204 protein-coding genes, 3 pseudogenes and 1 riboswitch (1 of these 208 cut by a window edge) are annotated in these 229064 nt (G+C 71.2%); of the genes and pseudogenes, 114 read left to right on the forward strand and 93 right to left on the reverse strand.

Features of this window, described 5'->3' with window-relative positions; translation table 11 throughout:
* Positions 1 to 717: 717 nt before the first annotated feature.
* Positions 718 to 2700, forward strand: coding sequence for a hypothetical protein (locus EG812_RS03220; protein ID WP_126710695.1), 1983 nt, complete (start codon positions 718 to 720; stop codon positions 2698 to 2700).
* A gap of 363 nt (positions 2701 to 3063) precedes the next feature.
* Here EG812_RS03220 and EG812_RS03225 read toward each other — a convergent pair whose 3' ends face one another.
* The 3 genes from EG812_RS03225 to EG812_RS03235 form a co-directional block, all read right to left on the reverse strand.
* Positions 3064 to 4425, reverse strand: a complete 1362-nt coding sequence (locus EG812_RS03225; RefSeq protein WP_126710696.1) for a carbohydrate-binding protein — start codon at positions 4423 to 4425, stop codon at positions 3064 to 3066.
* Positions 4426 to 4865: 440 nt separating this feature from the next.
* Positions 4866 to 5603, reverse strand: coding sequence for a hypothetical protein (locus EG812_RS03230; RefSeq protein ID WP_126710697.1), 738 nt, complete (start codon positions 5601 to 5603; stop codon positions 4866 to 4868).
* Positions 5596 to 6183, reverse strand: a complete 588-nt coding sequence (locus EG812_RS03235) for an RNA polymerase sigma factor (RefSeq protein WP_126710698.1) — start codon at positions 6181 to 6183, stop codon at positions 5596 to 5598. The genes EG812_RS03230 and EG812_RS03235 overlap by 8 nt, the downstream gene beginning before the upstream one ends.
* A gap of 68 nt (positions 6184 to 6251) precedes the next feature.
* On the opposite strand from EG812_RS03235, the gene EG812_RS03240 reads away from it, so the two are divergent.
* The gene (locus EG812_RS03240) at positions 6252 to 7511 is read left to right on the forward strand and encodes a YncE family protein (protein ID WP_233579360.1); all 1260 of its coding nucleotides are present in this window, start codon (positions 6252 to 6254) and stop codon (positions 7509 to 7511) included.
* Positions 7512 to 7666: 155 nt separating this feature from the next.
* Positions 7667 to 8077 (forward strand): roadblock/LC7 domain-containing protein, encoded by a 411-nt coding sequence (locus EG812_RS03245; protein ID WP_126710699.1) that lies wholly within the window; start codon positions 7667 to 7669, stop codon positions 8075 to 8077.
* An 11-nt stretch (positions 8078 to 8088) separates the two neighbouring features.
* Here the strand turns inward: EG812_RS03245 and EG812_RS03250 are convergent, their stop codons facing one another.
* Positions 8089 to 8562 carry a DUF2267 domain-containing protein gene (locus EG812_RS03250; RefSeq protein ID WP_013734595.1) on the reverse strand — a complete coding sequence of 158 codons (474 nt, stop codon included), beginning with the start codon at positions 8560 to 8562 and terminating at the stop codon, positions 8089 to 8091.
* Between the two features lie 56 nt (positions 8563 to 8618).
* Between EG812_RS03250 and EG812_RS03255 the strand changes: the two genes are divergently transcribed.
* On the forward strand, positions 8619 to 10772 hold the full coding sequence (locus EG812_RS03255) for an alpha-glucuronidase (protein ID WP_126710700.1): 2154 nt from the start codon (positions 8619 to 8621) through the stop codon (positions 10770 to 10772).
* 102 nt (positions 10773 to 10874) lie between these two features.
* Positions 10875 to 11714: an SCO4651 family lipoprotein gene (locus EG812_RS03260; RefSeq protein WP_126710701.1), complete on the forward strand. Its 840-nt coding sequence runs from the start codon at positions 10875 to 10877 to the stop codon at positions 11712 to 11714.
* 40 nt (positions 11715 to 11754) lie between these two features.
* Here EG812_RS03260 and EG812_RS03265 read toward each other — a convergent pair whose 3' ends face one another.
* Positions 11755 to 12717, reverse strand: a complete 963-nt coding sequence (locus EG812_RS03265; RefSeq protein ID WP_126710702.1) for a DMT family transporter — start codon at positions 12715 to 12717, stop codon at positions 11755 to 11757.
* Between the two features lie 82 nt (positions 12718 to 12799).
* On the opposite strand from EG812_RS03265, the gene EG812_RS03270 reads away from it, so the two are divergent.
* Positions 12800 to 13696, forward strand: a complete 897-nt coding sequence (locus tag EG812_RS03270) for a LysR family transcriptional regulator (protein WP_013734591.1) — start codon at positions 12800 to 12802, stop codon at positions 13694 to 13696.
* On the opposite strand, the gene EG812_RS03275 is transcribed toward EG812_RS03270, so the two are convergent.
* From EG812_RS03275 to EG812_RS03290, 4 genes are all read right to left on the reverse strand, one after another.
* Positions 13697 to 14392 (reverse strand): YesL family protein, encoded by a 696-nt coding sequence (locus tag EG812_RS03275; protein ID WP_013734590.1) that lies wholly within the window; start codon positions 14390 to 14392, stop codon positions 13697 to 13699.
* A 124-nt stretch (positions 14393 to 14516) separates the two neighbouring features.
* A complete protein-coding gene (locus EG812_RS03280; protein ID WP_013734589.1) occupies positions 14517 to 16160 on the reverse strand; it encodes an ABC transporter substrate-binding protein in 1644 nt (547 codons plus the stop codon).
* Positions 16161 to 16209: 49 nt separating this feature from the next.
* A complete protein-coding gene (locus tag EG812_RS03285; protein ID WP_232510824.1) occupies positions 16210 to 17148 on the reverse strand; it encodes a carbohydrate ABC transporter permease in 939 nt (312 codons plus the stop codon).
* Positions 17145 to 18128 carry an ABC transporter permease gene (locus EG812_RS03290; RefSeq protein ID WP_043721313.1) on the reverse strand — a complete coding sequence of 328 codons (984 nt, stop codon included), beginning with the start codon at positions 18126 to 18128 and terminating at the stop codon, positions 17145 to 17147. Before EG812_RS03290 ends, EG812_RS03285 begins: the two co-directional genes overlap by 4 nt.
* A gap of 295 nt (positions 18129 to 18423) precedes the next feature.
* Between EG812_RS03290 and EG812_RS03295 the strand changes: the two genes are divergently transcribed.
* The 3 genes from EG812_RS03295 to EG812_RS03305 all read left to right on the forward strand — a co-directional run bounded on the left by EG812_RS03295 (position 18424) and on the right by EG812_RS03305 (position 22295).
* Positions 18424 to 19455, forward strand: coding sequence for a LacI family DNA-binding transcriptional regulator (locus tag EG812_RS03295; RefSeq protein ID WP_126710703.1), 1032 nt, complete (start codon positions 18424 to 18426; stop codon positions 19453 to 19455).
* Positions 19456 to 19473: 18 nt separating this feature from the next.
* A complete protein-coding gene (locus EG812_RS03300) occupies positions 19474 to 20523 on the forward strand; it encodes an acetylxylan esterase (protein ID WP_126710704.1) in 1050 nt (349 codons plus the stop codon).
* Positions 20524 to 20843: 320 nt separating this feature from the next.
* Positions 20844 to 22295, forward strand: a complete 1452-nt coding sequence (locus EG812_RS03305) for an endo-1,4-beta-xylanase (protein ID WP_013734584.1) — start codon at positions 20844 to 20846, stop codon at positions 22293 to 22295.
* A 72-nt stretch (positions 22296 to 22367) separates the two neighbouring features.
* Here the strand turns inward: EG812_RS03305 and EG812_RS03310 are convergent, their stop codons facing one another.
* From EG812_RS03310 to EG812_RS03320, 4 genes are all read right to left on the reverse strand, one after another.
* Entirely contained in the window at positions 22368 to 23981 is a 1614-nt protein-coding gene (locus tag EG812_RS03310; RefSeq protein ID WP_233579361.1) for an RICIN domain-containing protein, read from the reverse strand.
* Between the two features lie 186 nt (positions 23982 to 24167).
* The gene (locus tag EG812_RS03315; protein WP_126710705.1) at positions 24168 to 25514 is read right to left on the reverse strand and encodes an extracellular catalytic domain type 1 short-chain-length polyhydroxyalkanoate depolymerase; all 1347 of its coding nucleotides are present in this window, start codon (positions 25512 to 25514) and stop codon (positions 24168 to 24170) included.
* 137 nt (positions 25515 to 25651) lie between these two features.
* Positions 25652 to 25822: a hypothetical protein gene (locus EG812_RS29215; RefSeq protein ID WP_013734579.1), complete on the reverse strand. Its 171-nt coding sequence runs from the start codon at positions 25820 to 25822 to the stop codon at positions 25652 to 25654.
* A gap of 103 nt (positions 25823 to 25925) precedes the next feature.
* Positions 25926 to 27032 (reverse strand): L-dopachrome tautomerase-related protein, encoded by a 1107-nt coding sequence (locus EG812_RS03320; protein ID WP_013734578.1) that lies wholly within the window; start codon positions 27030 to 27032, stop codon positions 25926 to 25928.
* Between the two features lie 211 nt (positions 27033 to 27243).
* Between EG812_RS03320 and EG812_RS03325 the strand changes: the two genes are divergently transcribed.
* Positions 27244 to 27819: an STAS domain-containing protein gene (locus EG812_RS03325; protein WP_126710706.1), complete on the forward strand. Its 576-nt coding sequence runs from the start codon at positions 27244 to 27246 to the stop codon at positions 27817 to 27819.
* Positions 27820 to 28061: 242 nt separating this feature from the next.
* Here the strand turns inward: EG812_RS03325 and EG812_RS03330 are convergent, their stop codons facing one another.
* Positions 28062 to 28361 carry a BON domain-containing protein gene (locus tag EG812_RS03330; RefSeq protein WP_043724991.1) on the reverse strand — a complete coding sequence of 100 codons (300 nt, stop codon included), beginning with the start codon at positions 28359 to 28361 and terminating at the stop codon, positions 28062 to 28064.
* A 512-nt stretch (positions 28362 to 28873) separates the two neighbouring features.
* Complete coding sequence (gene pgi, locus EG812_RS03335; RefSeq protein ID WP_126710707.1) at positions 28874 to 30508, reverse strand: glucose-6-phosphate isomerase; 1635 nt, start codon at positions 30506 to 30508, stop codon at positions 28874 to 28876.
* Positions 30509 to 30713: 205 nt separating this feature from the next.
* Between pgi and EG812_RS03340 the strand changes: the two genes are divergently transcribed.
* The 7 genes from EG812_RS03340 to EG812_RS03370 all read left to right on the forward strand — a co-directional run bounded on the left by EG812_RS03340 (position 30714) and on the right by EG812_RS03370 (position 38846).
* Positions 30714 to 32186 carry a glucose-6-phosphate dehydrogenase gene (locus EG812_RS03340; RefSeq protein ID WP_013734574.1) on the forward strand — a complete coding sequence of 491 codons (1473 nt, stop codon included), beginning with the start codon at positions 30714 to 30716 and terminating at the stop codon, positions 32184 to 32186.
* Positions 32187 to 32347: 161 nt separating this feature from the next.
* The gene (locus EG812_RS03345) at positions 32348 to 33373 is read left to right on the forward strand and encodes a sporulation protein (RefSeq protein WP_199743799.1); all 1026 of its coding nucleotides are present in this window, start codon (positions 32348 to 32350) and stop codon (positions 33371 to 33373) included.
* Positions 33374 to 33699: 326 nt separating this feature from the next.
* Complete coding sequence (locus EG812_RS03350; protein WP_126710710.1) at positions 33700 to 35289, forward strand: ABC transporter substrate-binding protein; 1590 nt, start codon at positions 33700 to 33702, stop codon at positions 35287 to 35289.
* The gene (locus tag EG812_RS03355; RefSeq protein WP_233579362.1) at positions 35256 to 36290 is read left to right on the forward strand and encodes an ABC transporter permease; all 1035 of its coding nucleotides are present in this window, start codon (positions 35256 to 35258) and stop codon (positions 36288 to 36290) included. The genes EG812_RS03350 and EG812_RS03355 overlap by 34 nt, the downstream gene beginning before the upstream one ends.
* Positions 36287 to 37156, forward strand: coding sequence for an ABC transporter permease (locus tag EG812_RS03360; RefSeq protein ID WP_013734570.1), 870 nt, complete (start codon positions 36287 to 36289; stop codon positions 37154 to 37156). The genes EG812_RS03355 and EG812_RS03360 overlap by 4 nt, the downstream gene beginning before the upstream one ends.
* Positions 37153 to 38193, forward strand: coding sequence for an ABC transporter ATP-binding protein (locus tag EG812_RS03365; RefSeq protein ID WP_126710711.1), 1041 nt, complete (start codon positions 37153 to 37155; stop codon positions 38191 to 38193). The genes EG812_RS03360 and EG812_RS03365 overlap by 4 nt, the downstream gene beginning before the upstream one ends.
* On the forward strand, positions 38190 to 38846 hold the full coding sequence (locus tag EG812_RS03370; protein ID WP_126710712.1) for an ABC transporter ATP-binding protein: 657 nt from the start codon (positions 38190 to 38192) through the stop codon (positions 38844 to 38846). Before EG812_RS03365 ends, EG812_RS03370 begins: the two co-directional genes overlap by 4 nt.
* Positions 38847 to 38914: 68 nt before the next feature.
* Here the strand turns inward: EG812_RS03370 and EG812_RS03375 are convergent, their stop codons facing one another.
* Entirely contained in the window at positions 38915 to 40348 is a 1434-nt protein-coding gene (locus tag EG812_RS03375; RefSeq protein ID WP_013734567.1) for a cellulase family glycosylhydrolase, read from the reverse strand.
* Between EG812_RS03375 and EG812_RS29890 the strand changes: the two genes are divergently transcribed.
* Positions 40347 to 40469, forward strand: coding sequence for a hypothetical protein (locus tag EG812_RS29890; protein ID WP_286045600.1), 123 nt, complete (start codon positions 40347 to 40349; stop codon positions 40467 to 40469). The genes EG812_RS03375 and EG812_RS29890 overlap by 2 nt on opposite strands.
* Positions 40470 to 40610: 141 nt before the next feature.
* Here EG812_RS29890 and EG812_RS03380 read toward each other — a convergent pair whose 3' ends face one another.
* Positions 40611 to 40844: a hypothetical protein gene (locus EG812_RS03380; protein WP_102655892.1), complete on the reverse strand. Its 234-nt coding sequence runs from the start codon at positions 40842 to 40844 to the stop codon at positions 40611 to 40613.
* A gap of 324 nt (positions 40845 to 41168) precedes the next feature.
* Here EG812_RS03380 and EG812_RS03385 point away from each other — a divergent pair, with 324 nt between their 5' ends.
* Entirely contained in the window at positions 41169 to 42104 is a 936-nt protein-coding gene (locus EG812_RS03385) for a hypothetical protein (protein ID WP_013734564.1), read from the forward strand.
* 75 nt (positions 42105 to 42179) lie between these two features.
* Positions 42180 to 42719: a hypothetical protein gene (locus EG812_RS03390; protein WP_013734563.1), complete on the forward strand. Its 540-nt coding sequence runs from the start codon at positions 42180 to 42182 to the stop codon at positions 42717 to 42719.
* A gap of 28 nt (positions 42720 to 42747) precedes the next feature.
* Here the strand turns inward: EG812_RS03390 and EG812_RS03395 are convergent, their stop codons facing one another.
* Entirely contained in the window at positions 42748 to 43479 is a 732-nt protein-coding gene (locus EG812_RS03395) for an HD domain-containing protein (protein ID WP_126710713.1), read from the reverse strand.
* 260 nt (positions 43480 to 43739) lie between these two features.
* Between EG812_RS03395 and EG812_RS03400 the strand changes: the two genes are divergently transcribed.
* Positions 43740 to 44678: an HNH endonuclease gene (locus EG812_RS03400; protein ID WP_233579363.1), complete on the forward strand. Its 939-nt coding sequence runs from the start codon at positions 43740 to 43742 to the stop codon at positions 44676 to 44678.
* A 199-nt stretch (positions 44679 to 44877) separates the two neighbouring features.
* Here EG812_RS03400 and EG812_RS03405 read toward each other — a convergent pair whose 3' ends face one another.
* The 7 genes from EG812_RS03405 to EG812_RS03435 form a co-directional block, all read right to left on the reverse strand.
* Positions 44878 to 46449: a pectate lyase family protein gene (locus EG812_RS03405; RefSeq protein ID WP_126710714.1), complete on the reverse strand. Its 1572-nt coding sequence runs from the start codon at positions 46447 to 46449 to the stop codon at positions 44878 to 44880.
* Positions 46450 to 46551: 102 nt separating this feature from the next.
* Complete coding sequence (locus EG812_RS03410) at positions 46552 to 47934, reverse strand: pectate lyase family protein (RefSeq protein ID WP_126710715.1); 1383 nt, start codon at positions 47932 to 47934, stop codon at positions 46552 to 46554.
* Between the two features lie 212 nt (positions 47935 to 48146).
* The gene (locus EG812_RS03415) at positions 48147 to 49343 is read right to left on the reverse strand and encodes a Gfo/Idh/MocA family protein (RefSeq protein ID WP_233579364.1); all 1197 of its coding nucleotides are present in this window, start codon (positions 49341 to 49343) and stop codon (positions 48147 to 48149) included.
* 17 nt (positions 49344 to 49360) lie between these two features.
* The gene (locus EG812_RS03420; RefSeq protein WP_126710716.1) at positions 49361 to 50848 is read right to left on the reverse strand and encodes a mannitol dehydrogenase family protein; all 1488 of its coding nucleotides are present in this window, start codon (positions 50846 to 50848) and stop codon (positions 49361 to 49363) included.
* Positions 50839 to 52140, reverse strand: coding sequence for an enolase C-terminal domain-like protein (locus EG812_RS03425; RefSeq protein WP_126710717.1), 1302 nt, complete (start codon positions 52138 to 52140; stop codon positions 50839 to 50841). Before EG812_RS03425 ends, EG812_RS03420 begins: the two co-directional genes overlap by 10 nt.
* The gene (uxaC, locus tag EG812_RS03430) at positions 52137 to 53567 is read right to left on the reverse strand and encodes a glucuronate isomerase (RefSeq protein WP_013734555.1); all 1431 of its coding nucleotides are present in this window, start codon (positions 53565 to 53567) and stop codon (positions 52137 to 52139) included. Before uxaC ends, EG812_RS03425 begins: the two co-directional genes overlap by 4 nt.
* A gap of 24 nt (positions 53568 to 53591) precedes the next feature.
* Positions 53592 to 54920 (reverse strand): Gfo/Idh/MocA family protein, encoded by a 1329-nt coding sequence (locus tag EG812_RS03435; RefSeq protein ID WP_126710718.1) that lies wholly within the window; start codon positions 54918 to 54920, stop codon positions 53592 to 53594.
* 233 nt (positions 54921 to 55153) lie between these two features.
* Between EG812_RS03435 and EG812_RS03440 the strand changes: the two genes are divergently transcribed.
* Genes EG812_RS03440 through EG812_RS03465 form a run of 6 tightly spaced genes read left to right on the forward strand, consistent with a single transcriptional unit; the run spans position 55154 to position 61040 of the window.
* On the forward strand, positions 55154 to 56284 hold the full coding sequence (locus EG812_RS03440; RefSeq protein WP_126710719.1) for a LacI family DNA-binding transcriptional regulator: 1131 nt from the start codon (positions 55154 to 55156) through the stop codon (positions 56282 to 56284).
* A 19-nt stretch (positions 56285 to 56303) separates the two neighbouring features.
* A complete protein-coding gene (locus tag EG812_RS03445; protein ID WP_126710720.1) occupies positions 56304 to 57641 on the forward strand; it encodes an ABC transporter substrate-binding protein in 1338 nt (445 codons plus the stop codon).
* Positions 57642 to 57672: 31 nt separating this feature from the next.
* A complete protein-coding gene (locus EG812_RS03450) occupies positions 57673 to 58656 on the forward strand; it encodes a carbohydrate ABC transporter permease (protein WP_126710721.1) in 984 nt (327 codons plus the stop codon).
* Positions 58656 to 59540, forward strand: a complete 885-nt coding sequence (locus EG812_RS03455) for a carbohydrate ABC transporter permease (RefSeq protein ID WP_126710722.1) — start codon at positions 58656 to 58658, stop codon at positions 59538 to 59540. The genes EG812_RS03450 and EG812_RS03455 overlap by 1 nt, the downstream gene beginning before the upstream one ends.
* A complete protein-coding gene (locus EG812_RS03460; protein ID WP_126710723.1) occupies positions 59524 to 60141 on the forward strand; it encodes a hypothetical protein in 618 nt (205 codons plus the stop codon). Before EG812_RS03455 ends, EG812_RS03460 begins: the two co-directional genes overlap by 17 nt.
* Positions 60138 to 61040: a DUF6807 domain-containing protein gene (locus EG812_RS03465; RefSeq protein ID WP_126710724.1), complete on the forward strand. Its 903-nt coding sequence runs from the start codon at positions 60138 to 60140 to the stop codon at positions 61038 to 61040. The genes EG812_RS03460 and EG812_RS03465 overlap by 4 nt, the downstream gene beginning before the upstream one ends.
* 53 nt (positions 61041 to 61093) lie before the next feature.
* On the opposite strand, the gene EG812_RS03470 is transcribed toward EG812_RS03465, so the two are convergent.
* Positions 61094 to 63703 carry a CHAT domain-containing protein gene (locus EG812_RS03470; RefSeq protein WP_126710725.1) on the reverse strand — a complete coding sequence of 870 codons (2610 nt, stop codon included), beginning with the start codon at positions 63701 to 63703 and terminating at the stop codon, positions 61094 to 61096.
* A gap of 189 nt (positions 63704 to 63892) precedes the next feature.
* Here EG812_RS03470 and EG812_RS03475 point away from each other — a divergent pair, with 189 nt between their 5' ends.
* Genes EG812_RS03475 through EG812_RS03485 form a run of 3 tightly spaced genes read left to right on the forward strand, consistent with a single transcriptional unit; the run spans position 63893 to position 66259 of the window.
* On the forward strand, positions 63893 to 65206 hold the full coding sequence (locus tag EG812_RS03475) for a S8/S53 family peptidase (protein WP_126710726.1): 1314 nt from the start codon (positions 63893 to 63895) through the stop codon (positions 65204 to 65206).
* A complete protein-coding gene (locus EG812_RS03480) occupies positions 65203 to 65826 on the forward strand; it encodes an RNA polymerase sigma factor (RefSeq protein ID WP_013734545.1) in 624 nt (207 codons plus the stop codon). The genes EG812_RS03475 and EG812_RS03480 overlap by 4 nt, the downstream gene beginning before the upstream one ends.
* Positions 65801 to 66259: a hypothetical protein gene (locus tag EG812_RS03485; protein WP_013734544.1), complete on the forward strand. Its 459-nt coding sequence runs from the start codon at positions 65801 to 65803 to the stop codon at positions 66257 to 66259. Before EG812_RS03480 ends, EG812_RS03485 begins: the two co-directional genes overlap by 26 nt.
* A 38-nt stretch (positions 66260 to 66297) precedes the next feature.
* On the opposite strand, the gene EG812_RS03490 is transcribed toward EG812_RS03485, so the two are convergent.
* Both EG812_RS03490 and EG812_RS03495 read right to left on the reverse strand, forming a co-directional pair.
* Entirely contained in the window at positions 66298 to 67326 is a 1029-nt protein-coding gene (locus tag EG812_RS03490) for a hypothetical protein (protein WP_043721303.1), read from the reverse strand.
* A gap of 169 nt (positions 67327 to 67495) precedes the next feature.
* Positions 67496 to 68503, reverse strand: a complete 1008-nt coding sequence (locus tag EG812_RS03495) for a LacI family DNA-binding transcriptional regulator (RefSeq protein ID WP_043721301.1) — start codon at positions 68501 to 68503, stop codon at positions 67496 to 67498.
* Between the two features lie 139 nt (positions 68504 to 68642).
* On the opposite strand from EG812_RS03495, the gene EG812_RS03500 reads away from it, so the two are divergent.
* Genes EG812_RS03500 through EG812_RS03515 form a run of 4 tightly spaced genes read left to right on the forward strand, consistent with a single transcriptional unit; the run spans position 68643 to position 74179 of the window.
* Positions 68643 to 69950, forward strand: a complete 1308-nt coding sequence (locus EG812_RS03500) for an ABC transporter substrate-binding protein (RefSeq protein WP_013734541.1) — start codon at positions 68643 to 68645, stop codon at positions 69948 to 69950.
* Positions 69951 to 69955: 5 nt separating this feature from the next.
* Positions 69956 to 70945 carry a carbohydrate ABC transporter permease gene (locus EG812_RS03505; protein WP_232510823.1) on the forward strand — a complete coding sequence of 330 codons (990 nt, stop codon included), beginning with the start codon at positions 69956 to 69958 and terminating at the stop codon, positions 70943 to 70945.
* A gap of 1 nt (position 70946) precedes the next feature.
* Complete coding sequence (locus tag EG812_RS03510; RefSeq protein WP_013734539.1) at positions 70947 to 71807, forward strand: carbohydrate ABC transporter permease; 861 nt, start codon at positions 70947 to 70949, stop codon at positions 71805 to 71807.
* A gap of 38 nt (positions 71808 to 71845) precedes the next feature.
* The gene (locus EG812_RS03515) at positions 71846 to 74179 is read left to right on the forward strand and encodes a beta-xylosidase/alpha-l-arabinosidase (protein WP_126710727.1); all 2334 of its coding nucleotides are present in this window, start codon (positions 71846 to 71848) and stop codon (positions 74177 to 74179) included.
* 56 nt (positions 74180 to 74235) lie between these two features.
* Here EG812_RS03515 and yidC read toward each other — a convergent pair whose 3' ends face one another.
* The 19 genes from yidC to EG812_RS03610 all read right to left on the reverse strand — a co-directional run bounded on the left by yidC (position 74236) and on the right by EG812_RS03610 (position 91150).
* Positions 74236 to 75114: a membrane protein insertase YidC gene (gene yidC / locus EG812_RS03520; RefSeq protein ID WP_126711100.1), complete on the reverse strand. Its 879-nt coding sequence runs from the start codon at positions 75112 to 75114 to the stop codon at positions 74236 to 74238.
* Positions 75115 to 75268: 154 nt separating this feature from the next.
* A complete protein-coding gene (locus EG812_RS03525) occupies positions 75269 to 75550 on the reverse strand; it encodes a DUF6412 domain-containing protein (protein ID WP_126710728.1) in 282 nt (93 codons plus the stop codon).
* Positions 75551 to 75636: 86 nt separating this feature from the next.
* Positions 75637 to 76407 carry a hypothetical protein gene (locus EG812_RS03530; RefSeq protein ID WP_126710729.1) on the reverse strand — a complete coding sequence of 257 codons (771 nt, stop codon included), beginning with the start codon at positions 76405 to 76407 and terminating at the stop codon, positions 75637 to 75639.
* A 15-nt stretch (positions 76408 to 76422) separates the two neighbouring features.
* Entirely contained in the window at positions 76423 to 76878 is a 456-nt protein-coding gene (locus EG812_RS03535) for a hypothetical protein (protein WP_126710730.1), read from the reverse strand.
* A 60-nt stretch (positions 76879 to 76938) separates the two neighbouring features.
* Positions 76939 to 77862 carry a hypothetical protein gene (locus EG812_RS03540; RefSeq protein WP_126710731.1) on the reverse strand — a complete coding sequence of 308 codons (924 nt, stop codon included), beginning with the start codon at positions 77860 to 77862 and terminating at the stop codon, positions 76939 to 76941.
* Positions 77859 to 78503: a phage tail protein gene (locus EG812_RS03545; protein ID WP_126710732.1), complete on the reverse strand. Its 645-nt coding sequence runs from the start codon at positions 78501 to 78503 to the stop codon at positions 77859 to 77861. Before EG812_RS03545 ends, EG812_RS03540 begins: the two co-directional genes overlap by 4 nt.
* The gene (locus tag EG812_RS03550; RefSeq protein ID WP_126710733.1) at positions 78484 to 81081 is read right to left on the reverse strand and encodes a putative baseplate assembly protein; all 2598 of its coding nucleotides are present in this window, start codon (positions 81079 to 81081) and stop codon (positions 78484 to 78486) included. Before EG812_RS03550 ends, EG812_RS03545 begins: the two co-directional genes overlap by 20 nt.
* A complete protein-coding gene (locus tag EG812_RS03555; RefSeq protein ID WP_013734530.1) occupies positions 81078 to 81545 on the reverse strand; it encodes a GPW/gp25 family protein in 468 nt (155 codons plus the stop codon). Before EG812_RS03555 ends, EG812_RS03550 begins: the two co-directional genes overlap by 4 nt.
* Positions 81542 to 81880, reverse strand: a complete 339-nt coding sequence (locus tag EG812_RS03560) for a hypothetical protein (RefSeq protein ID WP_126710734.1) — start codon at positions 81878 to 81880, stop codon at positions 81542 to 81544. Before EG812_RS03560 ends, EG812_RS03555 begins: the two co-directional genes overlap by 4 nt.
* Positions 81880 to 83475 (reverse strand): phage baseplate assembly protein V, encoded by a 1596-nt coding sequence (locus tag EG812_RS03565; protein WP_126710735.1) that lies wholly within the window; start codon positions 83473 to 83475, stop codon positions 81880 to 81882. The genes EG812_RS03560 and EG812_RS03565 overlap by 1 nt, the downstream gene beginning before the upstream one ends.
* The gene (locus EG812_RS03570; RefSeq protein WP_013734527.1) at positions 83472 to 84212 is read right to left on the reverse strand and encodes a CIS tube protein; all 741 of its coding nucleotides are present in this window, start codon (positions 84210 to 84212) and stop codon (positions 83472 to 83474) included. The genes EG812_RS03565 and EG812_RS03570 overlap by 4 nt, the downstream gene beginning before the upstream one ends.
* The gene (locus EG812_RS03575) at positions 84212 to 84484 is read right to left on the reverse strand and encodes a hypothetical protein (RefSeq protein WP_043721280.1); all 273 of its coding nucleotides are present in this window, start codon (positions 84482 to 84484) and stop codon (positions 84212 to 84214) included. The genes EG812_RS03570 and EG812_RS03575 overlap by 1 nt, the downstream gene beginning before the upstream one ends.
* Positions 84485 to 85640: 1156 nt before the next feature.
* Positions 85641 to 86120 (reverse strand): phage tail protein, encoded by a 480-nt coding sequence (locus EG812_RS03580; protein ID WP_013734524.1) that lies wholly within the window; start codon positions 86118 to 86120, stop codon positions 85641 to 85643.
* A 1-nt stretch (position 86121) separates the two neighbouring features.
* Positions 86122 to 87372 (reverse strand): phage tail sheath subtilisin-like domain-containing protein, encoded by a 1251-nt coding sequence (locus EG812_RS03585; protein ID WP_013734523.1) that lies wholly within the window; start codon positions 87370 to 87372, stop codon positions 86122 to 86124.
* A 27-nt stretch (positions 87373 to 87399) separates the two neighbouring features.
* A complete protein-coding gene (locus tag EG812_RS03590) occupies positions 87400 to 88089 on the reverse strand; it encodes a carboxypeptidase-like regulatory domain-containing protein (RefSeq protein ID WP_013734522.1) in 690 nt (229 codons plus the stop codon).
* Complete coding sequence (locus EG812_RS03595; RefSeq protein ID WP_013734521.1) at positions 88086 to 88694, reverse strand: hypothetical protein; 609 nt, start codon at positions 88692 to 88694, stop codon at positions 88086 to 88088. Before EG812_RS03595 ends, EG812_RS03590 begins: the two co-directional genes overlap by 4 nt.
* Positions 88695 to 88707: 13 nt before the next feature.
* Entirely contained in the window at positions 88708 to 89043 is a 336-nt protein-coding gene (locus tag EG812_RS03600; RefSeq protein ID WP_126710736.1) for a hypothetical protein, read from the reverse strand.
* Positions 89044 to 89128: 85 nt separating this feature from the next.
* Positions 89129 to 90010 (reverse strand): LppM family (lipo)protein, encoded by an 882-nt coding sequence (locus EG812_RS03605; protein WP_233579365.1) that lies wholly within the window; start codon positions 90008 to 90010, stop codon positions 89129 to 89131.
* A gap of 159 nt (positions 90011 to 90169) precedes the next feature.
* Positions 90170 to 91150: a LacI family DNA-binding transcriptional regulator gene (locus EG812_RS03610; RefSeq protein ID WP_126710737.1), complete on the reverse strand. Its 981-nt coding sequence runs from the start codon at positions 91148 to 91150 to the stop codon at positions 90170 to 90172.
* Between the two features lie 162 nt (positions 91151 to 91312).
* On the opposite strand from EG812_RS03610, the gene EG812_RS03615 reads away from it, so the two are divergent.
* Positions 91313 to 92530, forward strand: coding sequence for an MFS transporter (locus EG812_RS03615; protein ID WP_013734517.1), 1218 nt, complete (start codon positions 91313 to 91315; stop codon positions 92528 to 92530).
* Here the strand turns inward: EG812_RS03615 and EG812_RS03620 are convergent.
* Positions 92499 to 93347, reverse strand: a complete 849-nt coding sequence (locus EG812_RS03620) for a class I SAM-dependent methyltransferase (RefSeq protein ID WP_233579366.1) — start codon at positions 93345 to 93347, stop codon at positions 92499 to 92501. The genes EG812_RS03615 and EG812_RS03620 overlap by 32 nt on opposite strands.
* Positions 93348 to 93561: 214 nt before the next feature.
* On the opposite strand from EG812_RS03620, the pseudogene paaI reads away from it, so the two are divergent.
* Positions 93562 to 93924: pseudogene (gene paaI / locus EG812_RS29480) on the forward strand (hydroxyphenylacetyl-CoA thioesterase PaaI); the annotation flags it as partial.
* A gap of 759 nt (positions 93925 to 94683) precedes the next feature.
* Here paaI and EG812_RS29485 read toward each other — a convergent pair.
* Positions 94684 to 95853 (reverse strand): annotated as a pseudogene (locus tag EG812_RS29485) (adenylate/guanylate cyclase domain-containing protein); the annotation flags it as partial.
* Between the two features lie 191 nt (positions 95854 to 96044).
* On the opposite strand from EG812_RS29485, the gene EG812_RS03630 reads away from it, so the two are divergent.
* From EG812_RS03630 to EG812_RS03650, 5 genes are all read left to right on the forward strand, one after another.
* Complete coding sequence (locus tag EG812_RS03630) at positions 96045 to 98915, forward strand: helix-turn-helix transcriptional regulator (protein WP_126710739.1); 2871 nt, start codon at positions 96045 to 96047, stop codon at positions 98913 to 98915.
* A gap of 105 nt (positions 98916 to 99020) precedes the next feature.
* Entirely contained in the window at positions 99021 to 99791 is a 771-nt protein-coding gene (locus EG812_RS03635; RefSeq protein ID WP_013734513.1) for a DUF5995 family protein, read from the forward strand.
* Positions 99792 to 100049: 258 nt separating this feature from the next.
* Complete coding sequence (locus EG812_RS03640) at positions 100050 to 100460, forward strand: hypothetical protein (RefSeq protein WP_013734512.1); 411 nt, start codon at positions 100050 to 100052, stop codon at positions 100458 to 100460.
* Between the two features lie 72 nt (positions 100461 to 100532).
* The gene (locus EG812_RS03645) at positions 100533 to 102626 is read left to right on the forward strand and encodes an APC family permease (protein WP_126711102.1); all 2094 of its coding nucleotides are present in this window, start codon (positions 100533 to 100535) and stop codon (positions 102624 to 102626) included.
* A 182-nt stretch (positions 102627 to 102808) separates the two neighbouring features.
* Positions 102809 to 104392 carry a hypothetical protein gene (locus EG812_RS03650; RefSeq protein ID WP_126710740.1) on the forward strand — a complete coding sequence of 528 codons (1584 nt, stop codon included), beginning with the start codon at positions 102809 to 102811 and terminating at the stop codon, positions 104390 to 104392.
* 97 nt (positions 104393 to 104489) lie between these two features.
* Here the strand turns inward: EG812_RS03650 and EG812_RS03655 are convergent, their stop codons facing one another.
* The 5 genes from EG812_RS03655 to EG812_RS03675 all read right to left on the reverse strand — a co-directional run bounded on the left by EG812_RS03655 (position 104490) and on the right by EG812_RS03675 (position 108687).
* Positions 104490 to 104696, reverse strand: a complete 207-nt coding sequence (locus tag EG812_RS03655; RefSeq protein WP_013734509.1) for a hypothetical protein — start codon at positions 104694 to 104696, stop codon at positions 104490 to 104492.
* A 209-nt stretch (positions 104697 to 104905) separates the two neighbouring features.
* Entirely contained in the window at positions 104906 to 105817 is a 912-nt protein-coding gene (locus EG812_RS03660; RefSeq protein ID WP_233579367.1) for a helix-hairpin-helix domain-containing protein, read from the reverse strand.
* 230 nt (positions 105818 to 106047) lie between these two features.
* Positions 106048 to 107397, reverse strand: a complete 1350-nt coding sequence (locus tag EG812_RS03665) for an FAD-dependent oxidoreductase (RefSeq protein ID WP_013734507.1) — start codon at positions 107395 to 107397, stop codon at positions 106048 to 106050.
* Positions 107398 to 107409: 12 nt separating this feature from the next.
* Positions 107410 to 107760: a TcmI family type II polyketide cyclase gene (locus tag EG812_RS03670; protein WP_043721276.1), complete on the reverse strand. Its 351-nt coding sequence runs from the start codon at positions 107758 to 107760 to the stop codon at positions 107410 to 107412.
* A 120-nt stretch (positions 107761 to 107880) separates the two neighbouring features.
* Complete coding sequence (locus tag EG812_RS03675; protein ID WP_013734505.1) at positions 107881 to 108687, reverse strand: AfsR/SARP family transcriptional regulator; 807 nt, start codon at positions 108685 to 108687, stop codon at positions 107881 to 107883.
* Positions 108688 to 109081: 394 nt separating this feature from the next.
* Here EG812_RS03675 and EG812_RS03680 point away from each other — a divergent pair, with 394 nt between their 5' ends.
* The 8 genes from EG812_RS03680 (at position 109082) to EG812_RS03715 (ending at position 116152) form a co-directional block, all read left to right on the forward strand.
* Positions 109082 to 109417 (forward strand): TcmI family type II polyketide cyclase, encoded by a 336-nt coding sequence (locus EG812_RS03680; RefSeq protein WP_013734504.1) that lies wholly within the window; start codon positions 109082 to 109084, stop codon positions 109415 to 109417.
* A complete protein-coding gene (locus tag EG812_RS03685) occupies positions 109414 to 110148 on the forward strand; it encodes an SRPBCC family protein (protein ID WP_126710741.1) in 735 nt (244 codons plus the stop codon). Before EG812_RS03680 ends, EG812_RS03685 begins: the two co-directional genes overlap by 4 nt.
* Positions 110141 to 110539 (forward strand): cupin domain-containing protein, encoded by a 399-nt coding sequence (locus EG812_RS03690; protein WP_013734502.1) that lies wholly within the window; start codon positions 110141 to 110143, stop codon positions 110537 to 110539. The genes EG812_RS03685 and EG812_RS03690 overlap by 8 nt, the downstream gene beginning before the upstream one ends.
* The gene (locus tag EG812_RS03695; protein ID WP_013734501.1) at positions 110536 to 111810 is read left to right on the forward strand and encodes a beta-ketoacyl-[acyl-carrier-protein] synthase family protein; all 1275 of its coding nucleotides are present in this window, start codon (positions 110536 to 110538) and stop codon (positions 111808 to 111810) included. The genes EG812_RS03690 and EG812_RS03695 overlap by 4 nt, the downstream gene beginning before the upstream one ends.
* Positions 111807 to 113060 (forward strand): beta-ketoacyl synthase N-terminal-like domain-containing protein, encoded by a 1254-nt coding sequence (locus EG812_RS03700; RefSeq protein WP_013734500.1) that lies wholly within the window; start codon positions 111807 to 111809, stop codon positions 113058 to 113060. The genes EG812_RS03695 and EG812_RS03700 overlap by 4 nt, the downstream gene beginning before the upstream one ends.
* Complete coding sequence (locus EG812_RS03705; RefSeq protein WP_013734499.1) at positions 113057 to 113368, forward strand: antibiotic biosynthesis monooxygenase family protein; 312 nt, start codon at positions 113057 to 113059, stop codon at positions 113366 to 113368. The genes EG812_RS03700 and EG812_RS03705 overlap by 4 nt, the downstream gene beginning before the upstream one ends.
* A 157-nt stretch (positions 113369 to 113525) precedes the next feature.
* Positions 113526 to 115829, forward strand: coding sequence for a HelD family protein (locus EG812_RS03710; protein WP_126710742.1), 2304 nt, complete (start codon positions 113526 to 113528; stop codon positions 115827 to 115829).
* Positions 115830 to 115891: 62 nt separating this feature from the next.
* Complete coding sequence (locus tag EG812_RS03715; protein ID WP_013734497.1) at positions 115892 to 116152, forward strand: hypothetical protein; 261 nt, start codon at positions 115892 to 115894, stop codon at positions 116150 to 116152.
* Positions 116153 to 116294: 142 nt separating this feature from the next.
* On the opposite strand, the gene EG812_RS03720 is transcribed toward EG812_RS03715, so the two are convergent.
* Both EG812_RS03720 and EG812_RS03725 read right to left on the reverse strand, forming a co-directional pair.
* Positions 116295 to 117731, reverse strand: a complete 1437-nt coding sequence (locus EG812_RS03720) for a glycine hydroxymethyltransferase (RefSeq protein ID WP_126710743.1) — start codon at positions 117729 to 117731, stop codon at positions 116295 to 116297.
* 18 nt (positions 117732 to 117749) lie between these two features.
* Positions 117750 to 117839, reverse strand: a riboswitch (ZMP/ZTP riboswitch).
* Between the two features lie 72 nt (positions 117840 to 117911).
* Positions 117912 to 119408 (reverse strand): S8 family peptidase, encoded by a 1497-nt coding sequence (locus EG812_RS03725; RefSeq protein WP_126710744.1) that lies wholly within the window; start codon positions 119406 to 119408, stop codon positions 117912 to 117914.
* Between the two features lie 231 nt (positions 119409 to 119639).
* Here EG812_RS03725 and EG812_RS03730 point away from each other — a divergent pair, with 231 nt between their 5' ends.
* Both EG812_RS03730 and EG812_RS03735 read left to right on the forward strand, forming a co-directional pair.
* On the forward strand, positions 119640 to 119879 hold the full coding sequence (locus EG812_RS03730; protein WP_013734494.1) for a hypothetical protein: 240 nt from the start codon (positions 119640 to 119642) through the stop codon (positions 119877 to 119879).
* A 66-nt stretch (positions 119880 to 119945) separates the two neighbouring features.
* Positions 119946 to 120917 carry a DNA polymerase domain-containing protein gene (locus EG812_RS03735; RefSeq protein ID WP_126710745.1) on the forward strand — a complete coding sequence of 324 codons (972 nt, stop codon included), beginning with the start codon at positions 119946 to 119948 and terminating at the stop codon, positions 120915 to 120917.
* 6 nt (positions 120918 to 120923) lie between these two features.
* Here EG812_RS03735 and EG812_RS03740 read toward each other — a convergent pair whose 3' ends face one another.
* Positions 120924 to 121427 carry an Lrp/AsnC family transcriptional regulator gene (locus EG812_RS03740; protein ID WP_013734492.1) on the reverse strand — a complete coding sequence of 168 codons (504 nt, stop codon included), beginning with the start codon at positions 121425 to 121427 and terminating at the stop codon, positions 120924 to 120926.
* 103 nt (positions 121428 to 121530) lie between these two features.
* Here EG812_RS03740 and pdhA point away from each other — a divergent pair, with 103 nt between their 5' ends.
* The 5 genes from pdhA to EG812_RS03765 all read left to right on the forward strand — a co-directional run bounded on the left by pdhA (position 121531) and on the right by EG812_RS03765 (position 127164).
* Positions 121531 to 122697, forward strand: a complete 1167-nt coding sequence (pdhA, locus tag EG812_RS03745; RefSeq protein ID WP_013734491.1) for a pyruvate dehydrogenase (acetyl-transferring) E1 component subunit alpha — start codon at positions 121531 to 121533, stop codon at positions 122695 to 122697.
* Entirely contained in the window at positions 122697 to 123713 is a 1017-nt protein-coding gene (locus EG812_RS03750) for an alpha-ketoacid dehydrogenase subunit beta (protein ID WP_013734490.1), read from the forward strand. Before pdhA ends, EG812_RS03750 begins: the two co-directional genes overlap by 1 nt.
* Entirely contained in the window at positions 123710 to 125080 is a 1371-nt protein-coding gene (locus EG812_RS03755) for a dihydrolipoamide acetyltransferase family protein (protein ID WP_126710746.1), read from the forward strand. Before EG812_RS03750 ends, EG812_RS03755 begins: the two co-directional genes overlap by 4 nt.
* Before the next feature lie 279 nt (positions 125081 to 125359).
* Positions 125360 to 126622: a L,D-transpeptidase gene (locus EG812_RS03760; protein WP_126710747.1), complete on the forward strand. Its 1263-nt coding sequence runs from the start codon at positions 125360 to 125362 to the stop codon at positions 126620 to 126622.
* A 188-nt stretch (positions 126623 to 126810) separates the two neighbouring features.
* The gene (locus EG812_RS03765) at positions 126811 to 127164 is read left to right on the forward strand and encodes an STAS domain-containing protein (protein WP_126710748.1); all 354 of its coding nucleotides are present in this window, start codon (positions 126811 to 126813) and stop codon (positions 127162 to 127164) included.
* 57 nt (positions 127165 to 127221) lie between these two features.
* Here the strand turns inward: EG812_RS03765 and EG812_RS03770 are convergent, their stop codons facing one another.
* Together EG812_RS03770 and EG812_RS03775 are read right to left on the reverse strand one after the other, a co-directional pair.
* Positions 127222 to 127602, reverse strand: a complete 381-nt coding sequence (locus EG812_RS03770) for an FKBP-type peptidyl-prolyl cis-trans isomerase (protein WP_013734486.1) — start codon at positions 127600 to 127602, stop codon at positions 127222 to 127224.
* Between the two features lie 112 nt (positions 127603 to 127714).
* Positions 127715 to 128266 (reverse strand): hypothetical protein, encoded by a 552-nt coding sequence (locus EG812_RS03775; RefSeq protein ID WP_081476289.1) that lies wholly within the window; start codon positions 128264 to 128266, stop codon positions 127715 to 127717.
* Between the two features lie 235 nt (positions 128267 to 128501).
* On the opposite strand from EG812_RS03775, the gene EG812_RS03780 reads away from it, so the two are divergent.
* Positions 128502 to 129362, forward strand: a complete 861-nt coding sequence (locus EG812_RS03780) for a hypothetical protein (RefSeq protein WP_126710749.1) — start codon at positions 128502 to 128504, stop codon at positions 129360 to 129362.
* Positions 129363 to 129637: 275 nt separating this feature from the next.
* Positions 129638 to 130921 (forward strand): hypothetical protein, encoded by a 1284-nt coding sequence (locus tag EG812_RS03785; RefSeq protein WP_126710750.1) that lies wholly within the window; start codon positions 129638 to 129640, stop codon positions 130919 to 130921.
* Positions 130922 to 131029: 108 nt separating this feature from the next.
* Here the strand turns inward: EG812_RS03785 and EG812_RS03790 are convergent, their stop codons facing one another.
* A complete protein-coding gene (locus tag EG812_RS03790; protein ID WP_043721267.1) occupies positions 131030 to 131374 on the reverse strand; it encodes a histone-like nucleoid-structuring protein Lsr2 in 345 nt (114 codons plus the stop codon).
* A 267-nt stretch (positions 131375 to 131641) separates the two neighbouring features.
* Between EG812_RS03790 and lon the strand changes: the two genes are divergently transcribed.
* Positions 131642 to 133972, forward strand: a complete 2331-nt coding sequence (lon, locus tag EG812_RS03795) for an endopeptidase La (RefSeq protein WP_126710751.1) — start codon at positions 131642 to 131644, stop codon at positions 133970 to 133972.
* Between the two features lie 198 nt (positions 133973 to 134170).
* On the opposite strand, the gene EG812_RS03800 is transcribed toward lon, so the two are convergent.
* Entirely contained in the window at positions 134171 to 135871 is a 1701-nt protein-coding gene (locus EG812_RS03800) for a DEAD/DEAH box helicase (protein ID WP_013734480.1), read from the reverse strand.
* A 185-nt stretch (positions 135872 to 136056) separates the two neighbouring features.
* Here EG812_RS03800 and EG812_RS03805 point away from each other — a divergent pair, with 185 nt between their 5' ends.
* Together EG812_RS03805 and EG812_RS03810 are read left to right on the forward strand one after the other, a co-directional pair.
* The gene (locus EG812_RS03805) at positions 136057 to 137013 is read left to right on the forward strand and encodes a DUF5715 family protein (protein ID WP_043721264.1); all 957 of its coding nucleotides are present in this window, start codon (positions 136057 to 136059) and stop codon (positions 137011 to 137013) included.
* A 4-nt stretch (positions 137014 to 137017) separates the two neighbouring features.
* On the forward strand, positions 137018 to 138628 hold the full coding sequence (locus EG812_RS03810) for an asparagine synthetase B family protein (protein WP_126710752.1): 1611 nt from the start codon (positions 137018 to 137020) through the stop codon (positions 138626 to 138628).
* A gap of 18 nt (positions 138629 to 138646) precedes the next feature.
* Here the strand turns inward: EG812_RS03810 and EG812_RS03815 are convergent, their stop codons facing one another.
* From EG812_RS03815 to EG812_RS03835, 5 genes are all read right to left on the reverse strand, one after another.
* Positions 138647 to 139012: a winged helix-turn-helix domain-containing protein gene (locus EG812_RS03815; protein WP_013734477.1), complete on the reverse strand. Its 366-nt coding sequence runs from the start codon at positions 139010 to 139012 to the stop codon at positions 138647 to 138649.
* A complete protein-coding gene (locus tag EG812_RS03820; protein WP_126710753.1) occupies positions 139009 to 139743 on the reverse strand; it encodes a hypothetical protein in 735 nt (244 codons plus the stop codon). The genes EG812_RS03815 and EG812_RS03820 overlap by 4 nt, the downstream gene beginning before the upstream one ends.
* 99 nt (positions 139744 to 139842) lie before the next feature.
* Complete coding sequence (locus tag EG812_RS03825; RefSeq protein WP_126710754.1) at positions 139843 to 141054, reverse strand: ArsB/NhaD family transporter; 1212 nt, start codon at positions 141052 to 141054, stop codon at positions 139843 to 139845.
* A gap of 140 nt (positions 141055 to 141194) precedes the next feature.
* Entirely contained in the window at positions 141195 to 141416 is a 222-nt protein-coding gene (locus EG812_RS03830; RefSeq protein ID WP_102656327.1) for a DUF2188 domain-containing protein, read from the reverse strand.
* A 118-nt stretch (positions 141417 to 141534) separates the two neighbouring features.
* The gene (locus EG812_RS03835) at positions 141535 to 142992 is read right to left on the reverse strand and encodes an LVIVD repeat-containing protein (RefSeq protein WP_013734473.1); all 1458 of its coding nucleotides are present in this window, start codon (positions 142990 to 142992) and stop codon (positions 141535 to 141537) included.
* A gap of 151 nt (positions 142993 to 143143) precedes the next feature.
* On the opposite strand from EG812_RS03835, the gene EG812_RS03840 reads away from it, so the two are divergent.
* The 4 genes from EG812_RS03840 (at position 143144) to EG812_RS03855 (ending at position 148458) form a co-directional block, all read left to right on the forward strand.
* Positions 143144 to 144349, forward strand: coding sequence for a sensor histidine kinase (locus tag EG812_RS03840; RefSeq protein ID WP_126710755.1), 1206 nt, complete (start codon positions 143144 to 143146; stop codon positions 144347 to 144349).
* Positions 144346 to 145029 carry a response regulator gene (locus tag EG812_RS03845; protein WP_013734471.1) on the forward strand — a complete coding sequence of 228 codons (684 nt, stop codon included), beginning with the start codon at positions 144346 to 144348 and terminating at the stop codon, positions 145027 to 145029. The genes EG812_RS03840 and EG812_RS03845 overlap by 4 nt, the downstream gene beginning before the upstream one ends.
* A gap of 131 nt (positions 145030 to 145160) precedes the next feature.
* Entirely contained in the window at positions 145161 to 145961 is an 801-nt protein-coding gene (locus tag EG812_RS03850; protein ID WP_126710756.1) for an ABC transporter ATP-binding protein, read from the forward strand.
* Between the two features lie 4 nt (positions 145962 to 145965).
* Positions 145966 to 148458 carry an ABC transporter permease gene (locus EG812_RS03855; RefSeq protein WP_126710757.1) on the forward strand — a complete coding sequence of 831 codons (2493 nt, stop codon included), beginning with the start codon at positions 145966 to 145968 and terminating at the stop codon, positions 148456 to 148458.
* 54 nt (positions 148459 to 148512) lie between these two features.
* Here EG812_RS03855 and EG812_RS03860 read toward each other — a convergent pair whose 3' ends face one another.
* Positions 148513 to 149775, reverse strand: coding sequence for a nucleotide sugar dehydrogenase (locus EG812_RS03860; protein WP_013734468.1), 1263 nt, complete (start codon positions 149773 to 149775; stop codon positions 148513 to 148515).
* A 137-nt stretch (positions 149776 to 149912) separates the two neighbouring features.
* Entirely contained in the window at positions 149913 to 151286 is a 1374-nt protein-coding gene (locus EG812_RS03865) for a serine/threonine-protein kinase (RefSeq protein WP_126710758.1), read from the reverse strand.
* Positions 151287 to 151654: 368 nt separating this feature from the next.
* Between EG812_RS03865 and EG812_RS03870 the strand changes: the two genes are divergently transcribed.
* The 8 genes from EG812_RS03870 to EG812_RS03905 all read left to right on the forward strand — a co-directional run bounded on the left by EG812_RS03870 (position 151655) and on the right by EG812_RS03905 (position 158917).
* On the forward strand, positions 151655 to 152284 hold the full coding sequence (locus tag EG812_RS03870) for an RNA polymerase sigma factor (protein WP_013734466.1): 630 nt from the start codon (positions 151655 to 151657) through the stop codon (positions 152282 to 152284).
* Position 152285: 1 nt separating this feature from the next.
* A complete protein-coding gene (locus EG812_RS03875; RefSeq protein ID WP_126710759.1) occupies positions 152286 to 153194 on the forward strand; it encodes a hypothetical protein in 909 nt (302 codons plus the stop codon).
* Positions 153195 to 153317: 123 nt separating this feature from the next.
* Positions 153318 to 154553 carry an ergothioneine biosynthesis glutamate--cysteine ligase EgtA gene (gene egtA / locus EG812_RS03880; RefSeq protein WP_126710760.1) on the forward strand — a complete coding sequence of 412 codons (1236 nt, stop codon included), beginning with the start codon at positions 153318 to 153320 and terminating at the stop codon, positions 154551 to 154553.
* On the forward strand, positions 154550 to 155887 hold the full coding sequence (egtB, locus tag EG812_RS03885; RefSeq protein WP_502697172.1) for an ergothioneine biosynthesis protein EgtB: 1338 nt from the start codon (positions 154550 to 154552) through the stop codon (positions 155885 to 155887). The genes egtA and egtB overlap by 4 nt, the downstream gene beginning before the upstream one ends.
* Positions 155888 to 155897: 10 nt before the next feature.
* Positions 155898 to 156665, forward strand: a complete 768-nt coding sequence (gene egtC / locus EG812_RS03890; RefSeq protein ID WP_126710761.1) for an ergothioneine biosynthesis protein EgtC — start codon at positions 155898 to 155900, stop codon at positions 156663 to 156665.
* Between the two features lie 20 nt (positions 156666 to 156685).
* Entirely contained in the window at positions 156686 to 157651 is a 966-nt protein-coding gene (gene egtD / locus EG812_RS03895; RefSeq protein WP_126710762.1) for an L-histidine N(alpha)-methyltransferase, read from the forward strand.
* Positions 157652 to 157912: 261 nt separating this feature from the next.
* Positions 157913 to 158500, forward strand: coding sequence for a TMEM165/GDT1 family protein (locus EG812_RS03900; RefSeq protein ID WP_013734460.1), 588 nt, complete (start codon positions 157913 to 157915; stop codon positions 158498 to 158500).
* 51 nt (positions 158501 to 158551) lie between these two features.
* Positions 158552 to 158917: a DUF1622 domain-containing protein gene (locus tag EG812_RS03905; protein ID WP_126710763.1), complete on the forward strand. Its 366-nt coding sequence runs from the start codon at positions 158552 to 158554 to the stop codon at positions 158915 to 158917.
* Between the two features lie 16 nt (positions 158918 to 158933).
* Here EG812_RS03905 and nhaA read toward each other — a convergent pair whose 3' ends face one another.
* Positions 158934 to 160262 carry a Na+/H+ antiporter NhaA gene (gene nhaA / locus EG812_RS03910; RefSeq protein ID WP_013734458.1) on the reverse strand — a complete coding sequence of 443 codons (1329 nt, stop codon included), beginning with the start codon at positions 160260 to 160262 and terminating at the stop codon, positions 158934 to 158936.
* 359 nt (positions 160263 to 160621) lie between these two features.
* Here nhaA and EG812_RS03915 point away from each other — a divergent pair, with 359 nt between their 5' ends.
* Positions 160622 to 162079, forward strand: a complete 1458-nt coding sequence (locus EG812_RS03915) for a tyrosine-protein kinase domain-containing protein (RefSeq protein WP_013734457.1) — start codon at positions 160622 to 160624, stop codon at positions 162077 to 162079.
* On the opposite strand, the gene EG812_RS03920 is transcribed toward EG812_RS03915, so the two are convergent.
* Complete coding sequence (locus EG812_RS03920; protein ID WP_013734456.1) at positions 162060 to 162614, reverse strand: arsenate reductase/protein-tyrosine-phosphatase family protein; 555 nt, start codon at positions 162612 to 162614, stop codon at positions 162060 to 162062. The two genes, EG812_RS03915 and EG812_RS03920, sit on opposite strands and share 20 nt — an antisense overlap.
* A 159-nt stretch (positions 162615 to 162773) precedes the next feature.
* On the opposite strand from EG812_RS03920, the gene EG812_RS03925 reads away from it, so the two are divergent.
* From EG812_RS03925 to EG812_RS03950, 6 genes and pseudogenes are all read left to right on the forward strand, one after another.
* Positions 162774 to 164033, forward strand: coding sequence for a glycosyltransferase family 4 protein (locus EG812_RS03925; protein WP_013734455.1), 1260 nt, complete (start codon positions 162774 to 162776; stop codon positions 164031 to 164033).
* Between the two features lie 168 nt (positions 164034 to 164201).
* Positions 164202 to 165896, forward strand: a complete 1695-nt coding sequence (locus tag EG812_RS03930; protein WP_233579368.1) for a DUF4012 domain-containing protein — start codon at positions 164202 to 164204, stop codon at positions 165894 to 165896.
* A gap of 13 nt (positions 165897 to 165909) precedes the next feature.
* A complete protein-coding gene (locus EG812_RS03935) occupies positions 165910 to 166545 on the forward strand; it encodes a hypothetical protein (protein ID WP_013734453.1) in 636 nt (211 codons plus the stop codon).
* Positions 166546 to 166709: 164 nt separating this feature from the next.
* Complete coding sequence (locus EG812_RS03940) at positions 166710 to 167627, forward strand: hypothetical protein (RefSeq protein WP_126710765.1); 918 nt, start codon at positions 166710 to 166712, stop codon at positions 167625 to 167627.
* A gap of 50 nt (positions 167628 to 167677) precedes the next feature.
* Complete coding sequence (locus tag EG812_RS03945) at positions 167678 to 168649, forward strand: pirin family protein (protein WP_013734451.1); 972 nt, start codon at positions 167678 to 167680, stop codon at positions 168647 to 168649.
* Between the two features lie 48 nt (positions 168650 to 168697).
* Positions 168698 to 169361, forward strand: a pseudogene (locus EG812_RS03950) (hypothetical protein).
* Between the two features lie 221 nt (positions 169362 to 169582).
* Here EG812_RS03950 and EG812_RS03955 read toward each other — a convergent pair.
* Positions 169583 to 169855: a DUF2795 domain-containing protein gene (locus EG812_RS03955; RefSeq protein WP_013734449.1), complete on the reverse strand. Its 273-nt coding sequence runs from the start codon at positions 169853 to 169855 to the stop codon at positions 169583 to 169585.
* 141 nt (positions 169856 to 169996) lie between these two features.
* Here EG812_RS03955 and EG812_RS03960 point away from each other — a divergent pair, with 141 nt between their 5' ends.
* Positions 169997 to 170407, forward strand: coding sequence for a DUF2267 domain-containing protein (locus tag EG812_RS03960; RefSeq protein WP_126710766.1), 411 nt, complete (start codon positions 169997 to 169999; stop codon positions 170405 to 170407).
* Positions 170408 to 170453: 46 nt separating this feature from the next.
* Here the strand turns inward: EG812_RS03960 and EG812_RS03965 are convergent, their stop codons facing one another.
* Positions 170454 to 171620, reverse strand: coding sequence for a CaiB/BaiF CoA transferase family protein (locus EG812_RS03965; RefSeq protein ID WP_126710767.1), 1167 nt, complete (start codon positions 171618 to 171620; stop codon positions 170454 to 170456).
* 223 nt (positions 171621 to 171843) lie between these two features.
* Here EG812_RS03965 and EG812_RS03970 point away from each other — a divergent pair, with 223 nt between their 5' ends.
* The 5 genes from EG812_RS03970 to EG812_RS03990 all read left to right on the forward strand — a co-directional run bounded on the left by EG812_RS03970 (position 171844) and on the right by EG812_RS03990 (position 175948).
* Positions 171844 to 172860 (forward strand): TerC/Alx family metal homeostasis membrane protein, encoded by a 1017-nt coding sequence (locus EG812_RS03970; RefSeq protein ID WP_013734446.1) that lies wholly within the window; start codon positions 171844 to 171846, stop codon positions 172858 to 172860.
* Positions 172861 to 172934: 74 nt separating this feature from the next.
* A complete protein-coding gene (locus EG812_RS03975; RefSeq protein WP_199743822.1) occupies positions 172935 to 173525 on the forward strand; it encodes a sulfite oxidase-like oxidoreductase in 591 nt (196 codons plus the stop codon).
* An 8-nt stretch (positions 173526 to 173533) separates the two neighbouring features.
* A complete protein-coding gene (locus EG812_RS03980; RefSeq protein WP_013734444.1) occupies positions 173534 to 174256 on the forward strand; it encodes a ferredoxin reductase in 723 nt (240 codons plus the stop codon).
* A 55-nt stretch (positions 174257 to 174311) separates the two neighbouring features.
* Positions 174312 to 174596 (forward strand): DUF6510 family protein, encoded by a 285-nt coding sequence (locus tag EG812_RS03985; protein WP_013734443.1) that lies wholly within the window; start codon positions 174312 to 174314, stop codon positions 174594 to 174596.
* A 50-nt stretch (positions 174597 to 174646) separates the two neighbouring features.
* Positions 174647 to 175948, forward strand: a complete 1302-nt coding sequence (locus tag EG812_RS03990; RefSeq protein WP_043721240.1) for an NAD(P)/FAD-dependent oxidoreductase — start codon at positions 174647 to 174649, stop codon at positions 175946 to 175948.
* A 121-nt stretch (positions 175949 to 176069) separates the two neighbouring features.
* Here the strand turns inward: EG812_RS03990 and EG812_RS03995 are convergent, their stop codons facing one another.
* Positions 176070 to 177050 (reverse strand): 4a-hydroxytetrahydrobiopterin dehydratase, encoded by a 981-nt coding sequence (locus EG812_RS03995; RefSeq protein ID WP_126710769.1) that lies wholly within the window; start codon positions 177048 to 177050, stop codon positions 176070 to 176072.
* 208 nt (positions 177051 to 177258) lie between these two features.
* On the opposite strand from EG812_RS03995, the gene EG812_RS04000 reads away from it, so the two are divergent.
* Positions 177259 to 177552, forward strand: coding sequence for a hypothetical protein (locus EG812_RS04000; protein WP_102656401.1), 294 nt, complete (start codon positions 177259 to 177261; stop codon positions 177550 to 177552).
* 58 nt (positions 177553 to 177610) lie between these two features.
* On the opposite strand, the gene EG812_RS04005 is transcribed toward EG812_RS04000, so the two are convergent.
* The gene (locus tag EG812_RS04005) at positions 177611 to 177955 is read right to left on the reverse strand and encodes an STAS domain-containing protein (RefSeq protein WP_126710770.1); all 345 of its coding nucleotides are present in this window, start codon (positions 177953 to 177955) and stop codon (positions 177611 to 177613) included.
* A gap of 99 nt (positions 177956 to 178054) precedes the next feature.
* Positions 178055 to 178411: an STAS domain-containing protein gene (locus EG812_RS04010; protein WP_199743800.1), complete on the reverse strand. Its 357-nt coding sequence runs from the start codon at positions 178409 to 178411 to the stop codon at positions 178055 to 178057.
* Between the two features lie 246 nt (positions 178412 to 178657).
* Between EG812_RS04010 and EG812_RS04015 the strand changes: the two genes are divergently transcribed.
* From EG812_RS04015 to EG812_RS04030, 4 genes are all read left to right on the forward strand, one after another.
* Positions 178658 to 180388, forward strand: coding sequence for a PP2C family protein-serine/threonine phosphatase (locus EG812_RS04015; protein ID WP_126710772.1), 1731 nt, complete (start codon positions 178658 to 178660; stop codon positions 180386 to 180388).
* A complete protein-coding gene (locus EG812_RS04020) occupies positions 180385 to 181443 on the forward strand; it encodes a cobalamin B12-binding domain-containing protein (RefSeq protein ID WP_013734436.1) in 1059 nt (352 codons plus the stop codon). Before EG812_RS04015 ends, EG812_RS04020 begins: the two co-directional genes overlap by 4 nt.
* A gap of 77 nt (positions 181444 to 181520) precedes the next feature.
* Entirely contained in the window at positions 181521 to 181874 is a 354-nt protein-coding gene (locus EG812_RS04025) for an STAS domain-containing protein (RefSeq protein WP_013734435.1), read from the forward strand.
* A gap of 54 nt (positions 181875 to 181928) precedes the next feature.
* Positions 181929 to 182381: a response regulator gene (locus EG812_RS04030; protein ID WP_013734434.1), complete on the forward strand. Its 453-nt coding sequence runs from the start codon at positions 181929 to 181931 to the stop codon at positions 182379 to 182381.
* Positions 182382 to 182387: 6 nt separating this feature from the next.
* Here the strand turns inward: EG812_RS04030 and EG812_RS04035 are convergent, their stop codons facing one another.
* The 3 genes from EG812_RS04035 to EG812_RS04045 all read right to left on the reverse strand — a co-directional run bounded on the left by EG812_RS04035 (position 182388) and on the right by EG812_RS04045 (position 184966).
* Positions 182388 to 183263: a hypothetical protein gene (locus EG812_RS04035; RefSeq protein ID WP_013734433.1), complete on the reverse strand. Its 876-nt coding sequence runs from the start codon at positions 183261 to 183263 to the stop codon at positions 182388 to 182390.
* A gap of 280 nt (positions 183264 to 183543) precedes the next feature.
* Positions 183544 to 183966, reverse strand: coding sequence for an OsmC family protein (locus tag EG812_RS04040; RefSeq protein ID WP_013734432.1), 423 nt, complete (start codon positions 183964 to 183966; stop codon positions 183544 to 183546).
* A gap of 58 nt (positions 183967 to 184024) precedes the next feature.
* Positions 184025 to 184966 carry a serine/threonine-protein kinase gene (locus EG812_RS04045; protein ID WP_013734431.1) on the reverse strand — a complete coding sequence of 314 codons (942 nt, stop codon included), beginning with the start codon at positions 184964 to 184966 and terminating at the stop codon, positions 184025 to 184027.
* Between the two features lie 155 nt (positions 184967 to 185121).
* Between EG812_RS04045 and EG812_RS04050 the strand changes: the two genes are divergently transcribed.
* The 4 genes from EG812_RS04050 (at position 185122) to EG812_RS04065 (ending at position 188447) form a co-directional block, all read left to right on the forward strand.
* Positions 185122 to 185343 carry a DUF8847 domain-containing protein gene (locus EG812_RS04050; protein ID WP_013734430.1) on the forward strand — a complete coding sequence of 74 codons (222 nt, stop codon included), beginning with the start codon at positions 185122 to 185124 and terminating at the stop codon, positions 185341 to 185343.
* Positions 185344 to 185418: 75 nt separating this feature from the next.
* Complete coding sequence (locus EG812_RS04055; RefSeq protein ID WP_013734429.1) at positions 185419 to 186162, forward strand: response regulator transcription factor; 744 nt, start codon at positions 185419 to 185421, stop codon at positions 186160 to 186162.
* Positions 186163 to 186179: 17 nt separating this feature from the next.
* On the forward strand, positions 186180 to 187619 hold the full coding sequence (locus EG812_RS04060; RefSeq protein ID WP_126711105.1) for a sensor histidine kinase: 1440 nt from the start codon (positions 186180 to 186182) through the stop codon (positions 187617 to 187619).
* An 18-nt stretch (positions 187620 to 187637) separates the two neighbouring features.
* Positions 187638 to 188447, forward strand: coding sequence for a helix-turn-helix domain-containing protein (locus EG812_RS04065; RefSeq protein WP_233579369.1), 810 nt, complete (start codon positions 187638 to 187640; stop codon positions 188445 to 188447).
* Between the two features lie 76 nt (positions 188448 to 188523).
* On the opposite strand, the gene EG812_RS04070 is transcribed toward EG812_RS04065, so the two are convergent.
* Entirely contained in the window at positions 188524 to 188928 is a 405-nt protein-coding gene (locus EG812_RS04070; protein WP_013734426.1) for a VOC family protein, read from the reverse strand.
* Positions 188929 to 189108: 180 nt separating this feature from the next.
* Between EG812_RS04070 and EG812_RS29220 the strand changes: the two genes are divergently transcribed.
* From EG812_RS29220 to EG812_RS04085, 4 genes are all read left to right on the forward strand, one after another.
* Positions 189109 to 189258 (forward strand): hypothetical protein, encoded by a 150-nt coding sequence (locus EG812_RS29220; RefSeq protein WP_013734425.1) that lies wholly within the window; start codon positions 189109 to 189111, stop codon positions 189256 to 189258.
* A gap of 6 nt (positions 189259 to 189264) precedes the next feature.
* Positions 189265 to 190761, forward strand: a complete 1497-nt coding sequence (locus tag EG812_RS04075) for a class I SAM-dependent methyltransferase (protein WP_233579370.1) — start codon at positions 189265 to 189267, stop codon at positions 190759 to 190761.
* Positions 190754 to 192787: a sulfatase-like hydrolase/transferase gene (locus tag EG812_RS04080; protein WP_126710773.1), complete on the forward strand. Its 2034-nt coding sequence runs from the start codon at positions 190754 to 190756 to the stop codon at positions 192785 to 192787. Before EG812_RS04075 ends, EG812_RS04080 begins: the two co-directional genes overlap by 8 nt.
* A 215-nt stretch (positions 192788 to 193002) precedes the next feature.
* A complete protein-coding gene (locus EG812_RS04085; RefSeq protein ID WP_126710774.1) occupies positions 193003 to 194286 on the forward strand; it encodes a citrate synthase in 1284 nt (427 codons plus the stop codon).
* 140 nt (positions 194287 to 194426) lie between these two features.
* Here the strand turns inward: EG812_RS04085 and EG812_RS04090 are convergent, their stop codons facing one another.
* The 4 genes from EG812_RS04090 to EG812_RS04105 all read right to left on the reverse strand — a co-directional run bounded on the left by EG812_RS04090 (position 194427) and on the right by EG812_RS04105 (position 200140).
* Positions 194427 to 195113, reverse strand: a complete 687-nt coding sequence (locus EG812_RS04090) for a fasciclin domain-containing protein (protein ID WP_126710775.1) — start codon at positions 195111 to 195113, stop codon at positions 194427 to 194429.
* A gap of 85 nt (positions 195114 to 195198) precedes the next feature.
* On the reverse strand, positions 195199 to 197328 hold the full coding sequence (locus EG812_RS04095) for a M14 family metallopeptidase (protein ID WP_233579371.1): 2130 nt from the start codon (positions 197326 to 197328) through the stop codon (positions 195199 to 195201).
* A gap of 130 nt (positions 197329 to 197458) precedes the next feature.
* Positions 197459 to 198115 carry a response regulator transcription factor gene (locus EG812_RS04100; protein WP_013734419.1) on the reverse strand — a complete coding sequence of 219 codons (657 nt, stop codon included), beginning with the start codon at positions 198113 to 198115 and terminating at the stop codon, positions 197459 to 197461.
* Between the two features lie 621 nt (positions 198116 to 198736).
* Entirely contained in the window at positions 198737 to 200140 is a 1404-nt protein-coding gene (locus EG812_RS04105) for a glycosyltransferase family 4 protein (RefSeq protein ID WP_013734418.1), read from the reverse strand.
* A gap of 394 nt (positions 200141 to 200534) precedes the next feature.
* Between EG812_RS04105 and glgX the strand changes: the two genes are divergently transcribed.
* The 4 genes from glgX to EG812_RS04125 all read left to right on the forward strand — a co-directional run bounded on the left by glgX (position 200535) and on the right by EG812_RS04125 (position 207447).
* Positions 200535 to 202652 carry a glycogen debranching protein GlgX gene (gene glgX, locus EG812_RS04110; protein ID WP_126710776.1) on the forward strand — a complete coding sequence of 706 codons (2118 nt, stop codon included), beginning with the start codon at positions 200535 to 200537 and terminating at the stop codon, positions 202650 to 202652.
* A 1-nt stretch (position 202653) separates the two neighbouring features.
* A complete protein-coding gene (gene treY, locus EG812_RS04115; protein WP_126710777.1) occupies positions 202654 to 204945 on the forward strand; it encodes a malto-oligosyltrehalose synthase in 2292 nt (763 codons plus the stop codon).
* A 16-nt stretch (positions 204946 to 204961) separates the two neighbouring features.
* Complete coding sequence (treZ, locus tag EG812_RS04120) at positions 204962 to 206683, forward strand: malto-oligosyltrehalose trehalohydrolase (protein ID WP_126710778.1); 1722 nt, start codon at positions 204962 to 204964, stop codon at positions 206681 to 206683.
* 176 nt (positions 206684 to 206859) lie between these two features.
* On the forward strand, positions 206860 to 207447 hold the full coding sequence (locus EG812_RS04125) for a hemerythrin domain-containing protein (RefSeq protein WP_126710779.1): 588 nt from the start codon (positions 206860 to 206862) through the stop codon (positions 207445 to 207447).
* Between the two features lie 117 nt (positions 207448 to 207564).
* Here EG812_RS04125 and EG812_RS04130 read toward each other — a convergent pair whose 3' ends face one another.
* Positions 207565 to 208563: a sulfite exporter TauE/SafE family protein gene (locus EG812_RS04130; protein ID WP_126710780.1), complete on the reverse strand. Its 999-nt coding sequence runs from the start codon at positions 208561 to 208563 to the stop codon at positions 207565 to 207567.
* A gap of 179 nt (positions 208564 to 208742) precedes the next feature.
* Here EG812_RS04130 and argG point away from each other — a divergent pair, with 179 nt between their 5' ends.
* Positions 208743 to 210194, forward strand: coding sequence for an argininosuccinate synthase (gene argG, locus EG812_RS04135; protein WP_013734404.1), 1452 nt, complete (start codon positions 208743 to 208745; stop codon positions 210192 to 210194).
* 77 nt (positions 210195 to 210271) lie between these two features.
* On the opposite strand, the gene EG812_RS04140 is transcribed toward argG, so the two are convergent.
* The 3 genes from EG812_RS04140 to EG812_RS04150 are packed head-to-tail and all read right to left on the reverse strand — an operon-like array spanning position 210272 to position 211901.
* Entirely contained in the window at positions 210272 to 211249 is a 978-nt protein-coding gene (locus EG812_RS04140; RefSeq protein ID WP_126710781.1) for an NAD(P)-dependent alcohol dehydrogenase, read from the reverse strand.
* Positions 211246 to 211479, reverse strand: a complete 234-nt coding sequence (locus EG812_RS04145; RefSeq protein WP_013734402.1) for a helix-turn-helix transcriptional regulator — start codon at positions 211477 to 211479, stop codon at positions 211246 to 211248. Before EG812_RS04145 ends, EG812_RS04140 begins: the two co-directional genes overlap by 4 nt.
* Complete coding sequence (locus EG812_RS04150; protein WP_102656381.1) at positions 211473 to 211901, reverse strand: hypothetical protein; 429 nt, start codon at positions 211899 to 211901, stop codon at positions 211473 to 211475. The genes EG812_RS04145 and EG812_RS04150 overlap by 7 nt, the downstream gene beginning before the upstream one ends.
* Before the next feature lie 227 nt (positions 211902 to 212128).
* Between EG812_RS04150 and EG812_RS04155 the strand changes: the two genes are divergently transcribed.
* Genes EG812_RS04155 through EG812_RS04165 form a run of 3 tightly spaced genes read left to right on the forward strand, consistent with a single transcriptional unit; the run spans position 212129 to position 215491 of the window.
* Positions 212129 to 213046, forward strand: a complete 918-nt coding sequence (locus EG812_RS04155) for a polyphosphate polymerase domain-containing protein (protein ID WP_126710782.1) — start codon at positions 212129 to 212131, stop codon at positions 213044 to 213046.
* A 4-nt stretch (positions 213047 to 213050) separates the two neighbouring features.
* Positions 213051 to 213725, forward strand: coding sequence for a DUF4956 domain-containing protein (locus tag EG812_RS04160; protein ID WP_102656383.1), 675 nt, complete (start codon positions 213051 to 213053; stop codon positions 213723 to 213725).
* Positions 213725 to 215491, forward strand: a complete 1767-nt coding sequence (locus tag EG812_RS04165; RefSeq protein WP_126710783.1) for a CotH kinase family protein — start codon at positions 213725 to 213727, stop codon at positions 215489 to 215491. Before EG812_RS04160 ends, EG812_RS04165 begins: the two co-directional genes overlap by 1 nt.
* A gap of 7 nt (positions 215492 to 215498) precedes the next feature.
* Here the strand turns inward: EG812_RS04165 and EG812_RS04170 are convergent, their stop codons facing one another.
* Positions 215499 to 216071 (reverse strand): TetR/AcrR family transcriptional regulator, encoded by a 573-nt coding sequence (locus EG812_RS04170; protein ID WP_126710784.1) that lies wholly within the window; start codon positions 216069 to 216071, stop codon positions 215499 to 215501.
* Positions 216072 to 216147: 76 nt separating this feature from the next.
* Here EG812_RS04170 and EG812_RS04175 point away from each other — a divergent pair, with 76 nt between their 5' ends.
* Together EG812_RS04175 and bla are read left to right on the forward strand one after the other, a co-directional pair.
* Complete coding sequence (locus EG812_RS04175; RefSeq protein ID WP_126710785.1) at positions 216148 to 216639, forward strand: FBP domain-containing protein; 492 nt, start codon at positions 216148 to 216150, stop codon at positions 216637 to 216639.
* 38 nt (positions 216640 to 216677) lie between these two features.
* On the forward strand, positions 216678 to 217607 hold the full coding sequence (bla, locus tag EG812_RS04180) for a class A beta-lactamase (protein ID WP_233579372.1): 930 nt from the start codon (positions 216678 to 216680) through the stop codon (positions 217605 to 217607).
* A gap of 8 nt (positions 217608 to 217615) precedes the next feature.
* Here the strand turns inward: bla and EG812_RS04185 are convergent, their stop codons facing one another.
* Positions 217616 to 218737 (reverse strand): carboxypeptidase-like regulatory domain-containing protein, encoded by a 1122-nt coding sequence (locus tag EG812_RS04185; protein ID WP_126710786.1) that lies wholly within the window; start codon positions 218735 to 218737, stop codon positions 217616 to 217618.
* Positions 218738 to 218822: 85 nt separating this feature from the next.
* A complete protein-coding gene (locus EG812_RS04190; RefSeq protein WP_126710787.1) occupies positions 218823 to 220301 on the reverse strand; it encodes a glutamate-cysteine ligase family protein in 1479 nt (492 codons plus the stop codon).
* 152 nt (positions 220302 to 220453) lie between these two features.
* Here EG812_RS04190 and EG812_RS04195 point away from each other — a divergent pair, with 152 nt between their 5' ends.
* Positions 220454 to 220798 (forward strand): DUF3817 domain-containing protein, encoded by a 345-nt coding sequence (locus tag EG812_RS04195; RefSeq protein ID WP_126710788.1) that lies wholly within the window; start codon positions 220454 to 220456, stop codon positions 220796 to 220798.
* A 28-nt stretch (positions 220799 to 220826) separates the two neighbouring features.
* Here EG812_RS04195 and EG812_RS04200 read toward each other — a convergent pair whose 3' ends face one another.
* Entirely contained in the window at positions 220827 to 221366 is a 540-nt protein-coding gene (locus tag EG812_RS04200) for a hypothetical protein (RefSeq protein WP_013734392.1), read from the reverse strand.
* A gap of 148 nt (positions 221367 to 221514) precedes the next feature.
* On the opposite strand from EG812_RS04200, the gene EG812_RS04205 reads away from it, so the two are divergent.
* From EG812_RS04205 to EG812_RS04220, 4 genes are all read left to right on the forward strand, one after another.
* Positions 221515 to 222633: a baeRF2 domain-containing protein gene (locus tag EG812_RS04205; RefSeq protein WP_126710789.1), complete on the forward strand. Its 1119-nt coding sequence runs from the start codon at positions 221515 to 221517 to the stop codon at positions 222631 to 222633.
* Entirely contained in the window at positions 222626 to 223906 is a 1281-nt protein-coding gene (locus EG812_RS04210; RefSeq protein WP_126710790.1) for a thiamine pyrophosphate-binding protein, read from the forward strand. Before EG812_RS04205 ends, EG812_RS04210 begins: the two co-directional genes overlap by 8 nt.
* A gap of 269 nt (positions 223907 to 224175) precedes the next feature.
* Positions 224176 to 225588 (forward strand): hypothetical protein, encoded by a 1413-nt coding sequence (locus EG812_RS04215; protein ID WP_013734389.1) that lies wholly within the window; start codon positions 224176 to 224178, stop codon positions 225586 to 225588.
* Positions 225589 to 225811: 223 nt separating this feature from the next.
* Complete coding sequence (locus EG812_RS04220; protein ID WP_126710791.1) at positions 225812 to 226690, forward strand: SigB/SigF/SigG family RNA polymerase sigma factor; 879 nt, start codon at positions 225812 to 225814, stop codon at positions 226688 to 226690.
* Positions 226691 to 226808: 118 nt separating this feature from the next.
* On the opposite strand, the gene ctaD is transcribed toward EG812_RS04220, so the two are convergent.
* Positions 226809 to 228815: an aa3-type cytochrome oxidase subunit I gene (ctaD, locus tag EG812_RS04225; protein WP_126710792.1), complete on the reverse strand. Its 2007-nt coding sequence runs from the start codon at positions 228813 to 228815 to the stop codon at positions 226809 to 226811.
* Positions 228816 to 228901: 86 nt separating this feature from the next.
* A protein-coding gene (locus EG812_RS04230; RefSeq protein WP_013734386.1) for an ATP-binding protein crosses the window boundary here: on the reverse strand, positions 228902 to 229064 show its final stretch. Its footprint extends 566 nt past the window's final position; 163 of the gene's 729 nt are visible here — the last part of the coding sequence; its start codon lies beyond the right edge, outside the window; its stop codon occupies positions 228902 to 228904.

Genomic DNA, 229064 nt, shown 5'->3' on the forward strand with positions numbered 1-229064 from the left:
TGCCCGCACTGGCGGCAGTCCCCGGCTTTACCCCGGCAATACCGGGACCTGCAAACCGCACTCCTACGCCAATGGTTTGCGGCTCCCGGCCTGCCGTCGCGCAAGTGAGCGAGGTCGACAACACCGGCCGTGACCGACGTGGACTTGGCGTGACACCCGCTCCGGCGGCTCGGCACCACTCAGCACGCGGCGCCGCGACTGCTCGGTACCGTCTCCGACAGAACTCGCCCGTCTGAGGAGTAGTGCCACCTAGCTGCCCCAAAGCGGACGTAAGATGTGTAAGGGTTGATTGAGGTCAGCTGTGCCTGCATGAGTGCGCGGCCCAGCCGAGCAGGGTTGTGCTCAGTGCGGTGCAGAGTGTCACGCAGCGTAGCGCTCATCATTCGTAGGTGCGTCGCTCCGCCGTCCGTCTGCCAGAGAAGTGCTCGGTTACCGACGTTGAACTCGCTCGTTTCGCATCAGGGTCTTCTGCCTGGCCTGACCGGATGACACTTAGGGGGTCGCATTATGGGGAGGAGGAGGCATAGCATCGTCCGCATGCCTGGCGATCGACTTGCGCTAGCCCTGGAGCGGCTCGGACCTGGCGATTGGCTGGTCTTCGAACGCTTCGCTGCCGAATTTCTGGCTGTCGAGTACCCGAGTCTCCGGACTACGGCAGCACCAGCTGGAGACCGTGGTCGGGATGGTCAACTGTACCGAGTCGGCGAAGATCCAGTCGTGGCGGTGCAGTACTCGGTGACCACCGATTGGAAGGGAAAAATCACGGCAACTGTAGACAGGCTCGGTGAAACGATCCCGTCTGTGCAGGAGCTAATCTACGCGACGAACCAGATTATCGGCCCGGCTGCTGATGATCTCGTCCGAACGATCCGAAGGTCGAAGCAGGTCTTTGTGGACATTCGGGATCGGTCGTGGTTCATCGAACGGGAGTTGACGGCGCCCCAGCGAGAAGCGGCGTCGCTTGAGCTGTCGCGAACAATGGTCGATCCATTGCTTGTGGAGCGGCGGATCCGAAACTACTCGCCTATCCTTAACGATGGCGAAGCTCGTATCGCTCTTCTGCATCTAGTCTTAGACGCTCATGATGAAGCATCGGACAAGGGGCTAACGAAGACCTGTTTCGAGTCTCTCGTTCTGTCAGCATTGTATGATACGACCTCCGAATCACGCCTTACGCGTGAGGCGATCATCGCCAGAGTCGCCCGCCTGCTTCCGGCGGGCTTTGAAACACAGATTGCTCAGCAGGTTCTGGGTGCGATTCAAAGACTCAGCGTGCGTAATGGGCAGGTTAAACAGGTCGGCAAGACTAACGAGTACTTTCTAACCGGGGAGCAGCGCGAGGCGGTCAAGCAGCGAGCCGCAGAGTACCTACTTCTGCAGAATGAGTTGGAAAGCCGGTTGGTTTCGGCTGTTAGAGCCTCGCTGCCGGGGCTGCATTTGAATGACGGGAAAGCGGATCAGGTAGGAACGGATCTGCGGGTTGCATTGGAGAGCGTCCTTCTTAGGAGGGGGGAAGCTTTCGCCAAAGCTGCGGTCCGCGAACTGAGTCGCTCCAGCGGAAGACTTCTCACCGACACCCAGGTGGCGGCAGCAACAATTGAAGTCTTGGAGCGGCCATCTCCTAGAATTCGCCTGTACCTGCACCGACTTGCAGACGCATATACGATGTTTGCATTCCTGCGTCAGGCGCCTGATGTGCAAAAGGTAGTCGTATCCATGTTCTCGGGCGGCGATCTTTGGCTAGACACCTCAGCGATCTTGCCTCTGTTTGCGGAGACGCTGTTAGATGACCCTGGCGAGCGCCACTACACCGCGTTAATTAGGGCTGCGAAAGACGCGGGATTGCGCCTCTTCGTCACCGACGGTGTAGTGGAAGAAGTGGAGCGGCACATCAATCGATGTGTGGCCTTTACCAGAACTGGAACCCGCGAGTGGCGGCGGAATGTTCCATTCCTTGCGACGGCCTACACTCTTTCGGGGCGTGCGCGAAGTGGGTTCACGAATTGGGCAGAGCGGTTCCGCGGTGCAGTGAGCCCGGAAGAAGATATTCGGCAGTACCTGTATGAGACGTATGGCGTGGAACGCCGCAACCTGCTCGCAGAGGCGGACACGGCGCCGACGGAACTTCGGGCAGCGGTTCAGGAGATATGGCACGAGGCTCACGAAAAGCGACGTGTATCTCCTGGTGCCGAAGAGTTGGACACGCCCACACGGATGAGGCTTGTGGCCCATGATGTTGAAAACTCCGTCGGTATAATCCAGTTACGCAAGAAGACTTCTATTAATCCCCTGGGCTATCGCTCCTGGTGGCTTACCCTGGACAGAATCGCGCTTGACTTGCATCAAAAGCTCGCTTCTCGCTTGGGTAGAGATGCTCCGGCCTCGCCCGCCATCTCACCCGACTTCATGTCGCAGTACCTTCGAATCGGCCCTTTGAGGACTGCGATAGAGCGCGAGCTTTGGACAAGCTTGCCAATTGTCACTGACATCTCCCGTTATGCCTTTTTTCCGAAAGATCTAATCACGCGCGCCGACGAGTTGCGTGAGGCGCATGAAGGTCTCGACGAGCACATCATCCGTAGGCGCGTCCGCGACGAACTGAATAAGGCCAAGCTGCAGCGCGGGCCTGCATCGCTGGGTGGAATACAGCGAATGATGGATTCGGTGGAGACTCAACTCCGAAAGCAGACTTCCAGTTAGCCTCGATGATTCACGCCTGATGTCCGCTCCTTCGGCCCGGCGCGCTTGATCGCTGTTGATCGATGCGGTTGCGGTTTCGGGCATGGTGGTGGGCCGTCTGTCGCGGCGGTGGGCGTGGTCTCCTGGGTTGCTCCGGTTGTTGGGGCAGCGGCTGTGCTGGTCAGCCAGGGGCGGGGATAGCCGCGATCCGGTTGAACGCGGTGGTGATCTGTTTGGCCCAGGGCCCCGGCGTCAGAGGGCGGTAGGGCTCTCCGGTCCAGTTGACCGTGGTGTGCGCTGAGTACCTCGGTGGACATGACTCAGAGGACGGATCGTCGGACGGCCGGTGGGACCAGTACCGCCGGCCGCCCGAGTATCGCCCGGTCAACGGCGCTGTAGCGCCTTGACGTTGTCGCCGAACGTCCAGCCCTTCGACCCGTCCCAGTTGATCGACCAGGTCATCAGGCCCTTGAGGCTGCCGTTGTAGGTGTTCCACGCCTGCGCCACGGCCGACGGTGCCATGTACCCGCCGCCCGCGCCGACCTGGGCCGGCAGGCCGGGGACCTGCTTGTCGTAGGGGACGCGGATGGTGGTGCCCTGGATGACCAGGCCGGTGTTGAGGCAGTTGGTCTGGGCGACGAAGCCCTGCACGGTGCCGGCCGCGTACGAGTTGCCGGAGCAGTCGTACATGCTGCCGTTGTAGTACTGCATGTTCAGCCACCAGAGCCGGCCGTTGTCGGCGTACTTCTTGATGATGGGCAGGTACGAGCCCCAGATCGAGCCGTACACGACGCTGCCGCCGGTCACGTACGCGGTTTCCGGGGCCATGGTGAGGCCGAAGCCGGCCGGCATCTGGGCCAGGACGCCGTCGATGATGCGGATCAGGTTGGCCTGCGAGGTGGAGAGCTGGTTGATGTTGCCGCTGCCGGTGAGCCCGGTCTCGATGTCGATGTCGATGCCGTCGAAGTTGTACCGCTTGAGGATCGGCACGATGGTGGCGACGAACCGGTCGGCGACCGCGGTGGAGCTGAGGTCGATGCCGGCGGTGGCGCCGCCGATCGACATCAGGATGGTCAGCCCGGATGCCTTGGCCCGGCACATCTCGGCGGGGGTGGGCACCTTGACGGTGGCGTCCATGCCGTCCTGCCAGAGTACGGTGCCGTCGGCGCGGATCACCGGGAACGCGGTGTTGATGACGTTGTAGCCGTGGGCGGGGATGCGCGAGTCGGTGATCGGGATCCAGCCCAGTGGCGGGTGTACGCCGTTGGCCGCGCCGTCCCAGTTCTCCCAGTAGCCCTGGAGCACCTTGCCGGTCGGCTTCGGTTTGAGCGGGCAGGTGTCCGAGCCCGGCGGGGGAGTCGTGGTGGGTGGCGGGGTGGGGGTGGGCGACGGGGTCGGCGTCCGGGTCGGGGTGGGGGACGGGGTCGGGGTGGGGGACGGGGCGCCGTCGCAGGGGCCGAGGTCGGTCCAGAGTGTCGGGGTGGCCGCCGGGTTCCAGCCGGCGCCGACGTGCGCGGTGTGGGTCACCAGGGCCTGGTAGGTGCGGCCGGCGTAGGTGACCCGGCTGCCGGCCTGGTAGGTGTTGCCCTCGGCCCAGGCGGGTGCCGTGCAGGCGGCGAGGGCGGCGAACTGGGCGGCGGCGGTGGTGGGGGTGGCGGCGAAGTTGCCGGCGGCAGGTAGCGCCGCGACGGCGGCGACCAGGGCGGCGGTGGCCAGCAGGGCGGATGACACGGGACGGCGTCGCATGGCATGCCTCCTCATCGATGGAATCGGAGGCTATCGTTAACTTTGTTAAAAGTAAATGCGTCGGATCCGCCGACACCTGCTCCAGGTCAGCCAGGGGCGAGCGAGGTTGACGAGGTCGTGGTGTCCGAGGTGGGCTTGTATCGTGACGTCCGCCCAGCCCCTCAGTTGCGGCACCCCGCGCTCCCTATCGGGACGACGCGGTGGATCTTGGACAGTTGTCGTTCTCTGAGAACGGTAACTGTCCAAGATCGGTCGTCGCGGGCGTTGGCGCTGGGGTAGGCGGCTGTACTGCGCCTCGGCCCGTACTCGAATCAGACGTCACGGCGCATTCCAAGGTCGGAGCGGTGATCCCTGCGGGCGGTCGAGTCAGGGCGACACCGATACCGGGGCCGATGGCAGCGAGGCCATGGTGTGGCACGGCTGCCCCCGGCTGCTCCTCACTACCGCAGCGAAGCCGCGATCTCGACCGCCTCGGCCATGGTCAGCCGGCCTTCGAGGCGGTAGGTCACCCCAGCTTCCTCCCAGATCAGGGTCGCGGCGGCGAGCCGGGCGCTCTCCTGCCGGACCGTGCCGGCCCGGTCCACGTACGACACCGGGTGCGGGCCGCCGACCCAGATTGCCTGCTGACCGCCGACCTGGGTCCACTCCGCCCCGACCGCACCGGCCTCCTTGAAGAAGACCGGATTGAGCCGGCCGTCGAACGCGTCGAGGCGTAGCTCGCCGTCCCGGTAGAGCAGGGTCGCCACCCGGTGGCCGCCGGTGCCGTCGGGATCGGCCACCAGCACCCGCTCGGGCGGGCCCAGTTTGGCCGGTACCCGGATCGGGAACCGCACCGCCCGCTGCGCCTCGTCCAGCTCGGCCGGACGCTGCGCGGGCAGCGGCGACGGGGTGCCGGTCGGCGGGACCGGCGCGGACGACGTGCTGATGGTGATCCCGGCGAAGCGCAGCAGCCCCGCCACCGCGTCGGCGAGTGCGGCCCGGCCCGGCGGAAGCACCGCGACCAGCAGGGCGGCCAGCGCCGCGGCGACCGCGTACCGCCACCGCCACCACCGAGGGCGTGCCGGAGCGCGCGGCGGCTCGGCGGCGAGGCGGGCGCGGACCCGGGCCGTCACGTCGGGCGGCTCGGGTGTCTCCAGCCACGTGGACAGCTCGCGCAGCTCCCGTTCCAGGTCATCCATGCCGGCTGGCCTTCTCGGTGGCGAGCAGCCCGCGCAGCTTCACCAGGGCCCGGGATGTCCGTGACTTCACCGTGCCCCGGGGCCAGCCCAGCATCGTGACGGTCTCCTCCTCGCTCAGGTCGAGGAAGTACCGGCAGACGATCACCTCGCGGTCCTTGGCCGGCAGCGACCGCAGTGCCCGTACCAGCGCGGCCCGGCGCTCCCCGGCGAGGACCCCGCCGACGGCGTCGTCCTCGGCGACCTCCGACGCCGAGGACACCCACCGCGCCGCCCGCAACACCAGGCCGTGGCGCCGGTCCCGCGACCGGTGCAGGTTGCGGGTCTCGTTGGCCACGATCGCCAGGAGCCACGAGCGGAAGGACGACTCCCCGCGATAGCGGGAGAGCTTCCGGTACGCCTTCACGAACGCCTCCTGGATGACGTCCTCCGCATCCGATCCCGCGCCGAGCAGCACCGCGGTCCGGTACGCGGACGCGGTGTGCCGGGCGACCAGGAACTCGTACGCCTCCCGGTCACCTGCCTGCGCGCGGGTGACGAACTCCTCGTCGTCCAGTGGTACCTCCGGTGGGATCACTGTCATGACACCACCGGTGCGGCCGGGGTTCCATCCCGGCGGAACCTGGTTCGGGTGAGCGGTGTCACCCGGGCATGACGACGAAGACGATGATCTCCCGGCGCACCCTGCTGACCGCGTTGGCCGGCGCGGGTGCCGTGACGCTGGCCGGCTGCGAAGGGGCACGCAGCCCGGCCGCGCCGGCCTCCGCACCCCGGCTGCCCGATGCTCTGATCGTCGAGGTCGACGGCGGGCTCGCCGTGCTGGGCGGCGGCAACCCGCAGACGATCCCGCACGCGGTGGCCACCGCCGACGGGAAGACCATCCATGCCACCGCCCCGGACGGCGCCGACACCGCCCTCTGGCGGATCGACGCCGCCACCGGCAACGCCTCGGACCGGGTCCGGCTGCCGGGTCGGTGGGTGCCGCAGACCGTCTCCACCGACGGTACGCGGGTGGCGCTGACCACCGAGGAGGTGAGCGTCACCAAGGAACGCCCCGCCGGGCGGGAGGTCACTCCCGTGCTGATCGCCGACGCCGACGCCGGTGGCGTCCGGCAGCGGCTGCGGCTGCCGGGCAACTTCGTCCCGGAGGCGTTCACCGGCGACCTCGCCGGCCTCTTCGTCCTCGAATGGTTGCCGCCGGACGCGCCGGACCGGTACCGGGTCCGCGTCGTCGACCTCACCACCGGCGAACCCGGCCCGCTGGTCACCCGCGACAAGGGGCTGATCCCGCCCGGCGCGGAGGAGGAGATGCGCGGCGACGGACGGCAGGCGGTGCTCGCCCCGAACCGTCAGGTGCTCTACACGCTCTACACCCACCAGCCCGACCATCAGCACACCCGGGACCGGATCAGCGGGCGACCGGGCAGCGACGTGCACGCCTTCGTGCACACCCTGCACCTGGAGCAGCGGTGGGCGTACTGCGTGGATCTGCCGCACCCGTTCGGGCACGGGCCGGCCGAGGGCCATGCCATGGCGATCACCCCGGACGGCACCCGACTGCTGGTGGTCGACGTCAACTCGGGAATCGTCGCGGACATCAGCACCGAGGAGTTGACCGTACGCCGCACGGTCGCGATCTCCAGCGGTGCCGGATCGGCGTACGCGGTGACCGACGGTGACCGGTTGTTCGTCGCCGCCGGAGCCTCCGTCGTCGTCTGCGCCCTCGCCGACCTCGGTGGCGGCGTCGAGTTGACGACGGGGGAGCGGATCACCGGGCTCCTGCTCAGCCGCGACGGCAGCCGGTTCTACGTGGCCGGGCCCACCGCGTTGAGCTGGCACGACTCGACCAGCGGCAGGGAACTGGGTCGGCTCGCGGTGCCCGGCCTGACCGGGGTACGCGGCCTGGCGTAGCGGAAGTGCCCTTCGAGCCGGTGGGCAGGGAAGACGGACCATCGGGACGAATCCGTCCGCCCCGGCTGATCCGCAGCGAGTCGGTCATCGTACGTTAGAAGAACCGAACGACGAGCGCACCGTCGGTAGTCGCTGCCGAAAGGAAGGACAGCCCTATGCCCTCTGCCCTGATCGCCGACAACCTGGGTCGTGCACTGGACGACCTGGTCGACCGGGTGCCGGGCGCCCAGTTCGCGGTGGTGCTCTCGCCGGACGGCATCATGCTGGGCACATCCCGGGGCATCGACGGTGAACTGGCCGAGCAGTTGTCCAGCATGGTCTGTGGGCTTCAGGCGTTGGGCACCGCCGCCGCCCGGGTGTGCGGCGAGGGCGAACTGCACCAGGTGGTCATCCACATGTCGCGAGCCTTCCTGTTCCACGCCACCACCGGCAACGGGGCCATCCTCACCGTCGGCATCGACGCCGAGGCCGAGGTCGGCGACATGGCGTACGAGGTCGCCATGTTCGTCGCCCAGGCCGGCGACCACCTGCCGGTCTACCTGGAGCCGGCCGTCGCCGACGCCTGACCCGCTACCGGTCACCCGTCGTACGGCGGGACCGGGTCGGCCACCTGCCACAGTTCGGCCGGCAGGTGCGCGATCACGTCGTCGTACTCGTCGGCGGTGGTGGCGGCGCGGATGGTGTCGAGAACCGCCCGGATGCCCGCCTCGGCCAGTTCCGGGTCGACGTCGGCCCGCCCGCCGACGCGCTGCACGAACACGTCCAGCCCGAACCGCTCGGCGTCCTCGTGCGGGGCGAACGTGTACGCCCGCAGCCCTTCGGGAAGCTGGTCGGCGAGGTCCCGGGCCTGCCCGCCGTCGATCCGCTCGGCCAGGGTGGTCAGCGTGGCCCGCGCGATGGCGGTCGCCTGCTCGGCCGACGCCCCGGTACGGCTCGCCACGGAATCGATGAACTCGTTGTCGTCCACCTGGCCGGCCCCCTTCTCGCTGCGGATGCGGCGTGTACCCGCACAGCGGCCCAGCAAACGGCGGCCGAGGGCGGTCACCGGCATGCCGGATCTTCCGGAAGGACCTTGACGCATTCAGGAATATCGTTACGATCTGCGCAATGCGACGGCACCGCGACCAGGTGCGGATGAGCACCCCCGATCCGACCGACGTCCATCCCGCGTGGCTGCCGGACGAGGCGTGGCGCGCCATCGGCGTCCGCCGCATCCTGGTCCGCGGGGAGGGGACCCTCGTCGACACCGTCCAGGCCGAGGTCGAGCGGGCCACCCACCGGTACGGCGGCGCGGTGTGGCGGAACCCCACCGATGCCGACCTGCCACCGGCGGACCTGGTGCTCGCACTGACCGGCGCACCGCCCCCCGACAGCCCACCCACCCCCGAGCCCGGCCCGCCGCAGACGTCCGGGACGCTCGCCACCACCGCTGTCGCCGCCGCGAAGGCGCAGCTCGACACCGCGACGGCGCAGGTCGGCGAATCGCTCGGTGCCGAGGGGTTCGTGGTGGCGCGGCACGCCGGGGTGACCGTGGTGCTGGCCGACGCGCCGGCCGGGCTGCTCTACGGGCTCTTCGAGCTGGTTCGGCTCGGAGCTGCCGGTTTCGGTCCGACACACCCCGTCCGGGTACATCGTCCGGCCATGGCCCGGCGGATGCTGGATCACTGGGACAACGTCGACGTGCATCCGGTAATGGGGCAGGTCGAGCGCGGCTACGCCGGCGGCTCGATCTTCTGGCGGGACGGTCGGCCCCGTGGGGACCGGGCCCGGGTCACCGCGTACGCCCGGCTGCTGGCCGCCTGCGGGATCAACGCCGTGTCGGTGAACAACGTCAACGTGCACGCCACCGAGGCACGGCTGCTGACCGAGCGCCTCGACGACGTCGCCGAGCTGGCCGACCTGCTGCGCCCGTACGCCATCCGGGTGCACCTGGCGGTGACCTTCGCCGCCCCGGTGGTGCTCGGCGGCCTGCCCACCGCCGATCCGCTCGACCCGGCGGTGCGTGACTGGTGGGCCGAGACCACCGCTCGGGTGTACGCCCGCATCCCCGACTTCGGCGGCTACCTGGTCAAGGCCGACTCGGAGGGCCAACCGGGCCCGTTCAGCTACGGCCGCGACCACGCCGACGGGGCGAACCTGCTGGCCGAGGCGCTGGCATCGTACGGCGGTGTGGTGCACTGGCGGGCCTTCGTCTACAACCACCGGCAGGACTGGCGGGACCGCTCGACCGACCGGGCCCGTGCCGCGTACGACCACTTCGCGCCGCTGGACGGCCGGTTCCGGGACAACGTCATCGTGCAGGTCAAGCACGGGCCGATGGACTTCCAGACCCGCGAACCGGTCTCCCCGGTGATCGCCGCGATGCCCGGCACCCGGCTGGCGGTGGAGTTCCAGGTCACCCAGGAGTACACCGGTCAGCAGCGTCACGTCTGCTACCTGGCGCCCTGGTGGAGCGAGATCCTGCGGTTCGCCCCCTGGGGCGACGACGGGCGTACCGTCGCCGACGTGGCGGCCGACGGCGGTGGCCTGGTCGCCGTCTCCAATGTGGGTGACGACCGGTTCTGGACCGGGCACCCGCTGGCCCAGGCCAACCTGTACGCCTTCGGCCGGCTCTGCTGGAACCCCCGGCTGGGCCCGCAGGCGGTGCTCGACGAGTGGATCGACCTGACCTTCGCCCCGGACACCCGCGTCGATCCGGACCTGCTGCGCCGCACCCTGCACGAGATCATGGACGACTCGTGGCGCACCTACGAGCGCTACACCGCGCCGCTCGGCGTCGGCTTCATGGTCCGACCCGGTCACCACTACGGCCCCGACGTCGACGGGTACGAGTACACCCCGTGGGGCACGTACCACTTCGCCGACCGGGACGGCGTCGGTGTGGACCGTACCCGCGCCACCGGCACCGGCTTCACCGGCCAGTACCCGCCACCCTTCGCCGAGCGGTACGAGTCGGTCGAGACCTGCCCCGACGAGCTGCTGCTCTTCTTCCACCACGTGCCCTACGGCCACCTGCTGCACAGCGGCAGCACCGTCATCCAGCACATCTACGACACCCACTTCGAGGGCGTACGCGAGGTCGAGGCGATGTGCCGGCGCTGGGAATGGCTCGCCCGGCTGGTCGACCCGGCGGTGCACGCCCGGGTCACCGAGCGGCTGGCCGAGCAGTTGCGCTGCGCGCGGGAGTGGCGTGACCAGGTCAACGCCTACTTCCACCGCAAATCCGGCATCCCCGACGCCCAGGGCCGGATGCTGCACTGAGCGCCCGCCCGGCCGGCGCAGCCGTTTCCTTGACCGCCTGGCATAGCGTGTTCCTTCGATCGCCCGTACAAAGCCAGACGAATCCGGGAAAGAGGCTGTTGCATGTCAGTGTGGAAGAGGCCCGCGGTGTTGGCGGTCTCCGTCGTCGCGGCCGCAGTGTTGACCGCTTGCGGCGACACGAAGTCCGACGCGGGCGCCGACGCGCCGGCCAGGTCCAGCGCGCTGGAACTGCTCGCCACCGATCTCAAGGGCTCGTTGCAGAAGACGGTCGAGGCCACCGAGAAGAGCGACTCGGTGACCCTGACCGTGCAGGGCAGTGTGGGCGGCGAGAAGATCTCGATGACGGGCGCGGTGGAGCTGCGCGACCCGATCAAGGCCGAGCTGACCACCACCGGTTCGGAGAACCAGACCGTCACGGTCCGGATCATCGACGGGGTGATCTTCGTCGAGGTCCCGGCGGACCAGCGGGACAGCATGGACGGCAAGAGCTGGATGAAGATGGACCCTGCCGCGGGCGGCGGGCAGCAGGGCCTGGAGTTCAGCAAGCAGTTGGACGACGTCGACCCGACCAAGCAGGTCAAGACGCTGCTCGCCAGTGAGGGCGTCACGGTCGTCGGCGAGGAGACGGTGGACGGCACCCGTACCGTCCACTACACCGTGACCACGCAGTTGGCGGACTACCTCGAACAGGTCGATGCCAAGCTGCGTTCGGCCGTCGAAGGGCAGTTGACCGAGCAGGGCGTCAAGGAGATCAAGATCGACCTCTGGGTCGACGAGCAGTACCGGCCGCGGCGGGTGAGCGTGGTGATGGGTGCGATGAGCGACCTGACGATCGACTACACCGACTACGGCAAGCCGGTGACCGTCGAGACGCCGCCGGACGCGGAGACCCTCGACCTGGCCAAGATGATCGCGGACATGCAGAACCCGAACAACAACTGACCTGCCGGGGCGGTGGGTCGTGCCCGCCGCCCCCGGCCCGTCAGCGGCGGGTGGCGAGGACCACGCCGGCCAGGCAGAGCACGCCGCCCAGCAGAGCGAGCAGTGCCGGCACCTCGCTCAGCAGCATCCAGGACAGTGCGACGGTCACCGGCGGCACCAGGTAGGTGGCCGCGGTGGTGCGCCCGGCAGTCCAGCGCGACAGCACGTAACCCCAGGTGAGGAAGCCGATCGCGGTCGGGAACACGCCCAGGTAGAGCATGCCCAGGGTGGCTGACGTCGGCGCGGCGGCGAGTTCGCCGAGCAGCGCGGGCGCGAACGGCAGCAGGGCGATCGTGCCGGCCAGCGCGCCGAGCCAGGTCATCGTCACCGCGTCCACCCGGGCCAGCAGGCGCTTCTGCAGGAGCACGCCGAAGGCGTACAGCACGGCGGCGAGCACCGCCAGCGCCACGCCGAGCTGATCGACGTGCCCGGTGAAGCCGGTGGCCGCGATCAGGGCCACGCCGACGAAGGCCACCGCCACCCCGACGCCGAGCCGACCGGTCAGCCGCTCACCCAGCACCAGGGTCGCGGCCACCGCGACCAGGATGGGGGCGACCGCCACCAGCAGCGCCGCGGTGCCGGCGTCGACCAGCCGCTCCGCGCCGTTGAGCGCCACGTTGTAACCGCCGAACCAGGCAACGCCCCAGACCGCGACGAGTCCCAGGGTCGCGCCCCGCGGCCGGCGGGTGCGGGCCGGTACGGTGGATCGCCGACGTCGGGCGGTCAGCGCCACGAACCCGCTCAGCGCGACGGACGCCGCCAGCATCCGGCCCAGTGCCATGGCGCCGGGGGAGTAGTCGTGCCCGGCGAATCTGATGCCGACGAAGGCCGACGCCCAGAGCAGCACCGTGGTCCCGGCGGCGGCGATGACCGGCCAGGAGCGACCTGCCCCGGCCGGCGGGGCGGGCGGCGTCGCGCGCTCGACGTGGGCCCCGGTGGGGGCGGTCATCTCCAGACTGGTCATAGGGCCGATTCTGGTCCCGTCGACAGTTCAGTACCAGCGACGATTTCTTCACGACGATTAAGTCCTGCTTTATAGTTGTCCGGTGCTCGACGTTCATCGCCTCCGGATCTTCCGCTCCGTCGTCGCCTCCGGGTCGGTGCAGGCCGCCGCCGCCAACCTGGGCTACACCCCCTCCGCCGTCAGCCAGCACCTCACCGCGCTGCAACGCGAGACCGGCCTCGCCCTGTTCGCCCGAGCCGGTCGCGGCATGCGACCGACCGCCGCCGGGCATGCCCTCGCCGCCGAGGCGGATCGGCTGCTCGCCCGCGTCGGCGAGGCCGAGTCACTGATCGCGGACCTGCGCGCCGGCCGCACCGGCGTGCTCACCATCGCCTACTTCGCCTCCGTCGGTGCCGCGTGGATGCCGTACGTGGTGCGCCGGATCGGCACCGAACTGCCCGGGGTACGGCTCAACCTGGAGTTGCGTGAGGAGATCCCCAGCACCCGGGAGGAACGCGCCGACCTCCAGGTGGTGGTCGCGCCCCGCGGCTTCGAGCCCGGCTCCGGCTTCACCGCCCACCACCTCGTCGACGACCCGTACGTGGCGGTGTTGCCGGCCGGTCACCGCTTCGCCGACCAGCAGGAGGTGGAGTTGGCCGCCCTCGCCGAGGAGCGCTGGGTGGACAACGACTTCGCCCGCGGCTGGTGCCGGGCCAACCTCATCGAGGCCTGCACCGCGGCCGGGTTCACCCCGACCTTCGGTGTGGAGGCGCACGACTACCCGACCGCACTGGCGTTCGTCGAGGCCGGCATCGGTCCCACGGTGCTTCCCGCGCTCGGCGCGGTGCGGCTGCCCGACGGCGTGACCCGGGTCGGGCTGCTCCGTCCGACCCCGGTCCGGTCGATCCACCTGGTGATCCACGACGCCGTCGAGCACACTCCGGCGGTGCGCATCGCGATCGCCGCGCTCCGGCAGGTCGCTGCCGGGCCCGTCCAGTGATCAGTCGCCGTCCGCCCGGGTGAACTCCTGGCGGATGACGCTGGTCATCGGCTCACCGCCGCGGACCAGGGCCAGGGCCAGCACCGAACCCAGCGCGGCGAGCGCGGCCTCCGAGGTGACCAGGGTCAACACCACCGCCGCGACCAGCAGCAACGCGGTGCCCACCGCCACCGCAGGGGTACGCAGCACGAAGTACCCGGCCAGCCGGAGCACGTCGCGCAGCCGGAAGGCGAACAGCGAGGTGATCACCAGCGCGTTGACCCCGACCACGGCCACCCCGGCGGCAACCAGCAGCAGCGGCACCACCCACCAGCGGGGCAGCCCGACCGCCGTCAGGTTGACCAGGTTGATCGCGAGCAGGGCCAGCCACATCAGCATCGGCACCCAGACCAGCAGCGATCCCACCAGGTTCACCCGGTAGCCGCGCCAGAACAGCCGGGCCGGGTGCAGCTCGGTCAGGTCGAGACGCTGATGGTGCAGGGCGTACAGGGCGGCGGACAGGGCCGGGCCGAGCGGCACCGCGCAGACGGCGACCAGCGGCAGGTTGCTCATGTGCCGTTCCAGGGCGAACAACGCGACGAGTCCGGGGGCGGCGCAGACCAGCAGCAACACCTCGACCACCAACAGCGTGTAGACCAGCGCGGCCACCCGCGACAGCGGTCCCGCACCGAACTCGCGTCGGGTCGCCGTACTCACGACGACCCCGCCGTGACGATCCGGCCGCGGGGGTGCGCGGCGAGGGTGATGCGCATCGGTGTCCTCATCGTCCGGTGATGCGGGGCCGGTCCGCTGCCCACCGGAACCGGACCGGCCCCCGACATCAGTTGTGCTCGTCGCGGTAGCGCTCGTACGCCTTGTTGACCGTGTCCAGGTAGGCGTCCATGTTCTTGCTCTTCAGCTCGGTGACGTAGGCGTCCCACTGGGCGAGGTCACGCTGGCCGAGGGCGAACTGCAACGTCGCCTGGTAGACGTGGTCCTTGAGCGGGGTCTCCCAGAGCGACACCTGCTCGCGCTCCTCGTCGGTCAGCGGGTACGGCGGCGGCGGCGACTTCGGCGTACGGGCGTTCATCACCTTCTGGAACTCCTGCTCCTCGGCGGAGAAGAACGCCTGCACCAGTTCCGGCTTGCCGCCGTAGGCGAACACCCCGTTGGCGAAGCCGAAGTCCTTCTGCAGGTGCTTGGGTGCGCCCGGGTTGAGGCCGATCATGTCGACGTCCTCGGCGAGGCCGGCCTTGCCGGCGGCGTCCTTGACGTAGGTGGTGCCCTCCACGCCCCAGCGGGCGAACATCTGCCCCTCGTCGGAGTACCAGAGCCAGTCGACGAACTGCATCATCGCCACGAAGTTCTTGCTGTCACGGGCCTTCGAGGAGATCATCATGCCGTTCTCCAGCCGGCTGGCCGGGTTGATCTCTCCGGCCGGACCGACCGGCAGCGGAATCTTGGTGATCTTCGCCTTCGGGTTGGTCGCCGCCAGGTCCGGCCGGTAGTCGTTCACCAGGGCCTGGGCGTTGCCGCTGATCACGAAGGACTTGCTGTTGGCCAGCTTCTGCCGGGCGAGGTCGTCGGTCTGGGTGAAGCTCTCCGGGTCGAGCAGCTTCTCGGCGACCAGCTTGTTCAGGTACTCCAGGATGTGCCGGTAGTGCTCGGTGGCGGCGGTGTACTCGAACTTCTGCGCGCCGGCGTTCCAGCTGACGTGCTGGAAGTTCCAGCCCGCGCCCTCCAGACCGTGCGACACGGCCAGCAGGTTGAGCAGGTTGCCGGCCGGGTTGGGCTGGCTGTACCGGTCGGAGAACGGGTAGACGTCCGGGTACTTCGCCTTCATCGCCTTGAGCACGGTGTACAGCTCGTCCCAGGTCTTCGGGATCTCCAGGCCCAGCTCGTCGAGGATGTCGGTACGGACCACCAGGGAGTATTCGTGCCACGGCTTCTCGTGCACGCCGGGCAACAGATAGAACTTGCCGTCGGCCTGGCGCAGCGTGTCCAGCTCAGGCTTCAGGTTCCACTTCTCGATCTTGTCCTTGAGGTTCGGCATCAGATCGAGATAGTCACTGACCGGCAGGATCGCCCCCGAGGAGACGTACGCGTGTACGTCCGGCGGGTACGTCTTCGGGATGAGCAGCGGCGCGTCACCGGCCCCGATGAGCAGACTGCGCTTCTGGTTGTAGTCGCTCAACGGCACGGCGACCGGGTCGAGCGTGACGTTTGTGCGCGCCGTCAGCTCCTTCCAGAACAGCCAGTCGTTCTTGAGCGGGTAGTTCGGGTGGTTGTTGTAGAGGACGGAGAAGGAGAGCGGCTCGGTGGCCTTGAACTGCGTACCGGCGGCGTAGTTCTCCATCGCGCCGGCCCGGTTCTCCGACAGGTCCTGCGCGTCGGACGAGTCGTCGCCACAGGCGGTGACGCTGGAAAGGGCGAGCAGCGCGACGGTGGCCACCGCCGCTGTGTGACGCCACGATCTGCGGAACATGGCGGGTCCTTTCGGATCTGGTGGTGGGAGGGTGGGTGGTGTTGCGTGCTCAGCCCTTCACCGCGCCGAGCATGATGCCGCGGACGAAGTACCGCTGGACGAAGGGATAGACCAGCAGGATGGGCAGGGTGGTGAGCACGATCGTCACGGCCTTGAGGGTCGCCTCGGCCTGCACCTCGTTGGCCTCGGAGATGGCGCCGATGTTCTCCGCGCCGGTGGCCCCCGCGATCAGGTTGCGCAGGTAGATGGTGACCGGCCACAGCTCCTGCCGGTCCAGGTAGAGGAAGGCGGCGAACCAGGAGTTCCAGAAGGCCACCGCGTAGAACAGCACCATCGTGGCGACGATGGCCTTCGACAACGGCAGCACGATCCGCCACAGGATGCCGTACGTGTTGAGCCCGTCGACCGCGGCGGCTTCCTCCAGGTCGTTCGGCAGGCTCTCGAAGAACGCCTTCATCACCAGCAGGTTGAACACGTTTATCGCGTTCGGCAGCGCGATGGCCCAGACGCTGTTCTTCAACCCGAGGCTGGTGACCAGCACGTAGTTGGGGATCAGCCCGCCGGTGAAGAACATCGTGAACACCGCGATGCCGACCAGCGCGCTGCGTCCCTTGAGGTCCTTCTTGGACAACACGTACGCGTAGCAGGTGGTCATCACGATCGAGATGAGCGTGGCGGTGACCGTGTAGAACACCGTGTTGCGGTAGTTGGTCCAGAACATCGAGTCGGAGAGCACCAACTGGTACGTGTCCAGGGTGAACCCGCGCGGCACCAGGTTCACCTGGCCGGCGATGATGTACGCCTCGTGGCTCATGGACCGGGCCACGATGTTGACGAACGGGTACAGCGTCACCACCACCACGGCGGTCAGGATGATCGCGTTGACCACCTGGAACGCCCGGTAACCGCGGGTCTGCCGGATGCCGCGCCGTCGTCGCCGAGGCGTGGGCGCGGGTGCGGTGGCCGGCTCGGCTGCCTCGGCGGTCACCACAGGCTCGTCCCCACCGTACGGCGGGCGATCAGGTTCGCCGACAGCACCAGGATCAGCCCGATCACCGCCTCGAACAGCCCGATCGCGGCCGCGTAGCTGAAGTTGCTGGACGTGAAGCCGACCCGGAATAGGTACGTGGATATGACGTCGGCGGTCGGATAGGTCAGCGGGTTGTACAGCAGCAGGATCTTCTCGAACCCGACCGCCATGAACGTGCCGATGTTGAGGATCAGCAGGGTGACCATGGTCGGCCGGATCCCCGGCAGCGTCACGTGCCAGGTCTGCCGCCAGCGGTTGGCCCCGTCGATGCGGGCCGCCTCGTACAGGTCGTCGTCGATGGTGGTGAGCGCGGCCAGGTAGAGGATGGTGCCCCAGCCGACGGTCTGCCAGACCTCGGAGGAGACGTAGATGGTGCGGAACCACTCGGGCCGTTGCAGGAACGGGATCGCCTCACCGCCGCCCGCGTGGACCAGCTGGTTGATCGTGCCGTCCATGGACAGCAGCTGCATGACCATGGCCGCCACGATCACGATGGACAGGAAGTGCGGCAGGTACGACACCGACTGCACGAACCGCTTGAGTCGGCCGGCGCGTACCTCGTTGAGCAGCAGCGCCAGCACGATCGGCAGCGGGAAGCAGAACAGCAACGTCAACGCGCCCAGCGCCAGCGTGTTGGTGAAGACGTTCCAGAACGTCGGATCGTTCAGGAACATCTTGAAGTACCGCAGGCCCACCCAGTACTCGCCGAAGATGTTGCCGCCGGGCTGGAACCGGCGGAAGGCGATGACGTTGCCGAGCATCGGCAGGTACCGGAAGATCAGGAAGAACAGCAGCGGCAGGATCGCCAGGGAGTACAGCTGCCAGTCCCGCCGCAGCGCCCGCCGCCAGGTCCGCCGCGCCGCACGGGGCACGCCCGGAGGCGGTGCGCCCGGAAGCGGTGGCGCTGGTGGATCGTCGACGGACAGCTGGCTTGTCATGCGCCCCTCCGGTCGCGTCCGGGAGGTCGTCCCGACGGCTCCACCTGTTGCTGCGGAGCAACAGCGATCATCGAAATTTTCGGAAATCAGCTCGAAGCTTGTGTCGGGAACCTAAGTGTGTCGATAAATCGATGTCAAGGCCTGGAAATCCGCCTACGCCACTGGCACTGTAGTGCGGGTAAGCGATTGCCTGCCCTCGGTGGCCATCGCCCGAGTCATCGACTGATGTCATCGGCGCTCGGTCCGGGCATGCTAAGTTCTCCGATATTTTCGGGGCCGGGTGGTAGAGGGGCCGATGACTGAGAACCGCTCGGTGGCCGCGCTCGGCACCACGACACTCGCGACCATCGCCCGGGAGGTCGGCGTCTCCTCGGCGACGGTGTCCAAGGTCCTCAACGGCCGCTCGGACGTGGCGGCCGCGACCAGAGCCCGCGTCGAGGCGAGCCTGGAACGGCACCGCTACCGACGCCGCGCTCGGCGTACGACCGGGGACGGCCAGATCGACCTGGTGTTCCACGAGTTCGGCTCGGACTGGGCGCTGGAGATCATTCGTGGGGTCGAGGCGGTCACCGCCCCCGAGGGGGTGAACGTGGTGCTCTCGCAGCTGGGCGGGGCCCATCGACCCCCACAGCCCTGGTTCGACGCGATGCTCGCCCGACGCCCGCTCGGTGTGCTGCTGGTCATGTGCAACCTCACCGATCAGCAGCGCAAACAGCTGCGGCGGCAGGCCATCCCGGTGGTGGTGGTCGACAGCGACAGCGCGAGCGTGGCCTCCGGGCCGACCGTCGGGTCCAACAACTGGAACGGCGGCCTGCTCGCCACCCGACACCTGCTGGACCTCGGCCACCGCCGGATCGCGGTCATCTCCGGCCCGCAGGACGTGCTCTGCGCCCGGGCCCGCACCGCGGGCTACCGCTGCGCGCACGAGGAACTCGGCGTACCTGTCGATCCCAGCCTGGTCCGCTCGGGCAACTTCCATCTCGACGCCGGCTACACCCACGGCATCGAGCTGCTGAGCCGTCCCGACCGGCCGACCGCGGTCTTCGCCGGCTCCGACCTGCAGGCGATGGGGGTGCTGCGGGCGGCCCGGCAACTCGGTCTGGACGTGCCCGGCGACGTGTCGGTGGTCGGCTACGACAACCTGCCGGTCTCCGCCTGGCTCGGCCCCGCGTTGACCACCGTGCACCAGCCGCTGCACGACATGGCCGGCACGGCGACCCAGATGCTGCTCGACCTCGCCCGCGGCGTCGCGCTGCCCACCAGCCGCATCGACCTGGTCGCCGAGTTGGTGGTGCGCGAGAGCACCGCACCGCCACCGCGATCCTGACGACAGCTGCGAGGACTCATGTCCCTGTTCGACCTGCCCCTGGACCAACTGCGGCAGTACGCGCCCACGGTGGCCGAGCCGGAGGGCTTCGACGACTACTGGCGCAGCACCCTGGGCGCGGCGGAGGCGGTGCCGGTGCTGCTCGACGTCCGTCCCGAACCGACCGATCTGCGGCTGCTCGACACCTGGGACGTGACCTTCGCCGGGTTCGCCGGCGACCCGGTCCGCGCCTGGTACACCCGGCCGGCCGGGGTGGACGAAGCGCTACCGGTGGTGATCGAGTACGTCGGCTACGGGCGCGGTCGGGGCACCCCGCACGAGCGGCTGACCTGGCCCGTCGCCGGGTACGCCCACCTGCTCATGGACGCCCGGGGGCAGTCCGGCCAGTACGGCGTCGGCGACACGGCCGACCCGCACGGCAGCGCGCCCGGTGGCCCGTCGCCGGTGACCCGGGGCATCCTGTCGCCGCAGGGCTACTACTACCGCCGGCTCATCACCGACGCGGTCCGGGCCGTGCAGGCGGCCCGGCTCCTGCCGGCGGTCGATCCGCAGCGGGTGGTCGTGACCGGCAACAGCCAGGGCGGTGGACTGGCGCTCGCGGTCGCCGGGTTGGCGCCGGGGATCGCCGCCGTGCTCGCCACCGCGCCGTTCCTCTGCCACCTGCAACGGGCCATCGAGATCACCGACGTCGGCCCGTACGGCGAGATCGCCGGCTACCTCGCCGTCCATCGCGAGGCCGAGGCGGCGGTACGCCACACGCTCTCCCACGTGGACGTGGCCTGCCTGGTGCGCCGGGCCACCGCCCCGCTGCACCTCGGGGTGGGGCTGCGCGACCGGGTGTGCCCGCCGAGCACGGTGTTCGCCGCCTACCACCAGTACGGTGCCGCCAACGGCGGGCCGGTGCCGGAACGCAGCCTGCACGTCTACCCGTTCAACGGGCACGAGCACGGCGAAGCGGTGCACGTACGCCGGCAACTGCGCTGGCTCGCCGACCTGCTGGCTGATCCGGCCGGCGCGCCGCCACCGGATGACGCGGCCCGGCCGGTGGAGACGGCGGTCGCCGGCTGATCGGCGGCCGGCTCACGCGGACCGAAACTTTCGGTCCGCGCGGTCGATGCCGGCCGGCTGCCAACTGTGGTCAACCGCCGTCGGAGTCGCGACGCGGTGGTCCGTGTAGTTGCCGAGAAGACCGTCAGGCACGTTGAGCTTACGGACGGGTTTCGATACTGTTTTCGATAGAACAGCTCCGATCTACTCACGATGGCCGGCTGAGTGCACCGGCCTGCGCGGCAAACCGGGCGACTGCGCAGGCGACGGAAAGGTCATCGTGTTGGGCGGTAGTCGGAGCCGGCTTTCCATCAGCACGGCTTCGTCGAAAGGCTCATGCCATGAACAACGCGTTCGCCCGCGCCAGCGGGCGTCCCGCGACCAGACTGCGATCGCGCTCTGCGCTGATCTCGGCCGTGGTCGGTCTCTCCCTCGCCGCCACCACCGTGGTGGTGACGGCCTCCAGTGCCAGCGCGGCGACCACCCTGGGCGCCGCCGCCGCGGAGAGCGGCCGGTACTTCGGGGCCGCCGTCGCGGCGCACAAGCTCAACGACAGCGTCTACACCGGAATCCTCAACCGCGAGTTCAACTCGATCACGGCTGAGAACGAGATGAAGATCAACGCCCTGGAGCCGCAGCAGGGTGTCTTCAGCTACGGCACCGCGGACCGGATCGTCAACCACGCCCTCTCCCGGGGCTGGAAGGTCCGGGGTCACACCCTGGCCTGGCACTCGCAGCAGCCCGCCTGGATGGAGCGGATGGAAGGCCAGGCGCTGCGCTCGGCCATGCTCAACCACGTCACCCAGGTCGCCACCTACTACCGCGGCAAGATCGACTCGTGGGACGTGGTGAACGAGGCGTTCGACGACGGCAACAACGGCGCCCGCCGTAACTCCAACCTCCAACGCACCGGCGGGGACTGGATCGAGGCCGCGTTCCGCGCCGCCCGCGCCGCCGACCCGGGCGCGAAGCTCTGCTACAACGACTACAACACCGACAACTGGACCTGGGCCAAGACCCAAGCCGTCTACAACATGGTGCGCGACTTCAAGCAGCGCGGCGTACCGATCGACTGCGTCGGCTTCCAGTCGCACTTCAACGCCCAGTCGGCGTACAACAGCAACTACCGCACCACGCTGTCCAGCTTCGCCGCCCTCGGGGTGGACGTGCAGATCACCGAGCTGGACATCGAGGGCTCCGGCAGCCAGCAGGCCGACACGTACCGCCGGGTGGTCCAGGACTGCCTCGCGGTGCCGCGCTGCAACGGCATCACGGTATGGGGCATCCGGGACAGCGATTCCTGGCGTTCCTACGGCACGCCGCTGCTGTTCGACAACAACGGCAACAAGAAGCAGGCGTACAACGCGACGCTGGAGGCGCTGAACGCCGGTGGCACCACCCCGCCGCCCACGACGCCTCCGCCGACCACCCCGCCGCCGACCACCCCTCCGCCGACCACCCCGCCGCCCACGACGCCCCCGCCGACCACCCCGCCGCCGTCCGGTGCCTGCACCGCGTCGTACACGCTGGACACCTGGAACGGTGGATTCGTCGCCCATGTGCGGGTGACCGCCGGCTCCAGCGGCCTCAACGGCTGGGCGGTTAACATGACGCTCCCGGGTGGCACCTCGGTGACCAACTCGTGGAACACCCAGGCGAGTGGCAACAGTGGTGCCGTGACCTTCCGCAACGTCGGCTACAACGCCAACGTGGCACCGGGCACCACCACCGAGTTCGGGTTCCAGGGCACGGGCTCCGCCCCCTCCGGCACCCCCACCTGCAACGCAGGCTGATCTGAAAGAAGGAGGGGCCCCTTCCTAACGCCTCGTGCATAGGAAGGGGCCCCTTTTAACGTGTCCGAACGCTCAGCAGCGGTTGATCGTCGCGTTGTTCAGCGCCACGTTGCTGATGGTCAGGTTGGCTGTGCAGGGGCTTTCCAGGATCCGGCTGTTGACAAGCGTGAAGTTGCGTAGGGTGATGTCCCGGTTGCCGGGGAACTCGCTGCGCGCGGCCAGCCGCACCTCACCGCCACCGCTGATGGTGCCGCCACCGGCGGCGATGTCCACCCCGTAGCAGTTCTCGATGAGGATGGCGTTGTTGCCGGTGTTGGCGACGTCGACCCGGTTGACCGCCAGGCCGCCGGACTCCGAGACGCAGAAGATGCCCCGGCCGCCGCCGCGCGCCCGTACGGTGCCCACCCGGATGTTGATCGGGTACCCGGAGTTGATCCGGCCGGCCCGGTTGGCGATCCGGAACGCCGCGTACCCGGTGCCGGTGCCGGCGTTCTCCGCGTCGACAGTGGTCACGGTGGCGTTGATGGTCTCGTTGAGCAGCAGCCCCGACTCGCCGACGTTGCGGGCGGTCACCGTGCCGATGGTCAACCCGTCGACACCGTACGTCTCCACGGCGTGCGCGCGGGCACCGGAGACGTACACGTTGTCGATGCGGATGTTGCGGCTCCACTGGCTGGTGTCGCCCCGGTTGTCGATGCGGATCCCGAGCCCGCTGGACAGCCGCATGTCGATCTGACCGAGGATCACGTTGCTGACGTTGCGCATGAAGATGCCGTACAGCGGGGCGCCTGTGACGTTGAGGTTCTGCACCTCGACCTGGGTGGTGCCGCGCGAGTAGATCGGGGCCTGGTCACCGCTGCCGGAGCCGGTCACGTTGATCGTGCCGCACACGTCGATCGTGGTGTAGCTGGGCAGCGAGATCCGGGAGCCCGCGCTGATCGAGCCGGAGCCGCGTACGACGACCCGCTGCTTGCTGGTCCGGCCCGCGCTGAGGCTGTTGATCGCGGCCTGTACGGCCTCCCGCATGTCGCCGCCGGTGTAGACGGTCGTGCCGCCGTTACGGGCGGTCCAGGTGCCACCGTTGAGCACTGCCTCGGCCTGGAACGTGCCACTGCCGCAGCCACTGCCGCTGCCACCGCCGACGGTGATCATCCGCCACTGCTGGTTGGCGCCGTTGACATCCTGGTACTGCGAGATCATCGCACCGTCGGCGGTGGACCAGCCCCACAAATCGAGAGCCTTGTTGGAGTGCCGGTTGACGAACCGGACATGACCGCCGTCGGAGTCGGCCAGCCGGAAATGCTGCCGGGTGTTGCCGCCGGCCGCCGTGTTCTGCACCAGTTGTACGCCGTCGTTGGCGTTGGGCAGCTCAAGGACCTTGCCGCTGTGCACCGACCGGATCTGGTAGTAGCCGCTGCCGACGTCGACGAAGCGCCACTGCTGCACGGCGGCGTCGTTGCGGGTGAACTGGTTGATCGGGGCCTGGTCGGCGGTGGACCAGTTCCACACGTCCATCGCCTTGCCGCTGTGCCGGTTGACGAAGACGTACGTGGCGTTCGGATCGACGGTGGCGGCCTGCGCGGGGCTCGGCGCGGCGATGGCCGTACCGGCGGCGGCCAGCACCAACGTGCTGGCCGCGACCAGCCATCGGGGCGTACGCCGGGGTGTTGTTGTCCTGGACGGCATGTGAGATTCCTTTCCGGACGGACGGGTGGTGGTGAGGGGTGCGACGCCCCTGCCAGGGTAAGCGCTTTCCTGGACGGCGCGAGTCGGGTCCCGACCCGCAACGTGTCGAGGTGGCGGCGCTCGCGAACAGCGGTCCCGTGCCGGCGCCCCACGTCGTGCCCCCGTGGGGTGCCGGCCCTACCGGGATCAGCCGGAGAAGTAGCAGGAACCGCCGTTGAGAGTGAAGACGCCAGGCTTGCCGGCGTCGCCGGTGTGGTTGGCCTGGAACCCGATCGTCGTCGAGGTCTTCGGCGCGATGGTGCCGTTGTAGGAGACGTTACGGGCGGTCACCGCCCCGGAGGTCGGCGCGTACGTGGCGTTCCAGCCGTTGGTGATGGTCTGCCCGGCGGGCAGGGTGAACGCCAGGCTCCAGCCGTTGATGGCCGTACTGCCGGTGTTGGTGATGGTCACCGAGGTGGTCAGCCCGGTGTTCCAGGCGTTGACCTCGTAGTGGACCTGGCAGCCCGGGCCCGGCGGCAGCGTCGGCGACGGCGGCGGGGTCGGGGTTGGGGTGGGCGTCGGAGTGGGGGTGGGCGTCGGGGTCGGCGTGGGCGTGGGCGTGGGCGTGCTGGACGGGTTGTTCAGGCCGAAGAAGCGGATCGCCTGCGCCGCGTCGACCGGCAGGTTGTGCGACACGCCCTGCATGCTGATCGCCTCGACCGGCGCGTGGTCGCCGGAGCCGCCGTAGCGGGTGCGGGTGTAGCCGGCCTGCGGGCTGTCGGTGTAGGTCGGGGTCTGGCTCAACCCGTGCACGTTGGTCCACTGCTTGACCTGCTCGCCGAAGTTCGGGTACCGCAGGATGTCGTCGTTGGTGCCGTGCCAGGTCTGCATCCGCGGGCGCGGGCCGTTGTAACCGGGGTACGCGTTGCGCACCAGGTCACCCCACTGCTGAGGGGTACGGCTGATCTGCCCGTTGGCGCACTCGCTGTTCCACTCCGAGCCGTTGGTGGTGGCGAAACAGGCGAACGGCACCCCCGCGAAGGCGGCACCGGCGGCGAAGACGTCGGGGTAGAGCCCGAGCATCACGTTTGTCATCATCGCCCCGGACGACACGCCGGTGGCGAAGATCCGGGCCGGGTCGACCGAGTAGCGCGACCGGACGTGGTCGACCATCGACATGATGCCCACCGGGTCGCTGCCGCCGCCGCGACGCAGCGCCTGTGGCGAGGAGACGTCGAAACACTGGCTGCTGCGGGTCACCGACGGGTAGATGACGATGTAGCCGTACTGGTCGGCCAGGGCGGCGAACCGGGTGCCCGAGTGCAGGGCCGGACCGGTGCCGGTGCAGTAGTGGATCGCGACCAGCAGGCCCGGTCGCGGTGCGACCCGATCCGGCACGTAGAGGTACATGCGCAGGTTGCTGGGGTTGGCGCCGAAGTTGGTCACCTCGGTCAGGGTGGCCGCCGAGGCCGGGCTGGGGATCGACAGCGCGGCAAGCGCCGTCAGGGCGACTGCGGTCAGCGCAGCCCAGCCTAGTTTGATCGCTTTCTTCATGGGCAGGATGTCCTCCGGACGGATGCGTGCAGGGGGATGCTCCGATCGAGGCTGCCCGGTGCCCGATCTCGTCCGGCTCATGAACATTGATGATTATCAGTCTTCGGGGTGTGCGGTGACAAGCCGCGCCGCACCGGTCACTGATCGTCGTCGACCACCTCGGTCTCGTCGTCGTGGGTGAACCGCACCGACAGGTGCTCGTCGGGCTGCGGCGCCTCCGCCAGGGTGTGGTGCGGATCGCCGTCGGGGGAGAAGAGCACCTGATCGGTCTTGCGGGTCTTCTCCTGGTCTTCCTCCGGCTCGGTCACCGGCCCACTCCTCACCTCGGGGTCACGTCCCACCGACGCTATGCGGGCGCCGGTGGGCGCTCCCCCCGGCCGCAGCAACCACCACCCGTTCGAGGGGGCCAGGTCAGGGTCGCAACAGGACCGGGCCGGCGTCGATGCGGGTCCGGAACAGGGCGTACGGCTTGCGCCGCAGGTCCCGGCCACGGTTGAAGGGGGGCTGCCGGTGCACCTGGTTGGCGATGACGTACAGGTGCCGGTCCTTGGCCACGCTCAACGTGTCGGGCCACAGCAGGCGCGGATCGTGGACGACCGTCTCGTACTCGCCGTCGGGGCGTCGCCGCAGAATCGCGTTGTGCTCGTAGTTGGTGAGGTAGAGCCGCCCTGCGTCGTCGGATTCAAGGCCGTCGGCGCCGCCACCCTTGTCGCCCTCGTCGCGTACGGTCGCGGCCACCTCGTCCTCGTCGGCGCTCCGGTCGACCAGTGCGTCGGTGGCCACGCTGAACCAGCGGCGCGAGGCGAGCGCGCAGTAGTAGAGCCGGGCACCGTCGGCGGAGATCGCTATGCCATCCGCGCCCACGCCCACCGGCTGCGGCGGACCCTCCGGCGGCCGGACCAGGAACGGCCGACCCTCCACCACCGGGCGGAAGTTCACAAGCGACTCCGCCTTGGTGGACGGGTGGTCGTTCAGCCGCCGCCACGAGGTCCCGCTGGCCAGGTCCACCACGATTATCGCGTTCGGTGCCCCGTCCGCCGAATCGGTGATGTACGCGATCCCCGCCGTGCCCCGCCGCAGGTCGAAGCGTACGTCGTTGAGGTACGACGTGGGCAGCGCCACGTCGGGCGGGAAGGTGATCACCTGGGCGACCGTGTTGGTGCCGAGGTCGATGCGTACCAGTTTCGGTCCGCCGGGAACGGTGGGCTGGAACATCGGGCTGCCGGTGTCGAGCACCCAGAGCCGGTCGACCGGGTCGACCACCACGCTCTGCACCGACACGAACGCCGACGCGTCGTCGTTGCCGGCGGGGGAGTTCCACCGCAGGTCGGGATAGGGCACCTCACGGTTGTGGCGCAGCTCCACCACGGTCGCCGGCACCTCGTCGCCCCAGCGGGGAAAATTGACGAAGATCCGCCCGCGGTGCGAGACGGTCACCCCGGTCGGCATCGGCCCCCGGAATCGGTGTACGACCTCCAGCGTGCCGACTGGTTCATCGGTGGGCAGTCCGGTCCGCATCCTTCGACCTCCTGTCGCACGCAGTGATATTTCCGTGCCTCACTGTCATAGTCGCAGATCAACGGTGCTGCGGCAGCCGGCGGTCAGCCATCCGACCCGACGCCCGCCGGAAGTGGATTCGTCACCCAACCGTCATGTGTCTGCGCGGTGCCCGCCACCTGGCCCGTGCAGGGTGGGTGGCCGATCATCACGACGTGGGAAGGAGCCCGGTATGGCTGTCGTCCTGGCTGCCCAACTGGCCACCCTGACCTGTGACAACTGCGGGGACAGCGTCACCGGTACGCGTCCGCTCGCCGACGGCGAGGTCGTCTGGACCCTGCTGTCCGAGCACGGCTGGGGCGGATCCCCGCTGGCCGACGGTCCCCACCGGTGCGCCCACTGCATCCGTTTCGGCCCGACGCCCGGCACCCCGCCCGGCGGCATCCTCGGCATCGAGCACCTCGGCGGCGTCACAGTGGTGACCACCGCCGGTGACGTGGACCTCGACACCGGTGACACCCTGCGGATGGCGCTACGACACGCGGCCGACATGGGCGGTCACGTGCTGGTCGACCTGGTACGCACCGACCTGATCGACTCCACCGCCCTCGGCCTGCTCGTCCGCGCCCACCACGACGCCGTCGAACGCGGCGCACGGCTCTGCGTCGCCGTGACGTCGCCGCTGATCCGCCAGGTCCTGCAGGTCACCGGCCTGCACGACGTACTCGCCGTGGCGGACACCCGCACCGCGGCCCTCGCGTACCTGGCCGCCGACCAGAGCACCGCCCCCACCAGCGCCGCCTCCTGACCCCCGGCGAGCCCTGCCCCCTGAGGCGCGTCCGCCCGTTCTGCCGCCCCACGCCTTGCCCCGCACGGCGAGCCCCCGCTGCGGCGATCTTGCACCTTCGGTCGCCTTTTTGCGGCCTACCGTCGGATTTGTCGCGACGAGAAGTGCAAGATCGCGTGGGTGCGTGGGTGCGTGGGTGCGTGGGTGGTGTTGTCCGACCCGCTCGCGCTCGCCGGTGCCGGGCGGCGCGAGCGGGTCGAAGTTCAGCGACGGCCGCGTCGATGCCCGGCGAGCCGGAGGGCGTTGCAGACATCCGCAACGCCCTCGACATCCCAGGCCAACTCGCCGGCGGCCCGCCGGGTCTCTGCGCCGGCGACCAGACCGGTGAGAATCACGACGCGGTTCTGCACCATCACCGTGATCTGCTGCCGACGGGTGCTCCAGTCGGCGCTGAGTCGCTGGGCGACCAGTGCGGCGAGGCGGACGTCCTCGTCATGGTCCTGCGGCGCGTCCCACAGTGCCCGGAACGAATGATCGTCGGGCATCGGCCAGGGCCACGGCATCACCACAGCGGTCTCCTTCGTCGTCGAGGTCGGCAACCCGACGCGCCGTCCCGATCGGTGACCACCTTGCGCAAGGACCTTGGAGTCGACCGCACGGTTGGATGACAGTTACGTGACAGATCCCGCCGCCAGTCGGTCCCGGTGCCCGCCTGTTCGGGCCCGTCCCAGGTCAGCGGCGACACGGTAAGAGGCCAAGTAGAACAACGAGGAGACCACGACTCGGCCTGGCCGCGGTCGCAAGTCCTCGAAACCGACCCGAGTGCGCACCCTTCCTCTGCAAGATCACGCTCGATCAGGGATCGAGTGGCATCCGAGCGACAAGGTAACCACTCGATCCTGGATCGAGCGTGACCTTCACAAGAGCACCGAAGCCGAGCGCCGGAGGTGCGGATCTGGAGGTACGCATTTGGTACGCACGCATGCCGCACTCAGCGTCTTGGTCGTGTGCGTCGGCGTGGCGTGACTGAAACCTCTTGATCAACCCCGCGATCCGGCGAAACACGGAGAAGTGGTTAGGGGCGGTGGCGTTGGGTGCGGTAGCGGTGGATGAGGCTGGCGGTGGAGGAGTCGAGGCCGTCCAGGTCGGGCTCTGCGCCGGTGAGCAGCGGGGCTAGCTGGTTGGCCATGACCTTGCCCAGTTCTACGCCCCACTGGTCGAAGGGGTTGATGTCCCAGATCGCGCCCTCGGTGAGGACGATGTGTTCGTAGAGGGCCACCAGTTGGCCGAGGGTGGCGGGGGTGAGGCGGGCGGCGACGATCGAGGTGGTGGGGTGGTTGCCGGGCATCACCCGGTGCGGCACCAACTCGGGCGGGGTGCCTTCGGCGGCGACCTGGTCGGCGGTACGGCCGAAGGCCAGCGCGGCGGTCTGGGCGAAGAAGTTCGACATGAACAGGTCGTGCATGTCGCCGATGTCGTGGTGGGGTTCGCTGAACGCGATGAAGTCCGCGGGAATCAGCCGGGTGCCCTGGTGGATGAGCTGGTAGAAGGCGTGTTGGCCGTTGGTGCCGGGCTCGCCCCAGAAGATCTCCCCGGTGTCGTACGACACCTGCTGGCCGTCGGTGCGTACGGACTTGCCGTTGCTCTCCATGGTCAACTGTTGCAGGTACGCGGGGAACCGGTGCAGGTACTGCGAGTAGGGCAGCACCGCGTGGGTCTGCGCGCCGAGGAAGTTGGTGTACCAGACGTTGAGCAGCCCGAGCAGCACCGGCGCGTTGCGGGCCAGCGGCATGGTGCGGAAGTGCTCGTCGACGGCGTGGTAGCCGGCGAGCATCTCGTCGAAGCGGGCCGGCCCGATGGAGAGCATCACCGACAGGCCGACCGCCGAGGGCAGCGAGTACCGGCCACCCACCCAGTCCCAGAAGCCGAACATGTTCGCCGGGTCGATGCCGAAGTCGGCTACCCGCTGAGCGTTGGTGCTGACCGCGACGAAGTGCTTGGCCACCGCCTGCTCGTCGCCGCCGAGCCCGGCCAGCAGCCAGCGCCGGGCCTGGTGGGCGTTGGCCAGGGTCTCCTGGGTGGAGAAGGTCTTCGACACCACCACGAACAGGGTGGTCGCCGGGTCCAGGTCGGCGGTGGCCTCGGCGATGTCGGTCGGGTCGATGTTCGACACGAAGCGGCAGGAGATGCCGGCGTCGCGGTACGCCTTCAGGGCCTCGTACGCCATCACCGGCCCCAGGTCGGAGCCGCCGATGCCGATGTTGACCACGGTGCGGATCCGCTCGCCGGTGTGCCCGCGCCACTGCCCGCCGCGTACCTGATCGGCGAACTGCGCCATCCGCTGCCGTACGGCGTGCACGTCGCCGACCACGTCCTGACCGTCGACGGTCAGCGCGGCGTCGGCGGGCAGTCGCAGCGCGGTGTGCAGCACCGCCCGGTCCTCGGTGCCGTTGATGTGCTCACCGGCGAACATCGCGGCGATCCGGTCGGCGAGCCCGACCCGCTCGGCCAGCGCGGTCAGCAGCCGAAGGGTCTCGTCGGTGACCAGGTTCTTGCTGTAGTCGACATAGAGGTCGGCCACCTCGACGGTCAACCGTTCGCCCCGCTCGGGGTCGGCGGCGAACAGGTCCCGCAGGTGCGTCGCGCGGATCTCGTCGGCGTGCTTGCGCAGGGCCTGCCACTCGTCGGTGGTGGTGACGTCCGCAGCCATCGGATCGATCGTCTCCTCGCTGTGTCGGCACACCGCCGGGGTCCGGCCGACGGCTGAGACCAGCCTGCCACACAAAGATCGCCGTGCCAGCCCGACGTCCGCGAGTGGTCACGATCCGCAGGTGAGCGGCGACCGGGCGGGTCCGCAGATGTCGAGGTCAGAGGCCGCGGTACGACCTGGGTCGGGGACAGGGCATCGTAAGGACATGACGACGTCGGCCCCGATCGCCTCCCCAGCCGCTCCCGCGATGCCCGCCACCACCCGCATACCGCAGACCCTGCTGGTGCTCGGCGCCAGCGGTGACCTGACCGGTCGGCTGCTCCTGCCCGGCCTGGGTCGGCTGGTGGCCAGCGGTGCGCTGCCCGGGCTCCGGCTGATCGGCAGCGGTATGGACGACTGGGACGACGAGCGGTGGCGTCGCCGGGTCACCGAGTCCTTCGCCACCGTCGGCGCGGACGGCCCCCGGGAGACCGAACTGATCCGCCAGAGCTGGTACGTGCCGGCCGACGTGACCCGCGAGGAGGATCTGCGGCGGTTGCTGGGCGACTGCAGTGGCCCGTTGGTGATCTTCTTCGCGTTGCCGCCGATGGTGGCCGCCCGCTCGGCCGCCGCACTGGCCCGCATCGGCGTACCGCCCGGCACCCGCCTGATGCTGGAGAAGCCGTTCGGTGTCGACCGGATCTCGGCCCGGTCGCTGAACAACCTGCTGGCCACCCTGGTGCCCGAGGAGCAGGTGCACCGCATCGACCACTTCCTCGGCAAATCGACGGTGCTGAACCTGCTCGGCCTGCGGTTCGCCAACCGGATCTTCGAGCCGGTGCTCAACTCCACGCACGTGGCCTGCGTGGACATCGTCTTCGACGAGACCCTCGGACTGGAGGGTCGGGCCGGCTACTACGACGGCGCGGGCGCGCTTGTGGACATGGTGCAGAGCCACCTGCTCCAGGTGCTCGCCCTGCTCACCATGGAACCGCCGCCCAGCCTGGAGGCCCGGGAGTTGCGGGGCCGCCTGGCCCAGGTGTTGCGGGCCACCCGGCTGTGGGGCGACGACCCGGTGGCGTCCAGCCGCCGAGGCCGGTACACCGCGGGCGAGATCGCCGGTCGCCGGCTGCCGAGCTACGTCGACGAGCCGGGCGTCGACCCGGCCCGGGGCACGGAGACGCTTGCCGAACTGGTGTTGACCGTGGACACCTGGCGCTGGGCAGGGGTGCCCTTCCGGTTGCGGTCGGGAAAGGCCATGGCCGGCGTACGCAAGGAAGCGGTCATCACCTTCAAGCAGCCGGACCGGGTGCCCGACGGGTTGACCGGGTACGAGCGTCCGGACCGGCTGCGGATCGGGTTCGGACCGGACCGGCTCGGCCTGGACCTCAACATCAACGGTCCGGGCAACCCGTTCGACCTGGACCAGGTGGACCTGATGGCGGAGTTCGGCCCCGGTGACCTGCCGGCGTACGGCGAGGTGCTGCGCGGCGCGTTCGACGGGGACCCGACCCTGTCGGTGCGCGGTGACGTGGCCGAGGAGTGCTGGCGCATCGTCGAGCCGGTGCTGGCCGCCTGGAAGGCGGGCGCGGTGCCGCTACGGGACTATCCGGCCGGCTCCACCGGACCCGCCGACTCGTTGCTGGGCCCGGCGACCGGCTGGCGTCCGCCGCGACCGGCGGCGCGAAACTCTCACTGATTGTGACAGCCTGACCCCTCTCAGCTATCTCTCAGTTGGCGATGTTAGCTTGCCGACCCGACGGGATCCATCGTGGATGGCGCTGATCCCGTTGCGGCACAACGGATCTGCGTAAGAGTCTCGCGTCCGCGCCGCGCCTGCCGCTGTCGAGGGAGATGCTCGTGGTGTTCAAGAAGATGCTGGGTGCCTTCGGGATCGGCGCACCCAGCGTCGACACGGTCCTGTCCAATCCGAGCACCCGCCCCGGGCTGATGCTCGGCGGGCAGGTGAACCTGACCGGTGGCAGCCACGACGTGGACATCGACCAGATCGTCCTGGGGCTGGTGACCCGGATCGAGATCGACGGCGAGGAGGGGGACCACGACGCCACCGTCGAGTTCCACCGGACGCCGGTCGCGGGTGGGCTGCGCCTGGCGCAGGGGCAGCAGTTGTCCCTGCCGTTCCAGGTCCAGATGCCGATCCAGACCCCGGTGACCGACGTGTACGGCCAGCGCCTGCCCGGCATGACCATGGGGCTGCGCACGGAGGTGGTCATCCGCGGCGCGGTCGACAAGGGCGACCTCGACCCGGTGCACGTGCACCCACTGCCCGTGCAGGAGCGCATCCTCGAGGCCTTCGGTCGGCTCGGCTTCCAGTTCAAGGGCGCCGACCTGGAGCGGGGCCAGATCGCCGGGGTGCACCAGACGCTGCCGTTCTACCAGGAGATCGAGTACTTCGCCGCACCGCAGTACGCCCACGGCGTCACCGAGGTCGAGGTGACCTTCCTGGCCGACGAGCAGGGCATGGACATCGTCCTGGAGTTCGACCGGCGAGGCAATCTCTTCACCGGCGGCCACGACTCCTACGGCCGTTACCGGGTAGCCCACGCCGACGCCGAGCGACTCGACTGGGCCGCGGTGGTGGACGGCTGGCTCCGCGAGGCCCTGGAGCAGTACCGCGCCACCCAGCCCGGCTACGGCACCCCCGGCTACGGCCAGCCGGGGTACGGATATCCGCCGCATCAGCCCGCCTACGGCCACGACCACGACCATCACGGGCGGAGTGGACCCGGAATGGGCGCGGTGGCCGCCGGTGTGGTCGGCGGTGCGGCGCTCGGCTTCGCCGGAGGCATGGTCGCCGAGGAGGTCTTCGACGCCTTCGGCGACGACGGTGGGGACGATGGCGGAGACGACGGCGACGACGAGTGATCGGGAGGCGTCACACCGACGCGTGAGCTGGGCCCCACGAGTGCGTGAGCTGGGCTTTCATCGGGTGGTGGGGTGCGGTTAACCCGGGCGTGAGCTGCGGTTTTCCGGGGCTTGGATGATGCGGAACGGCCGGGTCTGATCCTGATCGGCGCGGGTTGGAGCGAACGTGGCATTGGCCACAGCGCGGCTTCTTGCCATGAGTTTGCAACTACGCAAGTATGGCGCTGTGGCGATCCAAGATCGCACCCGTTGGACGGCTTTCCGGCCGGCCACCTCGGGTCGGACGCCGCACCCATCGTCGCCACCCGCGAGGAGCGGTAACAGTCATGCCCCGAACGACCGGTGTCCGGCTGGCCGCCAGCGCCGCACTGCTACTCGCCCTGGTCGCCTGCTCGTCACCGACCACCCCGTCGGGCACTGCGGCCGACGCCCCGCTGATCGTGGCGACCGCCGGAGAGCCGGACACCCTCAACCCCGTACTCAACTACGGGGTCGACGGCGCAGCGCTGATCTTCGACGGTCTGGTCGGCCGGGACGAGCGTAACCACCTCGTCCCGGCCCTGGCCCGGGAGCTGCCCACGGTCTCCGCGGACGGCAGGACCGTCACCGCCCGGCTCCGCGACGGGGTGCTCTTCCACGACGGCGCCCCGCTGACCGCGCGGGACGTCGTCTTCACCTACCAGGCGGTGCTCGACGAGAAGGTCGACTCGACGCTGCGCAGCGACCTGGACATGCTCGCCTCGGTCACCGCGCCGGACGACACCACAGTGGTCTTCACCCTCCGGTACGCCTACGCGCCGTTCCTGCAACGGCTGACCCTCGGCATCGTGCCGGCCGCCGCATTCGACGGGCAGGACGTCAACAAGGCCGCCTTCAACCGGCAACCGATCGGCACCGGGCCGTACCGGGTCACCTCGTGGACCCCGGGTGACCGGCTGGTGCTGGCCGCCAACGACCGCTACTGGGGTGGCCGACCCACCAACAGCGGCGTCGTGGTCGCCTTCGTACCCGACGACAACGTCCGCGCCCAGCGCACCCGCGCGGGCGAGTTCGACGCCGCCGAACTGCCACCCAAGCTGGCCAGCGGCTTCGACACTCAGCCCGGCTACCGGGTGCACAAGACGCCCACCGCCGACTACCGGGGCGTCATGCTGCCGATGGGCAACCCGGTCACCGGCGACGTGGCGGTGCGCCGCGCGCTAAACGTCGCCGTCGACCGCGCCGCGATGGTCAACGGCGTCCTCGGCGGGGCCGGCGAGCCGGCGTACGGTCCGGTGCCGCCGTCGTCGGAGTTCGCCGAGCCGTCCGTGGCCGGCGCACCGACCGCCGACCCGGCCGCCGCCACCGCGCTGCTGGACGCCGCCGGCTGGCGGCCCGGCCCGGACGGCATCCGGGTCAAGAACGGCACCCGGGCCGCCTTCAGCCTGATGTACCCGGCCGCCGACAGCCTGCGCAAGGAGCTCGCCCTGGCCGTCACCGCGGACGCGAAGAAGATCGGCATCGCGGTCACGCCCGAGGGCCTCACCTGGGACGCCATCACTCCCCGAATGGGCTCCGACGCCCTGATCATGGGTTACGGCACCCCGTACGACCCGGACTTCGTCTCCTACAAGCTGTTCCACTCCGACTTCGCCGGGCAGGGCTTCTTCAACCCCGGCTCGTACGCCTCGGAGGTGACCGACCGGGCGTTGCGCGACGGGCGGGCCGAGGCCGACCCCGCGCGACGCAAGGCCGCCTACGCCACCTTCCAGCGGCAGCTGGCCACCGACGTGCCGTGGGTGTTCCTCACCTACCTGGAGCACACCTACGTGATGCGGGACTCGGTGAACGGTGTGGTGCCCCGGGTCGAGCCGCACGAGCACGACGTCGCCAACAGCATCTGGTGGAACATCCACACCTGGACCCGGCGATCGTGACAGCACCGACCCGAGCCCGGCCTCGGCGGCGCACCGGCGCCGGCCGCATGATCCGCAACCGGCTGCTGGTGGCCGTACCGGTGCTCTTCGCCACCAGCGCGGGCATGTTCGCCCTCGGTGCGGCCTCACCGATCGACCCGGCCCAGCAGTACGCCGGTGCGGCGGCCTTCACCACGAGCGAGGAGAACCTCGCCCAGATCCGGGCCAACTGGGGCATCGACGACCCGCTGCCGGTGCAGTACCTGCGCTGGCTGGGCAACCTGCTCCAGGGTGACCTGGGCTGGTCGACCAGCCGACACGAGCCGGTGGTCGACGTGCTGGCCGCCCGCGCCGGCTGGACCCTGCTGCTTGTCGGTGCCGCCCTGGTCGTGGTGCTGGTGGCCAGCCTGCTGCTGGGCACCCTGGCCGCGTACCGCCGGGGTGGCTGGTTCGACCGGGCGCTGCGCACGACCGCGTACGCGATCCAGTCGGTGCCGTCGTTCTGGCTCGGCCTGGCCGCGATCGCACTGTTCGCGCTCAGCCTCGGCTGGCTGCCGGCCGGCGGCCTGACCGACATCACCGCCACCGGCACCGACGTGGCCGACGTCGCCCGGCACCTGATCCTGCCGGTCGGGGTGCTGGCAGTGTCCCAGTTGCCATGGTTCGTGCTGTTCATCCGTGACTCGGTCGCCGACAGCCTGCGCGACGACCACGTGCTTGCCGCCCGCGCCCGTGGCCTGCCGGGGCGTACCGTCCTGTTCGGTCACGCCCTGCGCACCGGACTGCTGCCCTTCCTCACCCTGATCGGCACCCACCTGCCCGAACTCGTCGGCGGAGCGGTGCTGGTGGAGACCGTGTTCTCGCTGCCCGGCCTGGGTGCGGTGACCGTGCAGGCCGCGCTGGGCAGCGACTTCCCGCTGCTGGCGGCGATCACCCTGGCGACCACGGTCGTGGTGCTGGCCGCGAACCTCGCCACCGACCTCGCGTACGCCGCCGCCGACCCACGGGTACGGCTCGAATGACCACCGCCGTCCTCACCCGGGTACGCCGACTGCCTCGACTTCGGCCGGGCCGTCTCGGCGCGACCGTCGCCGGCACGGTGCTCGCCGTCGCCGTGCTCGCCTGCCTGCTCGCCCCGGTGCTCTGGCCGCTGGACCAGAGCGCGATCGACCTGTCGCAGACCCGGCTGGCGCCGTCGCCGGCACACCCGGCCGGCACCGACGATCTCGGCCGCGACGTGCTGCTGCGCAGCATCTACGGGCTGCGCGTCTCGCTGCTGGTCGGCGTTTTCGCCGCCGTGGTCGCCGCCGTCATCGGCGGTGCCGTCGGTGCGCTCGCCGGCACCCTCGGCGGCTGGGTCGACCGGATCCTGATGCGGCTGGTGGACACCATCGCGGCGATGCCGCACCTGCTGCTGGGCATCTTCATCGTGGCGATGCTGCGACCCAGCCTGGGCGCGGTGGTGCTCTCCGTCGGGCTCACCCACTGGCTGTCCACCGCCCGGATCGTCCGGTCCGAGCTGCTGAGCCTGCGGCACCGGCCGTTCATCGACGCGGCCGTCTCCGGTGGGGCCGGACGGATGCGGGTGCTCACCCGGCACCTGCTGCCGCACGTGCTGCCCCGGCTCGCGCTGGCCACCACCCTGATGATCCCGCACGCGGTGTGGCACGAGACCGCCCTGTCCTTCCTCGGTCTCGGCCTGCCCCCGCACCTGGCCTCCCTCGGCAACATGATCAACGACGGTCGGGGTTCCCTGCTCGCCGGCGCCTGGTGGGCCAGTCTCACCCCGGGCCTGGTGCTGATCGTGGTCACGCTCGCGTTGGCCACCCTCACCGCCCACTGGCGGGACCACCTCGACCCCCGGGTACGCGCGGAGTTGCAACTGTGACCACCACCGACCCGCTGCTGGCCGTCGCCGGGCTCACGGTCCGCTTCCGGCTGCCGGACGCCGTCGTCCACGCCGTCACCGACCTGCACCTGGACATCCGACCCGGTGAACTGGTCGCCGTCGTCGGCGAGTCCGGCTGCGGCAAGTCGGTCCTCGCCCACGCCCTGCTCGGCCTGCTGCCCCGCAACGCCACGGTCACCGGCCGCGCCCTGCTGCGCACCGACAGCGCCGGATCGCGCACCGACAGCGCCCGGTTGCGCGGCGGCGACGGGGCAGCGCAGTCAGCGCCGGTCGACCTGCTCGCCTGCCCGCCACGGCAACTGGCCCGGCAGGTACGCGGACGGGTCGTCGGGCTGGTGCCGCAGAGCCCGGCGACCTCGCTGACGCCGGTGCGTACCGGTCGTCGGCTGCTGGAGGAGACGTTGCGGGCACACGGTCACACCCGCGCCGACGCCCCTGCCGCCGCCGACCGCCTCGCCGTCGACGTCGGCCTGGACCCGGCCGACCTCGACCGCTATCCGCACGAGTTGTCCGGCGGCATGGCCCAGCGACTGGCCACCGCCCTGGCGCTCGCGCCCGACCCGCCGCTGCTGCTGGCCGACGAGCCGACCACCGGCCTGGACCGCCCACTTGTCGACCACACACTGGACCTGCTGCGTCGACGCTGCGACGCCGGCGCCGCCGTACTGCTGATCACCCACGACCTGGCTGCGGCGCAGCGGGTGGCCGACACCGTGGCGGTCATGTACGCCAGCCGCATCGTCGAGCACGCCCCCACCGAGGCGCTGTTCGAGGCACCCGGGCACCCGTACAGCGCGGCGCTGCTCGACGCGCTGCCGCAGCGGGCGTTCCGGCCTGTGCCGGGGCACCCGCCGATGCTGACCGACCTGCCGGCCGGCTGCGCGTTCGCCGCCCGCTGCGACCGGGCCACCCCGACCTGCCGGGTGCAGCCCGCGTTCACCGGCACCCGCTCCGGTCAGGTCGCCTGCCACCACCCGCTGGAGCGCGCCGAACTCTGCGCCGAGGTGCCGGCGTGACCGGCCGCGCCCTGGCCGCCAGCCAGGTCAGCGCGAGCTACGGATCGCAGCGGGTGCTCGATCGCGTCGACCTGCACATCGCCGCCGGTGAGACGGTGGGGCTCAGCGGTCCCTCCGGCAGCGGCAAGTCCACCCTGGCCCGGCTGCTGGCGCTGCTGCACCGGCCGGACTCCGGTCACGTCAGCCTCGACGGCACCGCGGTGACCGGCACCCGGCATCAGGTGCCGGTCGCGATGCGTACCCGGGTGGCGATCCTGTTCCAGAGCCCGCGCGCCGCCACCGACCCTCGGCTCACGCTGGCGGACATCATCGCCGAGCCGTTGCGCGCCACCGGCACCCCGCCGGAGCAGGCCCGCGAGCGTACGGCCGAACTCGCCGACACCGTCGGGCTCACCACCGACCTGTTGACCCGCCGCCCGCACGCGGTAAGCGACGGCCAACTGCAACGGGCCTGCCTGGCCCGGTCGCTGGTGCACCGGCCCGCGTACCTGCTCTGCGACGAGGCGACCGCGATGCTGGATGCCTCCACCCAGGCCCACGTGGCGGTGGTGATCGGGGAGTACCAGCGCCGGCATTCCGCCGGCGTGCTGGTGATCAGCCACGATGCCGCGCTGCTGGCCCGGTGGGCCGACCGCGTCGTGGACCTGTCCTGACGAATCGGTGCTCGCGCACGTCGGCGGCCCCGGGGAAGATCCCCGGGGCCGCCGTGGCGGGACACTGATCAGCTGGTCGGGAAGTTGTCCGGGGTACGGATGCGCTCCCGCATGAAGACACCGGACGGCGTCAGCACCGAGGTGCCGGTGTAGTTGCTGCCGTTGCAGGTGCCGGGTCGCAGCGCGGCGCTGCCCTCGGCCTTGTCGGAGAAGGTCCAGTTGGCGTAACCGATCTTCAGCCGGTCCAGCAGGTCCAGCCACTGGGTGCTGCTGGCCAGGTCGACACCGCCGTCACCGGTGTAGTCCACGGTGCCGAACTCGGTGACGAACAGCGGCAGTCGGGCCGCCGCCCGCTCCACCTCGGCCCGGTAGTTGTCCCGGTGCGAGGCGGCGTAGAAGTGGAACGCGTACATGACGTTGCTGGCGTTGACCGGGTTGTTGACGATCTCGGTGTGGTTGGCGCCCTCGGAGACACCCAGCGAGGACCAGCCCCGGGTGCCCACGATGACCACCGCGTCCGGGTCGTTGGCCCGGATCACCGGGATGACCTGGTCGGCGTAGTTCTTGATGGTCGACCAACTCACCCCGTTGGGCTCGTTGGCGATTTCGTAGATCACGTTGTTCTTCGACGCGTGCCGGGCGGAGACCGCGGCGAAGAAGGTCTTGGCCCGCTCCAGGTTGAACATCGGGTCACCCGGAGTGAGCAGGTGGAAGTCGATCATCGCGTACATGCCGCGCCGGGTGGCCTCCTCGACCAGGTTGTTCACCCGGTTGGTGAACCCGGCGGGGTCGGTCTCGTAACCCTGCTCCTGCACGTACATAGCGATCCGGAACAGGTCGGCGCGCCAGTCGGTGGCCAGCGCGTCGAGCGAGGCGTTGTTGTAGCAGTTGCCGAACCACTGGATGCCGTGGGTGCTCATGCCGCGCAGCTGGATCGGCCGCCCGTACTGGTTGCACAGGTTGACCCCGCAGACCCGCAGCTGACCGTTGATCTGCACCGGGGTCTGCCCGGTCGGCGGGGGCGTGGTCGGCGGCGGGCTGGTCGGTGGCGGGGTGGTGGGCGGGGGAGTGGTGGTGGAACCGGTACAGGGCACCCCGTTGAGGGTGAACGAGGTCGGCGACGGGTTGTTGCCGGTGAAGCTGCCGTTGAACCCGATGCTGGTGCTGGCCCCGGTGGCCAGGTTGCCGTTCCAACTCTCGCTGCGCGCGGTGACGGCGTTGCCGCTCTGGCTCCAGATCGCCGACCAACCCTGGGTGACCCGCTGCCCGCTGTCCGGGAAGCTGAACCCCAGGGTCCAGTTCCCGATCGCGTCGCCCAGGTTGGTGACGGTGACGTTGGCGGTGAAGCCGTTGGACCAACTGTTCGTCGTGTAGGTCACGGAGCAGCCGGTCGCGGCCATCGCGTTGGCGGCGGGCAACGCCGCGAGCGCGCCGAGGGTCAGCGCGCCGACGGTGCCGGCCGCGACCAGGAGACGTCGTGGACGGGACGGGGGATGCTTCATGGGGGACCGTCGCAATCTGGTCGTGGTGGGTGCGACCCTGCTGGGGGTACGGCTCGGTGTGCGGGTGTGGCTCGGTGGGCGGGTACGGCTCGGTGGTGGTACGGCGGGTCCGGCCACATAGGACGGTGGCCGGGAGCGCTCCCACGAGAGCCTACGTCGGGTCGAAACAATGACGCAATATTTCGATGCATCGAAGTCCGAGCAACGGTCGACGCCCCGGGAAGTGCTCCCCGGGGCGTCGTGTCGGGCGCACCCGCTCAGCTCAGCTCTGCTCGGCCGCGCGTCGCCGATCGGCCTCGGCGTCGGCGGCACCCACCGGAGTCGGGTCGGTGTCGCGCCGCGCCTCGCTGAGGTCGATGTCCGCGCCCGCCCGGGCGGCATCGGCCGCCGCGTCGTCCGCGCCCACCACCTCGCCGCCGGCGGTGTCCCCGCCGTCGGCGACCAACTTGCCCGCCGCGGTGACCGCGATCGGGGTGTACCTGGGATCGGTGGTCATCTCGTCCTCCCTCGTGCAGGTGAGGGTCAGGTACCCGCTCGTGGCTGCGGCCACACGGGACGGCGCGCCGATCGGTGCGAATGCGCGGCTGGTTGCCCTATGGCAAATGCCACACCTCGTTCCGGCGGTCTGCCCCATTAGTCCGCACCGCCGGATCATGTCGTCGCAGCCTGCACGGGAGTCGACACCAACGGTGGTGAATATGGCCGCCGGCCTGCTCACGTTACGGAATCGGCGCAGCGTGACCGTGCGCGAGTTTGCGCCGGTAACTACCCTGACCCTGATCATGTGCCAGCGAACCTCTCGACTTGACAAGGGCCACACATGAGTGACAGTTACCCGCCGTACGGGGGGCAGCCGGATCCCAACGCCGGGGGCTGGGGCACCCCGCCCGGATCCCCGGTCGGACCGATGCCGCCCGGCTCCCCTGTCGGTCAGCCGATGCCGCACGGCTCCCCGGCCGGTCAGTCCGGCTACCCGTCGCCGTACGGCACGCCGGTCCCACCGCCCCCGCCGCCGTACGGCGCCCCACCGCCGCAGAAGTCGAAGAACGGTCTCTGGCTGGGGCTGGGCATCGGTGCCGCGGTGATGGCCGTGCTCGTCGCCTGCGGCGGAACCATCGGCTACTTCATGCTCTCCGCGGACGACGAGGACAACCCCACGCCGGTGGCCAGCGGCTCGAGCAGCCCGTCGGCCGCCGCTCCGCAGACCTCCGAATCCCCCTCGGCGGCACCGCCGCCCGTGGACGAGGAGCAGCCGGACAACAACAACGCGATCACCGCCCGCAGTTCCAGCGACCTGTCCGCGGTGTGTGACGGCAACCCCGTCCTCAACGCCGCGCCGTACACCAGCGCGAAGAGCGCCAAGGTCTACACCTTCGCCAACTCCCCGGACCGCCCGGAATCCTGGCTGAGCAAGTCGGTCGGCTACAACAAGCCGTACTACGCCAAGGTCGCCGACTGGTCCAAGGTCTCGGTCGTCGGCTGCCTCACCTTCGAAGAGGGTAGTGAGGGCGAGCCGCGCAAGTGTGACTACAAGGACAGCGACGACAAGAAGATCACTGTCGACTATGTCTCCGCGCGCTACACCCTGACCTTCCACAACGCCAAGACCGGCGAGAAGATCGGTGACGGCGGCCGGATCAACGCTCCGGCGATCCGCTGCCCGAGCTTCATCTCCTACAACAAGTCGACGATGAAGGCGTACGCCTCGCCGGACGACGGTGCCATCGAGCTGGCGCTGGACAAGTTCACCTCCTGACCGGTACGCGACCACGGCGGGGACCCGATCGGGTCCCCGCCGTGTCGTTTGCCGCCGGTTGGCAGGCTGTGCGCCATGGGGAACCTCGTCGCGCAGCTGCCCGCCCTGATCGGTGTGCTGGTCGGCACCATCGGCACGATCGTGGCCACGTCGCTCGCCGACCGCGCCCGCTGGCGTCGCCGCCAGGGCGTGCGATGGGACGAGCGGCGACTCGACGCGTACGCCGAATTCGCCCGCGCGCTCAAGGAGGTGCACACCATCGCCAGCCGGCTGATCGGCGGCTACCTCGACCGCGAGCAGGAACTCGCCCTGCTGACCGAGGCCAACTTCCGGCACACCATCGCCTGGGAGAACGTCCTGCTGCTCGGCGACGCCCCGACGGTGACCGCCGCCCGGGCGTGGCGCGACGCGGTCTGGGAGGTCGAACGCCTGGCCCGCGACGGCTCCGCCACCGACGGGCTGCCCGACCTGCTGCACCGTGCCAACGAGGCACGCGACCAGTTCTACGACGCGGCCCGCGGTGGCCTCGGCGTCAGCGGCGGCTCGGTGGCCCAGGCCGCGCTGCTGGTCGACCGGCTCTACCCACGCCACAGCCGCCCACCCGCGCAACGCTGACCCAGCCGGTGCCTCAGTGACGCAGTGTTCAGGCGTGCTGCGCGGGCTGGTCGAGGATGGCGCTGAACCGCTCCTCGGCCAGGTCGAGCTGGTCGAGGATGTGCCGGCGTACCGGCGCGGACAGGGGAGTGTCGGCGCGGGTGACCAGATCGCGGAAGACCGGCACGAGTGGGCGGTACTTGCGCGCCAACGCCTCCACCTTCGGCCCGACCGAGTGGATGACGCCGACACCGTTGTCGGTGAAGTCGGAGACCTTGATGACCCGGGCCCACGGCTCACCGTCGAGACTGTGCACGAGATGCTCGCGGTACTGCTCGTTGCGGTCCCGCTCCGGATCCCACGGCGGATTGGTGACCGCCGCGACCAGCCGCGCCACCCGCGCACCGAACCGGTCGGCGAGCACCGCCAACGCCGCACTGGTCGGATCACCCCCGGTGTACGGCTCACCGGCCAGTTCCGCCGGATGGTCCTCCACCGCGTCGTGCAGCAGACCGGCGACGATCACGTCCGGCTCGCGTACCTGGTAGTGGTGCATCAACCGGATCGCCACCCGCAGCAGATGGTTGACGTACGGCTCCCGGGACCGCCGGTCGTCGCGGTGCAGCCGGGCAGCCAGTTCCAACGCCTCACCGAACCGACGCCGGGCGTCGGCATCGAACGCCGCACACTCCAGCCGGAACCTCTCCCGCAGGCCCGGCTCGCCGTGCATCTCGGTGATGGCGTGCATCGGCATGGTGGCCAGATACGGCGGCAACTCCATCCGTCTCTTATATCGGATCTCCACCACCCGACCCGCGCTCGGCGCACGACCGATCTCATCGCTGCCGCGACATGGAGTGCCACCGGGCAGGGTGCGAAGGTTGCGCATGTGCGGCGGGGGTGGGCGGGGTCGCGCCGTGAACAGGGTTCTTCGTGAATTGGTGGCGCGGGGCGGTGGACTGGCCACCCCACCCGAAGTGCTGCGAGTCATTCGGTGGCAGCAGGGCAAGGGGGTAGCGGATAGATCATGTTCGGTGCAGGATGGCCGATGTGAAGACCTTTGTCGGCGTGACGGACGAGAAGTGGTACCGGTTCCTAGCGGCGCGTCCCGGCCTGACAGAGGTTAACTTCTGGCGGCCCTCTGGTGGCAACTTTCGTGCTCTCACGCCGGGTGAGCCCTTTTTCTTCAAGGCGCACTACCCGCTCAATCGGATAGTCGGAGGAGGGTTCTTCAGTGGTTTCACTCAACTGAGGATCTCGGAGGCGTGGGAGTTGTTCGGCGAGGCCAACGGCGTAGCGAGCTTGGACGAGATGCGCCGTAGTGTCGGGCGCTACCGCAAGCAGCCGATCGGGCTCGACGAGGATCCGGTCATCGGCTGCATCTTCGTCCGCGACAGCGTCTTCTTTCCTGATGAATCGACTGTTGGGCCACCTCCGGGTTTCGCATCCAATGTGGTACAGGGCAAGACGTACAATCTCGCCGATTCCTCCGTGGCCGGGTACTTCGATCTCCTGCTGCACCGGATACTGGGCGTGCCCGTCGAATTGGACCTCAGCGCGCCCTGGCATCGGCCCGGACCGGTGTACGGTGACCCCCGGCTCGCACCGCAACGCCTCGGCCAGCAGTCGTTCAAGGCTGTGGTGCTGGGTGCCTACGGTCGGCGTTGCGCCATTACTGGCAACAAGGTTCAGCCGGTGCTGCAGGCGGCCCATATAAGGCCGCTGCCGCGAGGCGGGGAACACCGGATCGACAACGGCTTGCTGCTCAAGTCGGACGTCCACATCCTCTTCGATCGGGGGTACCTGGGCGTGGATCCGAAGTACCGGTTGATGGTCAGTCCTCGGTTGCGCAGTGAATTCGGAAACGGCGACCAATTCTACGCAAAGGCCGGCACGGTCATCGCGCTTCCGCAGCGGCCGATCGATCGGCCCAACGCCGATTTCCTCGAGTGGCATCTGGACACCATCTTCAAGGCCTGACGCGGGACGCCTCGATCGTGATCTGTCTTGGGTAGGCGTAACTGGGCAGTTCCTGCCATCGGCTGGCCTGACTCGCCGCGGGTGTCCTCTCGCAGGAGAGCCTGGAGTCGGAGCGAGCCCGGCCGTCCGACGAGGTGATGGGGGCCCGGACGAAACCCGAACCCCCATCCGATCAGATCACCCGTGGCGGCTGATCAGGTCAACCGGCGTACGTCTCGAATTCGGCGATCCGGGGGGTGCCGGAGGAGCTGGTGATGTCGAAGGTGATCTTCCGCAGCGAGGTGGCCGGGAAGGTGATCACGCCGGCCGTGCTGCCGGTGGCCAGGACCGCGCCGGTGTCGTGGTTGAGCAGCCGCCACGACCGGACGTTGCCGACGGCGCCGGAGGCCTCGCGGATGTTGACCCGGGAGACCCGGGTGGCGGTGTCCCACTTGATGGAGATCTGGCCGGTCGAGCCGGACGGCGACCAGGCGGTGCTCATGTTGCCGTCGCGGACGTCGCCGTAGCTGGTGCCGCTGGCCTTGCTGGAGCCGTCGGAACCGGCCCCGATGCTCAGGTTGGTGCCGCTGGTGGGCTGGCTCGGCGTCGGGGTCGGGCTGGTCGGGCCCGGCGTCGGGGTGGTCGGGCCCGGGGTGGGCGTGGTCGGGTTGCTCGTCGGGTTCGTCGGCGTGCAGCTGCCGTTCGACGTACGGATGCCCTTGTTGGCGCCGGCCGTCTGGCGGACGATGTCCGGCACGCAGTTGGCCGGGTCGAGGCGGTACGAGTACGGGATGCTGACGCTGGTGTTGGAGGTCGGGTTGGGGCCGGCCGGGTTGGTGTCGCCGCTACGGCTGGACCAGGTCACGTTGTCGAAGATGTTGCCGCTGACCTGCCAGTAGCCGGCCTGGTCGGTGTAGAAGGTGCCCAGCACGTCCTTGGCGTTCTGGAAGTAGTTGTTCTCCACCTTGGCCTGGGCGCCGGCCCGGGAGTTGATGCCGGACTCGTTGATCCGGGAGAAGTGGCTGTTGAAGATGTGCGCGACACCGCCGCGCAGCAGGGGAGCGCGGGAGTCGATGTTCTCGTACAGGTTGTGGTGGAAGGTGACGAAACCGTTCGACAGGTCGCTCTCGCTGGAGCCGATCAGGCCACCGCGACCGGAGTTGCGCAGGATGCTGTAGGACAGCGTCACGTACTGCGTGTTGTTCTTCATGTCGAACAGCCCGTCGAAGCCCTGCGACTCGCCGCCCGAGGCCTCCAGGGTGACGTGGTCGACCCAGACGTTGCGGACGTTGGCCTCCATGCCGATGGCGTCGCCGCCGTTGGAGGTGGGGGAGCCCGACTTCTTGACGTTCCGGACGGTCACGTTCTGGATGATGATGTTGCTGGCCTCGCGGATGTGGATGCCGATCTGGTCGAAGGTGGCGCCGTTGCCCACACCGAGGATCGTGACGTTGCTGATCTGCTTGAGCTCGATCACGTCGGCGGCGGTGTTGCAGCTCGACCCCGACACCTTCGTGGTGTTGCCGTGGTTGATGGTCCCCTCGACCTGGATGGTGATCGGGGTGCTGCTGCTGGCCCGGTTGCACAGGGCCGCGTGGATCTGGGTGCCGGTGGTGGCGCGTACGGTCTGCCCGCCGGCACCGCCGGTGGTGCCGCCGTTGCGGGTCGCGAAGCCGGTGGCGCTGCCGACGGCCGCCGACGCCTGTGGCGTCATGACGGCCACGCAGACGGCGGCTCCGGTGGCCGTGGTGGCCAGCGCCGCCAGGACTCGTAGCGCGACTGTGCGTCTCATCCTTGCCTCACCTTCCTTGCTGTTGGTGGTGGTGGTGAAAGGAAGGGCCCCTTGTTAACGCCTCCGGTATAGGAGGGGCCCCCTTTTAACAGCGGTGTGCCGCTACAGCGGCAGGCGGTCGGCACCGGCGAGCGGACCGACGACCAGCGGCACCAGCGGTGCCGGCAGCACCGGCCCGGGCCGCAGCGTGGGCGTCCAGCCGGCGTCGGGGCTCAGATCGGGGTCGTGGACGGCGTTGTACGCGGCCACCAGGTCGACCGGACGCGGCAGCCCGCCTGCCGGCGTGACCCAGTTGCCCCGGGTGGTGATGGCGGTGCCGCCCCAGTCGTAGAGCAGGTCTGCGGCGGTGATGCCGGTGCCGAGGGTGAAGTGGTTGTTCTCCGCGTACACCGCGGACTGCACGCCCACGCCGATGGCGTACTCGAAGTCGTCGCCGGCGAGCCGGTAGGCGTTGTTGTAGAGGTCGACCTGCCCGAAGCGCACCCGGGGCAGCCGTTGCAGCGACCCGTCGAACAGGTTGTGGTGCAGGGTGACGTTGAGCCGGCCGACGTCCGGGCCGACGGTGTTGGACGAGCCGATCAGCATCAGCTTGTCCCGCCCGTCGAACCGGTTCCAGGCGGCGGTGACCAGGCTGGCGGTGTGCGTGATGTCCAGCGCGCCGTCGTGCACCTGGTACGGGCGACCGAAGTGGACCGGTTGGGCGCTGTCCGGGTTGTCGCCGTCGGTGAAGGTGTTGTGTTCGATCCAGACGTTTTCGCTGCGGCGCACCGAGATCTGGTCGTACTGGGAGTTCCAGTTGCCGGCCTCGCCGTCGGTGGGGGACCAGGCGGGGAAGCAGTCCCGGGCGTCGTCGAAGGTGATGTTGCGGACGATCACGTTCGAGACCCGGTCGATCATCAGGGTGAGGCCGGTCAGCCGCGCCCCCCGAAGCCCGATGACTGTGGTGTTCGCGCCGACGTTGATCTGCGTGTGCCGGGTCTGGTTGGTCACCGACCGCACCCGGGCTTCCTCGACCGGCCCGCTCGGCGCCACCCGACCCCAGACCGCCGGGTCGTACGCGGCCAGGTACGCCTGTAGCGAGTAACCGGGATCGGCCAGATCCGTGCAGTCCAGCAGCGTGCCGTCGGGGCCCTCGAACCCGTCGATGGTGCCCTTGACGTACACGATCTTTGGGGTGCTGTTTGTGGCGTTCGTGGCGTTGTCGCCACCGAGCGCGGCGACCAGCTCGGCCCGGGTGGTGACCACGTGCACCTGGTCGGCGGACGCGGTCGAGCCGCCGGTGGTGCCCGGCCCGGCGGACGCCCAGCCGTCACCGGCCGGCAGGGTCTGCCGACCGAGCTGGCGAGCCAGCGGAGACAGGGCCGAAGAGGACAGGGTCGACGAGGACACTGCGGCGACGCCGGCCGGTACGTGGGCGGCGGCGGGAGCGGGTGCGACGGTCAGGGTGAGTGTGATCAGTGCCGCGCCGGCGGCGATTCTGCGCATGGGGTGGGTCCGTTCCTTCGTTGTGTTTCTCGTATGTAACGAAGGCTACGGATGGAGTTTTATGGTGGTCAATATTATTGTTACGCAGTTTTGTTGCATTAAATGTGATCGGCCGGAATTGACCCGACCTGCCCTGGTCGGGAAGTGGCTGGTCAGCGCAGCGCGTCGATCCGTCTCGGATCGTCGATTTGCAGTCCGGTTGCCGTTACCTCCTATTCCGGTGTGGTGACCCGCCACGGTGCGACCGCCCACGCCACGCCCGATTCCGACGGCAGTTCGCCACGCTCGGCGGCGCGACGCAACACCGCGTTGACGCCGCGGATGCGCAGCACCCGCTGGGTGCCCTCGCCGACCGGGTCGACCAGGTCTCCGCCGAGCAGCGTCGGCTCGGGTGCCGCCTGCACCGCGGTCAACACCGCGGTGAAGGCGGCGGTCCGGGCCAGCGGCGCGATCAGCGGCACCCGGCGGTCGGCCCGATGCGCGAGCAGGTTCTCCAGCAGTCCCTGCCGGCCGGGCACCACCTGCGGACCCGCCTCGCCGGGCAACCACAGCCGGTCGGTCGGGTACTCCAGCACCGCCCGGCCACCGGTGCCGGTGACGATCACCTCGCCGGCGATGAAGTCCTCCCCGGCGAGGGTGACCGCGGCGACGATCGGCGGGCCGACCACCTGTCGCAGCCGCAGCACCGCCGTGTCGTCGACCTCGATCGGCCGTACCCGGTACCGCTCCACCTCGACGGTGGCCGGCTCCACCGGCTGCCCGGTGACCGCCTCGGCCACGGCCAGGCACTGCATGACCGCGTGCGCGAGCGGGTTGGCCAGCGCGCCGTCGAGCACCGGCCGGCCGTCGAGCACCCGCCGTCCGGCCCACGGGGCGCGGGCGTAGTACGCGTCCGGCCGTTGCCAGGCCGCGACCGTCGCGATGCCGGTGACCGTACCGAGCCGGCCGGTCGTCGCCGCGTCGGTCAGCGCGGTCAACGCCGCCGAGCCGAGCGCCTGGAACCCGACCTGCGCCACCCGACCGGTGGTCGCCAGGGCACCGGCCAACTCCTCGTGTTCCCCGCTGGTGAGCACCGGCGGCTTCTCCAGCAGCAGGTCGGCACCGGCGGTCACCGCGTCCCGGGCGATCGGCAGATGGGTGTGCGGCGGGGTGCAGATCACCACCACCTCCGGAGCCACCTCGGCCAGCATCGCCCGATGGTCGGTGAAGATCTGGGTACCCGCCGGCACCGGCGCGGCCGGTTCCTCCTCGATCGGCCTCGGGTCGACCAGGGCGACCAGCCGCAGCCGCCCCGCGTCGTGCAGCGGGCCGATCACCCGCCGGTGCCAGCGACCGTGCCCGTTCGCACCGATCAGCGCGACCCGTGGCGCGTTAACAGGGGGCCCTTCCTCTACACCAGGCGTTAACAAGGTGCCCTTCCTTTCCCTCATGCGGCGGTGAGGGTGGGGCGGACGCCGTGGCGGGTGAGGTCGGTGAGCCAGGCGGTCACGTCGGCGCGTACCTGCGCGTCGGCGGCCACCTCGGGCGGGACGACCTCGTCGAGGGCGAGCACCGCGTCGACCGCCCCGGCCGGGGTCTGCGGCGCGTCGGCCAGGGCGGCCCGGATGCGATCCGCGAGCGGGTCGTCCAGCGGCAGCGTACGACCGTCGTCGGCGGTGCCCTGGGCGAACCGGATCCAGGCGGCGAGCACCAGCGCCGCCCAGCGCGCCGACCGGCCCCCGGCGCGCAGGTCGGCGATGGTGTGCAGGATCCGCTGCGGCAGCTTCTGCGAGCCGTCCATCGCCACCTGAAGGGTGCGGTGCCGGATCGCCGGGTTACCGAACCGGGCCAGCACCTGCTCGCCGTAGTCGACCACGTCGACACCCTGCGGCGGAGTGAAGCTGGCGGCCACGTCCTCGGCGATCAGCCGGCGCAGCACCGTCGCCAGGTGCGGCAGCGCGAGCGCGTCGGCGATCGTCTCGCAGCCGGCCAACGCGCCGAGGTACGCGGCGGCCGAGTGCACCCCGTTGAGCGTACGCAGCTTCAACCGCTCCCACGGCCCGGCGTCGGCGCAGAGCACCGCGCCGGCCCGCTCCCACCCCGGCCGTCCGCCGGGGAAGTCGTCCTCGATGACCCACTGGGTGTACGGCTCGGCCGCCACCGCCGCCAGATCCTCCACCCCGAGCGCCCGCCGGGCCGCCGCGAGGGTCTCCGCCGTGCTGGCCGGCACGATCCGGTCCACCATCGTGCCCGGGAACCCGACCTGCGCGCCGACCCAGTCGACAGCCGGTTGCGGCGCCTGCGCGTACGCCAGGGCATGCTGGACCAGGCCGCGTAGCCGGCGGCCGTTGGCGGGCAGATTGTCGCAGCTGACCAGGGCGATCGGCCCGGCGTCGGCGGTGGCCCGGGCCAGCAGCCCGCGCACCAGCATTCCGGGCACGGTCACCGGCGGCCGGTCGCCGGTCAGGTCGGCCACCAGCGCCGGATCCGGGCGCAGCGTCCCACCGGCCGGATCGAGCTGGTACGCCTTCTCGGTCACCGTCAGCGTGACCACCCGGATCGCCGGGTCGGCCAGCAGCGCCACCACCGCCTGCGGGTCGGCGGCGGCCAGCCGCACCCCGGCCAGCGCCCCGATCACCCGGGTGTGCCGGTCGGCGGCGGACAGCGTGCTGACGCTGAACAGGTTGTCCTGCGCGGTCAGCACCCGCACCAGGTCGGCGTTGCGCGGCGCCACCCCGACGATGCCCCAGTCACCACCGGCCGACGCCACCGCCTGTTCGGTGTAGACCGCCTGATGGGCCCGGTGGAACGCGCCGAGCCCCAGGTGCAGTACCCCGGCCGGCACGGTGCCGGGTTGGACCAGCGGACGCGCGTCGGCCGGCAGCCGGCGCAGCGCCCCCAGGTCGAGTCGGGACGCGCCCACGGTCACCGCCACGTCGGGCCGTCCGGGAAGCGGAAGGTGGCGATCGAGGACGGGTGCATGGTGGCGCTGTAGCCGGGGGCGGTCGGCAGCAGGTACCGCCCGTCGCGGGTGCGTACCGGGTCGACGAAGTGTTCGTGCAGGTGGTCGACGTACTCGACCATCCGACCGTCCAGGCTGGTACCGACCCGCAGGTAGTCGAAGATCGCCAGGTGCTGGACGTACTCGCAGAGGCCGACGCCGCCCGCGTGCGGGCAGATCGGCACCCCGAACTTGGCGGCCAGCAGGATCTCGGCCAGCACCTCGTTGACCCCGGCGACCCGGCAGGCGTCGATCTGCATCACACCGATCGCCTCGGCCTGCAACAACTGCTTGAAGATCACCTTGTTGGCGGCCACCTCGCCGGTGGCCACCCGGCACCGCCCGCCGGTCAACTCGGTCATCGCCCGGGCGATGCGGGCGTGGCCGAGGATGTCGTCGGCGTGCGTCGGCTCCTCGATCCAGTACGGGTCGACCTCGGCCAGCGCGGTCATGTTGGTGATCGCCTCGTCGACGTCCCACACCTGGTTGGCGTCCATCATCAGCAGCGCGTCCGGGCCGATCTCCGACCGGATGATCCGGGCCCGCCGCAGGTCGTCGGCGGGCGGGCCACCCACCTTCATCTTCATCGCCCGCCACCCGGCCGCGTACGCCTCCCGGGTCAGGGCGCGCACCTTGTCGTCGGGGTAGCCCAGCCAGCCGACCGAGGTGGTGTACGACGGGAAACCGTCGCGCTCCAGCACGGCCAGCCGATCACCGAGCCCGTCACGGCCCTTGTCCAGGATGGCGGCGGCCTCGTCGGGAGTGAGCGCGTCGGTGATGTGGCTGAAGTCCACGTTGGCCACCAGTTCGTCGGTGGGCATCTCGGCCAGGTAGCGCCACATCGGCTTGCCGGCGAGCTTGGCGCGCAGGTCCCACACCGCGTTGACGAGCGCCCCGGTGGCCATGTGGATGACCCCCTTCTCCGGGCCCAGCCAGCGCAGCTGCACGTCGGCGACGAGGGAGCGCCAGAAGGCCACCGGCTCGGCGGTGATCTCCTGCACCGTCCGCCCCCGCACATGGTGGGCCAGGGCATCGACCGCCGCGCAGGTGATCTCGTTGCCACGACCGTTGGTGAAGGTGAACCCGGCGCCGGTCGGCCCGTCGTCGGTGCTCAGCTCGACATAGGTGGCCGAGTAGTCACCCCGGTTGATGGCATCCGAGCCGTCGCCGCTGGCGGCGGTGGGAAACCGCACATCATGCACGGTGACATCGGTGATTGTGGTCATTGTTGCCCCTCCCCGAATTTGTAGACCTGCTTCGGCAGCCGGTACGCCAGGTCGACGATGGTTTCGGCGGCCTCGTCCATGGGCAGCCGGTGCTCGGCGACCAGCCGGGCCAGGAAGCCCGCGTCGATGCGGCGGGCCACGTCGTGGCGTACCGGAATGGAGCAGAAGGCGCGGGTGTCGTCGACGAACCCGGCGGTGTTGTAGAAGCCGGCCGTCTCGGTGACGGTCTCCCGGAACCGGCGCAGCACCTCGGGGGAGTCCAGGAACCACCAGGGCGCGCCGAGCAGCAGAGCGGCGTACCCGCCGGCCAGCGGCGCGAGTTCCCGGGTGAAGGTGTCCTCGTCGAGGGTGTAGAGCACCACCCGCAGCCGGGGGTCGTTGCCGTAGGCGTCCAGCAGCGGGGCTAGCGCGTGCACGTACTCGGTGACCTGCGGGATGTCGCCGCCGACGTCGCGGCCGTGCCGGGCGTACAGCCAGCGGTTGTGGTTGCGGACCGCGCCCGGGTGCAACTGCATCACCAGGCCGTCGTCGAGCGACATCCGGGCGAACTCCAGCAGCATGTGCGCGGCGAACGCCTCGGCGTCGCCCGGCTCGGCCCGACCCCGGCGGGCCCGGTCGAACAGCGTCGCCGCGTCCGCGCCGAGGTCGAGGGTACGGGCGGTGCGGTGACCGTGGTCGGAGGAGGTGGCCCCGGCGTCGATGAACGCCGCCCGGCGGGCCCGCAGCGCGGCCAGATAACCGGCGTACGTGCCGGTGTCCTCGCCGGTGATCTCGCCGAGCCGGTCGACGTTGGCCGACCAGTCCTCGAACTCCAGGTCGACCACGTTGTCCGGCCGGAAGGTGGTGACCACCCGCCCGCCCGGACCGCCCCACCCGTCGGCGGCCAGCTTCGCGTGCCGACCCAGGTCGTCCAGGGGCGACTCGGTGGTGGCCAGCACCTCGATGTTGAACCGTTCGAACAGCGCCCGGGGGCGGAAGTCCGGCTCGGCGAGCTTGGCGGCGAGGGCGTCGTACACCTCGTCGGCGGTGGCCGGGGACAGTCGGGTGTCGACGCCGAAGACCTCGGTGAAGGTCTGTTCCAGCCACAGCCGTGACGGGGTGCCCCGGAACAGGTGCCAGTGTTCGGCGAAGCGACGCCAGATCCGTCGTCCGTCGGTCTCCACCGGGGTGCCGTCGCGGCTGGGCACACCCAGCTCGGACGGGGGTACGCCCTGGCTGAGCAGCATCCGGGTCAGGTAGTGGTCGGGCACGATGAGCAGCTGCGCCGGGTCACCGAACGGCTGGTCCTCGGCCAGCAGCGCCGGGTCGACGTGCCCGTGGGGGGAGATGATGGGCAACCTTGCCACCAGCGCGTACAGCTCCCGGGCCAGTGCGCGTTGGCCCGGGTCGGCGGGGAGGAGCAGGTCTGGTCGGGTCGAGGTGGGCACGGGGTGCGACTCCTGGGGTAGAGGTCAGTCGAGGGTGAGCAGGTCGGCGACGCGTACCGGGGCGCCGGTGTCGAAGGACCGGTTGGCGGCCAACCCGGTGAGCAGGGCCAGTGCGCCGTCGGAGGCGCTGGCCGCCCGGTGCAGCGGGTCGGCCGCGCCGCCGAAGAGGACCTGGGTCATCCGGGCGTCCGCGCCACCGTGCCCGTGGCGGGTGTACCCGTCGACCTCGATGCGTTGCGGTGGGGACCAGAAGGGACGCAGGGTCAGCGTGGCCGAGCCACCCTCGGCGGCGGCCTGGTCGCCGTGCAGCGCGGCACCCTTGAGCGCGCCGGCCGCGGCCGGGCTGACGTAGTCGCTCTCGGTGACCTCCAGTTCGAGGCGGCCCCGACTGCCGTTGACCATCACCCGGTAGCCCTCCCAGGGGGCGTACGCGGTGAGGTGGTAGGTCATTGTCGCGCCGGTGGAGTAGGTGGCCAGCACCGCCATGTCGTCCTCGATGCTCACCCCGGGGGCGAAGACGTTGCGGTCCCGGTGGTAGCCGTCGGATGCCTCGGCGTCGAGGTACAGCTCGCGGAGCCGGGGGTGCTCGGCCAGGCGCAGCGCGAACGGGTCGTCGTCGGCGGCGGGGCTGGCGTGTGCCCGGTCGTAGTCGCGGGCGTAGCCGTGCCGGCGGCCGTTCTCGCCGTAGAAGAACAGCCGTCCGGCCGCGTACACCTGCACGGGTGTGGCGTTCAGCCACCAGTTGACCAGGTCGAAGTGGTGGCTGGCCTTGTGCACCATCAGCCCGCCGGAGCTGGCCTTGTCGCGGTGCCAGCGGCGGAAGTAGTCGGCGCCGTGGCGTACGTCGAGCAGCCACTCGAAGTGCACCGAGCCGATCTCGCCGACCGCGCCCTCGGCGAGCAGCCGGCGCATCTGCTCGTGCAGCGGGTTGTAGCGGTAGTTGAAGGCGACGGTGACCCGCCGGCCGGTGCGGCGTACCGCGTCGAGGATGCGTTGGCAGCGCGGCACGTCGGTGGTCATCGGCTTCTCGGTGACCACGTCGCAACCGGCCTCGACGGCGGCGACCACGTACTCGTCGTGGGTGACGTCCACCGAGGTGACCAGGACGACCTCGACCCGCTCCTTGGCCAGCATCGCGGTGAAGTCCCCGGCGTGGTACGTGGGCACCCGCGGATGGCCGAGCTCGGTCAGCCAGCGGTTGTGGGCGTCCATCCGGGCCTGGTTGACGTCGGCGAAGGCGACCAGTTCGGCGGTGTCGGCGTGGTCGTGGACCAACGCGCGGACGAACATCTCGGCGCGGGCGCCGGTGCCGACCACGGCGTACCGGGCCCGTCTGCCGGATTGCGGAGACACGAACCGATCCTCCTCGATCTCTCTGCAAACCTTTGCAGCGAAGTAATCATGCTCGATCCCTCGGCGTCAACGGTGCGTCAGCAATCAGCGGCCTTTGTGGTAATTCATGAGTATTGGAAGGCATGGCGAGTGCGGCTGCGAAACCTAGCTGTAACCATCGACCGTTGACACTGGCGCAACCGTTTGCATTAATTGGCGGCACCCGTGACCGCCGACACACGAAGGGGGCCGCAGTGCCTGTCACGATCCGGGACGTCGCACGGGCCTCCGGGGTGCACATCTCCACCGTCTCCCGCACCTTCTCCGCACCCCACCTGGTCAACCCGGAGACCCGGGTACGCGTGCTCGCCTGCGCCGAGGACCTGGGCTACCGCCCCAACCGGGCCGCCCGCGCCCTCATCACCGGCCGTACGCACAACATCGGGCTGATCATCGCGGACATCGCGAACCCGTTCTTCCCGCCCCTGATCAAGGCGGCGGAGAGCCAGGCCCGGCACCGCGACTACCACGTCTTCGTGGCCGACACCAATGAGGACGCCGCCGCCGAGGAAGAACTGGTCCACGCCCTGGCGAAGCAGGTCGACGGGGTGCTGCTGTGCAGCCCACGGATGAGCAACAGCCTGATCGAGCAGCTCAGCCGGGAGGTCCCGCTGGTGGTGGTCAACCGCCAGCTGGCCGGTCTGCCGTGCGTGCTGATGGACGTCGGTCAGGGCGCCCGCTCGGCCATCGAACACCTGGCCGGCCTCGGCCACCGGCAGATCGCCCTGCTCGGAGGGCCGCGTGGTTCCTGGACCAGCCGGGAGATCCGCCGCGCGGCCGGTGCGGCGGCCCGGACGGCCGGCGCGGAGCTGACCGTGCTCGGCCCCAACCCACCCACCGAGCACGGTGGACTGGCCCAGGCGGAGCAGGTCCGCCGGGCCGGGGTCAGCGCCGTGCTCGCCTACAACGACCTGATGGCGATCGGCCTCCTGGAGGGGCTCGACGCACTCGGGGTCGCGGTGCCGCAGGAGGTGAGTGTCGTCGGGGTCGACGACATCTCACTGAGCCGCCTCACCCGCCCCAAACTGACGACGGTGGCCACCCCGACCGCGGCCGCCGGCCGGACGGCCGTCGACATGTTGCTGCAACACGACACCGACCTTCCGCGCACCGGGCGGGCCGGCGGTGCCGGGACCACAGTCGGCGTCCGTCGCACCACCGCACAGGTAATGCTCCAGACCGAGTTGGTCATCCGCGACTCCACCGGACCGGGCCCGTATGCCGGCCGGGAGCGTCCCGGTGCCGCTGCCGCAGGCCCGGGCCCGCATCGCCGTGCGGACCCGGGCGGCCCGAAAGTGGCCGCCGGTGACGTCGTCGCCTCCTAACGCCAAGGAGTGAGCGCACATGCACCCCGCAACGCACCCCACCAGCGCGCCCGACGGGCGCACTTACCGTACCCCCCTGCTGCGTCGCCGACTGCTGCGCGGCCTGCTCGCCGCGGTCGTGGCCCTGCCCCTGGTCGGGGCTGCCGCGGCCTGCGGCGGCGACGACGCGTCCGACGGCAAGACCAAGATCTCCATCTTCTGGTGGGGCGGTGACGCCCGCAACCAGCTGACCGCGCAGGCGCTGGAGCTCTACACCAAGAAGAACCCGGACGTCGTCTTCGAGACCACCTGGCAGGCAAACCAGGGCTACTTCGACAAGCTGGCCACCCTCACCGCCGGCGGCAACCCGCCGGACATCTTCCAGATCGACGACAACTACCTCACCGAGTACGCGGCGCGAAACGCCACCCTGGACCTGAAGAAGTACCAGGACTCCGGTGACCTGGACACCACCAAGTTCCCGCCCAGCCTGCTCCAGTACGGCGTGGTCGACGGCAAGCTCGCCGGCCTGGCCGCCGGGGAGAACACCCAGGGCCTGGTCTACAACAAGACCCTGCTGACCAAGAACGGGTTGCCCGAGCCGACCACCGGGATGAGCTGGGAGGAGCACATCGCCTGGGCCGAGCAGGTCAGCAAGAAGACCGGCGTGCCCGGCACCCAGGACCCGAGCGCCGACTACAAGGCGTTCTGGGTGTGGCTGCGCCAGCAGGGCAAGGACCTCTACTCCGGTAGTGACCTGGGCTTCACCGCCGAGGACGTGACCAAGTGGTTCGAGCTGTGGAAGGGGGCCCGGGACGCCGGCGCCACCCCGACCCCCGACGTCATCCACGAGGGCAACGCCACCGACATCACCAAGCAGCTCGTGGTCACCGGCAAGTCGGCCACCTCCTGGGTCTGGGTCAACCAGATGCCGGAGCTGAAGAAGAACACCGCCGACGAACTGGGCGTCATCGCGTACCCCGGTGACCCGAGCGCCCAGTGGGCCCGTGCCTCGATGTACTGGTCGGTCTTCCGGGGCAGCAAGAACGCCGACATCGCGGTCGACGTGATCAACTTCCTGGTCAACGACCAGGAGGCGGTCAAGCTGCTCGGCACCGACCGGGGTCTGCCGTCCAACCTGGACCTGCGCCGGGTGGTCAGCGACGACACCACCGACCCGGCGATGAAGCAGTCCATCGAGGTGGAGACCAAGCTGGCCGAGACCTTCGGCGAGGCGCCGCAGGTGCCGATCAAGGGCCACAGCAAGGTACGCGCCGAGCTGACCAAGGCCGCCGAGAACGCGCAGTACGGCCGGGCCACCCCCGCCGAGGCCGCCGCCCAGTTCATCGCGGCCTGCAAAGCGGCAATCGCCTCCTGACCGCACCGCGTCACCCGGAGAGGAGCAGTTCGTGGCCCTGACCACGGCGCCCGACCCGACCCGCCGCGGCACCGGATCCGTCCGACCCCCCGCCACCCGGCGCGGGACCGGACGGATCCGGCACGGGGAAGGTCTGGCCGGCTACGTCTTCCTGTCGCCCTGGCTCATCGGCCTGATGGGCATCACGGCGATACCCATGCTGTTGTCGCTGTACCTCAGCTTCACCAACTACGACATCCTCACCCCGTGGTCCGAGGTGGAATGGGTCGGGCTGGCCAACTACGAACGGATGTTCACCGCCGACCCGTCGTGGTGGCACTCGGTCCGGGTCACGCTGCGCTTCGCGCTGATCGCCGTACCGCTGAAGCTGGCTGCGGCGCTCGGGGTTGCCCTGCTGCTCAACCGCGCCTGGCGTGGGGTCGGGTTGTTCCGTGGTCTGTTCTACCTGCCGTCGCTGCTCGGCGGCAGCGTGGCGCTGGCCATCGTCTGGGTGAACATGTTCAACCGCGATGGCGCGTTCAACTCGTTCCTCGCCCTGTTCGGCATCGAGGGCAAGCCCTGGGTCAACGACCCCGACTGGGCTCTGGAGACCCTGATGGTGCTGGCCATCTGGCAGTTCGGCGCGCCGATGGTGATCTTCCTGGCCGGGCTCAAGCAGGTGCCGACCGAGCTGTACGAGGCCGCCGCGGTGGACGGGGCCGGCAAGTTCCGGCAGTTCGTCAGCGTCACCCTGCCGATGCTCTCCCCGGTGATCTTCTTCAATCTGGTGCTGGAGACCATCAACGGCTTCCAGGGCTTCACCGCCGCCTTCGTGCTCTCCAACGGCACCGGCGGGCCGATCGACTCGACCCTGATGTACACGCTGAACCTGTACATCGCCGGGTTCACCGATCTGGAGATGGGCTACGCCTCGGCGATGGCCTGGGTCTTCCTGATCGCCATCGCGCTCATCACGGCCGTCTTCTTCAGCACCGGCCGGTTCTGGGTGCACTACTCCGACGGGGAGGACCGCTGATGGTGGCGAACACCCTGGCCCCGCCCGTGGCGGCCCGCCCGGAGCGCTCGCGCAGCCGATCCTGGCTGCGGCTGATCATCCTGCTGGCCATCGTGGCGGTCGTGCTCTACCCGCTGATCTGGATGATCGGCACCTCGGTCAAGTCGCAGCAGGAGATCGTCAGCAACATCGGTCTGCTGCCCGAGCACTTCACCCCGGGCAACTACCCCGACGGGTGGAGCAACTTCGACGTCAGCTTCGGCCGGTTCTTCGGCAACAGCGCGATGGTCAGCCTGCTGACCGTCCTCGGCAACGCGGTGAGCTGCCTGCTGGCCGCGTACGCCTTCGCCCGGTTGAAGTTCCGGCTGCGCCGGCTGTGGTTCGCCATCATGATCGGCACCCTGCTGCTGCCGGCGCACGTGCTGATCGTGCCGCAGTACATCCTGTTCCGCACCCTGGGCCTGGTCGGCGGCGACTGGCCGTACCTGCCGCTGCTGATCCCGCAGTTCCTCGCCACCGAGGCGTTCTTCGTCTTCCTGATGGTGCAGTTCATGCGGGGCATCCCGCGCGAACTGGACGAGGCCGCCCGGATCGACGGCGCGGGCGCGTTCGGCATCTTCCGGCACGTCATCCTGCCGTTGAGCCGGCCCGCCCTGGTCACCACGGCGATCTTCTCGTTCATCTGGACCTGGAACGAGTTCTTCCGGCAACTGGTCTTCCTGTCCGAGTTGAGCGACTACACCGTGCCGGTGGCGTTGACCCTGTTCATCGACTCGACAAGCCAGAGCGCCATCGGCCCGATGTTCGCCATGGCGGTGCTCTCCCTGCTGCCGGTCTTCGTGTTCTTCGTCGCCTTCCAACGGATGCTCGTCGAGGGGATCAACACAAGTGGAATCAAGGGCTGAGCAGCCGCCGGGCCGCGACTGGCGGGACACCGTACGCGATGGGGCCGATCTGGCGCTGGTGGGCATCCTGACCGTGCTCGCCTCGGCGCCGGTGCTGACCGCCGGCGCGGCGATCGGCACCGCCAGCGCCGCCGTGCACGACTGGCTGGCCACCGGCAGTTGGCCCACCGCCCGGCAGATCATCTCCCGGTTCGGTCGGGGACTGCTGCCCGGCGTGCCGGCCACCCTGCTCGGGCTGGCCGCCGTCGGGCTGCTCGCCACCAACCTGACGGCCCTGGCCACCGGCCGGGTGCCGGGCGGCGGCGTGGGGTTGGCCGTCACCGTCGTGGTGGCGGCGGCCCTGCTCGGGTACGCCGCCGCGATCGTGGTCGAGGTCGGCCGCACTGGGGGCACCGGGTGGCCCGCGGCGGTCTCCCGGGCCGCCCGCGCCTGCCTCGACCACCCGGCGACCTGCGCCGCGCTGGCCGGCACCAGCCTCGTCGCCGTGCTGCTCGGGGTGCTGGTCACCCCGGTCGCGGTGCCGATCCTCGCCGGGTACGCGCTGGCCGCCGTGCACGCGGTCGCCCGCCGCCGCCCGCTCACCCGGGCGGAGCTGTCATGACCATCGACGATCAGGAATTGCTTGTCGACGGTACGCCGGTGGCCCGGTACGTGCTCGCCCCCGACCTGGACGCCACGCACGGCCCGCGGCCCTACCTGCATCCGGTGCGTACCCTGGCCGGCACCCGGGTCACCGACGCGCTCCCCGCCGACCACGTCTGGCATCTCGGAGCCTCGCTGGCGGTGCAGGACGTCAACGGCACCAACCTCTGGGGTGGGCGCACCTACGTCCGCGACCTCGGCTACACCTGGCGTGCCGACCACGGTCGGATCGTCCACGCCGGATGGAACCACCGCTCGACCGACCGGCTCGACCACCTGCTGCACTGGTGCGACCCGACCGGCGCGGTCCTGCTCACCGAGCGACGCACCCTGGCCGCGGCAGCGGTACCGGAGCAGGCCGACGCAGCGGGCCGGGATCGGGACGGCGCGCCGCGTCCGGCAGCCGCGCGAGGCGGGGCCTGGCGACTCGATGTGGACAGCGTGCTCACCGCTCCCGCCGACCGGGACGTCGTGCTGGGCAGCCCGGCCACCAACGGCCGGCCCGGTGGGGCCGGCTACGGCGGGTTCTTCTGGCGGGCGGTGGCCGGCGAGCCACCCGAGGTGTTCACCGCCACCCGTGCCGGCGAGGAGACGGTCAACGGTTGTGCCGATCCGTGGCTGGCGATGACCGGCCGGTCACCGGAGGGTGGCGCGTACACCCTGGTCTTCAGCGGTCTCGGTCCGGGTGACAGGTGGTTCGTCCGGACCACCATGTATCCCGGGGTGTGCGTCGCCTTCGCCTTCGCGCGGACCGCGACCATCCCGGCCGGCACCAGCCGCCGCAACCACTACCGGGTGATGGTAGCCGACGGCACCCTCACCCTCGACACCGCCGCCGCCCTCGCCCACACGCCCTGAGCGGTGGCAGTCGCGCTGGTCGAGCCGCCGCTGACCTCGACGGCGCGTCGCGGTCAGCCGGCGCCGAGGCAGACGAACGCGGCCGCGGTGGCCGAGGCGGTGTGATCGCCGGTGGCCACGAAGGCCCGCTGGGCGGCGGCGAGGGCCTGCGCCGGTTCGGCACCGGCGTGCATCCGCAGGTGCAGGTCCACCATGAGTTCGGTGGTGGGTTCCGCCGGCACCGGCAGCACGGTGGCGATCAGGCATCGGGTGCCCAGCGCCAGCAGGACCGCCGCGAAACCCATGATCTCGTCGCCGGGGCGTACCCCGGACAGGCCTGATTCGCAGGCGGAGAGCACCACGCAGCCGGGCGGTCGGGCGATGCGTTCCCACTCGTAGGCGAACAGCGGTCCGTCGGCCAACTCCAGGGTGGAGAACTGGGGGTTGTCGGCGCGGAACGTGCCGTGCGCGGCGATGTGCACCATCGGGGCGCCGTCCAGGGCGGCGGTCAGCGCCTCGGCGGTGGCGTTCGACCCGGTGAGCAGGCGGGCGGTGGGCAGCACCTCGGCGAGCCGCTTGACCTCCACCGCACCGGCGGGCAGTCGTGGGCCGCTGGCCAGTGTCGGCGTACCCGCCCAGGTCTGCTGCTGCGCGGCGGCGAGCCAGGCGGTCGCCGACGGTGCGACGGTCACCGCCCGGCCGGCGCAGGTGGGCAACCCCGCCCAGCCGACCGCGTGCAGGGCGCCGACCGGCACGATCACCAGCGGCCGATCGGCCAGCCGCCGCCGCAGCGGGTCGAACAGTTGCCGGTCCAACGCCGCCGCGGCGTGCGCCGCGCCGGTCCGGGCGGCCGTCGAGTCGCCGGTGACGATCAGCCGACGTAGCCCGAAGCGGTGCCAGCGGGCCAGCCGGGTCGCCTCGGCCGACGGACCGAGATCGTGCAGGCTGGCCCGTCCGTCGGCGACCACCACCGCCCCGAGCCGGTCGCCGTGCACGAACAGTTCGACGAGCACCCGGGGGCCGAGCCGGTCGGCCAGCTCACCCACCCGGGGCGGGGCCGGCGTGGTCGTCGCGCCGGTCACCAGCCGGGTCAGGTCGCGGATGCGATGCTCCAGCCGGGCCTGCCGGCCGCGCAGTACGCGTACCGGTCGGCCGGTCAGCACCGCGTCCTCCAGCAGGCCACTGACCAGCCTGAGTTCGGCAAGCGCCGTGACGAGTTCGGCGTCGTCGGGTGGCAACGCCGGCCGGTTCCGCAGCGCGGTCGCGCGCCACCGCTCCGCCCAGGCCAGCACCCGCGCCGGTGCGCCGGCCCGGACGGCGATGTCCAGTCCCTCGGCCGCCAACTCCTGCCCGTACGCCCCGCTGTTGGCCCGCAGTTCGGTGGCGCCGAGCGAGGTCCGGTGCCGGTCGAGGACGGCCAACCCGCGACGCAGGGCCCGTGCGGCGGCGGCTTCGTCGCCGCGCAGCCGATGCCACAGCGCCTGGGCGTACCAGCCCTGGGCGCGCCGGGGCGCCGTCCCCCGACCCCGCGTGCGGGCGACCGTGCCGAACAACTCCGCGGCGCGGTCGACGCGACCCAGCGCCGACGCCAGCAGACCGGCGTCGATCCGGGTGAGCTGCGCGGGATCCGGCCAGCCGGTCGCGTCGAGTTGATCGGCCGTCCGCACCATCGCGGCGAACAGGGCGGCGGTGCGGGTCCCGCGACGGAACTCGGCACGCAGCTCGACGTGTCGGGCGAAGGCGGCCCAGATGCGGCGACCCTGCCGGCGAAATCGGGTTCGTGCCGCGGCGGCGGCCTCGGTCGCGGTGTCCAGGTCACCGGCGAGCAGCGCGGCGCGTGCCTGGGCCAGCAGCGCCTCGGCGAGGTCGGAGGCCATGCCCCGCCGCCGCAGTTCGTCGACCGCTGCGGCGGCGACCTCGGTCGCCTCGTCGACCAGGGGCACCGACAGCAGCAACTCGAAGCGGTCCAGCAGCAGCGCCGGTCGCGGTACGGCGAGACGGTGGTACTCCTCGCCGACGGCGGCGAACCGGCGCAGGGCGCCCGCGATGTCACCGCGTCGGCCGGCCGCGATGCCGCCGTTCCAGCGGGCGTCGGCTGCGGCGAGGTCCAGCCCGAGTTCACCGAAGATGCTCGCCGCCCGGGTGAGGTCGTCGACGTCGCCGTTGCCGCCCCGGTGGGCGTTGAGCAGCCCCCGGTTGTTGCGGGCCCGCGCCTCCAGCAGCAGATCGCCAGCACGCTGGGCGATGTCGATGGCCAGCCCGTAGTCGCGGACCGCCTCGTCGTACCGGCCCCGGTAGTGCAGCACCACCCCGCGCTGCATGCGGGCCCGCCCGGCGTCGGCGCCGGTGAGCTCCGGCAGCGCGGCGGTCACCGCGCGCAGGGCCGCCGAGGTGCGGCCGGCGGTGGCCAGGACGTAACCGAGGCTCATCCGGGCCAACGCGCGGGTCCGGGCCGACTCGGCGGCGCGGACCGCCCGGCGCAGGTGGTGCAGCGCGCCGGTCAGGTCGTTGAGCTCCCGCAGCGCCAGGCCGATGGCCCGCTCCGCAGTGGAGCGTGCGTCGTCGTCGACGTGCCTGGTGGTGAGTACCCGCTGGGCGATCGTGATCGCCTCACGTGGGCGGCGCTGGACGGTGTCGAGCGCCAGCGCAGCGATGCCGGCACCGGCAGCGGTGCTGTCGGGCATGAGAGAAGGTTTCACCAGCTATCGCGTACTGTCAATGCCCGGGAATCGTCTCACGGGTGTGGCCGTATTGCGGTCACCCGGACAGGCCATTGACATATGCCGATTGCTTGGAAGAATTGGCGAGGCCTGCGGAATTCGACTTGCCCGCCACCAGTGACTTGCCGTTTCCTGGGCTATCTGGGAGGACTCTTGCTTCCTGACTATTCCCGAACGGGCAATTCCCATCGGCTGTCCCGACGGCGACTGCTGACCGCCTCCGCGCTGGCCGCGGCGGCCACCCCACTGGGCATCGGGTCGAGGGCGGCCGCATCGCGCGCCGACCAGGACCCCGACGACACCGCATACCAACTCGCCTTCGCCCGGGTGCTGGATGCGGACCGCAATGTGCGGCGACACATCGTCGCCGGACGCGAATTCCTTTACCGTCCTCGGCAACTGCTCGCCGCCGCCGCAGATGCCGGTCGGGTCGCCGCCTGGCTGAGAAGCCGCGGGCATTCGGTCACCATTGGCGATGGATTCGCCGGAGTCACCCTACTGCTGTTCGCCACGGAGACCGACATTCCGGCGATCGTGGGGATGCTGCGCGACCCCCGGCAGTGGTCCGGCCAACCGGTCCCGCGGGTCCAACCGCACCACGTGCTGCTCGGCCTGGGCAACATCATGGGCAACCCGTCCGGGCCGCCCCGGGCGGTCGCCGCGCTGCCGCCACCGGACCCGACCCGGCTCGCCGAGGGCGCGGGGGTGACGGTCGGGGTCTGCGACACCGGCATCTGGCGGTACGCCGGCCAGCAGCATCCGCACTGGCTCGACGGCGCCTACCTGCCCGAGCCCGACGACGAGGACCCGCTCTACACGTACGCCGACGTGCTCGCCCCGCAGGGCGGTCACGGCACCTTCGTCGCCGGGGTGGTGCGTCAGGCCGCGCCCGGTGTACGGGTCGATCCCGAAGCGGCCCTGGACCCGACCGGCATCGGCGACGAGTCGATGGTGGTGGCCGCCCTGAGCCGGCTGTCGCCCGAGGTCAGCGTGATCAACCTGTCCCTGGGCGGCTACACCCTCGACGACCAGCCCTCGCTGCCACTGGCCAACGCCCTGGCCGCGCTGCCGTCGACGACCGCGGTGGTGGCGGCGGCGGGCAACGCCGGCCTCCGCCGGCCACTGTGGCCGGCCGCGCTGGAGCGGGTGGTGGCGGTCGCGGCGCTCAGCCTGGGCCCGGCGGGACTGGTACCGGCCGACTACAGCGGGTACGGGCCGTGGGTCAACGCCTGCGCCCTCGGTCGGCACGACAGCACCTACGTCGCGGGCATCATGCCGTTGCCCGGACGACCGACCCGCGTGTTCCACCGCTACGCCAGCTGGGCCGGCACGTCGTTCGCCACCGCACACGTCAGCGGTCGCCTGGCCGCCCTGATGACCGCCGGCGGGCTGAGCGCCGACGCGGCCCGGCTGACGCTGCTCGCGCAACCCCGCTGGCACCCCGACTACGGAGTGCTGGTGCCGTGAGCACGAGGGAGCTGGTCGTCGCCGCCGCGGACGGGGACGAGTCGGCCTGGGTCGAGCTGGTACGCCGGTACACCCCGCTGGTGTATTCGGTGATCCGTTCGCACGACCTGACCGGTGCCGACGCGGCCGACGTCAACCAGACCGTCTGGCTGCGGCTGGTGGAGCAACTCGGCCGGCTGCGCGACCCGGAGGCGTTGGCCGCCTGGCTGGCCGTCACCACCCGGCGCGAGTGTTACCGGATGTCGCGGCTCGGTCGGCGTACCCGACCCGTGGACCCGTCCGACGATGCACTGGAGGCGCACCACGGGACCTGGGCGAACGTCGCGGCGCCGGACGAGGACCTGTTGCGCGCGGAGCGTCGGCAGGCGTTGCGGGAGAGCTTCGCCCAGCTTCCGCCGCGCTGTCAGGAACTGCTCGCGCTGCTGACGGCCGATCCGCCGCTGAGCTACCGGCAGATCGCCGACCGGCTGGGCGTACCGGTCGGCAGCATCGGGCCGACCCAGGCCCGTTGTCTGCGCAGGTTGCGCGACTGTCCGGCCCTCGCGCCGTACCTTGTTCCTGATCGGTCCGCATCGTCGAAGGCGGGTGAACGCGATGGAGCCGTGGCCGCCGGTCGATGACGACCGGTTGACTGTGGAGTTGGGCGCGGCGCTGTGGAACGCCGGGGGAGTGCCCGAGGAATATCTGACCGCGGCGCGGGCGGCATTCGCCTGGCGGACGGTGGACGCCGAGCTGACCCTCGCCGAGCTGACCTTCGACTCGGCGTACGAGCCGGTGGGGCAGACCCGGTCGGGTGCATCCGTACGGACCCTGTCCTTCCGGGGCGGCCCGATCGTGTTGGAGATCGAGGTCAGCGCCGCGGGAGTCGTCGGCCAACTCTGCCCGGCCGAGGGCGGCCGGGTCAGCGCCCGGACCGCCGACGGCACCTACGACGAGACCTCCGTCGACGCCGTGGGCCTGTTCTCCCTCGGCGTCCCGCCGCCCGGTCCGGTGCAGTTGCTCGCCGAGGCCGGCGGGTTCACTGTGGCCACCGACTGGGTCTGCCTGCGCTGACGGGGGTTGCGGCCCGGCCGGGCCGCAACCCCCTCGCACTACCGCTTGACAGCGCTGATCAGGTACTGCACGCCGCCGAGGTCGGTCCGCTTGGCCCCGGAGGCGTCCGGGCCGAACTGGGTCACGTTGAACGCGATCTCCCGATCCGACGCGGTCGTCGCGGTGAACAGCAGCGAGAACTCCACCCGCTCGCCGGGGTTGAGCCGCAGGTTGCCGAGACTGGCCCGGGTGGGCTCGACGATCTCCACCTGGGTGCGGCCCACGGCGCGTACGCCGGTGCCGACCGCGCCGCCGGCCCGCCAGCGCTCGAACAGGTCCGGACCGAGGTCGACGACGACCCGCCCGCCGATGCCCTGCAACGGTTGGGTCGCCTCGAAGACCAGGTCGTTGGCGGACGGCACCCGCAGCGAGTTGCCGATGGCGAAGGGTCGCACGGCCGGATTCGTCTCACCGGCGCTGAGTCGCACCGAGTCGACGTTGCGCCACGCGATATTGTTGTTGTTCCTGGTGTTGGTGCTGATGTCCGGGCCCTCGGCGACCATCGGGTCGGTGTCGGACACCCAGCGCGCGAGCAGGCAGAAGTGACCCGGCCCGGGCACTCCCGTCCACGGGATGGTGACCGTCGTGACGCCCGCGGGCGCGGCGACGGTGGCCGCGCCGATGTGCGTCCAGTGGGCCGGCCAGGTCGCGCCGCCACCGGGGGTCGTCCGGTAGACGTGCAGCGTTCCGACGCTGGTGCCCGCGCCGTACGGCCCGGGATTGCGCAGCTTGACGAAGATGTAGTTGGTGATTCCGACGATCGGGTTCTGGCTGGTGGCACACTCCACGGGGGTCGGGCAGACCTTGATGTCGGGGCTGGCCCACAGCGGGTTCAGCGGGTGCGGCTGGAGCCCGACATCGCCGTCGACATCCTTGATGTAGACGTCGGTGCGGGCGGTCGGTGCGGCCCGGTCGGCGGCCGCGAGGGGCGCGGCGACGGCTGCGGTGACCGACAGCAGCCCGGCCAGCGCGGCGCCCGCGACGACGCCCAGGACCACCCTGCGGACACGTCTTCCTACACTGCTCATGACAGCGTTTCTCCCATCGACGGGGACTGGCCGACCCGGCGTTTCCGTACCGTGTCGGCGCGGTTACGCCTTTCCGGAGCCGGTGGCGAGCCGGAAAATACCGTCGTGGTGTCGTCGTGCTGTCAGATGGCGCGAAGAGCGGCAAACTCCTTCTGCGGGTGACCGACGGTCAGTCCGGTACGGCGCGGCAGGAGGCGCGGACGACCAGCTCGGTGGGAAGCCGGATGTGGATGTCGCGTTCCACCCCCGCGATCAGATCGACGAGCAGGCGCAACGCCTCGGCGCCCATCCGTTGTATCGGTTGCATGATCGTGGTCAGCGGCGGGTTGACCAGCGCCGACTCCGGCACGTTGTCGAAGCCGATCACGGACAGGTCGTCGGGCACCGACAGGCCCATGTTCCGGGCGACGTCGATCGTGGAGATCGCGGACAGGTCGTTACCGGCGAAGACCGCGGTCGGCCGGTCGGGGAGCGCGAGCAGTTCCGCGGCCGTGCCGGCGGCGCTCTCGATGCGGAACCCGCCGACGCGCACCAGCCGCTCGTCCACGGTCACCCCCGCGTCGGCCATGGCCTGCCGGAAGCCCGCCTCACGCAGCCGCGACGACTCCAGGTCGGCGCGTCCACTGATGTGCCCGATCCGGCGGTGACCGAGCGAGAGCAGGTAGTTGGTCGCCAGCACGGCGCCGGCGAAGTTGTCGGAGTCGACGGTGGGCAGCCCCGAGGGGCCGGTGTGCGGGTCGACGGCGACGACGTGGAAGCCCTGTTTGGTCTCCACCACCGTCGGCGTGACGATGACGGCACCGTCGATGAGCGTTCCGGACAACCGGGCCAGCGAGCGCCGTTCCCAGCCGACGGCCGTACCGGCCACGTCGCCGCTGGAGTAGGCGAGCAACTGGTAGCCGGTGCCGGTGACCCCCGCCGAGGCGCCCTTGAGCAACTCGGTGGAGAAGGGCTCGAACTCGGCCACGAGGATGCCCAGGACGTTGGTGCGGTGACTGCGTAAGCTCTGCGCGCCCAGGCTGGCCTCGTAGCCGAGCTGGTGGATGACCTGCTGAACCCGCTGGACGGTGGCCTGCGCCACGCCGTACCTGCCATTAACCACCTTGGATACGGTTGCCACGGAGACGCCGGCCGCGCGGGCCACGTCCGACATGTTGACACGCTGCGGGAACGCCACGCCGACGATGATAGAGGGCGGACGGGGCTCGATGAGCGGCGTATCGAAAACGTTATCGACACCGATTGACACTCGGTTACACGGCTGTAAAACTCCCCCGCAGGCCGAGCACCGCGACTGACTAGTCGAGGAGATACAGATGGCTATAAAGCGCCGCGTACGAACCGTCCTAGCGCTGTCCATCACCACCGCACTACTTGCCACCGGATGCAGCGGCGGCGAGTCCGAAGAGCCCGCCGAGAGCGAGCTGTACAAGAACCCGGTGACCCTGACCTGGTGGCACAACGCCAGCGAGGACGGTCCCGGTAAGGAGTACTGGCAGAAGGTTGCCAAGGACTTCAACGCGCTCCACCCCACGGTCACCATCGAGATCGAGGGAATCGAGACCAACCAGCTCCAGCGCACCCGGCTGCCCGCCGCGCTGCTGAGCAACGACCCGCCGGACATCTTCCAGGCCTGGGGTGGCGGTGAGATCCGCGAGCAGGTCGAGGCCGGCTACCTCAAGGACATCACCGAGCAGGTGAAGGACGAGGTCGCCAACATCGGCGGCGCCGCCGAGATCTGGGCCGTCGACGGCAAGCAGTACGGACTGCCGTTCCGGATGGGTATCGAGGGCATCTGGTACAACAAGGACATGTTCGCGAAGGCCGGCATCACGGCCCCGCCGACCACGTTCGACGAGCTCAACGAGGCCGTCACCAAGCTCAAGGCGATAAACGTCGTGCCGATCGCGGTCGGCGCCGGTGACAAGTGGCCGGCCGCCCACTGGTGGTACAACTTCGCGCTGCGGGCCTGCTCCGTCGACACCCTGAAGAAGGCCGCCAAGGACCTCGACTTCGAGGACCCGTGCTTCCTCAAGGCCGGCGAGGACCTGAAGGCCTTCATCGACACCAAGCCGTTCCAGAACAACTTCATCGCCACCCCGGGTCAGAACGACCCGACCAGCGCCAACGGCCTGCTCGCCAACGGCAAGGCCGCCATGGAGCTGATGGGCGACTGGAACAAGGGCACCCTGGACAACGTCGCCGAGGACCAGGAGGCGCTGAACAAGTTCATCGGCTGGTTCCCGGTGCCGGCGATCAGCGGCTCGCCCGGTGACCCGAAGGCGGCCCTCGGTGGCGGCGACGGTTTCGCCTGCGCCAAGAACGCCCCGGCGGAGTGCGTCGAGTTCCTCAAGTACCTCGTCAGCCCCGAGGTGCAGAAGGGCTACGCCGAGACCGGCCAGGGCCTGCCTGCCGCCAAGGGTGCCGAGGACGGTGTCAAGGACCCGGCGCTGCGCTCCATCCTGGAGGCCACCACGAGCGCGACCTACGTTCAGCTCTGGCTGGACACCGCCTTCGGCAGCACCGTCGGCAACGCGATGAACGACGGAATCGTCGCCATCTTCGCGGGCAACGGGACGCCGCAGCAGGTCGTCGACGCGATGAAGTCGGCCGCTCGCAAGTGAGCTCCGTGAACCAGACCCTGAACCCCGCCGGCGGCGTGTCCGCGCCGCCGGCGGGGCTCCGGCCCGCCGATCGGAAATCCGGCCGGGCCCGCGAGACGCGACGCAAGTGGTACGAGATCATCGGGCTCACCACCCCGGCGATCATCGTGTACGTGATGTTCGTCCTGGTGCCGATCGGCTTCGCCTTCTACTACAGCCTGTTCCGCTGGCGTGGAGTCGGACCGCCCACCGATTACATCGGCTTCGACAACTACGTCATGGCCTTCCAGGACCCGATCTTCCTGGACGCGTTGCGCAACAACGCGTTCATCGTGTTCGGATCGCTGCTGATCCAGGGCCCCATCGCGCTGGGCGTCGCCCTGCTGCTCAACCGCCACTTCCGCGGCCGTACGGTGTTCCGCCTGCTGGCGTTCGTGCCGTACGTGCTGGCCGAGGTCACCGTCGGCATCATGTGGAAGCTGATCCTGACCGAGAACGGCACGTTCGACGCGCTGCTGCGCTCGATCGGGTTGGGCGGTCTGGTGCAGGCGTGGCTCGCCGACCTCGACTTCGTCATCTGGACGCTGCTGTTCGTCCTCACCTGGAAGTACGTCGGGTTCGCCATCATCCTGCTGCTGGCCGGGCTCTCCAACGTGCCGCAGGAGTTGAGCGAGGCCGCCCAGATCGACGGGGCGAGCTGGTGGCAGATCCAACGCCACGTCACCCTGCCGCTGCTGGGCCCGACCATCCGGATCTGGATGTTCCTGTCCATGATCGGCTCGTTGCAGGTCTTCGACGTGATCTGGGTGACCTCGGTGCCGGCGGTACGGTCGCTCGGCGCGTCCGCCACCATGGCCACCTACATGGTGGACAACGGCTTCTTCGCCCGACTCTGGGGCTACGGCAACGCGATCGCGGTGATCCTGTTCGTCATCTCGTTCGTGGCGGCGGTGTTGTTCCAACGCTTCCTGCTCCGCCGCGACATCGAGGGCGCCATCACCAGAAAGGCAAAGTGACGTGACGACCGCGAACCCCGTTCTGTCGCCCGCCAAGCGCCGCCCGGTGTCCTGGGGCAACCCCCTGACCTACGCCTTGGCGCTCGCCGTCGCGGCGGTGTCGATCACGCCGGTGATCTACGTGGTGATCGGTGGTTTCCGCACCACCCCGCAGATCGTTGCGAACCCGGCGGGCATGCCCGACCCGTGGGTCTTCGACAACTACATCCGGGTGCTGACCCAGGGCAACTTCTGGCGGCAGGCGTTCAACAGCGCCGTGGTCTCCCTGGGCACCACGCTCGGGGTGGTGGCCCTCGGGGTCTCCGCCGCGTTCGTGCTGGCCCGGTACACCTTCCGCGGGCGTGAGGTGCTCTACACCTTCTTCACCCTCGGACTGCTGTTCCCGGCCGGGGCGGCGATCCTGCCGCTCTACCTCATGCTGCGTGACCTCGGCCTGATCAACTCGTACTATGCGGTGATCCTGCCGCAGGTCGCGTTCTCGCTGCCGCTGACGATCGTCATCCTGCGACCGTTCCTGTCGGCCATCCCCCGTGAACTGGAGGACGCGGCGGCGATCGACGGCACCGGCCGGCTCGGGTTCCTCTGGCGCATCATGCTGCCGCTGTCGCGGCCGGCGCTGGTCACCGTCGGCATCCTCGCCTTCGTCACCAGCTGGAACGCCTTCCTCCTGCCATTGCTCGTGCTCGGTGACGCCAGCCTGCACACCCTGCCGCTGGGCGTGCAGCAGTTCTCCAGTCAGTACAGCTCCGACACGGCCGGCATCCTCGCCTTCACGTCGCTGGCGATGCTGCCAGCCCTACTGTTCTTCACCTTCGCCGAAAAGCAGATCGTCGGAGGCCTGCAAGGTGCGGTCAAGGGCTGAGCGGCAGCCGCACAAGCTCCAGAAATGGAAGGCACAGCATGACTGAGGTCCGTCAAGTGGTGGGCGCGTCGGCGCCGGCTCAACCAGGTCCGCGCCACGACCGGCCGGACGGGCGGGACGGGCCAGACGGCGAGTCGCGCGTACGTGAGCTGCTCGGTCGGATGACGATCGAGGAGAAGATCGCGCAGCTCGTCGGGTTCTGGGAGAAGGAGGACGGCGAGGCGGTCGCCCCGCTGCAGGGCGAGTTCGGCGACGTCGGCCGGCTGGAGACCTTCTCCCGGCACGGTCTGGGTCACCTCACCCGACCGTACGGCACCCGTCCGGTCGACCCCGCCGCCCGCGCCTCCTGGCTGTGGAAGTTCCAGTCGGAACTGGTCACCGGCACCCGGCTCGGCATCCCGGCGATCGTGCACGAGGAGTGCCTGACCGGGTTGTCGGCCTGGAAGGCGGCCACCTTCCCCACTCCGCTGGCCTGGGGCGCCGCGTTCGATCCGGATCTCGTCACCGAGATGGGCGCGGCGATCGGGACGGTGATGCGTACCCTCGGCATCCACCAGGGGCTCGCCCCGGTGCTGGACGTCATTCGGGACCCGCGCTGGGGTCGGGTCGACGAGTGCATCGCCGAGGACCCGTACCTGGTCGGCACCCTCGGCACGTCGTACGTGCGCGGCCTGCAGTCCGAGGGGGTGCACGCGACGCTGAAGCACTTCGTCGGCTACTCCGCCTCCCGGGCCGGGCGCAACTTCGCCCCGGTGCACGCCGGTCCCCGCGAGATCGCCGACGTGCTGCTCCCGCCGTTCGAGATGGCGGTCCTCGACGGCAACGTACGCTCGGTCATGCACTCGTACGCCGAGATCGACGGCGTGCCGGTCGCCGCCGATCCGACCCTGCTGACCGAGTTGCTGCGCGACCGGTGGGGCTTCGACGGCACCGTGGTGGCCGACTACTACGGCGTGGCGTTCCTGAACCTGCTGCACCACGTCGCGGAAGACCACGCCGAGGCGGCCGTGCAGGCGCTCACCGCCGGTGTCGACATCGAACTGCCGACCGGCGACGCCTACCTGACCCTGATCGAGTCGGTGCGTACCGGCCGGATCGACGAGGCCCTGATCGACCGGTCGGTGCTGCGGGTGCTGCGCCAGAAGCTCGAACTGGGTCTGCTCGACGCCACCTTCGACGACGAGCCGGCGCAACAGATCGACCTCGACTCGCCCGAGCACCGGGCGATCGCCCGTCGGCTGGCCGAGAAGTCGATCGTCCTGGTCGCCAACCAGGGGGTGCTGCCGCTGCCGGCGGGGCGTCGGGTGGCGGTCATCGGCCCGAACGCCGACCGCGAGGCGGCGCTGTTCGGGTGCTACTCCTTCCTCAACCACGTGCTCGCCCAGCATCCCGGTGTGGAGACCGGCATCGAGGTGCCCACGGTGCTCGACGCGCTGCGGGTCGAGTTCGGTGCCGAGCAGATCACCTCGGCGGCGGGCTGTGCCGTGGACAGCGAGGACCGGTCCGGCTTCGCCGAGGCCGTCGCCGTGGCGTCCGAAGCGGACGTCGCCGTGCTGGTCGTCGGTGACCACGCCGGCCTGTTCGGGCGCGGCACCGTCGGCGAGGGCTGCGACCGGGACGACCTGGAGTTGCCGGGCGTGCAGCGTCAACTCGTCGAGGCCGTGCTGGACACCGGTACCCCGGTCGTCCTGGTGCTGCTCAGCGGGCGGCCGTACGGGGTGGGTTGGGCACTGGACCGCTGCGCGGCAGTGGTGCAGGCGTTCTTCCCGGGCGAGGAGGGCGCCGGGGCGATCGCGGGCGTGCTCTCCGGGCGGGTCAACCCGTCGGGCCGGCTGCCGATCACCCTGCCCAGCTCGGCGGGGGCGCAGCCGTACTCGTACCTGCACCCCACGCTGGGGGAGGGCAACGAGGTGACGAGCCTGTCGGCGGCACCCGTGGCGCCGTTCGGCCACGGCCTGTCGTACACCACCTTCGCGTACGCCGACCTGACCGTGTCCGACACCGTGCCCACCACCGGCACGCTGCACGCCAGCGTCCGGGTCACCAACACCGGCGCGGTCGCCGGTGAGGACGTGGTCCAGCTCTACGGCCACGACCTGGTGGCCTCGGTGACCCGGCCGGTGGCGCAGCTGCTCGGGTACCGCCGGATCCACCTGGAGCCGGGGGAGTCGGTCACGGTCGAGCTGTCCGTGCCCACCACCCGACTGGCCTTCTCCGACCGCACGCTCACCCGGGTGGTGGAACCCGGCGACGTCGACATCTGGGTCGGCACCAGCGCCCACCGCGCCGCCCAGGCCCGTACCGTCCTGGTCGGTGACCTGGCCCCGGTGACCACCTCCTCGGCCCGCTGGACCACCTCGCAGCTGCGCTGACCACCGCCCGGACCCTGGTGCGTTCCCTCCCAGGCCACGCACCAGGGTCCGGCTGGTCAGCGCCGCTTCTTCGGCTTGGCCCCCACCTTCGGCGCTGGTGACGCGACGGCGTCGGTGGCTGCCGTCGGGGCGGCGACGCCGTTGACGGGCGGCGGCGGGTACTTACGGAGCACCCAGGTCTGCTGCCCGAGGGAGAACAGGTTCGTGGTGACCCAGTAGATGATCACGCCGATCGGGAAGATCAGACCGGAGACCAGCAGCGACAGCGGAATGCCGTAGAGCATCAACCGCTGCACCATCTTCTGCTGCGGATCCTCGGCCCAGCCGGTCCGCAGGATCATCTGTCGGCTGCTCAGGTAGGTGGTCGCAATCATGATCACGATCAGGATGGCGGCGACCACCCGGACCGTGACTCCGTCCGCGCCGAGCAGCGCCAGCTCCTGCGTGCCGGAGCGGAAGTTGGCGGCGATGGGAGCGCCGAACAGGGTCGCCGTCGACGCGCTGTCGAACTGGGTGACCGTCCAGCCGTACAGCGTCTTCATGTGCTCCGGCATCGACGGCTTGAGGTGCCGCAGCACGTGGAACAGACCGAGGAAGACGGGAATCTGCACCAGCATGGGCAGACACCCCATCAGCGGATTGGCCTGCCCCGCCCGGTACAGCTCGACAAGCTCCTTCTGTAGCGTTTCCCGATCGTCCTTGTGCTTCTCCTGCAGCGCCTTGATCTGCGGCTGCAACGCCTGCATCGCCCGCTGCGCCTTGATCTGCTTGACGAAGACCGGAAAGAGTACGGTCCGGACGGTGAGCACCAGGAAGACGATGCCGAGCACCCACGACCAGTTGGTGCCGAGCAGCGGTGCGTCGTCGAAGACCAACTGCCAGGCGCCGTGCCAGAACAGCAGGATCGCGGAGATGCCCGCGTAGATCACCGCCATCAGCGGGCTGAACAGCGTACTCACCGGCAGCCTCCGGTGTGCTGTGCGTGGCGGGTGGGCGAATTGGACATGGTGCACCTCTCGAAGAACGACCGACGACTGACAACGGGCAGGAACCAGTCAGGTGCGGTCGCCGTCGAGCGGCAGAGAAGGCTCAGGCGACCGCGAGGGTCGCCGTCGGGGCCCTGGGACGGGCACGGCCGGCCGCGTCCGGATCACGGTGCCGGGGTACGCCGGTGCGGCGGGTGCGTTCGCGCATCATCCGGCGGGTGACCCGCAGCTCGGCCGGGGTGACCACCCGGCGGAGCAGGTTCGCCGCGGAGAGCACCACCGTCAGCAGTACGCCGGTTGCCGCGGCGGTGCCGGTGACCAGGCCGGTGGCACCCGCGTCGGCGAGAATGCCGACGAGGTACCAGAGCATGCCGAGCCCGATCACAGGACAACCATAGCCGCCAGGCGCGACCAGCAGGGTCCCCGAGTGCCGGCCGGGTGTCCCCGAGGGCGGGATCGTTGAGACACGCGCTAGCGGTGCGGATCGGGTTCGGCGCGCAGGGCCGCGGTGGCGTGGATCGCCTTGACGATCGCCGGGATCGCGCCGATCAGCAGCACCAGGGCCCAGATGATCGCGATCACGGCGAAGACGATCGCACCGAGGTCGTCGAGGATGCTCACCAGGATCACCGGCACCAGGTGGTGCAGGAACTCCAGCACCACCGTGCAGAGCAGGCTGGTCCCGATCAGCAGCACCAGGCCCTTGTTCTGGATGAACTTCGGCTGGGCGAGCAGCAGCAGGCCGGCCCAGGCCAGCTTGAGCAGCAGCACCAGGCCGAGCAGGACGGCCGAGTCCCCGACCGGGAAGAAGCCCCACAGCGCCAGATAGGCGAGCGTGCCGAACGGCGGGGCCAGGAAGAGGGAAACCATGATCGACAGTTCGACGAAGGCGATCACCAGGGCCAGGATCGCCACGATGATCAGGACGATCGAGAAGATCAGGGTGGCGACTCCCTGAACCCGCCCGTGGATCCGTTCGGGGAGCACCAGTCCCAGGCAGAACAGCCCGGTGGTCCACAGCGCCGCCGCGTCGACGAGCGCCAGGTAGCCGGTGCCCCGCCCGGACGGCTCGCTGACCCCGCTCACGTCGGACACCTCGACACCCAGGTCGGCGGCGCTGCCGGCCAGCGCCGCCCCGGCGTCCGAGCCGCCCAACAGCAGCCCGGCACCGACCTCGACGCCGACCGCCAGCACCAGGGCCAGCATGGCCAGCAGCAGGAACGGCCTGCGTAACGCGCCCATCAGGTCCCCTCGCTCTCACTGCGTGCTGATCGTGACCAGGCAGCCGGTGGGGCAGCGCAGCGTCACCGTGGCCGGACGGTCCACGGCGATCCGGGCCACCGCCTCCGTGCCGTCCTGCTCCGGGGTGACCGTGTCGGTCACGGTGACGTCGGCGTCACCGGGTGCCGGCGCCTCGACGGTGAACCCTCCCGGGCTGCGCAGGATCAGCGTCCGCAGTCGGCCCGGGTCGGCGACCCGCAGCTCACAGTCACCGACCACCGCCAGTCGCCCCGGCGCCTCGACGCATTCCGCCTCGACCGTCGCCGGATCGACCGCGCCCTGCCCACCACCGCCCCGCCCGAGCCACTCCACGAGCGAGTGCCGCCCCGCCGGGTCCCCCCGCTCACCCCGACCCCCACCCACCGCCACCACGAACAACACCACAAGCAACACGCCCAGCCCCACCACCAGCACCTTCTGTCTCCCACCCATCCCCACCCCTCCTCTCGCAAACGTCTTGATCAACCAAGGCCAGCGGGGTAGGGGTGGGGGTTAGAGGTGGGGTGGGGGGAGTTCGGTGAAGCGGAGGGTGTCGATGCCGGCGAAGTAGCTGTCGGTGCTCTGGGTCTTGCCGATCGCGACCAGGGTGATGTCGTGAGGGCCGGCGCTCAGGTGGACGCGGGCCACGTCGAGCCAGTCGGTGATCTGCACCTTCGGGGTGAAGCCGATGAACGGATCACCGACCTGCCGGCCGTCGATCAGGAAGACGGTGTTGGCGTAGTCGGGTGCGGTGGTCAGCACGGCGGAGAACTGCCAGGTCGCCTCGGCGGGCAGTTCCACGCGTACGGTCACCCGGTCGTTGATCGCCCGGCCGAGGAAGAACAACTGGGCGTCCTGCGACCAGGCCACCTGGCAGCAGTTTCCCTGCGCCACCACACTCGCGGCAGAGTTCGACGGTGAGCCGACCTGGGCGGTGGGCACCAGGGTCTCCGCCTCGATGGTCACCACCCGTGGCGGCGATGGTGGTGGATCCTCGCCACGGGTCACCAGGAACACGACCGTGGCCGAGACGAGGAGCACCAGCGCCGCCGCGGCGGCGATCCAGGGCCAGGGCGTACGCTTCGGCGGCGCCACCGCCCGCACCTCGTAGGTGACCCGGCCGCTGGAGCGGGAGCTCTCCTCCGGCGCGGTGTTCGCCGAGTAGGCGAACCCGGTCATGTCGTACCGTCGGGGTGGGGTTCCGGGTGGCACGGCCAGGCGGACCAGGAACGACACCGAGCCCTGCGGGGGCACCGTCCGCTGCGGTTCGGTGACGGTGAACCAGGCACGCTGCGAGCCCTCGCCGGGTGCCACGTCGAACACCACAGTGTCCGGTGCCAGTCCCGGGTTGGAGACGGTGAAGGTCAACTCGCCGGCGTTGCGGGCGTCCAGGGTGAACTGTTCGGCGGCGGCGACGACTGTCCATTCGGTGGTCATGACGGTTCCTCCGGAGCGGGATCGACAGGGTCAGCGACGGTGGGATGGACGGCGGCCGGTTCAGTGACAGCCGGACCGGACGGGACGCTGGCCCGGCCGACCGCCCGGTCCGCCGGAGCGGGCTCGACGACTGGGGCGGAGTCGACGATCACCTCGGCGGTGACCGCGGCCGGCTTCTCCGCCTCGACGATGCGGCCGATCAGCGCCACCTGGTCGGCGACGGCCGCCGGCACCCGGACCACCAGGTGGAACGGCCGGTCGGGCGGTTCGTCGAGGACGAAACCGGTGACGCCGGTGGCCAGCTCCAGCACGGTACGCAGCCCGTCCGGGGTGCCCCGCCAGGCCGCCAGGTGGGCGCCGTGCGCCACCAGGTCCCGCAGCCGGCTCAACGGCAGCGGCAGCGGCGCGTCCCGCCGGGGCGCGGCGACCAGGTGGTCCATCGCCACCCACCGAGCCAGGTACGCCACCATCTCCCCGGGTGCTCGGTACGGCGCGAACAGGGCGTCGACCTCGGCCAGTACCGCCTCGTCGGGGGCGTGCAGCCCTTCCATCACCTCCAGCAGCGCCCACAGCACGCTGCCCGGCACGCAGGCCCGCTGGTACGCCGCGGGCAGCAGCCGCTCAATGCCCGCTCGCCGCATCGTGGCGCACCACCTCAATGTCGTGCTCACCCGAGCAGAGCAGCCAGGTGTCCGGAACGGTCACCACGTCGGCGGTGGCCTGGTTCGCGCTGGCCGACCAGTCGACCGCGTCGGTGCTGCGGAACACGCCGCGTTCGCCCCCGGCCAGCACCAGCCGCTGTCCACCGGAGGCCGCGGCGACCGCGTCGACAGGCATGAACCGGGTACGGTCCCGCAGCGGCAGCCCGCAGTTGACCGACACCGACGCCCACTGCGGTTGCCCGGCCAGGGTGTCCAGCCGCAGCACCCCGCCGCTCTGGGTGGCCGCCAGCGCGACGGTGGCGTTGAAGGCCAGGTCCCGGCAGGTCCCGCCGATCCAGCCCGCCTGCATGGCCTGCCACTTCACGTCCGACTCGAACAGCCGGGCGCGGAAGCAGCCCTGCCCCGACTTCTTCGGGTCCGGCTCGCCGGCGCCGCTCCACAACAGGGTGGCCGGGCCGTCGTACTGCACGGCGAGCACCCGGTTGTCCACGTTGGCCAGACCCACGTGGGCGAAGCTGCCCGGGCGTCCGGCGTTCGCCGACAGGTACACCCCGAAACCGGCCTGTGCCGCCACCGCCACCCCCTGGGCACCGCGTTCGGAGACGAACGCGCGTACCGCGTAGAAGCCCCGGTCGGCGTCGGCCGGGTCGACCAGGATCTGCAACGGCACCGCGCCGGGCAGCAGGGACACCTCGTACAGGCCGGAGTCGGTGGCGACCAGCAGCGCACCCGCGCCGTCCCGGTCGATCCAGGCCAGGTCGCTGATCCGTGCCTCCAGGTCGGCCAGCAGCGACCAGGTTTCCCCCAGATCGGTGCTCAGGTGCACCCGCGAACCACCACCGGCGCGTACGGTGGCCACCGCCACCGAGCCGGGGCGGGACACGATGCCGGGTCGGACCGGGGCAGGAGCGGGCGCCACCCGCTGCACGGTCTCGGCGTCGAAGCGGCCGACCGGTTCCCAGCCGGCACCGGCGTTGGTGGAGCGGAACAGCACCTCGGCGCTGCCCGCGTACCAGGTGTTCGCCTGGTATTCGTCGGCGGCCAACGTACGCACCTGGTTGTCCGGTGCCTCGTCCACCACGAACCGCACCGACTCGACGTAGCGCACCCCCGGCTCGGCATGCTCCAGCAGCCGGTACACGTTCGATGCCCGCAGCGGCTCGCCGAACGCCCAACCGGTCGGGTTGAGCGCGGTCGGCAGCGGGCTCAGCGTCTGGTGCAGCCGGTCGTGGATGCGTCGGCGCACCGCGTCGACGTCCTCCTCCCGGCGGACCACCACCCGGGCCCGGATCGACACCGCCTTGTACCGGGCCCAACTGGCCCGGCAGGTGGTGCCCAACGAGCGGCGTCGACCGAGATCCGCCTCGACCCGCAGGCGGGTCTCCTCCACCTCGTGCTCGCGCAACACCTCCACCGGCAGCCCGCCACCCGGCCGCGCCTGCGTCGGCACGTACGGCACCAGCACCGTCTCCACCTCACCCGGGCGGGCGAAGCTGTAGACGGCGGCGCGGGTGAACGCCCGGGCCCGGGCCACCCCGCTGGCGGCGGTGGCCAGCACCTCGAAGTCACGGGCGGTCACCGCACGCTGCTGCGCGAAGAAGGCGTACGGGCCGCGCAGCAGCACCGACTCCATGCTCTCCATCTCCCGGCCACCGACCGCCGGCAGCGGGTTGACCACCTTCACCCCGGGCAGCGGGTCGCGCAGGCTGGTCAGCGTGCCCGCCGCCACGTTGCCGGTCGGTCCGCCACCGGCGCGATACCACAGCCGCACCTGCCGTCCGGCCGGTGGCACCGCCGCGACCGGGCCGTCGCCGAAGCGCAGCGACCCCGCGTCGGTGGTCCGCAGGTCCAGCGCCGGGGCGAAGGTGACGCTTCCCGAGCACCTGTCGATCAGGTACGCCTTGTCCTGCGGGCCGAGGCCGGCGAAGCTGTCCACCGGCCGCCAGATCTCGAAGGTGCGGCCCTCGTGTTCCCGGGCCGCCGCGCCCAGCTCCACCGACCCCGCCGGCACCTCGACACCGAGCAGCAGATCCAACACCTCGGCGGTACGCGCCAGCGGCGCCCGGGCCGCGTGCAGCACCTGCCCCGGCGCTCCGGTGCCGACCCCCAGCAGTTCCGCCTCGACCAACTCGCAGTGGTGCATCCGGACGGTCACCTCGCGCTGCCCGGCGGCCAGCGACGCCGGTTCACAGGTGACGAAGACGACCGGCCTCGGGTCCGCGCCCCGGGCGGCGGCCACCCGGGTACCGGCCGGGATCCGCAGCGGCGCGTCGTCCGACCCGGTCCGGGTGAACACCACGTCCGCCCAGGCGGCGCTCGGCGCGTGTCGGCTCACCCCGAGCAGGTTCAGGAAGGCGACGTACGCCTTCTCCGGCAACTGGTTCAGCCGGTAGATCATCACCTCGGTGAGGTGTGCGAACGCCTCCAGCAGGGCGATGCCGGGGTCGTGCGCGGACAGGTCGGTCCAGCCCGGACAGGACTGCTGGATCCGCTCGCGGGCCTCGGTGACCAGGTCGAGGAAGCTGCGGTCGTCCAGGTGCGGCACGGGTAGGGTCATCGCGCCTCCTCAGCGTCGGTGCCGGGCCCGGCCGGTGGCCCGGCGGCCGGTTCGTCGTCGGCGGGCAGCAGGTCGACGGAGAAGACCAGCTGGCCCGGCGTGAGGCTGGCCCGGATCCGGTAGTCCAGCCGGATCACCAGCCGCCACGCGTCGTCCGGATCCGGACCGGCATCGACGTCGAGCACGTCGATGCGCGGCTCCCAGCGGGCGATGGCCGCCCGTACGTAGTGGATGGCCAGGCCGGCGGTGGTGTCGTCGTTCGGCGCGAAGACCAGCCGGTGCAGCCGGGAGCCGTAGCCGGGCCGCATCAGCCGCTCACCCGGGGTGGTGGACAGCAGCAGGAACAGCGCCTGGCGTACGGTCTCGTCGCCGTCGGTCATGGCCAGCCCGCCGGCCGCGGTCAGTCCGAGCCCGCCGCTGCGACCCGGGTCGAAGCCGGCACCGACGAACCTGATCGCCCTCATCGGTCGGCCGCCACGAACCGCTGCCGGGGATCGCGCACCCGGTAGGTGAACTGGCCGGGTGGGCTGCCGTTGGTGAATCCCTCGAGGTGCGACAGCACGACCTGTCGACCATCGACGCGTACCCAACTGCTGTAGCCGACCCGCACCGCTTCGGTCGTCGTGCAGGGTTTCACAGTGGTGCCGTAGTTGGGGCAGGCGACGATCGTCCGTCCCTTCGGGTCGTCGGCCACCAGTGTCGGGACACCGGCGATCGTCACCCACTGCTGCGAGGCCTGGTTGCGGACCCGGCCGTCGTGGTCGCACCTGATCACCGAGTCGCGGTGGATCCAGCGCATCAGCCGCCTCCTTCGTGGTGGGCGCGGGCGAGGGTGCGGGCCCGCTCGGCGGCGGTGTCCGGGTCCTCGACCGTCTCGGCGTGCAGGAAGTCGACGCTGCGGGCCCGCACCACCATGGCCCGGCCCGGGGCGGAGAGCACCAGGTCGGTGGCGGCGTGCAGGGTGGCCAGGTCGGGGGTCAACTCCAGCCAACTGCCGGCGTCGGTGCTCAACCGCAGACTGCGGGCCACGTCGTCGATGACGACCTGCTGCCCGCCGGCGGTCCGCAGCGACCAGCGCCGGGCCCGACCGTCGTCGATCCCTGCGTCGTACGGCTCGACCGCGCCGAACAGCGACCCGAGGACGATGCCGGAGGCGGGTTCACCACCGGGCAGCGCCACCAGCACGCTGTCCTGTGGATCGGGCAGCGCCACCAGTCCCTTGCCCCGGCCCGCCCCCGGGCAGAGCACACCGAGCCAGCCGGCGTCCGCACCGCCGTAGGCGGGCAGCTCCACCCGGACCCGGCCCAGCCCGTCGGGATCCGCCACGTCGGTGACCGTGCCCAGGGTGACCACCGCCGGCGCAGGTGGCCCGGCCGGCGGGGCCGGCGGTGGGACGGTGGAGAAGCGGGTCAGGTGTCCGTCGGCGTCGAGGGTGTGCACCACCTCGGTGAGGACGTAGGTGCCCGCCACCGCCTCGGCGACCCCGGTCAGGCGTACCCGGCGGCCGGGCCGCAGCGCCGCATCGCCTTCGGCCGTACCCTCGGCGGTGACCAGGGCGGCGGCCCGGACGTCCAGGCGGGCCTGGGCCAGCGCGGCGATCTCGTCGTCGCTGCGGCCCGGCTGGTCCAGCGCGGTGCGGGCACCGTCCGCGCCGACATCGGCCGGGTCCGGCTCGACAGGCGTACGACGTCCGCAGCGGGGTGTGCCGGCGCTCTGCGCGATCGGTTCGGCGCGCTGCGGGTGCCAGCCCAACGCCGTGCTCTCGCCCGCGGCGGTGTCGGCGTTGACCGACAGCCGCAGACCGTGTACGTGGTGGCCGAGTTCGAGGGGGATCGGGTCGCCGTCACCCTGCAAGGTCACCAGCCGCAGCACGTCGTCCTGCACTGTCAGGTGCAACCCGGCCCGGCCGGCCACCGCCAGCAGCAGGTCGAGATCGCTGGCCCGGTGGTGCGCCAGCCGCTCCAACCGTGGCCCGTCGCACTGTGCGTCGACGCGCAGCCCCAGGTCGGCGCAGAGGTCACCGGCCAGTTCGGCGACGGTGACCGACTCGAAGACCCGCAACCGTTGCCGTTTGCGCAGCCGGTGCAGCGGATCGTACGCGCGGACCCGGAGCGTGGCGGCGCCGTCGGCGGCGTACTCGACCTCGACGGCGGTGACCTCACCCCGGAACAGCGTCTCCGGTTGACCGTCGAGCCGCACCTCCAGGCTCACGCCGAGCCGCACCGGGGTGCTCAGGGCCGCCGTGCCGGGCCCGGCGGCCAGCACCGCCTCGCACTGGGTGGGACGGTTCAGCCGGGCGGCCACCCGGACCGTACGCAGCTGACCGGTCAGCGCCTCGGCCAGCGCGACGCCGTCGAGCAGCACGATCAGCGCCCGAGGCCCGACGCCGGTCACCGCCCGCCCCCGGCAGAGCTGGTCTCGGGCAGCGGTGGCACGGCCAGGGCGGTACCGGCGGGCACCGCGAGCGGGTCGGTGATCCGGTTGTGTTCGGCAAGCAACCGCCAGCGCAGCGGCGAACCCAGCGCGTCGTGGGCGAGCAGGTCGAAGCGTACGCCGGAGGAGTCGACGGCACCGCTGCCGTCGCCGGCGGCGACCACGGCCGTGCCCGGCGCGACGGCCGGGGTCTGCGCGGCGGCGAGTTCCTCGGCGAAGCCCTCCCGGGCCCGGTCGGCGTCCTCGGTGACCCGGACCAGCTTGAGCCGCAACCAGGACCGGCGCGGTGACCCGGTGGCGGTGAACGCGTCGAACCGTTCCGCGACGGCGACGATCACCCCCGGCACGTTCCAGGTCTTGCCCCACACCAGCCGGACCAGCGGCGGCCGCACCCAGCCGTGCTCCATCGCCGAGTTCTCCGCGAGCAGCCACAACGGCCGGGTCAGTTCCCGGACGTCGGCGGGACGCACCTGACCCTCGGCAAAATCGGTGTCGAACAGCAGATCAAGAACGAGTTCGGTACGCCCACCACCGGTGAAGACCAACGGATCGTCGGCCCGCCCGGCCCCGGTGAGCTGGGTGCCCGCGCTGCCCCGATGACGCACCCCGGCGAGCCGGGTCACCTCGACACTCTCCGGGTTGAGCAGACAGTCGATCCGCTCACCCGTGGCGTCGATGAGGAAGGCCACCCGTTCCATCAGTCACCCGCCTGTTCCCGGTCGAGCCGACGCCGGTGCGCGCCGTCGTCACCCGAGGCGTCGGGCACCGACCAGAGGGGAGCATCGTCAGGCAGCCTCGGCCACGGCCCGTCGACCCGCCACCGCCGGTCCGACCGCCCCGACGGGTCGAGGTCCGGCCACCGCCCCGCACCACCACCGGCCCACTCGCCACCGGTGAACTGCTTGCCGTCGCTTGTCTGGTCGACACCGGCCGGTATTCCACCGCCGGGCCACAACCCGTCCCCGGCCACGGCTCGACCGCCGGGCCGGTACCGGACCGTAGGACTGCCGGTGCGCTCGTATCCGTTGGTCGGCCGGCTGATCAACTCGTGCCCGCCGATGACTCGGCTGCTGGGCGCGGGACCGTCGGTGGGCTGTCCTGGGTATCCGTGCCCGTCGGTAGGTCGCCGTGGGTGTCCGGACACGGGTGCGCGGTCGGCCTCGTAGTCAGCCGTGGGGCGGGTGGATCCGTACCCGGTCGGGGGTCCACTGGCTGCCGGGTGCGTGTCGTCGGCGGTGTGACCGGCATCGACCGCCCGGAGCCAGCGATCGTCCCGGGCCGGGCCGCCGCCCCACCTATCAGGTCCACCTTGCCCCGGCACCGGAACAGCGTCTGGCTGCCCGGCGTCACGTAACTGAGCCCGGTTCGACGACAGCCGCCCCGCCGGCCTCACCCGTCGACCCGAGGCGGGCAGCCGTGATGTCGAGCGTGACCCGCCGGCAACCGGCCCGCCGAGCCGCCGAGGTGCGGCCGTGTCCTCATCGTCCTCGTCGGCAGGGCGCGGCCCGTCGGCCGCTGCGCTGCTGGCAGCGCCGTACGTCGAAACCGCCGCACCGTCTCGTGGCGCCGTCGTATCGATGCGGTCCGGCACCACCTGCCCGGCCCCGCCCGGCCCCACGACGGCCTGCGGCGACTCGCCCGGTCTCACGGCAGTCTGCGCCAACTCGTGCGGCGCCGCAGCGCCCCGAGGAACCTCACCCACCCCCCTTTGCTCTGCTTCACTCCACGCAACGCCCGGCGTCCGGTATTCGGACAGTGGCCGTTGCGTCGGTTGACGCAGAGCAAAGGGGTCGGTGGGGGTATGACCGGGCGCCGCGGGCAGGCCTTCGTCCGCAGTGGTCGGGGCGTGGAGTGAGACGGCAGCGTCGCTGTGGTCCGGCCCGCCGTGGTCCGGCCCGCCGTGGTCAGGCGCTGCGGTGGCCGGCGGCGGGCCGTCGAGCGGGAGGTCGTGCAGCAGGCCGGGGGCGTGTGCCTCGACCACTCGCAGCCAGTGCTCCGGTGGGTGGCCCGGACGTCGGGGGAGAGCGGTGGCGTCGGCTGCCGAGCCGGTGACCGGGGAGGTTGCCGGAGGGTCGGCGACGCGGTCCACGGCCTGTGCCGCGGACCGGAGCAGGTCGGCCAGTCGGCTAAGCGGTCGTCGGCGCGGCACCGCCGGCCTCCAGTTCCAGGCTCTCGTAGCGCAGGGTCAGCGCTGCGATGGCGATCTCCTGGCTGAGAGTGTTGAGGTGCGCGCCGCGCCAGTTCGTCGGCCATGCGTTGATCAGGTTCCAGCGCAGCACCTCCGCGGTGCCGGCGGCGTCGAGCAGCACCACCGAGACGTTGCGGCGGTTCACCGTGCCGCGGGCGACCGCGTGCACCCAGTCCCACAACTCCCGCGACGAGGTGAGGCCGAAGTGCAGGGTGACCGGGCCGTACTCGACCTGGCCGGGGATCATCCGGATCCGGTCGTTGCCCTGCTCCCGGTACGCCACCGCCGGGATGTTCACCTCCAGGCCGCTGACCTCGGTGAAGTGACCGTTGGTGACGCCGTTGACCAGCAGCTTGAAGTTGTACGCGCGGTACGGGTCGACCGGGGCGCCCGGCTGTGGTGTGGCCGTGGTCGGCATGTCAGCCTCCAATCGTCTCGGTCTCGGTGCCGCCGGCCCACTGGCTCAGCTTGAACACCACGAATTCGGCCGGCTTCACCACGGCGATGCCGATGTGGGCGACCACCATGCCGGCGTCGCGGACGTCGGCCGGGTTGGTCTCCTCGTCGCACTTGACGAAGAACGCCTCCTCGGGCGTACGGCCCAGCAGTGCGCCGTCGCGCCACACCCGGGTCAGGAAGGCGCCGATGTCGCGGCGGATCGAGCGCCACAGGGTGAAGTCGTTCGGCTCGAACACCATCCAGCGGGTGCCGTTGGCGATGGCCTGTTCGATGGAGATGGAGAGCCGGCGTACGTTCAGGTAGCGCCACTCGCTGGCCTCGGCCGCGAGGGTACGCGCGCCCCAGACTCGGATGCCCTCGCCGGGAAAGTAGCGGATGACGTTCACACCCTTGGGGTTGAGCACGTCGTGCTCGGCCCGGGTGACCAGGTGGCCCAGGTCGACCGCGCCGCGTACCGGCTCGTTGGCCGGTGCCTTGTGCACGCCGCGCAGGGCGTCGGTGCGGGCCCAGATGCCGGCCACGTGCCCGCTCGGCGGGGTGAGCACCAGGTCACCGGAGAGCGGATCGCGCACCCGCAGCCAGGGGTAGTAGAGGGCACCGTAGTCCGACTGCCGGGGCCGGTACGACACCGGGCCGCCACCACCCGATCCGCCCCCTGACCCACCGGAGCCGGGGGTGTCCGGGTCGGCGGTGTCGGCGGGCTTGGCCGGGCGGGTCGAGCCGGGCGTGGCGACCCGGGTCAGGGTGGAGATGTCGTCGATGTCCGGTGGCGGGTCGCAGATGGCGACCATGGAACGAGTGCGTTCGGCCAGGCTCAGCAGCGCCTCGTGGGAGACCGGATCGTGGAAGCCCGGCGTGGCCACGATGGAGATCTCGTCGACCGCCTCCAGCAGGTCGAGGCCGGCGCGTTTGCGGCCGGTGCCGGTGACCGAGCCGCCCTCCCCGACGTTGACCACCCAGCAGCGGGTGCCGCCGTTGTCCAGGAAACCGAAGACGGCCCGGGCCAGCGGGGTGCTCTCGAAGTCGTCGCCGTCGGCGTACAGGCGCAGGAAGTCGGTCCAGTTGTTCACGGCGAGGGCCTCGCCGAGGTGCGCGGTGCGGTCGGGCGCGACACCGACGAAGGCGGCGGTGCTGGTACCGGCCGGTCCGATCGGTCGGGCGGCACCGGGCACCTCCTCGACGTAGATGCCGGGTGAGAAGTAGGTGGGCATCGGTCCTCCCGGAATCGGGTCGGTGGGTCAGTGGGCCGGTGGGGCGCAGACGATGACGATGTCGGGCTCGGTCGGATCGACCTCGGCGGTGAGCACCTGACCCCGGCCGGTGAGCCGGAGTCGTACCGGGCCGGGCTGCTCGGGATCGTGTGGTACGCCGACGATGCGGAACCGGCCGGCCGGATCGGTGCGGGTCGCGTACGCCTGACCGACGACCTCGACCCGCATGGCCGCGAGCGGCTGCTCGGCCGGGCCGACGACCCGACCGTCGAAGGTCAGCATGTCCAGTTGTCGTAGCCGCAGCGGGTGCAGGACCGGCGCGGCCGGCTGCTGCGCGGGGGTGATCTGGACGGGCACGTCGATCAGCAGCGCCGGTCGGGGCGGCGTGCCGAATGCCGTCCACAGTGTCGGGTCACCGGCCTCCAGGGTGAGCGTGCGGGTGCCCGTGGTGGTGGCGGCGACGAGCACCCGGTCCAGCGCCGCGAGGGCGTCCGGTCCGCCCACGGCGAGCAGGTAGCGGACGGTGAACCGGTAGGGCTCGGCTGCGCCGCTGCCCCGGGTCTGCCGGACCGGCCGCAGTTCCAGCGGCCAGAGGGTCAACCCGCCCGGATCAGTGTCCGGCCCGGGCGGGCCGACCGGAACGGCGGCGCCTGCCGCCCCGGCCAGCCACGCCGCCAGGTCGGCGGTGGCGCCCTCGATCGGCCCGGGGCCGCTCATCGCGGTGGTGTCCCCTGGATGCGGTACGCGATGGCCTCGTTCCACACGTGCGGGTAGACGCCGATCTCGAAGTACCGGGTGAACCGGTTGATCGGCGCGCCCGCGTGGTCGTGGTAGAGCAGCCACACCGGCGCGATGGTGAACAGCACGTAGTTGGCCACGACCAGCGGGATGTAGAGCGGCCCGAGCAGGCGGGCCTGGAAGACGTGCACGTCCTCGTGCCGTTGGATGCCCGGACCGGAGCCGGCGCAGACGGTGCCGAGCGTGGTGGCGTACCGGGGGGAGACCCCCTCCAGCACGTTGACCCGGCAGCTGTGCTGGGAGGTGGCACGGTCCAGAGAATGACCGAACAGCAGGTGTACGGCGAGGTAGAGCGCGCCGACCAGGGTGTTCAGCAGGCTCCAGGTGTGGTCGACCACGAACAGGAACACCCCTCGCGCATCGGGTCCGTAGACCTGGGCCGAGGTGATCGCCCAGCCGAAGACGCCACCGACCAGCAGGCCGAGGACCGCGCCGACGAGCAGCCCGATCGGGCCGCCGACGAGTTGACCGAGCACCGCGCCGGCGGCGACGTGGACGGCGGCGCTGATGATGCCGAAGACCATGACGCTGCTCCGTTCAGGCCCAGGAGCGGACGAAGCGGGGCTCGTTGCCCTGCGCCAGTTGGATCGGCGTCGCCTGCCGGTTGCCGGGCGGCAACTGGTTGATGCCGAGCGCGGCGGAGAAGATGACCAGGCCGTTGAAGAACGCGATGATCCACTTCTCCGAGCCCGCGTCGGTGGCGAAGGCCGCGGTGAGGTACGACAGCGCGAGCGCGATGCCCAGCGCGATCCACTTGCGCGCCGTGTCGGCGCTGGGGCCGATCAGGCCGCCGATGACGTTTGTGGTGAGCAGGGTCGCGGCGCTCGCGCCGGTGAGGCTGCCCAGCGCGGCCCAGGTGAAGAGATCGTTCATGGCCGATCTCCCTTCGATGCGCGATGGTGCGGGGTGGGGAGGAGGATGTCGTCCGCCTTGTTCGGGCGGGCGGCGGCCGGCCAGGTCAGCCGGCACCCGGCGAGCCGGGAATCGTGGTGCGCGGCGCGGCCGCAATGGCGGTGCCGTCAGTGGGTTCGACGGTCGTGGTGGCGTCACCGGCCCCACCGCCGTCGGTGGTCGTGGTCACCTCGCCGGCCCCACTGCCGTCGCCGGCCGTGGTCGAGACGCCGGCCGTGCGGGGTCGGCGCAGCAGCAGGACGACCAGCAGGGCGACGAGCAGCAGGACCACCGCACCGGCGGTGATGAGCAGCCACGGCGGCCCACCGGCGGCGTCGGTGTCCGCGGCGGCGGCAGGCGGTCGGGGTGGCGCCTCGGCCACGGCACGTAGTTCGACCGGCTTGGGTTCGTTGGGGTTTACCCGCCAGGTCACCGTCCGGTCGTTGACCTGGCCGCCGGCGTTGACGTCGAGGACGCGGCCGGGGAAGGTCACGGCGATCTCGAAGGACATCAACAACATGAATCTGGCTTGATTTTCCGGGTCCTGCTCGGCCACTTTTCCGCCGTACTTCTTCGGATCGAGCGGCAGGGTGAAGACGTAGCGGTCGTTCGCCCGGACGATGCGCAGGCTCTCGCTGTCGAATTGATCGAGAGGCATATTCTGGTAGTTGATCTGAAAACCGAAGTGGGTGTCGGTCGCGTACGGGGTCTCGGGGCCGGGCGGCAGCGCGGGAATGTTCTGCCGAAGGTCGGCGAAGCCCTGCTCGACAGTCTTGTTGTTCAAGGTCAGGACCTTGCGCTCGGCGGTCAGCAGGAGCTGCCCGCTGACCGTGTCGTCGGCCTTGACGGTGAGCCCGATGTTGAGTTGCATACAGCCGGAAAGGGCCGCCAGCAGGACGAGGCACACCACACCGTGGAGTGTCTTGATGCGCCCGGACCCACTTCTCATGGGCACAGTGTGTGCGCTTTCCGTCCGACCCATCAGTCAGCGATCAGTCATAAGCAAGTCGCCGATCTTACCGATGGTCAGTCACATTCAGCCGAGGCTGGAAATGGTGCGGATGGATATTCTGAAGGGTTGGCCGCCTGCGCATCTTGATCAGGGCAGCTACGCGCTCTCCCGCAGCACCAGCGACGAGGGGAACATGGTCATCGGTGGTGCCGTACGCTCCTCCAGCACCATGGTCGCCGCTGCGGCGGCGATCCGCCGTACCGGGTGGCTCGCCGTGGTCAGCGCGGTCACCGAGGCCAGCGGGATGTCGTCGAACCCGGTCACCGCGACGTCGGCGGGCACCCGTACCCCGTCGGCGCGCAACTGGTCGATCACGCCCAGCGCGGTCGCGTCGCTGATCCCGACGATCGCGTCGGTGTCCGGCCAGCGGTGCAGCATCTCCCGGGCGGCCGACCGGCCGCGCGCCGCGCTGAAGTCCCCGGCCACCTCCCGAACCGGCAGCCCGGCCTCACGCAGCAGCCCTCGGTACGCCTCCACGGAGCGGCGGGAACAGGCCAGCCAGGCCGGGCCGGTCACCATCGCGATCCGTCGACGCCCGGCGGTGTACAGGTGACGGACGATCGCGCTGGTGCCGCCGCCGTTGTCGATGTCCACCGACGGTACGGCTGTCGAGCCGATCCCGATCGAGGCGGTCCGCCCGTAGAGCCGGCGCGGCACCACATCGAGCAGGGCTTCGGTGGTGTTGACCAGCACCAGGCCGGCCACCGCGCGATCGTCGGCCAGCCGGGCGAGCTGTCCCGGCTGGTCCAGTGGCACCCACGCCACCGTCACCCCGAGCCCGTACGGGGCGCAGACCTGCGCGGTGGTGCTGACCACCTGGTCGAGGTAGCTGTCGTCGAGCACCGTCGGCGAGGTGCCCGCGACCGCCACCAGCAGGCGTACGCCGGCACCCCGCACCAGCGCCCGAGCCGCTGCGTTGGGCACGTAGCCGAGCCGGTCGGCGGCGTCACGCACCCGCTCCCGGGCGATCGGTGACGCGAATCCGCTCTCGGCGAGGACCCGCGAGGCCGTCGACCGGGACACCCCGGCCGCCCGGGCGACATCCTCCAGGGTGGCGTGCCGTCGTACCGTCGTCATGATGTGCTCCCCGTTGCCTGTCCTGCGCGCCTCGTGCGGGCGTCCGAGCGCATCATGCCTCGCGGGAGGGCCCGGCGGTAAGGACCGGGGAGGATTGTGCTGGTAGCGCTCCCAGGTGTGGGATCGTGGCGAAGGTCGGCACCAGGAGAGGAACGCGAACAGGTGGATCCCAGCGCCATCCCCACGGCCGCGCCGGTCAGTTCGGGCCCCTCCCGTACCGTGTTGGCCGCCCGCAACGGCGTGGCGGTGGTGTTCGCGCTCAACGGGCTGGCCGTGGCCACCTGGTTCGCCCGGGTGCCGGCGGTCCGCGACGGCCTCGACCTGACCCCCGGGCGCCTCGGGCTGCTCCTGCTGGCCATGTCCATCGGCGCGATCATCGCCATGCCCACCGCCGGCCTGGTCACCCAGCGGCTCGGTACGGCCCGCGCGGTGGTGGTGTCCACGCTGATCCTGGCGGTCGGGCTGACCGTCGCCGGGGTGTCGGCAAGCGTGCTCGATTCACTGGCCGGAGTGGCGCTGGGCCTGTTCGCCATCGGTTACGGCTCGGGCAGTTGCGATGTCGCGATGAACATCGAGGGCGCGGCCGTGGAACGGCGGCTCGGGCGTACGGTGCTGCCCCGCTTCCACGCCGCGTGGAGTCTCGGCGGGGTGGCCGGTGCCGGCATCGGTGCGGGCGCCGCCCGGCTGGGTGTGTCGATCGCCCTGCACCTCACCGTCCTGGCCGCGCTGGTGCTGGCCGGCACCCTCCTCGGCGCGCGGGCGTTCCTGGCCGCCGAGCCCGACGCGCAGCCCAGCACCCCGGCGGACCGACGTCGACGCCTGCTCGCCGCCTGGCGGGAGCCCCGCACCCTGCTCATCGGCCTGCTGGTGCTGGCCGTGGCCTTCGCCGAGGGCAGCGCCAACGACTGGCTCGCGGTGGCCTTCATCGACGGGTACGGCTTCAGCGAGGCGGCCGGCGCGGCGGTCTTCGGCCTCTTCGTCGTCGGCATGACGGTGGGTCGCACCGTCGGCACCGTGGCGTTGGACCGGTGGGGGAGGGGGCCGGTGCTGGGCGTCACCATGGTGCTCGCCATCGTCGGGGCCGGTCTGGCGGTGCTCGCCGGCTCCGGTCCGGTCGCGGTCGTCGGTGTGCTGCTGTGGGGCCTGGGGGCCTCGCTCGGTTTCCCGGTCGGCATGAGCGCCGCCGCCGACGAGGAGGAGCACGCCCACGTACGGGTCAGCGTCGTGGCGGTGATCGGCTACACCGCGTTCCTCGCCGGGCCACCCCTGCTCGGCCTGCTCGGCGACCAGGTGGGCACGCTACGCGCCCTGCTGATCGTCCCCATCCTCCTGATTCCCACCCTCGCCCTCATCCCCGCCGCCCGCCCCCCAGCCCGCTGAGTCGAGATCCTGGTACGAAACCGCCGCTCCAAGCGCTTTCGTACCAGGATCGGTCGGTCACCGGACGGCGACCACGGCGGCGTCGGGGCCGGCGCGCCAGAGGGTGCCGACCTCGGTGAAGCCGGCGGCGGAGAGGGCGGCAAGGTGCCAGGAGGCGGGCGGATTCCACTCCGGGCTGTGGCCGGTCGGGTAGATCGCCTGGCGCTGGCGTACGAGCGGGCCCAACGTCTCGTCCTGCTCGGCCTGCTGCCACCAACTGCGACCAGGACAGGGCGGCGCCGGCGGCGTGCCGGGCCGTGCGGCGTTGTCGCGCCCGGGCCAGCAGCCGCCCGGTCAGCCCCGGCAGGCCGTCGTCGGGCATGTGGTCGGCGTTGACCAGCAGGCCGCCGGGGCGCAGCAGGTCACGCACCTCGGCGTAGAGATCGGCCAACCGCTCGGCCGGCAGCCAGTGCAGCGCGGTGGCGGTGAGCACCGCGTCGTAGTGCCGGTGGGGCAGCGCGGTGTGCCAGTCGGGGCGGCCGAGATCGGCGGTGACGATGCTGGCCCGGTCACCGAGCGTGGCGGTGGCGAGGGCGAGCAGGGCGGGGTCGAGATCGACAAGGGTCAGTTCGGCGTCGGGAAAGCGGCGCAGCGCGCGCAGTGAGATGGTGCCGGTGCCCCCGGCCAGGTCGAGCAACCGGGGCGGCGCGGTGTCGCGGATGGCGTCGACCGCGTCGAGCATGGCGGCGAAGCGCTGCTCCCGATCCGGCAGGTACGCCTCCTGCTGTCGGTCCCAGCTCTCCTGCCAGGCGTCGATATCGGAGATGTAAGTGCTCATGGCCGGACACGCTACTTACATCTCACGGACTCTGTCCAGAGTTGTTGCCAAGGATTTGCAATAGAGAGAGAATGGCGGGGCGATGATCCTGGGGCCGTCGGCGGATGCCGACGGCCCCTGCCACCGGCGATAACATGGTCGCCCGAGGGCGGGGCCCGCCCGACCGCACGGCCTCAGGAGTCAGGTGGAACCGCAGCGCACCGCCGCGCACGAGATGTTCGACGCCGACGTGGCCTCGAACCGGCTCGGCATCGAGTTGATCACGGCTGCGGACGGTGCCGCGGTGGCCCGCATGCGGATCACCGCCGAGATGGTCAACGGACATCGCATCGCCCACGGCGGCTTCGTGTTCCTGCTCGCCGACACCGCCTTCGCGCTCGCCTGCAACAGCCACGGGCCGGTGACCGTCGCCGCCGGTGGCGAGATCACCTTCGTCCGTCCGGCGCACGAGGGTGACCTGCTGCTCGCCCGCGCCACCGAACGCACCCGGTACGGGCGCAGCGGGATCTACGACGTCACGGTGACCCGCGAGGACGGGCAGGTGGTGGCCGAGTTCCGGGGCCACAGCCGATCCCTGCGCCCGGGCCCGGCCCGACCCGACCCGTCGGAGCAGTCCAGCGCCGGAGCGGCCGCCGGCCGCCGAGGCTGACCCACCGGCCCGAACCCGCCCCGCCGCACGCCCTTCCGGCCGGCCGGCTTCCGCCGCACCGCCCGCCTGGCCGGTCCCGGTGGCGATACCGGCCCGACCGGCTTCCCCGGCGATGCCCGCCCGACCGGCTTCCCCGGGGATGCCGGTCCGGTTGGCCACCGTGGCGAGGTTGGCCCGGCGGGCGAATGCGGCCTGCAGGGCGCGGGTCAGCCGGGCGGCGGCGACCTGGCCCAGCACCGGATCGGCGAACCGGTGCCCGCCGGTCGGCAGCGCCACGAGCAGACCCGCCCCGGTCAGGTCGGCCAGCGCCCGTTCCGCCTGCTCCGTCGACCAGCCCACCATGCGGGCCAGTTGCGTCGCCGAGCAGCGGGGCGAGGCGGTCGCGGCCATCAGGGCGACCCGCAACGGATCGTCGAGACGGTCCAGCCGGGCGTCGACGATCCGGCGCACGCTCTCCGGCACCGGGGGAGGGGCTGGCGCGTCGCCGTCGAGCGCGTCCACGTACGCCCTGGCGTATCCGGGGTTGCCGCCGACGAGCGGGATCAGGTGCCGTACCAGCGAGATCGGCCGTCCGGCTCGGCGCAGCAGCCGGTGCAGCAACCGGCCGGTGGTCACCGCGTCGAGTGGACGCAACGGCACCGAGGCCCATCCGGCGACCTCGTCGGTCCCGGTCGCGACCAGCGCCAGCGGCAGGCCGTCGGCCGTGGCCTGGTCGAGCAGCAGGTTCAGTTGGTGACGCAGCGCCGGCGCGGCCCGGTCGAGATCGTCGACGGCCACCACCACCGGTTGCCGCCGGGCCAGGCTCAGCAGCACCTCCCGCCAGCAGGCCGCGGCTCGGACGCCGGTGACGCCGGGCGCACCGGTCACCGCAGCTGTCGTCGCCGCCAGGCACTGCGCCGACACCTGTCCGTGCAGGGCGGCGGACAGGCGGCGGCGTACCGTCGCGGCGTCGTCGGTGTCGCGGACCCCGGCAAGCCCGCGCAGCAGGTCCACCAGCGGAGTCAGCGGACCGTCCGGGTACGGCGGGCAGGCCGTCACGCACCAGCGCACCGCGGCACCCTTCACTGTGGAAGTGCTGCGGATCAGTTCGCGGAGCAACCGGCTGCGGCCCGCCCCGCGCGGCCCGGTCAGCAGTAGCCGCCGTGGACCGGTTCCGCGTACCGCCTCGGTCAGGCGTTCGCGGGCGACGGCCAGCTCGCGACGTCGACCGAGCAGCGGGCTGCCGGCCGGGGGCAGTTCCGGACGCAGCGTGCCGGTGGCCAGCCAGATGTCGATCGGCACGTCCTTGCCGGCCACCGTCACCGCCGGCATCGGCTGCTGGGCGATCAGGCCGGCGACGGCGCGGTGCGTGGCCGCGCAGAGCGCCACCCCGCCGTGCGGCGCGTACCCCTGCAACCGGGCGGCCAGCGTGATGACCGCGCCGCTGGCCACGCCGTGCCCGCCGTCGTGCCCCATCCCGAGGTCCACCACCGCCTCGCCGGTGGCGACCCCGACCCGCACCCGCAGCCCGGGGGCCAGGGTGGGGGTACGACGGTCGAGCGCCCGCTGGATCTCCAGGCCGGCCCGCACCGCCCGGTACGCCTGCCACCCGTCACCGGTGCGCGCGCCGAACAGAGCCATCACGGCGTCGCCGACGTACTTCTCCACCGCCCCGTCCCAGCGGCGCAGTACCCGGGCGACGGTGCCGAAGTAGACACGTTGCAGGGCCCGGACATCCTCCGGGTCGAGTCGGTCGACCAGCCGGGTCGACCCGACGATGTCGACGAAGAGCACGGTGACGGTCCGTCGCTGTTCGGTCACCGACCAGCGCAATCGGCTGGTCGGTCCGTAAGCACGGACGATGGTGGACATTGGCATCGGACGCACCCGCCTCTCCCCGCGTGGGTCGACGTTGCGGGGAGACTGTCACCGCAGGTCTGACCGGCGGATCGGCAGAACGACGTATGTCGGCCGGGCGCAACCGGTTGGTCGCAATGTCGACGCGAGGTGGGGGACAGGGGTGCGGCGGCGGTAGAACGGGAAGGGCGGCTGTGACTAGGCTGCGAGCCATGGCCAGCGACGTGGACAGCACACCGCTCGTCGGTCGGGCCGACCTGGTGGCGACGGCGCGCGCCGCGCTGCTCGACGATGTGGCGCCGGGAAGCACGGCTGCCGTTTTCCTCACCGGTGAGAGCGGGGTGGGCAAGACCCGACTGCTCCGCGAGCTCGGCCAACGGCTGGGCGACGCGGGTGCGCTGGTGCTCACCGGCTCCTGTCTGGACATCGGCGACGCCTCACCCCTGCATCCGCTGCGGCAGGCGTTGCGTCGTCTCGACGTCGACCTGCCTCCGGCCGCCGCCGCCTCGGTCCGCGCGCTGCTGGCGATGTTCGCCGAGGACGCGGCGAGCCCGGACGGCGCGGGCGCGCTGTTGGAGCGCGTCGCCCGGGGGTTGAGCGTGATCGCCGGCGGCCGGCCCGTGGTGCTGGTCCTCGACGACCTGCAATGGGTCGACCGGACGACCCGGCAACTACTGCTGTATCTGCTGGCCGGCCTCGGCGACCTTCAGCTGTCGGTGCTCGCGGCGGTGCGTTCGGAGTCCCTGCAGGGGGCGCATCCGCTGCGCCGGGTGCTCACCGAGCTGCGTCGACTGCGCTCGGTGCAGGTGCTCGACCTCGCCCCGCTGGACCGGGCCGCCGCCGAGCAGCTCGCCGCCGCGGTGGTGGGCCGGCCGCTGCCTCCCGAGGCGGTCGAGCGGTTGTGTCAGCGCAGCGGCGGCAACCCGTTCGTCGTCGAGGAGCTCGCCCGGGATCTGCGGGACGGCCGTGACGGGCTCTCCGACACCCTGCGCGAGGTCTTCCTGGCCCGGGTGGACGCGTTGCCGCAGCCGGCGCACCGGGTCGTGCACGCGGTGGCCGCCGGGGTGGAGCCGGTCGAGCACTGGCTGCTCGCCCAGGTGGTCGGACTACCCGAACAGGACCTGCTGGACGCGATCCGGGCGACCGTGGCCCACCGGCTGGTGGTCAGCTCCCACGACGGCTACCGGCTGCGGCACCGACTCGTCGCCGAGGTGCTGGAGGACGAGCTGCTGCCCGCCGAGCGGGCCCTGCTGCACCGCCGTTACGCCGAGGCGTTGACCGCCGCGCCGGGGGAGTTGCACCAGGCCCGGCTGGCCCACCACTGGCGGCTGGCCGGCGAACCGCAGCGGGCGCTGCCGGCGGCGGTGGCCGCCGCGCAGGAGGCGGAGCGGCTGTACGGCTACGCGGAGGCGCACCGGCACTGGTCGGTCGCGGTGGAGCTGGCCGAAGGGCTGCCCGACGCGGAGCGGGCGACGCTGCTCAGGCATGCGGCCGAGGCCGCCCACCACTGCGGCGAGTACGCCCGTGCGCTGGCCCTGCTAGAGAAGCTGGCCGCCATCGACGTCGATCAGACGGCCTGTGAGCTGCACATCCGCCGGGCCCGCTACCTGGCGGCGGCCGGCCGCTCGGCGTTGGCCGAGGCGGAGTACCAACGCGCCCTCGACGCGGCGGACTGCAGCTCCCGACAGCGGGCCACAGCCGCCGCGCACCTGGCCGAGCTGCTGCTGCAGCTGGGCCGGTACGCCGACGCCGGCCAGTGGGCCAAGGAGGCGCTGAGCCTGGCCGAACAGGCCGAGGACGCCACCACGGAGGTGGTGCTGGCCAGCATGGCATTGGGCTTCTCCGAGGCGTACCGCCAGGATCCGGACGCCGGGCTGGCCGTGCTGCGTCGCGCGCTGGCGACCGCCGAACGCGCCGGCCGGCCCGAAGACGTCGCGCTGGCCTACCTGCACCTGGCCGAGCTGCTCACCGGGCCGTTGAACCGCATGGAGGAGGGGGTGGTGGTGGCCCGCCGGGGCGCCGAGCGGGTGGCCGAGCTGGGGCTCGGTCGCAGCTACGAGACCCGGTTGCTGGCGATCGCCACGAACGGTCTGTTCCGGGTCGGGCAGTGGGCCGAGGCGGAGAAGGTGGTGGCGGCGGCGCTGCGGCATCGCCCCTCCGGCACCGACGCGGTCGAGCTGCTGCTGGCCCGGTGCCGCCTCTCGGTGGGCTACGGCGACATCGAGGCGGCCGACCGGGACCTCGACGCGGTGGCCACCATGCTGGCCGGTGGTGGTGCCCGGCACGTGATTCCGCTGCTCACCCTGCGGGCCGGGTTGGCCATGTGGCAGGGCCGCCACGACGTGGCCCGGCACGCGGTGCAGCGGGGGTTGACCGAGACCCGCTCCGACGACCTGGTCATCGTCGCGGTGCTGGTCTGGCACGGTCTGCGTGCCGAGGCGGAGGCGAAGGCCAGCCGCACCCCCGTCGACGACAACGCGGTGCGCCGGTTGCGGCAGATCGTCGACCGGGTGGCCGAGAAGAGTGTGCGCGCGGCCCAGCCGGTACGCGACGTGGTCGACGGCTATCTGGCGCTCTGCGCCGCCGAGGTGAGCCGGCTCGACGTGACCGATCCGGACCTGTGGGCGCGGGCCGCCGCGGAGTGGGACCACCGCAACCATCCGTATCCGGCGGCGTACTCCCGACTGCGTCAGGCGGAGGCGTTGCTGGCGCGTCGGCGGCGTACCGCCACGGCGGGCAAGCTGCTGCGGCAGGCGTACCAGACGACCCAGGGGCTCGGCGCGGTGCCGTTGACCGAGGAGATCCGTACCCTCGCCGGTCGTGCCCGGGTGACGCTGGAGGACGCCGGCCCGCTGGGGGCACGCGAGCCGGACGGTGACGGTGGCGCGGAACTCGCCGCGCTGACCGCCCGCGAGCGTGAGGTCCTGGCCGCGGTGGCCGAGGGGTTGACCAACCGGGAGATCGGCCAGCGGTTGTACATCAGCGAACGGACCATCGGCGTCCACGTGTCGCACATCTTCGACAAGCTTCAGGTACGTACCCGGGTCCAGGCCAGTGCCATCTTCCTACGTAGTCAGGCGTAGGTGTCGGATAGGTAGTTCTACTGATGTCGTGCGGGGGCCCTCCTGAAAGGCTGAGCCCGGCGCCGCAAGGGCACGGCGGCGGCGACGATCAGCGTGGAGGACGACATGAGCGAGCGGGTCTGGGGGCCGATACACGGGGACATCGTCGACCTGCTCGCCGACCACCCGACGGACGTGCCGGCGGTGGTCGACCACCTGACCAAGCTGCAGGACATGCTGGTCCGGCTGCCTCCGCTGCTGGAGAGTTGCCCGCTGGCCGACTTCAACAAGCTGTACCTGACCATCACCACGAGCGTGCTGGACGGCCTGTACGCCGACCGGTTCGTCGACCCGGCCTTCCTGTCCCGACTGGATGTGGAGTTCGCCGCCCGCTACTTCGACGCGCTGCGGCTGTGGACCGACTCCAGCCCGGGCACGCCCAAGGCCTGGTCCTGTCTGTTCGAGCGGATGCGCGGCCCGGACGCCCGGCCGCTGCCCTCGGCGGCGGCCGGAGTCAACGCGCACATCAACTTCGACCTGCCGTTCGCGCTGGTCACCACCTTCGCCCACCTGGAGTCCGAGCCGGTCGACGGAAGTGACCAGCACCGCGACTACCTGGAGATCAACAAGATCTTCGCGGACAAGATCCCCGGTCTGCGCCGGGGCTACCTGGAGCGGTGGCAGCTGCTCATCGACATGCTCAACGGGGAGATCGACGACTGGTACCAGGGCGAACTGATCGGATACACGCGCGACGTCGCCTGGCGCAACGCACAGCGGGTCTGGCGGTGCCGGCACGACCCGCACCTACACGAACGCGAGCGTAAGCGGCTCGACGAAACGGCCGCGGCGCTCGGTCGGTTGCTGCTCTCGCCCCTGGGGGCGTTTCTGCAGTAGCCGGGGACGGGGGGTCCCCGCGCCCGGCCCGTGGGCGGGGCGCGGGGGCGGTCCGGCAGCCGGGGGGCATCGCCAGGATCGGACCAGGGGGGAGCAGGGGGTCGGCCGGCCCGGGGGGTGTCGGCCGGCCTCCTGCGGGTACGCCGCACCCATGACCGCTGTGTCCCGGCGCCGTCCCGCAGCACGGCCCCGACCTCGCCCCTCCGCCCCGGCACGTCCCGCCCGACCGGGAGACCGTGCCGGCCGGGGAGCCCGCGGATGAGCCGGCGACGCTTCGAGTTCCGCTTCGATCCACCGTGGCGACCCGTGCTGGCCCTGCTCGGTGTCCGGCCGTCGACGGCCTGGGTCGACGTCGACGCCGACGAGGTCACGGTGCGCTTCGGGCCCTGGCGGCTGCGGACCACCCGGGACAACGTCACCGGGGTCCAGGAGAGCGGCCCGTACCGCTGGTGGCGGGCGATCGGCCCGCACCTGTCGGCCGCCGACGTCGGTGTCACCTTCGGCAGCAGCACCGCGCGGGGACTCTGTATCCGTTTCGGGCGACCGGTGCCGGCCCTGCTGCCCGGCCGATGGCTGCGCCACCCTGCGATGACGGTGACCGTCGCTGATCCGGACGCCCTGGCCCACGCCCTCGCGGCGGCACCCGACGGCGGTGTCGGCCGGCTTTGACCGTTTTGTCGAGGTGGTGTTCGGCGACCGCCTACGGTCGGGGCAGTGAGTGGGGGGAGGGCGGGCCAGAACATGGGGGACGGGACCAGAGCGCGACGTGGCCGGGGCCGCCGGGGGAAGCTGTCCGGCACACCCGAGCCCGCGCTGCGTGCCGCCCGCGACCCGACCCGGCCGGGCGAGCGGGCCGGTCGACGGGTCGCCGTGCCCGAGCACGTGGCGGTGCGTCCGCCCGGTCCGGCGATGCCGCCGAGCCGGCTGCGTCGGTGGCTGCTCATGCACCAGGTGCAGCCGGTCGGTCCGGAGACCGCCGAGGGGCATTCCCGGTCGCATGCCTGGTGGCGGGTGATGTGTCTGACCGGCGTCGACTACTTCTCCACCCTGTCGTACCTGCCGGGCATCGCGGTGCTGGCCGCCGGGGCGCTCTCCCCGCTGGCGACCCTGCTGATCGTGGTGCTGACCCTGTTCGGCATGCTGCCGATGTACCGCCGGGTGGCCCGGGACAGCCCGCACGGCCAGGGCTCGGTGGCCATGCTGGAACGGCTGCTGCCGTTCTGGCGGGGCAAGATCTTCGTGCTGATCCTGCTCGGCTTCGTGGCCACCTCGTGGATCATCACGATCACCCTCTCCTCGGCCGACGCCACCGTGCACATGTTGCAGAACCCGTACCTGCCGGCGGCGTTCGGCGGGACCACCGTCGCGGTCGTGGTGACCGTGGTGCTGCTGCTGATCCTGGGCGGGGTGTTCCTGCTCGGGTTCCGGGAGGCGGTGGCGGTGGCCGTACCCCTGGTCGCCGTCTTCCTCGCCCTGAACGCGGTGATCGTGGTGGTCTCCCTGGTCGAGATCGCCGGTGACCCCCGGGTGCTTACCGACTGGACCACGGCGTTGACCGCCGGCGGCGGACCGGGGCAGTTGGCGTTGACCGCGGCGCTGGCGTTCCCGCTGCTGGTGCTGGGACTCTCCGGCTTCGAGACCGGGGTGAGCATGATGCCGCTGGTCGCGGGGGAGGGGCCGGACGCGCAGACCCGGTTGGCCGCCCGGATCCGCAACACCCGGCGGCTGCTCACCGCCGCCGCGTTGATCATGTCGGTGTACCTGCTGTCGACCACCTTCGTCACCACGCTGCTCATCCCGCCCGAGGAGTTCGCCCCGGGCGGGGCGGCCAACGGGCGGGCGTTGGCCTACCTCGCCCACGAGCACGTCGGTGAGGCGTTCGGCACGGTCTACGACCTCAGCAGCGTGCTGATCCTGTGGTTCGCCGGCGCCTCGGCGATGGCCGGTCTGATCAACATCGTGCCGCGCTACCTGCCGTCGTACGGCATGGCGCCGGATTGGGCGCGGGCGATCCGGCCGGTGGTCATCGTCTACACGGTGATCTGCATCGGCCTGACCGTCCTCTTCCGCGCCGACGTCGACGCGCAGGCCGGGGCGTACGCCACCGGGATCCTGGCGATGATGGTCTCCGCCGCGGTCGCGGTGGCGATCGCCGCGCTCGGCCGTCGCCAGCGCGCGACCGCCGCCGGCTTCACGGTGCTCACCCTGGTCCTGCTGTACGCGTTGGCCGAGAACGTGCTGACCAAGCCGGACGGCATCGCCATCTCGGGCCTGTTCATCCTCGGCATCATCGCCGTCTCCCTGGTGTCGCGGGTCAGCCGGACCACGGAGCTGCGGGCGGAACGGGTGGAGTTCGACGAGGCGGCGCGGCGGTTCATCGCCGACTCGGTGGCCCACGACGGTCGGCTGCACGTGATCGCGCACAAGCGGCGCAGCGGCGCGGTCAAGGAGTACACCATCAAGGAACGGGCGCAGCGAGGGCAGAACCCGGTGCCGGGCGCGACCGACGTGCTGTTCCTGGAGATCGACGTGGTCGACCCGTCCGGGTTCCGGCACGTGCTGCGGGTCCGTGGGGTCGAGGTGGGCGGCTACCGGGTGCTACGGGCCAGCAGCCCGGCCGCGCCCAACGCCATCGCCGCGGTCCTGCTGGCGCTGCGCGACGCCACCGGCGTACGTCCGCACGCGCACTTCGAGTGGTCCGAGGGCAATCCGATCGCGCATCTGCTGCGGTACCTGATCCTGGGCCGGGGTGACACGCCGCCGGTGGTCCGGGAGATCCTGCGCAAGTCCGAGCCCGATCCCTCCCGCCGTCCCGGTATCCACGTCGGCGGTTGAGCCCTGCGGTCCGGTTCGCGACCAGGACAGCAACATGAAGACGAAGGGCGTACTTATTCACTTATGCCGGATTTCGGCCCTTGTTGGTCGTACGTTGCCTCTGGTGGCTACCGCGAGGTCAGCCGCTCCGCGCCCGATTCGGCGCGGCGTCTGTTTCGCACACACGAGAGGCAGGAACCCTCATGTCCACGTACCTCGGGGGCCGACAACCGGCCCGACGCGGGCGCCGATCGCCCTGGTATCTGGCCGGCGGGCTGGCGGCCGGCAGCCTGGTGGCCGCGGTGGCGGGTCTCGGCGGCGCTGCCGCGTCGGCCATCGACCGGGACACGCCCGCGCCGGCCCAGGGCCGGCCCGCCGCGCTCTCCGCCGACAACGGACCCTGGGACGCCGAATCGGCGGACCGGGACAAGCAGGACCGGGACAAGAAGTGGCAGCGTCCCGACGACGCGCAGCGCGGCGGGCCCGGAAACGGTCGACCCGACGAACCCGAGGGCCCGCGTAGCGGGGGCAACGGGCGTGCGCCCCAGCACAAGGCCGTACAGGTGCCCTGTGACTCCACACGGCTGATCGCCGCGCTGGTCCGGGTCAACGCCGAGGGCGGCGGCCTGCTGCGGTTGGCCGACAAGTGCACGTACACCCTGACCCACGCCTTCCAGCAGGCCGACGAGTACGACGGTGGGATCCGCGACGCCCGGGAGGCCGCCGACGCCGCCGAGAACCCGGGCGACGCCGAGGCGCCGCCGCGCAACCCGGCGCACGACACCGCCGGCCTGCCGGTGATCTACCACGCGATCACCATCGAGGGCTCCGGCGCGACCATCTCCCGTGGCGTGCACGCGCCGGACTTCCGCTTCTTCACCGTCCGCGACGGCGGCGAACTCACCCTGCGCGACGTGACCCTGCTCAACGGCCGGTCGAAGGCCGAGGGTGGCAGCATCCACATCGTGCACGGCGCGACCGCAGTGGTCGAACGAGTCACCGTCGCCAACAGCACGTCGCTGTCCGCCGACGGTGGCGGTGGCGGCATCTTCAACGACGGCAACCTGCGCATCAGCGACAGCACGCTGGTCGGCAACCGGGCCGCCGGCACCGAGGGCAAGGGCGGGGGCCTGCTCAACGGTGGTGTCATGACCATGTATCGCACCGAGTTCCGGCACAACAGCGCCGTCAGCTACGGCGGCGGGCTGGCCAACTTCCGCGCCGCCGGGGACGTCTACTCGTCCACGTTCGTCCGCAACAACGCCGCGCAGGGTGGCGGCCTGGCCAGCTTCTCGGCCCGTACCAAGGTCTTCGACAGCCTGGTCGCCGGCAACAGCGCCCAGACCGGCGGTGGCCTGGCCAACTCCGACGCGGTGCTGGTGCTCGGTCAGCTGACCGTCCGGGACAACCTCGCCACCGTCGCCGGTGGCGGCATCTCCACCGTGCAGGGCCTGCTACCGATCGACGACAGCGTGATCAGTGGCAACACCACGCGCGGCAACGGCGGTGGCGTCTACGCCGCGAAGTCCAACCTGCTCGTGCGCGGCACCGACGTGAAGGGCAACGAAGCGGTCGGCAAGAAGTCGCAGGGCGCCGGGCTCTTCGTCACCGCCGGCACCAGTTCGGTGTACCGCAGCCTGATCGTCGGCAACCGGTCCACAGTCAAGGCCGGCGGCATCCAGGCCGAGCGGGCCCAGGTCAAGATCGACGACGACAGCATCGTCGTCGACAACAGCCCTACCAACTGCCTGGGCAGCAAGGTTCCCGTCGCGCACTGCTTCCGCTGAGCGAGGAGCCACCCGACGACGCTGCGTCCGGCCTCCGGCCGTCTGGTCTCGACGACCGGGCCGTACGAGAGGCTGGACGCAGCGTCGTCGTACCGCGTCACTGCGAGGGCTCGGGCAGTTCGCAGTCGACCTTCGGGTTGGCGCCGACGTAGTTGAGCGGACCGGCGGCGATGGTCACCAGGATCGTGCCGACCTCGGCGCAGTTGGCTTCCTCGTCGCTGTAGTAACCGCGCTGACCCGCGGCGATCGCGCCGATGACGAGCCAGATCACCACGAGGACTCCGAATATCGACGTGCCACGCATGGCTTCCTCCACGGTCGGGGGTGCTAGCAGGGTGTCCCGGCCATGTACCCCGCCGCGCTCTCCGCCTAACGACACCCCCGACTTCACCGGACACCGGCGTTGCCGCCCCGCAGAGCGAGGCACCCCGATCACCCGCCGCCCGTGCAACTTCGGGGAAGGTGCTGCCATTGCCCGCACCGAGGCGACATCTTCCCCGAAGTTGCACCCACTCAGGCGGTGTCGCCGGGCTGGCGGGAAAGGATCTTCGCCTGCTGTGGCCAGGTCACCAGGCTGGCGGTGGCCCGCAGCCCGGCACCCCGGATGGTGTCCCGCAGCGTCGCCTCGTCCAGCTCCGCCAGCTGTTGGTAGGTGCGGATGCCCGCCCCGTGCAGGGCAGCGGCCATCTTCGGCCCGACGCCCTGGATCCGCCGGAAGTCGTCGACGGCGTCGCTGGCGTCGGCGACCGTGACGTCGGCGACCGGGGCCTCGTCGGTGCTGGCTGCCGGGGTGGCCTCGGTGCGCGGGCGGGGCGTGGTGGTGGCCTTGCGCCGCTTCGGCGGGGTGGCCACGGCGGGACGAGCCGCCGCGGTCTCCTCGACCGCCGGCTCCGCCGGACCGTCCGGGACGGACACCGCCGGTGCCGACTCGGGCTCGGCCGTCGTGCCGGCGGCCACCGCGGTGTCCGCTGTGGTGGCCGGCTCGGAGGCGTCAGTCGTGGTGGCCGGCTCGGGGATCTCCGTCGCGCTGTCGGGCTCCGCGACGCTCGTCGTGGCGACCGGCTCGGCAGTATCCGTCGTGGCGACGGGCTCGGGGGTGTCCGTGGTCGCCACCGACTCGGGCGTGTCCGTCGTGGCGACGGGTGCCGTCGTATCGATCGTGGCGACGGGGGTGGGCGCGTCGGTCGTGGCGACCGGCTCGGCGGACACGCTGGGTGTCGGCTCCGACGACGCGGGCTGGCCGCCCGGGCTCGACTGCTCGGTGTCGGCGGGCTGGCGGGACGCCGGCACCGGCGCCTGGCTGGTGGTGGGGTGCGTCGACGCGGGCGGTTCGCCGCGGCGGCTGCGCAGCAGCACCCAGCCCCCGGCCAGGCCCACCAACAGCACGACGAGCAGTATCAGCCAATTGCCGACGGAGTCGATCACGGCAAACCTCCCTGAAGTTCATGTCCGGATCGTGGCGAGAAAAACTCGCCGAAGCTTCGCATACCAGCGACGTGGGCAACAGGCAGGTCAGGTAACAGTCCGTGTCGTCACGACGGGGGCTACCAGCGGTGCCCACGGCGGAACGGAGGGTGCCCACCCGGCGATGCCGACGATCCCGGCGCCGTCGCGGGCACCGGGATCGTCGGTACGGGTGGAGGTCGTCTGCCGGCTCAGTCCTCCTCGCCGCGATAGGTGTAGAAATCATCGACGAACTTGCGCCGCAGTCGGGGCACCCGGCTGGTGACCCGGAAGTAGCCCCGCGCGCCGAGCAGGGCCAGCCGCCCGAACACCGGCTTGTACATCCGGTCGTCGCCGCTGGTGCCGCTGCGCGCCAACGAGTCGGCCACCCGGGCGAAGCCGTACGGCACCATCACCGCCTCGTAGTCGGCCACCGCCTGCACCAGCGACTTCTCACCGGCGGCGGCGAGGATCAGTTGACGGCGCAGCAGGTTCGCGTCCCGCAGCGCGGTGTTGGCGCCCACGCCCCGGCCCGGTGTCATGGTGTGGATCGCATCGCCGAGCAGGGTCACCGTACTGCTGTGCCAGGGCGGCACGGGCTCCGATGTGGACACCCGGATCGGCAGCGCGCTGTCCGGGTCGGCCTGCCGGAGCAGTTGGCGCAGCCGCGGGTGCCAGTTCGCGGTCAGGTCCAGCGCCACCTGGATCAACTCCGACCCCCGGCGACGCATCACGTCCTCGGGGAAACGTCGGGCGGTGCTCCAGACCACCAGGTTGATGTTGTCGCGGGTGCTGTCGTGCCGCAGCCCCGGCCAGTCCGCGAGCAGCGCCGCATCGGCGGGGTCGACGTCCGGCTTGAGTCGACCGTCGGCGTCCCACTTGAACTCCATCACGTGCAGCACGCCCATCATCCCGCCGGTCCCGAAGATCAGCGAGATGCCCCGCTGCACCGCCGGTGGCAGCAGGGCCCGGGTGTCGTCGGTCAGCGGGATCCGGGTGGCGATGTTGATGGTGCCGGCGTCCCGGATCACCGCGTGCGGCAGGTACTGCCGGCGTACCGCGGACTGCGTGCCGTCCGCCGCCACCAGCAGGTCACCGGTGGCGGTGCTGCCGTCGGCGAAGTGGGCGGTGACGGTGCCGTCGTGGTGCTGCTCGTACCGGGTGAAGGTGCGGTCGAAGTGCACCACGTCCTCCAGGCCGGTCAGCAGCACCTGGCGCAGCGTCATCCGCGCCACCGACCGCTCGGTGTCGACCGGATGGGTGTCCGGGCGCAGCGGGAACGACGCCGTGGGCCGCAGCTTCTGGTCCAGCACGTTGAAGTAGCGCGGCGATCGGGCGCAGGTGGCCAGGTAGATGTCGAACAGTTCGGGCGGCAGGCAGTCGCGCAGGGCTCGGCTGCCGGTCGGGCCGATCCCCACGCGGTAGCCGAGGAGCCCGTCCGCCCGGGTGCGATGGCGCTCGTACACCTCGACGCCGATGCCGGCTCGACGAAGCCCGTGCGCCAGGCAGAGTCCGCCCGTGCCGGCGCCGATGATCAGGACGTGCGGTGTCCGGGTGACCACTGTGCCGTCCGGTCAGCTGGCCGCACGCGGTGCCGGAACGTCCGCGCCGTCCCAGCGGTAGAAGCAGTTGGCGATGGCGTCGCGGGGCGAGCGCCAGGTCGGCAGGTAGGGCGAGGTGTGCGCGGAGAGCCGCTCGTTGACCTGGCGGTAGAGCGGGTGGTTGCGGGCCGTCGCCAAAGCGTCGGCACCGACGTCCTCGGTCTCCATCAGGTGTACACACAGATCGTGCAGGCAGTACAGGGAGCGGTGGCGTACCCCGGTCAGGCCGGGCAGTTCGGTCGCGTCGGACTCGGCGAAGATCTGCGCCACCCGACCCTCCGCGCCCGGGATGATCCTGCTGACGATAACGAGACGGCTGCTCATCGGTCCCCTCTCACCGGTGGTCGCGCCGGCTGCCTCGCCGGACGCACCTGTCACCCTGCCTGCGGACCTGTCACCTGACCGTCAACGTCGACCGTCGATCCGGTGACGTTGTCAGCGTGCTCAACCGCCCTGCTGGGTCGACCGCAGCGCCGGGTACCGACGTGACGTCGAGGCCGCCTGGCTGGCGCGGCGGATCGGTTCCAGGGTGTCGTCGAGCAGCGCGCTCATCGCGGGGGAGGGCTCCAGTCGCAGTTCGCGCAGCAAAAGGTCGCGGTAGACGTAGAAGGCGTGCACCGCCTCGAAGGCGTTGCCCTCGGCGAGGTGGATCCGCACCACGAGCCGGTGCGGCGTCTCACGCAGTGGCTCCGCGGCCATCGCCTCCAGCGCCGCGTCGAGCGCCTCACCGTGCCGCCCGGCGACCAGGTGGTGACCGGCCACCTGTTCCAGCATGTGCAGTCTGAGTTGGCGCAACCGTTCCCGCTCGGTCAGCACCCACTCGTCGTACCAGCCGGGCAGCAGGTCGTGTCGCCCCGCGGCGAGGGCCTGCGCGGCGTCGGCCGGGGTCTGACCGTCGCGGACCCGGCCGGCGGTGTCGACCAGCTTGTCGACGTCGACCTGCACCGCCGGGTCGAGGCGGACCGTGTCGGCGTTGGTCGCCAACGGGCAGTACGGGTCCTGCCGTAGCCGCCACAGCGCGGTCCGCAACGACGACAGGGCCCGCTCCTCGGTGGTCTCCGGCCACAACAGGCCGGCCAGATGGGTGCGGGTCGTCGCGGGCCGCAGCCCGATCAGCGCGATGACTCGTTGCAGGCCACGCGGCACCACCACCGGGGTGTCGTCGTGGGTCAGCCGGAAACCGCCGAGCAGATGAAGTCGGACCTCGGCGTCCCGGAGCTTCCCGGTGGTCGGCGTGGGCGAATCGGCCACGGGCACCCCCTGCGCAAGGCGTTGTCTGCGGGCATGGCCGGGCCCCGGCGTGGCCGCCGTGACGCCACTGTCGACTGCGAACGTCGCGCAACCGTGCGCGAAGCCGGGTCGGACCGTCGTGAAGGTTATCAATCGCAGTTACTCTGGGTCAATGTGCGTGTCGGCTACGTAACTCGTACGTCATCTTTGAAAGCGCCTCTGAACTGGCCAATCGTAGTGATGTTCAGGTTCGGGGTCGTACAGCTGAGCCACAGCTTGCGTCAACGCAGCGTCACCGACACCGGTGTCGGTGGGGGGTGTTCGTGACGCTCGGGTGACGGCCCGGTCCCCATCGTGTCGAGAGTCGACCCGGACACCGGGTGGGGTCGGCAACGGCCCGTGGAGAGGAAACAACATGGACCGAACGCTGATCGTGGCGAAGGTGGTCCCGACCGCCGAGAACGCGGTCGCCGAGATCTTCGCCGAGTCCGACACGACCGAACTGCCACACCTCGTCGGCGTCGCGCACCGGTCGCTGTACCGGCTGCACGACCTGTACGTACACCTGCTGGAGACCGACACGCCCGGCGACGGCGCGGTCGAGGCGGCGCGCGACCATCCGGAGTTCCGGCGGATCAGCGCCCGGCTGCGTCCGTACATCACGCCGTACCTGCCTGACTGGCGCTCGCCTCGGGACGCGATGGCCCGCTGCTTCTACCGCTTCGACGCCGAACCGAGGAGGGAACTATGACCGTCACCGACGGCCGCTCGCTGACCGACGAGATCACCGACATCCTGGTGACCAACTGCGGGCTCGATCCGGATGCCGCCGCCCGCGAACCGGCCGCCTCCCTGGAGGAACTGGGGATGGACTCCCTCGCGCTGCTCGAACTGACGGCCGTCGTCGCCGACCGGTGGCGGGTACGCATCCCCGAGCAGGCCGCCCGACTGAGCATCCCCGCCGTGGCCGACCTGATCTCCCGCCGCGCCGACCCACCCGGCCACACCGAGAACAGCATCGTCATCGCCGCGCCGCTGGAACTGGTCTGGTCCGTCACCAACGCCGTGGCCGGCTGGCCCGACCTGTTCACCGAGTACGCCCGGGCCGAGATCCTCGACACCGACGGCGACACCGTGCGGTTCCGGCTCACCATGCATCCCGACGAGAACGGGGTGGCCTGGAGCTGGGTCAGCGAACGCACCCCCGACCGGGCCACCCGGCAGGTACGGGCCCGCCGGGTCGAGACCGGCCCGTTCGAGTACATGCGGATCCACTGGACCTACACCGAGGAACCGGACGGGGTCCGGATGACCTGGGTGCAGGACTTCGCGATGAAACCGACCGCGCCGGTGGACAACGCCGGGATGACCGAGCGGATCAACACCAACAGCCAGGTGCAGCTCGCCGTCATCAAGGAACGGATCGAACGGCTGGCCGGCGTCCAGCCCGCCGCCGTGGCCACCGGAGGCGACGATGCGTGACCTGGCCCTGGTGGCCGCGCGGGACGTGCCCGCCGACCGCCGTCGCGGTGGCGAACTGCGGGTCCTGCTCGGCCCGCGCACCGTCGGCAGCACCTCCGGATTCATGGGCGTGGCGACCATGGCACCGGGGGAGCGGATCGCGGAGCACTACCACCCGTACAGCGAGGAGTTCCTCTACGTCGCCCGGGGTGCGATCACCGTCGACCTCGACGACGAGCCGGTCGGGTTGACCGCCGGTGAGGCGTTGTTCGTGGCCCGCAACGTCCGTCACCGGCTGCGCAACACCGGTGACGTACCCGCCGAGGTGGTCTTCCACCTCGGTCCCCTGGCCCCCCGCCCGGAACTCGGCCACGTCGACACCGAGCTGGTCGAACAGCGGGACGGGTCGTGACCGGCCGACGGACCGTGGTGACCGGCATCGGGGTGGTCGCCCCCGGTGGCGTGACCCGGGACCGGTTCTGGAAGACCATCACCGAGGGGCGCACCGCCACCCGCCGGATCAGCTTCTTCGACCCGACGCCGTTCCGCTCGCAGACCGCCGCCGAGTGCGACTTCGACCCCGACGCCGCCGGCATCCCGCTGGAGCGGCGGCGGCGCGCCGACCGGTACGTGCAGTTCGCGCTCGCCTGCGCCGCCGAGGCGATCGCCGACAGCGGCCTGGACCTGACCGACGCCGAGCGCGACGGCGCCGGCGTGGTGCTCGGCACCGCCGTCGGCGGCACCATGGCCCTGGAACAGGAGTACGTCACGGTCAGCGACAGCGGTCGGCGTTGGCTTGTCGACGCCGGGCTCGGCGGCCCGTACCTCTACCAGGCGCTGGTGCCGAGCAGCCTGGCCGCCGACGTGGCCTGCGCACACGGCCTGCACGGCCCGGCGCAGGTGATCTCCACCGGCTGCACCTCCGGCATCGACGCGATCGGCTACGCCCACCAGCTCATCGCCGACGGCGAGGCGGACATCGTGCTCGCCGGCGCCGCCGACTCACCCATCTCCCCGGTCACCGTCGCCTCCTTCGACGCCATCGGGGCAACCAGCCCGGACAACGACGACCCGGCGCACGCGTCGCGCCCGTTCGACGCCGACCGGCACGGTTTCGTGCTGGCCGAGGGGGCGGCGGTGCTGGTGCTGGAGGAGGCCGGGCACGCCCGCCGCCGCGGCGCGCACATCTACTGCGAGGTCGCCGGCTACGCCAGCCGCAGCAACGGCTACCACATGACCGGCCTGCGCCCCGACGGCGTGGAGATGGGACTGGCCATCACCGACGCGCTGCGCCAGGCCAGACTGGCACCCCAGGACATCTCCTACATCAGCGCGCACGGCTCCGGCACCCGGCAGAACGACAGGCACGAGACCGCCGCGTTCAAACGGGCGCTCGGACCGGCCGCGTACCGGGTGCCGATCAGCTCCATCAAGTCGATGGTCGGGCACTCGCTGGGCGCCATCGGTTCCATCGAGATGGCCGCCTGCGCGCTGGCCATCGAGTACGGGGTGGTGCCGCCCACCGCCAACTGGACGACCCGGGATCCGGAGTGCGACCTGGACTACGTGCCCAACGAGGCACGCGAGGTGCCGGTGGACGTGGCCCTGTCGGTCGGCAGCGGCTTCGGCGGTTTCCAGTCGGCGATGCTGTTCCGTCGCCTGGCCCGGGAGGTGCCGGCATGAACGAGCATCGTCGGGCGGTGGTGACCGGGATCGGCGTGGTCGCGCCCAGCGGCGTCGGCGCCGAGGCGCACTGGCGTACGGTGCTCGCCGGTCAGCGGCGTACCGGCCCGATCACCCTGTTCGACGCCGCCGACTACCCGACCCGACTCGGTGGCGAGGTGCCCGACTTCGACCCGGCCCGGTACACCGACAACCGGGTCCTGGTGCAGACCGACCGCTGGACCCATCTCGGGTTCGCGGCCACCCGACTGGCCCTGCGGGACGCCGGCCTGCCCGAGCGCCCCGCCGACCCGTACGGCTGGGCGGTCACCCTGGCCAGTTCGTCCGGCGGGAACCTGTTCGGTCAGCGGGAGCTGCAGCGGCTCTGGTCGTCGCCGAGCCGCACCGTCGGGGCGTACCAGTCGATCGCCTGGTTCTACGCGGCGAGTGTCGGGCAACTGTCCATCGCGCACCAGGCGAAGGGGCCGTGCGGGGTGCTGGTGGCCGAGTCGGCCGGTGGGCTGGACAGCCTGGCCCACGCCGTACGCACCATCCGGCGGGGCGCCTCCGTGGTGCTGGCCGGGGCCACCGAATGCCCGCTGAGCCCGTACGCGCTGGCCTGCCAGCTGCGCTCCGGCCTGCTCAGCGCGGTGGACGATCCGCAGCGGGCGTACCAGCCGTTCGACGTCTCCGCCAGCGGCTATCTGCCCGCTGAGGGCGGTGCCGTCTTCGTCGTCGAGGAGTACGAGCACGCGCGGGCCAGGGGAGTGCGCGGCTACGGCGAGGTGACCGGCTGGGGTGCCACCCACGACGCGGCGCACACCACCGCCGAGAGCGCCGGTGACCCGCACCAGTACGCCCGGGCGATGCGGCTGGCCCTGGGCCGGGCCGGCGTCGAGCCGCACGAGGTGGATCTGGTGGTGCCCGACGCGCTCGGGGTGGCCCGCTACGACCGGGCCGAGGCCACTGCGCTGCGGGCGGTCTTCGCCGGTACGGCGCCGGCGGTCAGCACCCACAAGGCGCTCACCGGGCGGGCGCACCAGGGCGGTTCGGCGCTGGACGTGGCGACCCTGCTGCTCGCCTTCGCGCACGACACGCTGCCCCCCTCGGCCGGCCCGGAGCAGGTCGCCGAGGGATGCGAACTGGACTTCCTGCGTGAGCGCCGCCGCCCGCGTACCCGGGTGGGTCTGGTCTGCGCGCGCGGCTTCGACGGTTTCAACAGTGCGCTGGTGCTGCGGGGGACGGCACCGGCCGGAAAGGACAAACCATGACGCGAGGACGGGTCGTCTTCCTCGTCCGGGTGCCCACCGAACGCACCGACGACTTCCTGCGGGCGTATGAGGCCGTGCGGCACCTGGTCGCCGACGGGGTGCCGGGACACCTGGTCGACCAGGTGTGCCGCTCGGCCACCGACCCGGAGCAGTGGCTGATCACCAGCGAGTGGGCCAGCCTGGCCGACTTCGAGGCGTGGGAACGCAGCCCGGAACATCGGGATCTGGTCCGGCCGATGCGGGAGTGTTTCACCGACGCCCGGTCGCTGCGCTTCCACGTCCACGCACAGACCCCGGTCCCGGTCTGAGCAGACAAGTGCGAGGCGGCCAGGAAGTGGCTGCTTGTCCGTGCCATCTTCAGTGTACGGCTCGCCATGCCCCTTCAGATCGTCCGGATTGATGATTTTTGTCCCCAGGTCGGCTCATAGGCTCACCCGGTGATCATCGTGCGGTGCGGGGGCGGGCATGGCTGACGTCAGGGGACAGGAGATCGCTGCCGAACAGGTGGTGGTGGACCGGGTCTACGAGCTGCTGGAGGGCGCGCGAGAACGGGCCGACGAACTCGCCGGCGAGGGGCATCGGCGGGCGGCCGGCGGCCCGGCCACCGGGCTGGTGGAGCGGGACGCGATGGTGCACCGGGCGGCCGTACGGCTACGGTCGCTCGACGCCGAGGCGGAGGGCATCGTCTTCGGCCGGCTCGACTTCGACGACGGCGAGACCTTCCACATCGGCCGCCTCGGCGTACGCGACGGCCACGAACCCCTGCTTGTCGACTGGCGTGCTCCGGCCGCCGCAGCGTTCTACCGGGCGACGCCGGGCGACCCGCTCGGGGTGATCCGCCGCCGGGTCATCCTCTGCCAGGGTCCGAAGGTGATCGACCTCGACGACGACGTGCTCACCCCCGAGAAGGCCGGTGAGCTGCGGGTGCTCGGCGAAGGAGCGCTGCTGGCCGCGCTGCGACGCTCGCGTGGAGCGCACATGCGCGACATCGTCAGCACCATCCAACGGGAGCAGGACGAGGCGATCCGGGCCCCGGCCCGGGGCGTCACCCTGATCACCGGCGGGCCCGGGACCGGCAAGACGCAGGTCGCGCTGCACCGGGCGGCGTACCTGCTCTACACCAACCGGGGCCGGCTCACCGACGGCCGCATCCTGGTGGTCGGCCCGTCGACCGTCTTCACCCGCTACATCAGCCGGGTCCTGCCCTCCCTCGGCGAGGAGAGCGTGCACCTGCGGGCCCTCGGCGAGCTGGTCGAGGGGGTGACCGCCACCCGCCGCGACCGCGCCGCCGTCGCCCGGATCAAGGGCGACGACCGGATGCGCGACGTGCTGGCCGAGCTGATCTGGCAGCCACCACCGACCGCGCCGCAACGGCTACGACTGGTGTACGCGGGCCAGCCGCTGACGCTCGACGCGCGGCACCTGGCGGCGGCCCGCCGTCGCATCCGCGCCCGCTGCGCGACGGACGGCACCACACCCAACGCCGCCGCACCGACCGTCACCGCCGTCCTGCTGGAGACCCTGTGGCAGGAGGTCGACGGCAAGCACCTGGACCGGGAGCTCTTCGCCGAGGAGATCCGCGACCGTGACGAGTTCCGCCGGTTCCGTCGCGCCTGGTGGCCGCCGCTGACCCCGACCGAGGTGTTGCGTTGGCTCGCCGACCCCGCCCGGGTGGTCGGTCTGGACCCCGAGGAGGCCGAGACACTGGCCGCGACGTACCGGAACCGGCCCGACTGGTCCGTCGACGACGTGCCGCTTCTGGACGAACTGGCCGAGTTGCTGGGCCGTCCGCCCGCCGCACCGCAGGCGCCCGAGCCCGAGTGGCGGCTGCGGGAGCTGACCACCGGCACCCGGACCGTGGCGACCTTCGTGCTCAGCTGCGGCCTGCGCAACGGCTGGGAGCTGTACGCCCCCCACCTGTCGACCCCCTTCGCGCTCGCCGGACCGGGCATCGACAACGACGCGATCGTCGCCGCGCAGCGCTGGGCGGAGGCGGTCATCCTGCGGGAGGGGCACCAGGTCGTCGGCTGGGCCGACGGCTTCGACCCGCACGGCGAGGAGGGTTACGTGCCGGTGCTGGCCGAACCGCTGCCGGTCGAGGAGGTCGAGGAGGACTCGGCCGACGACGAGCCGTACCTGCACGTCATCCTCGACGAGGCGCAGGACCTCTCCCCGATGGAGTGCCGCATGATCGCCCGCCGGGTCGAGTACGCCTCGATGACCGTGGTCGGCGACCTCGGGCAGGCGACCCATCCGCTGGCGGCGCAGTCGTGGCCGCAGTTGCTGGCCCGGATCGGCAAGCGGGAGGTCCGCACCCTGGAACTGCACACCGGCTACCGGGTGCCGGCGCTGATCGCGGAGTACGCGGCCCGCGCCCTCACCCCCGGGATCGCGCCGACCCGGTCGTACCGGCCCGGCGGCACCCTCGCCGTACGCCGGGTCGACGACCTGCACGCCGCGTTGCGCAGCGAACTCCAGCAGGCACCGCCCGACGCGACCGTCGCCGTCATCGCCGCCGACGACCGGACCGAGACGATCACCCCGCTCATCGACGCCCCCGGCGTCGCGGTGGTCCCGGCCAGCCTGGTCAAGGGCCTGGAGTACGACCATGTCATCGTCGTGGAGCCGGCCGAGATCGTGGCCGCCGAACCGCGCGGCATGAACCGGCTCTACGTCGTACTGACCCGAGCCGTCGCGACCCTGGTCGTCCTGCACCACGACGCACTGCCTGTTGCCCTGCGCGACGATGACCCCGTTGAGCTGACGTAGCGCGTTCACCCGTTCGCAACCTGTGACGGCCCCCGTGGTCCGGTCCTGGGTGGACAGTCATAATGGATCGCATGGTTGCCTGGGAGTACGCCTTGTTGGTCCGCCGCTACCAGGGGCAGGGCCGGAACTTTCACGTCACGTTCGTCTGGTACGGCCCCGACGGGTCACGCAAGGACGTCACCGCCTACGGTGACACCGCCGTCGCGCATCTCAACCGTGTCGGCCGAGAGGGTTGGGAACTCGTCACCGCCGCCGAGGACGTGAACAACGTGCAGGGCAGCACCGAGGTCCACCGCTACCACCTCAAGCGCCCGCTGAACTGAGGCGCGCCCTGACCCGGCGGCGTCAGGGGTGAGTGGGGCGGCCCCGCCGCCGGGCAGACAGTGCATCCCGCAGCAGAACGGCAGCGCAGAAACGGCCGGCCCGACGCCGCACGGCGTCGGGCCGGCCGGAAAGCCGCGTCGGTCAGCCCAGGTCGACGCTCGGGTAGAGCGGGAAACCGGCGAGCAGTTCGCCGGCCTGGCGGCTGACCTTGTCGGCCAGGGCCGGGTCGAGCACGTACTTGGCCTTGGAGGCGGTGCCGTCCGGGTTCGCGCCGGCGGTGGTCTGGCTCAGCACGGTGTGGATCAGCTCGGCCGTGGTGTCCATCTCCGCCGCGCCCAGCCCACGGGTGGTCAGCGCGGGCGTGCCGATCCGGATGCCAGAGGTGTACCAGGCGCCGTTCACGTCCTGCGGGACGGCGTTGCGGTTGGTGACGATGCCCGACTCCAGCAGCGCCTGCTCGGCCTGCCGGCCGGTCAGCCCGTAGCCGCTGACATCGATGAGCACCAGGTGGTTGTCGGTGCCGCCGGTGACCAGCTTGGCGCCCCGGCGCAGCAGGCCCTCGGCCAGCGCCTGGGCGTTGTCGACGATGCGCTGGGCGTAGTCGGCGAAGTCGGGCCGGCGGGCCTCGGCCAGCGCGACCGCCTTGGCGGCCATCACGTGCGGCAGCGGGCCGCCGAGCACCATCGGGCAGCCCCGGTCCACCTGCTCGGCCAGCTCCGGGCCGCAGAGCACCATGCCGCCGCGCGGGCCGCGCAGCGACTTGTGGGTGGTGGTGGTGACGATGTGCGCGTGCGGCACCGGGTCGAAGTCGCCGGTGAAGACCTTGCCCGCCACCAGGCCGGCGAAGTGGGCCATGTCGACCATGAAGGTCGCCCCGACCGAGTCGGCGATCTCCCGCATGATCCGGAAGTTCACCTTCCGCGGGTACGCCGAGTAGCCGGCGACCAGCACCAGCGGCCGGAACTCGCGGGCGGCCTCGGCGACCTTGTCGTAGTCGACCAGGCCGGTCGCCGGGTCGGTGCCGTAGCTGCGCTGGTCGAACATCTTGCCCGAGATGTTCGGCCGGAAGCCGTGGGTGAGGTGTCCACCGGCGTCCAGTGACATGCCGAGCATCCGCTGGTCACCCAGCTCCCGGCGGAGCGCGAACCAGTCGGCCTCGGTCAGGTCGTTGACGTGCCGGGCCTGCGCCCGCTTGAGCGCCGGCGCCTCCACCCGGTCGGCCAGGATCGCCCAGAACGCCACCAGGTTGGCGTCGATGCCCGAGTGCGGCTGCACGTACGCGTGGGCCGCGCCGAACAGCTCCCGGGCGTGCTCGGCAGCGAGGGCCTCGACGGTGTCGACGTTCTGGCAGCCGGCGTAGAACCGGCGGCCGACGGTGCCCTCGGCGTACTTGTCGCTGAACCAGTTGCCCATCGTCAGCAGGGTGGCCGGTGAGGCGTAGTTCTCGCTGGCGATCAGTTTGAGCGATTCGCGCTGGTCGACAAGCTCCGCACCGATCGCGTCGGCGACGCGCGGCTCGACGGAGCGGATGACCTCCAGTGCGCTGCGGAAGGCGGTGGACTCGGCGTTGGGCGACATGCGACCTCCAGTGGATGTGCGGAAGGCCCAGGCGCTCGGCGTGCGTCGTTGTGACGGGACCGCTTCCCGATGGTGCTCCATCCCCACGCGCCAGTCACGGCCCTCGCCGATCCTACCGGGTGCGACGTCGGCCGTCGGCGGGGTCCGGCGTCCCCCTCGGCCGCCGGACCCCGCCGACGATCACTTCACCGCGCGGTAGGCGTTGACGAGGCCGGCGCCGTGGAAACCGTTGCGCGTACCGCCCTGGCAGGTGGCCGTGTAGTCGGTCGCGCTCGGCAGCAGCGGAATCGGGTCGTACCCGCCGGCGGGGCAGGGCCGGGGCACGGCGGTGCGCTCCAGCAGCGCCGCCAGTTGCCCGGGGGTCATGCCCGGGCGAGCCGACAGGGCCAGCGCCGCGACGCCGGTGACGTGCGGACCGGACATCGAGGTGCCCTGCTTCCAACCCCAGCCGTCGATGCGGGTCACGGTGTTGAAGGTGGTCGACAGGATGGCGTCGGCGGTCGTCGGGGTCAGGCCCTGGGTGCGGATCCGGCTGTCGCCGCCGGGCGCGGTCACGTCGACGACCCCCTGACCGTATGACGAGTAGTAGCTCTTCTGCCCGGTCGGCCCGACCGCGGCGACGGTCACCACGCCCGGCGCCTGGGCGGGCAGCACCAGGCAGGCGCCGTTGACCTCGCGTACCTCCGGGGTGCCGTTGTTCGGGCTGCCCGAGTCGACGAACCGGTGCGCCAGGTCGTGGTTGGCGTTGCCGGCGGACGCGACGGTGAGCACACCCTTGCTCTGCGAGTAGCGGATGGCCCGCTGCACGGCCTGCCACACCGGGCGCTGGCGTGCGTCGTTGCGGCAGTTCAGCTCCCACGGGTCGAGGTAGTAGCTGTTGTTGGTCAGCTGCATCCCCTGCTCGGCCGCCCACATGAACCCGCAGACCGCGGCCTCCGGATAGATGTAGCCCTCGTTGTCGACGACCTTCACCGCGGCCACCTTGACGCCCGGTGCCACGCCGGTGACGCCGACGCCGTTGCGGGCGGCCGCGATGGTGCCGGCCACGTGGGTGCCGTGGTCGGAGGTGGTGGGGTTCCAGGCCGCTTCGGTGGTGTCCGCGACGCCACCGAGGCAGGAGGCGCTCTTGTCCCGGGCGAGCTGGCCGGCCAGGTCGGGGTGGCTGCTGGAGATGCCGCTGTCCAGCACGCCGACCACCACGTCGGCGCTGCCGGCGGTGACCGTGTGGGCCCGCGGCAGGTCGATCATCGGCATGTTCCATTGCTGGGCGAACAGCGGCTCGGTGCTCGGGTCGCCGCCGACGGCCGCCAACTCGGCCGCGGTCAGCTCGACGGTGTGACCCTCGTCGAGCACGGTGCCCAGGCCGGCGGTCGACGCCACGGACTCGACGCCCGCACCGGCGGTGTCGGCGACGAAGTCACGGTTGGCGGAGCGGACCACCAGCACGCCGATCTGCCGGTAGTCGGCGATCACCGTGCCGTCGGCGGCGGCCACCCGGGCCAGCGCCCGGTCGACCGTGGCGCCCTGCGGGGTGAGCACCAGGAAGGTGGCCTCGCCGCCATGGGCCTCGCCGCCGTCGACGGAGGCGGTGGCCGGGGCGGTGACAACGCTGGTGACGCCGGCGCCGAGTGCCACGGCGACCGCCACCGCGAGTGCCTTGCGGCCGAGCTTCTTCACACAGACTCCCCAGGGTACGACCCCGCCGTGCGGCACCCTCGTGCGGGCGGCCCGGCGGCGGCGGACGGGTTGCCCGCCCTCACGATCAGAAGCGTCCCGTCGATATGTGGCGTTACACCCCAGGACGTGCGCAGGTGGCAGCTGTCAGAGCAAGACGTCGGCCGTGCGGGGTGTGCCGGCCACCGTCAGGGGTACGCGACCGCAGACCCACCTGCTAGCTGGAGGTGAACCATGGCCACGATGGTGCGGGAGCCGGCCAGTCCGGTGAAGGACGACCACTACGACCTGCTGCACACCCTGCAGATGTCGCTGGAGCACGTCTGGAAGATGGAGAACTACATCGCCGACGCCGAGGCGCGCGGCGACAGCGAACTCGCCACCTGGTTCCGCGAGATCCAGGACGACCACCGCAAGATGGGCGAGCAGGGCAAGAAGCTGCTGAAGGCACGCCTTCAGCAGGAGAAGGTCTGATTCGGGCGGCGATGGCCGGGTGGTGTTGCGCCCCACCCGGCCATCGCCGCGCCTATGGTGATGTCCATGGCGAGTACGGCCGAGGAGATCCAGGTGGGGCGGCGGACGGTTCGCGTCTCCAGCCCGGACAAGCCGTACTTCCCCGAGCGTGGGCTGACCAAGCTGGACGTGGTGCGCTATTTCCTCGCCGTGGGTGACGGCATCCTGCGGGCGTTACGGGATCGACCGACCATGCTGGAACGGTGGCCACGGGGGGTGTTCGAGGGGGCGACCATCGCCACCCGGCAGGACAACCGGGGCGACGCCTTCTATCAGAAGCGGGTGCCGTCGGGCGCGCCCGACTGGGTGGGCACCGCGCACATCACCTTTCCCAGCGGTCGTACCGCCGACGAGGTCGCGCCGGGGGAGTTGGCGGTGGTGATCTGGGCGGTCAACCTGGGCACCCTGCGCTTTCACCCCTGGCCGGTGACCCGCGCCGACGTGGAGCGGCCCGACCAGCTGCGCATCGACCTGGACCCGATGCCCGGCGTCGGGTTCGACCAGGTGGTGCCGGTGGCGCACGAGGTGCACCGCTTCCTCGACGAGTTGGGTCTGACCGGCTACCCCAAGACCACCGGCGGCCGGGGCCTGCACGTCTACGTCCCGATCGAGCCCCGGTGGAGCTTCGGTGACTGCCGGCGCGCGGTGCTGGCGTTGGGGTGCGAGCTGCAACGGCGGCGCCCGGACCTGGTCACCACCACCTGGTGGCGCGAGCAGCGGGACCGGCCGGTTTTCATCGACTACAACCAGATGGCCCGCGACCACACGATGGCGTCGGCCTACTCGATCCGCCCCACCCCGCAGGCACTGGTCTCCGCGCCGCTGGACTGGGCCGAGCTGGACGACGTCCGGCCGGAGGACTTCGACGTGGTGAGCATGCCCGCCCGGTTCGCCGAACGCGGCGACCCGCACGCGGGACTGGACGAGGACCGGTTCTCGCTGGATCCGCTGTTGGCACTGGCCGACCGGGAGGGCCTCGCCGCGCCGCCGGAACGCTGAGCCCCGCTACGACCAGGGGCTGTTGACCCCGTCGTACTCCTCGAAGACCAGCCAGCTGCGGGTCGACAGCACCCCGGAGATGCGCTGGACCCGGTCCAACACCACGTCTCGCAGGGTGGCGTTGTCCGGGGCGCGGACCAGGGCCAGCACGTCGTGCTCGCCGCTGAGCAGCGCCACGTGCTCGACGTAGCGCACCTGCGCCAGCTCCGCCGACACCTCCCGCCAGGTGTTCTGCCGGATGGTCAACGCGATGTACGCCGAGGTGCCCAGGCCGGCCGGTTCCGGGGCGACCCGCGCGGCGAACCCGGTGATCACCCCGTCCCGGACCAGCCGCTCCACCCGGGCGTACGCGTTGGTCCGCGACACGTGCACCCGCTCGGCGAGGGTACGGATGGACATCCGGCCGTCGCGGGTCAACTCGTCGAGCAACCGCCGGTCCACCTCGTCCAGTTGTGCCGAACGTCCCGTGGCGCTCGTCACGGCCGGTCCGTTGACGGTCTCCTGGCCCATCGCAGCCTCCCCTCGGTGCCATTCATCCCGCGTTCACCAGGCATCTTGAGTCAATCATCCAACCAAAGGAGCATAGGGCCACCACACGTCCAGGAGGTTCGCCGTGACCACGACCCCCCAGGCGGCGCGCAGGGCATCCCCGCGAAAGCGCCGGCCGGCCACCCCGGCCGCACCGGACCCGTCCGCCGGCCTGATGCCGCAGGCCGAACCGGTCCGGTTGCTGAACTCCGACGGCACCCCGCTGCCGTCGCGCCCCGACTACCCCGAGCCGCCCGTCGAGGCGCTGCGCGAGATGTACCGGCGGATGGTGATCGGCCGCCGCTTCGACGCGCAGGCCACCGCGCTGACCAAGCAGGGCCGGCTGGCCGTCTACCCGTCCTCCCGGGGCCAGGAGGCCTGCCAGGTCGGCGGCGTCCTCGCGCTGCGCGACGACGACTGGGTGTTCCCCACCTACCGCGAGTCGATGGCGCTGACCGCCCGGGGCATCGACCCGGTCGAGGTGCTCACCCTGCTGCGCGGCGACTGGCACTGCGGGTACGACCCCACCGCGGTGCGCACCGCCCCGCAGTGCACCCCGCTGGCCACCCAGTGCGTGCACGCCGCCGGCCTGGCCTACGGCGAGTCGTACCAGGGTCGCGACACCGTCGCGCTCGTCTACATCGGTGACGGCGCCACCAGCGAGGGCGACTTCCACGAGGGCGTCAACTTCGCCGCCGTGTTCAAGGCGCCGGTCGTCTACTTCGTGCAGAACAACAGGTACGCGATCAGCGTCCCGCTGTCCCGGCAGACCGCCGCGCCGACCCTGGCCTACAAGGGCGTCGGCTACGGCGTACCCAGCGAGCAGGTCGACGGCAACGACCCGGTCGCGGTACTGGCGGTGCTGAACCGGGCCGTCGCGCACGCCCGGGCCGGCAAGGGGCCGTACCTGGTGGAGGCGCACACCTACCGGATGGAGCCGCACACCAACGCCGACGACCAGACCCGCTACCGCGACGCCGAGGAGGTCGAGGCCTGGCGCGAGCGTGACCCGATCACCCGGCTGGAGAGCTACCTGCGCGCCCGCGAGGTGCTCGACGACGCCGCCGTCGCCGAGATCGCCGAGGAGGCCGAGGCGTACGCGGCGCGGCTGCGCGAGCGGATGAACGTCCAGCCCACCGTCGACCCGCTCAGCCTCTTCGAGCACGTCTACGCCGAGCCCACCCCGCAACTGGTGGAGCAGCGGGAACAGGTACGCGCCGAGCTGGCCGCGACGCAGGAGGAGGACGCCTGATGGCCACCATGACGATGGCGAAGGCCCTCAACGCCGCCCTCGCCGACGCGATGCTCGACGACGAGCGGGTCGTCGTCTTCGGCGAGGACGTCGGGCAGCTGGGCGGGGTCTTCCGGATCACCGACGGCCTCCAGGCCCGCTTCGGTGACAAGCGCTGCTTCGACACCCCGTTGGCCGAGGCCGGCATCGTCGGGTTCGCCGTCGGACTGGCCATGTCCGGGCTGCGCCCGGTGGTCGAGATGCAGTTCGACGCGTTCGCGTACCCGGCGTTCGAGCAGATCGCCTCCCATGTGGCGAAGCTGCGCAACCGCACCCGTGGCGCGCTCAGCGTGCCGATGGTGATCCGGGTGCCGTACGCCGGAGGCATCGGTGGGGTGGAGCACCACTGTGACTCCTCCGAGGCGTACTACGCGCACACCCCGGGTCTGAAGGTGGTCACCCCGGCGACGGTCGCGGACGCGTACTCGCTGCTGCGGGAGGCGATCGACGACCCGGATCCGGTGGTCTTCATGGAGCCGAAGAAGCTCTACTTCGCCAGCGGCGAGGCGGACCCCTCGGCGCGTACCGAGCCGTTCGGTCGGGCGGTCGTACGCCGGCCCGGTCGCGACGCCACCCTTGTCGCGTACGGTCCGGCGGTGCCGGTCGCTCTGGAGGCCGCCGAGGCCGCCAAGGAGGAGGGCTGGGACCTGGAGGTCGTCGACGTCCGCACCATCGTGCCGTTCGACGACGCCACGATCGCCGCCTCGGTGCGGCGCACCGGCCGGTGCGTGGTGGTGCAGGAGGCGCAGGGCTTCGCCGGGGTGGGCGCGGAGATCGCCGCCCGGGTGCAGGAGCGCTGCTTCCACGCCCTGCACGCGCCGGTGCTGCGGGTGTCCGGGCTGGACATTCCGTACCCCGCGCCGATGCTGGAGCACACCCACCTGCCCTCGGTCGACCGGGTGCTCGACGCGGTGGCCCGACTGCAGTGGGACGACCAGCCGGACTCCCGGTGGCTGACCGACGGGGTGCCGGCATGAGCGAGCAGGTCTTCCTCCTACCCGACCTCGGTGAAGGGCTCGCCGAGGCGGAGATCGTGCAGTGGCGGGTCGCGGTCGGCGACGTGGTCACCGTGGACCAGACCGTGGTCGAGGTGGAGACCGCCAAGGCCGTCGTGGACGTGCCCTGCCCGTACGCCGGCCGGGTCGTGGCCCTGCACGGCGCGGAGGGTGAGGTGCGGCCGGTCGGCCAGCCGCTGATCACCGTGGTGGCGGACGGCGGGTCCGAACCGGTCGGGCACGCCGTCTACCGGGAGGAGGAGCGGGCCGGCTCCGGCAACGTCCTCATCGGGTACGGCACCGGACACGGCGGGGCACGCCGCCGTCGGCGGGCCCGCCCCGTCGCCCACGCCACCGCCTCGTCGGTCCCGGCGGCGGCTCCGGTCCCGGCGGCTGTGGCCCCAGCCCTGGCTCCGGCTCCGGTGGCGGCGCTCGCGTCGTCGCAGCCGGCCACGGCCCTGGTCATCTCGCCGATCGTGCGTCGCCTGGCCCGCGAGCGCGGGGTGGACCTGGCCACGGTACGCGGCAGCGGGCCCGGTGGGGTGATCCGGCGGGCGGACGTGGAGGCGGCGGCCGACGTCGCGATCTCGCCCGTTGCCGCTGCCTCGCCCGCCGAGCAGTCGGCGGCGCACGTCGGGCTGGCCCCGACCGGCGCGGGGGATCAGGTCATCCCGTTGACCGGCATCCGCAAGGCGATCGCCGACAAGCTCTCCCGCAGCCGCCGGGAGATCCCCGAGGTGACCATCTGGGTGGACGCCGACGCCACCGCCCTGCTGGCGACCCGGGCCGCGATCAACGCCGCGTACCCCGACCGGCCGGTGAGCATCCTGGCCCTGCTCGCCCGCATCTGCCTGTCCGGCCTGCGGCGCTACCCGCAGCTCAACGCCCGGGTCGACACCGAGGGACAACGGATCGTGCAGTCCACCGGAGTGCATCTGGGCATCGCCGCCCAGACCGACCGAGGTCTGCTGGTTCCGGTGCTGCGCGACGCCGACCGGCTGACCACCATGGAACTGGCCGCCGAGTTGGCCGTCACCACGCAGGCCGCCCGCGCCGGCGAGCTGCCACCGGCGCGGCTGACCGGGGGCACCTTCACGCTGAACAACTACGGCGTGTTCGGTGTCGACGGCTCCACGCCGATCATCAACCACCCGGAAGCGGCGCTGCTCGGGGTGGGCCGCATCGTCGACAAGCCGTGGGTGGTCGACGGTCAGCTCGCGGTCCGCAAGGTCACCCAGCTCAGCCTCACCTTCGACCATCGGGTCTGCGACGGCGGGGTGGCCGGCGGGTTCCTGCGGCATGTCGCCGACTGTGTCGAGCGGCCGGAAGCGCTCATCGCCGCCGTCTGAGTCCGGTACCCCACCACCCGCGCCCGGTGTCCCCTATCAGGGGACGCCGGGCGCGTTCGGCGGTCCGCCGACCGGAGGGCGCCGGTCGGTACGGGCCGGGACATTCGCGGCGGCACCGCCCGTTGCTGCGCTACCGGGTATCCCCGGGGCCGAGGCGGTGCGGAATTCGCGGAAGTGTCGGGGCCACGCTTTTCTTCGCTCTTTCCGAAATTGCAAAACAGTCGGTGTCCGGCAGAGAGAATGTGGCAGAGGACGGAGATAAACGGGGGGACGATCATCATGAGGTTCAGGCGGCGACTGACGCTGTTCGCGGTGACCGTCGCGGCGGCACCGTTGGCGTTGGGGGCATGCACCAGCGACCGCAGGCCCGGCCAGCAGCACGCCGAGGCGCGGGCCAAGCCGGAGGTGACCGTCACGCCGGCCGAGGGTAGCCGCGACGTGCCGATCAGCGGCGAGATCGGCACCGACGTCAAGCACGGCCGGGTGACCGCCGTCCGCATCACCGACGACAAGGGCGCCACTGTCGAGGCGGAGCCACGCGAGGACGGCACCGGATGGGTGCCGAGCAAGCCACTGGCGCCGAAGCGGACGTACACCGCGGAGGTGACCGTCACCGGTGACTCGGGGGACACGGTCACCCGTAAGACCACGTTCACCACTCAGCCGAAATCGTCGAAGCCGGCCATCAGCAGCGTGCTGTATTTCGCCGGCAATCGGACGTACGGTACCGCGATGCCGGTTACCGTCGCCTTCGACCCGCCCATTCCGAAAGAGGCGCGGGCGGATGTGCAGCGCCGATTGTTCGTGAAGACGGATCCGCCGCAGCCGGGCACCTGGTCCTGGGTGTCCGACGGCAGCCAGGTCTACTACCGGGCACCCGACTTCTGGCGACCGGGGACGACGATCAGCGTCCGGTCGGCCCTGGAGGGCCTGCCCATCGGCAAGGAACATGTCGGTGACACGGACAAGCGGGCCACCTCGAAGATCGGCCGGCAGGTCCAGTTGGAGATCGACAACGCGACCAAGCGGATGTCGGTCTTCCAGGACGGCAAGCTGCTGCGCAAGCTGCCGGTCAGTCTCGGCAAGCCGAGCACGCCGACCTCCAGCGGCAAGATGGTGATCATGGAGAAGCACGACTTCACCACCTTCGACACCCGGGGCTCGGCCGACCCGTACGTCGTCGACGTGGAGGACGCGCAACGGCTCACCTGGCGCGGTGAGTTCATCCACGGCGCTCCCTGGTCGGAGGGGGACCAGGGCTACACCAACGTGTCGCACGGGTGCACGAACCTGTCGGCGGCCAACGCCGACTGGCTGATGGGCGTCACCCAGGTCGGCGACCTGGTCACCGTCAAGGGCACCGAGGTCCCTCTCGACGAGGGCAACGGCTGGACCGCCTGGAACGTCAGCTGGGAGCAGTTCGCCAAGGGCAGCGCGTTGCCGGTGCCGGCCGGGCTGCAACCCACCCCGACCCAGGCGCCGGATCCGGGCGCGGTGGCCGGTGGCTCACCGGAGCCGGCACCGTCCGCCAGCGGCGGCTGAGGCGGCCGTACGCTCCGGGCCGGCTCGTCACGGGCCGGCCCGGATGCTGCCCGCGTCGGCGTACGGCACGGGCGCGGGGGATCCTCCCTAGGGTGGACCCGGTGGGTCTGCGGGTCATGCCCTGGATCTACCCGGAACCATCTCTGCGCAGGGTGAAAAGTGTCGGTGCCGCTGGATAGGTTCGACTCATGCGAGAGCGCGAGGAACGGTTCCACGTCGAGACCACGGTGTCGGGCGACGTGGTGTGCGTGCGCGTGGTGGGTGTGATCGACATCGCCACTGTCGGGGCGTTCCGGGCGGCGCTCTGGGCGGCACCGGCACGGTCGGAGCTGCGAGTGGATCTTTCCGAGGTCCGGCTGCTCTCCGCGGCCGGGGTGCGCGCGTTGATCGCGGCGCGGCTCTGGGTGCGCGCCCAGGGTGGCCAGTTGGTGCTGGTGGATCCGCCGCCCGTGGTCGACCGGGTGCTGCGCGCCACCGGTCTGCGCCGGGTCATCCCGATCGCCGAGGCGGCCCCTGACCGGATGCTCGCCGCCGTCTGCTGACCAACAGAGCGGCGGCGTCGGACACCGGGGGGGCGTCCGACGCCGCGGGCGCTGCCCTCAGCGCACGCCGAGCAGGTCGACCACGAAGACCAGGGTCTCGTTGGGCTTGATGACACCACCGGCGCCACGGCTGCCGTAGCCCAGGTGCGGGGGAATGGTCAGCTTGCGTCGGCCGCCGACCCGCATCCCCACCACGCCCTGGTCCCAGCCGGAGATGACCCGCCCGCCGCCGAGCGGGAACTCGAACGCCTCGCCGCGGTTCCAGGACGCGTCGAACTCCGCGCCGGTGGAGTGCGCCACCCCCACGTAGTGCACCCGTGCCACCTGGCCGGCCTGGGCCTCCGGGCCGTCGCCGACGGTGATGTCCTCGATCACGAGGTCGGCCGGCGGGGCTCCCTCGATCGGACCGATCTCGGGCTTGCTCGCTGCCTGGTTCATGCGAATTCTCCTGTGACGTCGGTTTCAGTCAGCACAATCCTGCCGGATGCTACGGCAAGCGGCGGGCGTCACCTGGTGGTGACGCCCGCCGCGCGGGGGGAGTTGAGTCAGGTCAGCGGAGCCAACCGAACCGCTGGACGATCGGCAGCCGGGCCCAGTTGCGACCCAGACCCCAGGTGTCACCGGCGTTGGTCACCGCGAGCAGGGCCAGCACACCGGCGTAGATCAGGTGGTCGTCCATGAACGGGTTGTTGGCGGGCAGCAGGGCGGCGGTCCACATCAGCACCAGCAGCAGGCCACCGGCCGCGGCGGCGACGCGTACCCCGATGCCGAGCATCAGCGCCGTGCCGATGGCCGCCAGGCCGATCATGAACAGCCAGTCCGCCCAGGCGGCGCCGGCGATGCTGTTGTAGAACCCCTGGAACGGGCCGGTGGCGCCGAAGGTCAGGAAGCCCTTGGTGGGGCTGCCACCGTTGATCCAGGCGCCCTTCGCCTCGGTGGCGAATCCCAGACCGAAGAGCTTGTCCAGGAAGGCCCAGAGGAAGATCCAGCCCAGGGCCAGGCGGAGCCCGCCGAGGAGGTAGCGGGTGGCGCGCTTGCGGGTGGTGCGCTCCTGGACGGTCGGGGCCCCGGGAGTCTTGGCGGTGGCGGTGTTCCGCTCCATCATCGCGGTCATCGTGTCCACGTCCCTTCTCTGCTTCGCACCGCTGTCCCGGTGACATCTCTATTGGACGCCGGTCGGGTAGGTGGTGTGCAGGGCCGACCAGGCCATGACCGGGCGGGACCTTAGACCCGCCCCGCCGGGACCTGGTGCGGGGACGACCCACCCGGGGCAGGGGGTGGGCATGATCGCCACCCTAGACTCGGGCGGTCGGCGGCAGGATGGGGTGGATGCGACGATGACCAGTGGCGATGACTCCTCGACGGCGACGATCCCGGCCGAGGTCGCGCGTGGTGACGTGCTGGTCCGGGCCGGGCAGCGGGTGCATGCCGGTCTGCGTCTGGCCGACCTGGTCCGGCGGCGTCCGACCGGCCTGACCGCACACCAGTGGAACATCGCCGGCCGGGAACGTCTCGACCTGGTGGTGTCCGCTGTGGACGGCGAACACGTCGAGTTCGCCGTCGAGTTCCGGCCGCCGTCGTCCGACCCGGCCGCCCGCCGCGTCGAGCGGGCCATCGCCGCGGTCACCGCCGCCGTCGGGCTGCCCGTGCTGCGGATCGTCTCGACCACCCTGAACGCGGCCGAACACGGGCCGGGGATCGTCACGTACCTGCTCGACGCCCGCCGGTACGCCGAGGGTGCCGCCGGGACCGAGGTGGCCGCCGTGGGCTTCCGTGACATCGTCGGCCGGCTGCCCGACGGCCGCACCGGACCGGTGAACGACCTGGGCGCGCTCGCTCGGGCGGACGCGGTCGAGGCGTACGTGGCCCGGCGGTTGGCCGACCCGATCCTGCGGGGACTGCACGTACGCTGGACGGCCGGCCCGGCCGAGGGCTGGGCCTGGGTCGAGGTACGCCCCGGGCAGTGCCTTGTGGAACGGGTGTCGCTGCACGCGCACCGCGTCTCCTGCGGCGTCGACCCCGCGCGACTCGCCGAGGATCTGGCCGCGCTCGCGGTCGGCGACCGGCTGCGCAAGCTGGACGCCGACATTCCGATATTGGTCGATCGTGCGGAACTGCTCGGTGACATTCGGCGACTACGGGAACGCCGTGACGAACTCGTCGACGGCTTCGCCTACGACCATCTCTGCCAGGCATGACGCCTGCCGGTCGACGCATCGACTGATCCGGCGTACCTGCGCCGAAAAAAACTCCGCCGACTTTGAACCCCCGTCGTGGCGGGTCCGTACCTCACCGGGAATGGACAGGATCTCCCCGACCCGCACCGACAGGCGCGGGAGACGGTGCGGAAAGGGCATCGTCGTTAGTCGACGTGCCATCGGCGCGTTCGGATGTCCGCCGGGCGTGCCACCACGATTCCGTTCGGTCCGTCGAGTCACGAATCAGGTACCGGATCGAGAAGGAGAGCAATTCGATGCGCAGGTCCCCCCGGTCGCGCCGACCATCCGGTAACACGCGGACGAAGCGACTGCTGGCCATCGGTGCCACGCTCGCCGTATTCGGCGGTGTGGTCGCCGTGACCCAGATCTCATCGGCCGGTGACCGACGGCCGCACAAGCAGACCCGTCCGGTGGCGGCCGAATGCGTCGCGCCGAGCCCTGGCGCCACCGCGCCGGCCGCTCGTGGTGCCACCACCACCCGCACCTTCCAGAACGGCCGTTGGGTGACCAACCACTGGGGTGACGGACAGCAGACCATCGAGGAATGCCAGGAGACCCGCAGCGGCGGTGGCGCGGCCACCGGCTCGCTCGCCGTGGCCTGCCCGGACGTGGTCAGCCGGCTGCCGCAGGTGCCGGACCGGGCGCGCGCCGAGGTGGACCGTAACCTGGCCCTGCTGCAGACCCAGATCACCGAGGCCGACCAGCGACTCGCCGCCGAGGGCAACAAGGGTCAGGGCTTCGTCAACAACGCCATCCTGGGCCCGCTGGCCAGCAAGCGACGCGCCACGCTCGACCGGATCACCATCGCCATCGACCGGTTCGGCCCCCGGCCGCGCGGCCTGGCCGACCTCGCCAGGTGCCAGGCGCGGCCGGTCAACAACAACAACGGTGGCAACCCCGACAACGGCAACCCCAACAACGGCGGTGGCAACAACAACGGCGGCAACAACAACGGCGGCAACAACGGTGGGAACAACGGGGGCAACCCGAACGGCCTCGACGTGCTGGCGAACAACTGCAACAACAGCCGGTTGCAGCCGCACGACGGCTTCCAGAACGGCAACCGCTGCATCAGCACCGCCTTCGGTGAGGTCGGCGCGGCAGCCAACAACCCGTCGCTGTTGATCACCGAGTTCCCGCAGCAGATCAACCGCAACCAGGGCTTCGCCATCCGGGTGAGCACCCGCAACCTGGTCCGGGACCGCTTCCTGCCGGCCGGGCAGGGCGGCTACTACCTGGAGAGTTCGCTGCTCAACGGTGAAGGACTGACCCGTGGTCACTTCCACACCGCGTGCCGGATGTTGAACAACACCGACGAGGCGCCCGCGCCGGAACCGGTGCCTGCCTTCTTCGTCGCCACCGAGGACGGCGGCGGCGGTCGTCAGCCGGACAGCGTGGTTATCCAGATTCCGGGCCTGCCGGAGTCGGGTACCGCGCAGTGCGCGGTCTGGGCCGGTGACGGCTCGCACCGTATCCCAATGTCGGAGCGGGCGAACCAGACTCCCGCCTTCGACGCGGTACGGATTCAGGTCAACTGATTCGGTGAACTGACTCGGCAACGACCAGGGCCGCCCGGGAGGACTTCCTCCGGGCGGCCCTGGTCGTGGAAAGAGCGCACGCGGTGAGTTGCCGCGGGCGATCGCTGTTCAGCGGTTCTTGTACGCCTCGACGACCTCGACGGGGATGCGACCCCGCTCGGAAATCTTGTAACCGTTGCTGATCGCCCATTCGCGGATGGCGCGGTTCTGCTCACGGTTCATTCCCGGAGTCGCCGGGCCGGCGACGCGGCGAACGCTGCGGGTGGTGTCGGTGCCACGCCCGAGTCTGCGGCCGGCATTGATAAACGGGTCCAGCGCCTTGCGGAGGACGCCCGCGTTCTCGTCGGAGACATCGATGGTGTACGCCACGCCATCCAGGCTGAACTCGACCGTCCGGTCGGCTTTTCCGCCGTCGAGGTCGTCAGTCAGCACCGTGATTACTTTTCTCGCCATCGTTGATTACTCCCTGTGTGTGGCGGGGTGTGGTCAAAGTTTGACGTATGCCCAGCCAATTGCGCAACAAAAGCACCCCTTGTTGCGCGTCGCGTTTTGCGGTTCATCGAAATCCCGATTTGGCGACCTTGCTTCCAGTAGTGGTGTCAGCGCCCGGTGGTGGTCACATCCGCCCGCTCTAAGTGTCCTGGATCACATCACGGAACAATGAGCGCTCCTCGCGACTTGAGCCTGACACGCTCAACTCAATGGGATAGCAGGTGTTCGATGGCAACTCTTCCGGTACTTCCACTGACCGACGCCGTACTGCTGCCCGGCATGGTCATCCCGGTGACCCTCGACCCGACCACGCAGGCCGCGGTCGACGCGGCCCGTGCCACCGGCGACCACAAGCTGCTCGCCGTGCCCCGCCTGGACGGCGAGTACGGCTCCGTCGGCGCGATCGCCACCATCGAGAAGGTCGGCCGGCTGCCCAGCGGCGAACCGGCCGCCGTGATCCGCGGCATGGCCCGTGCCCGCATCGGCTCCGGGGTGCCCGGTCCCGGCGCGGCGCTCTGGGTCGAGGCGTCCGAGATCGACGAACCCGCCCCGGCCGGTAAGGCCCGGGAACTGGCCCGCGAGTACCGCGCCCTGGTCACCTCCGTGCTCCAGCAACGCGGCGCGTGGCAGGTCATCGACGCGGTGGAGCGGATGACCGACCTCGGCGAGCTGGCCGACTCGGCCGGCTACGCGCCCTGGCTCAGCCTGACGCAGAAGACCGAACTGCTCGCCGCACCGGACGTCACCACGCGGCTGGAACTGCTCGTCGGCTGGGTGAAGGAGCACCTGGCCGAGCAGGAGGTCACCGAGCAGATCAACTCCGAGGTACGCGAAGAGCTGGAGAAGACGCAGCGGGAGTTCCTGCTGCGCCAGCAGCTTGCCGCGATCCGCAAGGAACTCGGCGAGGACGCCCCGGACGGCTCGGCCGACTACCGGGCCCGCGTCGAGACCGCCGACCTGCCCGAGAAGGTACGCGAGGCGGCGCTGCGTGAGGTCGGCAAGCTGGAGCGGGCCAGCGACGCCTCCCCCGAGGCGGGCTGGATCCGTACCTGGCTCGACACGGTGCTGGAGATGCCGTGGAGCACGCGTACCGAGGACAACACCGATCTGACCGCGGCGCGGGCGGTGCTCGACGCCGACCACGCCGGTCTGTCCGATGTGAAAGATCGCATTCTGGAATATCTGGCGGTGCGCAACCGACGGGCCGAGCGTGACCTCGGCGTGATCGGCGGTCGCGGCTCCGGCGCGGTGCTGGCCCTGGCAGGTCCGCCCGGTGTCGGCAAGACCAGCCTCGGCGAATCCGTCGCCCGGGCGCTCGGCCGCCGCTTCGTCCGGGTCTCCCTCGGCGGCATCCGCGACGAGGCGGAGATCCGCGGTCACCGGCGCACCTACGTCGGCGCGCTGCCGGGCCGGATCGTCCGGGCGCTGCGCGAGGCGGGCTCGATGAACCCGGTGGTGCTGCTCGACGAGGTCGACAAGCTCTCCGCGGGGTACGCGGGCGACCCGGCCGCCGCCCTGCTGGAGGTGCTCGACCCGGCGCAGAACCACACCTTCCGGGACCACTACCTGGAGGTCGACCTCGACCTGTCCGACGTGCTGTTCCTGGCCACCGCCAACGTGGTGGAGGCGATTCCCGGCCCGCTGCTGGACCGAATGGAACTGGTCACCCTGGACGGTTACACCGAGGACGAGAAGGTGGCCATCGCCCGGGACCACCTGCTGCCCCGGCAGCGGGAGCGGGCCGGGCTGACCGCCGACGAGGTCGACGTGGACCCCTCGGCGCTGGGTCGCATCGCGGGGGAGTACACCCGGGAGGCCGGCGTACGGCAGCTGGAACGGGCGCTTGCGAAGATCATGCGCAAGGTCGCGGTGGCGCTCACCGACGATGCGGCACCGGTCCGCGTCGACGCCGAGAACCTGGTCCGCTACCTCGGCCGGCCGAAGCACACGCCGGAGTCGGCGGAGCGTACGGCGGTGCCGGGGGTGGCCACCGGCCTGGCGGTCACCGGTGCCGGGGGAGACGTGCTGTTCATCGAGGCGACCAGCATGGAGGGTGATCCCGGACTGACCCTGACCGGTCAGCTCGGTGACGTGATGAAGGAGTCGGCGCACATCGCCCTGTCCTACCTGCGGGCCAACGGTCGCCGGCTGGGCCTGGACCCCAACGCCCTGGCCGGACGGCGGATCCACCTGCACGTGCCGGCCGGCGCGGTGCCCAAGGACGGCCCCAGCGCGGGTATCACCATGGTCACCGCCCTGGCGTCGTTGGCCAGCGGACGCCCGGTACGCCCCGAGTTCGGGATGACCGGCGAGGTGACGCTCTCCGGCCGGGTACTGCCCATCGGTGGGGTGAAGCAGAAGCTGCTCGCCGCCCACCGGGCCGGCCTGACCGAGGTGATCATCCCGGCCCGCAACGAGCCGGACCTCGACGACCTGCCCACCGAGGTCCGGGAGGCGCTGACCGTGCACACCCTGGCCGACGTCGCCGACGTCCTCGCCCTGGCCCTGCGCCCGGCCGACGCCGACACCCTCATCACCCCCAACCTCACCCCCGCCTGAGGTGTAAGGAAGGGCACCTTGTTAACGCATTCTGCATAGCAGGGTGCCCCTGTTAACAACGGGCAAGCCACGGGCACCTGTGCCGCCACGCAAGGCGGCACAGGTGCCCGTATGTCGTTGCGCGTGGGGTGAGAAGGGTTCCCTTCTATACGCGAGGCGTTAACAAGGTGCCCTTCCTTGCACGCACCCCGACTCGCCTCAGTGGCGGTCGTCGCGGTCGCGGCGGACGGTGGCCTTGCGGCCCTTGATGGTGCTGCCGCGCAATCCGGCGATCACCTCGTCGGCGACGGCGATCGGCACCTCGACCAGGGAGAACCGGTCGGCGATCTCGATCGAGCCGATGTCGCGGCCCCGGATGCCGGTCTCCCCGGTGATCGCGCCGACCAGGTCCTGCGGGCGCACCCCGGCACGGCGGCCCAGACCGATGAAGACCTGGGTGGTGCCGTTGGCGCGGGGCCGGGCCGGGCGGCGGTCGCCGCCGCGGGCGTCGGCACCGGGCCGGGTCTCCCGGGGGGCGCGGACCGCCACCTGCGGGATCTCCTCGGCGGCCTCCTCGGCGCCGGGCAGGGTCGCCTCGTGGGCCAGCTTGACCGCGGCCAGCGCCACCTCCATCAGGTCGAACTCGTCGCTGAGCGTCTCGACGATGACCCGGAACGGATCGAGGTCGTCCTCCAGCAGGCTCTCCCGCAGCGCCGCCTGGGTCAGCTCCAGCCGGCGGGTACGCAGGTCGGCCACCGTCGGGATCTTGTCGATGGTGATCCGCTGACCGGTGACCCGCTCGATGGTCTTGAGCATCCGGTGTTCGCGCGGCTCGGCGAGGGTGATCGCCACCCCTTCCCGCCCGGCCCGGCCGACCCGGCCGATGCGGTGCACGTACGACTCCGGGGCCGACGGCACGTCGTAGTTGACCACGTGGCTGAGCTGCTCGACGTCCAGCCCTCGGGCCGCCACGTCGGTGGCGACCAGCAGGTCGGCGGTGCCACCGCGCAGCCGGCCCATCACCCGGTCGCGCTGTTCCTGGCTCATCCCGCCGTGCAGCGCCTCGGCCCGGTAGCCGCGCCCGTTCATCGTCTCGGTGAGCCGGTCGACCTCTTCCCGGCTGCGGCAGAACACGATCGCCGCGGTCGGCGACTCGACGTCCAGCACCCGGCCCAGCGCCGCCGGCTTGTGCGCCCGCGCCACCAGGTACGCGCTCTGGCGTACCCGGGGGGCCTCGCCGGCCACCGGCTGCTCCCGGGCGATGAGAATGCGGACCGGGTCGGTCAGGTGGGCGCGGGCCATCCCGTCGATGCGCGACGGCATGGTCGCCGAGAACAGCACCGTCTGCCGCTGCTCGGGGGTGTGCTCCAGGATCGCCTCGATGTCCTCGGCGAAACCCATGTCGAGCATCTCGTCGGCCTCGTCCAGCACCACCGTGGCGAGGTTGCCCAGCCGCAGTGTGCCGCGGGCGATGTGGTCCAGGGCCCGGCCCGGCGTGGCGACCACCACGTCGACCCCGTTGTCCAGGGCGCGCAACTGCCGGCCGATCGGCTGTCCGCCGTAGATCGGCAGCACCCGGGCACCGAGATCCTTGCCGTAGCGGTGGAAGGCCTCGGAGACCTGTACGGCCAGCTCCCGCGTGGGCACCAGCACCAGGGCGACCGGGTCGCCGGTGGGTCGCTCGTCGGGCATGCGTTGCAGCAGCGGAAGCGCGAACGCGGCCGTCTTGCCGGTGCCCGTGGCGGCCTGCCCGAGCAGGTCCCGACCGGCCAGCAGCGGACCGATGGCCTCCCGCTGGATCGGCGTGGGCTCCTCGTAGCCGAGCGCGGAGAGCGCGGCGAGCAGTTCGGAACGCAGGCCAAGGTCCGCGAAGGCGGGCGGCTCGGTGGACGGGTCCGGCAGTACGGGCGTGGAACTCATGGGTCAAGTTTTTCATCATGCCCCCGGGCGCATTGCGGCGACCACCGCAACACCGCCAACGACCGGCGGCGATAAGACCGGTGCGAACCCCTTCGGGGAAAATGGGAGGATTGCTCGGACTCATCCCGCAACGTGTGGTTACTGTCGGCAACAGGCGAACCCACACCGGGAGAGAGGACCCGACCATGCGAGTGCCCAGTCGAAGTCCGGGACAGCGGCCTGGTCCTCCTGCCGCACCGGCCCGGCGTCGCCCGCGTGGCCCGGCACGGCCGCCGGCCGCGGTCGGTCCCGACCTGGACGCCTACCGCGACGCCGTGGCGGAACTGCTCGTCGAGGTGGGTGCGCTCGCGTCGGCCAGCAGCACCAAGGCCCGCCAGGTGCTGATCGACCAGCGGCTGCGCGAGCCGACCATCGCCGCGGTGCTCGACGCCACGCCCCAGGGACTGATCGGCGCCCGGGAGACCCTGCTGCTGGAGATGGCCCGATACCAGCCCAACGCGCGCAGCTCGGCCGCGGACCTGACCGCCCTGGTACGGATCTACCTGCTGTCCCGCATCGACGTGATGTGGTGGCGGGACGCGGGCACCTTCCTCACCGACACCGAGGTCCACCACAGCGTCGACCTGGTCGACCTGGACTGGCTGCGGCGTCGGGACCTGCTGCGTTTCCGCTACACCGAGCAGCCCCGCAGCCTGGTGGGACGGGGCGTACGCGCACTGCGCCGCCGGGTGCTGCCCGACGCCACTCCGCGTACCGCCGGTCTGTTGTTCCGCCGGGCGCGCCGGGAGGTGGTCGCGCTGCTCAACGACATCGGTCGCGAGTTCGCCGCGGTGACCCCGGCGGGCACCCCGCCACTGTGGGTGACCAGCCTGGTGCGCAGTGCCGAGCACCAGTACCGGCTGCGCCGCCTGGGTTACGCCGCGATGGTGCCCAGCGGACACTGCCTCGGTTGGGCGGTCGACCTGGAGATGGAGTGGTTCGGCCGGTTCGGCGTCCGGGACACCCTCGCCGGGCTCCTGTTGAACCGCCAGCGCTCCGGCGAGATCAACGTGGTCGACGAGGGTCAGGCCTGGCACGTCTGTCTGGCACCGACCGCGACCGCGCGACTGCGCCGGGCGTACGAAGCCGAGATGGGGATCTGACGCGATGTGCGGGATCGTACTCAGCCTCGGCCCGGAGACCGATCCGGTGATCTTCCGCCGGATGCTCGCCGTGCTCGCCCCCCGTGGCGAGGTCACCGAGACCCGGTACGAGGCGGGCCTGCTCGCCGGCACCCGGCGGCTGCGGGTGGTGGACCGTGACCGGGCGGTGCAGCCGTGGGTCTCCGCCGACGAACGCTGGCTGCTCTGCTACAACGGCGAGGTCTTCAACCACCACCAGCTGCGCGCGCAGCTGACCGGGCTGGGCCACCGCTTCCGCAGCGCCAGCGACACCGAGGTGGTGCTCGCCGCCTTCGCGCAGTGGGGCGAGCAGATGGTCACCCGGCTGCGCGGCGAGTACGCGTTCGCCATCGTGGAGCGGGCCACCGGCCGGGCCTACCTGGTGCGGGATCCGCTCGGGGTGAAGCCGCTGTACCTGTCGCGTACGCCTGGCTGTCTGCACCTCGCCAGCGAGGTCAAGGCGCTGGTCCGGGCGGGCGCACCGGTGGTCGAGGTGCCGCCCGGCCACCACGGTTGGATCGACGCCGACCACCAGGTCGACCTGCGACCGTACGTGGACCTGCTCTCCCTCGGTGCCGATGCGCCGATGGTGACGGATCCGGACGAGGCCGCCCTGCTCGTCCGTACCACGCTCACCGACAGCATCCAGGTGCGGCTGGACACCGACCTCACGGTGGGTGTGGTGCTCTCCGGCGGGCTGGACAGCTCCCTGGTGCTGCTGCATGCCGCGCAGCGGCACCCGGACTGCGTCGCGGTCACCGTCGGCGTGCCGGACAGCCCCGACGTGGCGTACGCGCGGCGACTGGCCGGGGAACTCGGCGTCCGGCACGAGGTGGTCGAGCTGCGACCCCGAGACATCCGGCTGGCCGACGTGCGGGAGGCGATCCGGATCTCCGAGCTGACCGAGTACGGCGACATCATCAACGCGGTGGTCTCGGTGCCCATCTTCCGACGCCTGGCCGAGTTGGGCGTCAAGGTCGTGCTCACCGGCGACGGCTCGGACGAGCTGTTCGGCGGCTACCCGATGTATCACGAGGTCGGCCCCCAGGCGGCGCGGCGGCTGTTCCTGCACAAGATCCGCAACCTCTGTCGTACGGAGTTGCAGCGCGTCGACCGCACCAGCATGGGCTTCGGGGTGGAGGCCCGGGTGCCCTTCCTCGACCTGGCTCTCGTCGAGTTGGCGATGCGCCTGCCGATCGAGTTGAAGATGCGTGAGGGACAGGAGAAGTGGATCGTCCGGCGGGCCTTCGCCGACCTGCTGCCCGACTACATCCGGCGGCGGCCGAAGAACCCGATGTCGTACTCCTCCGGGTTGCACGAGCGGGCCCGGCTGTACAAGCCGCTGTTCGCCCGGCTGCACCGCACGTTCGGCTACCACCTGTTGGAGCCGGTCCGCCGCGACTTCGACAGTGTCCTGATGAGCTGCGACAACGACCTGGACGCGGCGATCGCCGCCGGCCGGGCGCGGCGGGACTACACCGTGCTGGAACACGCCCGCGACCTGGTCGGCGCGGCCCGGTGGAACGCCGCCCCGATGGTGCGTCGGCTGGTCACTCCGCGCCGCAACCGAGGCGACGGCGCCCCACTGCCCGGCTGACGCCCCCGTCCGCGCGTCTCAACTCTCCTCGTCGGCGACGGTGGCGGTCCGGATCCGACTGACCAGTTGCTCCAGGGCGGCCACCTCGGCGCGCAGCGCGGTGCGGCCCGCCCGGGTCAGCCGCAACCAGGTGACCGGGCGGCGTCCCTCGTAGCCCTTGGTGGCCTGGAGCAGCCCGGCCTGCTCCAGGATCCGCAGGTGCCGGTTGAGGTTGCCGTCGGTGAGGCCCAGTTCGTCGCGGAGCGTGGCGAACCGGCACTCGGTCGCCTCGCTGAGCACGGTGAGGATGCCGAGGCGTACCCGCTGGTGCACCACGTCGTCGAGGGTCGTCGCCGGGTGCGGCGACGACCCGGCGTCCGGGGCGCCGGAGGATGGCTCGGTCACCTGGGGCGGCGGGCCGTCGCCAGGTTCACGGCGGCGACGACCAGCAGGGGAAGGGCCATCAGGACAAGATAGTGGGCCGGTCGCAGCGACAGTTGGCCACCGGCACCACCACCGCCGATGAGCACGCTGGCCCAGCCGGGCAGGTGCCCGAGCGGGAACGAGGTGCACAGCCAGGCGGTGAGCGCGGCGATCCAGATGCCGGCGGCGACCAGGCCACGGCTGTGTTCGGCCCGGCCCAGCACGATGACGGCCGCGGCCAGGGGGAGCAGCGGGGTCAGCAGGCCGGTCCAGTACGGGCCGGAGGCGGAGACCAGGCCGTCCGGAACCGGACCGACCGGCACCGCAGCGAGCACGGCGAGCAGCACCAGGACGCCGAGCCCGGTGACAGTGGCCGACGGCCACCCGACCCGTACGCCGTGACGGCGGGCCCGCCACGCGTACCAGAGCGCGATGACGGCGAACAGCAACGGTGTGCCGAGGAACCAGAACAGGTAGGACGCCACCGGGCTGACCTGCTCGTCGGGCAGTCCCGCCCAGAACGGGTGCTTCGCGTCGATCGAGTAGGGCCGGGTCAGTGGGTGGCGGTAGAGGGCGGCGCTGGCCAGCAGCAGTACGGCGAAGCCGAGGGCCGGAAGCCAGGCCCCGCCATGGGCCCGCCGGTGTGCCCGCTCGCGCAGTCGACCGAGGGCGGCGAGGGTCATGGCCGCGTCGTCGGCGTTTCCCTGAACCATGTGTCACTCCCACCTGCTGCCATTGACTCGGTCATGGAGAGAACTTTGCAACGCAAAGTCTATGGGTCGGTGAGGGTCGAGAACAAGGACTGGGCAGGTTCAGCCGGTGAGCAGCAGGGCGCCGACCGCCGCCAGGGTGCCGAGCACCGCCAGCACGGTGCTGGTCAGCAGGAACCGCGCCAGCGGCACCCGTACCCGCGCGGCCCGGCATCGTTCCAGCCACAGCAGGGTGGCCAGGGAGGCCCAGGGCAGGGCCAGCGGGCCGACGTTGGTGCCGACCAGCAGCGCGAGCAGGCGTTGCCGGTCGCCGGTCGGCAGCACCGCCTCGCCGGCCAGGTACGCGGGCAGGTTGTTCACCAGGTTGGCCAGCAGTGCGCCGGTGCCGCCGGCACGCAGCACCCCCGAGGTACCCCCCTCGTCACCGGCGAGCCAGGCGACCAGGTCGTTGAGCCCGTGCACGCCGATGGTCTGGATCACCAGGAACAGCCCGGTGACGAAGACCAGCAGCCGCCAGGGCAGCAGAGCCGGGCGCAACGTGCCGGGGGAGCGGATCGCGAAGCCGAGCAGCAGCAGGCCGGTGGCGACGGCCGAGGCGAGCCCGACCGGCGCCCCGAGAAGGATCGCGGCGACGAAGATCAGACAGGCGACGAGGGCCGTGCGGTACAGCACCGCGTCGGTGGGTCGGTGCGTCGGTGGTGGCGGGAACCGGCCGTCCGGCGGTTGGTCCCGCCGCCACCAGAACCACCAGAGCAGGACGGTGGTGACCGCGATCGCCGCCAGTTGGGGCAGCCACATGACGCCCAGGTACGCCAGCGGGTCGAGCCCGATCCGTTCGCTGGCCAGCAGGTTCGTCAGGTTGGACACCGGCAGCAGCAGGCTCGCCGTGTTGGCCAGCCAGACCGTGGTCACCGCCAGCGGTGCCACCGCGGTGCGCAGCGTCACCGCCAGCGCGAGCATCACCGGGGTGAGCAGCACCGCCGTGGTGTCCAGGTTGAGCACGATGGTGGTCAGCGCGGCGAAGCCGACGCAGAGCGCGAACAGCGCGGGCCAGCGCCCTCGGGCGGCGCGGGCCATCCGGGTCGCCAGCACGTCGAAGACGCCGGCGGCGGCGGTCAGTTCGGCGAGCACCACCACCGTGCCGAGGAAGATCAGCAGGGGCAGGATCCGGGCGAGGGTGGCGGCGGCGTCGGCGCGGGGCAGCAGCCCGGTCGCGACACAGGCGGCACCGGCCAGCGCCAGCCCGACGGCGATCACGTCCAGCGGGTGCGGCCAGCGGCCAGGTGGTGTCGGGGCGTCCCCGATGGCGGTCACGGCCGGCCATCCTCGCACGCCCGCGCTGCCTCGCCGGCGGCGGAGCCGGCCGAGGTGACGGCGGCGGCACCGGGGGGACGAAACGCGCCGCCGGCCGGCGCCACCTGCGGTCAGGCGCCGGCCGGCGGTCTGGCTGACGGTCAGCCGGCCGGTGGGTAGGGGTCGTCCTGGTAGGTGTACTCCGTCTCGATGCGGCCGTCGGCGGTGTGCACCACGAGCTGACTGGGCTCGCTGCCGTGGGCCGCCTCGCGCCCGGCGGAGACCGCGCGGTGCTTCGTGTCGTACGTGCCGACCGTGGTGCCGCCCTGCTCGACCTTCCAGCCACCACCGTCGGGCACGACGTGATACTCGGTGCGCGTCATCTCGGCATCCCTTCCTGGTACCAGAGGTGCCGACGAGGTACCCGGGACGCGAGGGACAAAACGCGACAGTGAGCCAGGGGGATGCGCCGGGGCGGACGCCGTCCGCCCCGGCGACCTCCTACCAGCTCAGATAACTGGGCTGGGTCTGGACGTTCAGCTCACGGAACTGGACCAGCTTGGCCGTCCAGGTCCGCCAGTCGTCGAGGTCCAGCACGTCCAACCCCTTCTGGATGTCGGACGAGTAGATGTGCCCGTTGTAGTAGTAGGCCGACCAGGAGCCGCCGACGACCAGCTGGCTGTCCGACAGTGGTCCCCGCTCCCAGAAGCCGATCTCGGTGGGTCGGCGGGAGTCGGTGAAGTCCCACACCGAGATGCCGCCCTGATACCACGCCTGGACCATGATGTCCTTGCCGAGCACCGGGATCAGCGAGCCGTTGTGCGCCACGCAGTTCTCGGTGTCGCCGTTGGTCCGTGGGATCTTGTAGTAGCTGCGGAACTCCAGCTTGCGCTTGTCGCCCCGGCCGGTGAGGTCGTAGATCGCGTTGGCGCCGCGCTCCGGGCCGACGGCCTCGTTGCAGGTGGCACCGCCGCCACCGCCCAGTTCGTCGGTGAAAACGACCTTGGTGCCGCGGTTGTTGAAGGTGGCCGAGTGCCAGAAGGCGAAGTTGGTGGTGTCCCGGACCCGGTGCAGCACCCGAGGGGCCTCCCGCTTGCTGATGTCCAGCAGCACCCCGTCGCCCATGCACGCGCCCGCGGCCAGGTCCTTCTGCGGGTAGGCGGTGATGTCGTGGCAGCCGGTGGTCGCCGAGGCGCCGGTACGGCCCTCGTAGCCGCCGTCGGGGAAGAGGTTCGGGGTGGCGACCACGGCGGCGTCGGTCGGCTTCTTGAGCGGCACCTTGACGATGCTGATCGAGTCGTGCGGCGGCTGGCAGTCCGGGAAGGCGTCCTGCGGGCTGTACGAGGAGACGTACAGGTAGACCGACTTGGTGTTCTTGGCCGGCACCAGGGTGTGGGTGTGCGAGCCGCAGGCGGTCTCCACCGACTTGATGTAGCGCGGCTGCTTCTTGTTCCGGACGTCGAAGATCTTGATGCCCTCCCACGACTCCTTCACCGAGGCGGGCTGGGAGACGCTGTTGCACGAGTCGTCGCTGCGGGACGAGTCGGTCGACAGGAAGAGCAGGTCACCGTAGATGGAGATGTCGTTCTGGGCACCCGGACAGAGCACCTGCGAGACGATTTTCGGCTGGCTGGGCCGGGACACGTCGTAGATGACGAAGCCGTCGTAGTTGCCGACGAAGGCGTACCTGCCCTGGAAGGCGATGTCGGTGCCGAGGGCGTTCGTGGTGTTGAACGGCGACTGCTTCGGCAGGTTGGCGATCAGCCTGAGGTTGGGGCTGTGGGCGATCTCGTCGACGCCGAGCGGCGGCGCGGCGGCCGACGTCGAGGTGGCGGCCGCCTGCGTGACCGGCTGGGCGTTGCCGGGTGCGGCGGCGGCGATGCTGGCGAGGAGCAGTCCGGTGGCGGCGGCGCTGGCGACGCGTAACCACCGCGCCCGCGCCGGAGTCGGTATGACCATCGGCGACACCCTTCGAGAAGGAAGGACCTTTCTCGTACCATACGCCCCAGTGGAGGTCATCGATGTGATATGCATCACAGCGATTGCGGTGGCCCGCCACCGTGGACTGGCCCGCCGGCCGGCCCGAATTCCCTGCGTACGCTAGGTGCCGATGAGAACGACGGTCTTCGGTCATCCGCTGCGCAGCGTCGCCTTCGACGTGGTCGTCGCCGCGCCGGTGATGCTTGTCAGTACAGCCGGTGCCCCGGTCCAGCCCGGTGGCTGGTGGGCCGCCGCGATCGGGGCGGCGATGGGCGCCGCCCTGCTGGCGCGTCGGGCCCGACCGGTGGCGGTGACCGCCGTCGTGGCGGTGCTGGCCTTCGTCCAGGTCGCCCTGGGCTGGGCGCCGCTGCCGTACGACCTGGCGGTGCTGATCGCGCTCTACAGCGTGGTCAAGTACGCCGACCGGCTACAGGCCGGGGTGATCGCCGGACTGGTCGCCGTCGGCGGGGCGGTGTTCGCCGCGGTCCGCACCTCCACCCCGGGCATCTGGTACTTCACCGCCATCTTCTACGCCCTGGTCGTCGGCGCGGTCTGGTTGTTCGCCCTGAACGTCCGTACCCGCCGGCTGTACGTGCTCAGCCTGGAGGAGCGGGCCGCGACGCTGGAACGGGAACGGGAGGCCGAGGCCCGGGCAGCGGTGGCCGAGGAACGCACCCGCATCGCCCGGGAACTGCACGACGTGGTGGCCCACAGCATGGCCGTCATGATCGCCCAGGCGGACGGGGCCCGGTACGTGCTCGACAGCAGCCCGGAGACCGCCCGCGAGGCGGTCCGGACCGTGGCGGACACCGGCCGCCGCGCCCTGGACGACATGCGCCGCCTGGTCGGCGTACTCCGGGAGCCGCAACCGCCCGCCGAAGCCCCGCACGCGCCTGCCGCCGAACCGGCCCACCGGCGTCCGGTCGTGGCCGAACTGCCCGCCCTGCTGCAGCGTTTCCGCGACGCCGGGCTGCGGGTGGGATACACGGTCAACGACCTGCCCAGCCCGCTGCCGCCGGCCCTCGAACTGACCCTGTACCGCCTGGTGCAGGAGGCCCTCACCAACACGCTCAAGCACGCCGGGCCGGGCGCACAGGTGCAGGTCGAGCTGGCCCACGTCGGCGGCGGCGTCACGCTGCGGGTCACCGACGACGGGCAGGGCCGCACCCCGGCCGGCCCGCCGCCGTCGGGCGGTCACGGCCTCGTCGGGATGCGCGAACGCGTGTCGGTGTACGACGGCACCCTCACCGCCGGTCCGCGGCTGGCCGGGGGCTGGCAGGTGCTGGCGCGGCTGCCGCTACCGTCGTCGCCGACAGCGGAGGTGGTCGCGGCATGACCGTGCGGGTGGTGATCGTGGACGACCAGGCGTTGGTCCGCGCCGGGTTCCGGATGGTGCTCGACTCCCAGCCCGACCTGGAGGTGGTGGGCGAGGCGATCGACGGCGCCGACGCGCTGCGCCTGCTCTCCCGGGTCGAGGCGGACGTGGTGGTGATGGACATCCGGATGCCCACCATGGACGGGGTGGAGGCCACCCGCCGGCTCTGCGCCGACCGTCCCGCCGGCCCACCACGGGTGCTGGTGCTGACCACCTTCGACACCGAGGCCGACGCGTTCGCCGCGCTGCGCGCCGGGGCCAGCGGCTTCCTGCTCAAGAACGTGCCCCCGGAGGAACTGCTCGCCGCGATCCGGGTCGTCGCCCAGGGTGACTCGGTGGTCGCCCCGTCGATCACCCGACGGCTGCTCGACCGGTTCGCCGGTCAACTCGGCACCACCCCCGGCGAGGACCCCCGCCTGGCCCAGCTCACCGAGCGGGAACGGGAGATCCTGCTGCTGGTGGCGCAGGGGCTGGCCAACGCCGAGATCGCCGAACGGGTGCACGTCGCCGAGGCGACGGTGAAGACCCACGTCGGGCGGATCCTGGCCAAACTCCAGCTCCGCGACCGGGTGCAGGCGGTGGTGCTGGCGTACGAGAGCGGGCTGGTCGTGCCCGGTGCGGAGTCCGGGCGTACGACCTGAGGCGTACGGGTGTCCCCGGTCCGGGGCCACCTGGGTCGTACCCGGGTCGAGCGCGCAGGTTGATCTCCACCGGTCGTGATCTCCGTAGCGTCTGAGGACGTCAGAGATCACCGCCTGCTCGGAGAATCCACGTGTCCCTCGCACCGCCCGTCCACGTCACCGCCGGCGTCGCCGTCACCGCCCACGGCCTGCGCAAGCAGTACGGCACCGGGGAGGCCGCCGTCGTCGCCCTCGACGACGTCGACGTCACCTTCGCCGCCGGCCGGTTCACCGCCATCATGGGCCCGTCCGGCTCCGGCAAGTCGACCCTGATGCACTGCCTGGCGGGCCTGGACCGGCCCACCGCCGGCACCGTACGCATCGGCGACGCGGAACTGGGCCGCCTCGACGACCGGCGGCTGACCCTGCTGCGCCGGGACCGGGTCGGTTTCGTGTTCCAGCGCTTCAACCTGCTGCCCGCGCTCAGCACCGAGGAGAACATCCTGCTGCCGTTGGCCATCGCCGGCCGGCGACCGGAACCCGACTGGTTCCGCCAGGTGGTCGCCGCCGTCGGGCTGGCCGATCGGCTGCGGCACCGACCGGCCGAGTTGTCCGGTGGCCAGCAGCAGCGGGTCGCGGTGGCCCGCGCGCTGGTCACCAAGCCGTGGGTGGTCTTCGCCGACGAGCCCACCGGCAACCTCGACTCCCGGGCCGGCAACGAGGTGCTGCGGCTGCTGCGCGAAGCGGTGGACACCCTGGGACAGACGGTGGTGATGGTCACCCACGATCCGACCGCCGCCGCCCACGCCGACCGGGTGGTGTTCCTCGCCGACGGCCGGCTGGTCCGCGACCTGGCCGCACCGACCGCCGAGCGAGTCCTCGACGTGCTCGCCCACCTGGAACCCGGCGCGGACCGGGCCGGTGACGCCGTTCCGTCGCACCGGGGGCGGTGACCCGATGCTGCGTCTGACCCTGCGCTCGATGCGCGCCGACCTCGCGCGCATGCTGATGTCCACACTCGCCGTCGTCCTCGGCGTGGCCTTCATCGCCGGTACGTTGATCTTCGTCGACGGCATGCGGGCCGGTGCGTACGACCGGGCGGCCACCTTCGACCGGCACACCGACGTCGGCGTGTACCCCGATCCGGACGCCGACACCGACCCGGATCTGATCGACACCGCGCTTGTCGAGAAGGTGCGCGCGGTCGAGGGCGTCCGGGCCGCGGCGGCGGAACTGGTCGGCACCGGCGGCGTGGTGGGCGCCGACGGTCGTCCGGTGCTCGGCTTCGGGGTGCTCGTCGCCGTCCCCGCCGACCCTGCCCTCCAGTCGTACGACGTGCTGGCCGGGAGGCTGCCCGAACGGGCCGGTGAGGCGGTGCTCGACGAGCGGACCGTCGCCGACGAGGGATTCGCCCTCGGCACCGAGGTCCGCGTCGGCGGCGCCGGCGGTGCGGCCAAGCCGTACACCCTGGTCGGTGTGGTCGACGTGGCCGACACCTCGCGGGACATCGGCGGGCCGTTCATCGGGCTGTTCGGGCCCGAGGCGCTCGCCGCCACCGAGCAGTCCGGTTACCACCGGATCCTCGTCGCGGCCGAGCCGGGCGTCGCCGACGAGGCGCTCGCCGCACGGATCGCCGAGGTCACCGGCGCCGGCACGACGGTGCACACCCGGGCCGAGATCCTCGACGCCGCCGTCAACGACGCGGTACGCGACGTCAACCAGTTCAACATGGTGCTGCTCGTCTTCACCGCGGTGGCGGTGCTGGTGGCGGCGTTCGTCATCGCCAACACGTTCACCATCGTGCTGGCCCAGCGCACCCGACGGACGGCCCTGCTGCGGCTGGTCGGCGCCACCCGGGGACAGGTGTTCCGGGCGACCCTGCTGGAGTCCGCGGTGCTCGGCCTGGTCGCCTCGGCGGTCGGTGTGCTGATCGGCATCGGCATGGCCGCCGCGTTGAGCGCCCTGATGAACAGCCTGGACGTCCCGCTCAACGGCGAGTTGACGGTCACCGCCACCACGGTGCTCGGCAGCCTGGTGATCGGCACCGCGCTCACCGTCGGCGCCGCCCTCGTACCGGCCTGGCAGGGCACCCGGGTCGCCCCGGTGGCCGCGCTGACCGACGCCGCCCTCCAGGTCACCCGGACCGCCGGCCGACTGCGCCTGATCTTCGGCGGGCTGGTCCTCGCGGCCGGCGTCGCGGCCCTGGCCGCAGCGGGCGGCACCGGGCAGATCGCGCTTGTCGCCCTCGGCGGGATGCTGAGCTTCTTCGGCATCGTGCTGTTCGGTCCGGTGCTGGTGCCGGCGCTGGTCCGGATGTTCGGCGTCGCCGCCCGACGGGCCTTCGGGATCACTGCGGCACTCGCCGTGGCCAACGCGGTCCGCAACCCCCGTCGGGTCGCCGCCACCGCCACCGCCCTGGTGATCGGGATCGGTCTGGTCTCGTCCTTCGTGGTGGGGGCCCACAGCACCAAGGCCGCCATCGAACGCAGCGTGGACGCCCAGATCGGGGTGGACTTCGTGGTGACCGGCATCGGCGGGGACCTGCCCGCCGGGGTGGTCGACGCGCTGGCCGCCCGGCCCGAACTGGGCGTGGTGCACGAGCAGCGGTCCCGGATCGTCGACGAGGGCAGGATCCGCGCGGCCGACCCGGCGCTTGTCGAGCGTCAGCTGGAGAGCGTGGTGGCCGGGCAGGTCGGCAGCTTCGGAGCGGGCCGGGTGCTGGTGCACCGGGAGCTGGCCGACGAGCGTGGCTGGTCGCCCGGTGACCGGGTCGACCTGCACGGGCACTCGTTCGAGGTGGCCGCCGTGGTCGTCGGCCCGGACGTCGGCAACGGCCCGGTGTCGCCCGGTCGCGTCGTCGAGCTGGTCGCCGCCGACTTCACCCGGCTCTTCCCCGACGAGCGTGGCTACCTGGCCGAGATCGAGCCGGCCGAGGGGGTGTCGGCGGCGGCGGCCCGGGAGGCGATCGAATCGGTGCTGGCCGACTATCCGACGGTCAACCTGATGGACCAGGCGGCGTACAAGCGGATGCTCACCAGCACCGTGGACATGCTGCTCGCGTTCGTGGTGGCGTTGCTCGGCCTGGCCGTGGTGATCGCCCTGGTGGGCGTGGCGAACACGCTGAGTCTGTCGGTGCTGGAGCGGACCCGGGAGAACGCGGTCCTGCGGGCCGTCGGCCTGACCCGAGGACGGATGCGCGCGATGCTCGCCGTCGAGGCCGTCCTCACCGCGCTGGTCGGCGCGCTGCTCGGCGTCGCCCTGGGCACCGCGGTCACCGGCTCGGCGATGGCGATGCTGGCCAGCCTCAGCGGCGGCTTCATCCTGGCCGTGCCGTGGGGGCAGCTCGGCGGCATCCTCGCCGTCGCGGTGCTGGCCGCGCTGGCCGCCTCGGTGCTGCCCGCCCGCCGCGCGCTGCGTCGACCGGTGGTGGAGGCGCTCGCGGACCTGTGACGGCGTACGCAACGGCCCCCGCCGAACCCGGCGGGGGCCGTTGCGTGGTTTGCCCTAGAGGCGTTCCACGTTCGGGCCGGCGCAGCGGTTGCGGGCGTCGAAGACGTACCGGGCGTGCCGCTCGACCAGGGCGTAGTCGAACACGTCGTGGTCGGTGATCACGACCACGCAGTCGGCCTCGCGGATCTCCCGCTCGCTCAGGTCCACCGTCAGCACCCCGTCGGGCAGGTGGTTCGCTGCGGCGTACGGCTCGACCGCGCGGACCTCCGCGCCGAACTCACGCAACCGCCGCGTCACGTCGACGGCCGGGGAGTCCCGCATGTCACCGGTGTTCGGCTTGTACGCCAGCCCGAGCACCAGCAGCCGGGCGCTGCTGATCGCCTTGCCGGAGCGGTTCAGCCCGGCCATCACCCGCTGCGCGACGTGCTCGGGCATCTCGTGGTTGATGTCGTTGGCCAGCTCGATGAACCGGAACTGCCGCCCGAGCCGGCGCTTGACCTGCCAGGACAGGTAGCAGGGGTCGATCGGCAGGCAGTGCCCGCCGACCCCGGGGCCCGGCTTGAACGGCATGAAACCGAACGGCTTCGTCTCCGCCGCCTCGATCGCCTGCCACACGTCGATGTCCAACTGGTGCGAGAGCATCGTCAGCTCGTTGACCAGGGCGATGTTGACCTGGCGGAAGGTGTTCTCGATCAGCTTGGTCAGCTCGGCCACCTGGGTGGAGTCCACCGGGACGGTGCGCTCCACCAGCCGCCGGTAGAAGCCGTCGACGCGGTCCAGCGCGGCCGGGTCCATCCCGGAGACCACCTTGGGGGTGTTCTCCAGCCGCCAGGTGCGGTTGCCCGGGTCGATGCGCTCCGGGCTGTAGCCGAGATGGAAGTCGCCGGGGCTGCGCAGCCCGCTGGCCGACTCCAGCAGCGGCCGGAGCAGCTCCTCGGTGGTGCCCGGGTAGGTGGTCGACTCCAGGATGACCGTGCAGCCCGGACGCAGGTACGGCGCGATCGCCGTGCCGGCTTCCTCGACGAAGCTCAGGTCGGGAGTGCCGTCGCGCAGCGGCGTGGGCACGGTGATCACGCAGAAGTCGAAGTCCTTGGCGTCGGCGTACTCGCTGCTCGGGCGGTACCGTCCGGTCGCCGTTGCCCGACCGAGCCGGTCGGCCGGGATGTCCGCCACGAACGACTCGCCCGACGCGAGCCGCTTCACCCGATCGGTGTCGACGTCGAGTCCCACGACGTCGAAGCCCGCCTCGACGGCTCGCATGGCAAGCGGTAGGCCGACGTACCCCTGGCCGACGACGACCAGCTTCTCCACACTCATCCGGGCTCCCGAACATCAGGCGGTAATTGCTGGTAGGAGCCTAAGATGAATTATGATGCCGGGTGTCCGTTTTGGGGATTCCGAGGCTGTTGGTGTGATTGAGTCGGGCTCGTGTGGGTGAGCCGTTGTGGTGCGGGTCAGCCGGCCTCGGACTCGTCGTCGGGTGGGTCACCGCCGGGCGGTGTGGTCGTCGGGGCCGGCGGCGTGGTGGGCGCGGTCGTCGGTTCCGTGGCCGGGGTGCTGGTGCCGGGACCGGGAGCGGGACTGCTGCTGCTCGGCGCCGGTTCGGGTGACTCGGGTTCGTTCGACTCGCTGGGCGCTCCGGTGCTGGGCGAGGCCGAGGGCGACGCGGTCGCCTTGCCCGTCGAGCCCGCCGGCCGGTACGGCGGCACCCGTGCCGGCCTGCTCTCCGTCTCGTCCGACGGTTCCTCGGCCTCGACGACCGAGTCGGTGGCCGGGACGCTGCTCGGCACCTGCACCGCCGGGGTGTTGGCCTGCTGGGCCGCGCTGAGCGCCGCGCCGAGCGCGACGAGACCCACCACCACCGCGGTGAGCGCGCCGACCAGCGTGCCGCGCCCGCGGCGCGAGCCGACCGGTACGGCCTGCGCCACCGTGTTCGCCGTGCGGGTGTCCGGCCCGGGGCCGCGTACCGCCGCCGGCACCATCGCGGTGGGCAGGGAGCTGTCCGAGACCGCGCTGCGGGCCGCCTCCGCCATCGCCGCGCCGCTGCTGAAGCGGTCCGCGGGATCCTTGGCGAGGGCACGTTCGACCAGGGCCCGCACCGCTTCCGGAATGTCGTGCGGCAGCTCCGGCGGCGGGTCGTCGAGGTGCCGTACGGCGACCTGGAGCGGGTTGTCGCCGGTGAACGGCGGGCTGCCGATGAGGCAGCAGTAGGCGACCGCGCCGAGCGCGTACAGGTCGGTCGCTCCGGAGACGGGTCGACCCGCGGCCTGCTCGGGGGCCATGTAGAGGGCGGTGCCCGGCACCGCGTTCGTGCTGGTGATGCTGGTCACATTGACCGATCGGGCGACGCCGAAGTCGACGAGAACGACCGTCCCGTCCTCCTGGACCAGCAGGTTGCTCGGCTTGACGTCGCGGTGCACGATGCCGCGCTGGTGTGCGGCGTGCAGTGCCTGTGCCGCCTGGGCCACCACGGACATGGTCTCGGCGACGTCCAGGCGGCCCTCGGCCTCGATCCGCTTCGACAACGGTTGGCCGGTGACGAACTCCATCACCAGGTAGTCGGCCCGCCCGCCGCTGGCCAGGTCGTCCTCGCCGCAGTCGAAGACCTGCACGATGCCGGGGTGACGCAGCGCCGCCATCATCCGGGCCTCGGCGCGGAATCGGGCGATGAAATCGGGGTCGGACACCAGCGAGGGCAGCAGCACCTTGATCGCGACCTGCCGGCCGAGGATCAGGTCGGTGCCTCGCCAGACATCGCCCATGCCGCCGGTGGCGACGCGTTCGTCCAAGCGGTATCGACCGCTGAGTACGACCTCCGAAGACAACACGGCACCACCGTACCCATGATGAGCCTGATCGGCGCGCCGGCGGTCCGGGTGCGGGAGGCCTCCCGGACGGCCGCGATGAGCGTACGGCACCCGATGATGACCATCAGTGACGAGCCACTTGCACGGTGCTCTCCGGGTCGGTTCGGCTTCTCCGGCTGGTGGTTGTGGTCGGCGGTGCTGTCGGGAACAATCCGCTTCCGGGCCACAACGGCCCGGAAGCGAGCAGGTTGACGGGGGCGGGGTGCGGGGAACGGTGCCAGCCCGGACAATCGACCCGTGCCCGGTGCGCCTGTGGTTCGGGCGACCCACGGAAGGACTGTGGTTCGGGCGACCCACGGAAGGACCGGTAGAACGGAAGCGGCAAGGCCATGTCCGGTGAACTGAGTCGGGCCGTCGAGGCGGCTCAGGCCGGCGACGAGGAGGCGTTCCGTTTCCTCTACCGCAGCCTCCAGCCCGGGCTGCTGCGCTACCTGACCGCCCTGGTCGGCGCCGACGCCGCCGAGGACGTCGCCTCGGAGACCTGGTTGCAGGTGGCGCGCGACCTGCCGAACTTCAGCGGTGGGGAGTTCCGTGCCTGGGCCGTCACCATCGCCCGGAACCGGGCCATGGATCACCTGCGGCGGCAACGCCGTCGCCCCGCGTTGCCCGTGCCGGTGCAGGAACTCAGCGAGTTGGCCGGGGACGCCGACACGGCCGAACGGGCCGGGGAGAGCATCGGCACCGAAGCCGCCCTCGCGATGATCGCCAGCCTTCCGCCCCGGGAGGCCGAGGCGGTGCTGCTGCGTGCCGTCGTCGGGCTCGACGCCGAGACCGCCGGGCGGGTCCTCGGCCGGCGGGCCGGGGCGGTGCGTACCGCCGCCCACCGCGGCCTGCGTCGGCTGGCGCTGATGCTGGGTCAGCCGACGCAGGAGTGCGACGAGCCCGCCGCCACACCGGCCACGCCGCCACTGCCGCGTACCGGTTCACAGACGCCGCATGCCGAGCCGGTGGACGGCTGACGTGAGGGGACTACGGATGTACCTGCGGCGGTTGGACGGCACCGGAGTGCCGACCGACCACGACCATCTGCTCGACGCCGCGCGTGAACCACGCCCCACGGCCGCACCGTCCGGCTCGCCGGATCCCCTCGCCGGACTGCTGCGAGCCGCCGCCGCCCCGCCCCGCCCGGGGGAACTCGCCGGTGAGGAGGAGGCCCTCGCCGCCTTCCGGGCCGCCCGGCAGGCCGGCCTGACCCCTCCGGTGTCCCGCCCCACGCGGCGGCGGCGGTTCACCGCCGGCGTCGTGGTCTGGATCGCCGGGGTGGCGGCCACCGCCACCGCCGGTGCCGCCCTGGCGGCGGTACGGCTCGACTGGCCGCACGAGCGGTCGGCACCGCCGTCGACCCCGATCACCCGCCCCGTCGCGCCGTCGCCGAGCGCAGCGGGCGGGCAACCCGATCGGGGTGGCGTCACCCCGTCCCAGGACGTGCCCGGTGCCGCCCCCACCGCCACCGGTGGGGTCACCCCCGGCGTCAGCGTCGAGCCGACCGCGGGCGCGCCGGATCCGACGTCGGCGCCGCCGACATCCGAACCGCCGCAGTCGCGTGAGCCGACGGTGGAACGTACGGTGCAGGCCGGCCCGGGCAACTCCGACAACACCGCCGACCGGCCGGGGCTCTGCAAGGCCTACCTGTCGAAGTCGGAGCGCCAGCGGGAGAAGGCGCTGAGGACCCCGGCGTTCAGCGAGTTGGTGGTCGCGGCCGGCGGCGCCGACAACGTACTGGCGTACTGCCAGGCGGTGCTGGCCGAGACCGACCCGGAGTGGCTGGCCAAGCACGGCCCCGCTGCCGGCTCCGCCGCCAGGTCGATCGACCCGGCGGGCCTGTTCCCTGGCCGCTATGCGGAGGAATTCCCCTTGACGCTCGGTTGAGGCCTGCTAGACAGAAGGTGGCGGTCCACCGGTCCACCGATGTCACCGGTACGGGCTACCGTGACAGGGCTGAGCCGGCATTGCCGAAAGGAGCCGTTGCATGGTGCCGATGGGAGCCATTGCATGGTGATGTCACCGGAGCTGGACCGGGTCCGGGAGTTGCGTGACCGCGCCGCGGCCGCCCGGCACCTCGCCCGGATCTGCTTCAAGACCGGTCCACCGACCTACACCGGCGTCGAGCTCGAATGGACTGTCCACGATGCCGTCGACCCGGCCCGCCCCGTCGACGCCGAGCGGCTGCGCGCGGCGCTCGGGCCCTTCAGCCCCACCACGTTGGATCCGACCAGCCCTGCGCTGCGACTGTTGCACGGCGGCGCGGTGACCGTCGAACCGGGTGGCCAGGTGGAGATCTCCACCCCACCGCGCGCCTCCCTGGCGGCCCTGATCGAGGCCACCCAGTCCGACATCGACCAGGTCGCCCGCCTGCTGGGTGCCGCCGGTCTGCGGCTGGGCCGCACCGGAATCGATCCCTACCGTCCGCCCGGAGCGCTGCTCGACACTCCTCGCTACCGCGCCATGCGTCTGGCCTTCGACAGGCGTGGCCCGGCCGGGCGGACGATGATGTACGCCACCGCGGGGCTGCAGGTCTGCCTGGACGCGGGCGAACCGGGGCAGGTGGCGGCCCGCTGGGCGGTGGTGCACATGATCGGGCCACCACTGCTGGCCGCCTTCGCCACCTCCGACAGACACGCCGGCCGGGACACCGGATGGGCCTCGGCGCGGATGGGCGCGTGGCTGCGCATCGACCCGGCTCGTACCGCAGCGGTCTGGGATCCCGGCCGACCCGACCAGGATCCGGTCGCCGCCTGGACCGCGTACGTGCTCGCCGCGCCGTTGCTCTGCGTCCGCGATCCCGACGGCGACTGGACCGCGCCACCGGGCGTCACCTTCGCCGACTGGCTCGACGGGGCGCTGCCCCGACCACCCACCATCGACGACCTCGACTATCACGCGAGCACACTCTTTCCGCCGGTGCGCCCGCGTGGCTACCTCGAACTGCGCTACCTGGACGCCCAGCCGGGCCGGGACTGGACCCTCCCGCTCGCGGTGCTCGCCGCCCTGCTCGCCGACGCCGCGACGGTCGAGTCGGCCGTCGCGGTGGCGGCGCCGGTGGCCGACAGGTGGCAGAGCGCAGCCCGGCACGGCCTGGGCGACCCGGCCCTGGCCTCGGCCGCCGCCGCCCTGTTCGACCTGGCCCGGGCGGCACTGCCGCGGCTCGACCTGCCGGCGGAACTGCACGACGACATCGACCGAGGGCTGCGCCGACGGCGGGCCGCGGCACGAAGGAGGCAAGGGTGACCCACACCGTGACCGAAGGGGCGGACGCCGAGGCACTACGCAGCCGGATCGCCGCGGAACTGGAACGCACCCGGGCCCGGACCGCCCTGCTGACCGAGGTGGTGGACGACGCCGACCTGATGCGCCAGCACTCGCCGCTGATGTCCCCGCTGGTGTGGGACCTGGCCCACGTGGGCAACCAGGAGGAACTCTGGCTGGTGCGTGACGTCGGTGGCCGGGAGCCGGTGCGGTGCGACATCGACGACCTGTACGACGCCTTCAAGCAGCCCCGCCGGGACCGCCCCTCGCTGCCGCTGCTGCCCCCGACCGAGGCGCGGGCGTACGTGGCCACCGTCCGGGACAAGGTCTTCGACCTGCTCGACCGGGTCGCCTTCGACAGCCGTCCACTTGTCGCCGACGGCTTCGCCTTCGGCATGATCGTGCAGCACGAGCAGCAGCACGACGAGACCATGCTCGCCACCCACCAGTTGCGGTCCGGGCCGGCGGTGCTGCAGGCGCCGCCACCACCCGAGCCGACCGTACGGCCCGCCGGGGGGGTGCTGGTGCCGGCCGGCCCGTTCGTGATGGGCACCGACGCCGACCCGTGGGCACTGGACAACGAGCGTCCCGCCCACCGGGTGGAGCTGCCCGCGTACCTCATCGACGCCGCGCCGGTGACCAACGGGGCGTACGCCGAATTCATCGCCGACGGCGGGTACGACGATCCACGCTGGTGGAGCGAGCGGGGCTGGCAGCACCGTCAGGAGGCCGGGTTGAGCGCGCCGCTGCACTGGCGGCGCGACGGCGACGGTTGGGCGTACCGACGTTTCGGCCGGTGGTCCCCGGTCCGCGCCGACGAGCCGGTGGTGCACGTCTGCTACCACGAGGCACAGGCGTACGCCACCTGGGCGGGCAAGCGGCTGCCCACCGAGGCGGAGTGGGAGAAGGCGGCCCGCTGGGATCCGGCCACCGGCCGCTCCCGGCGCTACCCGTGGGGCGACGACGACCCGACCTCGGCGCACGCCAACCTGGGGCAGCGGCACCTGTGGCCGGCACCCGTGGGCGCCTATCCGGCCGGCGCCTCGCCGCTGGGCGTGCACCAGCTCATCGGCGACGTGTGGGAGTGGACCTCGACCACGTTCCGGGGCTACCCGGGCTTCGTCGCCTTCCCGTACCGGGAATATTCGGAGGTCTTCTTCGGCGACGACCACCAGGTGCTGCGGGGTGGCTCCTTCGGCACGGACCGGGCGGCCTGCCGGGGCACGTTCCGCAACTGGGACTACCCCATCCGGCGGCAGATCTTCAGCGGCTTCCGCTGTGCCCGCGACGCCGACGCCGAGCAGGCCCGCCGGTGACGGTGGGCTGATGTGCCGCCACCTGGTCTACCTGGGACCACCGGTGACCCTGCGCGAGGTGCTCTTCGATCCGCCGTACTCGCTGCTGCGTCAGTCCTGGGCGCCCCGTGACATGCGCGGCGGGGGGACGATCAACGCCGACGGGTTCGGTGTCGGCTGGTATCCGGGCGACGGCCCGCCGGTGCGGTACCGGCGGGCGCAGCCGATCTGGAGCGACCCGACCATCGCCGACCTCGCGGCGGTCACCTCGACCACGGCGGTGCTGGCCGCGGTGCGTTCCGCCACGGTCGGCATGGCGGTGATCGACGGGGCCGCCGCCCCGTTCACCGAGGGCCGGTGGCTGTTCAGCCACAACGGCGTGGTGCGCGGCTGGCCGGACTCGATGGTGCCGCTCGCCGCCGAGCTACCCGTACGCGACCTGCTCACGCTCGACGCGACGACCGACTCGGCGCTGCTGTGGGCGTTGGTGCGGCACCGGCTGCGCGCGGGCGTCGCGCCGGAGCAGGCGGTCGCCGAGACGGTCACCCGGGTCGCCGCGGCCGCCCCCGGTTCCCGGCTCAACCTGCTGCTCACCGACGGGCACACGGCGGTTGCCACGACCGTCGGGCACGCGTTGTCCCTGCGGACCACACCCGCATCGGTGCTGCTCGCCTCCGAGCCGCACGACGACGAACCGGGCTGGCGAGAGGTGCCGGACGGCCAGCTCGTGCGGGCCACCGCGACCACGGTGCGCCAGCGGGCGCTCGCCGGGCCCTGCACCACCGGGACGAACCGATAAGCATCACCGAAAGGAAGCAGATGAGCGCCGAACCGTTGGAGATACACCTGGACGACCGGGACGTCGCCGACAGCCTGCGTCGGGACGTCCGTGTGGGGCTGAGCGCCGAGGCGAAGTGGCTGCCCCCGAAGTGGTTCTACGACGCTCGGGGCAGCGAACTGTTCGACGAGATCACCCAGCTGCCGGAGTACTACCCGACCCGGGCCGAGCGGGCCGTGCTGGCCGAGCACGCGGCCGAGATCGCCGAGTTGACCGGCGCGAAGACGCTTATCGAGCTCGGGTCCGGGTCGTCGGAGAAGACCCGGCTGCTCCTGGACGCCTTCACCCGTCGGGGCGGTCTGGGCACCTTCGTCCCGCTGGACGTGTCGGTCAGCGCACTGCGCGGCTCCACCGCCGCGCTCGCGGCCGACTACGCCGGGCTGCGGGTACGCGGCATCGTCGGTGATTTCACCCGTGACCTGCATCGGCTGCCGGCCGGTGGGCGACGGCTGGTGATCTTTCTCGGTGGCACCATCGGCAACCTGTTGCCGGCCGAGCGGGCCGAGTTCCTGGCCCGGATGCGGGCCGCTCTGGAGGTGGGGGACTGGTTCCTGGTCGGCACCGACCTGGTCAAGGACCCGTCGGTGATCGTGCCCGCGTACGACGACGCGGCGGGGGTGACCGCCGAGTTCAACCGCAACGTGCTGCGGGTGCTCAACCGGGAACTCGGTGCCGACTTCGATCCGGAGGCGTTCGACCACGTCGCGCTCTGGGATCCGGAGCAGGAGTGGATCGAGATGCGACTGCGGGCGCAACGACCGATGCGGGTCCGGGTGCTGGACATGGCTGTCGATTTCGCCGCCGGTGAGCAGTTGCGGACCGAGGTGTCGGCGAAGTTCCGCCCCGAGGGGATCGCCGCCGAACTGGCCGCGGCCGGGTTGCCCGCGTACCGGTTCTGGACCGACCCGGACGGCCTGTTCGGGGTGACCCTGGCCCGCGCCGACTGACTCCGTCCGGGCCGGTGCCGCGACCCGTCCGCCCGGGCTCCCGCCGTCAGCCACCCCACCCGGTCGTCCGACCGTGGCGGGGTCGGCTAGGCTGGGCGCAGCGAAGGGGAGTAGCCCTCAACATCGTGGTCGACATACTGGTGCGTTCCGCATCCGGCCACGAGGCCTCGCGCAGCGAGGCGGGCGAGACCTTCGACCAGGCTGTACAGCCGGGTCGAGGGCATCCCCGTACCTCCTCCCGGCCTGATCCGGAAGGACGTCATGGAGGGGTTCCTCGTCGCGCTGGCCGTCAGTTTCGGCGTGATCTTCGTTGCGGAGCTGGGAGACAAGTCCCAGCTCATGGCGCTGGCTTTCGCCACCAGATATCGCACCATGCCGATTCTGATCGGCATCACCGTGGCCACCGCCGTGGTGCACCTGGCCTCGGTGGCCATCGGGTACGGCCTCGGCTCGGCGCTGCCGACCGGCTGGATCTCGCTGCTGGCGGGTGCGGCCTTCATCGGCTTCGGGTTGTGGACCCTGCGGGGTGACAGCCTCACCGAGGAGGACAAGCGCAAGGCCGCCCGGGGCGGCAAGTCGGCGGTGCTCACCGTCGGTGTCGCGTTCTTCCTCGCCGAACTCGGCGACAAGACGATGCTCGCCACGATCACCCTGGCCACCCAGTACGGCTGGTTCGGCACCTGGGTCGGTTCGACGGTCGGCATGGTGGCCGCCGACGCGCTCGCCATCATCGTCGGCCGGTTGCTCGGCCGGAAACTGCCGGAGCGGACCATCAAGTACGGCGCCGCCGCGCTGTTCGCGATCAGTGGCATCTGGTTGATCATCGACGCGCTCAGCGAACTGCTCTGAACGGCCGCCCCGGCACCGACTACCCGGGTGCCGGCCGGGTAAGGCGCCGAGGTGGACGTCGCGGGGGCGCTCGACCGCGGTCACCAGCTGGTGGTGACCGCGGTCGAGTTCGTCGGCGTGGTGGTGATCGTCGCCGGGGTGGCCTGGGCGGTGCGGCAGTTCCTGGTCGACGGGCTGCGGCACCGCGACACCGCGATGTTCACCCGGATCCGGCTGACCCTGAGCCGGTTCCTCGTGCTGGGCCTGGAGTTCCAACTGGCGGCGGACATCCTGCGGACCGCCCTGTCGCCGACGTTCGGGCAGATCGGTCAGCTGGCCGCCGTCGCGGCGATCCGTACCGGCCTGAACTACGTCCTGCGCAAGGAGATCGAGCAGGGACAACAGCAGGTCGACAGGCGCCGGGAAGCGGCCCGATGATCGGGGCGCGGGAGGCTCAGTCGCCGGGCCGCTGGTAGACGTCCGGCACGCCGTCCTGGTCGAGGTCGACCTGCTCCTTGAGGGCGATCATCCGGTAGACCCGGTTGCGGCGGACCAGGACCACGCTGGCCAGCAGCGCCGCGATCAGCGATCCAGTCAGCACCGCGGCCTTGACGTTGGCGCCCGCCTCGCTCCCGGCACCGAACGCCAGTTCGCCGATGAGCAGCGAGACGGTGAACCCGATGCCCGCCAGCAGCGACACACCGAGCAGGTCCGACCAGGTGATGTCCTCGTCGAGTCGGGCCCGGGTGAACCGGGCCAGCAGGAACGTGGAGCCGAGGATGCCGACCGTCTTGCCGACCACGAGACCGAGCACGATGCCGATCACGATCGGATCGCTGACCACCGCACCCAGGTCGGCGCCGCGCAGCGAAACCCCGGCGGCGAAGAACGCGAACACCGGTACGGCGAAGCCGGCCGAGACCGGTCGCCAGGTGTGTTCCAGGCGCTCCGCGAGGCCCGGCACGGGGCGGCCGTCGCGGCTCCTGCCGGCGAGCACCGGCACGGTGAAGCCGAGCAGTACGCCGGCCACCGTGGCGTGCACGCCGGAGGAGTGCACCAGGGTCCAGGCGATCAGCGCCAACGGGATGAGCGCCCACCACCAGGTGCGCCGCCGCTGCACGAGCAGCGCGAACAACGCGATGGGCGCGACGGCGCCGAGCAGCGGGAGCAGGTTGAAGTCGTCGGTGTAGAAGATCGCGATGATGGTGATCGCGAGCAGATCGTCGACCACGGCCAGGGTGAGCAGGAAGGCACGCAGCCCCTGCGGCAGGTACGCCCCGATAACCGCCAGTACGGCAAGCGCGAAGGCGATGTCTGTCGCGGTGGGGATCGCCCAGCCACGCAGCCCTTCGCCACCGGCGGTGAAGTTGACGGCGAGGTAGATGAGCGCGGGCAGCGCCATGCCGCCGACCGCCGCCACGACCGGCAGCGCGGCCCGGCGTGGGTCGCGTAGCTCGCCGGCGACGAACTCGCGTTTGAGTTCGAGGCCGACCACGAAGAAGAAGACCGCCAGCAGACCGTCGGCGGCCCAGGTGGCGAGGTCGAGGTCCAGGTGCAGCGTCGAGCCGCCCGGCCACGGCACCCATCGCCCCAGCTCGGTGTAGGCGTCCCCCCACGGGGAGTTCGCCCAGATCAGCGCGATCACCGCACCGACCAGCAGGAGGACGCCGCCGACGGTCTCCGTACGCAGGACGTCGGCGAGGAAGCGGGCCTCCGGCCAGGAGGTGCGGGAGAAGAGGCGGCGCACGCCGCGGTGTGGCGGGCGTGGGTTGTGGTCGGTCATGCGCGGATTCCACCTGTCGATCGGGGCGTAACGGTCTCATCGCCGACCAGACTTCCCGGCACACCGGCCACGACCTTATCCCCTGGCGACGGCGGGCGCGAGGGCGGCGAACGGGCGACACCACCCGGCAGCCGCTCGTCGATGTCTCCCTGCGGAAACCGCATCTTTTCCGGCGCGAGGGCGATTCCGACGGACGCTCGGTCCGGTTGGGCAGTGGGGGAGCGGGTCACGGCCAGGAAAACGCCTAACTCCGGACACAGGCCACATAAGCCGCTTTAATGGTTTCACGAGATTCAGTCGACCTTGGGGGTTTTCGTGAAGTTCTTTGGCGTTACCGGGCCGATCCGGAGGCGTGCCTGATGGACCTGTTGCGCCAGCTGCGCCTCGTGCGGCAGCACTGGTGGATCGTCCTGGTCACCGTCATGGTGGCGCTCGGGGTGACCGCCTTGATCACGGTCCGGGCGCAGCCCCGCTACGTCGCCTCGGTCACCTTCTTCGTCACCACCCCGAGCCAGGGCGTCACCGACGCCTACCAGGGCGGCCTGTTTCTCCAGCAGCGGGTCAAGTCGTACGCCGAACTGCTGACCAGCGACCGCCTGGCGCAGAGTGCCGCCGCCGATCGGCAGGTCGGGCTGACCGCCGAGGAGATCCAGCGTCGGGTCAGCACCTCCACCGAGAACGGCACCGTGCTGCTGCGGGCCTCGGTGACCGACACCGACCAGGCGCGGGCGCTGCGGGTCACCGAGGCGCTGTCGGCGAACTTCGTGGAACTCGTCCAGAAGGTCGAGGCCAAGCCGGACGGCTCCGCCGGTCCCATCAAGATCGAGGTGGTCAGCGGACCGCGCGTCACGCCCAGCCCGGTCTCCCCGCAGCCGGTCCGTAACACCGTCATCGGGGCCCTGCTCGGCCTGCTCGCCGGTGTCGGCCTGGCGGTGCTGCGCGGGATGGCCGACGTCCGGTTGCGCGACGCCGCCGCGTTGCGGCGGGTCACCGGCAGCCCGTTGCTCGGTGAGATCCCGCTGGACGGCAGCGCCCGGGTGGCCCCGCTGATCGTCGGGGACGCCGCGACCTCGGCCCGCGCCGAGGCGGTCCGCAAGCTGCGGACCAACCTGCGCTTCGTCGACGTGCACGAACCGGCCCGGGTCATCGCCGTCACCAGCGCCCTGCAGGGGGAGGGCAAGACCACCCTGTCGTGCAACCTGGCGATCGCCCTGGCCGAGGCGGGCTGGCGGGTGCTGCTGGTCGACGCCGACCTGCGTCGGCCCAAGGTCGGCCACTATCTGGGCGTCGATTCCGGGGTCGGGCTGACCGACGTGCTGGTCGGCGACGTGCACGTCGGCGACGTGGTGCAGCGGTGGGGCGACAAGTCCCTGCTCGTACTGCCCAGCGGCTCCGCACCGCCCAACCCGAGCGAACTGCTCGGCTCCAAGGCCATGTCGGATCTGCTGCTGGCGCTGCGCGAGTCGGCCGACATCGTGATCATCGACACCGCCCCGCTGCTCGCGGTCACCGACGGTGTGGTGGTCGCCGTGCAGGCCGACGGTGCGCTGCTGGTCAGCCAGCAGGGGCGTACCTCGCGGGCGCAGGTGGCCGCCGCCGCCCGGGCCCTGCACTCGGTCTCCGTCCGGCTGCTGGGCTGCGTGCTCAACATGGCGCGAGTGCCCAAGACCGACGCCTACCAGTACGAGGCCTACCGAGTGGTGACGGACACCGCGTCGACGGCGGCAGCGCGGTCCTCGGCCGGCCGGCACGCCGAGCGTCGAGGCCCTGCCGAGCCGGTCGACCACACCCAGGAACTCACCCGGCTGTCCCGATGAGCACCGCCAGTGGTCGCAGGGACCGTTCGATCTCCTCCGCGCAGCGCCGGAACTGCTCAGGCGTACCGGTGACGGGGTCGGGCAGGTCGTCGGCGTCGCCCGAGGCGGGTTGCAGCCGCGCCCGAGCCAGCGTGGCGGCGGTCACCGCGGCGGCCAACGGATCATCCTGCTCGGTCAGCGGCGGCTCGACGGCCGCGGCGAGGCGGCCGAACTGGCGCAGGGTGAATGTCCGATGCAGCGCGGCCGGTGCCATCGCGGTACAGACCGAACGCTGGCGCCGGGTCGCCGTCAGCACCAGGACCGCGTCGGTGAGGTGCTCCGGTGCCAGCCGTCGGGTGCGGAAGCTCTCGGGATCCGCACCGGCCTCGGCGACGACGGCCGCCGCGTACGGGTGCATGGCACGTCCCGCCACCGCGTCCGTGCCGGCGCTGGCCACGGTCACCGGCAGCCCGGCGAGCATGCGCCGCGCGGTGTACTCGGCCATCGGTGACCGGCACAGGTTGGCGTGGCAGACGAACAGAACTCCGTTGACCATCGGGAACCCTCTCGACGAGGCGGTCGCACAGGCTGGCGCCGCAACGAAGGACGGCCGCCACCGGCACCCGTCCCAGGAGGGGTTGCCGGCATCGTACGCAGCAGCGGTGCCCCTCGTCGCGGACGCCGCGCCGGATCGGGCGGGGGCGGGGGTGTCCCGGTGCGTATCGGCATCCTGAGCTACCACTTTCCGCCCGAGCCCGCGTTCATCCCGGGCAGCCTGGCCGAGGAACTGGCCGCGCGCGGCCACGAGGTGCGGGTGCTCACCGGGTTTCCGGACTATCCCGGCGGTCACGTCTACCCGGGCTGGCGGCAGCGCTGGCGGCACGAGACCCGCAGCCGCAACCTGACCGTACGCCGGGTGCCCCGCTACAGCACGGGTGACGGGGGTGTCCGACCCCGGATGGCGTCCTGGCTCTCCTTCGCCGCCAGCGCCGGGCTGGTCGGGCGACGCTACCTCGCCGACGTGGACGTCCTCTACGTCCATCAACCGCCGGCGACGGCGTTCGCCTCGGCGACGCTGCTGCGGCTGCTCGGCCGGATACCGGTCGTGCTGCACGTGCCGGACGTGTGGGCGGAGCAGGCGCCGGACGACACCGACGACGGCCGTTGGGCGGCCCGGGTACGCGCCGCCATGACCAGGACCTACCAGGCGGCCAGCGCGATCGCGGTGAGCACGCCGTCGTTGCGTGACGCGGTGGTCGCGGTCGGCGCCGATGAGGCCCGGGTCGAGGTGGTGCTCAACTGGACCGACGAGCGGATCTTCCGGCCCGCGCCGGCCGGCTCGGCCGCACGGGGACTGGTCCGCCGCGACGAGCGGTGCGTGGTGATGCACGCCGGCACCATCGGCGCGCGGCAGGGGCTGGAGACGGCGGTACGGGCGGCGGCAGCGCTGCAGAACACCATCGATCTGGTCCTGGTGGGCTCGGGTGCGCACGAGCGGCGGGTGCGGGGGCTCGCCGCCGAGCTGCGCGCCGACAACATCCGCTTCGTCGACCGGCGTTCGCCGTTGGACATGCCGGAGCTGTACGCGGCCGCCGACTATCAGCTGGTCATGCTGCGGGACCTGCCGGCGCTGCGCAGCACCGTGCCGGACAAGCTCCCGGCGGCCCTGTCCTGCGCGGCACCTGTGGTGGCCTCGGCCGGCGGCGACACCGCCACGCTCGTGGAACGAGCCCGGGCGGGACTGTCCTGCCCGCCGGAGGACTGGGCCAGCCTGGCGGACCGGTTCTGGCTCGCCGCGCAGATACCCCCGCCCGCGCGAGCTGAGATGGGCCGCCGCGGCCGGGAGGCGTATCTGCGGGAGATGTCGCTGCCCGGGGGCGTTGATCGGATCGAGCGACTCCTGCGGGAGGCCGCGGTGGGCGGTTCCCGTGGTGGAGCGGATCTGTCGAAGCCAAAGCTCATTCGGGCTGAATGAGCGATTAACGTCGCAAAACGGTCACTAGCTGTTAGAACTATGGTGCCTTCTGTCCAAATCGCTGGGAGTGAGGTAAGTGTGACGGACAGTGAAAGTCCGCGTCGGCGGCGGAGTCGATCCCGCCGACGGCGGCGTGCCCGACTGCGTCGCGTCCTACTCACCTCGCTGGTGGTCACCTCGTTGGTGCTCACGCTCGGCGGTTGGGTGGGGTTCCGGGCCTGGCAGGCCCGGGCCCACCTGGTCAACGCCGCCGGCCTGGCCAGCGAGTTGAGCAGCCACCTGGTCGGCGGGGACACCGCCCGCGCGCAGCGCACGCTCGCCGCGTTGCAGGAGCAGTCGGGCGCGGCCCGCCGGGCCACCGGCGACCCCGGCTGGTGGCTGGGCCGGCAGGTGCCGTACGCCGGTGCCAACCTCTCGGCCGTACGGCAGATCTCCATCGCCATCGACGACCTGGCCCGGCAGGCCTTTCCGGCGCTGCTGGAGGTCGACCTCGGCGGCCTGGTGCCCCGCGAGGGCCGGCTGGACGTCGCCGACCTGCAGGCTGTCGCCACCCAACTGGCCGAGGTCGACGCATCGGTACGGCGCACCCGGTCGGACCTGCTCGCCATTCGCGACGATCGGCTGATCGGCCAGGTCCGCGAGGCGGTGGTCCGGCTGCGGGGCGAGATCGACCGGCTCGCCGACCTGACCTCCGCCGCGGACCGGGCCGGCCGGCTGCTGCCGCCGTTGCTCGGGGCCGACGGCCCACGCCGCTATCTGCTGGTGTCGCAGAACCTCGCCGAGTTGCGCGCGACCGGGGGCATGTTCGGTGCGTACGCCCTGATCGAGGCGAACAAGGGTCGGCTCAGGATGGGCTCTCAGGGCAGTTCGGCGGGCCTCGGGTCCTTCGCCAAACCGCTAAAGGTGCCGACCGAGGTGAGGTCCCTCTGGGGCGAACTGCCCGGCATCTATCCCGCCGACGTCAACCTGAGCCCGCACTTCCCGACCGCTGCCGCGCTGTACCGCGACATGTACCGCCGTAGCGCGCAGGACACGGTCGACGGGGTGCTCGCCGTGGATCCGGTGGCGCTGTCGTACCTGTTGCGGGTGACCGGCCCGGTCCGGGTGCCCGCCGGGGTCGAGTTGACCGCCGACAACGCGGTGAAGACGCTGCTCAGCGACACCTACCAGCGGATGGAACCGGCCGAGCAGGACGCCTTCTTCGCCGCCGCTGCCGGCTCCGTATTCGACGCCCTGTTTGAGCGGAAGATTCCCCCGAGTGGGTTGCTATCGGCATTTGACCGTTCTGTGACAGAACGCCGGATATTGTTCTGGAGTGCCCGTCCGGAGGAACAGCGGACGTTCGGCGACAGTCGGATGGCCGGGACGCTTCCGGAACAGGACGCGGTGCCGACGGTCGGCGTCTTCCTCAACGACGGCAGCGGCGCGAAGCTCGGCTACTACCTCCGGCAGAGCGCCGACCTGGCGGTCGGTGAATGCCAGGGCGAGGGCCGCCGCGAACTGAGCCTGCGGGTGACGATGCGCTCCACCGCACCGTCCTCCGGGCTCAGCGACTCGGTCCTCGGTCTGGCCAGATCGGGGGACCCGTACACCGTCCGGACCCTGGTCTCGGTGTACGCGCCGGCCGGCGGGGCGGTGCTCGACATCCGTCTCGACGGGGACGAGACCGTGACGGCCACCGGCACCGAACGGCGTCGGCAGGTGGCCACCGTGAACGTCGAGATCGGCCCGGGCGGGAGCAAGACCCTGGAGGTCTCCCTGCTCACCGGCAAGACGGACAGCGGAGATGCCGAGCTGTGGCTGACCCCGACGGCTACCCCATGGACCACCCAAGTTGTTACCGCACCTAGCTGTTCACAGTAGGAGGGAACGAGAAATGCGGCTATCCCGCATCATCATGGCGCTCACGGTCGGTCTGGCCGTAGTGGCCGTGCCGGCCGTGGCGGGGGCGGCGCAGCCGCAGCCGTCGCCATCGCCCACCGTCACCGATCCGCCTCAACCACCGCCGTACCCGCCGAACCTGGTGACGACGCTGACGGTGAACCGGCCGACCATCTTCCTCGGCGAGACGGTGATCCTCACCGGCCGCAACTTCGGGCCGAACGAGACGGTCGACATCGTGGTCACGGCCCAGCCGCTCGCCGCGCCCGCGGCCGGCACCGCACGTCGCAGCGACGGCAGCACGGTCGCCATGACACCGGTGGCCTTCCAGGCGGCCGCAGTCGACCGCTTCACCGCCCGGACGAACGCCGCCGGCGTCTTCACCCGGCGGTACACGCCGAGGGTGACCGGTCTGCTCACCTTCACCGCCACCGGGCGCGAGTCGGACCGCAGCGCCTCGACCGAGCTGCGGGTGCTGCACAAGAAGAAGCCGCACCTGCCGGTCACCGGCAGCAGCCTGGGCACCCCGATGAAGGTCGGCGGTGGCCTCGTCGCGGCGGGCGGTGTGATGCTGCTCGGCGCGATGCTCTGGCGGCGGCGCAACCGCTTCGGGGCGGGTGGCGCACGCTGATCCCGCACTCCGGGCAGCGCCCGGACGCGCCGTAGCCGGTGCCCGTCGGACCTCTCCGGCGGGCATCGGCCGTCGGCTGTGCGACATTCGACCTCGCCGTTGGCTGATCCGACCAGCCCTCTGCTGCGTGTCTGCTGGTAGGGGACCGTGGAAGGGGACGTGGCATGGGCGAGCAACCGCAGGGCGCGGACTGTCCGACAACCCTGCAGCCGGCGCCGGTGGCCGGACGACCGGCTGATCCGGCCGTGAGCGACGCGGAGTCCGGCGATGCCGGGCGGACCTTCTCGGCCGGGGCGCGGCTGCTGGCCGCCGCCGCGGTGCTGGTGCTGGGGCTCGGCGCGAGCGCGGTGGTGGTGATCCTGTCCGATCCACACCGGCTCGGTCGGGTGTTCACCGGCGAAGGCCCTCAGCCGCAGGTCACCGCCGAATCCTCGGGTGGGCTCGGTGGCGCGGCCCGCGCGGCGGCGCAGACCTCCGAGGAGGTTCGGACGGCGCCGCTGGCCGGCCGGGAACGCGCCACCTTCGAGTTGGTCGACGGCGTGACCCGATTCGAGCTGCGGATGGCGGACCTGGGCCAGGAGCTGTACCGCATCACCAGCCCGGCCGAATCCGACGCGCGGCCCCGCCCGGAGTTGACCGCCGACCGGCTCCGGCTGCGGATGCAACAGCTCGCGGACGGGCCGGGGGAGGTGGAGGTGCTGCTCAACGCCCGGGTGACCTGGCAGGTACGGATCACCGGTGGCACCACCGAACGCCGACTCGATCTGACCGGGGGTCGGCTGTCCGATGTGGAGTTCGCCGGTGGTGCCACCCGTACCGAACTGCGGCTGCCCCGCACGCGAGGCACGGCCGTGGTGCGCGTGACCGGTGGGGTGAACGTCTTCGACGTCACGGTCGCCGGTGGCACGCCGGTGCGGGTACGGGCCAACGCCGGGGCCGGCGACGTGCAGGTGTACGACGAGCGCCGCGACGGGGTTCCGGCGGGGACGGTGCTCGGCTCGCCGGAGTGGGATCGCTCGGTCGACCGGGTCTTCCTGGACCTGGTCGCCGGGGCACACCTGGTCACCGTGCGCCGGGGGTGACGCCGGTCGGGCCACGTCGAGGACGAGGTGGGTCGGCGTAGAGTCGGCTCGTGGAGCCTACCGAGTCGATGCCGGCGCAGACCCGACCGCCCGGGGTGGCGACCGTCGATCCCGGCAGCGTCCTGCTGCCCGGCCACGACGTACCCCTGGGCCGCTACACCACGGTCCGGCGACTGCTGCCGCAACGCACCCGGCGGATGGTGGGCGCCTGGTGTTTCGTCGACCATTTCGGCCCCGACGACGTGGCACAGCGCCCCGGCATGGAGGTGCCGCCGCACCCGCACACCGGCCTGCAGACCGTGACCTGGCTGCTCGACGGTGAGATCCTGCACCGGGACAGCCTCGGCAGCGTCCAACCGATCCGTCCGGGGCAGCTCAACGTGATGACCTCCGGCCACGGCATCGCCCACTCCGAGCGGTCGCCGGCCGACCATCCGCCGCTGATGCACGGCGTGCAGCTGTGGGTGGCGCTGCCGGACCCGGCCCGCTCCGGCCCGGCCGACTTCGCCCACCACGCGCAGCTGCCCCGCTGGCGCGACCGGGCGCTGGACGTGACGCTGCTGGTCGGGGAGTTGGAGGGTGAACGGTCACCCGCCCGGGTGCACACCCCGCTGGTCGGCGCGCAGCTGGAACTGGCCGGCACCGAGCCGGTCGGCCTGCCGTTGCGGCCCGACTTCGAGTACGCCCTGCTGGCCCTCGACGGCGCGGCGGAGGTCGACGGCGTACGGGTCGCCCCGGGGGCCCTGCTCTGGCTGGGCACGGGACGCACCGAGTTCACCCTGCGCGGCGCGGCGGGCACCCGGCTGATGCTGCTCGGCGGCACCCCCTTCGAGGAGCCGCTGGTGATGTGGTGGAACTTCGTCGGTCGCAACCACGAGGAGATCCACGCCGCCCGCGAGGACTGGATGGCCGGCCGCCGGTTCGGCACGGTCGCCGAGGACCCGGATCCCCCGCTGCCCGCGCCGGCCCTGCCGACGGTCCGCCTCAAGGCCCGGGACCGGGCCGGCGGCTGGCGGGACTGACCGGCTGCACCGCAGGCGTGAGCGGCCCGGGCGCGGGTAGTAGCCGGCATGGCAACGGCGACGTCCACCATCGAGGACAAGAAGCGTCTGGTACGGCGGCTGGCCGGCAGCGGTCGAGGTTTCGCCGAGCAGTACGGCTTCCGGGTGACAAACAATCCGGCCAGCCTGTTCCAGCTGCTCTGCCTCGCGATCCTGCTGGCTCGCCGCGGCGACTACCGGCGGGCCCTGGACAGCGCGCACGCACTGCCGGACGCCGGGTGGGACAGCGCCGCCCGGTTGGCCCGGGCACTGCACGAGGACCTGGTCCGGGTGCTGCGCGAGCGCGGTCAACGCGGTGACGTCGACGCGCTGGCCGACCTGCTGGGTGACCTGGCCCGTACCGTGGTGCAGCGGTATCGGGGCGACCTGCGGCGGCTGCGCTCCGCCGCCGGGTACGACCCGGACCGCGAGCGGGAGTTGCTCACCCGCGCTCCCCGGGGTGGACGCCGCGGTCGTCGAACTCTTCCTGCGCGAGGTCCAGGCGCTGTGGGGCGAGGTGGCGCCGGTGGCCGACCGGCGGGCGTTGGCCGCGGCCCGCCGGCTCAAGCTGGGCCGGTCCGCCGAGGATCTCGCCGTGCTGGCCGGCGGTGGCGAGTCGGAACGGCTGGCCTGGCTGGTCGGGGCGTTGGCCCGGATCGACCTGGAGCGCCGGTACGCGGAGCTGCCCGCGTGAGATATTCGTTCGACGACCCCCTGCTGACCGTTCGGCTGATGCGTGTCGTATGATTCTCGCGGTAGCAGCAGTCACCCGGTTCGGGTGATCTGTGGGCCGCCTGGTGGTCCCGACCGGTTCGGACGGGACACCACCAGGGCAGGTGGCTACTCAGGGGCGCCGCCGGTCGCGGTTCGTGGCCGGGGCGCCCTCCTGACGCTCCGGCCGCCGCGCCGCCGGTTTCAGATGCTGCGCAGGTGTTGCGAGACCCGCTGATGACGCTTGTCCCGGCCGGCGGCGGCGCGCTGTGCGTCGTCCACCTCGGGAGCTGCCTCGATGCCCGCCGAGCGGGCCACCTCCGGGCCGTTGGCATAGTCCACCGGTGGCAACGCGCGCAGGGCACGCAGCACGTCCGGCGGAGCTCCCTCCCGCTCGGCCTCCCGCAGCACGTCGTCCTTGCCGGCGGGATAGTCCAAACTGGACAGGTAGTGCAGTACGTCGGCGTAACTCGCCATGGTGTCGGCTCCTCCCGGCTTCGATCCGCCACGACCGGGCGCGGTTACCCGGCCGAGCCGGTGTCACGCGCCGCAAGCGGGAAAACCGGCAGCCGTTTCCGGCGCGTCGCCGCGGGTAACCGTGCGGCGAGGGGGTACGCGATGAACTACGACACGTTCGTCGATCAGGTCGCCCAGCGCACCAGCACGTCCTCGCAGCGGGCGGTGGAGCTGATCGAGGCCACCCTGGCGACGCTCGCCGACCGGTTGACCGGTGGCGAGGTGCTGGATCTGGCCGTTCAACTGCCCGAGCCGCTGCGGCTGCCGCTGCGACCGACACCCGCCACCGAGGCGGCGGAGCGCTTCGGCGCCGGCGAGTTCGTCGCCCGGGTGGCGCTGCGCGCCCAGATCGACGAGTCGGCGGCCCGCGACGTGATCAGCGCGGTGTTCATCACCATCCGTGAGGCGGTGACCGGCGGCGAGTTCGACGAGCTGGTCGTGCAACTGCCCCGCGACTACCGCGACATCGTCGAGCCCGCGATGGCCCCCGGCGCCACCCTGCGCCGCCGCTGACCGACGGCCGGCACGTCACGGCGGCACGATGCCGGGCAGGGCGGGCTCAGCCGACCGTGCCGGCGGCCCGCAGTTGCGCCACCTGGTCCGCCGGGTAGCCGATCTCGTCGAGCACCTCGTCGGTGTGTTCACCGGGCCACGGTGGTGGTCGACGTACCGCGGTGGGGCTGCCGGAGAACCGGGGGGCCGGTGCCGGTTGGCGTACCCCGTCGTGGACGACGAAGGTCCGCCGGGCGGCCAGCTGCGGGTGCTCCGGTGCTTCCTGCCAGTCGAGCACCGGTGCCAGGCAGGAGTCGGAGGCGGCGAGCAGGGCCGCCCACTCGTCCCGGGGCCGGGTGCGGAACAGCCGCGCCCAGGCAGCCCGCAGGGCCGGCCAGTTCGCCGGGTCGGTGCGGTCGGGCGCCTCGTCGGGCGGCAGCGGGAAACCGGTGCGACGGACCAGTTCGTCGTAGAACTTCGGCTCCAACGCGCCGACGGCGATGTACCGGCCGTCGGCGCACTCGTAGCTGTCGTAGAACGGGGCGCCGCCGTCGAGCAGGTTCACCCCCCGAGGGTCCTGCCACATGCCCAGCCGGCGCAGCGCGTGAATCTGGGTGCTGAGCACCGCGACGCCGTCCACGATCGCCGCGTCGACCACCTGACCGGCCGCGCCGCCGCGTACCGCGTACAGCGCGGCCACGACGCCCAGGGCCAGCATCATGCCGCCGCCGCCGAAGTCGCCGAGCAGGTTGAGCGGGGGCACCGGCGGCTCTGCGGCCCGGCCGATGCCGTGCAGGACACCGGTCAGGGCCAGGTAGGTGATGTCGTGTCCGGCGTACGGCGCGTACGGGCCGTCCTGCCCCCAGCCGGTCATCCGGCCGTACACCAGTCGCGGGTTGACCGCGTGGCAGTCGGCCGGGCCGAGGCCGAGCCGTTCGGTCACGCCCGGGCGGAAACCCTCGATCAGGGCGTCGGCGTCGCCGATCAGGGCCAGCGCCACCTCCCGGCCGTCGGTCGACCGGAGGTCCACGGCGATCGAGCGACGCCCCCGGTTGAGCAGGTCCGGGTGCGGGGTGCCGAAGCCGCTCGGGTCCACGTCGCCGACCCGGTCCACCCGGATCACATCGGCGCCGAGATCGGCGAGCATCATCGCGGCGAAGGGGCCGGGTCCGATGCCGGCCAGCTCGATGACGCGTACGCCTGTCAACGGGCCGGTCGGCAGCTCAGCGGTCATCTCGGTCACGATAAGGGCTCGCTTCCGCGCCGGTGTGACGCGACCCGCCCGCCCCGCCTGGCGGGCCGGTTCGGGCTGTCCTAACCTTGTCGGGACGAGGGGAGTACTTCCCACGAACCATACCGGTCAGTACGGCGTGCCCAGGGTGCGCCTCGGGTGGTTGCCCACGATTCCGTGGGTGAAGGAGACCTCGAACATGACACGGTGTTCGAGGAGGCCCCAAATGTCCGAAATGTCGTACGTAGCTGCCGGTTTGCAGTCAATCGGCACGCCCTCGCTCTGGGCGATCACCATTGCCGGAGTCATCGCGCTGCTGGTGCTCGACTTCGTGGTGACCCGGCGCCCGCACGAGGTGTCGCTGAAGGAAGCACTCGGCTGGTCCGCCTTCTACATAGCCCTGCCGCTGGCCTTCGGCGCCTGGGTCTGGTCCCAGTACGGCAGGCGGGAGGGCATCGACTACCTCGCCGGCTACCTGGTCGAGAAGTCGCTGTCGGTCGACAACCTCTTCGTCTTCATGCTGCTGCTGGCCGCCTTCGCGGTGCCGAGCGTGCTCGCTCAGCGGGTGCTGCTGTTCGGCATCGCCGGTGCGCTGGTGCTGCGCGGCATCTTCATCGCCCTCGGCGCGGCGGCGCTGCAGACGCTCGACTTCGCCTTCCTGATTTTCGCGCTGATCCTGCTGTTCACCGCGGCCAAACTGCTCCGGGACGCCTTTACCGGCCACGAGCAGAGCGTCGACATCGCCAACATGCGCTCGGTGCGCCTGTTGCGCCGGTTCATGCCGGTGGTCAACGAGTACCACGGCACCAAGATGACCGTCCGGGTCGACGGTCGCCGGGCGTTGACTCCGCTCGCGCTGGTGGTGGTGGCGGTCCTCGCCACCGACGTGGTCTTCGCCGTCGACTCGGTGCCCGCGGTCTACGGCATCACCGAGGACCCGTACCTCGTCTTCGCCACCAACGCCTTCGCCCTGCTCGGCCTGCGGGCGCTGTACTTCGTGCTGCACGCGGCGCTGAGCCGGCTGGTGCATCTCAGCTACGGTCTGGCGATCATCCTGGCCTTCATCGGCGTCAAGCTCGGCCTGCACTGGGCGCACGGCATCTGGGAGAGCGTCCCGATCATCCCCACCGAGATATCCCTGATGGTCATCGTCGCCGTGCTGATCATCGTCACCATCACCAGCCTGCGGGCCACCCGCAACGTCGTACCCGGGTCGAAGGAGGTCGTCACCGAACGACGGTGACCGGACACGCCGGGCCGGCCTGCGAAGCAGGCCCGGCGTACTTTCGGGCGTGGTAGGACTGAGCGGTGGGAATCATCACGCCGGGCTTCTCGGGTCGGCCGCGTTCCGCTGCCCCGGATCTGCCGCCCGGGCAGTACCTGACACCGGACTTCCCCGTGCTCTCCGCCGGTCCCACGCCGAAGGTGCCGCGTGACACCTGGGAGTTCGTCATCACCACCGAGGCCGGCACCGAGCACCGGTGGAGCTGGGACCAGATGATGGCGCTGCCTCAACAGACGCCGACCGTCGACATCCACTGCGTCACCCGCTGGTCGAAGCTCGGCACCAGTTGGCAGGGGGTGTCGCTGGACACCCTCTTCGAAGACGTGGACACCGCCGCCGACTACGCCCTGGCGCACTGCTACGGCGGCTACACCACCAACCTGCCGCTTGACGACCTGCTCGACGGGCAGGCCTGGCTGGTGCACACCTTCGACGGGGAGGACCTCCCCGCCGAACACGGCGGTCCGGCCCGGCTGCTGGTGCCGCACCTCTACTTCTGGAAGTCCGCCAAGTGGGTGCGCGGCATCCACCTGGGCCACGAGGACACCCCCGGGTTCTGGGAGACCGCCGGCTATCACGACTACGGTGACCCGTGGCGTGAGCAGCGGTACCAGGGCGATTGAGCGCGCGGATGCGCTGGCAGCCGGCTCGGCTGGTCAGCCGCCGGGTCGAGACGGCGACCGCGCAGACCCTGGTGCTCGAGGTGCCGGACTGGCCCGGCCACCTGCCCGGCCAACACGTCGACATCCGCCTCACCGCCCCCGACGGCTACCAGGCGGCCCGCTCGTACTCCCTGGCCGGTCCCGCCGACGGCGACCGGATCGAGGTGACCGTGCAGCGGGTGCCCGACGGCGAGGTGTCGCCGTTCCTGGTGGACGGCTATCAGGTGGGCGACCCGGTGGAGGTTCGTGGGCCGCTGGGCGGTTGGTTCATCTGGCGACCGCAGCAGACCGAACCGGTGCTGCTGGTCGCCGGCGGGTCGGGCGTGGTGCCGCTGATGGCCATGATCCGGGCCCGCCGGGCGGCGGGCAGCCGCGTCCCGTTCCGGTTGATCTATTCCGTACGCACCCCGGACGACGTGTTCTACGCCGAGGAGTTGCGGCAGCGGGTCCGTGACGATGCCGGCCTCGACGTGGCGTACGTCTACACCCGTGAGGCGCCCGAGCAGTGGCCGGACCGGCCGCACCGGATCGGCCTCGCCGACGTCAACACCCACGGCTGGCCGCCGGAGCTGGAACCCCGGGTGTACGTCTGCGGCCCCACCGGGTTCGTGGAGACCGTCGCCGACCTGCTCGTCGGGTTGGGACACCCGGCCCGCCTGGTGCGGACCGAACGCTTCGGCCCGACCGGCTGAGGAAGTACCCGACCGGCTGAGTGCCGCCCGAGCGGCTGAGTGAAGGAGGCCCGGTATGACCACGCTGCCGTACGTCGACGGCAACATGCTCGACGGCCCGTTGGGGGAGGTGTTCGCGGTCGACGTGAGCACGGCCACCGGCCGATGCGCCCACTGCGGCACCACCGGCCCGGTCGCCGCCCTGCGGGTCTACTCGCACGCACCGGGGCTCGTGGTGCGCTGCCCGACCTGCGCCGAGGTGATGATGCGACTGGTCCGCGCGCCGGACCGAGCCTTCCTGGACCTGCGCGGGACCGCCCTGCTCCAGCTGCCGCTGCCGCAGGTGTCCGCCGGAGGGTGACCGGGCCGGCGTGGACGTTTGTCTCAGTCATCCACGGGAACCGGTCCGAGATGACGAAACCTCGTGTGGTGATCGTGGGAGCCGGGTTCGCCGGTTACCACGCGGCGAAGACGCTGAGCCGGCTGGCCCGCGGCCGGGCCGAGATCGTCCTGCTCAACTCGACCGACTATTTCCTGTATCTGCCTCTCCTGCCCGAGGTGGCGGCGGGTGTGGTGGAGCCCGGCCGGATCGCCGTGCCGCTGACCGGCACGCTGGGCGACGTCCGCGTGGTCATCGGCGAGGCCGATCACGTCGATCTGCAGAACCGGTGGGTCGGCTTCACCCAGCCCGAGGGGGACCGTAACCGGCTGGCGTACGACCGGCTGATCCTCTCCGTCGGCAGCGTCAACAAGCTTCTGCCGATCCCCGGGGTGACCGAGTACGCGCACGGCTTCCGCGGCCTGCCCGAGGCGCTGTACCTGCACGACCACGTGATCCGGCAGATCGAGCTGGCCGAGCAGGCGACGGACCCGGCCGAGCAGCAGGCCCGGTCGACCTTCGTCGTGGTCGGTGCCGGCTACACCGGTACGGAGGTGGCCGCGCACGGGCAGCTCTTCACCGATGAACTCGCCAGCCAGCGACCCCGGTTGAAGATCCGCCCGAAGTGGATGCTGCTGGACGTCGCGCCGCGGGTGCTGCCCGAGTTGGACCGGCGGATGTCGCGCACCGCGGACCGGGTGCTGCGTCGACGCGGTGTGGATGTCCGGATGGGCACCTCCGTCGCGGTGGCGACCGCCGACGGCGTCAAGCTCACCGATGGGGAGTACGTGCCCACCTGCTCGCTGGTCTGGTGCGTCGGGGTACGCCCCGACCCGTTCGTGGCGCAGTTGGGTCTGCGTACCGAGAAGGGGCGGTTGGTCGTCGACGAGTACCTCAACGTCCCCGGCTTCCCCGAGGTGTACGCCTGCGGTGACGCCGCCGCGGTGCCGGATCTGACCCGGCCGGGCGAGATCTGCACCATGACCGCGCAGCACGCCCAGCGCCAGGGCCGGCTCGCCGCGCACAACATCGCCGCCTCCTACGGTCAGGGCCGTCGTCGCCCGTACAAGCACCACGACCTGGGCTGGGTGGTCGATCTGGGCGGCAAGCAGGCCGCGGCCAACCCGCTCAACGTGCCGTTGTCCGGCCTGCCGGCGAAGGCGGTCACCCGCGGCTACCACCTGCTGGCCATGCCCGGCAACCGGGCCAGGGTGAGCGCCGACTGGGTGCTGGACGCGGCGCTGCCCCGCTCGGCGGCCCAACTGGGCCTCGTGCCGGCCGATGCGGTGCCGCTGGAGAGCACCTCGCCGGAGGTGCCCGCCTGGGCGCACTGAGCCGGTACGGACCGGTGCGGTGATCAGAACGGACAGGCCACGAGGCCGGTGGACGGGGTGCCCACCGGCCTCGTTCCTGCTGCCCGCCTCACCGGCCCGCTCGATCCGGCCGGACGCCGGCTCAGCCGGCGTTCAGGCCCGCGCCCGCCTCGTCGATGGCGGCGTCGATCGTGTGGGCCAGATCGACATCCAGCGCGGTCACCCCACCGGCATTACCGGTGCGGACGGTGAGCACCGCCGTGGTCGGGTCCGCCCGGCCGATACGCGGCCCCCGACCGGTCTGGACGCGGAGTTGGTCGAGCCGGTCCAGCACCCGGTCGAGATTGTCCGACGGCAGCTCAAGGGTGCGTGTCAGCACGTCGTCGTCGCCCGACCAGTACGGCAGAGCATCGAGCGCGGCGGCCAGTTCCGAGCCGGTCAGCGGCGCGGTGGCGCTACTGGCGCCGACCAGGCCACCGCCGACGGCCATCGGTTCCAGCAGTTCCCGCAACTGGTCCGGCACGTGCAGCGACTCGACCAGGTCCCCGTCGCGCTCGGCGAGCGCCGCGAGGGTGGCCTCGGCCTGGTAACGGGCCTGCTCAGGACTGCGGCCGCTGATCCGCCCCACCTCGGACAGGAAGCCGGGCAGATCCTCGCGCCGTTCGATGCCGTCGACCGGCACGACGTCGTGCAGCGACGCCGGCACCGCCGCCAGCAGACGTTGACGCTCGGCCGTGCCCAGCGCCCAGGCCAGCACGAGCACCGTCGACTCCACACCCACCTTCGCGGTGCGGAAGTCGACGCCGGCTCGCCGGCCGACGTCCGCGACGAGATCCTGGTAGCCCATGGTGGTGACGCCGGGGTTGCCCACGCCCGCCTCGGGCAGCGGTCGGCTGGTCTGCGGGACACCGGCCGACGGCGGAGCGGGACCACCTCGCGTGGTGTTCGGTTTGTGGCGCTGACCGGCCGCCGGTGGGCCGGACCGTCGGGACTGGTCGAGATGGGTGAGTTGCTTCGACGCGCTCAGGCTGGCGCCCGTGTCGGCGGCCTGCCGGCCGCGTTCACGGGCCTGCCGGGCCAGCGCCCGCCGCCGCTGGTTGTCGCCCTCCATCTGCTTGCGCATGCTGACACCTCGCTTCCGCTGGTGTGCTGCTTCGGGCTTCGTCGGTGGCCTTCCCACCGCTACCGGGAACGAAACGATCGGCCCGGATCGCAAGACGGCGCGGGCAGGCACGCTTCATCCCGGCCGGGTGAGGGCCGCTCACCCGACCGGCGTCGATGATCGCAGCGGACCGGAGATCTTCCGAGGCACGGCGGAAGGGCAGGTCATGATGAAGCGGATTGTCGAGATCGTCCCGGCTCGGCCCGGCTGGTACGCCCGCTGGCGACTGGCCCCCGAGAACACCCGCTGCTATCCGGTGAGTCTGTGGGCGCTGCTGGAAGATGCCGACGGCACCGGACGTGAGGTGATCGGCGTCGACTGCGCGGGACAGTGGCCCGGTGACGGCGGAACAGATGCGGAGTTCGTCCGCTATCTGTTCCAGACGCCGGATTCGGGCCCGCCCGACGACGCGGAGCCGATGCCCGAGGCCCGTCGTGCCGGATCGGTCGTGACGGCGCCCTGAGCCATCCTCCGGCCCCCGGCCCCTGGTCCCAGGGTCGGGGGCACCCCCGACGCCGGTGTCAGCCGGCGGCCTGCGCGTCGCCGCCGTCGGCGGGCGAGACCTGGAGCAACTCGGCCAGACCGGTGCGGTCGAGCAGTTGTCGGAGGTTGGGGTTGATGCCGACCAGCCGGATCGGGACCGGACCGCCCCGGTGGGCCACTACGAGCGCACTCAGACCTGAGGAGTCGCAGATCGCCACTCCGGCCAGGTCGATGAGGAGGTGCCGGTAGCCGTCCCGGCGTAGCTTCTCGACGGCGCTGATCAGTTCCGGAGCGCTGTCGAAGTCCAGGTCACCGGTGAGCCGCAGCTCCGCACGTCCGACATCGAACCGGCTGACCTCGATGGCCAACAGCTGGGAGGACATGCCTCCATGCTCCCAGCCCCGCCGCGGAACGCAAGTCGCGGGGGTGCGCGATTCACCGCCACGCGAACGGGCCGGCGTTCCGCCGACCATGCGGATCGTTCAGGCGGTGACCGTGGGTTGTCCGTCCGGCTCGGTGCCGAGCGGCGCGTCGCCGGTCGTCGAGCGGGCGAGCAGGTTGGTGACCCCGGTCATGTCCAAGATGGTCTCCAGGAACCGAGGCACCGCGCGCAGCCGCAGGGTCACGCCGTCGCGCAGGCCTTCACGCCAGGTGTGCACGATGATGCTGAGCCCGGTGCTGTCGATGAACTGGAGGTTGGCGAAGTCGAGCACGAGCGTGGCGGGACCGGCCTGCAGTTCCCGGTCGATCTCCGAACGCAGCGGGCTCGCGGTGGTGTAGGCGAGATCGCCGCCCACCCGAATCACCGGCATGTCGGGATCGGACCGGTCGACGATCACGCTCAGTGGCGTGGTCTCGGGCCTTCGACCGTGGGACAGCAACGATCACGCCTTCCGCGGCTGGCGGGCGGGCAGGGGCGTCCGGATCGTAACAACCTCGTCGTCGCCCTGACTGAGGGGCGGCCGGTAGCGTCGGAGCGTCGCTCGACTGGCGGTGCGCCGACACCGGCGTACCCTGGTGACGGAACGCGACCAGGCACACCGCGGCGCGCGGGTGCGGCATCGAGAAGGAGTGGGGCTCACCTGGTGACTGGTGCCGACGTCAGGGACATCGACCCCGGCGACGGACGGTTCACGCCGAGTGCCCCGCAGGCCCCGGCGTGGAGTCCTGCCGCGTCCACCGCCGCCCCGCCCACCATCGATTCGTCGGAGTTCGCCGGCTGGCCGGAGATCGTCGAGCACCTCCGGGAAGGGCTGGTGCTGTGCGGCCCGGACGGCGTGGTGTGGCAGGTGAGCCCGGTCGCGCAGCGGCTGCTTCCGGAGATCGTCGTGGGTGGTTCCTGCGCCGTATTCGACGCACTGGACGGCTCGACCGCCGAGATCGTGCGCAACGGACGTCGGCTGCGGGTCCGGCGGGTGCCGCTCTCCGCCGGCCCGACCTGCTGGTACGTCGAGGACGTCAGCGAAGACAGCGGCCCGGCCGACGAGTTGGCGGCCGAACGCGCCCGCTCGGCGTTCCTGGCCGTGGTGGGGGAGAAACTCGGCAACCCGTTGCACCCCGACCGCGCCGCCGCTGCCGTGGTGCGGCTCGCCCTGCCGACGCTGGCCGAGGCGGCCGTGCTGATCCTGGCACCCCGCTCCGGGCGGGCCCGGTGGTGGCGAGCCCGCCGGGCCGAGGACGATCTGCCCACTCTGGACCGGGGTGTGCTGGCCGCGGCGGAGCTGCCCGCAGCCGTCATCGACAGCCTGCACGGTGTGCAGCCGCACACCGTCGACTGGCTCGCCGAACAGGCCGTCGAAGCGGGCTGGCTGCCCGGCATCGACGCCGCCGACGCCAGTGTCCGACTGGTGGCGTTGCCCGGTCGGGACGCGCCGGTGGGCGTGTTGCTGGTGGCCCGGCCGGCGGCCCACTGGTACACCGACGACGATCTCGACCTGCTGCGGGCCTTCGCCGACCGGGCCGGCGCGGCGTTGACCACCGCCCTGCTCTACCGCAACCAGGCCGAGGTGGCCGACACGTTGCAGGCGAGCCTGCTGCCGGTGGAGCCGGCGGAGGTGCCGGGCGTGCAGTGGGGCACGGCGTACCGGCCGGCGCAGGCCGGTCTGCGCATCGGCGGCGACTTCTACGGCTCCCACCGGTTGCCCGACGGTGGCTCGGTGTTCTTTCTCGGCGACGTCTCGGGCAAGGGGGTGGAGGCCGCCGTCTTCACCGGCCAGCTGCGCCAGTGCCTGCATGCGCTGCACCGCATCGAGGCGCAGCCGGCCCGGTTGCTGCGGCTGCTCAACGACGCGCTGCTGGAGAGCACCCTGGCGCACGGGCAGGGCCGGTTCGCCACGATGGTGCTGGGTGTGGTCCGGCCGCACCGTGACGGCGGCCTGGTGTTGACGCTGGCCGGCGGAGGCCACCTGCCTCCGCTGGTGGTGCGGTCCTCCGGTGAGGTGGAACAGCTCCCGCTCAACGGGATGCTCATCGGGGTGGTCCCGGACCCACGGGTCAGCCAGGTTTCCACCCGGCTCGCCCCCGGCGAGACCTGTCTGCTCTACAGCGACGGGGTGACCGAGGCACGCGGCGGTCGCCGGGGCGCGGAGCAACTCGGCACCGAGCGCCTGATGCAGGCGTTGACCGGCTGCCAGCGGATGCCGGCGCCGGCGCTCGCCGAACGGGTCGAGCAGATCACCTGCGACTGGCTGGCCCAGCGCGACCACGACGACATCGCGGTGCTGGCGCTGCGTGCCACCGGCACCCGGCCACACCGGCACCTGCACGCGGTGCCCACTCCGACTCCGGTGGTGCGGGAAGGGGCGACGACCTCGTGACCATGGCGACGACGGGCATCTCTCCCGCAGCGCTCTACCCGCGCTATCTGCACTGCCTCGCCGAAGCCGACGAACCGGCCGCCGTCGAGGTGGCCCGGGAACTGCTCGACGCGGGCGTGCCTGCCGACCGGGTGCTGCTGGATCTGGTCGCACCGGCGCAGGCCGAGGTGGGGGAGCGGTGGGCGCGCAACGAGTGGAGTGTGGCCCAGGAACACGCGGCCACGCACGTCAGCGAGCGGGTGGTGGCGGCCATCGCCGCGTACGCCAATCCCCGAGGCGACCGCGGTCGGATCGTGGTGGCCTGTATGGACGGTGAGTGGCACGCCCTGCCGGCGCGGCTGGTCGCCGAGGTGCTGCGGCTGCGGGGCTGGCAGGTGACCTTCCTGGGGGCCAGCGTGCCTGCCGCGCATCTGGTGTCGTACCTGCACCGGCACGACGCGTACGCGGTCGCGTTGGCCTGCGCGCTGCCGATGCGCCTGCCCCAGGCCCACCGGATGATCGAGGCGTGTCAGCGTTCGGACGTGCCGGTCGTGGTCGGCGGCCGGGGTTTCGGCGCGGACGGCCGCTGGGCGCGTCGCCTCGGAGTGGCCTGGGCGCCGGACGGTCCCACCGCCGCCGACCTGCTCGGCGACGAGCGGGTGCTGCGGGCCGTGGCGCCGGCCGACCTGGCCCACCTCGCCGACGACGAGTACGCCGGCCTGGTCGGTCGACGTGGCGAACTGATCGACAGCGCGCTGGCCGACCTGGCGCAGCGGATGCCGGGCTTCGGCGACTACACCCCGGCCCAGTTCGACTCGACGGTCAGCGATCTCGGCTACATCCTGGACTTCCTCGCCGCCGCGCTCTACGTCGACGACGGCTCGTTGTTCACCGAGTTCGTCGAGTGGCTGGTGACCATTCTGGCCAGTCGAGGAGTGCCGGCCGCCGCGGTGGGTGCGACGTTGCGGCACTACGCGGGCGTGCTGCACGACTTTCCGCGCGCCGGAGCGTACCTGCGAGCCGGTGGCGCGTCGCTGCCGGCGGCAGGGCGTCGGCCCCTTCCGTCGGAGGCGTAAAATGCCGCCCGCCGTGTGGCACGCACTATACTTGCCGCACTGCAAGCATTCGTCCCGTGCGGCGAGAGGGGATTGTCGTGGCGTTCACCGTCACGTACGCCGATCGTGACGGTGGCGGACCGGCCCGCCTCCGTCTCGCCGGCGAGCTCGACATGAGCAGCGCCCCCGAGTTGAACGAGGCGATCGACCGGTTGGCCGCCGCCGGGCAGCGACGGTTGTTGATCGACCTGGCCGAGCTGACGTTCTGTGACTCGACCGGGATCGCCGTCTTCGTACGCGGCGACAACCGCGCTGCCGAGCAGGGCGGTTGGCTGCGGATCACCGGCGCGACCGGTCGGGTGGAACGGGTGCTCAAGGTGACCGGCCTGGCTGATGTGCTCGGGTACGGATCTGCCGACCCGGGACCGGACGACCGTGTCGGAATGGGCTAGATTCCCCGCCAGCATAGGATCGCAGATCCCGTCCTCGCCGACCTGAGGCAGGTAATGATGGCCGCTCGTACCCTTGACCCGGTTCGCATCCTCGTCGTGGACGACGACCCGGGTGACGTGCTCATGATCGAGGAGGCGCTCTCCGCCTCCGACGTCGACAAGGTCATCGACGTGGTCGGCGACGGTCAGGAGGCGATGGAGTTCCTGCGCCGCGAGGGCCGGCACACCGACGCGCACCGCCCGGACGTGATCCTGCTCGACCTCAACATGCCCCGGATGGACGGGCGTCAGGTGCTGGGCGAGGTGAAGGGCGACGCGGATCTGCGCACCATTCCGATCGTCGTACTGACCACGTCGAACGCGGACACGGACATCATCAGCAGCTACACCCTGCAGGCCAACGCGTACGTCACCAAGCCGATCGACCTCGACGACTTCAACGACGTGGTGCACCGCATCGACGAGTTCTTCGGCCGGGTGGTCGTGCTGCCCAAGCAGCGCCCCTGACCCGTCCTAGCTCAGGAGTGCGGCGACGATGGTGTTCGCCCGCTCCTCGTGCTGGGCGTACGCGTACGGGAAGGCGGAGATCTGCACGGCCTGCGCGGCCAGGGTCAGGCTCATCTGCTCCCAGCCGGGCACTTCCAGCAGGGCCTCGTAGAAGGCGCGGGCCGAGTACGCGGGACGCATCAGGTCGCGGACGGTGCCCCAGCCGCTGCTCGGGCGTTGCTGGAACAGCCCGACCGAGTCGTGATCCCAGCCGATGGCCTGGTGGGGGTAGTTCTGCGACTCGGGCAGCACACCGCTGGCGTAGTTGAGCAGGGTGCTCTCCTGCATCGCGGTGGCGACGGCGACGACCAGGCCCTTGCGCGGGATCTTCATGTCGACGCCGACATCCACGATCACCTTGGCGTTGTCCATCTGCGCCTGGGTCAGCCCGGCGACCGGCCTGGGGCGGGGTGGTTTCGTCGGCTTGGCCGTCGTCTTCTTCGGCTTCGGGGTGGCGGACGGCTTGGCGGTGGGAGAGGCGGACGGGCTGGGACTGCTCGACGGTGTGGGGGAGGGGCTGGTGCGTTCCAGGGATCGGGAGGCGGCACCGTCCTCGGCGGCCAGCACGCGGTCGGCCACGGCCTCGGCCACCTGAGGGCGGGGAGCTTCGTCGGTGTCGCGGGTCGATGCCACCGCCACCGCGGTCACGCCGAGGCAGCAGGCCACGCCGGTGGCCAGGGCCACCCGCAGCCCGGTGCCGCCCAGTGCGGCGGCGATGCCGCGACGGGGCGCAATCGCGGCGCGATGCCGGCCGGTCACCCTTTCGGGTGATGAACCATCGGCCGACTGGCTTGCCTGTTGCTGTGGGGGCAGCTTCTGGTCGAAGTCGTCGTCGGGGTGCATCCGCCGAGGTTAGAGAGGTCTCGGCGCCATGCCATCCGGGTGGCTTGATGGCATGAGTCACATTTTGCGGCTAACGGCCGGGTGATTCCCCTCAGCGGCGTCGATAGCCGACGATCAGCAGCAACCTGCCATTTCCGCCATGACCGGAATGTCATCGGAAACCGGCAGGAAAAGGTGATCATGGTCGAGGTCTTGACCGCATTGGTCGGCATCCACCGAACGGTCGACCCTGTTATCGGCCCCCCAGGGCGGCCGCCTCGGCCGCCCTGACGATGACTGCCTAGTGTCGCCCGTTCTCGGCCGGGGTGACGGTGAGCCGGTGGCGGCCGCCGTCGTCGCGGGAGAACGGCCACAGCCGGTCGGCGTGCTCGACCAGTTCGGCGAGCTGCTCACGGCTCAGACCGACCGAGGAGATCGAGGCGTGCACGTCGGCCCGGTACCGCCCGTCGTCGTCGCGACCCAGCTTGGCCTCCGCGCGTACCTGCACGGTGTGGGCCTCGTCGGTGATCCCGCCGGCCGCCTCCACCGCGGCATGGTGCAGGCAGGACGCGTACGCGGCGGCGAGCAGCTGCGAGGGGGTCAGCCCCGTGCTGTGTGGTGCCAGCGGTGAGGCGAGGGTGGTGGACAGCGCCTCGTCGTCGGTGTGAATGTGACCGCCCTCGGCGGTCGCGGCGGCAACCTCGTTCAGCCAGGAACTCGGCATCGCGTTCCTCCCGTCACTCACCGCCCGGCTACCCGACGCCGCCCCGGTGAAACCGAAGTCACCCGCCCTGCCGGCTCCACTGGGCCCCGACCACCGCCTCGGTGGCCTCGGCGGCCGCCTGCTCCGTCCACGGGCTCACCGCGCGCTGTCGCGGCAGCAGCGGCTCGTGCATCGGCACGTACACCCGGGCGTCCACCACCTCGGCCAGCAGCAGCGCCGCGACCAGGCTGCTCGGCCGCAGCAGTGGTTCCTCGGCGAGGCAGCGCCGACACATCTCGGCCACCTCGGCGGGCAGCCCGGGCACCTCGGGCAGCGGCTGCGGCGGCTGCCGCCGCTGCGGCCCGAGCAGCTGGGTGACACTGTCGGCGGTGTACGGCAGTCGCCCGGTCAGGCAGTAGTAGAGCAGTACGCCGAGGGCGTACATGTCGGCCGCCGGCGTGCTGGGCGCCCGGCGCAGCTGTTCCGGGGCCAGGTAGGCCGGCGTACCGACGACCATGCCCTCGCCGGCGGTGTCGGCGGTCCCGGCGGGCGTGGCGATGCCGAAGTCGAGCACCTTGACCCCGGTCGGCGTGAGCATGACGTTTGCCGGTTTGACGTCGCGGTGCACGATGCCGTGCCCGTGCGCGGCGGCCAGGGCGGCGCTCACCTCCGCGCACACCCGCACCGCGATGCGCCAGTCCAGCGGGCCGGCGCGCAGGTGGGCGGCGAGCGTCTCGCCCTGCACCAGCTCCATCACCAGGTAGGGCGTCTCCCGGCCGGGAATGGTGGCGCAGGTGCCGAAGTCGTGCACGCTGGCGATGTTGGGATGCGCCAACCGGGCGGCGGACCGCGCCTCGGCCCGGATCCGTTCCACCGACACCGTGCCGTCCGGCTGATCCGGGGACACCAGCTTGACCGCCACCGGCCGGTCCAGCACCGTGTCGTGGGCCCGCCAGACCTCCGACATGCCGCCGACACCGATGCGCTGTTCGAGCCGGTACCGCCCGTCCAGCGTTCTCATCGACCGCCCCTTGCCCTCGCCTCGCGCCCGCCTCACCGGCGGCTTCGGCACCCGTACCCCGCCGCCGATCAGGGCAAACCGGCCTGAGATCGCGGTCGGTGCGTTAGCGTGCGAGCCGGGAGCGCGATACCAGGGAGTCTGGAGGGATACGGGTGATGAGTGAGGTGACCGTACGTTTTGTCGGTGGCCCGGCCCACGACCTGGTTCGGGAGCTACCGGCCGGCCCCGACGGTGCTCCGCCCCGCCTGTGGGTGCTGCGGCGACCGGAGGCGGCGCCCACGCCGGCCGCCGACCACCTCTACGCCCGCCAGCGGCCCGACGGCACGGTCTGGACGATGCGCTACGTGCGCACCGACCCGGTCGGGGTGACCGAATGACCCACCGGTACGCACAGCTGGCTCACAGAGTCCGCACAAGCCGTCTCCAACGCGCCGGACCATGATGAGGTCATGATGACCGAGAGGGAGGCCGGGCCGGGACGGGTCGAGCTGCGCCGACCCGACGGCGAAGCGGTCCGGGTGCTGGTGGTCGACGACGAGCCGACCCTGACCGACCTGCTGTCGATGGCCCTGCGCTACGAGGGCTGGCAGGTGCGTACGGCCGGTGACGGCATGGGCGCGATCCGCGCCGCCCGCCAGTTCCAGCCCGACGCCGTGGTGCTCGACGTGATGCTTCCCGACCTCGACGGCTTCGAGGTGCTGCGCAAGCTGCGCGAGGACGACGCCACGGTGCCGGTGCTCTTCCTGACCGCCCGGGACGCGGTGGAGGAGCGTGTCGCCGGGCTGACCGTGGGCGGCGACGACTACGTGACCAAGCCGTTCAGCCTGGAGGAGGTGATCGCCCGGCTGCGCGCCCTGCTGCGTCGCTCCGGCTTCGCCGTCACCGCCCGGCAGGACGCGGTGCTGACCGTCGGTGACCTCACCCTGAACGAGGAGAGCCACGAGGTACGCCGGAGCGGTCAGCTGATCACCCTGACCGCCACCGAGTTCGAGCTGCTGCGGTACCTGATGCGCAACCCCCGTCGGGTGTTGAGCAAGGCGCAGATCCTCGACCGGGTGTGGAACTACGACTTCGGTGGCCAGGCCAACGTGGTCGAGCTGTACATCTCGTACCTGCGCAAGAAGATCGACGCCGGTCGGCAGCCGATGATCCACACGCTGCGTGGCGCCGGATACCTGCTCAAACCGGCGGAGTGAGCGTGCTGCGCCGCTGGGTGGCGGGGTGGTCCCTGCGCACCCGCCTGGTGGTCACCCTGGTCGCCCTGCTGGCCGTGGTCAGCCTGGCCATCGGCGGGATCACCACGGCGGCGCTGCGGGAGTTCCTGGTCTCCCGGCTCGACGAGCAACTGATCCCGATGGCGGGGATGCGCGCCGGGACGCCCTGGGAGCCGGGACCGGGTGCCCCGTCCTGGAACGACGTCCGGGTGCCGCGCGGCTTCCCGCCCGGCACGATCAACGCCCGCGTCGTCGACGGGCAGGTCACCGAGGCGTGGACGCTTGCCGACCGGCAGGAACGCTCGGTACCGGTCGATGAGGTCGCCGCGTTGGCCGCGGTGCCCACCGACGGCCGCGCGCACACTCGCGACCTCGGCGACCGGGGCAGTTACCGGCTCGTCGCCCGGCAGTCCACCGCCGGCGCCGTCCGGGTGCTCGGCGTGCCGCTGTCCGGGGTGCAGGAGACCGTGTGGTGGATGGTGCTGGCTCAGGCCGGGGTCACCGCCGCCGGGCTGCTCGTCGCCGGCACCGCCGCCACGGTGATCGTCCGGGCCACCCTGCGTCCGCTGCGGCGGGTCGCCGCCACCGCCGGTCGGGTCAGCGAACTGCGGCTGGACCGGGGTGAGGTGGCGCTCTCCGAACGTGTGCCGACCGCCGACACCGACCCGCGTACCGAGGTGGGGCAGGTCGGTGCCGCGCTCAACCGGCTGCTCGGGCACGTCGCCGCCGCGCTCGCCGCCCGTCAGGCCAGCGAGACCCGGGTACGCCAGTTCGTCGCCGACGCCAGCCACGAACTGCGTACGCCGTTGGCCGCGATCCGCGGCTACGCCGAGGTGGCCCGACGCGGCCACGATCAGGTACCGGCCGACGTGGCGCACGCCCTGCGCCGGGTCGAGTCGGAGAGCACCCGGATGACCAGCCTCGTCGACGACCTGCTGCTGCTGGCCCGGCTGGATTCCGGCCGCCCGCTGGCGGTCGAGTCGGTCGACCTCACCGCCCTGGTGGTGGACGCGGTCAGCGACGCGCACGTCGCCGGCCCCGACCACCGCTGGCAGCTCGACCTGCCCGACCAGGTCATCCGGGTGCCCGGCGATCCTGCCCGGCTGCACCAGGTGCTGGCGAACCTGCTGACCAACGCGCGGGTACACACCCCGCCCGGCAGCACCGTCACCACCAGCCTGCGGCTGGCCGGCGAGGTCGCCGAACTCGGCGTCACCGACGACGGCCCGGGCGTCCCCGCCGAACTACGGGCCGACGTCTTCGAACGGTTCGCCCGCGGCGACAGTTCCCGCTCCCGCGCCCACGGCAGCACCGGCCTCGGCCTGGCCATCGTCGCTGCCGTGGTGGCGGCCCACCACGGCAGCGTCACCCTCGACAGTCGGCCCGGTCGCACCGTGTTCACCGTCCGGCTGCCCGACCCCACCCTGGACGGCGGATAGCCGCCCACCCCGCCCACCATGGCGCTGCCCTGGCCGGTCACCGAGCTGCCGCTCGGGCGCGGCAGCGGGGCGGACGTCGCCGCAGCGGGGCAGACTGGCGGCGTGTATCGGGAACGTCCGGCCGGGGTGGCCGGGGCGGTGTTGTGGACCAGCAGCGCCCCGGCGCACCCGCGACCCGTCCGGGTGCTTCCCGACGGATGCCTGGATCTGCTCTGGTCCAGCCGGCTCGGGCTGCTGGTCGCCGGGCCGGACCGCACCGCGCACCTGAGTACGAGCGCGCCGGCCGAGCGCTGGGTCGGGTTGCGCCTGCCGCCCGGTGTCGGTCCGGCCGTCTTCGGAGTCCCCGCCGTCGAACTGCGCGACCAGCGGGTGCCCCTCGCCGACCTCTGGGGTGCCCGAGCGGCAGGCGTCCTGGCCGACCAGACGGCCGACGCGGCGGTGGGTCGTGGCGCTGCCGACACCGGGCTGTACGAGGTCGGCACGCTCCTGGTGGCGGTGGCGGCCCGCCGACTGCGGGCGGCCGGCGGAGCTGACCCGCTGGGCCTGCGGGTGGCCGCCGCCTTGGCCACCGGCGCCACCGTGGCCGAGACCGCCGCCCGGGCCGGGCTCGACCAGCGCAGCCTGCTGCGACACAGCCGACACCTGTTCGGGTACGGCCCGAAGACCCTCGCCCGGATCCTGCGGATGCGCCGGGCGCTGGCCCTGGCCCGGGCGGGCGTGTCGCTGGCCGAGGTGGCCGCCCGGACCGGCTACGCCGACCAGGCGCACCTGACCCGCGACGTGCGCGCCCTCGCCGGTGTGCCACCCACCGCACTGCTCACCACCTGAGCCCGGCACCGGCCTGAGCCCGGCACCGGCTCGACCAAGGCACCGGCTCACCGGTGGCGAGTTGGTCCGGCGGTGCTCACGACTCGGCAGGCGGCAGCGGGGCGAAGAGGTCAATGGCGTTGCCGTCCGGGTCGTGCACGACGGCGTAGCGCTGCCCCCATACCGCGTCCCAGGGCGGCCGGTGCCCATGACCGCCCGCCGCGGTGAGTTCGGCGTACCACCGGTCCACCTCGGCGGGGTCGGCGCAGCGGAAGGCCAGCGCGGTGCGCGCGCCACCCACCGGTGGGGTCCAGTCCGGGTCGAAGGAACGGATCGTGGCGACGTCGTCCCAGGCCAGCCGCAGACCGTTGGGCAGCCGTACCTCCACGTGCGGTTCGCGTTCCGCGTCCGCCGGGATGTCGATGCCGAGCCGACGGTAGAAGGCGACGGTGCGGGCCAGGTCCGTGCTGACCATGCCGATGAGGTCGAGTTCTGGGGTCATGGCCGCAGGCTACGGCGATTGTCGGCCACCGTCTTGAACGAAACGGACGCCGGATGTGGGCGTTGTGCCCGACAGGACGCCGAAGATCGGCGTACGGTGGCAGAAGTCCGGCTAGACCCTAAATGTGAGCTTTATTGTGGTGAAGTCGGGGTTCGACACGGCGAGGGAAAGGAGCGGTCGGTGAACCACTTGGCCTACCTGGACGCGGGATCCGGCAGCCTGATCGTGCAGGCGGTGGTCGGCGGGGTCGCTGGCGTCGCGGTCGCAGCCAAGCTCTACTGGCGCAGACTGGTCAGCCGGTTCCGCCGCCAGCCCACCGACCAGAGCTGACCTGGCATGGCGATCCCGGACCTGCGCCACACCGCACCGCCCGGCACCCCCTCCACCCGCCCGGAGCTGCCCGGCACCGACCTGCCCGCCGAGCCTGGGGGCGACCTGCGCGCCGAGCCGGGCTCGTTCCGCGATCCGGCCAACCGGGTCTTCCACGCCGGCCAGGACGTGCTGCGTGCGCTCGACGAGACCGCGGCGGCGCACTGGCGGGCCCTGGCCGGCAGTGACTTCTTCCCGCCGCTGATGGCCGCCGGCAAGGTCTGCGGCACCGAGGAGATGCCGGCGGCCACGGCACCCGAGCGGTGGGCGGCGGTGCTGCGGCACGACCGCATCCCGTTCGTGTCCCACCCGTACGAGTGGTCGTTCACGATGCTGCGCGACGCCGCGCTACTGCACCTGGAGATCCTCCGGGAGGCCCTGCCGGCGGGCTTCACCACCAAGGACGGGTCGGCGTACAACCTGCAGTGGCGGGGCACCGAACCGGTCTTCATCGACGTGGGATCGTTCGCCCCGCTCCGCGAGGGCGAGCCGTGGGCCGGCTACCGGCAGTTCTGCCAGACGCTGCTCTACCCGCTGCTGCTCAACGCCCATCTCGGGGTCGACTTCCGCCCGTGGCTGCGCTCGCAGGTCGACGGCATCGAACCGGACCAGATGGGCCGCCTCTTCCGGGGCGTACGCCGCCTGCTGCCGGGCGTGTTGACCCACGTCCACCTGCACGGCAGCGTGCAACGCCGCAACGCCGCCCGCACCACCACCGACGTACGCGCCCAACTGCGCGACGCCGGCTACAGCCGCGAGCTGGCGCTGGCCACCGTACGCGGGATGGAGAAGCTGGTCCGGCGCCTGGACCATCAGCCGCCGACCAGCCACTGGGTGGACTACCAGCGCACCTGCGGCTACTCCGAGGCCGACCGGTCGACCAAGGAACGCTTCGTCACCGCCGCGCTGACCAGCGCCACCCAGCGGCGACTCGTGCTCGACCTGGGCGCCAACGACGGCCGGTACGCCCGACTGGCCGCCGCGCACGCCGACTACGTCGTCGCGGTGGAACAGGATCCGGCGGTCGTGGACCGGCTCTACCGGGCCCTGCGGGGCGAGGGCGAGCGGCGGGTGCTGCCGCTGGTGATGGACCTGGCCGACCCGTCACCCGGCGGCGGTTGGCGCGGGATCGAACGGGCCTCCTTCGCGGCCCGCACGGGCGCGGACACCGTCCTGGCCCTGGCGCTGGTGCACCACCTGGCGATCGGTCGCAACGTGCCGCTGCCCGAGGTGCTGGCCTGCCTCACCGCCCTGGCCGCCCCGGGCGGCCGGCTGGTGGTGGAGTTCGTCCACCCCGAGGACCCGATGGCCCGCCGCCTGCTGGCCAACAAGCCCGACGGGCTGTTCCCGGACTACCGGCGGGACGCTTTCGAGGCGCTGCTCGCCGCGCGCGGCACCGTCACCGACCGGCTGGAGCTGCCGTCGGGCAGCCGGACGCTGTACCGGGTGGCCCTGGGTGGCTGACCAGCCCGGCACCGTGCAGCGGACGCGTCGCTGGCGGTGGGGGTGGGGCGGCTGGCGGGCCGAGGTGGGTCGACTGCTGGAGGTCGCGGCGCTGCTCGGCCTCGTGATCACCCAGCCGCTGCTGGACGTGCTCGGGCGCAGTCCGGACTTCTTCCTGTTCCACCGCGCCGACCGCCGGGAGATCCTGCTGCTGGTGGCCCTGGTCGCGGTGCTGCCGACGGTGGCGATCGGGTTGCTCGGGCTGGCCGGCGGGCTGCTCGGGCCGACCGTGCGGGCGGGTACGCACACCCTGCTGGTGGGCCTGCTGGTCGCCGCGCTGGCCGTGCAGGTCGGTCGGCAGCTCACGCCGCTGCGGGGCGTACCGCTGCTGCTGCTGGCGGGGGTGGCCGGCGCCGTCGGGGCGTACGCCCATCGGCGCTGGCGGGCCGCGGGCCGGGTGCTGCGGGTGGCCGGCGTCGGTCCGCTGATCTTCGTCGGGTTGTTCCTGTTCGCCTCGCCGACCGCGCCGGTGGTGCTGCCCCGCGGTGACGGCGGCGCGGCCGGTACCGCCACCGGCAACCGGCATCCGCCGGTGGTCGTGCTGGTCCTCGACGAGCTGCCGCTGGTCTCCCTGCTCGGCCCGGACGGCGGCATCGACGCACAGCGGTTCCCGCACTTCGCCGAGCTGGCTGCCGCCTCCACCTGGTACCGCAACGCGACAGGGGTGAGCGGCTGGACGCCCTACGCGCTGCCGGCCATGCTGACCGGTCGCTACCCGGCGCAGCCGTACGCCCCGCACTACTCGCACTACCCGGACAACCTGTTCACCGCCTTCGGCGGCCTGTACGACATCCGCGCCGAGGAGAGCATCACCCGGCTCTGCCCGCCCAGCCGCTGCGAGCAGCCGGTCATGCCGGAGCAGGGGCTCGGCGTCCTGGTGCGCGAGACCGGCCAGTTGCTGCGCCAGGTGACGTCGCCGCAGGACAGCCGGATCGACCCGGAGAACTCCTACCGGGAACGCACCGCCGAGGAGGCGGGCATCGACGCGGCCGAGCCGGTGCCGGACGACCCGAAGTTCCGCTGGGACAGCCTGAACGTCAACCAGCCGGCCCGCTTCACCAGCTTCCTCAACGGCCTGACCCCCGCACCTCGACCGACGCTGCACTTCCTGCACCTGCTGATGCCGCACTCGCCCTGGGCGTACCTGCCCTCCGGGGCCCGCTACGAGGCGCCGGAGGAGTTCCCCAACGAGGGCGACGGCTGGGTGGACCTGGCCCGCGCCCGTCACCTGGCACAGCTCGGCTACACCGACCGGCTGATCGGCGAGACACTGCGGACGCTGCGCGAGACCGGCCTGTGGGACCAGGCGCTGGTGGTGGTCACCGCCGACCACGGGGTCAGCTTCACCAAGGGCGCGCAGGGCCGGGGGATGGACGCCATCCGGGCCGCCGCCGACGAGGTGGCCTGGGTGCCGACCTTCGTCAAGACGCCGGGACAACGCACCGGCCGGGTCGACGACCGCAACTGGGAGCACGTCGACCTGCTGCCCACCATCGCCGACGAGGCCGCCATCTCGCTGCCGTGGCGGGTCGACGGCCGCTCCGCCCGCCAAGCGCCGCGTACCGAGCCGGGCAAGGTGTTCTACGACCGGCCCGCCGAACCGACCCCGATCAGCGGCGGCGTGCCCGACCCGCTGCCACCGCCGGCCCCGCATCCGCTCGTCGGCGCCGCCGTGGCGGACGCTGCGCCCGGCGGCACCGTCCGCATCGGCGGCCAGGACGGCTTCCGGGCCGTCGACCCGGACAGCGGTCAACTGCCGGCACTGATCTGGGGCACCCTGCCCGAACAGGTCCCCGACGGCACGCTGCTGGCGGTAGCCGTCAACGGCACCGTCGCCTCGGTGGTGCCGGTGGTCGCCCCCGACCCGGCAGGACGACGGTTCGCCGCCCTGATCGCCGACGACCGGTTCTTCCGGGCCGGCGCGAACCGCCTCGACCTGTACCTGGTCGAGTCGGCCGGCGGCCTGCGTCAGCTCACCATCTCCTGAGTCGTCGCTCAGTCCCGTTTCGACAGGGAACTTTCACGCTCCGTGCGCTCTCCGTGCCTGTGCGTCCTGATCGTCGGGGTTTCCCCGCCGCCTGGTCGGGAATCGGGTGACGCATACCTCACCGCAGAACCACGGCGGGCGGTGTTGTCGCAACCGCAATTACGGTAGAAGCGAAGGCAATTCAACGTAGATCTGCCGGCGAAGCGAGGAAACACATGACGGAAGTCAAGCTCGATCACCCCGGCGGGCAGCTGTCGATGCCGGTACATTCCGCGGTCGAGGGCCCCGCCGGCATCGGTGTCGGCAAGCTCCTGAAGGAAACCGGACTCACGACGTACGACCCCGGTTTCGTCAACACGGCCGCCTGCTCGTCCGCGATCACCTACATCGACGGGGACGCGGGCATCCTGCGTTATCGGGGTTACCCGATCGAGCAGCTGGCCGAGAAGAGCTCCTTCCTGGAGGTCTCCTACCTGCTGATCTACGGTGAGCTGCCGACCGGCGAGCAGCTTACCGAGTTCAGTGAGCGGATCCGTCGGCACTCGCTGCTGCACGAGGAGATGCGCCGGTTCTTCGACGGCTTTCCCCGGGACGCGCACCCGATGGCGGTGCTCTCCTCGGCGGTGAGCGCCATCTCCACGTTCTACCAGGACAGCCTGGACCCGTTCGACGCCCAGCACGTGGAGATGTCCACGGTCCGGCTGATGGCGAAGGTCCCGACCATCGCCTCGTACGCCTACAAGAAGTCCATCGGTCAGCCGCTGCTGTATCCGGACAACTCGCTGGGCTACGTGGAGAACTTCCTGCGGATGACGTTCGGCGTGCCGGCGGAGCCGTACGAGGTGGACCCGGTGATGGCCCGGGTGCTGGACATGCTCTTCGTCCTGCACGCCGACCACGAGCAGAACTGCTCCACGTCGACCGTACGGCTTGTCGGTTCCAGCAACGCCAACCTGTTCGCCTCGGTCTCCGCCGGCGTGAACGCCCTGTTCGGCCCGCTGCACGGCGGCGCCAACCAGGCGGTGCTGGAGATGCTGGAGCGCATCCAGGCCAGCGGTGGCGACGTGCAGTCCTTCGTCCGCAAGGTCAAGGACAAGCAGGACGGCGTCAAGCTGATGGGCTTCGGCCACCGGGTCTACAAGAACTACGACCCGCGTGCCGCGATCGTGAAGAAGGCGGCCCAGGACGTGCTCGGCCGGATGGCCAAGCCCGACCCGCTGCTGGACATCGCCATGGAGCTGGAGGAGATCGCCCTCGCCGACGACTTCTTCGTCTCCCGGCGGCTCTACCCGAACGTGGACTTCTACACCGGCCTGATCTACAAGGCCATGGGCTTCCCGACGAAGATGTTCACCGTGCTGTTCGCCCTGGGCCGGCTGCCCGGCTGGATCGCACAGTGGCGCGAGATGATCAACGACCCGGAGACCAAGATCGGTCGGCCGCGGCAGATCTACACCGGTGCCAGCGAGCGCGACTACCTCCCGCTCGAGAAGCGCTGACCGTAAGGAAGGGCCCCTTCTTAACGCCTGGCGTAGAGGAGGGGCCCCTTCTTAACAAGCGAACAACACGGACGGCCGCCGCCCCGGATTCGGGGCCGGCGGCCGTCGTGGTCCGCGAGGAGGGGGTTGTGCCCCGCGGGCTAGTGGTACGGATGGTCGTCCTCGCCGCCGGCCGTGGTGGGCAGCGAGCCGAGGACGTGGTCGATGACGTGGATCCGGGTGTTGACCGCCCGGTAGTCGGCGCAGACCGTCTCCGCCTGGGTGCCGAACCGGGCGCCCGAGTCCTGACCGGTGATGGTGAGTTCGCCCTCGGCGAGGGTCTTCACCGTGCCGGCGGCGACCATCTCGGACACCGACATCGGCCCCGTCACCAGGTGCTCGCGCAACAGCTCACGGAGTTCGTCGGTGTCGTGCAGCAGCAGTTCGTCGAGGTTGGTCCGGGAGAACTTCTCCGCGAAGGCGTCGTCGGTGGGGGCCAACACGGTCACCCCGGTCAGCTCGCCGCCCAGGCCCGTGGCCCGAACGGCCGCCTCGAAGGTGGTGAGCACGGGAATCCACTGCAGGGCCTCGTGGGCGGGCATACCGGTGAGCGAATCCGGGTTCCCCGGCTCGGTGCCCGCCGGCAGTTCGGCGCAGAGCGGTCCGGTCACGGAGACCGCGACGGGCGTGATCCCGTTGTCGCCCCTCGCGGTCTCGCCGTCCTTTCCGCCATCCGAACACGCGGTGACCGCCAGCAGCGCGGCCAGGGCCATCCCGACCACGGGGACTGCCTGGCGTCGGGGCCGTCGTGGTGCCGGCCGCACGGCTGCGGGGAAACGATCGGTCACGTCTTCTCCCAGTCGGATCTAGGGGTACCGGCAGGCCGGGCGCGGATCCGGCCTGCCGGTACGTGGGGGTGAGGGTGCTAGCCGCTCACAGTCGCGAGCACTGGCTGGCCTTCGGACCGCTCACCGTGTTGGCGACCTCGAAGTTGCCCGGCGCGAGGGAGTTGCCGGTGCAGCTCAGCGGGCCGTTGACGGTGTTGCCGGCGATCAGCGGCGCCACGGCGGCGCTGTTGACCACGTTGACCGGGCCGCTCACGTCGTTGCCGACCAGCACCACCGGGCCGCGGGTGCCGGTGGCGCTCACCGGGCCGCGTACGGTGCTGTCGGTCAGCACGAAGCCGGCCGCGCCGGTGGCGCTCACCGGGCCGTTGATCGAGCTGCCGTTGACGATCAGCGTGGCACCCGCCTGGACCGTGATCGGGCCCCGGACGGTGGCGCCGGCGAGGCAGGCCACTCCGGACACCGTCAGCGGACCGTTGTGGGTACCGGTCAGGGTGGGCGCGATCCGCTCACCGGCGACCAGGCCCTCGACAGCCTGCTCGTCGAGCAGCAGCGGAATCAGACCCCGCTCGGGCTGCGACAGCGGAACGACGTAACCGTCGGCGACCTTGATCACCTTCCAGCCGTGAGCGGCGAGCCGCTGGGCCACGGTGGTCTGGCGGCCGGCGGGGCCGTCGGTGCGGGCACCGTTGTACTGCGCCTCGGTGAGCTTGTACGCGCAGGGCGCGTGCCTGAGGATGTTCTCCTCGCGCGGGGCGTCGACCGGCGGCGGAGCCTCACCCGGGTGCGGGGCGGGGTACGCCTTGATCTCCCGAGAACCCTCGAGAACGATCTGTCCGGAGTTCGCGGACTGGAGCTTGATCGCCTCGGCCCGAGCTTTGGTGATCCGGTCGAGGTTCGCCACGTGGTACGCGAGGAACTGGTTGAACGTCCACAGACCCGAGTAGGTCTTGCGCCGACGGTTGTTGGCGGTGTTGCTCTCGTTCGGCCGGGTGGGGCCACCGGAGCTACGCAGCTCCAGCAGAGAGTTGACCACGTTCTTCAGACCGAGGGTGTTCCGCAGGATGGTCTCCTGCCCCAGGCCGACGTTGGCACCGGGGGTACAGCCGTACGGGCAGGCCCACCAGCCGTCCTTGGCCCCCTGGGTGTACATGTGGCCTTCGATCATGTTCTGCGACTCGTCGAAGATGCCCTCCGCCACGTTGGCGTGCCGCGGGGACAGCATCGGCAGGTCACCGGTGTTGGTGTTGCCGTACTCGTGGCCGTCGTAGCCGGTGATGGGCCGGTAGTCACGGACCATCTCCATGAAGGCCTGGGTCTCCGGCTGACGAATCAGCGAGTAGTCCCGGTTCAGGTCCTGACCGGTGGAGTTGCCCCGGCTGTTGGCCGCCCGACCGTCACCGTTGATCGTCGGCACGATCAGCACGGTGGTCTTCGACAGCAGGTCGAGCGTGGCCGGGTCGTTGGTGAAGGCCAGCTGGCGGGCCATGATGAAGCAGGCCTCGCGGTCGCCCGGCTCGTTGCCGTGCACGTTGCAGTTGACGGCCAGCGGGTTCGTCGCGGCCACCGCGTCCGGGGTGGCCGGAGCCGTGGGGTAGCCGATGATGAACATGTTGATCGGCCGGTTGTTGATGGTGCGGCCGATCTCCGTCACGCGCACCCGGTCGCTGAGCTCGTCGATGGCAGCGGTGTACGCGTACTCGTTGACGTCGCTGGTGTACTGCGCGCCGAGGGTCTGCTCCCACTGGGTACGCAGGTTCTGACCCGGGGTGTTCGGGTCGCCCCAGTGCGGCTTGGTGGTGCCGACGACGGCGGCCGAGTACGGCTGCGCCTCGGTGCCGAACCGCGCCCGGACCCGCCACTGGAAGCGGTCACCGGGAGCGAACCCAGCGTCGGCGAAGGTCGGCTTGTCGTTGTTGATCTGGCGGTTCGGCCGCCAGACACCGACGATCACGCCGTTGCCGGTGGCGGTGCCATCCTCCGCGACGGGCGTCCGCTCGATCTGGTAGTCGGTGGCGCCGTCGACGTGGGTCCAGGCCAGGGTCGCGTAGCCGTCACCCTGGACCACCGTCACGTTCTGAACCTGGTTCGGCTCCGCCTGCATCTGCAGCGCGGTGGCGGCCGGTTTCCCGTATGCCAGCGCCGGCAGCGCCGTCACCGCGAGGACGGCGGCAAGGAGGCTGGAGAAGACACCGGCCTTTGTCCGTCTGTATCTCAAAGGGATCTCCAAACAGGAGGTATGGCTGGGTGTCAGACAGCACACCCGCCGCGGACTGGGCGCGGGGCCGGTAGCTGGGATTCTTGAGGATCATCTGAGGTTCACCTCACATTTCGGCCTGACCGCCGACTCAGTCGACCCGCAATCGATATCCCACTCCGCGCACGGTCTCCACCAGTTGGGGGTTCTCCAACTTGCCGCGCAGCGCCGCGACGTGGACATCGAGGTTGTGCCGGGTGGCCCAGGTGGTCTGCCACACCTCCAGTTGCAAACGGTCCCGGGGCACCACCGTCCCCGCCTGGCGGGCCAACGCCACCAGCAGGTCGAACTCCTTGCGGGACAGGGCGACCTCCCGCTCGTAGATCCAGACCCGGCGGGCGTCGACGTCGATGCGCAACGGCCCGATCTGAAGGGCCGTCGTCGCCCGCACCGCACGGCCGGTCCGCCGCATCACCGCATCGATACGGGCCTGCAACTCGACCATCGAGAACGGCTTCACCACGTAGTCGTCGGCGCCGGCGCGCAACCCCGCCACCCGGTCGTGTTCCTCCGCGCGGGCGGTCACCGCGATGATGGCGACCTCCTCGTTGTGCTGGCGGATCCGCCGACACACCTCCAGACCGTCGCGGTCCGGCAGGTTCATGTCCAGCAGAATGAGGTCGACCGGCTCGGCCTCGGCCGCCTCGGCCGCCGTGAGCGCCTGCACCACCTCGTGCCCCCGTCGTCGCAGCGCCGAGGCGAGCCCCGCCGACACACGCAGATCGTCTTCCACCAGGAGCACCCGCACCTACATCCCTCCTCGACCCGCCCCCGCTGGATGTACGCGAGTCTGTCGGATGTGAACGTGCGTTGACCAGTGCGGATACAAGATCGTAACGCTAGAAACGGCTACCCGAACGGCCCTGGCGGCACCCCGATACTGCGGAGGGTCATCTCATGGCTACCGTGCGCGCCTGGTGTAACGACACCTCTCGACCCGATCCACCGCCGTGCAGCCCACGGTGGTCACCCCCCGTGACAGCTCCACCGCCCGGCCGTCCGTCCACTGTCCCCTTTGCTCTGCTTCAACCCACGCAACAGTCACTCACCGTGCGGGACGCTGCGGCTGTTTCGCGCGCCCGCCGGATCCGCCCAGCTCAGGCGCTATTGCGTGGGTTGAAGCAGAGCAAAGGGGCGGCGGGGGAATAGTCGCTGATGACCGCATCGGTCACCCAACGCCACATCTCCGTCCGTGACACCACGGCCCGCGATCCCACACTCTGCGACGCCACCGCCCGACGCCACGGTCCACGCCCCACGGTCGCCGGTCGTCCTGGGTCCGCGACCCCACGGTCCGCGACGCGAGGTGTCGACAACGCGGACCGTGGGACGTTCGGCGAGGCTAGCTGCGAACAGTTGGCGGTGGTGGTCAGCGCAGGCCGGCGGCGGCGAGCAGGTTGCCCTCCGGCACGGTGAGCCGCGGCCGGCCGTGCGCCATCTGCTGGGCCGCGCGTTCGGCCGCCACGGCGGGGGCCTGGGCGATCGCCGAGGCGTACGCGGACGCGGTACGGCTGGCGATGGCCGCCCAGCCGTACTTCTCGTGCACCATCGCGCGGGCACGTCGGGCCAGTGCCCGGGCGTGCTCGGTGTCGGCGAGCAGGGTGTGCACCGCGTCGGTCAACGCCTCCGGGTCGTGTGGACGGAAGGTCACTCCGGTGACACCCGGCTCGACGATCTCGGCGAGCCCGCCGGTCTCGGCGACCGCGAGTGGCGCACCGGCGGCGGCTCCCTCCAGGGCGACCATGCCGAACGGCTCGTAGATGCTGGGCACCGCGAAGCAGTCCGAGGCGGCCATCACCGCCGGCAGGTCCGTGCCACCGAGGAAGCCGGGCAGGCTGACCGTGTCGGCCAGCCCGAGCCGGTGCACGTCGGCCTCCAACTCGCCACGGTACGGGCCGTCACCGACGATCACCGCACGCAGACCCGGGTGCCGATCCCGCAGCCGGGGCAATCCGGCGAGCAGGTGCTGCACACCCTTCTCGTACACCAGCCGACCAGCGAAGGTGACAAGCGGACCGTCCCCGGCGAACCGGGCCCTGGCCTGCGCCACCGCGCTCGCCGGCACCCGCCAGCGGTGCGGCTCCACCCCGTTGGGCACCACGTCGACGCGACCGGCCGGCACGCCGAACAGGCCGGTCACCTCGTCGCGCATGTACCCGGAGCAGACCACCACCCGGGTCGACTCGGTGCTGATCCACTGCTCGACACCGTGGATGGTCCGGTTCATCTCCTCGGGCAACCAACCCTGGTGCCGGCCCGCCTCGGTGGCGTGGATGGTGCTGACCAGCGGCAGGTCGAGGTGCTCGCGCAGGGTCATCGCGGTGTGCGCGACCAGCCAGTCGTGGGCGTGGATGACGTCGTACCCGCCGGTGGAGACGGCGCGCAGGGCGGCACGGGTGAGCGTGTGGTTGAACGCCATCGTCCAGGCCAGCAGGCTCTCGGTGGCCAGCGGGAAGGTCACCGGGTCCTCGGCGGCGCGGACGACCCGCACCCCGTCGACGTACTCCTCCAGCGGCGCGCCCTCGGCATGACGGGTGACGACAGTGACCTCGTGGCCCGCGGCGACCAGCGCCACCGACAGGGCGTGCACGTGCCGGCCGAGGCCACCCACGAGCACCGGCGGGAACTCCCAGGACAGCATCAGGATGCGGTGGCGGCGCGGCGGGGTGGCCGGGCCGGGCTGCGCCGGAATCTGGGCTCGCGAGGTGAGGGTGGGCCGGTGGGTCCGGTCCGTGGCGGTGGCGGTACGCCCGCCGACCCGCAGGGTCGTCACATCAGTCTCCGTCCGTGCAGGAAGGAACGCGCCGGCGTCGATGACGGCGAAGGAACAAGGTTGGGTTTCGGACACGCGCGGACGCGTCCGGCGGTGCGAGGATCGAGGCATGCGCGACCAGGCGCCAGCGGATCGGGACGATCACCGGCGCATGGACGTCTGCCCGCAACAAGGAAACGTCATCCCGGCCGATTCCGCACCTTGAGGACGGTCACAGTGACTGACGGCACGTACGAATTCACTCGAGGTCAGTCGGGCGGATACCAGGCATTCATCCGATCGGATGGATTGGTGGCGGACCGTGCGGGGCATTACCGCCGCGCGCATCCGCCCGGCCACCCGGACGGTGCGCTCATGATGCGGGCGCGCTCATGATTCTTGCCGAAGGAGCGACATGCAGGTCTGGCCGGGCGAGCGGTTCCCCCTCGGGGCGACGTACGACGGGATGGGCACCAATTTCGCGATCTTCTCCGAGGTGGCCGAGCGCATCGAGCTCTGCCTCTTCGACGAGTGGGACGTCGGCCATGAACGCCGGGTCGAGTTGCGCGAGGTCGACGCGTACGTCTGGCACGTCTACATCCCGGGGATCGGACCGGGACAGCGGTACGGCTACCGGGTGCACGGCCCGTACGACCCGGCGAACGGGTTGCGCTGCAACCCGCACAAGCTGCTGATCGACCCGTACGCCAAGGCGATCGACTCCGACGTGCGATGGGATCCGGCGGTCTACGACTACACCCTCGGCGACCCGGGCCGGATGAGCGAGACCGACTCGGCGCCGTTCATGCCGAAGTCGGTGGTGGTGAACCCGTACTTCGACTGGGGCAACGACGCGCCGCCGCGCACCCCGTACCACCGCTCGGTCATCTACGAGGCACACGTACGCGGGCTGACCATGCGGCTGCCCGGCATCCCCGAGGAGCTGCGTGGCACGTACGCGGGCATTGCCTCGCCCCCGATGATCGACCACCTGACCCGGCTCGGCATCACCGCCATCGAGCTGATGCCGGTCCACGAGTTCGTCCACGACCACCGCCTGGCCGACCTGGGGCTGCGTAACTACTGGGGCTACAACACCATCGGCTTCTTCGCCCCGCACCACGGCTACTCCGCCCTCGGCCACCTGGGGCAGCAGGTGCAGGAGTTCCGGGGCATGGTCAAGGCGCTGCACGCCGCCGGCATCGAGGTCATCCTCGACGTGGTCTACAACCACACCGCCGAGGGCAACCACCTCGGCCCGACGCTGAGCTTCAAGGGCGTCGACAACCCCAGCTACTACCGCCTGTCGGAAGAGAACCGGCAGTACTACGTCGACTACACCGGCACCGGCAACAGCCTCAACGTGCGCAACCCGCACTCGCTGCAACTGATCATGGATTCGTTGCGGTACTGGGTCACCGAGATGCACGTCGACGGGTTCCGCTTCGACCTTGCCGCCACCCTCGCCCGCGAGTTCTACGAGGTGGACCGGCTCTCCACCTTCTTCGAGGTGGTCCAGCAGGACCCGGTGGTCAGCCGGGTCAAGCTGATCGCCGAGCCGTGGGACGTCGGCCCCGGCGGCTACCAGGTGGGCAACTTCCCGCCGCAGTGGACCGAGTGGAACGGCAAGTACCGCGACACCGTCCGTGACTTCTGGCGCGGCGAACCGGCCACCCTCGCCGAGTTCGCCTCCCGCATCTGCGGCTCCGCCGACCTGTACCAGGACGACGGGCGTCGCCCCTTCCACAGCATCAACTTCGTCACCTGCCACGACGGGTTCACCCTGACCGACCTGGTGTCGTACAACGACAAGCACAACGAGGCCAACGGCGAGGACAACCGGGACGGGGAGAGCCACAACCGGTCCTGGAACTGCGGCGTCGAGGGCGACACCGACGACCCCGGTGTGCTGGCCCTGCGCGCCAGGCAGCAGCGCAACTTCATCGCCACCCTGCTGCTCTCCCAGGGCGTACCGATGATCGGCCACGGCGACGAGCTGGGCCGCACCCAGCGCGGCAACAACAACGCCTACTGCCAGGACAGCGAACTGGCCTGGATCGACTGGGACAACGTCGACCACGACCTGCTCGACTTCACCCGCCGGCTGGTCGCCTTCCGCCGCCGACACCAGGTGTTCCAACGCCGCCGCTTCTTCACCGGCCTGCCGGTCCGCGGCCGCGAGGTCGACGAACCCCTGCCCGACCTGGCCTGGTACACCCCCGACGGGCGGGAGATGACCGGCGAGGACTGGGGCAACGACTTCGGCCGCTCGGTGGCGCTGTTCGTCAACGGCGACGGCATCCGCGAACGCGGCCAGTACGGCCAACGCCACCACGACACCTCCTTCTGGCTCTGCTTCAACGCCCACGACGCACCACTGGACTTCACCCCACCGCCCGCCGAGTTCGGCCAGCGGTGGGAGTTGGTGATCAGCACCGCCGAACCTGACCAGGACAAGGGCACCACCGTCGAGGCCGGCGGCACGGTCTGCGTACCGGACCGGTCCCTGGTGGTGCTGGAGAGGGTCGCCTGACATGACCGACACCGCTGGACCGGTCGGCGCCACCTACCGGGTGCAGGTGCGCCCCGACTTCGACCTGGACGCCACCGCCGGCCTCGCCGGCTACCTCGCCGACCTCGGCGTCACCCACCTCTACAGCGCGCCGCTGCTGACCGCCGCACCGGGCAGCACGCACGGCTACGACGTGGTCGACCACCGTCAGGTCAACCCGGAACTCGGCGGCGAGCCCGCTCGGCAACGGCTGCTGCGGGCGCTGCGGTCCGTCGGGCTCGGGCTGGTCGTGGACATCGTGCCCAACCACGCCGGGGTCGCCGTACCGGCCGCCAACCCGGCCTGGTGGGACGTGCTGCGTCGGGGGCGAGATTCGGCGTACGCGAACTGGTTCGACATCGACTGGGCGCGGGGCCGGCTGCGGCTGCCGGTGCTCGCCGAGAGCCCCGACGCGCTGGACGCCCTCACCATCGTCGACGGGGAACTGCGCTACCACGAGCACCGGTTCCCGATCGCCGACGGCACCGGCGACGGCAGCCCCCGCGAGGTGCACGACCGGCAACACTACGAACTGGTCTGCTGGCGGCGCGGCGACGCCGAGCTGACGTACCGCCGGTTCTTCGCCGTATCCAGCCTGGCCGGGCTGCGGGTGGAGGATCCGGCGGTGTTCGCCGCCACCCACGAGCTGATCCTGGCCTGGGCGGCGAACGGCGAGGTCGACGGCATCCGGGTCGACCACCCCGACGGGCTGCGCGACCCGGCCGGCTACCTGGCCCGGCTACGCGACGCCGCCCCCGACACGTGGCTGATCGTGGAAAAGATCCTGGAGTACGGCGAGGAACTGCCGGCCTGGCCGGTCGACGGCACCACCGGCTACGACGCCCTCGCGGCGGTCTGCGGACTCTTCGTCGACGGTGACGCCGAAGCCGACTTCACCGCCCTGGACACCCGGCTGACCGGCCGGGCCACCTCCTGGGCCGACCTGACCCACGACACCAAACTCGGCGCCGCCACCCGACTGCTGGCCGCCGAGCTGACCCGCCTGGCCGCCCTCGCCCCCGAGGTGGACCCCGACGCCGCCCGCGCCGCCCTGGCCGAGTTGGCCGCCGCGTTCCCGGTCTACCGCGGCTACCCGCCCGACGGGGTACGCCACCTGGCCAACGCCCGCGCCGAAGCCGGCCGCCGCCGCACCGACCTGACCGGCGCGCTGGACGCGGTCACCCGGCGGCTGCGCGACCCCGACGACGAACTGGCCCGCCGCTTCCCCCAGTTCACCGGCGCGGTGATGGCCAAGGGGGTGGAGGACACCGCCTACTACCGGTGGAGTCGGTTCGTCGCCCTCAACGAGGTCGGGGGCAGCCCCACCCACTTCGGCACCCTGCCCGGCCGGTTCCACCGCTTCGCCGTCGCCCGGCACGACCGCTGGCCGACAAGCATGACCACCCTGTCGACCCACGACACCAAACGCGGCGAGGACGTCCGGGCCCGCCTCGCCGTCCTCGCCGAGCTGCCACAGCGCTGGGCGCAGCTGGTCACCGGCTGGATGGCGGCCGTGCCGCTGCCCGACGCCGCCCTGGCCCACCTGCTGTGGCAGACCGCCGTCGGCGCGTGGCCCGTCGAGCGTGAGCGTCTGCACGCGTACGCCGAGAAAGCCGCCCGGGAGGCCGCGGTCTCGACCCGTTGGACCGACCCCGACCCGGCCTTCGAGCAGGCCATGCACGCCCTCGTCGACGCCATGTACGACGACCCGGCCGTCAGTGGCGAGCTGGCCGCCTTCGCCGCCGAGATCACCCCGGCCGGCTGGTCCAACTCGCTGGGTCAGAAGCTGATCCAACTCGCCATGCCCGGCGTGCCGGACACCTACCAGGGCACCGAGCTGTGGGACAACTCCCTGGTCGATCCGGACAACCGCCGCCCGGTCGACTTCGGCGTACGCCGGGAACTGCTGGCCCGGCTCGACGCCGGCTGGCGGCCGGCGGTGGACGACACCGGCGCGGCCAAGCTGCTGGTGGTGTCGCGCACCCTGCGGGCCCGCCGGGACCGTCCGGAGCTGTTCGGCGACTACCAGCCGATGCTGGTGCACGGCCCGGCCGCCCGCCACGCCGTCGCCCTCGACCGGGGTGGCGCGGTCGCGGTGGCCACCCGGCTGCCACTGCGGCTGGCCGCCGAGGGCGGCTGGCGCGACACCACCCTGTCATTGCCCGTTAATCAGATGTCGTGCCTGTTCACCGGTCGGGTCTACAGTGATGGACGGGTCCGACTCGCGGACCTGTTGGCCACATATCCCGTCGCTCTGCTGGTGCCCACCACCTGACCCGGGAGGCTGCGTCATGTCCGAATTCACGGTCTGGGCGCCCGAGGCGAAACGGGTACGGCTGCGCCTGCCCGACGCCGACCACGAGATGAGAGCCGGCCGGGGCGGCTGGTGGCGCGTCGAGGTCCCCGACGCCGGCTCCGACTACGCCTACCTGCTGGACGACGACAACCAGGCGTTGCCCGACCCCCGCTCCCTCTGGCAGCCGTTCGGGGTGCACGGCGTCAGCCGCGTCTACGACCACTCGGCCTTCGCCTGGACCGACGGCCCCTGGACCGGCCGGCAACTGCCCGGCAGCATCCTCTACGAACTGCACGTCGGCACCTTCACCCCCGAAGGCACCTTCGACGCCGCGATCGACAAACTCGACCACCTGGTCGACCTCGGCGTCGACATGATCGAGCTGCTGCCGGTCAACGCCTTCAACGGCGAACACAACTGGGGGTACGACGGCGTCTGCTGGTTCGCCCCGCACGAACCGTACGGCGGCCCGGACGGGCTGAAACGGCTCGTCGACGCGGCCCACGCCAAAGGTCTGGGGGTGATCCTCGACGTCGTCTACAACCATTTCGGGCCCTCCGGGGCCTACGCGCCGCGCTTCGCGCCGTACCTCAGCGACCGCACCACCCCCTGGGGGCAGGCCGTCAACCTCGACGGCCCGCACTCCGACGGGGTACGCCGCTTCATCCTCGACAGCGTGCTGATGTGGCTGCGCGACTACCACGTCGACGGCCTGCGCCTGGACGCCGTGCACGCCATGCCCGACACCCGCGCGGTGCATCTGCTGGAGGAGATCGCCGTCGAGGTCGAGAGTCTGTCGGTGCACCTGGGCCGGCCGCTGTCGCTGATCGCCGAATCCGACCTCAACGACCCCCGGCTGATCAGCCCACGCGAGGCCGGTGGCTACGGCCTGCAGGCCCAGTGGAACGACGACGCCCACCACGCCCTGCACACCCTGCTCACCGGCGAACGGCAGGGCTACTACGGCGACTTCGGCACCATGGAATGCCTCGCCGAGGTGCTGACCGGCGCCTTCTTCCACACCGGCACCTGGTCCAGCTTCCGCAACCGCCAACACGGCCGCCCGGTCGACCCGCGTACCCCCGGGCACCGCTTCGTGGCTTACCTGCAGAATCACGACCAGATCGGCAACCGTGCGGTCGGTGATCGCCTCTCGGCGTCGCTGTCGCCCGCCATACTCCGGGTCGGCGCGGTGCTGCTGATGGCCTCGCCCTTCACCCCGATGCTGTTCATGGGGGAGGAATGGGCGGCCAGCACACCCTGGCAGTACTTCACCTCGCATCCCGAACCCGAGTTGGCCGCTGCCGTGGTGTTGGGCCGCCGTCAGGAGTTCGCCACTCACGGCTGGTCCGCCGAGGCGGTGCCGGACCCGCAGGACCGGCAGACCTTCGTACGCTCCCGGTTGGACTGGGCTGAGCTGGACAAACCCGAACACCGGGCGATGTACGACTTCTACCGGCGGTTGATCGCGTTGCGGAAGTCGCGGCCGGAGCTGTCGGATCCGCACCTGTTCGCGGTCGAGGTGCGCCACGGCGACCGGTTCCTGGTGATGCGGCGCGGTGGGTGCCTGGTAGCGGCGAACCTCGCCGGCAAGCCGCAGCGGGTGACCCTGCCGGGGGTGGCGCGACGGGTGCTGCTGGCGACGGGGGAGGGGGTCACGGTGACCCGCGACCGCATCGACCTACCAGCGGAAACCGCAGCCATCGTGGCACTGTGAAACCTCGCCGAGGACACGTAGCGCTCCACAAGATCGTGCTCGATGTGGGATCGAGTCGCTTGACGCCGCGCTGAGATCACTCGATCCCACATCGAGCGTGACCATGACCGCGTGTGGGCTCGTCCAGGTCGGGTAGGGGTGACGACAAGGACGAGTTCGACAAGCGGAGGTTGATGATGACCGTGACGAAGCCGGACCAGGATGTCATTGATCTGCTCGTCGACCAGCACGAGCAGATCAGGTCGCTGTTCGCGGAGGTCAGGGAGAGCGAGGGGGAGGCCAAGCAGCAGGCCTTCCAGGATCTCGTACGCCTGCTGGCCGTGCACGAGAGCGCCGAGGAGCAGGTGGTGCATCCGGCGGCGCGGGCCGACGCGGGGGACGCGGTGGTCGACGCGCGGCTGCGGGAGGAGAGTGAGGCCAAGCGCGAACTCTCCGAGCTGTACGACATGGGTACCTCGGCGCCGGGGTTCGACGCCCGGTTCGCCGCGTTCGAGCAGGCGGTGCTGGAGCATGCGCGGCACGAGGAGCAGGAGGAGTTTCCGCAGTTGCGGCGCGACACCGATCCGCAGCGGCTGCGTCAGATGGCCGGTGCCGTACGGGCCGCAGAGGCGATCTCGCCCACCCGGCCGCATCCGGCCGCGGGTGAGTCGCCGGTGAGCAACATGCTGCTCGGGCCGCCGGTGGCGGTCTTCGACCGGATGCGGGACGCGGTCCGTGACTGGCGCCAGTCCCACGACAGCGAGCATCAGTCGCACGGCAGGTGACCTGAGGGTCGGGTGTGCGGGGGCACGGTCGTCCTCGATCCCGGATCGAGTGGCATCCCTACGGAGGTGAGGCCACTCGATCCGGGATCGAGCGTGATCATGGGGGTGGCCAGGTGGCTAGACCCAGGGAGCCACCGGGTACCAGGGGATGATCTCCCGGCGGGCGAGCAGGCGGACGTCCCAGTAGAGGAACATGAAGGCACCCGCGATGATGAACGCCACCGCGATGGTGGCGGCCAGCCGGCTCGGCTTGGCGGCGAACCAGCGCTGGAGTCGGCTGCCGACGAACCAGCTCAGCAGCAGGAACATGATCGCCATGATCACGATGTTGCCGATCGACTGGAGGGTGAACGCGGCCGCGCCGTACAGCGGGTTGCCGCTCTCGGCGGCGTCGCGGAACATCTGCCGGAACAGCGGGAACGGCCGTCCGATCAGGAAGCCGGCGATGAGCGCGCCCATGAAGACAAGCGGGGCGTTCGGGTAGCGCTGCGAGATCCGGGCGAACGGGTCCGGCACCACCTTCAACGCGGCAAGTCCCAGGTAGATCATGACCAGGCCGATGATGCCGTAGACGACCATGGACTGGATGCTGCGCGGTGACAGTGAGCCGGGCACGTTCGGCGCGGTGGAGAACTGCGGCATTGCGGTGCCGACCAGGCCGACGATCGCACCGTAGAGGGCGGAGACCGCGATCATGCCGACCGCCATCCAGCCGAGTGGACGCAGCGGTGCCAGGAAGCGGCTCATCCGGCTGTCGGCCGTGCCGGTCAGGGGAGCGAGAGCGCCGAAGGCGGCGATGTTGCAGGCGGTGAAGGTGCCGGCGACCCCGGAGACGAACGCGAAGATCACGCCCGCCACCGCCCCGCTGATCGGCGTTTCCTTCGCGTCGTGGCCCAGCAGGGTGTTGGCGACGTTGTCGCCGATTGTCGAATCGACGAATTCGGCGGACCAGACGACGGTGAGCAGGAACCCGCCCAGCAGGCTGAGCAGGATGATCAACCCGCGTCGGCGGGGGACGTCTCCGGGAGCGAACAGGGAGGTGGCGCGGGAGTCGGACGGTAGCTGGATCTTGTCGGCGGCCTGCGGAGGGCGGGTACGGCGTTCGGCCTGTGTCACGGAAAGACTCCTCAGCATCACAGAGGGTGAGGAATTGATGATGCTGGATTATTCGAGCGTGCCGTTCTCTTGGATTGCGCTATGTCCTGCCGGGAAGGTCGATGGCGCAGGTCCGTCGAATCGGTGACACCACCCACCCCGGCTTGCATGGGTATGCGCCGTCGTGCATACTCTTCCTTGTGTCCAAGGTTCTGACCTCCCTGCCCATCGGTGAACGTGTCGGCATCGCCTTCTCCGGCGGCCTCGACACCTCGGTCGCGGTCGCGTGGATGCGCGACAAGGGCGCGATTCCCTGCGCCTACACGGCCGACATCGGCCAGTACGACGAGCCCGACATCGCCTCCGTGCCCGGCCGCGCCCTCAACTACGGCGCCGAACTGGCCCGGCTGGTCGACTGCCGTGCCGCCCTGGTCGAGGAGGGGCTGGCGGCGCTGACCTGCGGCGCCTTCCACATCCGTTCGGGCGGGCGGGCCTACTTCAACACCACTCCGCTGGGCCGGGCGGTCACCGGGACGCTGCTGGTGCGGGCCATGGTCGAGGACGACGTTCAGATCTGGGGTGACGGCTCCACCTTCAAGGGCAACGACATCGAACGGTTCTACCGCTACGGCCTGCTGGCCAACCCGCAGCTGCGCATCTACAAGCCGTGGCTGGACGCCGACTTCGTCACCGAGCTCGGCGGGCGCAAGGAGATGTCGGAGTGGCTGCTGGAACGCGACCTGCCGTACCGGGACAGCACCGAGAAGGCGTACTCCACCGACGCCAACATCTGGGGCGCCACGCACGAGGCGAAGACCCTGGAACACCTGGACACCGGCATCGAGACGGTCAACCCGATCATGGGCGTCCGGTTCTGGGACCTGTCGGTGGAGATCCCCACCGAGGACGTCACCATCGGCTTCGACCAGGGCCGCCCGGTGACGATCAACGGCAAGGAGTTCGCCAGCGCGGTCGACCTGGTGCTGGAGGCCAACGCCATCGGCGGCCGGCACGGGCTGGGCATGTCCGACCAGATCGAGAACCGGATCATCGAGGCCAAGAGCCGCGGCATCTACGAGGCCCCCGGCATGGCGCTGCTGCACGCCGCGTACGAGCGGCTGGTCAACGCCATCCACAACGAGGACACCCTGGCCAACTACCACAACGAGGGTCGTCGCCTGGGTCGGCTGATGTACGAGGGCCGCTGGCTGGACCCGCAGGCGCTGATGCTGCGCGAGTCGTTGCAGCGGTGGGTCGGTACGGCGATCACCGGTGAGGTGACGCTGCGGCTGCGCCGGGGCGAGGACTACTCGATCCTGGACACCACCGGCCCGTCCTTCAGCTACCACCCGGACAAGCTGTCGATGGAGCGTACCGAGGATTCGGCGTTCGGTCCGCAGGACCGCATCGGTCAGCTCACCATGCGTAACCTGGACATCGCCGACTCGCGGGCCAAGTTGGAGCAGTACGCGAACCTCGGCATGGTCGGCGGCGGATCGCCGCAGCGGATGGTCGGCGCCGCGCAGGCGGCCTCGACCGGGCTGATCGGCGCGATGCCGCAGGGTGGCGCCGAGGCGATCGCCTCCCGGGGCGTGGCCCCGGCGGAGGACGAGGCCCTCGACCGGGCCGCCATGGAGTTCGGCGTCGACTGACCGTCGTCGCCGGGACCGACTCGTCACCGGTCAGCCCTGTCGCGGCTGACCGGTGAAGTCGTCGGTGGACGAGACCGTCAGATGGTGACCACGATCTTGCCCGCCGGGTGCCCGGTGCGCAGATGGCGGAGGGCGTCGGCCGCCTCGGCCAGCGGATAGCAGCGGTCGATCGGCGGGGTGAGTGCGCCCGAGGCGATGAGCTCGCGCAGTTCGTCGAGGTCCTCGCTGCGCTCCACGGCACTGACGTTGCGCAGGCGATGGCCGACGAACAGGGACAGCAGCGGTGCGCCGAACATCTGCCGGCCGTACCCGCCGAGCAGCCCACCCCGGGTGTACGTGCCACCGACCAGGGCCAGGGTGCCGCGTGGGGTGAGCGCACGGCGCATCAACGACAGCGGGCGGTCGCCGCCGGTGTCGATGATGACGTCGTACACCGGGCCGTCCCGGTCGACCTCCTCGCGGGTGTAGTCGAGCACGTCGTCGACGCCGAGGGAGCGGACGAGGTCGGCCTTGGCGGGGGAGCAGACGCCGGTGACGGTGGCGCCGTACGCCTTGGCGATCTGCACCGCCTGTGATCCGACGCCGCCGGAGGCTCCGATCACCATGACCCGCTGCCCCGGCCGCACCGCGCCGCTGTCACGTACGGCGCGCAACGCCGTCAATCCGGAGACCGGGGCCGCGGCGGCCTGGGCGAAGGACAGGTTCGCCGGCTTGTGGGCCAACCGCCGCGCAGAGGTGCTGGCGAACTCGGCGTACGACCCGCGCAGGCAGGTGCCGAACACCTCGTCGCCCGGGCGGAACCGGGTGACCCGGGCGCCGACCTCGGCCACCACGCCGGCCAGGTCCCGGCCGCGTACCGCCACCCGGGGTCGGCGCAGCCCGCTGGCCAGGCGCACCAGGTAGGGCTGACCGACCATGAAGATCCAGACTCCGGGGTCCACCGCCGCCGCGCGTACCTGCACGAGCACCTCGTCGTCGCCGACGCGGGGCCGGTCGACCTCGCCCAGCCGCAGTACGTCGGCCGGGCCGTAGCTGTCCTGAACGATGGCCCTCACGGTGCCACCTCCTCGGTGTCGGGGTACTGGAACACGTCGTCGAGCCGTACGCCGAACACCCGGGCGATCCGGAACGCCATCTCCAGGGAGGGGGAGTAGCGGCCCTGCTCGATGGCGATCACTGTCTGCCGGGTCACTCCGACCCGCTCGGCGAGATCGGCCTGGGTCATCTCGTCGTGGGCGAAGCGCAACGCCCGGATGTTGTTGGTGACGCGTGTCGGTTTCACCACTGCGGAACGCCCCTGCGGTAGACGATCACCTTCGCCAGGGAGCCGATCACGGCCGACAGGACGAAGCAGAGGTAGATGACGTTGGCGATCCAGAACCAGTCCCACTCGGCCATCGCCATGAGCAACGCCGACACCGCGCCGATGACCACGAACGCGTGGCCGACGTGGTCGCCGAGGCGCCCGATCTCCCGGTCGCGGTCATCCTTGACCCGCGAGGCCCGCGGACTGGCCATCCCCATCCCGATCTCGGCCAGCATGCTCGCGACCATGGCCCCGCCCACCGTCCACAGCAGCGCGCCGACGTAGGGCACCGCGGTGAGCGGCCCGCCGTCGTGCCGGCCCAGCACGACCGCCACATAACCGGCGTACGCGATCACGCTGACCACCAGCATGATCCACGCGCGTTTCTCCTCGTGCGTCACGACGACCTCCCCGAGGTAAAGAATCTTTGACACCATCAGGGTAAGGCCTTCTTGACACCATGTCTAGAAAACTTTACATAGCCGAGGGTGCGTCGGCGGGCGGGACCGCGGTGCGGGGGCCCGGTGATGGCGGTTCACCGCTGGCTCACCCGGAACGCAAAGCTGATTCATAGCCTCGCCCGCTTGGATGTGCTGGTCCCCGTCGTCACAGAGATCGGCCATGTCGTATGCGTTCGTGGCTCCGCCGGGCTGCGTCCCAGGCCCCAGACCCGCAGTCGTCCTCCCGGCCACAGTCGACCCCGCAAATCGGGCCGGAGACCGGTGACGACCGGGGCGGGCATGCGCTGCGGGCGCCGAGCAGGTTGCACGCCTTCAACCGGTACGAGATCAAGTATCTGGTGCCGACCGGCGACGTCCCGGCGTTGCGCGAGCACTTCGCCGCCCGGATGGACCGCGACAGTCACGGCGGCGACACCGGGTACGGCGTGTGGAGCGTCTACTACGACACCGCTGAGTTGCGCTTCTACTGGGAGAAGATCGAAGGGCTGAAGTTCCGCCGCAAGCTGCGGGTGCGGCACTACGGCGAGGCGTCCACGGTCACCGACGACAGCATCGTGCACGTCGAGATCAAGCAGCGGGTCAACCGGGTCACCCAGAAACGGCGGGTGGCGTTGCCCTACCACCTGGCCCGTGACCTGTGCGACCGGCGACAGTTGGTCGAGCACACCCCGGAGCAGCGCGCCTTCCTCGACGAGGTGCTGGAACTGCTCTGCGGCCTGGACCTGCGGCCGGTGGCGATGACCGGCTACCAGCGCGAGGCGTTCATCGGCCGGGACGCCGACCTCGGCCTGCGGGTCACCCTCGACCACCGGGTACGCGGCCGGGACCGCGACTTCCACCTCGGCGCGGACGCCGAGAACCGGCTCATCGTGCCGGCCACGTTCTCCGTGCTGGAGATCAAGGCCAACGAGCGGGTGCCGTACTGGCTGACCGACCTGGCCGCCCGGACGAACCTGTCAATCGTCCGCATGTCGAAGTACTGCCAGAGCGTCGAGGCGTTCGGTCGCGCCCCGCGCTCCCTCTTCCACGTCCCCGACGACGCCGACCCGGCTGCCGCCGGCAGTCCGTTGAAAAGTGAGGTCTGAACCCATGCCGTTCGAGTTCCAGGATCTGTCCGGCACCTTCAGTGTCGGCGACATCGCCCTGGCCCTGTCGCTGTCGTTCCTGCTCAGCGCCATGATCGGCTGGGTCTACCGGTTCACCCACCGCAACGTGTCGTACAGCCAGTCGTACGTGCAGACACTTGTCATCCTCGGCATGCTCATTTCGCTGATCATGCTCGTCGTCGGCTCCAACATCGCCCGCGCCTTCGCCCTGGTCGGTGCCCTGTCGGTGGTGCGGTTCCGCAACGCCATCAAGGAGACCCGTGACGTCGGGTTCATCTTCCTGGTGATGGGCGTGGGCATGGCCTGTGGCACCCGCTTCTACCTGCTGGCGGTGGTCGCCGCCGTGACGATCAGCCTGATCATCGTGTTGATGTACCGCTTCAACTGGTTCGCCTCGAACGTCCAGCGTCAGGTGGTCAAGGTGCAGGTGCCGCCCGGCAGCCACACCGATCACATCCAGGACGTCCTGATCCGCTTCACCAGCGAATTCGAACTGGTCAGCATGGAGACCATCCGGGGCGGCGCGCTCACCGAGATCATGTACACGGTGCGGTTGAAGAAGGGCACCGAGCCCGCCGACCTGATCAACGCGCTGGCCGAGCGGACCGGCGGCCAGCGGGTGACCGTGCTGACCGGCTACGACCAGACGGATCTGTGATGCGCTGGAAGCACCGGATTCCGGTCCGGATCCGGCACTACTGGAAGTTCCTGGCAGGCTGCCTCGCGTTCGCGCTGGTGCTCGCCGTGACGCTCAGCTCGGTGCCGATCCGCCCGTACGTGACAAGCACCAGCAGTAGCGGCGGTGACCTGGTCACCCAAGACATCGCCGGCACCGTCGACCTCTTCGACGAGACCGTGGCGCACCGCATCGAGCTGGTCTTCCGCGACGCCGACTACGAACGCATGCTGGACGCCTTCTACGCCGAGGGGGAGAAGGAGTACCTGGAGGCCGACCTGGTCATCGACGGCACCGCCATCCCCAGCGTCGGCATCCGACTCAAGGGCAACTCGACCCTGCGCAGCCTGACCCGCAACGGCCAGACCTCACAGCGCGGCGGCGGCCCGGACGGCCCCGAGGGCCCAGGAGGAACGGATGGTCAACGCTGGCCGGGCGGCCAGAACGGACCGCGCGGCCCCGGCTGGCCAGGCGGCCAGGCCGGGCCGGGTCAGTTCGGCCCGCCGGGTGGTGTTCAGGGCCCGCCGGGTGGTGCTCAGGTCCCGCCCGGCGGGCAGACCGCGCCCGATGGCCAGGCTGGGCCGGATGGTCAGGTCGGGCCTGGTGGTCAGGCTGGTCCCGATGGTCAGGCTGGGCCCGGTGGCCAGGTCGCGCCCGGCGGGCTTTCGCGGACGTCGTTGCGAGCCGAGGAGCCGGAGACCTTGCCCTGGCTGATCCGCTTCGACGAGTACGTCGAGGGCCGCCGGTACCAGGGCCACCGCGAGATCGCGGTGCGCGTCGCCGGGATGGGCGGCGGGACCACCGTGCTCAACGAGGCGGTCACCCTCAACCTGCTCGCCGCCGCCGGCGAGGTGGCCCAGGAGTACGCGTACACCAGCTTCACGGTCAACGACCGGCCGACCACCGCCCGGCTGGTCGTGGAGCATCCCGACGAGCACTTCGCCGAGGACTTCGACACCGCGGGGGTGCTCTACAAGGCGCTGGCCACCAGCGAGTTCGCCGACCAGGGCGACGACCAGACCGCGTACGCCGACGACTTCAAGCAGATCACGATGAAGGGCAGCCAGGACCTGCAACCGGTCATCGACCTGATCAGGTGGGTCGACACGGCCAGCGACGCCGAGTTCGACACCCAGCTCGCCGACCGGCTCGACGTGACGTCCTTCGCCAGGTACGTGGCCTGGCAGAACCTGCTGCTCAACTTCGACGACATGTCCGGTCCTGGTCGCAACTACTACCTCTGGTACGACCTGGGTGCGAAACGATTCACGGTGATCGGCTGGGACCACAACCTGACCTTCAGCGGCAGCGCCGAGCAGGGCCCGCACGAGCAGGGCCGGCTCGGCGGTGGCCGGGGCAACGCGGGCGGTGCCGGCCCTGGCGGTGCTGGCCCTGGCAATGGCGGTCCCGGCGGTGCTGGCCCTGGCAATGGCGGTCCCGGCGGTGTCGGCCCTGGCAATGGCGGTCCGGGCGGTGCCGGCCCTGGGGGTGGCGGCCACAAGCTCAAGGAACGCTTCCTGGCCAGCGAGAAGTTCACCCAGCTGTACGAGGACACGTACCGCGACCTCTATCAGCGGGTCTACGGCGACGGTGCGGCGTTGGCCGCGGTGGACGCGATCAGCGGGGTGCTGGCCACCGTGGACGGATACGACGCGTCGGCCGCCACCGGCGACGCGCAGCGCCTGCGTACCCTGATCGAGCAGCGCACCGCGAGCCTCGCCACCAACGAGGTGATCACCCGCAGCTGAGTCAGGGTCAGCCGCTTGTCGACCGGGACGACAGCAGCGTGTCGAGGGCGTTGAGCGTCCACGACCAGGATTCCTCGCTGTCGGGAACGCTGTGGCTGAACGCGCCACCCAGGTCCAGGCTGGCGAAGCCGTGGAACACGCTGCCGAGCAGGCGTACCGCATGGGTCTGCTCCGGCTCGCCCAGCCGGTAGCCGCGCAGGACCGCGCGGGCCAGTTGGGAGTGCCGGGGCCCGGCGCTGCCCGCCGCCGTCGCCGGGTCGAGTCGCAGTTGACTGGCGGCGTACCGGCCGGGGTGTTCGCGGGCGTAGTCGCGGTAGACGTCGCCGAGCGCGACCAGGGCGTCCTTGCCGGCCCGGCCGGCCACGGCCTCGGTGGCTCGGTCGGCCAGCTCGTTCAGCGCGAACAGCGCGATGCGCACCTTGAGGTCCTGGGTGCTGCGGATGTGCGCGTACAGGCTGGCCACCTTGACGCCGCAGCGCTGCGCCAGCGCGGAGGCGGTGACCTGGTCGAAGCCGACCTCGTCGGCCAGCTCCGCACCTTCGGCCGCCAGGCGCTGCGGGGTCAGTCCCAGCCGTGCCATGTTCCCTCCAGGGTCCGTGTGTCATGACACTCTTAATGACTTTGCCTAAAGTCTTTAGGAAAAATACCATGGCGTTATGGAAGTACTGACCGAGTCAGAGATCCGTGCCGCTTTCGTCAACTGCAGCAAGGGGGAGGCGAATCGCCTGTTCGTGCCACGCGACCTGGCCACCCGGCCCTGGGCCGACCTGGATTATCTGGGCTGGCGTGACCCGAAGGCGGAGGACCGCGCCTATCTGGTCACCGAGCAGGCGGGCCGCCCGACGGCGCTGGTCCTGCGCCGCCCGAGCGCGGCGGCCGGGCGGGGCAGCCGCAACATGTGCTCGATCTGCCTGACCTCCCCGGAGGCCGGGGTCAGCCTGCTCGTCGCCCCCAGGGCCGGCCGAGCCGGCCGGGACGGCAGTTCGGTGGGCACCTACCTGTGCAGCGACCTGTCCTGCTCGCTCTACCTGCGCGGCAAGAAGGACGCCGGGGCCGGCGCGCGGCTGCACGAGACGATCAGCCTGGACGAGAAAATTGCCCGTACCACCACCAATTTGGCAGGCTTCATAGCGAAGGTGATGAACTGACCGGTTCGTCGTCACCTGCCGACTGGAAGGATGCGATCTTGTTCAGCACCACCCGCCGTACCCGTGCCGGTGTGCTCGCCGCCGCGGTGACGGCTGCGCTGCTCACCGCCTGCTCGACCGACACCCCGGCCGCGCCCGCGTCACCGGACACCTCGTCGGCCACCCCGCCGGGCACTCCGTCCTCCGCGCCGGTCGCCGTCGACTTCGGCCCACTGGAGCAGGAGTTCGACGCCCGCCTCGGCGTGTACGCCGTCGACACCGGCACCGGCCGCACGATCGAGCACCGGGCCGACGAGCGCTTCGCGTACGCCTCGACGTTCAAGGCCCTGGCCGCCGCCGCGGTGCTGAGGGCGACCACCGCCGAGGAACTGGACCAGGTCGTCCGCTACTCCCGCGACGACCTGGTCACCTACTCGCCGATCACCGAGCAGCACGTGGCGACCGGCATGACGCTGCGCGCGATCGCCGACGCGGCGGTGCGCTACAGCGACAACACCGCCGGCAACCTGCTCTTCGACCGCCTCGGCGGTCCGGCCGGCTTCAAGCAGGCACTGCGCGACATCGGCGACGACGTCACCGAGCCGGCGCGGATCGAGACGGCCCTCAACGCGGCCACCCCGGGCGACGTCCGCGACACCAGCACGCCCCGCGCGCTGGCCACCTCGCTGCGGGCGTACGCGGTCGACGACGCGCTCACCACCGAGGACCGGGACGTGCTTGTCGACTGGCTCAAGCGCAACACCACCGGGGAGAAGGTGATCCGGGCCGGCACGCCCGACGGCTGGGTGGTCGGCGACAAGACCGGCTCCGGTGGCTACGGCACCCGCAACGACATCGCGGTGATCTGGCCGCCGGACCGGGAGCCCATCGTGCTGGCCGTGCTCTCCAGCCGGGACGCCGAGGACGCCGGCACGGACGACGCCCTTCTCGCCCGTGCCGCCGAACTCACCCTGAACGCCCTGCGCTGAGACGCGGATCAGGGCGCGGCGGGGCCGGTCAGGTCGAAGTGCGCGGTGACCGGCGAGTTGCGCACCCGCAGTGTCCGGGCGTCGTCGATGCCGGCGGCGTTCGGATACCAGCGGCTCGGCGTGTACGCGCAGTCGCAGCGCAGCAGCACCCGTTGCCCGGGCAGCAGCCGCAGCAGGTAGTTCTCGGCGGCGTCGGCCACACCCACCACCTCGCCGGTGCGCGCGTGGAAGGCGACGACCTGCGAGTAGAACGGCATCTCGGCGGTGGTGATCGTGCCGCTGACCACCGTGCCGGCGGTGAGGGCCGTATCGGCGGTGACGGTGGCACCGGCGCGTACCCGCACCGTGGTGGCCCGCAGCCGGTCGGCGGTCGCCCCGGACCACTGGCTGGCCAGCCCGTAACCGCTGAAGTACAACGGCCAACGGTACGGCCCGAGGCCGGTCATCGTGTAGCGGCCGTCGTCGTCGGTGAGCACGCCCTGACTGCCGTACTTGGGGTGCTGGATCTCCGGCAGCAGCAGTACGGCGGCAGCGGACACCGGGGTGCCGTCCGCGACCCGGGTCACTCGGCCGGTCACCGTGCCGGGCGGGTCGAGGCGTACCCGGGGTGTGGTGACGACCCGGCCCGGTCGCACGTGGATGATCGCCGCCCGCTCCCGCTGACCCGTGCCGCCGTGCGGGCCGACCCACTGCGCGCCGTACCGGACGCTGTCGTAGGGGCGGGCCAGCAGGTGGTAGCGGCCAGGTGCCACGTCAGTGCTGACCACCGGGCCGCCGTCGAGGTCGGAGCAGCCGCCGGACCGGCCCTGCTGCACCTCGCCCAGGCTCACGACGGTGAGCGGGTCACGGTCGGCGGGAACCAGGTTGAGGCAGGCCCGCACGGCGGCGCCGGTGACGGCGTCCCGGACGACGGTACGCACCTCGCCGGTGCCGGCCGTGCCGGGTTTCCCGGCGGTGACATGTTGACCGCCGAGGCCGGCACTGGCAGGTCGGCTGCCGGGGAGGGCACTGGCAGGTTGGCCGCCGGGGACGGCGCTGGCCGGTTGGGTGGCGGCGGCGGGCAGCGGATGGCCGAGCCCGATGAGGAGCGCGAGGGCGGTGAACGCGACGGCGGGACGTGACAGCGACATCGGCGGATCCTCTCGACCCGGCGGAGGGAAACGCACTCACCGTAATCGTTGTATCCGCACCGTCACGCAGAGTGTCAGGAGTCGGTCAGGGGATCGGCCACTCGTGCACCGGGCGGTTGCTGTGCATCAGCTCCACATAGTGCCGGACGACCTCGCGCAACGCCGTCGGCCGGTCGAGCTGGTCGGTCGACTCCAGCCGGTGCAGGGTGGCGATCTGCCAGGTCGCGCCGTTGCGTCCGGTCAGGCACCGTTGCTCGATGATGCCCAGCAGGCGGTCCCGCTCGTCCGGATCCAGACCCCACCGGTCCAGGCCGTACTGCGCCAGCGGCAACAGCCGCCGCAGCACCAGCTCGGTGACGGGCAGGTAGCCCAGGCCCGGCCAGAAGACGTGCGCGTCGATGCCGTGTCGGGCACAGGTGTTGAAGTTCTCCTCGGCGGCGCTGAACGACATCTGCGACCACAGTGGCCGGTCGGCCTCGGCCAGTGCCCGGACCAGTCCGAAGTAGAACGCCCCGTTGGCGACCGTGTCCAGCACGGTCGGCCCGGCAGGCAGCACCCGATTCTCCACCCGCAGGTGCGGGCGACCCCGGAACACGTCGTAGACCGGCCGGTTCCACCGGTAGACGGTGCCGTTGTGCAGCCGCAACTCGGCAAGCGTCGGCACGCCACCGCTGGCCAGGGTCTCCGACGGGTCCTCCGCATCGCAGACCGGCAGCAGCGCCGGGAAGTACCGCACGTTCTCCTCGAACAGATCGAACACCGAGGTGATCCACCGTTCACCGAACCACACCCGAGGGCGTACGCCCTGGGTCTTGATCTCCTCGGCGCGGGTGTCGGTGGCCTGCTGGAACAGCGGGATGCGGGTCTCGCGCCACAGCTCCCGGCCGAAGAACAGCGGCGAGTTCGCGCCGAGCGCCACCTGGACCCCGGCGATGGCCTGGGCCGCGTTCCAGTAGTCGGCGAACTGGTTCGGCCCGACCTGGACGTGGAACTGGGTGCTGGTGCAGGCCGCCTCCGGCGTGATGGTGTCGGCGGTGACCGCCAACCGTTCCACCCCGTTGATGGCGATCCGCAGGTCCTCACCCCGGGCCGCGAAGATCTGCTCGTTGAGCAATGCGTACCGAGGGTTCGCCGACAGGGCGGCCGCGGTCAGATGCTCGGGCAGCACGGTCGGCAGGATGCCGATCATCACCAGGTGCGCGCCGACCGTGCGGGCCCGTTGGTCGGCGGCGTTGAGGGTGGTCCGGAGGTGCTCCTCGAACTCGACCGTGCCGGTGCCGTTCAGCCGGCGGGGCGTCACGTTGATCTCGATGTTGAACTGGCCCAACTCGGTCTGGAAGCTCGGATCGGCGATCGCCTGCAGCACATCGGCGTTGCGCATCGCCGGCATCGAGTTCTCGTCGACCAGGTTCAACTCGATTTCCAGGCCGGTCATCGGTCGTTCGATCTCGAAGCGGGACTCGCGCAGCATCTCGGCGAAGACGTCGAGGCAACGGCGCACCTTGTCCCGGTAGCGAGCCCGATCCTGGCGGCTGAACGTCTGTACGCCGACTTCCTCGCCCATGGTCACCACCTTGTCACCACTGGTACCCCCAACGTCGCATGTCCATGCACTCTGAGAAAAGTCCTGACGTCCGGTTACCCACCATCCGGTACGCGGTGACCCGCGTCGCCTCTGCGCCAGGCAGCCCGAGCCGCACCGCCGCCGGCACTACCATGGCCGTCGTGCGTGACAAGGTGACCCGGTTGTTCGTGGTGGCGGCGATCGCGGAGGCGATCTCCTGGGCCGGCCTGCTCGCCGGCATGGCGGTCAAGTACGGCCCGCCCGGCAACGAACTGGGGGTGCAGATCTTCGGCCCGATCCACGGCGCGCTCTTCGTGATCTACGGGGCGCTGGTGCTCGCGGTGGCCCGGGTACGCCGGTGGAGCCTGCTGGCCGCGGTCGTGGCGCTGGCCTGTGCGGTGCCGCCGTTCGCCACCATCGCCTTCGAGCGCTGGGCCCGTCGGCGCGGCATGCTGGACACCACCGAGCCGGTCCGCGAGCCCGCCCCGGTCGGCTGACCCGGCCGCCTTCGGCGGCAGCGAGGGCTCAGGTGAGCGCGGTGCAGGCGGCCAGCCCGGCGAGCAGCAGCGCACCCAGCACGGCCTGCAACAGCAGTGGCGGCCCGAGATGCGACCACATGGTCGCGGTACGCGGACGCAACAGCTGACCGGTGGTCAGGTTGACGATCCGTTCGATCTTCGGCGGCAGGTCGGGGTCGCCCTGGTCGCGCAGCGTCAACTGGACCAGGTCGGCCGGATGCAGCGCGCTCTGCGGCAGGTGCCCGTGCAGCTCGACCTCGTACAGCCGGCCGTTGTCGTCCCGCAGCCGGATCGGGGTGACCAGGTACTCCGGGCCCTTCTTCAGCTCCTTGAACTTGCGTCGGCCGGTGCCCGAACCGGCGGAGAGCGCGGCGCGCACCAGCTTGGCGAGCAGACCGACCACCCCCGCCGCGGCCAGCACCATCACCAGCACCGGCTGTCCCACCCGTACCTCCCGGGGGTAGCCGTCCATCAGGCGGGCGACCCGGGCGGTGAGGATGCGGCCGGTGGGGTGGAGGCTGCGCCGGGAATACGATGTCACGTCCATTTCCACCACCCTGAGTCCGCATCCGTGCACAGATCGTATCGATCCTTCGGGTTGAACGGCGTGAATGAAATCCGGTCACGCGGTGACAGGCAGGTGACATGCCGGGTGAGGCGGGTAAGCGCGGGGCCGAGCTGGAAAGGGGTCGAGCATGCAGCTGTCCTTCCTGCGCCCGCTCTACGACCGTCCCGGGCCGTGGTGCTCGGTCTATCTGGACGCCTCCCTGGACACGGAGGACGCACACGCGGCGCTCGATCTGCGCTGGCGTGACCTGCAACGCCGACTGGCCGAGCAGGGCGCCGACGAGCCGACCGTCGCCGCGATCGACCGGGTGATCCGGGGTCACGACCCGATGCCCGGCGACTACGGGCTGGCCGTGTTCGGCACCCGGGGCCGGGTGGTGCTCTCCGAGTACCTGTCCGCCCCGCCGCGCCGCGACCTGGCCGCGTACGCGCCACTGCCGCACGTGATGCCGTTGCTGGCCCAGCGCGGCGAGCAGGTGGCCTGGGTACGGGTTGTCGCCGACCGCACGGGTGCCGACGCGATGTCGGTAAGCGCCGGCGGCGTACCGCGTCGGGCCCACGTCGTCGGCCGGGAGAGCCACCAGCTGCGTCGGGTCCAGCCCGGCGGCTGGTCGCAGTCGCGCTACCAGCGGGCGGCGATGGAGGCGTGGCACCACAACGCCGGTGACGTCACCGCGGCGACCGTGGAACTGGCCGAACGGGTCGGTGCCGAAGTGGTCGTGGTGGCCGGCGACGTCCGCGCCACCGGCATGATCGCGGCACAGATGCCCGACCGCTGGCAGGACATGGTGGTGCGTACCGACGCCGGCTCACGGGCCGGGGGCGCCGACCAGACCCTGCTGGACGATCTCACCGTGCAGACCATCGCCGAGGTCGCCGACCAGCGGATCAGCGCGGCGCTGGACCGCTTCGGCATGCAGGAGGACGTCGGGGCCGGACTCGACGCCGTGGTGGCCGCGTTGCAACGCAACCAGGTCGACACCATGCTGATCGTGGACGACCCGTCCGCCGACGGCGAGCTGTGGATCGGCCCCGCCGCCACCGACATCGCCACCGAGCCGGGTCAGCTTCCCGGCGTCGGCGACCCCGAGCGGGTACGCGCCGACGCGGCGCTGGTCCGCGCCCTGGTCGGCACCGACGCCGAGCTGACCGTGCTCGGCCCCGACGAGGCCCCGCAGCTGACCGACGGCGTCGGCGCGGTACTGCGGTACGTCGACCCGTCCACGCCGGGACGGGGCGGTGCCTGACCCGCGTCTGGCACAGACGGCGGTGCCCGATCCGTATCCGGCGGAGACGGCGATACCCGACCCGCATCTGGCGGAGACGGTTGTCGCGCGGCTCGCGGCCTGGCGGGTACCACGGGTGTTCGGCATCGCGGGGGAGCCGGTCGCGGCGCTGGTCGAGGCGTTGCACTCGGCCGGTGGCGAACCCGAATTCGTGCCCGTACGCCACGGTGAGAGCGCGGCGTCCATGGCGATCGGGCATGCCCGGCTCACCGGCGGGGTCGGCGTCTGCCTGAGCCCCGCCGGCCCGGCCGCGTTCGGCCTGCTGGCCGGCCTCGACGCCGCCCGGCGGGCCACGCTGCCCGTCCTGGCGATCATCGACGGGGTCGACGGGGTCAGTGGTGTCGGTGGGGTCGACCAGATGCTCGCCGGGCTGTGTCGGCAGGTGTGGCACCTTGATGACCTGCGGCGTGTTCCGGCCCTGGTGGACGCGGCGGTTCGCGGCGCGCTGGCCGGTCACGGCCCGGCCTGCCTGCTGCTCCCCGGCACCTCGGGTCGGCCCTCGGCACTGGCGGAGGTCAGTGCCGAGAGCGTCGCTGTCGATCCGGGCCGACCGCCGGCGGTTCCGCAGGTCGGTGCCGGGATGGTCTTCGTGGAGTCGACCCGACCGCTGGCTGCTCCGGATGCCGGGACGGTCTTCGTCGACTCGGTCCCACCGTCGGTCGTTCCGGAGGTCGACGCTGAGCCTGACTTCACCGAATCGGGGCGACCATCCGCCGTTGCGGGGGTCGACATCGGGTTGGTCGTCGACGAGCTTTCCGCCCGTGTACCGCCGGAGGCCGCCGTGACGATGGACGGTGCGCCCGGCCTGAGCCGCCACGCCAGCCGCCTGCCGCCTGGCATCGCCGTACTGGCCTGCGACGCCCACGAGGTCTCCGGGGCCGCGCTGCCGTACGCCGTGGCCGTCAAACTGGTCGACCCGCAGCGGCCGGTGCTCGCACTGCTCACCGACGACGGCATGCGGTCACACGGACTCTCCGAGCTGGTCACCATCGCCCGGGACTGGCCGCACTGGCCCGACCCGAGGCTGGTGGTGCTGGTACTCAACACCCGGGCCGGCTACCCCGGGCGTCAGGTGGCCGACGACGTGCCGTACGCGGGCTGGGCCCGGCTGCTGGGCCTGCACGGCGTACGCGTCGACCGCCCGGAGCTGGTCGGCCCAGCCTGGGACGAAGCCCTCGCCGCCGACCGCCCCTGCCTGCTGGACCTGATCGTCACCCCCCACCCCTCTCCCTGACCCCCCCTCCCCTCACACACCCCTCCCCACCCCCGCGCGATCTTGCGCTTGTGGTCGCCTTTTCGCGGCATTCACACCCTTTATCCCGACACCAAGTGCATGATCGCCGCGTAGAGGGGTGTGGGGGAGGGGTGTGGGGAGGGTGTGTCGGGGTTGTCGGGAACGGTCAAGATCAGAGGGTTGATGCCGGTCGGTGGGGTGATGCCCTGTTTAACCGGCAAGTGGGCGGGAAGCCGGGCTGCGTGAGCGAACGGGGCAGGGTGGGGCCGGTGCGTAAGGTGCGTCGGGAAATCACGGCGTCGGGCGCCGGATTGACCGGCGACCGGATCGTCGCGACGGGCAGTACCGCCCGGATCCTCGTCGCGGCCATCGCCCGGGCCCTGCGGGGGGCGGACTGCGCCGACATCAGCCATGTGGGGCCGGCGTCGCGGTTCGTGGGTACGCCCGATCCGGTCCGTCGGGCGGTGGCCATCCGCTCGGCCGGTCGGGTGGCCCTGACCGCCGGACAGGCGGCGGAGCTGGACGCGGGTCAGGTCGCCGAGTGGTTCGTCGGGCAGTATCCGAGCGGCCGCTATCCGGGCGTGTTGCTGGGCTCGCCGCACGGTGCCGCCGCACATCTGGCGGTGGCGCTGGGGGTGCCGTGGCTGCCCGCCGGGTTCGAGATGATCGCGCACTGGCCGAAGGGGTCCGTGGATCGGCCCCTTGCGGCCCTGGACCATGGTGCCGGGCTCGCCGGTCGGATGCTCGCCGGCAACCCCGACCTGCACCTACGGCAGGTGCACTGCCCGGCCAGCCGGGGTGCCCTGGCGGCGGCGACGGTGGCGCTGGCCGGGCGGTGGCACCGGCTACCGCAGGCGTACCGGCGCTTTCTCGCCGACCGGCTGGAACCAGGGGCACCGGTGATGGTGCTGCGTGACACGCGGACCTGGCCGGTGTACGAGGCCGCCGACGGCCACAGCTTCCAGGTGGGCTGCCCGGCCAGTGGACTCGATCCGGTGGACTTCCACCCCGACAGCCACACCCTGCGTCAGGTGCTGCGTTCCGCCGGTGGCGACGGGTCGCACTGGGAACCACCGGAGATCTCCACTCCGCCGGGTGTCGCCGAGCACGGGGTGGAGCCCGGTTTCGACCGTGACGTCGCCCAGTGGACGACCCGCGAGGGACATCCCCTGCGTCAGATTGTCGTCCCCGCGCCGGCCGCGTTGAGCGCGGCCACCGCCGACCTGTACCGCCGCTGGCTGCGGGCCGCCGGCAAGACCGGGAACCGGCTGGTGGTCGAGTGCGGCCGGCTGCTCGACCCCTGGCAGGTGGTACGCGCCGGGCTGGTGCCGTACTGGTGCGAGAACGCGACCCGTCGGTGCGTGGAGCAGGCCGAGTGGTGGTTGGCCGGCAGCGAAGCGTTCAGTTCGGTGGACGTCCTGCCCGAGCCGCCGGGTGTGCGGTCACCGGCGCTCGCCGGGCTGCCGCAATGGCTGGCCGTCGCCGGCTTCGGACGCCGCCGTCGGGCCCTGGACCGTTCGGCGGCCCGGGGGTACCCGGTCACCTCGGTACCCACCCGCCGGGCCACCGAGGTGCTCCGTGCCCAACCGTACGACCTGCCCACTCCGCCGCGGATCGAGGTGACGGACGCCCTCGCCGCGTTGCGGGACAGCGGCGCCCCGCACGGCCTGCTGGTCTGTTGACACCAGGCTGGCGAAACATCCTCGCGAAGCCGCGATCCCGTGATTGAGTACCTACGGAGCGGGAACACCGCCGGCTGCGACAGGCTGATCACCTTGGCGTGGCACGGGGCCGACGCCCGTTTCGATCCCAGTCATGTAACCCACTGAGCCGGCCTGCGTGTGTCCACGCGCGGGGTCCGGTGCCGGCCGAATCCGGGCGGGGTCCTTCCTGAGGGAGGCGCGGATGTTCGGACAGACCACCACAACCACACCACCATCCACCGATCGGGGTCTGGAGGACCTCGACGCGGCGGCGTTGGCGTACGCGGCACGGATCGCGGGAATGCCACCGGAACGCCGCCACGAGGCGCGGGACGACCTGGTGCGTTTCGCCCTGCCGTTCGCCGGCCGCCTGGCGCGCCGCTACCGGGGGCGCGGCGAGCCGCTGGAGGATCTGGAACAGGTGGCCCGGTTGGGTCTGGTCAATGCGGTTGACCGGTACGACCCGGAACGGGGCTCGTTCACCGCGTACGCCGCGATCACCATCGTGGGCGAGATCAAACGGCATTTCCGGGACCGCACCTGGGGTGTGCACGTGCCACGCCGGCTGCGTGACCTGATCCTGGAGGTCGGACAGGCGACCGCGGCGCTGACCAGCGAGCTGTCCCGGGCACCGACGGTCGCCGAGCTGTCGAAGCGGCTGGACACGCCGGAAGAGGAGATCCTCGCCGCGTTGGAGTCCGCCGCCGGCTACAGCCCGGCGTCGCTGAACGCGCCGGTGGGCGGGGAGAGTTCCGCCGAGTTCGGTGACCTGGTGGGGGAGTCGGACATCGCGCTGGAATCGGTCGACGACCGGGTCACGGTCAGCGGGCTGTTGCACCGTCTGCCCTGGCGGGAGCGGCGAATCCTGGCCATGCGGTTCTACGGCAACCAGACCCAGGCCGAGATCGCCGCCCGGTTCGGCATCTCCCAGATGCACGTGTCGCGGTTGCTGTCGCGGGCGTTGACCTGGCTGCGTCAGGCGATGCTCGCCGATGCGCCGCCACCGTGGCAGAACGGGGCCGCCGAGTCCGAGTCGACGACGGCGAACCAGACACGTCCCGCCTCCGCGCGGGCCCGCTGACCACACGGGACGCACGCGTTGACCATGGGGCATACGCGCTGACCACTGGACGCAGCCGGGGCGGCACCGATCGGTGCCGCCCCGGTCGTTCGTACCCGGATCAGGGCGACACCCCGGATCAGTTCTCCGGGGTGTCGCCTCCGCTGCGCGGATGCCGCCACCGGTCGTCGTGGGTCTCCGAGCGACGCTCGGCGCCCAGCGGATTGTCCTCCGGTTCGTCGGTGTCGTCGAAGCTGGGCCGGCGCACGTCCTGCGGGTCCGGCACCTCGACCGGTCGGGCCCCGGACTGAGGTGCCGGGTGGTAGGCGGTGGCCTCCGGCGCGCCGTGCGCTCCCTCGGCGCTCGGCGACTCGCGGTGGTGCTTCTCGCGGTGCAGTTCGTCGCGTAAACCCTGCGGGGGTTTCGTGGTCCGCTGCGGCAGGTCCCGACCCAGGTCGGAGACCAGTTCACCGTATTTGGCGTCGAACGCCGGGCGCTCGGAACGGATCCGGGGCATCCGGTCGAAGTTGCGCAGCGGTGGCGGGCAGGTGGTGGCCCATTCCAACGAGTTGCCGAAGCCCCACGGGTCGTCCACCGTGACCAGGGCACCGAATCGCCAGGACTTCCAGGCGTTCCAGATGAAGAACAGGGTGGATGCGCCGAGCACGAAGGAGAAGATGCTGGAGATCGTGTTCAGCGTGGTGAAGCCGTCGCTGGGCAGATAGTCGGCGTACCGGCGGGGCATGCCCTCGTTGCCCAGCCAGTGCTGCACCAGGAAGGTGCCGTGGAAGCCGATGAACATGGTCCAGAAGTGCAGCTTGCCGAGCCGTTCGTCGAGCAGCCGCCCGGTCATCTTCGGCCACCAGAAATAGAAGCCGCCGAAGAGGGCGAACACCACAGTGCCGAACAGGACGTAGTGGAAGTGCGCCACCACGAAGTAGCTGTCGTGGGTGTGGAAGTCGGCCGGCGGGCTGGCCAGCAGTACGCCGGTGAGTCCACCCAGCAGGAAGGTCACCAGGAAGCCGATGGCGAACAGCATCGGCGTCTCGAAGGTGATCTGTCCTTTCCACATCGTGCCGATCCAGTTGAAGAACTTGACCCCGGTCGGTACGGCGATGAGATAACTGAGGATGGCGAAGAACGGCAGCAGCACCTGGCCGGTGGTGAACATGTGGTGCGCCCACACCGTCATCGACAACACGGTGATCGCGGCGGTGGCGAGCACCAGACCGGTGTAGCCGAACAGCGGCTTGCGGGAGAAGACCGGGATGATCTCGGTGATGATGCCGAAGAACGGCAACGCGATGATGTAGACCTCGGGATGGCCGAAGAACCAGAAGAGGTGTTGCCACAGCATCGGCCCGGCGGTGGCGGGGCTGTAGACGTGCGCGTCGAGCAGTCGGTCGGCGCTCAACGCCAGCAGCGCGGCGGCCAGCAGCGGGAAGACCAGGATCACCAGCACGCTTGTGAACAGCATGTTCCAGGTGAAGATCGGCATCCGGAACATGGTCATGCCGGGCGCCCGCAGGGTCAGGATCGTGGTGATCAGGTTGACCGCGCCGAGGATGGTGCCCAGACCGGAGACGACCAGGCCGATCACCCACATGTTCGCCCCGACGCCGGGGGAGTGCTGGGCGGTGCTCAGCGGCGTGTACGCGGTCCAGCCGAAGTCGGCGCTGCCCTGCGGGGTGAGGAATCCACCGATGACCATCAGCCCGCCGAACAGGTACAGCCAGTAGGCCAGGGCGTTCAGCCGGGGAAAGGACACGTCCGGCGCGCCGATCTGGATCGGCACGATGTAGTTGCCGAACCCGAACGCCGCCGGGGTGGCGAACAGCAGCAGCATCACCGCGCCGTGCGAGGTGAACAACTGGTTGTACTGCTCGGGGGCGAGGAACTGCATGCCCGGCCGGGCCAGTTCCGCGCGGATCAGCATCGCCTCGATGCCGGCCACCACGAAGAAGCCGAACGAGGTCATCAGGTAGAGCAGGCCGATCTGTTTGTGATCGGTGGTGGCCAGGAACCGGAGCAGTTTGCTGCCAGGCAGCGACTTGTTCAGGGAGCCGGGATAGCCGCCGAACCGGGCCGGCGCGAGAATGGCCGGCCCCCGGTCCTGTCCGGTTTCGGTGGGTACCCGCTTGGGCATCAGTTCTCACCCCGCTGACGACGAAAAGGACGGGCGTAACTACCCGGCCTTCCGACCATGTAACCAGGCGACAGCGGTAATTTCGGTCAATTCGCCGGTAGTGTTGCCCAGACGGCCTTTCCGTCACCGGCCGGCGCGCTGCCCCACCGCGCGGCCAGTTCGCGCACCAGCAGCAGGCCCCGACCGCCCTCGTCGTGCTCACCGGGCCGGCCGGGCTCGGCCGCCGCGGGGCTGCCGTCCACCACGGCC

It is taken from the genome of Verrucosispora sp. FIM060022 (genome assembly GCF_003977705.1).
Classification (GTDB): Bacteria; Actinomycetota; Actinomycetes; order Mycobacteriales; family Micromonosporaceae; genus Micromonospora; species Micromonospora gifhornensis.

What these genes read in the sequence shown, in the direction of transcription:
- EG812_RS03225 (WP_126710696.1), bottom strand. Translation starts at nt 4,425, where the DNA reads ATGCGACGCCGTCCCGTGTCATCCGCCCTGCTGGCCACCGCCGCCCTG.
- EG812_RS03230 (WP_126710697.1), bottom strand. Translation starts at nt 5,603, where the DNA reads ATGGATGACCTGGAACGGGAGCTGCGCGAGCTGTCCACGTGGCTGGAG.
- EG812_RS03235 (WP_126710698.1), bottom strand. Translation starts at nt 6,183, where the DNA reads ATGACAGTGATCCCACCGGAGGTACCACTGGACGACGAGGAGTTCGTC.
- EG812_RS03240 (WP_233579360.1), top strand. Translation starts at nt 6,252, where the DNA reads ATGACGACGAAGACGATGATCTCCCGGCGCACCCTGCTGACCGCGTTG.
- EG812_RS03245 (WP_126710699.1), top strand. Translation starts at nt 7,667, where the DNA reads ATGCCCTCTGCCCTGATCGCCGACAACCTGGGTCGTGCACTGGACGAC.
- EG812_RS03250 (WP_013734595.1), bottom strand. Translation starts at nt 8,562, where the DNA reads ATGCCGGTGACCGCCCTCGGCCGCCGTTTGCTGGGCCGCTGTGCGGGT.
- EG812_RS03255 (WP_126710700.1), top strand. Translation starts at nt 8,619, where the DNA reads ATGCGACGGCACCGCGACCAGGTGCGGATGAGCACCCCCGATCCGACC.
- EG812_RS03260 (WP_126710701.1), top strand. Translation starts at nt 10,875, where the DNA reads ATGTCAGTGTGGAAGAGGCCCGCGGTGTTGGCGGTCTCCGTCGTCGCG.
- EG812_RS03265 (WP_126710702.1), bottom strand. Translation starts at nt 12,717, where the DNA reads ATGACCAGTCTGGAGATGACCGCCCCCACCGGGGCCCACGTCGAGCGC.
- EG812_RS03280 (WP_013734589.1), bottom strand. Translation starts at nt 16,160, where the DNA reads ATGTTCCGCAGATCGTGGCGTCACACAGCGGCGGTGGCCACCGTCGCG.
- EG812_RS03290 (WP_043721313.1), bottom strand. Translation starts at nt 18,128, where the DNA reads ATGACAAGCCAGCTGTCCGTCGACGATCCACCAGCGCCACCGCTTCCG.
- EG812_RS03295 (WP_126710703.1), top strand. Translation starts at nt 18,424, where the DNA reads ATGACTGAGAACCGCTCGGTGGCCGCGCTCGGCACCACGACACTCGCG.
- EG812_RS03300 (WP_126710704.1), top strand. Translation starts at nt 19,474, where the DNA reads ATGTCCCTGTTCGACCTGCCCCTGGACCAACTGCGGCAGTACGCGCCC.
- EG812_RS03305 (WP_013734584.1), top strand. Translation starts at nt 20,844, where the DNA reads ATGAACAACGCGTTCGCCCGCGCCAGCGGGCGTCCCGCGACCAGACTG.
- EG812_RS03310 (WP_233579361.1), bottom strand. Translation starts at nt 23,981, where the DNA reads ATGCCGTCCAGGACAACAACACCCCGGCGTACGCCCCGATGGCTGGTC.
- EG812_RS03315 (WP_126710705.1), bottom strand. Translation starts at nt 25,514, where the DNA reads ATGAAGAAAGCGATCAAACTAGGCTGGGCTGCGCTGACCGCAGTCGCC.
- EG812_RS03320 (WP_013734578.1), bottom strand. Translation starts at nt 27,032, where the DNA reads ATGCGGACCGGACTGCCCACCGATGAACCAGTCGGCACGCTGGAGGTC.
- EG812_RS03325 (WP_126710706.1), top strand. Translation starts at nt 27,244, where the DNA reads ATGGCTGTCGTCCTGGCTGCCCAACTGGCCACCCTGACCTGTGACAAC.
- EG812_RS03330 (WP_043724991.1), bottom strand. Translation starts at nt 28,361, where the DNA reads ATGCCGTGGCCCTGGCCGATGCCCGACGATCATTCGTTCCGGGCACTG.
- pgi (WP_126710707.1), bottom strand. Translation starts at nt 30,508, where the DNA reads ATGGCTGCGGACGTCACCACCACCGACGAGTGGCAGGCCCTGCGCAAG.
- EG812_RS03340 (WP_013734574.1), top strand. Translation starts at nt 30,714, where the DNA reads ATGACGACGTCGGCCCCGATCGCCTCCCCAGCCGCTCCCGCGATGCCC.
- EG812_RS03350 (WP_126710710.1), top strand. Translation starts at nt 33,700, where the DNA reads ATGCCCCGAACGACCGGTGTCCGGCTGGCCGCCAGCGCCGCACTGCTA.
- EG812_RS03360 (WP_013734570.1), top strand. Translation starts at nt 36,287, where the DNA reads ATGACCACCGCCGTCCTCACCCGGGTACGCCGACTGCCTCGACTTCGG.
- EG812_RS29890 (WP_286045600.1), top strand. Translation starts at nt 40,347, where the DNA reads ATGGGGGACCGTCGCAATCTGGTCGTGGTGGGTGCGACCCTGCTGGGG.
- EG812_RS03375 (WP_013734567.1), bottom strand. Translation starts at nt 40,348, where the DNA reads ATGAAGCATCCCCCGTCCCGTCCACGACGTCTCCTGGTCGCGGCCGGC.
- EG812_RS03380 (WP_102655892.1), bottom strand. Translation starts at nt 40,844, where the DNA reads ATGACCACCGATCCCAGGTACACCCCGATCGCGGTCACCGCGGCGGGC.
- EG812_RS03385 (WP_013734564.1), top strand. Translation starts at nt 41,169, where the DNA reads ATGAGTGACAGTTACCCGCCGTACGGGGGGCAGCCGGATCCCAACGCC.
- EG812_RS03390 (WP_013734563.1), top strand. Translation starts at nt 42,180, where the DNA reads ATGGGGAACCTCGTCGCGCAGCTGCCCGCCCTGATCGGTGTGCTGGTC.
- EG812_RS03395 (WP_126710713.1), bottom strand. Translation starts at nt 43,479, where the DNA reads ATGGAGTTGCCGCCGTATCTGGCCACCATGCCGATGCACGCCATCACC.
- EG812_RS03400 (WP_233579363.1), top strand. Translation starts at nt 43,740, where the DNA reads ATGGCCGATGTGAAGACCTTTGTCGGCGTGACGGACGAGAAGTGGTAC.
- EG812_RS03405 (WP_126710714.1), bottom strand. Translation starts at nt 46,449, where the DNA reads ATGAGACGCACAGTCGCGCTACGAGTCCTGGCGGCGCTGGCCACCACG.
- EG812_RS03410 (WP_126710715.1), bottom strand. Translation starts at nt 47,934, where the DNA reads ATGCGCAGAATCGCCGCCGGCGCGGCACTGATCACACTCACCCTGACC.
- EG812_RS03425 (WP_126710717.1), bottom strand. Translation starts at nt 52,140, where the DNA reads ATGACCACAATCACCGATGTCACCGTGCATGATGTGCGGTTTCCCACC.
- EG812_RS03445 (WP_126710720.1), top strand. Translation starts at nt 56,304, where the DNA reads ATGCACCCCGCAACGCACCCCACCAGCGCGCCCGACGGGCGCACTTAC.
- EG812_RS03455 (WP_126710722.1), top strand. Translation starts at nt 58,656, where the DNA reads ATGGTGGCGAACACCCTGGCCCCGCCCGTGGCGGCCCGCCCGGAGCGC.
- EG812_RS03465 (WP_126710724.1), top strand. Translation starts at nt 60,138, where the DNA reads ATGACCATCGACGATCAGGAATTGCTTGTCGACGGTACGCCGGTGGCC.
- EG812_RS03470 (WP_126710725.1), bottom strand. Translation starts at nt 63,703, where the DNA reads ATGCCCGACAGCACCGCTGCCGGTGCCGGCATCGCTGCGCTGGCGCTC.
- EG812_RS03485 (WP_013734544.1), top strand. Translation starts at nt 65,801, where the DNA reads ATGGAGCCGTGGCCGCCGGTCGATGACGACCGGTTGACTGTGGAGTTG.
- EG812_RS03490 (WP_043721303.1), bottom strand. Translation starts at nt 67,326, where the DNA reads ATGAGCAGTGTAGGAAGACGTGTCCGCAGGGTGGTCCTGGGCGTCGTC.
- EG812_RS03500 (WP_013734541.1), top strand. Translation starts at nt 68,643, where the DNA reads ATGGCTATAAAGCGCCGCGTACGAACCGTCCTAGCGCTGTCCATCACC.
- EG812_RS03515 (WP_126710727.1), top strand. Translation starts at nt 71,846, where the DNA reads ATGACTGAGGTCCGTCAAGTGGTGGGCGCGTCGGCGCCGGCTCAACCA.
- yidC (WP_126711100.1), bottom strand. Translation starts at nt 75,114, where the DNA reads ATGGCGGTGATCTACGCGGGCATCTCCGCGATCCTGCTGTTCTGGCAC.
- EG812_RS03530 (WP_126710729.1), bottom strand. Translation starts at nt 76,407, where the DNA reads ATGGGCGCGTTACGCAGGCCGTTCCTGCTGCTGGCCATGCTGGCCCTG.
- EG812_RS03535 (WP_126710730.1), bottom strand. Translation starts at nt 76,878, where the DNA reads ATGGGTGGGAGACAGAAGGTGCTGGTGGTGGGGCTGGGCGTGTTGCTT.
- EG812_RS03540 (WP_126710731.1), bottom strand. Translation starts at nt 77,862, where the DNA reads ATGACCACCGAATGGACAGTCGTCGCCGCCGCCGAACAGTTCACCCTG.
- EG812_RS03545 (WP_126710732.1), bottom strand. Translation starts at nt 78,503, where the DNA reads ATGCGGCGAGCGGGCATTGAGCGGCTGCTGCCCGCGGCGTACCAGCGG.
- EG812_RS03550 (WP_126710733.1), bottom strand. Translation starts at nt 81,081, where the DNA reads ATGACCCTACCCGTGCCGCACCTGGACGACCGCAGCTTCCTCGACCTG.
- EG812_RS03555 (WP_013734530.1), bottom strand. Translation starts at nt 81,545, where the DNA reads ATGAGGGCGATCAGGTTCGTCGGTGCCGGCTTCGACCCGGGTCGCAGC.
- EG812_RS03560 (WP_126710734.1), bottom strand. Translation starts at nt 81,880, where the DNA reads ATGCGCTGGATCCACCGCGACTCGGTGATCAGGTGCGACCACGACGGC.
- EG812_RS03570 (WP_013734527.1), bottom strand. Translation starts at nt 84,212, where the DNA reads ATGGAACGGGTGGCCTTCCTCATCGACGCCACGGGTGAGCGGATCGAC.
- EG812_RS03580 (WP_013734524.1), bottom strand. Translation starts at nt 86,120, where the DNA reads ATGCCGACCACGGCCACACCACAGCCGGGCGCCCCGGTCGACCCGTAC.
- EG812_RS03585 (WP_013734523.1), bottom strand. Translation starts at nt 87,372, where the DNA reads ATGCCCACCTACTTCTCACCCGGCATCTACGTCGAGGAGGTGCCCGGT.
- EG812_RS03590 (WP_013734522.1), bottom strand. Translation starts at nt 88,089, where the DNA reads ATGAGCGGCCCCGGGCCGATCGAGGGCGCCACCGCCGACCTGGCGGCG.
- EG812_RS03595 (WP_013734521.1), bottom strand. Translation starts at nt 88,694, where the DNA reads ATGGTCTTCGGCATCATCAGCGCCGCCGTCCACGTCGCCGCCGGCGCG.
- EG812_RS03600 (WP_126710736.1), bottom strand. Translation starts at nt 89,043, where the DNA reads ATGAACGATCTCTTCACCTGGGCCGCGCTGGGCAGCCTCACCGGCGCG.
- EG812_RS03605 (WP_233579365.1), bottom strand. Translation starts at nt 90,010, where the DNA reads ATGAGAAGTGGGTCCGGGCGCATCAAGACACTCCACGGTGTGGTGTGC.
- EG812_RS03610 (WP_126710737.1), bottom strand. Translation starts at nt 91,150, where the DNA reads ATGACGACGGTACGACGGCACGCCACCCTGGAGGATGTCGCCCGGGCG.
- EG812_RS03620 (WP_233579366.1), bottom strand. Translation starts at nt 93,347, where the DNA reads ATGAGCACTTACATCTCCGATATCGACGCCTGGCAGGAGAGCTGGGAC.
- EG812_RS03630 (WP_126710739.1), top strand. Translation starts at nt 96,045, where the DNA reads ATGGCCAGCGACGTGGACAGCACACCGCTCGTCGGTCGGGCCGACCTG.
- EG812_RS03635 (WP_013734513.1), top strand. Translation starts at nt 99,021, where the DNA reads ATGAGCGAGCGGGTCTGGGGGCCGATACACGGGGACATCGTCGACCTG.
- EG812_RS03640 (WP_013734512.1), top strand. Translation starts at nt 100,050, where the DNA reads ATGAGCCGGCGACGCTTCGAGTTCCGCTTCGATCCACCGTGGCGACCC.
- EG812_RS03645 (WP_126711102.1), top strand. Translation starts at nt 100,533, where the DNA reads ATGGGGGACGGGACCAGAGCGCGACGTGGCCGGGGCCGCCGGGGGAAG.
- EG812_RS03650 (WP_126710740.1), top strand. Translation starts at nt 102,809, where the DNA reads ATGTCCACGTACCTCGGGGGCCGACAACCGGCCCGACGCGGGCGCCGA.
- EG812_RS03655 (WP_013734509.1), bottom strand. Translation starts at nt 104,696, where the DNA reads ATGCGTGGCACGTCGATATTCGGAGTCCTCGTGGTGATCTGGCTCGTC.
- EG812_RS03670 (WP_043721276.1), bottom strand. Translation starts at nt 107,760, where the DNA reads ATGAGCAGCCGTCTCGTTATCGTCAGCAGGATCATCCCGGGCGCGGAG.
- EG812_RS03680 (WP_013734504.1), top strand. Translation starts at nt 109,082, where the DNA reads ATGGACCGAACGCTGATCGTGGCGAAGGTGGTCCCGACCGCCGAGAAC.
- EG812_RS03685 (WP_126710741.1), top strand. Translation starts at nt 109,414, where the DNA reads ATGACCGTCACCGACGGCCGCTCGCTGACCGACGAGATCACCGACATC.
- EG812_RS03690 (WP_013734502.1), top strand. Translation starts at nt 110,141, where the DNA reads ATGCGTGACCTGGCCCTGGTGGCCGCGCGGGACGTGCCCGCCGACCGC.
- EG812_RS03700 (WP_013734500.1), top strand. Translation starts at nt 111,807, where the DNA reads ATGAACGAGCATCGTCGGGCGGTGGTGACCGGGATCGGCGTGGTCGCG.
- EG812_RS03705 (WP_013734499.1), top strand. Translation starts at nt 113,057, where the DNA reads ATGACGCGAGGACGGGTCGTCTTCCTCGTCCGGGTGCCCACCGAACGC.
- EG812_RS03710 (WP_126710742.1), top strand. Translation starts at nt 113,526, where the DNA reads ATGGCTGACGTCAGGGGACAGGAGATCGCTGCCGAACAGGTGGTGGTG.
- EG812_RS03715 (WP_013734497.1), top strand. Translation starts at nt 115,892, where the DNA reads ATGGATCGCATGGTTGCCTGGGAGTACGCCTTGTTGGTCCGCCGCTAC.
- EG812_RS03720 (WP_126710743.1), bottom strand. Translation starts at nt 117,731, where the DNA reads ATGTCGCCCAACGCCGAGTCCACCGCCTTCCGCAGCGCACTGGAGGTC.
- EG812_RS03730 (WP_013734494.1), top strand. Translation starts at nt 119,640, where the DNA reads ATGGCCACGATGGTGCGGGAGCCGGCCAGTCCGGTGAAGGACGACCAC.
- EG812_RS03735 (WP_126710745.1), top strand. Translation starts at nt 119,946, where the DNA reads ATGGCGAGTACGGCCGAGGAGATCCAGGTGGGGCGGCGGACGGTTCGC.
- EG812_RS03740 (WP_013734492.1), bottom strand. Translation starts at nt 121,427, where the DNA reads ATGGGCCAGGAGACCGTCAACGGACCGGCCGTGACGAGCGCCACGGGA.
- EG812_RS03750 (WP_013734490.1), top strand. Translation starts at nt 122,697, where the DNA reads ATGGCCACCATGACGATGGCGAAGGCCCTCAACGCCGCCCTCGCCGAC.
- EG812_RS03755 (WP_126710746.1), top strand. Translation starts at nt 123,710, where the DNA reads ATGAGCGAGCAGGTCTTCCTCCTACCCGACCTCGGTGAAGGGCTCGCC.
- EG812_RS03760 (WP_126710747.1), top strand. Translation starts at nt 125,360, where the DNA reads ATGAGGTTCAGGCGGCGACTGACGCTGTTCGCGGTGACCGTCGCGGCG.
- EG812_RS03765 (WP_126710748.1), top strand. Translation starts at nt 126,811, where the DNA reads ATGCGAGAGCGCGAGGAACGGTTCCACGTCGAGACCACGGTGTCGGGC.
- EG812_RS03770 (WP_013734486.1), bottom strand. Translation starts at nt 127,602, where the DNA reads ATGAACCAGGCAGCGAGCAAGCCCGAGATCGGTCCGATCGAGGGAGCC.
- EG812_RS03775 (WP_081476289.1), bottom strand. Translation starts at nt 128,266, where the DNA reads ATGGAGCGGAACACCGCCACCGCCAAGACTCCCGGGGCCCCGACCGTC.
- EG812_RS03780 (WP_126710749.1), top strand. Translation starts at nt 128,502, where the DNA reads ATGACCAGTGGCGATGACTCCTCGACGGCGACGATCCCGGCCGAGGTC.
- EG812_RS03785 (WP_126710750.1), top strand. Translation starts at nt 129,638, where the DNA reads ATGCGCAGGTCCCCCCGGTCGCGCCGACCATCCGGTAACACGCGGACG.
- EG812_RS03790 (WP_043721267.1), bottom strand. Translation starts at nt 131,374, where the DNA reads ATGGCGAGAAAAGTAATCACGGTGCTGACTGACGACCTCGACGGCGGA.
- lon (WP_126710751.1), top strand. Translation starts at nt 131,642, where the DNA reads ATGGCAACTCTTCCGGTACTTCCACTGACCGACGCCGTACTGCTGCCC.
- EG812_RS03800 (WP_013734480.1), bottom strand. Translation starts at nt 135,871, where the DNA reads ATGAGTTCCACGCCCGTACTGCCGGACCCGTCCACCGAGCCGCCCGCC.
- EG812_RS03805 (WP_043721264.1), top strand. Translation starts at nt 136,057, where the DNA reads ATGCGAGTGCCCAGTCGAAGTCCGGGACAGCGGCCTGGTCCTCCTGCC.
- EG812_RS03810 (WP_126710752.1), top strand. Translation starts at nt 137,018, where the DNA reads ATGTGCGGGATCGTACTCAGCCTCGGCCCGGAGACCGATCCGGTGATC.
- EG812_RS03820 (WP_126710753.1), bottom strand. Translation starts at nt 139,743, where the DNA reads ATGGTTCAGGGAAACGCCGACGACGCGGCCATGACCCTCGCCGCCCTC.
- EG812_RS03830 (WP_102656327.1), bottom strand. Translation starts at nt 141,416, where the DNA reads ATGACGCGCACCGAGTATCACGTCGTGCCCGACGGTGGTGGCTGGAAG.
- EG812_RS03835 (WP_013734473.1), bottom strand. Translation starts at nt 142,992, where the DNA reads ATGGTCATACCGACTCCGGCGCGGGCGCGGTGGTTACGCGTCGCCAGC.
- EG812_RS03840 (WP_126710755.1), top strand. Translation starts at nt 143,144, where the DNA reads ATGAGAACGACGGTCTTCGGTCATCCGCTGCGCAGCGTCGCCTTCGAC.
- EG812_RS03845 (WP_013734471.1), top strand. Translation starts at nt 144,346, where the DNA reads ATGACCGTGCGGGTGGTGATCGTGGACGACCAGGCGTTGGTCCGCGCC.
- EG812_RS03855 (WP_126710757.1), top strand. Translation starts at nt 145,966, where the DNA reads ATGCTGCGTCTGACCCTGCGCTCGATGCGCGCCGACCTCGCGCGCATG.
- EG812_RS03860 (WP_013734468.1), bottom strand. Translation starts at nt 149,775, where the DNA reads ATGAGTGTGGAGAAGCTGGTCGTCGTCGGCCAGGGGTACGTCGGCCTA.
- EG812_RS03870 (WP_013734466.1), top strand. Translation starts at nt 151,655, where the DNA reads ATGTCCGGTGAACTGAGTCGGGCCGTCGAGGCGGCTCAGGCCGGCGAC.
- egtA (WP_126710760.1), top strand. Translation starts at nt 153,318, where the DNA reads ATGGTGATGTCACCGGAGCTGGACCGGGTCCGGGAGTTGCGTGACCGC.
- egtC (WP_126710761.1), top strand. Translation starts at nt 155,898, where the DNA reads ATGTGCCGCCACCTGGTCTACCTGGGACCACCGGTGACCCTGCGCGAG.
- egtD (WP_126710762.1), top strand. Translation starts at nt 156,686, where the DNA reads ATGAGCGCCGAACCGTTGGAGATACACCTGGACGACCGGGACGTCGCC.
- EG812_RS03900 (WP_013734460.1), top strand. Translation starts at nt 157,913, where the DNA reads ATGGAGGGGTTCCTCGTCGCGCTGGCCGTCAGTTTCGGCGTGATCTTC.
- nhaA (WP_013734458.1), bottom strand. Translation starts at nt 160,262, where the DNA reads ATGACCGACCACAACCCACGCCCGCCACACCGCGGCGTGCGCCGCCTC.
- EG812_RS03915 (WP_013734457.1), top strand. Translation starts at nt 160,622, where the DNA reads ATGGACCTGTTGCGCCAGCTGCGCCTCGTGCGGCAGCACTGGTGGATC.
- EG812_RS03920 (WP_013734456.1), bottom strand. Translation starts at nt 162,614, where the DNA reads ATGGTCAACGGAGTTCTGTTCGTCTGCCACGCCAACCTGTGCCGGTCA.
- EG812_RS03935 (WP_013734453.1), top strand. Translation starts at nt 165,910, where the DNA reads ATGCGGCTATCCCGCATCATCATGGCGCTCACGGTCGGTCTGGCCGTA.
- EG812_RS03940 (WP_126710765.1), top strand. Translation starts at nt 166,710, where the DNA reads ATGGGCGAGCAACCGCAGGGCGCGGACTGTCCGACAACCCTGCAGCCG.
- EG812_RS03955 (WP_013734449.1), bottom strand. Translation starts at nt 169,855, where the DNA reads ATGGCGAGTTACGCCGACGTACTGCACTACCTGTCCAGTTTGGACTAT.
- EG812_RS03960 (WP_126710766.1), top strand. Translation starts at nt 169,997, where the DNA reads ATGAACTACGACACGTTCGTCGATCAGGTCGCCCAGCGCACCAGCACG.
- EG812_RS03965 (WP_126710767.1), bottom strand. Translation starts at nt 171,620, where the DNA reads ATGACCGCTGAGCTGCCGACCGGCCCGTTGACAGGCGTACGCGTCATC.
- EG812_RS03970 (WP_013734446.1), top strand. Translation starts at nt 171,844, where the DNA reads ATGTCCGAAATGTCGTACGTAGCTGCCGGTTTGCAGTCAATCGGCACG.
- EG812_RS03980 (WP_013734444.1), top strand. Translation starts at nt 173,534, where the DNA reads ATGCGCTGGCAGCCGGCTCGGCTGGTCAGCCGCCGGGTCGAGACGGCG.
- EG812_RS03985 (WP_013734443.1), top strand. Translation starts at nt 174,312, where the DNA reads ATGACCACGCTGCCGTACGTCGACGGCAACATGCTCGACGGCCCGTTG.
- EG812_RS03990 (WP_043721240.1), top strand. Translation starts at nt 174,647, where the DNA reads ATGACGAAACCTCGTGTGGTGATCGTGGGAGCCGGGTTCGCCGGTTAC.
- EG812_RS03995 (WP_126710769.1), bottom strand. Translation starts at nt 177,050, where the DNA reads ATGCGCAAGCAGATGGAGGGCGACAACCAGCGGCGGCGGGCGCTGGCC.
- EG812_RS04000 (WP_102656401.1), top strand. Translation starts at nt 177,259, where the DNA reads ATGAAGCGGATTGTCGAGATCGTCCCGGCTCGGCCCGGCTGGTACGCC.
- EG812_RS04005 (WP_126710770.1), bottom strand. Translation starts at nt 177,955, where the DNA reads ATGTCCTCCCAGCTGTTGGCCATCGAGGTCAGCCGGTTCGATGTCGGA.
- EG812_RS04030 (WP_013734434.1), top strand. Translation starts at nt 181,929, where the DNA reads ATGATGGCCGCTCGTACCCTTGACCCGGTTCGCATCCTCGTCGTGGAC.
- EG812_RS04035 (WP_013734433.1), bottom strand. Translation starts at nt 183,263, where the DNA reads ATGCACCCCGACGACGACTTCGACCAGAAGCTGCCCCCACAGCAACAG.
- EG812_RS04040 (WP_013734432.1), bottom strand. Translation starts at nt 183,966, where the DNA reads ATGCCGAGTTCCTGGCTGAACGAGGTTGCCGCCGCGACCGCCGAGGGC.
- EG812_RS04045 (WP_013734431.1), bottom strand. Translation starts at nt 184,966, where the DNA reads ATGAGAACGCTGGACGGGCGGTACCGGCTCGAACAGCGCATCGGTGTC.
- EG812_RS04050 (WP_013734430.1), top strand. Translation starts at nt 185,122, where the DNA reads ATGAGTGAGGTGACCGTACGTTTTGTCGGTGGCCCGGCCCACGACCTG.
- EG812_RS04055 (WP_013734429.1), top strand. Translation starts at nt 185,419, where the DNA reads ATGACCGAGAGGGAGGCCGGGCCGGGACGGGTCGAGCTGCGCCGACCC.
- EG812_RS04065 (WP_233579369.1), top strand. Translation starts at nt 187,638, where the DNA reads ATGGCGCTGCCCTGGCCGGTCACCGAGCTGCCGCTCGGGCGCGGCAGC.
- EG812_RS04070 (WP_013734426.1), bottom strand. Translation starts at nt 188,928, where the DNA reads ATGACCCCAGAACTCGACCTCATCGGCATGGTCAGCACGGACCTGGCC.
- EG812_RS04075 (WP_233579370.1), top strand. Translation starts at nt 189,265, where the DNA reads ATGGCGATCCCGGACCTGCGCCACACCGCACCGCCCGGCACCCCCTCC.
- EG812_RS04085 (WP_126710774.1), top strand. Translation starts at nt 193,003, where the DNA reads ATGACGGAAGTCAAGCTCGATCACCCCGGCGGGCAGCTGTCGATGCCG.
- glgX (WP_126710776.1), top strand. Translation starts at nt 200,535, where the DNA reads ATGCAGGTCTGGCCGGGCGAGCGGTTCCCCCTCGGGGCGACGTACGAC.
- treY (WP_126710777.1), top strand. Translation starts at nt 202,654, where the DNA reads ATGACCGACACCGCTGGACCGGTCGGCGCCACCTACCGGGTGCAGGTG.
- treZ (WP_126710778.1), top strand. Translation starts at nt 204,962, where the DNA reads ATGTCCGAATTCACGGTCTGGGCGCCCGAGGCGAAACGGGTACGGCTG.
- EG812_RS04125 (WP_126710779.1), top strand. Translation starts at nt 206,860, where the DNA reads ATGACCGTGACGAAGCCGGACCAGGATGTCATTGATCTGCTCGTCGAC.
- EG812_RS04155 (WP_126710782.1), top strand. Translation starts at nt 212,129, where the DNA reads ATGCGTTCGTGGCTCCGCCGGGCTGCGTCCCAGGCCCCAGACCCGCAG.
- EG812_RS04160 (WP_102656383.1), top strand. Translation starts at nt 213,051, where the DNA reads ATGCCGTTCGAGTTCCAGGATCTGTCCGGCACCTTCAGTGTCGGCGAC.
- EG812_RS04165 (WP_126710783.1), top strand. Translation starts at nt 213,725, where the DNA reads ATGCGCTGGAAGCACCGGATTCCGGTCCGGATCCGGCACTACTGGAAG.
- EG812_RS04170 (WP_126710784.1), bottom strand. Translation starts at nt 216,071, where the DNA reads ATGGCACGGCTGGGACTGACCCCGCAGCGCCTGGCGGCCGAAGGTGCG.
- EG812_RS04175 (WP_126710785.1), top strand. Translation starts at nt 216,148, where the DNA reads ATGGAAGTACTGACCGAGTCAGAGATCCGTGCCGCTTTCGTCAACTGC.
- EG812_RS04185 (WP_126710786.1), bottom strand. Translation starts at nt 218,737, where the DNA reads ATGTCGCTGTCACGTCCCGCCGTCGCGTTCACCGCCCTCGCGCTCCTC.
- EG812_RS04190 (WP_126710787.1), bottom strand. Translation starts at nt 220,301, where the DNA reads ATGGGCGAGGAAGTCGGCGTACAGACGTTCAGCCGCCAGGATCGGGCT.
- EG812_RS04195 (WP_126710788.1), top strand. Translation starts at nt 220,454, where the DNA reads ATGGCCGTCGTGCGTGACAAGGTGACCCGGTTGTTCGTGGTGGCGGCG.
- EG812_RS04200 (WP_013734392.1), bottom strand. Translation starts at nt 221,366, where the DNA reads ATGGACGTGACATCGTATTCCCGGCGCAGCCTCCACCCCACCGGCCGC.
- EG812_RS04205 (WP_126710789.1), top strand. Translation starts at nt 221,515, where the DNA reads ATGCAGCTGTCCTTCCTGCGCCCGCTCTACGACCGTCCCGGGCCGTGG.
- EG812_RS04220 (WP_126710791.1), top strand. Translation starts at nt 225,812, where the DNA reads ATGTTCGGACAGACCACCACAACCACACCACCATCCACCGATCGGGGT.
- ctaD (WP_126710792.1), bottom strand. Translation starts at nt 228,815, where the DNA reads ATGCCCAAGCGGGTACCCACCGAAACCGGACAGGACCGGGGGCCGGCC.